Source organism: Thermoleptolyngbya sichuanensis A183, from assembly GCF_013177315.1.
Lineage (GTDB): Bacteria > Cyanobacteriota > Cyanobacteriia > Elainellales > Elainellaceae > Thermoleptolyngbya > Thermoleptolyngbya sichuanensis.
The window spans coordinates 1,724,122-1,954,807 of sequence record NZ_CP053661.1 but is presented as its reverse complement, the minus strand read 5'-3'; the positions used below and the strand labels follow the sequence as shown (position 1 = coordinate 1,954,807).

The 230,686-nt window shown below is 56.8% G+C and carries 183 protein-coding genes, 2 tRNA genes, 1 pseudogene and 1 riboswitch (1 of these 187 cut by a window edge); of the genes and pseudogenes, 89 read left to right on the top strand and 97 right to left on the bottom strand.

What is annotated here, in order from left to right:
• The first annotated feature begins 28 nt into the window (after nt 1-28).
• Nucleotides 29-2,197, top strand: a complete 2,169-nt coding sequence (locus HPC62_RS08235) for a CHASE2 domain-containing protein (RefSeq protein ID WP_228721726.1) — start codon at nt 29-31, stop codon at nt 2,195-2,197.
• Between the two features lie 12 nt (nt 2,198-2,209).
• On the opposite strand, the gene HPC62_RS08230 is transcribed toward HPC62_RS08235, so the two are convergent.
• Nucleotides 2,210-3,511 carry an FAD-binding oxidoreductase gene (locus HPC62_RS08230; RefSeq protein ID WP_172354744.1) on the bottom strand — a complete coding sequence of 434 codons (1,302 nt, stop codon included), beginning with the start codon at nt 3,509-3,511 and terminating at the stop codon, nt 2,210-2,212.
• Nucleotides 3,512-3,707: 196 nt separating this feature from the next.
• Between HPC62_RS08230 and HPC62_RS08225 the strand changes: the two genes are divergently transcribed.
• On the top strand, nt 3,708-4,562 hold the full coding sequence (locus tag HPC62_RS08225) for an LPS biosynthesis glycosyltransferase (RefSeq protein ID WP_172354742.1): 855 nt from the start codon (nt 3,708-3,710) through the stop codon (nt 4,560-4,562).
• 173 nt (nt 4,563-4,735) lie between these two features.
• Here HPC62_RS08225 and HPC62_RS08220 read toward each other — a convergent pair whose 3' ends face one another.
• On the bottom strand, nt 4,736-5,404 hold the full coding sequence (locus tag HPC62_RS08220) for a response regulator transcription factor (protein WP_172354740.1): 669 nt from the start codon (nt 5,402-5,404) through the stop codon (nt 4,736-4,738).
• Nucleotides 5,405-5,995: 591 nt separating this feature from the next.
• Between HPC62_RS08220 and HPC62_RS08215 the strand changes: the two genes are divergently transcribed.
• Nucleotides 5,996-7,414, top strand: a complete 1,419-nt coding sequence (locus tag HPC62_RS08215) for an NADP-dependent isocitrate dehydrogenase (RefSeq protein ID WP_172354738.1) — start codon at nt 5,996-5,998, stop codon at nt 7,412-7,414.
• A gap of 265 nt (nt 7,415-7,679) precedes the next feature.
• Here HPC62_RS08215 and HPC62_RS08210 read toward each other — a convergent pair whose 3' ends face one another.
• A complete protein-coding gene (locus HPC62_RS08210; RefSeq protein ID WP_172354736.1) occupies nt 7,680-8,918 on the bottom strand; it encodes a hypothetical protein in 1,239 nt (412 codons plus the stop codon).
• Nucleotides 8,919-9,528: 610 nt separating this feature from the next.
• On the opposite strand from HPC62_RS08210, the gene HPC62_RS08205 reads away from it, so the two are divergent.
• Both HPC62_RS08205 and pth read left to right on the top strand, forming a co-directional pair.
• Nucleotides 9,529-9,852: a TatA/E family twin arginine-targeting protein translocase gene (locus HPC62_RS08205; RefSeq protein WP_172354734.1), complete on the top strand. Its 324-nt coding sequence runs from the start codon at nt 9,529-9,531 to the stop codon at nt 9,850-9,852.
• 3 nt (nt 9,853-9,855) lie between these two features.
• Nucleotides 9,856-10,485: an aminoacyl-tRNA hydrolase gene (pth, locus tag HPC62_RS08200; protein WP_172354731.1), complete on the top strand. Its 630-nt coding sequence runs from the start codon at nt 9,856-9,858 to the stop codon at nt 10,483-10,485.
• Nucleotides 10,486-10,602: 117 nt separating this feature from the next.
• On the opposite strand, the gene HPC62_RS08195 is transcribed toward pth, so the two are convergent.
• A complete protein-coding gene (locus tag HPC62_RS08195) occupies nt 10,603-10,791 on the bottom strand; it encodes a hypothetical protein (protein WP_172354729.1) in 189 nt (62 codons plus the stop codon).
• A gap of 570 nt (nt 10,792-11,361) precedes the next feature.
• Here HPC62_RS08195 and def point away from each other — a divergent pair.
• From def to HPC62_RS08180, 3 genes are read left to right on the top strand one after another with little or no spacing between them, the layout of a single operon-like run.
• Nucleotides 11,362-11,937, top strand: coding sequence for a peptide deformylase (def, locus tag HPC62_RS08190; protein WP_172354727.1), 576 nt, complete (start codon nt 11,362-11,364; stop codon nt 11,935-11,937).
• Nucleotides 11,938-11,988: 51 nt separating this feature from the next.
• A complete protein-coding gene (locus tag HPC62_RS08185; protein WP_172358839.1) occupies nt 11,989-12,183 on the top strand; it encodes a hypothetical protein in 195 nt (64 codons plus the stop codon).
• On the top strand, nt 12,180-13,565 hold the full coding sequence (locus HPC62_RS08180; RefSeq protein WP_172354725.1) for a PrsW family glutamic-type intramembrane protease: 1,386 nt from the start codon (nt 12,180-12,182) through the stop codon (nt 13,563-13,565). Before HPC62_RS08185 ends, HPC62_RS08180 begins: the two co-directional genes overlap by 4 nt.
• Nucleotides 13,566-13,676: 111 nt before the next feature.
• Here HPC62_RS08180 and HPC62_RS08175 read toward each other — a convergent pair whose 3' ends face one another.
• From HPC62_RS08175 to larE, 6 genes are all read right to left on the bottom strand, one after another.
• Nucleotides 13,677-14,297: a hypothetical protein gene (locus HPC62_RS08175; RefSeq protein ID WP_172354723.1), complete on the bottom strand. Its 621-nt coding sequence runs from the start codon at nt 14,295-14,297 to the stop codon at nt 13,677-13,679.
• 251 nt (nt 14,298-14,548) lie between these two features.
• A complete protein-coding gene (locus tag HPC62_RS08170; protein ID WP_172354721.1) occupies nt 14,549-16,165 on the bottom strand; it encodes a CHAT domain-containing protein in 1,617 nt (538 codons plus the stop codon).
• A 363-nt stretch (nt 16,166-16,528) separates the two neighbouring features.
• Nucleotides 16,529-19,123, bottom strand: a complete 2,595-nt coding sequence (locus HPC62_RS08165) for a protein phosphatase 2C domain-containing protein (RefSeq protein ID WP_172354719.1) — start codon at nt 19,121-19,123, stop codon at nt 16,529-16,531.
• 234 nt (nt 19,124-19,357) lie between these two features.
• Complete coding sequence (gene ndhM / locus HPC62_RS08160) at nt 19,358-19,702, bottom strand: NAD(P)H-quinone oxidoreductase subunit M (RefSeq protein WP_172354717.1); 345 nt, start codon at nt 19,700-19,702, stop codon at nt 19,358-19,360.
• A gap of 343 nt (nt 19,703-20,045) precedes the next feature.
• A complete protein-coding gene (gene acsF / locus HPC62_RS08155; RefSeq protein ID WP_172354715.1) occupies nt 20,046-21,122 on the bottom strand; it encodes a magnesium-protoporphyrin IX monomethyl ester (oxidative) cyclase in 1,077 nt (358 codons plus the stop codon).
• 164 nt (nt 21,123-21,286) lie between these two features.
• The gene (larE, locus tag HPC62_RS08150; RefSeq protein WP_172354713.1) at nt 21,287-22,105 is read right to left on the bottom strand and encodes an ATP-dependent sacrificial sulfur transferase LarE; all 819 of its coding nucleotides are present in this window, start codon (nt 22,103-22,105) and stop codon (nt 21,287-21,289) included.
• Between the two features lie 313 nt (nt 22,106-22,418).
• Here larE and HPC62_RS08145 point away from each other — a divergent pair, with 313 nt between their 5' ends.
• Complete coding sequence (locus tag HPC62_RS08145) at nt 22,419-23,426, top strand: COX15/CtaA family protein (protein WP_172354711.1); 1,008 nt, start codon at nt 22,419-22,421, stop codon at nt 23,424-23,426.
• A gap of 220 nt (nt 23,427-23,646) precedes the next feature.
• Nucleotides 23,647-24,636: a heme o synthase gene (locus tag HPC62_RS08140; protein ID WP_172354709.1), complete on the top strand. Its 990-nt coding sequence runs from the start codon at nt 23,647-23,649 to the stop codon at nt 24,634-24,636.
• Nucleotides 24,637-24,678: 42 nt separating this feature from the next.
• On the opposite strand, the gene HPC62_RS08135 is transcribed toward HPC62_RS08140, so the two are convergent.
• The 3 genes from HPC62_RS08135 to HPC62_RS08125 form a co-directional block, all read right to left on the bottom strand.
• A complete protein-coding gene (locus HPC62_RS08135; RefSeq protein ID WP_172354707.1) occupies nt 24,679-25,566 on the bottom strand; it encodes an alpha/beta fold hydrolase in 888 nt (295 codons plus the stop codon).
• A gap of 309 nt (nt 25,567-25,875) precedes the next feature.
• A complete protein-coding gene (locus HPC62_RS08130) occupies nt 25,876-26,655 on the bottom strand; it encodes a pantothenate kinase (protein ID WP_172354705.1) in 780 nt (259 codons plus the stop codon).
• A gap of 311 nt (nt 26,656-26,966) precedes the next feature.
• Nucleotides 26,967-27,110 (bottom strand): chlorophyll a/b-binding protein, encoded by a 144-nt coding sequence (locus tag HPC62_RS08125; RefSeq protein ID WP_068507618.1) that lies wholly within the window; start codon nt 27,108-27,110, stop codon nt 26,967-26,969.
• A 266-nt stretch (nt 27,111-27,376) separates the two neighbouring features.
• Between HPC62_RS08125 and HPC62_RS08120 the strand changes: the two genes are divergently transcribed.
• A complete protein-coding gene (locus HPC62_RS08120; RefSeq protein ID WP_228721725.1) occupies nt 27,377-28,657 on the top strand; it encodes a class I SAM-dependent methyltransferase in 1,281 nt (426 codons plus the stop codon).
• A 351-nt stretch (nt 28,658-29,008) separates the two neighbouring features.
• Nucleotides 29,009-31,975, top strand: coding sequence for a GAF domain-containing protein (locus HPC62_RS08115; RefSeq protein ID WP_172354703.1), 2,967 nt, complete (start codon nt 29,009-29,011; stop codon nt 31,973-31,975).
• Here the strand turns inward: HPC62_RS08115 and HPC62_RS08110 are convergent.
• The gene (locus HPC62_RS08110) at nt 31,931-33,457 is read right to left on the bottom strand and encodes an aminotransferase class I/II-fold pyridoxal phosphate-dependent enzyme (RefSeq protein WP_225906764.1); all 1,527 of its coding nucleotides are present in this window, start codon (nt 33,455-33,457) and stop codon (nt 31,931-31,933) included. The genes HPC62_RS08115 and HPC62_RS08110 overlap by 45 nt on opposite strands.
• Before the next feature lie 3 nt (nt 33,458-33,460).
• Nucleotides 33,461-34,465 carry a septal ring lytic transglycosylase RlpA family protein gene (locus HPC62_RS08105; RefSeq protein ID WP_172354693.1) on the bottom strand — a complete coding sequence of 335 codons (1,005 nt, stop codon included), beginning with the start codon at nt 34,463-34,465 and terminating at the stop codon, nt 33,461-33,463.
• 772 nt (nt 34,466-35,237) lie between these two features.
• Here HPC62_RS08105 and HPC62_RS08100 point away from each other — a divergent pair.
• Nucleotides 35,238-36,092 carry a DUF3598 family protein gene (locus tag HPC62_RS08100; RefSeq protein ID WP_172354691.1) on the top strand — a complete coding sequence of 285 codons (855 nt, stop codon included), beginning with the start codon at nt 35,238-35,240 and terminating at the stop codon, nt 36,090-36,092.
• 558 nt (nt 36,093-36,650) lie between these two features.
• Nucleotides 36,651-37,475 (top strand): Tab2/Atab2 family RNA-binding protein, encoded by an 825-nt coding sequence (locus HPC62_RS08095; RefSeq protein WP_225906765.1) that lies wholly within the window; start codon nt 36,651-36,653, stop codon nt 37,473-37,475.
• Nucleotides 37,476-37,494: 19 nt separating this feature from the next.
• On the opposite strand, the gene HPC62_RS08090 is transcribed toward HPC62_RS08095, so the two are convergent.
• Together HPC62_RS08090 and nagB are read right to left on the bottom strand one after the other, a co-directional pair.
• Nucleotides 37,495-37,833 (bottom strand): hypothetical protein, encoded by a 339-nt coding sequence (locus HPC62_RS08090; protein ID WP_172354687.1) that lies wholly within the window; start codon nt 37,831-37,833, stop codon nt 37,495-37,497.
• 190 nt (nt 37,834-38,023) lie between these two features.
• The gene (gene nagB / locus HPC62_RS08085) at nt 38,024-38,800 is read right to left on the bottom strand and encodes a glucosamine-6-phosphate deaminase (RefSeq protein WP_172354685.1); all 777 of its coding nucleotides are present in this window, start codon (nt 38,798-38,800) and stop codon (nt 38,024-38,026) included.
• A 449-nt stretch (nt 38,801-39,249) separates the two neighbouring features.
• Here nagB and HPC62_RS08080 point away from each other — a divergent pair, with 449 nt between their 5' ends.
• Nucleotides 39,250-40,563, top strand: a complete 1,314-nt coding sequence (locus tag HPC62_RS08080; protein ID WP_172353733.1) for an NF041680 family putative transposase — start codon at nt 39,250-39,252, stop codon at nt 40,561-40,563.
• Between the two features lie 113 nt (nt 40,564-40,676).
• On the opposite strand, the gene HPC62_RS08075 is transcribed toward HPC62_RS08080, so the two are convergent.
• Together HPC62_RS08075 and HPC62_RS08070 are read right to left on the bottom strand one after the other, a co-directional pair.
• Complete coding sequence (locus HPC62_RS08075) at nt 40,677-43,472, bottom strand: CHAT domain-containing protein (RefSeq protein ID WP_172354683.1); 2,796 nt, start codon at nt 43,470-43,472, stop codon at nt 40,677-40,679.
• Between the two features lie 293 nt (nt 43,473-43,765).
• Complete coding sequence (locus tag HPC62_RS08070; protein WP_172354681.1) at nt 43,766-44,761, bottom strand: ATP-grasp domain-containing protein; 996 nt, start codon at nt 44,759-44,761, stop codon at nt 43,766-43,768.
• 291 nt (nt 44,762-45,052) lie between these two features.
• On the opposite strand from HPC62_RS08070, the gene HPC62_RS08065 reads away from it, so the two are divergent.
• Complete coding sequence (locus HPC62_RS08065) at nt 45,053-47,125, top strand: S9 family peptidase (protein WP_172354679.1); 2,073 nt, start codon at nt 45,053-45,055, stop codon at nt 47,123-47,125.
• A gap of 85 nt (nt 47,126-47,210) precedes the next feature.
• Here HPC62_RS08065 and HPC62_RS08060 read toward each other — a convergent pair whose 3' ends face one another.
• Entirely contained in the window at nt 47,211-48,056 is an 846-nt protein-coding gene (locus tag HPC62_RS08060) for a methyltransferase domain-containing protein (protein WP_172354677.1), read from the bottom strand.
• A 122-nt stretch (nt 48,057-48,178) separates the two neighbouring features.
• Between HPC62_RS08060 and HPC62_RS08055 the strand changes: the two genes are divergently transcribed.
• The 6 genes from HPC62_RS08055 (at nt 48,179) to HPC62_RS23070 (ending at nt 54,293) form a co-directional block, all read left to right on the top strand.
• A complete protein-coding gene (locus HPC62_RS08055) occupies nt 48,179-49,513 on the top strand; it encodes a TrkH family potassium uptake protein (RefSeq protein ID WP_172358836.1) in 1,335 nt (444 codons plus the stop codon).
• 81 nt (nt 49,514-49,594) lie between these two features.
• Nucleotides 49,595-50,290: a potassium channel family protein gene (locus HPC62_RS08050; RefSeq protein ID WP_172354675.1), complete on the top strand. Its 696-nt coding sequence runs from the start codon at nt 49,595-49,597 to the stop codon at nt 50,288-50,290.
• 54 nt (nt 50,291-50,344) lie between these two features.
• Entirely contained in the window at nt 50,345-51,643 is a 1,299-nt protein-coding gene (locus HPC62_RS08045) for an anhydro-N-acetylmuramic acid kinase (protein ID WP_172354673.1), read from the top strand.
• Nucleotides 51,644-51,754: 111 nt separating this feature from the next.
• Nucleotides 51,755-52,201: a hypothetical protein gene (locus HPC62_RS08040; protein WP_172358835.1), complete on the top strand. Its 447-nt coding sequence runs from the start codon at nt 51,755-51,757 to the stop codon at nt 52,199-52,201.
• Between the two features lie 158 nt (nt 52,202-52,359).
• The gene (locus HPC62_RS08035; protein ID WP_172354671.1) at nt 52,360-53,568 is read left to right on the top strand and encodes a 4-hydroxy-3-methylbut-2-enyl diphosphate reductase; all 1,209 of its coding nucleotides are present in this window, start codon (nt 52,360-52,362) and stop codon (nt 53,566-53,568) included.
• Between the two features lie 191 nt (nt 53,569-53,759).
• Nucleotides 53,760-54,293 carry a hypothetical protein gene (locus tag HPC62_RS23070; protein ID WP_216655342.1) on the top strand — a complete coding sequence of 178 codons (534 nt, stop codon included), beginning with the start codon at nt 53,760-53,762 and terminating at the stop codon, nt 54,291-54,293.
• A 93-nt stretch (nt 54,294-54,386) separates the two neighbouring features.
• Here HPC62_RS23070 and HPC62_RS08025 read toward each other — a convergent pair whose 3' ends face one another.
• The gene (locus HPC62_RS08025; protein WP_172354669.1) at nt 54,387-55,787 is read right to left on the bottom strand and encodes a type 1 glutamine amidotransferase family protein; all 1,401 of its coding nucleotides are present in this window, start codon (nt 55,785-55,787) and stop codon (nt 54,387-54,389) included.
• A gap of 518 nt (nt 55,788-56,305) precedes the next feature.
• Between HPC62_RS08025 and HPC62_RS08020 the strand changes: the two genes are divergently transcribed.
• Both HPC62_RS08020 and HPC62_RS08015 read left to right on the top strand, forming a co-directional pair.
• On the top strand, nt 56,306-57,079 hold the full coding sequence (locus HPC62_RS08020; protein ID WP_172354667.1) for a DUF928 domain-containing protein: 774 nt from the start codon (nt 56,306-56,308) through the stop codon (nt 57,077-57,079).
• Nucleotides 57,080-57,249: 170 nt separating this feature from the next.
• Nucleotides 57,250-58,431, top strand: a complete 1,182-nt coding sequence (locus HPC62_RS08015; protein ID WP_172354665.1) for a citrate synthase — start codon at nt 57,250-57,252, stop codon at nt 58,429-58,431.
• 1,033 nt (nt 58,432-59,464) lie between these two features.
• Here the strand turns inward: HPC62_RS08015 and HPC62_RS08010 are convergent.
• The 9 genes from HPC62_RS08010 to HPC62_RS07970 all read right to left on the bottom strand — a co-directional run bounded on the left by HPC62_RS08010 (nt 59,465) and on the right by HPC62_RS07970 (nt 68,276).
• A complete protein-coding gene (locus tag HPC62_RS08010) occupies nt 59,465-60,337 on the bottom strand; it encodes a hypothetical protein (protein ID WP_172354663.1) in 873 nt (290 codons plus the stop codon).
• A 255-nt stretch (nt 60,338-60,592) separates the two neighbouring features.
• Complete coding sequence (locus HPC62_RS08005) at nt 60,593-61,609, bottom strand: PstS family phosphate ABC transporter substrate-binding protein (protein WP_172354661.1); 1,017 nt, start codon at nt 61,607-61,609, stop codon at nt 60,593-60,595.
• A 250-nt stretch (nt 61,610-61,859) separates the two neighbouring features.
• Nucleotides 61,860-62,045: a hypothetical protein gene (locus tag HPC62_RS08000; protein WP_172354659.1), complete on the bottom strand. Its 186-nt coding sequence runs from the start codon at nt 62,043-62,045 to the stop codon at nt 61,860-61,862.
• 155 nt (nt 62,046-62,200) lie between these two features.
• On the bottom strand, nt 62,201-63,352 hold the full coding sequence (locus HPC62_RS07995; protein ID WP_172354657.1) for a DUF3747 domain-containing protein: 1,152 nt from the start codon (nt 63,350-63,352) through the stop codon (nt 62,201-62,203).
• Between the two features lie 452 nt (nt 63,353-63,804).
• Nucleotides 63,805-64,098: a DUF7734 family protein gene (locus HPC62_RS07990; protein ID WP_172354655.1), complete on the bottom strand. Its 294-nt coding sequence runs from the start codon at nt 64,096-64,098 to the stop codon at nt 63,805-63,807.
• A gap of 68 nt (nt 64,099-64,166) precedes the next feature.
• Entirely contained in the window at nt 64,167-65,420 is a 1,254-nt protein-coding gene (locus HPC62_RS07985; RefSeq protein WP_172354653.1) for a cysteine desulfurase-like protein, read from the bottom strand.
• A gap of 305 nt (nt 65,421-65,725) precedes the next feature.
• On the bottom strand, nt 65,726-66,337 hold the full coding sequence (locus tag HPC62_RS07980; RefSeq protein ID WP_172354651.1) for a DUF6391 domain-containing protein: 612 nt from the start codon (nt 66,335-66,337) through the stop codon (nt 65,726-65,728).
• A gap of 177 nt (nt 66,338-66,514) precedes the next feature.
• Nucleotides 66,515-67,393, bottom strand: a complete 879-nt coding sequence (locus HPC62_RS07975; protein ID WP_172354649.1) for a hypothetical protein — start codon at nt 67,391-67,393, stop codon at nt 66,515-66,517.
• A gap of 250 nt (nt 67,394-67,643) precedes the next feature.
• Nucleotides 67,644-68,276, bottom strand: a complete 633-nt coding sequence (locus HPC62_RS07970) for a hypothetical protein (RefSeq protein ID WP_172354647.1) — start codon at nt 68,274-68,276, stop codon at nt 67,644-67,646.
• Between the two features lie 778 nt (nt 68,277-69,054).
• Here HPC62_RS07970 and HPC62_RS07965 point away from each other — a divergent pair.
• Together HPC62_RS07965 and gltB are read left to right on the top strand one after the other, a co-directional pair.
• Entirely contained in the window at nt 69,055-69,540 is a 486-nt protein-coding gene (locus HPC62_RS07965) for a hypothetical protein (RefSeq protein ID WP_172358834.1), read from the top strand.
• Between the two features lie 652 nt (nt 69,541-70,192).
• The gene (gene gltB, locus HPC62_RS07960) at nt 70,193-74,836 is read left to right on the top strand and encodes a glutamate synthase large subunit (RefSeq protein WP_205371276.1); all 4,644 of its coding nucleotides are present in this window, start codon (nt 70,193-70,195) and stop codon (nt 74,834-74,836) included.
• Between the two features lie 173 nt (nt 74,837-75,009).
• Here gltB and HPC62_RS07955 read toward each other — a convergent pair whose 3' ends face one another.
• The gene (locus HPC62_RS07955) at nt 75,010-75,432 is read right to left on the bottom strand and encodes a DUF2721 domain-containing protein (protein WP_172354645.1); all 423 of its coding nucleotides are present in this window, start codon (nt 75,430-75,432) and stop codon (nt 75,010-75,012) included.
• 246 nt (nt 75,433-75,678) lie between these two features.
• On the opposite strand from HPC62_RS07955, the gene HPC62_RS07950 reads away from it, so the two are divergent.
• The 3 genes from HPC62_RS07950 (at nt 75,679) to HPC62_RS07940 (ending at nt 79,043) form a co-directional block, all read left to right on the top strand.
• Nucleotides 75,679-75,885 (top strand): RNA-binding S4 domain-containing protein, encoded by a 207-nt coding sequence (locus HPC62_RS07950; protein WP_172354643.1) that lies wholly within the window; start codon nt 75,679-75,681, stop codon nt 75,883-75,885.
• Between the two features lie 211 nt (nt 75,886-76,096).
• A complete protein-coding gene (gene acnB, locus HPC62_RS07945; RefSeq protein ID WP_172354641.1) occupies nt 76,097-78,685 on the top strand; it encodes a bifunctional aconitate hydratase 2/2-methylisocitrate dehydratase in 2,589 nt (862 codons plus the stop codon).
• 121 nt (nt 78,686-78,806) lie between these two features.
• Nucleotides 78,807-79,043 (top strand): hypothetical protein, encoded by a 237-nt coding sequence (locus HPC62_RS07940; protein ID WP_172354639.1) that lies wholly within the window; start codon nt 78,807-78,809, stop codon nt 79,041-79,043.
• An 18-nt stretch (nt 79,044-79,061) separates the two neighbouring features.
• On the opposite strand, the gene HPC62_RS07935 is transcribed toward HPC62_RS07940, so the two are convergent.
• From HPC62_RS07935 to HPC62_RS07925, 3 genes are read right to left on the bottom strand one after another with little or no spacing between them, the layout of a single operon-like run.
• Complete coding sequence (locus tag HPC62_RS07935) at nt 79,062-80,456, bottom strand: O-antigen ligase family protein (protein ID WP_172354637.1); 1,395 nt, start codon at nt 80,454-80,456, stop codon at nt 79,062-79,064.
• Nucleotide 80,457: 1 nt separating this feature from the next.
• Complete coding sequence (wbaP, locus tag HPC62_RS07930) at nt 80,458-81,900, bottom strand: undecaprenyl-phosphate galactose phosphotransferase WbaP (protein WP_172354635.1); 1,443 nt, start codon at nt 81,898-81,900, stop codon at nt 80,458-80,460.
• A gap of 45 nt (nt 81,901-81,945) precedes the next feature.
• The gene (locus HPC62_RS07925; protein ID WP_172354623.1) at nt 81,946-83,055 is read right to left on the bottom strand and encodes a glycosyltransferase family 4 protein; all 1,110 of its coding nucleotides are present in this window, start codon (nt 83,053-83,055) and stop codon (nt 81,946-81,948) included.
• Here HPC62_RS07925 and HPC62_RS23895 point away from each other — a divergent pair.
• Both HPC62_RS23895 and HPC62_RS07920 read left to right on the top strand, forming a co-directional pair.
• On the top strand, nt 83,054-83,185 hold the full coding sequence (locus HPC62_RS23895) for a hypothetical protein (protein ID WP_255548876.1): 132 nt from the start codon (nt 83,054-83,056) through the stop codon (nt 83,183-83,185). The two genes, HPC62_RS07925 and HPC62_RS23895, sit on opposite strands and share 2 nt — an antisense overlap.
• Before the next feature lie 221 nt (nt 83,186-83,406).
• Nucleotides 83,407-84,222, top strand: a complete 816-nt coding sequence (locus HPC62_RS07920) for an ABC transporter permease (protein ID WP_172354619.1) — start codon at nt 83,407-83,409, stop codon at nt 84,220-84,222.
• 102 nt (nt 84,223-84,324) lie between these two features.
• Here the strand turns inward: HPC62_RS07920 and HPC62_RS07915 are convergent, their stop codons facing one another.
• On the bottom strand, nt 84,325-85,593 hold the full coding sequence (locus HPC62_RS07915; protein ID WP_390820345.1) for a BaiN/RdsA family NAD(P)/FAD-dependent oxidoreductase: 1,269 nt from the start codon (nt 85,591-85,593) through the stop codon (nt 84,325-84,327).
• Between the two features lie 142 nt (nt 85,594-85,735).
• Between HPC62_RS07915 and HPC62_RS07910 the strand changes: the two genes are divergently transcribed.
• Genes HPC62_RS07910 through HPC62_RS07900 form a run of 3 tightly spaced genes read left to right on the top strand, consistent with a single transcriptional unit; the run spans nt 85,736 to nt 87,151 of the window.
• Nucleotides 85,736-85,882 carry a hypothetical protein gene (locus tag HPC62_RS07910; RefSeq protein ID WP_172354617.1) on the top strand — a complete coding sequence of 49 codons (147 nt, stop codon included), beginning with the start codon at nt 85,736-85,738 and terminating at the stop codon, nt 85,880-85,882.
• A 42-nt stretch (nt 85,883-85,924) separates the two neighbouring features.
• Nucleotides 85,925-86,518, top strand: a complete 594-nt coding sequence (locus HPC62_RS07905; protein ID WP_172354615.1) for a Uma2 family endonuclease — start codon at nt 85,925-85,927, stop codon at nt 86,516-86,518.
• Between the two features lie 45 nt (nt 86,519-86,563).
• Nucleotides 86,564-87,151: a Uma2 family endonuclease gene (locus tag HPC62_RS07900; RefSeq protein ID WP_172354613.1), complete on the top strand. Its 588-nt coding sequence runs from the start codon at nt 86,564-86,566 to the stop codon at nt 87,149-87,151.
• A 53-nt stretch (nt 87,152-87,204) separates the two neighbouring features.
• Here HPC62_RS07900 and HPC62_RS07895 read toward each other — a convergent pair whose 3' ends face one another.
• Entirely contained in the window at nt 87,205-87,948 is a 744-nt protein-coding gene (locus HPC62_RS07895) for a sucrose-phosphate phosphatase (protein WP_172354611.1), read from the bottom strand.
• Nucleotides 87,949-88,328: 380 nt separating this feature from the next.
• Here HPC62_RS07895 and HPC62_RS07890 point away from each other — a divergent pair, with 380 nt between their 5' ends.
• Entirely contained in the window at nt 88,329-89,585 is a 1,257-nt protein-coding gene (locus HPC62_RS07890; RefSeq protein WP_205370725.1) for a polysaccharide pyruvyl transferase family protein, read from the top strand.
• A 272-nt stretch (nt 89,586-89,857) separates the two neighbouring features.
• Here the strand turns inward: HPC62_RS07890 and ilvB are convergent, their stop codons facing one another.
• Both ilvB and HPC62_RS07880 read right to left on the bottom strand, forming a co-directional pair.
• On the bottom strand, nt 89,858-91,744 hold the full coding sequence (gene ilvB / locus HPC62_RS07885) for a biosynthetic-type acetolactate synthase large subunit (protein WP_172354609.1): 1,887 nt from the start codon (nt 91,742-91,744) through the stop codon (nt 89,858-89,860).
• 402 nt (nt 91,745-92,146) lie between these two features.
• Nucleotides 92,147-93,701, bottom strand: a pseudogene (locus tag HPC62_RS07880) (protein adenylyltransferase SelO).
• 283 nt (nt 93,702-93,984) lie between these two features.
• Here HPC62_RS07880 and HPC62_RS07875 point away from each other — a divergent pair.
• The 4 genes from HPC62_RS07875 to HPC62_RS07860 all read left to right on the top strand — a co-directional run bounded on the left by HPC62_RS07875 (nt 93,985) and on the right by HPC62_RS07860 (nt 96,781).
• The gene (locus HPC62_RS07875; protein ID WP_068514894.1) at nt 93,985-94,299 is read left to right on the top strand and encodes an RNA recognition motif domain-containing protein; all 315 of its coding nucleotides are present in this window, start codon (nt 93,985-93,987) and stop codon (nt 94,297-94,299) included.
• Nucleotides 94,300-94,761: 462 nt separating this feature from the next.
• Complete coding sequence (gene rpsU, locus HPC62_RS07870; RefSeq protein WP_068514896.1) at nt 94,762-94,944, top strand: 30S ribosomal protein S21; 183 nt, start codon at nt 94,762-94,764, stop codon at nt 94,942-94,944.
• Between the two features lie 409 nt (nt 94,945-95,353).
• Nucleotides 95,354-96,136 carry a ParA family protein gene (locus HPC62_RS07865; RefSeq protein WP_228721723.1) on the top strand — a complete coding sequence of 261 codons (783 nt, stop codon included), beginning with the start codon at nt 95,354-95,356 and terminating at the stop codon, nt 96,134-96,136.
• 3 nt (nt 96,137-96,139) lie between these two features.
• Nucleotides 96,140-96,781 (top strand): ABC transporter permease, encoded by a 642-nt coding sequence (locus tag HPC62_RS07860; RefSeq protein ID WP_228721722.1) that lies wholly within the window; start codon nt 96,140-96,142, stop codon nt 96,779-96,781.
• 18 nt (nt 96,782-96,799) lie between these two features.
• On the opposite strand, the gene HPC62_RS07855 is transcribed toward HPC62_RS07860, so the two are convergent.
• Complete coding sequence (locus tag HPC62_RS07855) at nt 96,800-97,276, bottom strand: TspO/MBR family protein (protein WP_172354605.1); 477 nt, start codon at nt 97,274-97,276, stop codon at nt 96,800-96,802.
• A gap of 794 nt (nt 97,277-98,070) precedes the next feature.
• On the opposite strand from HPC62_RS07855, the gene HPC62_RS07850 reads away from it, so the two are divergent.
• Both HPC62_RS07850 and HPC62_RS07845 read left to right on the top strand, forming a co-directional pair.
• Nucleotides 98,071-99,189 (top strand): SPFH domain-containing protein, encoded by a 1,119-nt coding sequence (locus HPC62_RS07850; protein WP_172354603.1) that lies wholly within the window; start codon nt 98,071-98,073, stop codon nt 99,187-99,189.
• Nucleotides 99,190-99,329: 140 nt separating this feature from the next.
• Nucleotides 99,330-100,454 carry a hypothetical protein gene (locus HPC62_RS07845; RefSeq protein ID WP_172354601.1) on the top strand — a complete coding sequence of 375 codons (1,125 nt, stop codon included), beginning with the start codon at nt 99,330-99,332 and terminating at the stop codon, nt 100,452-100,454.
• A gap of 127 nt (nt 100,455-100,581) precedes the next feature.
• On the opposite strand, the gene HPC62_RS07840 is transcribed toward HPC62_RS07845, so the two are convergent.
• Nucleotides 100,582-101,436, bottom strand: a complete 855-nt coding sequence (locus HPC62_RS07840; RefSeq protein ID WP_172354599.1) for a M56 family metallopeptidase — start codon at nt 101,434-101,436, stop codon at nt 100,582-100,584.
• A complete protein-coding gene (locus tag HPC62_RS07835) occupies nt 101,427-101,852 on the bottom strand; it encodes a BlaI/MecI/CopY family transcriptional regulator (protein ID WP_172354597.1) in 426 nt (141 codons plus the stop codon). The genes HPC62_RS07840 and HPC62_RS07835 overlap by 10 nt, the downstream gene beginning before the upstream one ends.
• Before the next feature lie 505 nt (nt 101,853-102,357).
• Here HPC62_RS07835 and HPC62_RS07830 point away from each other — a divergent pair.
• A complete protein-coding gene (locus HPC62_RS07830) occupies nt 102,358-102,894 on the top strand; it encodes a pentapeptide repeat-containing protein (protein ID WP_205370729.1) in 537 nt (178 codons plus the stop codon).
• Nucleotides 102,895-103,045: 151 nt separating this feature from the next.
• Here HPC62_RS07830 and ilvD read toward each other — a convergent pair whose 3' ends face one another.
• Nucleotides 103,046-104,731: a dihydroxy-acid dehydratase gene (ilvD, locus tag HPC62_RS07825; RefSeq protein ID WP_172354593.1), complete on the bottom strand. Its 1,686-nt coding sequence runs from the start codon at nt 104,729-104,731 to the stop codon at nt 103,046-103,048.
• A gap of 386 nt (nt 104,732-105,117) precedes the next feature.
• Between ilvD and HPC62_RS07820 the strand changes: the two genes are divergently transcribed.
• Entirely contained in the window at nt 105,118-105,957 is an 840-nt protein-coding gene (locus tag HPC62_RS07820; protein WP_172354591.1) for a pentapeptide repeat-containing protein, read from the top strand.
• A gap of 149 nt (nt 105,958-106,106) precedes the next feature.
• Here the strand turns inward: HPC62_RS07820 and hmpF are convergent, their stop codons facing one another.
• The gene (gene hmpF / locus HPC62_RS07815) at nt 106,107-107,867 is read right to left on the bottom strand and encodes a pilus motility taxis protein HmpF (RefSeq protein WP_172354589.1); all 1,761 of its coding nucleotides are present in this window, start codon (nt 107,865-107,867) and stop codon (nt 106,107-106,109) included.
• Between the two features lie 1,139 nt (nt 107,868-109,006).
• Here hmpF and HPC62_RS07810 point away from each other — a divergent pair.
• The 8 genes from HPC62_RS07810 (at nt 109,007) to HPC62_RS07775 (ending at nt 122,187) form a co-directional block, all read left to right on the top strand.
• Nucleotides 109,007-110,320, top strand: a complete 1,314-nt coding sequence (locus tag HPC62_RS07810) for a response regulator (protein ID WP_172354587.1) — start codon at nt 109,007-109,009, stop codon at nt 110,318-110,320.
• Between the two features lie 259 nt (nt 110,321-110,579).
• Nucleotides 110,580-110,945 carry a response regulator transcription factor gene (locus HPC62_RS07805; protein WP_068508027.1) on the top strand — a complete coding sequence of 122 codons (366 nt, stop codon included), beginning with the start codon at nt 110,580-110,582 and terminating at the stop codon, nt 110,943-110,945.
• A 35-nt stretch (nt 110,946-110,980) separates the two neighbouring features.
• On the top strand, nt 110,981-111,511 hold the full coding sequence (locus HPC62_RS07800) for a chemotaxis protein CheW (protein ID WP_172354585.1): 531 nt from the start codon (nt 110,981-110,983) through the stop codon (nt 111,509-111,511).
• Between the two features lie 88 nt (nt 111,512-111,599).
• A complete protein-coding gene (locus HPC62_RS07795) occupies nt 111,600-114,506 on the top strand; it encodes a methyl-accepting chemotaxis protein (RefSeq protein WP_172354583.1) in 2,907 nt (968 codons plus the stop codon).
• A gap of 162 nt (nt 114,507-114,668) precedes the next feature.
• Nucleotides 114,669-119,960, top strand: a complete 5,292-nt coding sequence (locus HPC62_RS07790; RefSeq protein ID WP_172354581.1) for a response regulator — start codon at nt 114,669-114,671, stop codon at nt 119,958-119,960.
• A gap of 144 nt (nt 119,961-120,104) precedes the next feature.
• A complete protein-coding gene (locus HPC62_RS07785; protein WP_172354232.1) occupies nt 120,105-120,605 on the top strand; it encodes a helix-turn-helix domain-containing protein in 501 nt (166 codons plus the stop codon).
• 20 nt (nt 120,606-120,625) lie between these two features.
• Nucleotides 120,626-120,799: a hypothetical protein gene (locus HPC62_RS07780; RefSeq protein ID WP_172354579.1), complete on the top strand. Its 174-nt coding sequence runs from the start codon at nt 120,626-120,628 to the stop codon at nt 120,797-120,799.
• A gap of 74 nt (nt 120,800-120,873) precedes the next feature.
• Nucleotides 120,874-122,187, top strand: a complete 1,314-nt coding sequence (locus HPC62_RS07775; RefSeq protein WP_172353244.1) for an NF041680 family putative transposase — start codon at nt 120,874-120,876, stop codon at nt 122,185-122,187.
• 358 nt (nt 122,188-122,545) lie between these two features.
• Here HPC62_RS07775 and HPC62_RS07770 read toward each other — a convergent pair whose 3' ends face one another.
• The 3 genes from HPC62_RS07770 to HPC62_RS07760 form a co-directional block, all read right to left on the bottom strand.
• Nucleotides 122,546-124,195 carry an aldehyde dehydrogenase family protein gene (locus tag HPC62_RS07770; protein WP_172354577.1) on the bottom strand — a complete coding sequence of 550 codons (1,650 nt, stop codon included), beginning with the start codon at nt 124,193-124,195 and terminating at the stop codon, nt 122,546-122,548.
• A 108-nt stretch (nt 124,196-124,303) separates the two neighbouring features.
• Complete coding sequence (locus tag HPC62_RS07765) at nt 124,304-126,478, bottom strand: sensor histidine kinase (protein WP_205369742.1); 2,175 nt, start codon at nt 126,476-126,478, stop codon at nt 124,304-124,306.
• Nucleotides 126,479-126,481: 3 nt separating this feature from the next.
• Nucleotides 126,482-126,649 carry a hypothetical protein gene (locus tag HPC62_RS07760; RefSeq protein ID WP_172354575.1) on the bottom strand — a complete coding sequence of 56 codons (168 nt, stop codon included), beginning with the start codon at nt 126,647-126,649 and terminating at the stop codon, nt 126,482-126,484.
• 1,131 nt (nt 126,650-127,780) lie between these two features.
• Here HPC62_RS07760 and HPC62_RS23890 point away from each other — a divergent pair.
• Nucleotides 127,781-127,909, top strand: a complete 129-nt coding sequence (locus tag HPC62_RS23890) for a hypothetical protein (RefSeq protein WP_255548779.1) — start codon at nt 127,781-127,783, stop codon at nt 127,907-127,909.
• Here the strand turns inward: HPC62_RS23890 and HPC62_RS07755 are convergent.
• The 3 genes from HPC62_RS07755 to HPC62_RS07745 all read right to left on the bottom strand — a co-directional run bounded on the left by HPC62_RS07755 (nt 127,906) and on the right by HPC62_RS07745 (nt 131,145).
• Complete coding sequence (locus HPC62_RS07755; RefSeq protein WP_172354573.1) at nt 127,906-128,664, bottom strand: PP2C family protein-serine/threonine phosphatase; 759 nt, start codon at nt 128,662-128,664, stop codon at nt 127,906-127,908. The two genes, HPC62_RS23890 and HPC62_RS07755, sit on opposite strands and share 4 nt — an antisense overlap.
• 139 nt (nt 128,665-128,803) lie before the next feature.
• Entirely contained in the window at nt 128,804-130,642 is a 1,839-nt protein-coding gene (locus HPC62_RS07750) for an ABC1 kinase family protein (RefSeq protein WP_172358827.1), read from the bottom strand.
• A gap of 185 nt (nt 130,643-130,827) precedes the next feature.
• The gene (locus HPC62_RS07745; RefSeq protein WP_172354571.1) at nt 130,828-131,145 is read right to left on the bottom strand and encodes a DUF6825 family protein; all 318 of its coding nucleotides are present in this window, start codon (nt 131,143-131,145) and stop codon (nt 130,828-130,830) included.
• A gap of 402 nt (nt 131,146-131,547) precedes the next feature.
• On the opposite strand from HPC62_RS07745, the gene HPC62_RS07740 reads away from it, so the two are divergent.
• Nucleotides 131,548-132,861, top strand: a complete 1,314-nt coding sequence (locus HPC62_RS07740) for a glycosyltransferase family protein (RefSeq protein WP_172354569.1) — start codon at nt 131,548-131,550, stop codon at nt 132,859-132,861.
• A 120-nt stretch (nt 132,862-132,981) separates the two neighbouring features.
• Here the strand turns inward: HPC62_RS07740 and ftsH3 are convergent, their stop codons facing one another.
• Both ftsH3 and HPC62_RS07730 read right to left on the bottom strand, forming a co-directional pair.
• A complete protein-coding gene (gene ftsH3 / locus HPC62_RS07735) occupies nt 132,982-134,820 on the bottom strand; it encodes an ATP-dependent zinc metalloprotease FtsH3 (protein WP_172354567.1) in 1,839 nt (612 codons plus the stop codon).
• Nucleotides 134,821-135,209: 389 nt separating this feature from the next.
• Nucleotides 135,210-136,058 (bottom strand): hypothetical protein, encoded by an 849-nt coding sequence (locus tag HPC62_RS07730; protein ID WP_216655341.1) that lies wholly within the window; start codon nt 136,056-136,058, stop codon nt 135,210-135,212.
• A 148-nt stretch (nt 136,059-136,206) separates the two neighbouring features.
• Here HPC62_RS07730 and HPC62_RS07725 point away from each other — a divergent pair, with 148 nt between their 5' ends.
• From HPC62_RS07725 to HPC62_RS07685, 5 genes are all read left to right on the top strand, one after another.
• Entirely contained in the window at nt 136,207-136,575 is a 369-nt protein-coding gene (locus HPC62_RS07725) for a tetratricopeptide repeat protein (protein WP_172354564.1), read from the top strand.
• Between the two features lie 116 nt (nt 136,576-136,691).
• Nucleotides 136,692-141,956, top strand: coding sequence for a TylF/MycF/NovP-related O-methyltransferase (locus tag HPC62_RS23065; protein WP_216655340.1), 5,265 nt, complete (start codon nt 136,692-136,694; stop codon nt 141,954-141,956).
• Nucleotides 141,957-141,958: 2 nt separating this feature from the next.
• Nucleotides 141,959-144,544, top strand: a complete 2,586-nt coding sequence (locus HPC62_RS07700) for a tetratricopeptide repeat protein (RefSeq protein WP_172354562.1) — start codon at nt 141,959-141,961, stop codon at nt 144,542-144,544.
• A gap of 17 nt (nt 144,545-144,561) precedes the next feature.
• Nucleotides 144,562-145,155 (top strand): molybdenum cofactor guanylyltransferase, encoded by a 594-nt coding sequence (locus tag HPC62_RS07695; RefSeq protein ID WP_172354560.1) that lies wholly within the window; start codon nt 144,562-144,564, stop codon nt 145,153-145,155.
• Nucleotides 145,156-145,625: 470 nt separating this feature from the next.
• The gene (locus HPC62_RS07685) at nt 145,626-145,766 is read left to right on the top strand and encodes a hypothetical protein (RefSeq protein ID WP_172354556.1); all 141 of its coding nucleotides are present in this window, start codon (nt 145,626-145,628) and stop codon (nt 145,764-145,766) included.
• Nucleotides 145,767-145,817: 51 nt separating this feature from the next.
• Here HPC62_RS07685 and HPC62_RS07680 read toward each other — a convergent pair whose 3' ends face one another.
• The 5 genes from HPC62_RS07680 to lpdA form a co-directional block, all read right to left on the bottom strand.
• Nucleotides 145,818-146,216 carry an EamA family transporter gene (locus HPC62_RS07680; RefSeq protein WP_225906647.1) on the bottom strand — a complete coding sequence of 133 codons (399 nt, stop codon included), beginning with the start codon at nt 146,214-146,216 and terminating at the stop codon, nt 145,818-145,820.
• A 55-nt stretch (nt 146,217-146,271) separates the two neighbouring features.
• Nucleotides 146,272-147,528: a coiled-coil domain-containing protein gene (locus tag HPC62_RS07675; protein ID WP_172354554.1), complete on the bottom strand. Its 1,257-nt coding sequence runs from the start codon at nt 147,526-147,528 to the stop codon at nt 146,272-146,274.
• A gap of 917 nt (nt 147,529-148,445) precedes the next feature.
• Nucleotides 148,446-148,700, bottom strand: a complete 255-nt coding sequence (locus HPC62_RS07670; RefSeq protein ID WP_172354552.1) for a DUF5340 domain-containing protein — start codon at nt 148,698-148,700, stop codon at nt 148,446-148,448.
• A gap of 285 nt (nt 148,701-148,985) precedes the next feature.
• Nucleotides 148,986-149,870 carry an indole-3-glycerol phosphate synthase TrpC gene (gene trpC / locus HPC62_RS07665; RefSeq protein ID WP_172354550.1) on the bottom strand — a complete coding sequence of 295 codons (885 nt, stop codon included), beginning with the start codon at nt 149,868-149,870 and terminating at the stop codon, nt 148,986-148,988.
• Nucleotides 149,871-149,995: 125 nt separating this feature from the next.
• A complete protein-coding gene (lpdA, locus tag HPC62_RS07660; protein ID WP_172354548.1) occupies nt 149,996-151,429 on the bottom strand; it encodes a dihydrolipoyl dehydrogenase in 1,434 nt (477 codons plus the stop codon).
• Between the two features lie 543 nt (nt 151,430-151,972).
• Between lpdA and HPC62_RS07655 the strand changes: the two genes are divergently transcribed.
• Nucleotides 151,973-152,188, top strand: a complete 216-nt coding sequence (locus tag HPC62_RS07655; protein WP_172354546.1) for a hypothetical protein — start codon at nt 151,973-151,975, stop codon at nt 152,186-152,188.
• Here HPC62_RS07655 and HPC62_RS07650 read toward each other — a convergent pair.
• On the bottom strand, nt 152,166-153,005 hold the full coding sequence (locus tag HPC62_RS07650; protein ID WP_172354544.1) for a TrmH family RNA methyltransferase: 840 nt from the start codon (nt 153,003-153,005) through the stop codon (nt 152,166-152,168). The two genes, HPC62_RS07655 and HPC62_RS07650, sit on opposite strands and share 23 nt — an antisense overlap.
• Nucleotides 153,006-153,257: 252 nt before the next feature.
• Nucleotides 153,258-153,341, bottom strand: a tRNA-Leu gene (locus tag HPC62_RS07645).
• Nucleotides 153,342-153,750: 409 nt separating this feature from the next.
• Between HPC62_RS07645 and murA the strand changes: the two genes are divergently transcribed.
• A complete protein-coding gene (gene murA / locus HPC62_RS07640; RefSeq protein WP_225906648.1) occupies nt 153,751-155,094 on the top strand; it encodes a UDP-N-acetylglucosamine 1-carboxyvinyltransferase in 1,344 nt (447 codons plus the stop codon).
• Between the two features lie 83 nt (nt 155,095-155,177).
• Here the strand turns inward: murA and HPC62_RS07635 are convergent, their stop codons facing one another.
• Entirely contained in the window at nt 155,178-155,984 is an 807-nt protein-coding gene (locus HPC62_RS07635) for an inositol monophosphatase family protein (RefSeq protein WP_172354540.1), read from the bottom strand.
• 14 nt (nt 155,985-155,998) lie between these two features.
• Nucleotides 155,999-157,957 carry a flotillin family protein gene (locus HPC62_RS07630; protein ID WP_172354538.1) on the bottom strand — a complete coding sequence of 653 codons (1,959 nt, stop codon included), beginning with the start codon at nt 157,955-157,957 and terminating at the stop codon, nt 155,999-156,001.
• A 217-nt stretch (nt 157,958-158,174) separates the two neighbouring features.
• On the opposite strand from HPC62_RS07630, the gene HPC62_RS07625 reads away from it, so the two are divergent.
• Nucleotides 158,175-158,891 carry a response regulator transcription factor gene (locus tag HPC62_RS07625; protein ID WP_172354536.1) on the top strand — a complete coding sequence of 239 codons (717 nt, stop codon included), beginning with the start codon at nt 158,175-158,177 and terminating at the stop codon, nt 158,889-158,891.
• A 50-nt stretch (nt 158,892-158,941) separates the two neighbouring features.
• Here the strand turns inward: HPC62_RS07625 and HPC62_RS07620 are convergent, their stop codons facing one another.
• Nucleotides 158,942-159,262 (bottom strand): c-type cytochrome, encoded by a 321-nt coding sequence (locus tag HPC62_RS07620; RefSeq protein ID WP_371321972.1) that lies wholly within the window; start codon nt 159,260-159,262, stop codon nt 158,942-158,944.
• Between the two features lie 389 nt (nt 159,263-159,651).
• On the opposite strand from HPC62_RS07620, the gene petG reads away from it, so the two are divergent.
• Complete coding sequence (gene petG, locus HPC62_RS07615; RefSeq protein ID WP_068512313.1) at nt 159,652-159,765, top strand: cytochrome b6-f complex subunit V; 114 nt, start codon at nt 159,652-159,654, stop codon at nt 159,763-159,765.
• Between the two features lie 380 nt (nt 159,766-160,145).
• On the opposite strand, the gene rsmD is transcribed toward petG, so the two are convergent.
• Together rsmD and hisH are read right to left on the bottom strand one after the other, a co-directional pair.
• Nucleotides 160,146-160,724 carry a 16S rRNA (guanine(966)-N(2))-methyltransferase RsmD gene (gene rsmD, locus HPC62_RS07610; protein ID WP_172354534.1) on the bottom strand — a complete coding sequence of 193 codons (579 nt, stop codon included), beginning with the start codon at nt 160,722-160,724 and terminating at the stop codon, nt 160,146-160,148.
• Nucleotides 160,725-160,814: 90 nt separating this feature from the next.
• A complete protein-coding gene (gene hisH / locus HPC62_RS07605; RefSeq protein ID WP_172354532.1) occupies nt 160,815-161,462 on the bottom strand; it encodes an imidazole glycerol phosphate synthase subunit HisH in 648 nt (215 codons plus the stop codon).
• 461 nt (nt 161,463-161,923) lie between these two features.
• On the opposite strand from hisH, the gene HPC62_RS24045 reads away from it, so the two are divergent.
• Nucleotides 161,924-163,084 (top strand): ABC transporter ATP-binding protein, encoded by a 1,161-nt coding sequence (locus tag HPC62_RS24045; protein ID WP_276568593.1) that lies wholly within the window; start codon nt 161,924-161,926, stop codon nt 163,082-163,084.
• A 5-nt stretch (nt 163,085-163,089) separates the two neighbouring features.
• Here HPC62_RS24045 and HPC62_RS07595 read toward each other — a convergent pair whose 3' ends face one another.
• The 11 genes from HPC62_RS07595 to rplI form a co-directional block, all read right to left on the bottom strand.
• Nucleotides 163,090-164,745, bottom strand: coding sequence for an IS1096 element passenger TnpR family protein (locus HPC62_RS07595; protein ID WP_172354528.1), 1,656 nt, complete (start codon nt 164,743-164,745; stop codon nt 163,090-163,092).
• Nucleotides 164,687-164,887: a hypothetical protein gene (locus HPC62_RS07590; protein ID WP_172354526.1), complete on the bottom strand. Its 201-nt coding sequence runs from the start codon at nt 164,885-164,887 to the stop codon at nt 164,687-164,689. The genes HPC62_RS07595 and HPC62_RS07590 overlap by 59 nt, the downstream gene beginning before the upstream one ends.
• A 172-nt stretch (nt 164,888-165,059) precedes the next feature.
• The gene (gene secG / locus HPC62_RS07585; RefSeq protein WP_172354524.1) at nt 165,060-165,290 is read right to left on the bottom strand and encodes a preprotein translocase subunit SecG; all 231 of its coding nucleotides are present in this window, start codon (nt 165,288-165,290) and stop codon (nt 165,060-165,062) included.
• A 230-nt stretch (nt 165,291-165,520) separates the two neighbouring features.
• On the bottom strand, nt 165,521-167,119 hold the full coding sequence (gpmI, locus tag HPC62_RS07580) for a 2,3-bisphosphoglycerate-independent phosphoglycerate mutase (RefSeq protein ID WP_172354522.1): 1,599 nt from the start codon (nt 167,117-167,119) through the stop codon (nt 165,521-165,523).
• Nucleotides 167,120-167,896: 777 nt separating this feature from the next.
• Nucleotides 167,897-169,609 carry an ABC-F family ATP-binding cassette domain-containing protein gene (locus tag HPC62_RS07575; RefSeq protein WP_172354520.1) on the bottom strand — a complete coding sequence of 571 codons (1,713 nt, stop codon included), beginning with the start codon at nt 169,607-169,609 and terminating at the stop codon, nt 167,897-167,899.
• 211 nt (nt 169,610-169,820) lie between these two features.
• On the bottom strand, nt 169,821-170,423 hold the full coding sequence (locus tag HPC62_RS07570; protein WP_172354518.1) for a Uma2 family endonuclease: 603 nt from the start codon (nt 170,421-170,423) through the stop codon (nt 169,821-169,823).
• 112 nt (nt 170,424-170,535) lie between these two features.
• Nucleotides 170,536-170,988: a hypothetical protein gene (locus HPC62_RS07565; protein WP_172354516.1), complete on the bottom strand. Its 453-nt coding sequence runs from the start codon at nt 170,986-170,988 to the stop codon at nt 170,536-170,538.
• A gap of 132 nt (nt 170,989-171,120) precedes the next feature.
• Nucleotides 171,121-172,605 carry an IS200/IS605 family accessory protein TnpB-related protein gene (locus HPC62_RS07560; RefSeq protein ID WP_172354514.1) on the bottom strand — a complete coding sequence of 495 codons (1,485 nt, stop codon included), beginning with the start codon at nt 172,603-172,605 and terminating at the stop codon, nt 171,121-171,123.
• Entirely contained in the window at nt 172,605-173,246 is a 642-nt protein-coding gene (locus tag HPC62_RS07555; protein ID WP_172354512.1) for an IS607 family transposase, read from the bottom strand. Before HPC62_RS07555 ends, HPC62_RS07560 begins: the two co-directional genes overlap by 1 nt.
• 83 nt (nt 173,247-173,329) lie before the next feature.
• Nucleotides 173,330-175,951, bottom strand: a complete 2,622-nt coding sequence (locus tag HPC62_RS07550) for a replicative DNA helicase (protein ID WP_172354510.1) — start codon at nt 175,949-175,951, stop codon at nt 173,330-173,332.
• 369 nt (nt 175,952-176,320) lie between these two features.
• Nucleotides 176,321-176,791, bottom strand: a complete 471-nt coding sequence (rplI, locus tag HPC62_RS07545; protein ID WP_172354508.1) for a 50S ribosomal protein L9 — start codon at nt 176,789-176,791, stop codon at nt 176,321-176,323.
• 247 nt (nt 176,792-177,038) lie between these two features.
• On the opposite strand from rplI, the gene glyQ reads away from it, so the two are divergent.
• Entirely contained in the window at nt 177,039-177,923 is an 885-nt protein-coding gene (gene glyQ, locus HPC62_RS07540; protein WP_172354506.1) for a glycine--tRNA ligase subunit alpha, read from the top strand.
• Between the two features lie 22 nt (nt 177,924-177,945).
• Here glyQ and HPC62_RS07535 read toward each other — a convergent pair whose 3' ends face one another.
• Nucleotides 177,946-179,418 carry a RecQ family ATP-dependent DNA helicase gene (locus tag HPC62_RS07535; RefSeq protein ID WP_172354504.1) on the bottom strand — a complete coding sequence of 491 codons (1,473 nt, stop codon included), beginning with the start codon at nt 179,416-179,418 and terminating at the stop codon, nt 177,946-177,948.
• 243 nt (nt 179,419-179,661) lie between these two features.
• Between HPC62_RS07535 and HPC62_RS07530 the strand changes: the two genes are divergently transcribed.
• The gene (locus tag HPC62_RS07530; RefSeq protein ID WP_172354502.1) at nt 179,662-180,831 is read left to right on the top strand and encodes an alpha/beta hydrolase; all 1,170 of its coding nucleotides are present in this window, start codon (nt 179,662-179,664) and stop codon (nt 180,829-180,831) included.
• 167 nt (nt 180,832-180,998) lie between these two features.
• Here the strand turns inward: HPC62_RS07530 and HPC62_RS07525 are convergent, their stop codons facing one another.
• Nucleotides 180,999-181,223 (bottom strand): hypothetical protein, encoded by a 225-nt coding sequence (locus tag HPC62_RS07525; RefSeq protein ID WP_172354500.1) that lies wholly within the window; start codon nt 181,221-181,223, stop codon nt 180,999-181,001.
• Between the two features lie 205 nt (nt 181,224-181,428).
• Complete coding sequence (gene pruA / locus HPC62_RS07520) at nt 181,429-184,425, bottom strand: L-glutamate gamma-semialdehyde dehydrogenase (protein WP_172354498.1); 2,997 nt, start codon at nt 184,423-184,425, stop codon at nt 181,429-181,431.
• A 506-nt stretch (nt 184,426-184,931) separates the two neighbouring features.
• Between pruA and HPC62_RS07515 the strand changes: the two genes are divergently transcribed.
• Entirely contained in the window at nt 184,932-186,236 is a 1,305-nt protein-coding gene (locus HPC62_RS07515) for an MSMEG_0569 family flavin-dependent oxidoreductase (RefSeq protein ID WP_172354496.1), read from the top strand.
• Between the two features lie 530 nt (nt 186,237-186,766).
• Nucleotides 186,767-187,249 carry an MSMEG_0572/Sll0783 family nitrogen starvation response protein gene (locus HPC62_RS07510; protein WP_172354494.1) on the top strand — a complete coding sequence of 161 codons (483 nt, stop codon included), beginning with the start codon at nt 186,767-186,769 and terminating at the stop codon, nt 187,247-187,249.
• Nucleotides 187,250-187,426: 177 nt separating this feature from the next.
• On the opposite strand, the gene HPC62_RS07505 is transcribed toward HPC62_RS07510, so the two are convergent.
• Entirely contained in the window at nt 187,427-187,609 is a 183-nt protein-coding gene (locus tag HPC62_RS07505; protein ID WP_172354492.1) for a hypothetical protein, read from the bottom strand.
• A 102-nt stretch (nt 187,610-187,711) separates the two neighbouring features.
• Between HPC62_RS07505 and HPC62_RS07500 the strand changes: the two genes are divergently transcribed.
• From HPC62_RS07500 to HPC62_RS07480, 5 genes are all read left to right on the top strand, one after another.
• On the top strand, nt 187,712-188,770 hold the full coding sequence (locus HPC62_RS07500; protein WP_172354490.1) for a Nit6803 family nitrilase: 1,059 nt from the start codon (nt 187,712-187,714) through the stop codon (nt 188,768-188,770).
• A complete protein-coding gene (locus tag HPC62_RS07495; protein ID WP_172354488.1) occupies nt 188,715-189,800 on the top strand; it encodes an MSMEG_0568 family radical SAM protein in 1,086 nt (361 codons plus the stop codon). The genes HPC62_RS07500 and HPC62_RS07495 overlap by 56 nt, the downstream gene beginning before the upstream one ends.
• Before the next feature lie 123 nt (nt 189,801-189,923).
• Nucleotides 189,924-190,451: an MSMEG_0567/Sll0786 family nitrogen starvation N-acetyltransferase gene (locus tag HPC62_RS07490; RefSeq protein ID WP_172354486.1), complete on the top strand. Its 528-nt coding sequence runs from the start codon at nt 189,924-189,926 to the stop codon at nt 190,449-190,451.
• 4 nt (nt 190,452-190,455) lie between these two features.
• Nucleotides 190,456-191,436 (top strand): sll0787 family AIR synthase-like protein, encoded by a 981-nt coding sequence (locus tag HPC62_RS07485; protein WP_225906649.1) that lies wholly within the window; start codon nt 190,456-190,458, stop codon nt 191,434-191,436.
• The gene (locus tag HPC62_RS07480) at nt 191,433-192,605 is read left to right on the top strand and encodes an MSMEG_0565 family glycosyltransferase (RefSeq protein WP_172354484.1); all 1,173 of its coding nucleotides are present in this window, start codon (nt 191,433-191,435) and stop codon (nt 192,603-192,605) included. Before HPC62_RS07485 ends, HPC62_RS07480 begins: the two co-directional genes overlap by 4 nt.
• Before the next feature lie 51 nt (nt 192,606-192,656).
• On the opposite strand, the gene HPC62_RS07475 is transcribed toward HPC62_RS07480, so the two are convergent.
• Complete coding sequence (locus HPC62_RS07475; RefSeq protein ID WP_172354482.1) at nt 192,657-193,244, bottom strand: metal-binding protein; 588 nt, start codon at nt 193,242-193,244, stop codon at nt 192,657-192,659.
• Nucleotides 193,245-193,362: 118 nt separating this feature from the next.
• On the opposite strand from HPC62_RS07475, the gene HPC62_RS07470 reads away from it, so the two are divergent.
• Nucleotides 193,363-193,435 (top strand) — tRNA-Val (locus HPC62_RS07470).
• A gap of 479 nt (nt 193,436-193,914) precedes the next feature.
• Here HPC62_RS07470 and gyrB read toward each other — a convergent pair.
• The gene (gene gyrB, locus HPC62_RS07465; protein ID WP_172354480.1) at nt 193,915-195,852 is read right to left on the bottom strand and encodes a DNA topoisomerase (ATP-hydrolyzing) subunit B; all 1,938 of its coding nucleotides are present in this window, start codon (nt 195,850-195,852) and stop codon (nt 193,915-193,917) included.
• Between the two features lie 565 nt (nt 195,853-196,417).
• On the opposite strand from gyrB, the gene miaA reads away from it, so the two are divergent.
• The 4 genes from miaA to HPC62_RS07445 all read left to right on the top strand — a co-directional run bounded on the left by miaA (nt 196,418) and on the right by HPC62_RS07445 (nt 201,198).
• Nucleotides 196,418-197,443 (top strand): tRNA (adenosine(37)-N6)-dimethylallyltransferase MiaA, encoded by a 1,026-nt coding sequence (gene miaA, locus HPC62_RS07460; RefSeq protein WP_172354479.1) that lies wholly within the window; start codon nt 196,418-196,420, stop codon nt 197,441-197,443.
• Nucleotides 197,444-197,668: 225 nt separating this feature from the next.
• Complete coding sequence (locus tag HPC62_RS07455; RefSeq protein WP_172354478.1) at nt 197,669-198,658, top strand: hypothetical protein; 990 nt, start codon at nt 197,669-197,671, stop codon at nt 198,656-198,658.
• A gap of 145 nt (nt 198,659-198,803) precedes the next feature.
• Entirely contained in the window at nt 198,804-200,279 is a 1,476-nt protein-coding gene (locus tag HPC62_RS07450) for a leucyl aminopeptidase (protein ID WP_172354477.1), read from the top strand.
• A 28-nt stretch (nt 200,280-200,307) separates the two neighbouring features.
• Nucleotides 200,308-201,198, top strand: coding sequence for a PHP domain-containing protein (locus tag HPC62_RS07445; protein WP_172354476.1), 891 nt, complete (start codon nt 200,308-200,310; stop codon nt 201,196-201,198).
• Between the two features lie 168 nt (nt 201,199-201,366).
• Here HPC62_RS07445 and HPC62_RS07440 read toward each other — a convergent pair whose 3' ends face one another.
• Nucleotides 201,367-201,537: a hypothetical protein gene (locus HPC62_RS07440; RefSeq protein ID WP_172354475.1), complete on the bottom strand. Its 171-nt coding sequence runs from the start codon at nt 201,535-201,537 to the stop codon at nt 201,367-201,369.
• Between the two features lie 122 nt (nt 201,538-201,659).
• Here HPC62_RS07440 and HPC62_RS07435 point away from each other — a divergent pair, with 122 nt between their 5' ends.
• The 4 genes from HPC62_RS07435 to lepB all read left to right on the top strand — a co-directional run bounded on the left by HPC62_RS07435 (nt 201,660) and on the right by lepB (nt 208,600).
• Complete coding sequence (locus HPC62_RS07435; RefSeq protein ID WP_172354474.1) at nt 201,660-203,027, top strand: efflux RND transporter periplasmic adaptor subunit; 1,368 nt, start codon at nt 201,660-201,662, stop codon at nt 203,025-203,027.
• A 174-nt stretch (nt 203,028-203,201) separates the two neighbouring features.
• Nucleotides 203,202-206,723, top strand: coding sequence for an efflux RND transporter permease subunit (locus tag HPC62_RS07430; RefSeq protein WP_172354473.1), 3,522 nt, complete (start codon nt 203,202-203,204; stop codon nt 206,721-206,723).
• A 348-nt stretch (nt 206,724-207,071) separates the two neighbouring features.
• Nucleotides 207,072-207,839, top strand: coding sequence for an FAD-binding oxidoreductase (locus tag HPC62_RS07425; protein ID WP_172354472.1), 768 nt, complete (start codon nt 207,072-207,074; stop codon nt 207,837-207,839).
• Nucleotides 207,840-207,880: 41 nt separating this feature from the next.
• The gene (gene lepB, locus HPC62_RS07420) at nt 207,881-208,600 is read left to right on the top strand and encodes a signal peptidase I (protein WP_172354470.1); all 720 of its coding nucleotides are present in this window, start codon (nt 207,881-207,883) and stop codon (nt 208,598-208,600) included.
• A gap of 60 nt (nt 208,601-208,660) precedes the next feature.
• On the opposite strand, the gene HPC62_RS07415 is transcribed toward lepB, so the two are convergent.
• Together HPC62_RS07415 and psb35 are read right to left on the bottom strand one after the other, a co-directional pair.
• Nucleotides 208,661-209,005 carry a hypothetical protein gene (locus tag HPC62_RS07415; RefSeq protein ID WP_172354468.1) on the bottom strand — a complete coding sequence of 115 codons (345 nt, stop codon included), beginning with the start codon at nt 209,003-209,005 and terminating at the stop codon, nt 208,661-208,663.
• A 200-nt stretch (nt 209,006-209,205) separates the two neighbouring features.
• A complete protein-coding gene (psb35, locus tag HPC62_RS07410) occupies nt 209,206-209,394 on the bottom strand; it encodes a photosystem II assembly protein Psb35 (RefSeq protein WP_172354466.1) in 189 nt (62 codons plus the stop codon).
• 526 nt (nt 209,395-209,920) lie between these two features.
• Here psb35 and HPC62_RS07405 point away from each other — a divergent pair.
• On the top strand, nt 209,921-210,895 hold the full coding sequence (locus HPC62_RS07405; RefSeq protein WP_172354464.1) for an aspartoacylase: 975 nt from the start codon (nt 209,921-209,923) through the stop codon (nt 210,893-210,895).
• A gap of 86 nt (nt 210,896-210,981) precedes the next feature.
• On the opposite strand, the gene HPC62_RS07400 is transcribed toward HPC62_RS07405, so the two are convergent.
• Nucleotides 210,982-212,196, bottom strand: a complete 1,215-nt coding sequence (locus tag HPC62_RS07400) for a SpoIID/LytB domain-containing protein (RefSeq protein ID WP_225910619.1) — start codon at nt 212,194-212,196, stop codon at nt 210,982-210,984.
• Nucleotides 212,197-212,682: 486 nt separating this feature from the next.
• On the opposite strand from HPC62_RS07400, the gene HPC62_RS07395 reads away from it, so the two are divergent.
• Nucleotides 212,683-213,162, top strand: coding sequence for an META domain-containing protein (locus tag HPC62_RS07395; protein WP_172354462.1), 480 nt, complete (start codon nt 212,683-212,685; stop codon nt 213,160-213,162).
• A 103-nt stretch (nt 213,163-213,265) separates the two neighbouring features.
• Here the strand turns inward: HPC62_RS07395 and HPC62_RS07390 are convergent, their stop codons facing one another.
• Nucleotides 213,266-213,976, bottom strand: a complete 711-nt coding sequence (locus HPC62_RS07390; RefSeq protein ID WP_172354460.1) for a TetR/AcrR family transcriptional regulator — start codon at nt 213,974-213,976, stop codon at nt 213,266-213,268.
• Between the two features lie 268 nt (nt 213,977-214,244).
• Here HPC62_RS07390 and HPC62_RS07385 point away from each other — a divergent pair, with 268 nt between their 5' ends.
• The 4 genes from HPC62_RS07385 to HPC62_RS07370 all read left to right on the top strand — a co-directional run bounded on the left by HPC62_RS07385 (nt 214,245) and on the right by HPC62_RS07370 (nt 219,333).
• Nucleotides 214,245-215,114: an acyl-CoA desaturase gene (locus HPC62_RS07385; protein WP_172354458.1), complete on the top strand. Its 870-nt coding sequence runs from the start codon at nt 214,245-214,247 to the stop codon at nt 215,112-215,114.
• A 921-nt stretch (nt 215,115-216,035) separates the two neighbouring features.
• A riboswitch (cyclic di-AMP (ydaO/yuaA leader) is annotated at nt 216,036-216,249 on the top strand.
• A 665-nt stretch (nt 216,250-216,914) separates the two neighbouring features.
• Complete coding sequence (locus tag HPC62_RS07380; protein WP_225910618.1) at nt 216,915-217,667, top strand: universal stress protein; 753 nt, start codon at nt 216,915-216,917, stop codon at nt 217,665-217,667.
• A 459-nt stretch (nt 217,668-218,126) separates the two neighbouring features.
• Nucleotides 218,127-218,972 (top strand): prolipoprotein diacylglyceryl transferase, encoded by an 846-nt coding sequence (lgt, locus tag HPC62_RS07375; RefSeq protein WP_172354456.1) that lies wholly within the window; start codon nt 218,127-218,129, stop codon nt 218,970-218,972.
• A gap of 181 nt (nt 218,973-219,153) precedes the next feature.
• On the top strand, nt 219,154-219,333 hold the full coding sequence (locus HPC62_RS07370) for a hypothetical protein (protein WP_172354454.1): 180 nt from the start codon (nt 219,154-219,156) through the stop codon (nt 219,331-219,333).
• A 528-nt stretch (nt 219,334-219,861) separates the two neighbouring features.
• Here the strand turns inward: HPC62_RS07370 and leuD are convergent.
• A complete protein-coding gene (leuD, locus tag HPC62_RS07365; protein WP_172354452.1) occupies nt 219,862-220,458 on the bottom strand; it encodes a 3-isopropylmalate dehydratase small subunit in 597 nt (198 codons plus the stop codon).
• Between the two features lie 134 nt (nt 220,459-220,592).
• Here leuD and HPC62_RS07360 point away from each other — a divergent pair, with 134 nt between their 5' ends.
• Nucleotides 220,593-221,384: a Uma2 family endonuclease gene (locus HPC62_RS07360; RefSeq protein WP_172354450.1), complete on the top strand. Its 792-nt coding sequence runs from the start codon at nt 220,593-220,595 to the stop codon at nt 221,382-221,384.
• A 10-nt stretch (nt 221,385-221,394) separates the two neighbouring features.
• Here HPC62_RS07360 and HPC62_RS07355 read toward each other — a convergent pair whose 3' ends face one another.
• From HPC62_RS07355 to HPC62_RS07315, 9 genes are all read right to left on the bottom strand, one after another.
• Nucleotides 221,395-222,216: an SDR family oxidoreductase gene (locus HPC62_RS07355; protein WP_172354448.1), complete on the bottom strand. Its 822-nt coding sequence runs from the start codon at nt 222,214-222,216 to the stop codon at nt 221,395-221,397.
• Between the two features lie 5 nt (nt 222,217-222,221).
• Nucleotides 222,222-222,611 (bottom strand): type II toxin-antitoxin system death-on-curing family toxin, encoded by a 390-nt coding sequence (locus tag HPC62_RS07350; protein WP_172354446.1) that lies wholly within the window; start codon nt 222,609-222,611, stop codon nt 222,222-222,224.
• Nucleotides 222,598-222,789 carry a DUF2281 domain-containing protein gene (locus tag HPC62_RS07345; RefSeq protein ID WP_172354444.1) on the bottom strand — a complete coding sequence of 64 codons (192 nt, stop codon included), beginning with the start codon at nt 222,787-222,789 and terminating at the stop codon, nt 222,598-222,600. Before HPC62_RS07345 ends, HPC62_RS07350 begins: the two co-directional genes overlap by 14 nt.
• A 24-nt stretch (nt 222,790-222,813) precedes the next feature.
• Nucleotides 222,814-224,217 (bottom strand): 3-isopropylmalate dehydratase large subunit, encoded by a 1,404-nt coding sequence (gene leuC / locus HPC62_RS07340; protein ID WP_172354442.1) that lies wholly within the window; start codon nt 224,215-224,217, stop codon nt 222,814-222,816.
• Between the two features lie 151 nt (nt 224,218-224,368).
• Nucleotides 224,369-225,073 carry a transposase gene (locus tag HPC62_RS07335; RefSeq protein ID WP_225906652.1) on the bottom strand — a complete coding sequence of 235 codons (705 nt, stop codon included), beginning with the start codon at nt 225,071-225,073 and terminating at the stop codon, nt 224,369-224,371.
• A 154-nt stretch (nt 225,074-225,227) separates the two neighbouring features.
• A complete protein-coding gene (locus HPC62_RS07330) occupies nt 225,228-226,553 on the bottom strand; it encodes an IS110 family RNA-guided transposase (RefSeq protein ID WP_225910617.1) in 1,326 nt (441 codons plus the stop codon).
• Nucleotides 226,554-226,829: 276 nt separating this feature from the next.
• On the bottom strand, nt 226,830-227,360 hold the full coding sequence (locus HPC62_RS23060) for a hypothetical protein (protein ID WP_216655264.1): 531 nt from the start codon (nt 227,358-227,360) through the stop codon (nt 226,830-226,832).
• Between the two features lie 35 nt (nt 227,361-227,395).
• Nucleotides 227,396-227,845, bottom strand: a complete 450-nt coding sequence (locus tag HPC62_RS07320; protein WP_172354440.1) for a hypothetical protein — start codon at nt 227,843-227,845, stop codon at nt 227,396-227,398.
• Nucleotides 227,842-228,009 carry a hypothetical protein gene (locus HPC62_RS07315; protein WP_172354438.1) on the bottom strand — a complete coding sequence of 56 codons (168 nt, stop codon included), beginning with the start codon at nt 228,007-228,009 and terminating at the stop codon, nt 227,842-227,844. The genes HPC62_RS07320 and HPC62_RS07315 overlap by 4 nt, the downstream gene beginning before the upstream one ends.
• 87 nt (nt 228,010-228,096) lie before the next feature.
• Between HPC62_RS07315 and HPC62_RS07310 the strand changes: the two genes are divergently transcribed.
• Nucleotides 228,097-229,136, top strand: a protein-coding gene (locus HPC62_RS07310) for an ISKra4 family transposase (protein WP_172354436.1) whose coding sequence is annotated in 2 segments (ribosomal slippage) — nt 228,097-228,229 and nt 228,229-229,136 — 1,041 coding nt in all. Because the reading frame shifts where the segments join, the coding sequence is not laid out codon by codon here.
• Here HPC62_RS07310 and HPC62_RS07305 read toward each other — a convergent pair.
• Together HPC62_RS07305 and HPC62_RS07300 are read right to left on the bottom strand one after the other, a co-directional pair.
• Entirely contained in the window at nt 229,114-230,178 is a 1,065-nt protein-coding gene (locus tag HPC62_RS07305; RefSeq protein WP_172354434.1) for a mechanosensitive ion channel family protein, read from the bottom strand. The genes HPC62_RS07310 and HPC62_RS07305 overlap by 23 nt on opposite strands.
• Nucleotides 230,179-230,381: 203 nt before the next feature.
• Nucleotides 230,382-230,686, bottom strand: the 3' portion of a protein-coding gene (locus HPC62_RS07300; RefSeq protein WP_172354432.1) for a glycosyltransferase family 4 protein. 826 nt of this gene lie beyond the right edge of the window; 305 of the gene's 1,131 nt are visible here — the last part of the coding sequence; the start codon falls outside the window, past its right edge — the gene reads right to left on this strand; the stop codon is at nt 230,382-230,384.

The window sequence follows — 230,686 nt, the reverse complement described above, 5'->3', positions numbered from 1 at the left end:
TCAAGCAAACCGTCTGAAGTCAAAATCGTTGTCTAGTCTCCAGCAGAGCAGCCATCGGCTGTGGCGAGAGCGGCGTATCTGGCTGACGGCGATCGCCGTGACATGCGGCGTATTGGGGCTGCGCTGGCTGGGTGGGCTGCAATTTTTGGAACTGGCAGCGCTGGATCGCGCCTTTCGCCTGCGTCCAGCAGATCCTATGGATGAGCGCATCGTCATCGTCGGTATTAATGACATTGACATTCAAAACCTGCGCGACTGGCCCATTTCCGATCGGGTGATGGCGGATTTGCTCCAAAAAATTAAATCCTACCAGCCCCGCGCCATTGGGCTGGACATCTACCGCGAATTTTCGGTGGGCGAGGGCGGCGACGAACTTAAGGCGGTATTTCGCACCACGCCAAATCTCATTGGCATTGAGAAAATCCCCGACTCGACGAGTCCGGGTGTAGAGCCGCCCAAACTGCTGAAGCAAGCGGGTCAAGTCGGCTTTAACAATGTCGTGACCGATAGCGACAACCGGGTGCGGCGGGTAATTTTGTATTGGGGTGTAAACGGCGAACTGCGCCGCAGTTTTGCTCTGAAGCTGGCGCTTTTGTACCTGCAAGACTGGGGCATCAGCACCCAACCCGCGCCTGACAATCCTGCCGAGGTGAAGTTGGGGCAGTCGGTGTTGCGGCGACTGGGTCGCAACGATGGCGGCTATGTGCGGGCAGACGATGGCGGTTATCAAATTCTGGCGAACACGCGCAGTTCTGGCTACCGCACAGTGTCGCTGACTGAAGTGCTAAACGGCGAGGTCGATCCGGCGCTGATGCGCGATCGCATCGTTTTGATTGGCTCCACTGCCGAAAGCCTGAATGATTTCTTTTTCAACTCCTACAGCCGGGAAATGAACGGCACCGTGCAGCGCATTCCTGGAGTAGCGCTCCACGCCAACTTCATCAGCCAACTGCTGGATGCGGCGCTGTATGGGCGATCGCCCTTGCAGGTCTGGATCTCTCCGGTGGAATGGATCTGGATTTTGGGCTGGTCGCTGGTGGGTGCGGTTGTAAGCTGGCGATTTCGCCACCCGGCAAAGCTGGCCATTTCCTTACTGGGAAGCAGCAGCCTTCTGTTAGGGAGTTGCTACCTGGCATTTCTTCAGGGGTGGTGGATTCCGCTAGTGCCGCCGCTGCTGGCGCTGGTTGGGTCTAGCGGCGTGATTACGAGCTACATTGCCTACCTCAAAGAGGAACTCAAAAAATCCAAAGAGTTTCTCAGCTCGGTCATTCATATGATTCCCGATCCGGTGTTTGTCAAAGATCGGCAGGGACGGTGGATTGTGCTAAACGAAGCCTTCTGCCGCTTTGTGGGCTATCCGCTCGAAACACTGCTCGACAAAACCGACCACGACATTTTCCCGCCCCATCAGGCCAATTTCCTGCGGCAGCATGATGAGAGCGTGTTTGAAACAGGGTTGGACAGCGAGAGCGAGGAAGAATTTACCAGCGCCGATGGAGCGCATTATCTGACGGCAACCAAGCGATCGCTCCACAAAGACGCTGCGGGCAACACCTTCCTGGTGGGCGTGATTCGCGACATCACCCAGCGCAAGCAGATGGAAGAAGAACTGCGCCGCACCGCTGCGGAATTGGTGCGCTCCAACGCTGAGCTAAAACAGGCGCAATACCACCTGCAACACCTGGCCTACCACGACAGCCTGACGGGATTGCCTAATCGCCAGCTATTGTGCGATCGCCTCTTGCAATCGCTCCTCTGGGCGCAAGAACACGACCAGCTTGTTGCGGTGCTGTTCCTGGATCTGGACGGCTTTAAGCACATCAACGACACCTACGGCCACGCAATGGGCAATCTGCTGCTCAAAGCCGTAGCCCAGCGCCTCTCCCGCTGCCTGCGGAATAGCGACACCGTAGCCCGCTTTGGCGGCGACGAATTTGTGGTGCTGCTGCCGGCCATTCCCCATGTGCAAGACGTGACCCGCGTTGCCGAAAAGATTCTCGATACGCTATCCCAAAGCTTTGCGCTAGAAGGTGAGTCGATTCCTGTCACCACGAGCATCGGCATCAGCCTCTATCCCACCCACGGCGACGACCCCGAAACCCTGCTCAAGCAAGCAGACCTGGCCATGTATCAGGCTAAGCAGGCTGGCAAGCGGCAGTATGCGCTGCCTGTAGAGGTGGAGAAGAGAGCGTCCTAAGGTTGTGAGAAATCAAATACCGCCGACAAACCGCCCCGGACTCAGCAGCCTGTCTGGATCAAACTGCTGCTTAATGCCGCGCATCAGCCCAAGGGCGTTGCCGGGATAGCCCCACCCGTCAATCTGCTGTTTCAGGTCAACGGGGGCGGCCAGGAGGGAGAGGAAGCCACCCTGGGCTTCGCAGAGACGGCGCAGATCGAGCAGGTGGCTCGTGCTGGGCGGGTCAGCGAACCGGAGCAGCCCCAAACCGCTGCCTGCGTGAATCGTGCCGTAGGACAGCGAGGGGAACTGGTCGGCAATTTTTTCCAGGGTTGCGGCGGCCTGATTGGGCAAGACTCCGATTTTGCAGGTGAGGGAAGGAGTAGTCTCCCACAGGGCTTGCAATGTTTGCCACAAGGATGCTTCAGCAGCGTCGGTGTAGGTGGACTCGACGAGAGCGGCGGACTGGGCAAACTGGCGGAACTGGGCTGCCTGGGCATCTAGCGAAACGGCAAGACCCTGAAACTGCACCACTAGCCCCAGCCCTGCATGACCGAGGTGCTGCATGGCGGCTGGGGCAACCAGTTCCACTGCAACTGGGGCAAGCGCTGAGGAGAGGAGTGCCTGGGTGACGCGGGCGATCGCCTCTCGTTCTCCTGCCAGCACCAGCGTTTTCGAGGCTTCGGGCAAGGGATAGACGCGAAAGGTGACTTCTGTAAGGATGCCCAGCGTGCCCCAGGACCCGGTGAATAGCTTCATCAGGTCATAGCCTGCCACGTTTTTCACCACGCGCCCGCCGGCCCTGGCGATTTCGCCATCCGCCCGCACCAAGGTCACGCCGATTAGCAAATCTCGCACGCCGCCGTAGCGATGGCGCAGGGAGCCGCTATCGGCAGTGGCAATGATGCCGCCGAGGGTGGCTGCGTCGCCGTAGGACGGGTTGAGCGGCAAAAACTGGTTTTGTCGAGCCAGGTGTGCTTGCAAGTCGGCCAGCCGCATTCCGGCCTGCGCGGTGACCGTGAGATCCCCGGCTGCATGGTCGATGAGCTGGTTCATCCGGGCCGTGCTGATGCCGACCTGTATGCTGTCTGATACGCCGCCCCAGTGCAGCTTGGTGCCTGTGCCAAAGGGGAGCGATCGCCCTTTTTGCGCGTGCAATTCTTTCACCACAGCGGCAAGTTGGGCGGGCGAATCTGGCTCCACAATGCATTCGGGTATGCCACCAGGGGCGATCGCCTGAGACAGTTGCGCCTTCAGTGCTGGCGCGACCCTTTCCCAAACCGAGAGTTGCTCAGCGCCGACCAGAGATTGGAGACTGGAGACAAATTTGCTCATAAAATCCAGGTAACAGATCCAGGAAATGCTTCATGATCAGGCCATGCAAACGACCCGCTGACCATCCTCCCATGAGGGGTCGTTTTTGCAGCGTTGGTTTTTTAGGGCAAGTCTAACCCCGCTCCTTTTCTCATGAATTGCGTCTAAAGGTTTGCCATCCAGAACTGAGAGCGTAATTCTGACTATGACTCGTGCCATGACTCGTGATGTTGTCAGCCCAGTGACTCAGCCGCTCTTGCTCAAAGATGAGATTCAGCAAGCTTTTATTATTGCGTATCGGGAAGAGACTGAGCCGCTAGAGCAAGCGCTGGCAAATGAAGGCTGGCAGGTCAAGCTATTTCGCAATGAGCGATCGCCCGACTCTTCCTATGCCGCCATCTATTGCTGCATGATGAACCACCGTCGGGCATGGGTGCAGGCGGCGGCAGAACCCCGGCCGACCCTGATTGTCGAAGCGGATTTTGTGCCCGTGGTTGGGATGTCGTCTCTGCCGCTGCCGATGGATCTGTCTCAGCCTTCAACCGGACTCTGCTGGCTCTACACCTGCGCGGCACAGATCTATAGCCTCAGTCCTGATGGCTTTGCGGAAGGATTTTCGACCTCGCTGGTGGCCTACGTCGTCACGCCTGCTGCCGCCCGCTGCCTTTGTGGACTGGCTGACTGGGTGCATGAGCATCACGGCACGGGCTATTTCAATTTCGACTCCGAGGTGGATAAATACCTGCGATCGCACGGCTTCAAAAACTACATCAGCTTTCGCAACTACGGCGAACACGGCGGCATCCCCAACCCGGAGCATCGCCAGCATGGTATTAGCGGCATCCATCGCGCCGATGTGCTGGCTGGGCCCGTGGCCTTTCGCCCCCTCTACGCCGGAACCGGACACCAGTGGCGATCGCGCTATCTCTGGATTCGCCTCAACGCCCGCCTCAAAGGGATCGGGCGGCTTCTGCTGGGGCGTTTCCTCCGACCCAAGATCCTCCGCAAAGCCAGCGCCCCAAGACGAATGCTGCAATGGGCGATCGCCCGTCAACTCATCCGGCGGCTTTGAGGGAAGCGGGTTGCAGTATCGAGTCTTTAAGTCTTTAAGAGGAGCGCAGGAGAGAGTAGAATTTGCACGAAGAGGAGCGCAGGAAAGAGTGGAATTTGCACGAGCGTTCTAAAAACCCGCTTCTAATCCTCTGTTCTAATCCTCTGTTCTAATCCTCTGTCGCTTTTCCGTCATCACTCTTCCGTCGATTCCGGCGGCCGATATCCCCGCTCATAGGCATAGCGGATTAGCTGCGAGCGGTTTTCTAGCTCCAGCTTGCTGAGAATATTGCTGAGATGGGTCTGCACCGTGCGCGGGCTGACGAAGAGACGCTCGCCAATTTGCTTGTTGGTATAGCCCTGGATCACTTCAGCAAACACCTTTTCCTCCGCTGGCGTAAGGGGAAGCGGGGTCTGCGTAGCAGGGCGATCGCCCCCCGCAGTGCCAACACCGACCGACTGCTGCATCAGCCGCACAATTTCGGAGTGAACCCGGCGCGATCGCTCCAGTTGGGCCTCAATCTTGGCGACCAGCTCCTTCGGCTCGAAGGGTTTTGCCAGATAGTCGTCTGCGCCCATCTGGTGGCCCTGCACCCGGTCGTCCACTTCCTTGCGGCTAGAGAGAAAGATAAAAGGCACGAGTTGCCCCGTGCGGCTGGCCCGCAGGCGGCGACAAAACTCCAGCCCGTCCATCTCTGGCATCAGCACATCCGAAACCACCAGATCGGGCGGATGCTGCTCAAACAAGGTCAACCCTTCCAGCCCAGACTGGGCTTCTTGCACCAAGTAGCCCTGATTTTGCAAGTATCGGGTGAGTGCTGTCCGCAAGGTGGTGTCGTCATCTACGATCAAAATGCGTTTCATATCAGTTACCCATCTCCAACCCTGCCAACAGCATCACAGGTTCCTTTTGCATATATCGAGATCTTCCATCGAGCCATCATAGCGGCTGAGACTTGAATTGAGACAGGGTGCGATCGCACCCCCTTAGCTCCCGAACTAACCTGCTAATTCTTCTTAAGCAATCCCGTTCAACGGAATAAACTTTTAAGGAGGAGTTTTTGGGACGGTCAAGCTTCCTAAGTTTTCCAAATCATTTTTCAAATCAGGGGACATTCAGCAAAATTATCAGATAAATCTGACAAAACAGTGACATCACCCAAAGACACCTTCATCTTAAGGATTTTTTCGCCTTTTTTGCGGTTGCCCCACCGTTGATTGTCTTAGATGAACAGTTCCTCCGATTCATCTTTGAGAAATTGAGCAATTGCAAGTTTGAGATATCATGCCCCTGGCTAAAAAAAACTGGCACGTTGCCTCAAGGAAGCACTCTTGTCGAGAAACTTTGGAGAAACTGATCCGAAAGCTGCTCACTCTTGAGCATTCTGGCTCTTCTCTCCGCCACTAAACTAGCCAAGAATCGTTGATTTATCACTTAGGAGTCGGCAACGCTCTATGTATGAAAAGATTATTCCCCCGACCGAGGGTTCACGCATCACGTTTGAAAACGGTGAGCCACAGGTTCCTGACAACCCTATCATTCCCTTTATTCGAGGCGACGGCACAGGCGTAGACATTTGGCCCGCGGCTCAGAAGGTGTTTGATGCGGCCGTGGCAAAAGCCTACGGCGGGCAGCGCCAGATTGTCTGGTTCAAGGTGTATGCAGGCGATGAAGCTTGCGAACTCTACGGCACCTATCAATACCTGCCAGAAGATACGCTGGCGGCAATTCGAGAATATGGCGTGGCGATCAAGGGGCCGTTGACTACGCCCGTCGGCGGCGGCATTCGTTCGCTAAACGTCGCCCTGCGGCAAATTTTTGACCTGTACGCCTGCATTCGCCCGTGTAAATACTATGCAGGCACGCCCTCACCCCACAAAACGCCTGAAAAGCTGGATGTAATTATCTATCGGGAAAACACCGAAGATATCTACCTGGGCATTGAATGGAAGCAGGGCAGCGAAGTGGGCGATCGCCTCATCAAGATCCTCAATGAAGACCTGATTCCCGCCACCCCCGAACACGGCAAAAAACGCATCCCCCTGGATTCGGGCATTGGCATCAAGCCCATCAGCAAAACGGGTTCCCAGCGCCTCGTGCGCCGCGCCATCCGCCACGCCCTGCGCCTGCCCAAAAATAAGCAGATGGTGACGCTGGTTCACAAGGGCAACATCATGAAATACACCGAAGGCGCATTCCGCGATTGGGGCTACGAACTGGCCACCAGCGAGTTTCGCGCTGAGTGCATCACAGAACGGGAATCCTGGATTTTGGGCAACAAGGAGAAAAATCCCGACCTCAGCATCGAAGACAATGCCCGCATGATCGATCCGGGCTATGACGCGCTGACGGCGGAGAAAAAGGCGCAAATCTGCGACGAGGTACAATCCGTCCTCGATGCTATTTGGGACACCCACGGCAGCGGCCAGTGGAAAGACAAGATCATGGTCAACGACCGCATCGCCGACAGCATCTTTCAGCAAATCCAGACGCGCCCCGATGAATATTCCATCCTGGCGACGATGAACCTGAACGGCGACTATCTCTCTGACGCGGCAGCGGCTGTCGTCGGCGGGCTGGGTATGGGCCCCGGCGCGAACATTGGCGACTCTGCTGCCATCTTCGAGGCGACCCACGGCACCGCGCCCAAGCACGCAGGACTAGACCGCATTAACCCCGGCTCCGTCATCCTCTCTGGGGTGATGATGCTGGAATATATGGGCTGGCAGGAAGCGGCGGACCTGATTAAGAAAGGCATCGGCGGCGCGATCTCGGCCGGCGAAGTCACCTACGACCTGGCCCGACTGATGGAGCCACCCGTAGAGCCGCTGAAATGTTCTGAGTTTGCCGATGCCATCATCCGCCATTTCTAACAGCGTCCATGAGCGTGTTTTCATGAATGCGTTTTCATGAATGCTTTGTTCGGGACGGCTGACTGATGCAACGAAACTAATGCAACGAAACTAATGCAACACTAATGCAACGAAACTGATGCAACGAAACTGATGCAACGAAACTGATGCAACGAAATGGTGTGTAGCTGCCCGTTTGCTACACACCATTTCCGCTCAGTTTGATGGATATATTAAACAGCGCCGATGGTTTGGAAGACCTGCAAATCGCTGCCAGAACGGGCGCTTACGGATTCGAGAACGTGTTGAACTCGCCGTTGCGAGGCCGGGACGGAGCCGAAAACGGAGCCGCTTCAACTGTAGGGGGCTGAGCAGGCTGCGTGGGAGCCGTGTAGAAGTTGCGCCCGTCAAACTGGGGTTGCGGCAGCACTGAGGAGTTGCCGCCTGGGAAGCCTGCTGCGCCCGCCCCTGAAATCCCTGAGCCTGAAATGGAGGAATCAGGCACGGGCAAACCGGAGGGAAGGGGCGCAGGCGCACCGATCGGCTGACCCAGTGTGCTCGTCGGCAGGGGCTGAACCCCTAATGGCGGCAGGTAGCCCGTGCTGCCCGGTGGTGGCGAGGTGCGGGGCAGATAGGGGCCCGGTAGCGTGGGCGTAGAAAAGGCTGGGGTGAGGGAGGGTTGGCTCAGAGGTTGGGCGGGTTCTCCAGGAATAGGTTGCAGGACGGAACCGCTGGGAACGGTGCCAGGAATTCTGGGGGAAGTGCCAGATGAACCTGCTGGAGACGGCTCGACCGTAGAAGGTGGGCTGCTGGAGCCTGCCTGACGCTGGAGCGCTGATTCCAGTGGGCTAACGGGGAGAACTGGTTGAGATGGCGTAGAGCCGGGAATAGGGCTGCTCACTGTACCCACAGTACTCACTGTGCCAGCAGGGGCGATCGCCGGACTAGGCAATATAGAACTGGTTGTAATAGGACTGGTCGTTGGCGAAACGGTGATTGTGTTCAGGATTGGGTCTGGCTTGGCTGAACCCCTGGACGAGCGGCTGGCTGTGGGGGCAGGGTTCAGCAACAGGAGGTTTGTGAGGGCGATCGCCGACGATGCAGGCAGACTAGAGGAGGAACCTGCTTGGCTCGGCGACTTGAGCGCATCGGGCAGGTCGCTAGAAGAAACGAGCGGCTCCTCTAGCGCCAGAGGTGTTCCCGTTGGAAATCGACGCGCTCCCAGCACGGGCAGGTTGTCAATGTCGATTTGAGCGCGATCGCCCAGGGATCGACCTTGCCCCGTTGGGTTTGACTCAAAGAGACCCGGCGGCAGGGCACGATCTCCAGACGAGTCGGCACCGAATTCTAGGGGGCGATCGCCTAACCAATTGGACAGCAAAGCAGGACGCTGCCAATAGGCCCAGGCCAACGCCAACGCCAGCACAGGCACCACTGCCGACAGCCAGACTCTAGGGCGCAGGAGCAAGCGCACTCGGCTACGAGAATAGCGATGGGTTCGAGAAAACCGAATGGGCGAAGGCATAACCCAAAAGACAATAAAAACGGCAAAGGGAAATGGCTTAATTTAACGGAGCTTGAACGGGGACTGATGCGCCTACAAGTTGAAAGCTTAAGAATTCTGAAGATAAAAGTACGCCAGTAGTGCGCCAGTAGATTGTCTGATCGGTTTGACATTGCACCAGCTTGAAACGTTACGCCAGCTAAAGAACCGAGCAAGGCAAACCATAAAAAGACCCCTCGATTCTATCAGCGACCCCCAAAACCGCCATAAACTTAACCAGAGCTTTGTAGTTCCTTTATATAAGGCTTCCTGAAAATCATTTCCTTAAAAAATTTACGGGTTTTGCAAAGAGTCGGTGAATTGTGGTTCGCGCCTAATCATTCCAGAATGCCTGTGGGAAGAAGGCAGCACTTTCTGGAAGCGCTATTCTTAAAAGGCGTGAACATATATCCTTAGTATCTGTAGGAAGTATTTGTAGGATCTGTGGATACTGCGGCAGTCTCTAAAGTCAGACGAAAGTCAAATGTTTGAAGCCGTCTGATTGCTGCCAAGCAAAGGCGCAACGTGGCTATCTACAGGCTGTCTACAGGCTATCTAAGGCATCCAGCGCTGACCGACAGGAGAAACGGCTGTGAACATCTTTGGGATTGGTCTGCCAGAAATGGCGGTGATTATGATTCTGGCGCTGCTGATCTTTGGCCCGAAAAAACTGCCAGAGATTGGGCGCAGCTTGGGCAAGGCGATCAAGGGCTTCCAGGATGCGTCTCGCGAGTTTCAGGAAGAGTTTAAGAAGGAAGCAGAGCAAATCGAGAAAACCATCAGCCAACCGATGGAAGCCAAGCTAGAGCCGCCCGCGCAAAAGGTTCTCTCGGCAACTGAGAAGGCTGAGCCGACGGATGCTGAAGTGATCGCGCCCGTCGAAGAAGATGCCGCCAGCCCTTCCCAACCCAGCTAGACGATGGGCGAGTCTCGTGATGTGGCGATCGCCCCTACGCCTCAGCTCATTGTGGGTCTGGGCAATCCGGGCGCTAAGTATGACCGCACCCGGCACAATGTCGGATTTATGCTAGTGGACGAGCTAGCCCGCTCCTGGCAGATCAACCTGGCAGACCACAAAAAATTTCAGGGCATTTTTGGGGAAGGCACTGGCCCGCACCGTGACAAAATTCGACTGCTCAAGCCCCAGACCTACATGAACCTATCGGGTCAGTCGATTCGTGCGGTGGTGGATTGGTACAAGCTCTCGCCGGAGTCCGTGCTGGTGGTTTACGACGATATGGATTTGCCGCTGGGTCGGCTGCGGTTGCGGCTATCGGGTTCCCCAGGCGGACACAACGGCATGAAGTCCATCATTTCGCACCTGGGTACGCAAAATTTTCCGCGCCTCCGCATCGGTATCGGCAAGCCCAAAACCGTCGCCCCGGAAGACAAAGACACGGTTTCTCATGTGTTAGGGCAGTTTTCCAAGGCGGAAACAGAAATTTTGACCGAAGTGCTGCGGTTGTGCGAAGCGGCGATCGCCCTCAGCCTTCAGCAAAGCACCGAAAAAGCCATGAGCCTTTATAACAACCGGATAGCGGGCATCTAGCGGCGAGGGCAGCAGAGATCAGAGGATAGGACTACATGCCAGACGCTCATGCCAGACGCTCACGCGAAACACTCACGCAAGACGCGCTACGTCCCAAAACCTGACCTCTGCATTCCGCTATGAGTAGGCGCGATGGGCCAGCCATTCTTCAACGTCAGCTTGAGACTCTAGGGAACTTGCTTCGCCAGAAATCGGGTCATAGACATGCCACAGCATCTTTTGGGTGGTGCGATCGCAGTCTTGCCAGATGCGGGGTTGGAGCGATGCGAGGGATTCAGCGCTGGGCGCAGTCCATTTAATGTTCATGAAACAGCAGTCCTTCGGAAATCAAAAACGGATCACGAAACCAAGATGCAGCGTGGGTGAAGGGGCAGCATTGCGTCTGGACTGGCGCAGGTTGCCCGCGCGGTGGGCAAAGAACCCAACCAAAGCAAAAACTAACCCGTTGGCAAATAACCCTTAGGGAAGAGGCGATCGCCCCACAGGTGCTAGCCAACTAGTTTCACTGAGGAAAATAATACTGTGTTCTTAGATACAAAACAATGCGTTTGGGGAAAATCCCCCAGGGAGGTTCACCCAGTCGGATAGACGAGCGTGGGAACAACGAATGTCGTGATGACAAATAGGGATTGCGAACAGGGATTGCAAATGGCTTTACCAGATTTTGCCGAATCATGCTGAATCCTGCCGGATTATGCCGGACTATGCGGATGCGCGGTGGTTTGATTGGCCGATTCAGCTTGCATCTGTAAACAATGCTCATGAAACAATGCTCATGAAACAATGCTCGTTATCCGCGCCGTTCAACGACTCGCACGGGGGGTCTAATATAGAGAAAGATAAACTTATGTCGATGCTGCCTCGTCATTCTCTGCCATGCCTTCTCAAACCACCTCGTCTATTTTTGTCGAAAAGAAAAAGCTGTCGAAGCCGCCGCTGGAGCTACACTACCTGGGCGATCGCGTGCTGAGGCAGCCTGCCAAGCGCATTACCAAAGTGGACGACGAGGTGCGCCAACTGGCGCGGCAAATGCTGCAAACCATGTATAGCGAAGACGGCATTGGGCTGGCGGCTCCCCAGGTCGGGGTTCACAAGCAGCTCATCGTGATTGACATTCATCTGGATGAACCCAAGACCCCGCCGCTGGTGCTGATCAACCCCAGCATCACGCGCCAGAGCAGCAAAACCTGCGTGATTCAGGAGGGCTGTCTGAGCATTCCGGGCGTATTTCTGGACGTGACTCGCCCAGAAGAGGTTGAGGTGTCCTACAAAGACGAGATGGGCCGCCCGCAAAAGCTGGTGGCAAATGATCTGCTGGCGCGGGTCATTTTGCATGAAATGGATCACCTGAACGGCGTGATGTTTGTAGACCGTGTGGACAACGCCCTGGCGCTGAACCAAGAGCTAAGCAAGAATGGCTTTTCGGTGCAGGCTGTGAAGCCCGTTGCCTGAGTCCCGTCTCGATTGACTGCTGCTACCGTCCGCCCATCCCTCCGCCCTATGATGACTCCCAAAAGCGGCCTGTTTCTTGCAGGCTCCTGTATTGCGGCGATCGCCGCCATTGGTTCCATCTTCGAGCTGACCTCCAAAACCCCCCAACTGGGGACAGCGCCCACGGGCATTATTCTGGCGCTTAGCATTCCTCTAACGGTGCTGCTGTTTTTGGCGGCCGTCCGCGATGCCCGAGCAAACCAGTGACGGACTTTGTGCCCCAGGTCGCCTATCTGCGGCTATGTGCCCCGACGGACGCAGCTCAGGCAGATGTGGCATACCCCCTGCCGCTGACGCGAGAGGTGCGGCTGGGGCGCGATCCAGACTGCCAAATTGTGGTGGATTCGGCGGCCTACAGCGGGGTTTCCCGGTTTCATGCCTGTATCGAAGCCACGCCTGACCGAGTAGGCTGGCAACTCCGCGACCTGGAAAGCACGAACGGGACTTACCTGAATGGGCGACTCCTGCATCAGGCAGAGCGGTTGCGGGCGGGCGATCGCCTCTCCTTAGGCCAGCGCGGGCCGCAGTTTGTGTTTGAGCTGCGCCCGGTTCAGTCGGCAGATGATGCTTCGATCCCCGATGCCCGCCTGATTCCCACCGTGTCGAGCGACTTGCAGGCAGAGGCCGATGTGCCAGACCCGCCGGAAGATGCAGGGTTTGCTGATGAAGGCATCACCGTCAGTCAGTTGTTTCCCATTCTGTCCACGGGAACCGATCTGCTCCAGCGGGCTTACTTGGTGCCAGGAATCATCACCGTCAGCTTTGTGGTGCTGCTGTTTATTGCAGTAGGCAATCCGCCCGTGTTTAATGTCACACTGGCGACCTATCTGGCGATCGCCGCCTATTACGTGGTCTACCAGCTTTGCGGCAAGCCCAAACCCTTATGGTGGCTGTTGGGGGCGGCGCTGATGATGGTGGTGCTGCTGCTCAGCCCGGTGCTGAACCTGTTTATCTATGTGTTCCAAGACCTGTTGCCCGGAGACATTCCCGCCCGGTTTTCTGGCAATTTGCTGGTTTTGCTGGGGCAGATGTTCATCGGGGCAGGGCTGATGGAGGAACTGCTGAAGGCGATTCCGGTGCTGGTGGCCTGCGCGGTGGGTCTGGCGCTGCGATCGCCCTGGCGAGAGCGGTTGGGGGTCTGGGAACCGCTGGATGGTATCTTGCTGGGCACTGCTTCGGCCGTTGGCTTCACGCTGCTGGAAACGCTCGGACAATACGTGCCCAGCGTGATTCAGAACGTGAACATGCAGGGAGGCATCGGGCTGGGAGAAGTGTCGGGGCTGCAAATTTTGATTGCCCGCGTGCTGGGGTCAATCGCCGGACACATCGCCTATAGCGGTTATTTGGGCTATTTCATCGGCCTCAGCATGTTGAAGCCGGACCACCGCTGGCGGACTCTGGGAACGGGCTATCTGACGGCCTCTGTGCTGCACGCGCTATGGAACGTCTGCGGCATTTTGAACCTGTCGGCGCTGGCCATCGTCGGCAGCGTGTCCTATGCGTTTCTGATGGCAGCCATTCTTAAAGCCCGCAAACTCTCGCCCACGCGCCGTGAGAACTTTGCTACGCAACTGAGGCGGCGGGGGTAGGAGGGGTTGGCGTATTGGGGCGCTGGAGCGGGCTACCCTGTCGCTCTGCTACTCCGTCCTACCCGCCGCACTGGATGAATCGCGCCTTAGATGGCTCAAGCCTTGAATGGGTCAAACCTTGGATTGGTCGATAATATGGCGGGCGATCGCCAGACTGAGGCGGGCTTGCTCAATGCTGGAGAGGTCTTCCCAGGCTTCGGAGCGCACCGAGCGCAGCGCTCCCTCTAGCAGGTCGTTTTCGCCCTTGTCGCGCATGGCATAGGCAAAAGGACGCGCCAGCACGTACAGATCATCATCGCCCCACTCGGGCAGCACGTCGCGGACGCTGGCAACCAGTTGATCGGCCAGAGAGTTGGAAGAGGCGATCGCCATCTGCGCCTGCTGCACCAGCCGTTCCAGCAGTCCTTGCGGCATCCGGTCGGCAAACCGCTGAAACAGTCCGCTGAAAGAGGCGGTCGTCAGCACAGGTTGAGCCGCATTTTGAGCCGCATCCACCGTGGCCCACAGTTGGTCAAATTGCATGGAAAGGGACTGGGCATAGGAATCGAGCATGTCAGTCGGCCAACCCGCTGCCACTTCCTGCTCAAGCTGTTCAAAATAGCTAGATGCGGCAGGGTCTGCCGGATTCCAGGGGTAGGATGCATCCGCATCATCTAATACGACCTGGAGGAGTTCTAGCTCAGCCTGAGATCGAAAGGCAGAAAAGCAGGGACGGGTTGAATCGCTTGCCATGGTTCTTGCTCCTGAATGCGCCGGACAAGTGTTGTCTATGGTGACTTGTATTAAGTGGGTATCGAATGGGTTCGATAGGACTAGCTACAGACTCGGATGGGTCAGTTCCGTAATTGGCTGATAAGGAATTTGAAAATTTTGGCAGCGGGCTAAAGTGGAAATTTTGAAAGAGTATTATCCAGACAAATATAAACACAATAAACCCAGAAAGCCGTACCTGCTCTGGCCAAAGCGCAGCCAGGAGCCAAGCGTCACAGAGGCGGGGTGAGGTCATTGGGCACAAACTCTAGCTGAAATGTGCCAAATCGGAGGCGACTGTGGGGCTTGAGGGCGACCTCTTCCTGATGCACTTTTCGCCACTGGCCCTGTGGTTCCAGCAGAAACGTGCCAAAGCGAGAAAAGTCGCGCAGGACGTAAATCGGCTCTGCGCTAGCCGCCCCGACCGACCCGCGATAGAAAATCTCAGCGTGGCGACGAGAAACGCCGGGAGATTTAATCACCAGGTCATTGCCTTCCAAAAAGCCAACCCGCACCATGCCGCCGTAGATTGGCCAGGTTTGGTGGGGTGGCTCGACAGCGCGGAGGCAGGCAGAGGGAAACGGCACCTCGCCCCAGCTAGAGGGATTTTCGGGAATTTCCGTAACCCCTTCTGTCAGCGGTTTGACCAATTCGCCGTCAAATTCGGGATGCATGTAAAGGACGGGCAGGGTCCAGGCGATCTGGTTGAAGCGATAGAGCGTGAGCAAATGCTGGCGGGCGATCGCCACGGCCTCGTCGATGGGCGATCGCTCGGCCAGGGCCCGGGCAAATCGCTGGATAAAGCTGTGGGCTTCGTGTTCGGCAATGCGATCGCGCATCCCCAGCACCGCAGGTACGCCGTGATGAATCAGCACTTCGGCCAGGCTGCTGCGGGGAATGGGGCGATCGCCCTGCATTTCGGGCTGTGCGCCCCAGCAGGCGTTGAACACGGCCAGCTTGATGCGGCAGCGGGTTAGCACTTGCGCCAGCTCCGTCCCGTTCATCGTTGCATCGGGACGCAAGAAGAGCATTCCGCCATCTGGGCCAGGCATCCCGTGGCCAGAGTAAAACAGCACGTTGTACTGCTTGGTTTCTAGGTGAGACGTGAGTTCGGCGGCAGTCGGCTGCACCAGCGTTGTCACTTCGCAGGGCACAGGCGGCACAAAGCGATGAAACGCTTCTCCCTGAGTGACATCCTGAAGCAGCGCCGTCAGCGCGTCGGCCTCTTGCTGTAACTGGAGGCGAAAGTCGCTGGTGGAAAGGCTGCGGTCGGGTTCAGCGTCCTGTCCCTGCACTAGCAAGATCCGCAGCGAGTTTTCCTCGCGCAAGGCCGGCAGCGGATCGACTTCGTTGGTGGTGCGGCTAAACAAAAGCTGCTGGCTGAGGGCGATCGCCTGTCGTCCGGGCTGGGGCTGCATGATTTCCCAGGGCAGCGCCATTAGCTCAGGGTCACGAATCTCCAGCCGCAGCCGCAGCGATCGCCCCTGTCCCTGAGCAATGCCCTGGCTCTGGGCCAGGCTATTTTGGATGGAACCGTCAAACAACCACTGCCAGAGACTCACGCCCAAATGCTGCATCAGGCGACCCGCGTAGCCTGGTGTCGGGTCGTCGGGCTGGGGCGGCGGCAACACCACCGCCGGAATCCGGGGAACGGCGGGCAAATCTCGCAGACAAAACATGGACTGCCAGGCTTGCCAGATCTCGGTTAGCTCCGCTGGCCAGGCTCGGTCGTGATGCACGTAACCTGCCTGCGATGGAGCTTGTAGCACCCAAATCGCATAGTGGTCTGCGTCAGCAGCAGTAAGGCGGCGAATCGCAAGCCGCAGGCAGGGGTGATCAGACGAAAGCATGAAACCGAAAGTTTAAATGGCTAATTCAACAAAATCCATGACTGAAACCGAAATGCACCCAACGTTGTGTTGCAGAAGGCAAAGCTCTAAACGGGCGGTCAACGGGTTGAAGTTTGAATCCAAGCCCAACCTTCAAACAAACACACTGAATCAAACAAGAATCAAACAAACACACTGAATATAGTATTCCCAAACCTTTTCCAGGCTTCTGCGCCCTAAATCGTGCGATCGCCCATCCAGGCAATGCCATCCTACAAAGTCAATCGCGTAAGGCCGATCGTGACACTGCTGACGCTTATCCAGTGTATCGAGTAATTCACCGGGTTTTTCCTCTTTGTCCCCAGAAGACCAGATCTTTGGAGGTTAACCGACAGGAGGCGAGGCGGGTGGATCGCTGGGGGGCGTGGTAGGTTCAGCAGGCGGCACAACAGGCGGCGGACTAGGGGGTGGAGCAGGCAAATCGGGGGTTGGAGACGAAGAGACGCAAACGCCGCGCTGGGCATCGGTCGGCGTGGGGTTGGGCATCATCAGCGGACGGAGATCGCTCAGCGCCACCCAGCCTTCTTCTCCGGGAGGGGCGATCGCGCTTCGTTCAGGCAGTGGAGTATTGAACGTATCCGCTGCGGGTGGGGCTGGCAACTCGCGAATGGGCGATCCAATGGGCGATGCCGGGAGCGTCGGGTTGGCGCTCGAAGCGGAGCCATTGTCGGGCGCGATGGGCGGGGCGGCGGGGCTGGAAGTCGGCGAAGCCGCTGGTGTAGGGGCTACGGCTTGCTCCGTCGAACAGACCTTGAGTTTGATCCAGGCAGGAGCATCGGGAGGCCGGCGCTCTAGCACCATCAACACGCTACCAGGGGCGATCGCCAGACCTGCCGTTGCAGGGGATGCAGGGGAGGGGGATGCCGTGGGGCTGCCCTCGACTGTGGGGGGGGAAGGCAGCAGCACTAGCCCGGATATGTCACCGGGTGCGCCCTCGGCTGCTCGTCCGATCAGCAGAAACGCGCCGGGCTGAAGGGCGATCGCCGGGTCTTCTTCGGCAGGGGGGGATAGGGTGGGCGCAGGGGGAAACCCCGTCAAACTGGTCAGGCGATCGCGCATGAGCCAGTAGCCCAGCGCCCCCGCCCCCAGCAGCGCCAGGAGGGTCAGCAACAGCGGCAGGGGTCTTGGCTTGGCAGCAACGGGCGACACGACCTGCGTTTTGGGCAAAGCGGGCTCGCTGGGCTGCGGTGAGAGATTGGGGAGTGGTTTGGAGGCTTGCGCTGCTTGGGCGGAGGGAGAGCCGACGGGAGAAACGACAGCAGTGGAGGCGATCGCCGTCGGGGCTGGGGCGACTTCTACGCCAGGAAGTTGCGTCGGTGCAAGCTTAGTGGGCGACAGGCTGGGAAGCTGGACATGAACAATGCCAACGGTTACATTGTCATGACCATTTTGGGAATTCGCCAGATCTACGAGTCGCTGGGTGACGATTTCCAAATTGGCACGTCCGCCTAGCACCGGGAGCAGTTCCAAATCCCAATACTGTTCCACCCGATCATTGTCGCTCAGTCCGTCAGAACACAGCAAAAACAGACTGTCGTCATCCAGCACAAACCGCTGCACGTTGGCATGGAGCAAAGACGAACTGCCCATGCCTAGCGCCTGCACCAGAGAGCCAGAACTGGCATGTTGCAGCGCCTCTCGATAGAAGCTATAGCCCATGCGAACTTCGCGCGAGGCCACGTCGTCATCCTGCGTAATCTGGTGACAGTTCCACGGGGTAATCCAGTAGGCGCGACTGTCCCCCACATGGGCCAGGTATAGCTCGTGCTCGCGCACCAGCGCCATGACCAGCGTAGTGCCCATGCGCTGTCGATCCTGGCGATGCTCTTCGTCGTTGCGCTGGCTAATCAGGTCATTGGCAGCGCAGGCGGCGGCTTCTAGCTCCTGCATCAAAGCCAAGGGACTGAGGCGGCTGAGGTCGCTGGACTGGAGGTGTTGCTGCACAGCGGCGATCGCCAGATTGGAGGCGACATCTCCCCCCTGATGCCCGCCAATGCCGTCGCACACAATCAGCAGCGGGGTGACCGTCGGGGTCAAAGCAAGCGTCTGGGCCGTGCCGCTAGGGGGATAGCACGCATCTTCATTGCGCTGGCGGCTGGGGCCTTGGTCGGTGCGGGTGGCAAGCGACACCTGGCGGGACGACGCTTGCGCCACCGTCCACAGCGCTTCGTCTAGCCGTTCAATCACCTGTTCTGAAGCATGAAGTTGCCCCCGGATCATGTCCTGGCAGAGCGCATCGAGATGGGGCGACACTTTTGCATGGGCAGAGGGCAACCACTGCTGCCACAGGCTGCCCAGGTCTGCCAGCGTCGGTTCAATGCCCGATGCGTCCAGTTGAAGCTCCATCAGGCGCACCAGTGGCCCCTCCACGCGCAGCAGATCCGGCATCAGCAAAGAGGAGACGACTTGTTCGGTGGCGAAGGGTTGCCACAGGTGCGCGATTTGCCAGAGCCAGTTGAGCTGGCGCAGCGCAGAGGATCGGGGCCAGAGGTCTGTGAGCGAGGGGAAAAGCTGGGGGTCGCTGGCAGGAGGGTCTGCATCGGACGGCGTGTTGGGCAGGTAAAGGGGCGATCGCTCTAGCAAGGCCAGCTTTTCGGGGCCACCTGCCGATTCCAGCCGCACCCAGTCATACACCTGGGGCACATGCAGCGCGTAGGGCGACAGCCGCAGGTAGGGCAGCAGGTCATCGGGAATCTGCTCCGTGGAAATTCCTGGCAGCAGCCCCGGCTTGGTATCTAGCAGCACTCGCCCGCCCTTGACCAGGTAGCGATTGGCCACTAGCTCATCTGTTCGACAGGACTCTGCCCCCGGGCCAATGGCCCAGAGGTATCGCTTAGTCAGCGGCGTTCTACACTTCTGGCAAAACTTGCTGCGCTCTGAATTGGGAGCCTGACAGGAATAGTTAGAGCAGTAGAGCATTCGCGGAGTGTGCGACCAGCAGCCAGTGAAAAACAGGATTCGGCTTTACTAGGATAACGTAGACCCCAGCCGAACACATCATTTCGCCGCATAACGCCCGTCCTGATGCCTTACCACGAATGCCGCTGCAATTTCAGGGCGATTACTACTAACCAATTGCCAGCAGAACTCAAGCTGAACCCGCCAAATTGAGTGGGAACTATCAGAAATTCCCAGACAGTGCCTAGACCTTGCCTAGACGTTGATATCGGCAGAAACTCTGGGCAGCCCAAGGCTATAGTTCCGCACGCGGCTTTGCAGGTTATAGGAGACTTTGCCGTCGTAGAGGAGCGATCGCACGAAATGCTCCAGGTCTGAACCAATCCGCCGCACGTTGTAATCCGTTAGATCTGCCCCGTTATACTGCGCGGTCAGTTCTTCAAATTTCTTATAAACCGCTTGCAGGGCTTCGTCGTTCCAGTTCAGCTCATTGTCTGGGTCAACGTCCAGCGTCAGCTTGTCAGCGCTGGGAACTAGCTCGTTGCCCTGAACCTCTGCTGAGAAAATCCGAATGTGCCGCGTGGTGGACTTGATTAACATAGTGCGATCGCCGCCCCAAAAAGTTCGCTACTCAAAGGTCTCTCAGATATTGTACAGGTCGCAGTCCAGGTCACATCCAGCGCAACGGGGGCTTCTGGAAGAATCTCTGTTTTGAATTTTGGATAGACCCGATAGCCAGTCTTCAATTCCCCAGATCTCGGACATTGGCTCTCGGATATTAAATCTCGGACATTCGCCAAAAAGCGGCCCTGCTATTGCAGAACCGCTTTCTAGGGGGCCGTGCAATGCGACACAGCCTGAAACTCTAAGCTAACTCATAGGCTAGCTCTAAGCTAAAGCAAAGCGCAAAATCATCAGTCCAGAAGTTCAGAGGCTCAAGACTCTAGCGAACCGTGCCTTCTAGATGAGCCGTGTCAATCGGCTTCATTAGATAAAGCTGGAGCATCTTCACGCCAATCGACAGAATGTGAGGCAGGCGCTTCAGGGTCTTTAGCGGCTTCGGCTCGTTCGATGCGGGCGCGTTGACAATCTTCAGGTAGCTGGCGGCGGCTTCATCCATCAGCCGGAAGAAGTCAGGATGATCCACATTCAGCACCAGCGGAAACACGCGCCCCGCCGTGGCGTTCGTCTCGCGAATCACGTCGATGTCGTAGTCCCGCGCATTGATGCCCAGCGCCTTGTAAAAGTCAGACCGCTGCAAGTCGTTGAGATACATCGTCGCAAACACCGAAAGCAGGAAGAACCGACACCACAGCCGCGCCTTCCAGTCATTCAAAATGCTGGGCTGCGCCTTCATGATTGCGTCGAAGAAGTCGCCGTGGCGATTCTCGTCTTGGCACCAGTTTTCAAAGAAGCTGAAGATCGGGTAGATGCGATTTTCGGGGTGGGCTTGCAAATGGCGGAAGATCTTGATGTACCGCCAGTAGCCAATTTTCTCTGATAGGTAGGTGGCGTAGAAAATGAACTTGGGCTTGAAGAAGGTGTAGCTGCGGCTCTTGGTCAAAAAGCCCAGGTCAAGCGACATATTAAAGTCTGACAGGGCCTTGTTCAAAAAGCCTGCGTGTCGTGCCTCATCCCGCGACATTAGCGTAAAGCACTCTGCCAGCACCGGGTTCTTGTCCTTCAGGCGACGACCCAACTCCTTGTAAAGCAGGAAGCCAGAGAACTCTGCTGTGCAGGAGCGCTCCAGAAACTCGATAAACAGTTGGCGGCTCTCGCCGTCGATGTGATCCCAGGACTGATTAAATTCTTCACTCCGTACGAAGTGATGACGGTTGTAGTCTGTGCGGAACTCTTCCAGGATTGCCCTCAGTTCATCCTCGTTCACGGAGATGTCCATCTTGGCCATCTCGTCGAAGTCGGTGGTATAGAAACGGGGGGTGAGAATGGTCTCTTTTGCCGGGACTTTCACGCCCGGACGCATTTCTTCAAAGCCAGGTTTCTTGAGGGAATCTACCATTGCCAGGTCTTATCAGATTGGATAACTCGGAGCTTTAATAATGACGATACGCAAACCGCGCAACGCATTGGGCCGCGTGTCTTTCAGTCTATCAGGACGACGTAACGGAAATGCGGGGGGCGTGTTAAGAGTTGCAACAGAAGATGTTGGAGTGTGGGGAGCGATTATCCCAATGCCCCAACTCCCAAGACCTGATTTAGTTTTCCGCTGCGGAAGCCTTCCAGATCCAGCGTCACGTAGACAAAACCGTAGCGCTGGAACTCTGCAACCAGAGTGGGCAGGTCGAGCGTTGCGACGCAGGTCTTGATGTCTTCAGCGGGCAGTTCGATGCGGGCGGTGTCACCTTCGGAGCGAACTCGCAGGGTTTTCAGCCCCAGGCTTCGCAGGTATCGTTCGGCGCGGCCGACTCGCTGGAGCTTGGTGATGGTGATTTCTTCGCCGTAGGGAAAGCGGGAACTGAGGCAGGGCTGGGCGGGCTTGTCCCACCAGGGCAGTCCCAGCATTCGGGAGAGTTCTCGGACTTCTAGCTTGGTGATGCCGACTTCGGCCAGGGGCGATCGCGCTCCCCGTTCTTTTGCCGCCTGAATGCCCGGTCGATAGTCCTGCAAGTCGTCGGCATTTACGCCATCGACGACATAGGGATAGCCGCGTTCTAGGGCGAGGGGCTTCAGCGTGTCGTGCAGTTCGCTCTTGCAAAAGTAGCAGCGGTTGACTGGGTTGGCGGTGTAGTTGGGGTTGTCCATTTCGTGGGTTTGCACCACTTCATGGGCGATGCCGATTTCCGCTGCCTGCACCCGTGCGTCTTCCAGATCTTCGGGCAAGAGCGAGGGCGACTCGGCGGTGACGGCCAACGCGCGATCGCCCAACACGTCCCACGCCACCTTGGCCACCAGCGTACTGTCGATGCCGCCTGAGTAGGCAATCAGCGCCCGATCCATTTCTGCAAAGAGCGATCGCAACTGTTCCAGCTTTTCTGCCAGCATGAATCTCGCGTTATCCTCCCAACGCTGTCGTCTGTTTCCAGACTAGCGAATTTGAGGGGGAGTGATGGGGGATGGGGGGATGGGGAGATAGAGGGAGGCAGAAAGTGTAGTTTGGACAACATTTAAATCGGAGAGAATAGCGGGGAGAAAGGCAGATGTCACCTGGATTCCAAAGAAATGCCTAAAGCTACCCTCGATTCCTAAAAGCAGTCTCTAAAGTAGTACCTATGCGTACCCCCTAGCGTGATGAACACTCGCACATGCTCTTAACGATGATGTGTTTTTCAGGTGGGCTTTTGAATCTTTGGGAGGGATGAACATGGCAGATGCAGCTTTACCCGCAGCGTTGAGTGACTTGGAGGGACTGCAATCCACTGTCCGTCATCCCCTGGCGGTGCAGCGGATTCGGCGGCTGGTATGGAAATTGGCGATCGCCACGCTAATCCTCATGGCGATCGGCAGCGCCACCCGCGTCATGAATGCGGGGCTGGCCTGTCCCGACTGGCCCCTCTGCTACGGCACGCTAGTCCCCACCCAGCAGATGAATTTGCAAGTGTTTTTGGAATGGTTTCATCGGCTGGATGCCTCGCTGATTGGACTGTTGACGATGCTGCTGGTGGGCATGAGCCTGTGGTATCGCCGCTCGATTCCCCGCTGGCTGCCCTGGGCATCAGCCTTTGCTCTGTTGCTCGTGGTGTTTCAGGGCGTGCTGGGCGGGCTGACAGTTATTGAACTGTTGCGATTCGACATTGTGACCGCGCACTTGGGCACGGCGCTGGCGTTTTTCGTGACGCTGTTGGTGATGGGCGTAGCGCTCTTGCCGCACCAGGGGACGGGAACCGTTGGCAAGTTGCCCTGGTTCAGCCTTGCCGCTGCGCTGCTGATTTATGTTCAGAGCCTTTCGGGGGCGCTGGTGGGGTCGCGCTGGGCGCTGCACCAATGTCTGGGCGGGTCGCAGCTTTGTGTCGTGATGAATACACACCTGCTGGGGGTGGTTCCGGCTAGTCTGTCGGTGTTGATTCTTGTGGGGCTGGCCTGGCGCACTCCGGCGCTGCATCCCAGCCTGCGGCGGCTGGCAAACTTGGCGCTGGGCTTTTTGGGGCTGCAAGTGCTGCTGGGTGTGGCTACCTATCGCCTGCACTTACAGGTCGAGCCGCTGACGGTGGCACACCAGATGATTGGCGCGTGTCTGCTGGGAACGCTGGTTTGCTTTACAGCCCTGGGATGGCGCGATCGCCCCGTCTCCGAGGTCAAGAGCGTTGCTGCTCAGGATTCGACCGATTCCCCTGAACCACCGCCGTCTGGCGCAGTGCCCGTTTAAGGAGGACAGACGTTCGACTTTAGATTTTGGATTTCCGATTTTGGTCTGGCTTGCCTCAAAGCGTCTAACGTCGCTGGGGCTTTGCGACAAAGCAACTCATTTTTCCGCAGATTTCGTCCGCAGATTTCGCAAATTCCGCAAATTTAATTTCTGCACTTATACTCCCCGCGATATTCGCTTTGGTCAGGTTAGACCCGCTGCTTTTTTTAGGATGCTGCTAATGCAAGATACCGTTTGCACCGATTCCATCCGCCATCATCAAAATGTTTGGCAAGTCGTTCAGAGCTACTGGCAGCTCACCAAGCCCCGCATCATCATTCTGCTGCTGATTACCACCGCAGGCAGTATGTGGATCGCGGCCCACGGTGAGGTAGACCCCGTGCTGGCGCTGGTGACGCTGCTCAGCGGGGCCCTGGCCGCCGCCTCCGCCAATACGATTAACTGTCTTTACGACCGCGATATTGACTACGATATGGAGCGCACCCGCCATCGACCACTGCCGTCGGGCCGCATCCAGCCGCGAGATGCCCTGATTTTTGCGATCGCCCTCGCGCTTCTCTCCTTCACCCTGCTGACGGTGTTTGCCAACCTGCTGAGCGCCTGTCTGGCTATGTCCGGCATTGTTACCTACGTGCTGGTCTATACCCACTGGCTCAAGCGCCACAGCACGCAAAATATCGTTATCGGTGGTGCGGCGGGCGCAATTCCCCCGCTGGTGGGCTGGGCGGCGGTGACGGGCGAGCTAAGCTGGGCCGCCTGGGTGTTCTTCGCCATCATCTTCTTCTGGACACCGCCCCACTTCTGGGCGCTGGCGATGATGATTCAGAAGGACTACGAGAAAGTAGGCGTGCCGATGCTGCCCGTGGTGGAAGGTCAGGTTGCCACCGCCAAGCAAATCTGGATCTACACGCTGATTATGATTCCGGTGACGCTGCTGCTGGTGTTTCCCCTCGGCGTGATGGGGGCCGTGTATCTGGTGGCGGCGCTGGGACTGGCTGCGGTTTTCCTGAAGAAAGCCTGGGCCCTGCTCAAAAACCCGATGGACTATGACTCTGCGCGATCGCTCTTTAAGTACTCCATCTTTTATATGATGCTGCTCTGCGCGGGCATGGCGGTAGACAGCCTGCCGATTACACACCAGATTACTGGGCAAATTTCGGGGGCGATCGCCCAGCACGCTGCGTTTCTGAGCGAGATCGTGCCGCTATAGCGACGAATCACTCAGCCCGGTTCATTCCCTTAAACCGGGTTCCTAAAAAACCGCTGCCCACCGCTGCAAAATCGGGTTTACCACCTCCGGTGCTTCGTCCTGGGGACAATGCCCTAGCCCATCCAGGGGAATAAAATCCTGGACGCAGGGATAGTTGGCAAATTCTCGACCGAGGGCGATCGGCTCCCAGGGGTCTTCCGTGCCCCACAGTACCAGCACCGGACAGGTCACCTGGGGCAGCAGATCTTCCGCTAGGGGCCCCTGGGAATAGCGGATAAAAGCCAGAAACACATCCACGGCCCCCGGTTCAAACGCGGGCTTGAGTAGCAGATCCACCAGTTCATCGGTCACGGCATCCTTGCGGCCGTAGGCTTGCAGCAGCACCTTGCGAACCGTCTTAGGCTGGGCAATTTGCGAAAAGAAGAACTGCCCAATCGCCCGATTGCCCAGCACTTGTTGGAGCCACACCGAGCCAAATCGCCGATACCAAGGCAAGGTCGCCCGCTTGCGGTCATGCAGCATCCGCAGCGAACAGTCCAGCATGGCCACGCCGCGCACCCATTCTGGCTCCAGCACAGCCGCCTGCAACGCCGCCACACAGCCAATCGAATTGCCCACCAGCAGCGCTGGTTCGCCGATTACCTCGTGGCAAAAATCGAGCAACTGCTGTCCCCAGGTTTCAAACGTGTATTGAATGGCCTCCCCCGGCGCGGGCTTGGCAGAATAGCCAAAGCCAATCAGGTCAATGGCAAACACCCGGTTCGTGTCAGCCAGAACCGGGAGATTTTTGCGCCAGTGGTCGCTGGACGCGCCAAAGCCATGCACCAGCAGCATCGGGACACCCGTTTCGCCCGCTTGCTGATAGCGGATCGGGAAGCTGCGCCATTGCCAGGTGTGGGTAGAGACGGGGTGGGTTTGGGTGAGGGGCATGGTGGGGAAGGGGGAAGAGGGAAGAACGAAGAGGGAAGAACGAAGAGGGAAGAGCGAAGAAATGCTCCGGGGTGGGCTTGCGGTTGTGTTGTGGCGGTAGGGTTGGGTGTTGGCTTTATTTGAGGCGACGGACTGTGAATTTTTGTAAATGCTGTCCTGATCATATATCAGTCGAAGAGGGGCCGGGAAGATTGGGAAACCCGAAAGCTCTTGTTAGACGTTTGCTCAACTCAGTTTACGTCAACCCTTTGGCGCAATTTGCTGACCCGGACTGCTGCTTTTCCTAGGCGATCGCCCTCTGTACCAAGTTCAAATTAAGCTCCAGTTTCGCAGCGCGGGGATGCCGCGAAAGATGAGTGCTGGGTCACGATGAATGCGGGCAGCGAGGGCTGGGTTTTGTTGAGAGAGCGCCTGGTGGAGCAGGGCGGAGTCGCCGCCTGTGAGGGCGATCGCCCCTTCTGGTTCCTGCAACAGCCAATCGCAGGCAAAGTCTTGGAGGCTAGCCAGCAGCGTGTAGAGAATGCCGGAGCGGATGGCGGTGGGCGTGTCGGTGGCCCAGCGCGGTGGCAGCAGGTTTAGATCTGGCTGGAGCGCGACGAGCGGCAGAGCAGCCGTGTCCTGGGCGAGGGCTTGCTGCTGGAGCCGCAGACCCGGCAGAATCGCGCCGCCCAGTAGGGTGTTTGCTCGGTCGGCAGCGGTGAAGGTGAGGGCTGTTCCAGCATCGATTACTAGCACGGGTGCGCCCAGGGAACAGATTGCTCCCCAGAGGGTTAGGGCGCGATCGATGCCGAGGGTGGGATACATCTTGGCTAGGGGCACGTCTGCCAAGGTAAGGATCTGCTGGGCGGGATACTGCTGCCAGAGGTCTGTCTGCGCGGGCACAACGGAGGCGATCGCCAATGGAACAGGCGCTTGCAATGAAACCTCGCTTGCAATTGACAACCCGGCAGACGCAGGATCGGCAGCAAATTGGGCGATCGCCGCCGCTGTCCAATAGTCTGAATCCCAGTTGTGTAGCAGTCTGCTATCTGAGAAAGCGGCCCAATGAAGCCGCGAGTTGCCAATTGCAAGAGCCAACCAGAGAGACATGAGGGGTTGGAGGTTAGGGGTTAGGGCTGAGCAGCAGCTTGGTCAAAGCGTGTTTTGATGCTAGTAGGACTTACGCAGTTGGACAATTTCTCGCGGGCGCAGCCCGCGAGAAATTGTCCAAAATCCAGAGAGCTTATCGCAAGTGCGTAAGTCCTGGCTGGATTTTAGATTGTAGATTTTGGAGCGATCGCCGCAACAAAAAAGGTGCGACCGAAGCCGCACCTCTGCGAAGGAGATATCAAGGATGAAACGTGAAAGACCGTAGCAGACCAACCACCCAAGTTGCTTTCGCAAACTCTGGCTCGGTTGACCTACATCAGACCCAGTTGGGACAGGATGCCCTGACCCGTCAACAGTTCCGTAGCCAGACCAATCACAAAGCCCAGCATTGCCAGACGACCGTTCCAGGTTTCCGCAAACTGAGTAAAGCCAAACTTGGATTCTTGGGTTTGCATAGCTCAAAGACCTCTTTAGGTTGTCTTTAGGTTGTACTTGTACATTAACATAACTTAAGAAAAAGCAGCAATAAAACTACATATTTGAGTATTTATGGTGGGGGGGTGGTCTATCTATGGGGGAGGAAGGAAGAGGGAAGAACGAAGAGGGGAGAGTTGGGTAGGGTGGGTGATGGGGTTTTCTGAAGGCTGCTTGTGTGCGGTGGGGTTTGGTTACTTTTTTGGGGATGTCTTGAAGGCAGGGTCGGTATAAAGAGTTTCCGGGCGTGGCAACTCAGGAAATAATGATTGAGCAGGGCTATGGAATTCTCTTTATGCGTCCCGGTTCGTCTGATCTTGACGATAGCAATCTGCCATTGTGCGATCGCCTTTCCCAGCGCATTGTCGCTGATCCGCAGCGGCGTATCTCGTTTGCTGAGTTTATGGCGATCGCCCTCTACGACCCGGACTATGGCTATTACGCCACACCCAGCCCACGGATCGGCGCAGCGGGAGATTTCTATACCTCGCCCCATCTCGACGCAGCGTTTGGGGAACTGCTGGCAGAACAGTTTGCCGAACTGTGGCATCTGCTAGGCGCTCCGCATCCCTTTACGCTGGTGGAAATGGGCGCAGGACAAGGGATTTTGGCGGTGGATGTGCTGCGCTATCTCTATCGAGAGCATTACGCCTGCTTTGAAGCCGTGGATTATGTGATTGTGGAAATTTCGGCGGCGATGCGGGCAGAGCAGCAGCATCAGCTCAAGCCTTTGGCAGACTCTGGCCAGGTGCGCTGGTGCAGATGGGAAGAGATGCCGCCCGATTCTGTGACGGGCTGCTTTTTCTCAAACGAACTGGTGGATGCGTTTCCGGTGCATCAGGTGGCGATCGCCCAAGGGCAACTCCAGGAAATCTACGTTACCCTTGCGCCAGAGGAAGCCGCAGACGCGACCCCGCGCTTTATCGAGACGCTGGGCGACCTCTCTACGCTAAGACTAGCGGAGTATTTTGAGCTAGTGGGAGTGGATCTGTTGTCGGAGCGCTATCCCGACGGCTATCGCACCGAGGTCAACCTGGCGGCGCTGGACTGGATGCAAACGGTGGCAGATCGGCTGCATCGCGGCTATGTCCTCACCATCGACTACGGCTATCCGGCGCAGCGCTACTACAGCCCCACCCGCACCACAGGCACGCTCCAGTGCTATTACCAACACGCACACCATTCCAATCCCTACCTGCACATTGGGCGACAAGACCTGACGGCGCACGTCGATTTCACAGCGCTGGAGCGACAGGGCGATCGCTGCGGGTTGGATACGCTGGGATTTGTCCCGCAGGGCTTGTTTCTGATGGCTCTGGGGCTGGGTGATCGCCTGGCAGCCCTCTCCCATCCTGAACCGGGAACCGAGGCGAACCTGGCAGAAATACTGCAACAGCGCGATCGCCTGCAATCGCTAATTGACCCGCTGCGGCTGGGCAACTTTGGCGTGCTAGTGCAAGGCAAGGGGATTAACGCGGCTGCACTACCCAAAGGCTTGCAAACACCGACCCAGTTGGGAGTGGTTTAGAAGCCGTCTAAAATCAGGAATAACTGAAGTCTTTGAACTCTCTACAAACGCTCTCCAGAACTGTCGGCATCGCGGGAATATCGGCAGGATCTGCCGCTTCACTTCATCATCCTATAAGTTTCTTGCTGGGCTATCTATCGAAATATTTCTGGGTTTTTTACAAAGAGTAATGCTGCTTGCTCTGTGGAATTCAGGTTGGGGTTTCCCAACTCTGTCAGCTAGGCTAATTGAAGATAAACCATGACAGAAGACATTCCTTTCAGAAATCAGCTTTCTTCCGAAAACATCGCCTCTAGAAAGCCGGCCGATCCATTGCTTGCTGCTTGTCCGCCACCTGCTGGCGATTCCTTTTTGCTGCCACCGATTACTGCCGTGGCCCAAACCCTGGTGGTCGAGGCCGTGCGCCTCATGCACGAGGCTGAATCGGTCTACATTGCCGTCTTGCAGCAAGGGCAACTGCTGGGTCTGTTCACGGCTCAGGATTTGGTTCGGGCGATCGCCCAAGGCATCGACCTGAGTGCGACGCAGATTGGCGACCTAGTGCAGCGATCGCCCGCGGTCATCACAGAGGCCGAATGGAACGCGCTGGTTTCTACATCACCGCCGCCTCGTGCTGACCATGTAGCCGTAACGGACTCGGACGGACAACTCCTGGGCGTGGTAACCCTGAATTTGCCTACGGGAACTGCCCAGGAGCCACAGAGCTACTATCGCCAACTCGTAGACCATTCGCCCAACCCCATTTTTTGGGTCAACCGGGCGGGGCTGATTCTCAACTGGAATCCTGCCTGTGAGCGGATGTTTCAGTATGGGCAGACGATGCTGGGGCGATCGCTGCAAGACCTGATGCCCAGCCCAGCGCTGTGGAACGCTGTGCAGACGATGGTGGAGCAAGTCTTTGAAGGCCAGTCGTTTGCCAATGTAGAGCTAACCTTCCAGTGTCAGGATGGCACCGAATGCCTGATGCTGACGCGACTCTATCCGCTGGTTGACAATCAAGGGCAGATTGAAGCCTGTGTTTTTGCCAATACTGACATCACCGAATACAAACGACTGGCGATCGCCCTCCGGCGGCGCGAAAAGGATTTGTCCGATGCTCAGCGGCTCGCCTGCTTGGGCAGTTGGGAATACGACGTGCAGACGCAAACGGTGAGATGGTCAGAGCAAACCTATCGCATTTTTGGGCTTGACCCGGCGCAATCGCCGACCTATCGCACCCTGCGAAGACTCATTCATCCAGCAGATGTGCGGTCGTTTGAGCAATTTGTGAAGCGGGCGATCGCCACGGGCGCTGCCTACGATCACAAAATGCGGATCGTCCTGCCGGATGGCTCGATTCGCCACCTCCACAACCGGGGGCAGGCCATTGTGGAGCAGGGACGGACGGTGCGCCTGTTTGGCACCACGCAGGACATTACTGAGCGCAAGCAGGCAGAACAGCGCCTCCAGCAGCAAACCCAGCGCGAACGGCTGATTGCCCAAATTGCCCAGCGCATTCGCCAATCGCTGGATTCATCCGAGGTGCTGTCTACAACGGTGGAGGAGGTGCGTCAGTTTTTGCAGGCCGATCGTGTGATGATTTACCAGTTTCATCCCGACTGGAGCGGGCGCGTGGTGGTGGAATCGGTCGGTCGAGCAGACTGGACCCTGTGCGATCGCGTCATCGACGATCCCTGCTTTCGAGAAAACTGGCTAGAGCGCTATCAGCAAGGGCGCGTGCGGGCGATCGATAACGTCTACACCGATGACATCGCGCCCTGCCATCGCGACTTTCTGCTGCAATTCCAGGTCACTGCCAACTTAGCTGTGCCGATTCTGGTGCAAAAACAGCTTTGGGGGCTGCTGCTGGTGCATCAGTGCTGCGATCCGCGCCAGTGGCAAGTTTGGGAGTGTGAGTTGCTGCTGCAACTGGCTAATCAAGTCGGCATTGCGATTCAACAATCTGAACTCTACCATCAGGTGCAGCAACTCAACCAAAGCCTATTGGCCCAGGTGCAGCAGCAGACTGCTCAGTTGAAAAAAGCACTCGACTTTGAGAAATTGCTCAAGCGCATTACTGACAAGGTACGCGATAGCCTTGATGAAGACGTAATTTTGCAAAAGGTGGTGCAAGAGCTGGGCACAGGGCTAGGAGTCAGCATTTGCGATACGGGACTTTACGACCTAGAGCAAAATGTCTCCATCATTCAGCACGAGTATGTTGCACCGAATATCCCGTCTAGACATGCCAGCATCGTGTCAATCAGAGATTATGCAGACCTGTATGAGCAACTCTTTCAGAGGCAGATCGTTCACTTTTGCTGGCATATCCTGCCCCACGCATCCGCAGGCGATTTTCCAGAAAACCAAAACGCAAAGCTGATTCTGCGAGACATAGACCAGCCTTTTACAGTGTTGGCATGTCTGCTTCGAGACAATCAGAATTTATTGGGAGATTTATGGCTTTATCGGGCAGGGAATGAGCCGTTTGAGGACAGAGAAATTCGCCTGGTGGAACAGGTTGCAAATCAATGTGCGATCGCCATTCGACAAGCCAGACTCTATCAAGCGGCCCGAAATCAGGTTGAGAAGTTGGAACAGTTGAATGAACTGAAGGATAACTTCCTGAGCAGCGTTTCGCATGAGCTACGAACCCCGATGGCGAACGTGAAGATGTCGTCTCAGATGCTAGAACTGAGCCTGCGTCAGCTTGGTCTTTTCGACAACCCGGATCTCCACCACATTCACCGCTATTTCCAAATTTTGAAAGATGAATGTCAGCGAGAGCTAAAGCTAATTAACGACCTCCTGGATTTATCTCGACTCGATGCTGGCATGGAGCCACTATTGCTCACAAGCATTCATTTATGTGACTGGGTGGCACATATTGCGGAACCGTTTCTGGAACGGACTCGCACTCGAAACCAGCATTTGAGTTTGAATGTCTCAGCAAACCTTCCGCCGATGCGGACAGATGCCTCCTATCTCAGTCGAATTCTGGGTGAGCTGCTGAATAATGCCTGCAAGTACACCCCCGATCAAGGAACGATTCAGGTCATGATTGGCGAATATACCGCTGAATACTTGAGGATTGTCATCACGAATACGGGTGTAGAGATTCCCACCTCAGAGCAGGATCGCGTATTTGAACGTTTTTATCGCGTTCCCAGCAACGATCCCTGGAAGCACGAAGGAACAGGATTGGGATTGGCTCTGGTCAAGAAGCTGGTCGAGCGGTTGGGTGGGGCGATCGCCCTGGAAAGCCACGATAACTTTGTGCGCTTTACGCTGACGCTACCCGTTGCGCTGCACGACTCGCAAACCCTGTTCGCCGACTAACCCCGTGACCGTTCCGCCCTGCTCTAGCACTGCCTTGAGCAATTGCAGCGCCCCTCTAGAAATGCGTTCGCCTGGAATTAGCAGCGGAATGCCCGGCGGATAGGGACACACGGTTTCCGCAGAGAGGCGATCGCCCGCTTGCTCTAGCGCCACGACCTCGCTGTTGGCCAGAAACGCAGCACGAGGCGACTGCGATTGTTCAACCTCGATTGCGTTCCAGGGAAAGCCCGCTCCGACCCGTTTGAACTCTCCGGCAGCCAGCCCGTCGGCAGGCTGAACCGTCTGGGCCAAGGCTCGAAAGCCTGCAACCAGTTGCTCGATATCCGCTAGCGTGTTGCCCAGGCTGAGGATGAAGCTGAGATGCGTCAGACCCGGCAGTTCTGCGGTTACGCCCAATTGTGTATGCAGGATTTCGTCTGCGGCAAAGCCCGACAGCCCTAGCCCGCTTACGTCTACGGTTAACCGAGTGGGGTCGAGGGCGATGAATCCGGGCGTGCAGGCATGGGCAGCCGTGAGCAGGCGCAGACCGGGAAGTTGGGCAAGCTGGGTGCGGGCGATCGCCGCCAGGTCGAGGGTGTGCTGCATCAGGTCTGGGCCCTGCTGGGCCAGTTGCCAGCGGGCGGCATCCAGCGAGGCCAGCAGCAAATAGCTGGGGCTGGTGGACTGCACCAATCGCAGGGCGCGGCTGAGGCGGCTAGGATCGACGCGATCGCCCCGGCAGTGGAGCATCGAGGCCTGGGTCATTGCGCCCAGCACTTTGTGGGTGGATTGCACGACAATATCCGCCCCTGCTGCCAGCGACGGCGTGGGGAAGTCGGGATGAAAGGCAAAATGTGCACCGTGGGCTTCGTCTACGATCAGCGGAATGCCGCGCTGATGGGCGAGTTGGGCGATCGCCCCGATATCTCCACAGGCTCCGTAGTAGGTCGGGTAGATCAGCATCACCGCCGTTGCGTCGGGATGTTGCGCCAGGGCAGTGGCGATCGCGCCGGGAGAAACGCCGTGGGCAATGCCCCAGTCGGGGTCATAGTCCGGTTGCACAAAGACAGGCATCGCGCCAGAGAGAACCAGGGCCGCGATCGCCGCTTGGTGGCAGTTCCTTGGCAAAATCAGAGTGTCGCCGGGGCCGCAGGTGGCCAGCACCGCCGCCTCGATGCCGCAGGTCGAGCCGTTCGCCAAAAACCAGGTCTGGGCTGCGCCAAACAGGTCGGCGGCCAACTCCTGCGCCTGCAAAATCGCGCCCTCTGGAGCAAACAGGTTGTCCAACTCCGGCAGTTCAGGTAGATCCGCTAGGAAGGGGCGATCGCCCAGCAGTTCCCGCATTGGCGCTGGAATGCCCTGGCCGCGCTTGTGCCCTGGCGTATAAAACGGCGCGTGGGCCCGTTGGGCACAGTCTCGCAGGGCTTCCAAGAGCGGCAAATGCTGCTGATGCATAGCCTGCCCGATATCCCGATCCAAGCCTTGCTCCAAGCTCCGATCCATGCGCTATTGCACCGTCGTCTGCGGCTCCAAAATTACCGCTTCGTAGCGTACCACGCCGGGTTTTTCGCTGCCGATACAGCGGGCAGCCTGACGCGACAAATCGAGCGATCGCTGACCGACATAGGGCCCCCGATCGTTGATACGGACGATGACTGATTCTCCGCTGCGGACGTTGGTAACGCGTAGGTAGGTGTTGAATGGCAATTTGGGGTGGGCCGCTGTCAGTGCATATTGGTTAAACCGCTCGCCATTGGCCGTCAGGCGGTTGTGAAATCCGGGCCCATACCAGGAGGTGATGCCGCCCAAGTTGCGGCTTGTTTGAGTCAGGCTGTAGAGGTCTGCCTGTGCCTCCATCAGCGACAGAGGCGCTTCGCCCAGGGCCACCCGCAGGTTATTCAGCCAGTCGATGGCGACCAGATCGGCCGTGCGGTTTAGGCGATTGGCCAGCGCTCGATCAACGCGGAACAGCAGGCGATCGCCCCCGCTAGCGGCTAATCTCTCGTTTGGCTCGTTTGATCTATCCCCGGATTTTGCATTGGATTTTACATCACCCAGCGCCACACCCGGTTCCCCCTCTACCAGCACCAGGCGCAACTGGTCTACAGAAAACCCAGGACTGCCCAAAACAGCGGTCAGCCGTTGGGCAATGGGGGCAGCCTCTTCGCTGCTGGGTAGCTCCATCACCACTTTGCCGTTCACCCAGATTTGGTAAACCGTTGCAGCGTCGGGGCGGGCGGGTGCGGGTGGAGTTTGCTGAGTTGCCCCGCGCTTTACGCCTTCGGAACTGGCAGGCGGACTGTCCAGACATTGCTTAAAGACCTGCTGCGCTCCGGTGGCCGGGGCCGCTGCTGGGCGCACGGTGACTCTGGGCATTGCAGGCGGACGGCGAGCGATCGCCGCTGCGAGTGTAGTCTCGGTCTTAGGCTGAGTCGAGTCTGCCGCTGGGGTCAGATTGCGAGAGCGGCGAAGGGGTGGAGCGGGCGATCGCTTCGTTTCAGCCGGAGACATCAACTGCACATTGCGCCAAGAGAGGAGAGATTCGGGGCGCGATCGCTCCCATTGCTGCCTCCGGCAACGATCGGTTGCCAAAAGACCCATCGGACAGCCGGATGCTGCTTTAGGTGTTGTCCCGCTTGAGGGCTTTTGGTTTGATGCGCCCTGACTTGATGCACCCTGACTTGATTTCTGATTAGATGATTTCTGATTAGATAAGGTTTGATTAGATAGATTGGATCGAGAATTGCCCGATTGGGTCGAAACCTCAGCAGATGCCGAAACGGTAGATACAGCGCCAAGCTCAGCCACCAAAGGCTGTATCAGTATTCCCCAAAAAGGCGAAAAAAAACCGACCGTGGATGTTGCCACCCCGGCAAGTCCTAAAACGCTCATAGTTAACCAGTAATGAACACACAACAAAACTGGGGTTGAGCCGTCGCCAGCAGCACCGCAACCCACAGGAGTTGCCCCTGGCCGCTGCTTGCTGACCGCGTGTTCAACGCCCAATTTCAAAACCGTTAGGCCTAGAGCAGCACCCGCGCCCTGCCTAACCCCGTCATTCTAGAGCGGCAGATTGGGGCAAACCATCCACCGCTGAGAGGAAATCAGCCTCCTCCCCAAAGCCTCACCCGATCGAACGAGCGATCGCCCGCAATCGATACGGGATAAGCTTTTCTGTAAGGTTCCCTAGAATAAGGGATTTTCCTAGAGAATTTTCAAAAAGTTATCAGTTATACACAAATTTTGTTCATATTACTAAACAAATCCAGAAAGCGGGTTACCTATGACTCATCCCTCCCCCTCTCCCGAACTGTCCCAGTGGCAGTGCTTGCTGAAAAACCTCGGCGCTTGGGAAGGCTCGTTTACACGGCTCTCGCCTGCGGGCGCTGAAGTCAGCAGCGTGCCAACCGTGGTGACGCTGGAGGGGCTAAACCAAAACGAGACCATCCGCCAGACGCTAGAGTTTGGCCAATCCACCACGGGCGACCCGCCGACGACGAAGGTGCTGGAATATAGCAGCCTGAACCGCAGCACGCTGTTTTTTGAAACAGGCGCATTTTCCCAAGGGTCGCTGCAATTTAGCCCCTTTGGGGACTTTGGCGCAGAGTTTGGGCTAATCGCGGGCAATCGCCGGATGCGTCTGGTGGAGCTATTTCATGGCGAAAACGGCGAAAGTCGCCTCAGCAGCCTGACGCTGATCCGCGAAACGCTGCGGGGCAGTGCTGCTGCCGAACGCCCGCCCCTCACCGCCGAGCAACTGGTGGGCACTTGGCAGGGCCGCGCCGTGACGCTGTATCCCGACTGGCGATCGCCCGAAACCTATTCCACCACGCTCTCAGTCAGCCTGGACGGAACCCAACTCCAGCAGCACCTCACCGCTCCTGGCCTTTCCCTCAGCACTACGGGCAGCGTCACCCCCACCGCCATTCACTTTACCCAGGGCAGCACCCCGCTCCAACTCCTCCTGCTGCCCGATGGAGCCTCGGCCAATACGCCCCTCCTCGTCCCCAAGGGCAAGCCCTTCTTTCTGGAAGCGGGCTGGCTGATCTCCCCCACCCAGCGCCAGCGCATGATTCGTCGCTATGACGCGCAAGGCGGCTGGGAAAGCCTGACGCTAGTGGAGGAAGAAAAGGCGTGATGGAAGCAGCACACCGCATTAAACCGCATTGAGCCGCATTAAACCGTGCAGCTTTGCAGCGTTAACGGCAGGACTTATGCAGTTGGACAACTGCTTCGGAGGCTGCATCCGCGAGAAATCGTCCAAAATCCAGAAAATTGATTGCAAGTGCGTCAGTCCTGAACGTGGGAAGATCAAGTTAAGGCGTGTCTTAAACTCTTTGATCCCCCCTATCCCCTTAAGAAGCGGGGAAACGGGCAAAACCGCTCCGGAAGTCCCCCTTCTTAAGCCGTCAGGATCGTAGAGAGAGCCTCAACGATGGGGGAAACGGGCAAAACTGCTCCGGAAGTCCCCCTTCTTAAGCCGTCAGGATCGTAGAGAGAGCCTCAACGATGGGGGAAACGGGCAAAACTGCTCCGGAAGTCCCCCTTCTTTCTAGCGAAGCGGCGCGTAAGCGCGGGGATTTAGGGGGCTCGACTCAGGGCAATCAACGACCTAAAAGTTTTAACACTGCCTAAAGCAGGATGCACGTTGCTCGCCCGTTTCTGCTTCTGTCCCCTCAATCCCCTATATTTTCTAGTGCTTTGGCAAGCTGATTTCTATCGTCGCCCCCTGCAAACTGAAGCGGGTGAAGCCCTGTGGGAACTGGTAGTGTGTGACCCGACGGGGGCCTTTAGCGCCTGTGTCGATTGTCTGCAGTCGCAGGCAACGGTCGATTGGCTGGCGGCTCAGTTCAGGCGGCTACAGGCAGAAGGAGCGCCAGAGCGGATTCAGGTGTTTCGGCCGCAGAGTTTGGGACTGATCGAAGCGGCTGCTAGGGAGGCTGGTTTCACCGTGGAGCCAACACGCCACGCGCCCATGCTGAAGCATTTTCTGCTGCGCCGCGCTGCCTACTACCCTAACTTGCCGGGTTATACGGGCGAAGCCTACGACCCGCTGGCGATCGATGCGCCGCCCCCTGTGCCTGTGCCGGAAGCAATTTGGGGCGATCGCTGGCGATTTGCAGCCCTGGCTGCGGGTGATCTGGAGCTGCTCTATGGCGATCGCCCTATTCCCATCTGCTCTACGCCCGATCGCCTCTTGCCGATCAATCTGGGACTCGCCTCCACCCAGCCCGTTCCGGGGGTCATCATCGACGGCGGACGGCAATCCATGCGATTGGCGCGGTGGCTCCAAGAGGTGCGTCCTGCGCTGTTGAACTATGTGCCGGGTGCCCCAGACGGGCTGATTCTGGAAGCAGGATTGAGCGATCGCTGGATTCTCTCGACCTTTCACGATGCCGACGTGGCCGCGGCGGCCCGTCTCTTTCAGCAGCGGCAGCGCGAGGCCCACGGACTGCACTTTTTGCTGGTGCAGCCAGACGACACGGGCATCACCTACAGCGGTTTTTGGCTGCTGGGCTAAGGGGGCAGCCCTGGCAGACCTATCCGGCGAGGCTTTTTAGCAGCCACCCCAGCACGATTCCTACCCCGCCAAAGCGCACCGCCATCCAGAAGGGTTCCTTGAGGCTGTTCCAGGAAAAAAGCTGGCTCTCCAGGGCGACTTCCAGTTCTGCAAGCTGATCCTTCAAGCGCCTTAGCTCCAGCTTTAGGGAGGGATCTTGGGTGTGGGCATAGTCCCGCTGCACCTGCTCGACGCGCTGTTGCAGGGCTTCCTGACGCTGCTGGTCGGTCTTGACCTGGGCATAGCGTGTTTGCAGGGTTTGGAGCGATCGCCCCAGTTCGTCTAGCGCTTGTTCAAAGTCGGGTTCGGAAGGGGGCATTGGGGCGGTGGGGTGAGGGAATGATGAGGTGAGAGGATCGTGGGCTAAGGGGACAGAGTGATATCGATTCTGGATTTAGATTGGCGATATTTTAGATTGGCGATTAGTTGGATTGCCAGCCTTAGCCCCTGTGAGGCTTCCAAGAACACTATCGATGATCCGATGATGATCTGCTGATCCCAGCATCTCCCTAACCTCGCTCCCCTAACCCCCTCACCGTTTTAACCTTCAGTTCCAGCGTCGCGTCTTCGTCGCACACGAGCAGGGCATTGGGGTGCAGTTGCAGGGCGGAAATCGTCCACAGGTGATTGATACAGCCTTCGACAGCGTGGTGGACGGCCTGGGCTTTGGCAGCGCCTTGGGCCAGGATCATGACTTCCTGGGCAGCGAGAATTGTACCAACGCCAACGGTGAGGGCGTGGGTGGGCACTTGGCTGGGGTCGTCAAAAAAGCGGGCGTTGACCTGGCGCGTGCGATCGCCCAAGGCTTGCAGGTGCGTGCGAGAGACGAGGGACGTGCCCGGTTCGTTGAACGCGATGTGGCCGTCTTCGCCGACCCCCCCGATAAATAGATTCACGCCGCCGAAGGACTTCATTTTATCTTCGTAGGCGGCACATTCTGCGGCCAAATCGGGCGCATTGCCATTGGGAATATGGACATTTTGGGCAGGAATGTCGATGTGCTTCAGGAAGTTTTGATGCATGTAGGTGTGATAGCTTTGCGGGTGATTTTGGGGCAGCCCAACATACTCGTCCATATTGAAGGTGACGACATGTTGGAAGCTGATTTTTCCCTGCTGATATAACTCGATCAGACGGGCGTATAGCTTGAGCGGGGTGCTGCCTGCGGGCAATCCAAGGACAAACGGGCGATCGCTCGTTGGGGCAAAATCGGTGATGCGCCGCAGAACGTATTGGGCAGCCCACTCAGCCACCTCAACGGCAGTCGGGCACAGGATTAGACGCATGGGAAGCAGCGGGGTGTGAAGAGAATGAAGCCGTGAAAATACGTAGAAAAGTAAACCTAAGAAACGATTGGTAAAGATTGGAGGACTTTTGAATCCCAACTCAAATCAGGTTTGGTATCGTATTTGGCATAACAGATCGTTTTCAATATCGCCGGCCGCCCGAAACGGAGTTTACAAAATTCAGTTTCTCTTTATCTAGGCCGGCCTGCTTATATGTGATTTCAATTTGGGTCGGCGGTTTTATTTTAAGTCGGCCATTTGGGTTTACAGGCAATCAGCTCATAGATAACAGGCAATGCTCAGGCGATCGCTCGTCTGGGCATTTTTTTGCATTCGGCAAACCCCTTCCCTCGTTACAGCTTTAGTTTGGACTAATGGTGAAGAGGAAGGCAGTCAATGAGAAGCACCGACTGCCGTAAGGTCAATGAAGTACAACCAACATTGACCCCATGATTTTCAACGAACTTCAGCAATTTCGCCAAACGTTGTATGCCAGCTTGGGAAACGCCAGAGATGCCCTGTTTGATCTGATGGATGCCGTGTTAGTGAGTGCGTGCATCGTGTCGTTTGTGAGGCTATCGCAGAGTCCTGTCTTTCGTCGCCAGTGGTCGAGCACCTATGAAGCGTTGCGCGATAGCCGCCTACCCCGATCAAAGGTGCTGAAGCTGTTGGTGCAGCAGATACCGACTCAGCAGCAACCGTTGTTGGCAGGTGATGCGAGTCGGTGGAACCGTCCTGCTGCCAGGCGTTTGAAAGACCGCACCTTATCAGGCAGAACAGGACATGCCCCGATAGCCGGACAAAACTACAGTACCTTAGCCTGGATTGCTGAAGACAGGGGCAGTTGGGCATTACCATTGCGGCATGAGCGCATCACCAGCTTTGAAACACCCGCCAGTAAAGCGGCATTCCAACTCAAACAAGTGACTCGGCAGTTAGCGGTGCGTCCGTTGGCGATCTACGACCGAGGGTACGGCAATGCCAGTTTTGTCAACCAAACGGCAGGGATTGAGGCAGACTTGCTGCTGCGGGTTACATCCAATCGATGTGTCTATGGCGCGCCCCCAGCGTATCGAGGGCGAGGCGCACCTGCCAAGCATGGACATAAGATGAAACTCAATGACCCTGACACTTGGAGTGTCCCGGTCGAAACCGTTGAAGTCGATGATCCCAACTGGGGACGAGTGCGGGTCAGTCGTTGGAGTGCATACCATTTCCGCAAATCCCCCAAACGGGCAATGGAAGTGTTGCGCGTGGAGGTGCTGGAGACACAGAGCAGCACGCGACGCTTGGCTCCTTTGTGGTTAGTTTGGCTGGGTGAGCAGATGCCTCCGTTAGAAACCCTGTGGTTGCACTACCTCCGTCGCTTTGCCATTGAACACTGGTATCGCTTTGCCAAGCAGAGGCTATATTGGACACATCCCCAGTTCAGTTCTGTATCGGCAACCGAACAGTGGAGCAGCCTGATGCCGTTGCTCAGTTGGCAGTTGTGGTTAGCGCGAAAGGACTGTACTGACCACCCCTTGCCCTGGCAGGCACCGCAAGAAACGTTGACTCCGGGTCGGGTCGCACAAGCGTTTGCAGGCATTTTGGCAGTGATTGGCACCCCTGCTCCTGCGCCTAAACCTCGTGGTAAATCGCCAGGACGAGGCAAGGGGCACAAGCCAACTCCTCGTCCCTGCTATCCGATGGTCAAAAAACGAGCCTCGAAACGCAAGACATCCGAACAATCCCTGAACAGTCCGGTTGCAACAGCAGCTTAACTGCGAGCAGGATTGTATCCAATTCCTTAAGTTCAACTGTTATGAACGGTTGAGCAGATTCTTTATGGCATCCTGTTGAGCATTATTGTGATGCCAGTTAGTCCAAACTAAAGTTACAGCCAGTTCCCCACCAAGATAAACGGGGCCCAGTAGGCCGGCCGGGCAAACTTGCCGCCGGACTCGATTAGCTGGATTTGCGCCTGCTGTAGAGCTTTGGCTTTGCTCAAGCTTGGGTTTTTCAAATCTGCATAGAAGCCTTTAATCAAGTCAGAGGTGGCGGCATCGTTGACAAACCAGAGCGAGGCCAGCACGCTGCGAACGCCCGCCTGGGCCGCGACACCGGCCAGCCCCAAGGCTGCGCGGTCGTCGCCGACGGCGGTGGTGCAGGCTGTGAGCGAGAGCAACTGCACTGGGCGGTTTGGATCGACCCCCCGCAAGAGCCGATCAAGCTGGTTGAGGGTCAGCTTGTTTTCGGGCGGGTCAGCCGTGACCAGGAACGTGTCTTCTGCCTCAGTGCCAAAGATGCCGTGGGTGGCGATGTGCAAAATCGGAAAATTGTTCGAGAACAGCGTTTGTGCCAGGTTATCGAGCCGGAATGCGCTGCCCGTTAGCGTCCGGCTGCGGGGCAGTTCGGCCAGAATTGCGTCCAGTTCTTCGCTGACATAAAACAGTGGGGAAAAACCACCCGCCTCGCTGTCGGGCGGGCTGGCATCGGTGAGGCCGGCGGCGAGGGCGCGGAGATTTCCCCGGTCGAGGGGGACGGGGCTGGTGAGTTGCAGGCTGGGCGTATAGGCGATCGCATACTTCTGGATCAAAAACTGCGTACCATCGTGCAGCGCTGACATGGGCACACTCCGCAAAATGTCGTCCTGCACAAAGGACAGCGTTTCTACCTGCTGCTGCTGGAACAGCGCTTCAAACGGGCGGATGATCTGGTCATATAGCCGTTGGGCAGGCTGCGGATCGTAGGCGCGAAAGTCCACTTCCAGCCCGCGACGGTAGGCGTTGATTTCATCGCGCAGGGTTTGGCGGTCGGTGTTGATCCACTCGTACTGGCGATCGCCATTGGGCAGCGTCAGCAAAACGGCAGTCTGATCGTCCAAAACCACAGTGCTAATGACTGCCGTGCGATCGCCCTCCGTCAGCAGCTTTTGCGCCACCGTCAGATCCACATTGCGCGAGGTCAACACGCAGTCGTCTCCGAAGTAGTTTTGCAATTCGGCTAGTTTCAGGGAATCGAGCGTCCCCAGGGCGCGGCTGAGGGTGTCGGGACGGTCGGTGCTGGCGGGCGGCAGTAGCTCCGACGGCTTGCCCTGCTTCAGTCGCAGCGCCACTAGCTCGCGATATACCGGGTCGATGGAGTCTCGAAAATCGAACTGGATATCGCGGTTGGCGACTAGGATATCGTCGCGGATGATTTCTAGCGTGGCGATCGCCCGCTCGTAGGCCGCGATGGATTCCGTTGTTTGCCCTTGCGCCTGCAAAATGCGTCCCGTTTGCCATTCCCAGAGGTAGCGGCTGTCGTATTCATATTCTGCGGCAAGGCGGGCATCCTGCGTGATATCCAGTGCTTTTTGGTATTCTTTTTGACATTCGTGCCAGTGTCCCAGTTCTCCTAGCGCAAAGGAGAGCGAACGGCGATCGCCCAGCCTCTCGGCTGCACTCGCGACTGAGTTCAGCATCTCTTTCGCGTCATCATTCGCCCCAGGATTCGTTCTGGAATTCGCACCAGTATTCACCCTAGAATTCAGCCCAAAATTCGCTCCAGAGTCCACCCCAGGATTTGCAGCGGGGGGCAAACACTGGCTGCGGGCAATCGGCTGCTGGGGCGAAGCGGGCATCAGCAGGCGCACCCAGTCGAGGGCGGCCAGCAGCGTATCCTGACTGGTCGGAAGCTGATTCAGCAGGGCTTTGACGGACTGACGCGCATTTTGGGCTGCTGCGACATTGCCCGTGCGGTCGTAGGCGGGAATCGCATCCAGCAGCGCCCGCAGCCGCTCGGTGGGCTGGGTTGCCAGGTCGAGGCTTTGCTGAAAGTCCTGGAGGGCGGACTGGTCGAGCGATCGCCCCTCGTCTCGCAGGCGGTTGGCTCGCTGCACGTCGCCCAGCGGCTCTGCCGAATTGGCCTGCCGATAGCGCACCACCGCCTGTCGGGTTTTCAGCGCTCCTAGGTTGCTGTAGGTCGCCGCCAACAGCGTCCGGTCGTTCAGCGTTCTGGCTAAGCTAAGGGCCCGGTCTAGCGCCGCCTTGGACGAGTCATCATTGCCCATCAGCCGATGGGCCTGCCCCAGGCTGCCCCAGGCAGCAGACTCGCCTCGGTGGTCTGCGGTGTGCTGGGCGATCGCCACGGCGCTTTCCTCCCCGCAGCCGCCCTTGGCACTCCGAGGTTCCTCGCCACACAGCAGCGCTACGGCTTTGCGATATTGCCCTATGCGGTTGTAAATCTGCGCCTGCTCTGTGAGCGATCGCCCCCAGCGGGCGGTATAGTCCACCGCGCGATCGGGCTGCTGGGCCGCAAGCTGGCGATAGGTGTTCCCTGCCGTTTGCCACAGGCTCAGCGCGTCGGTCTGCTGCCCGATGGCCTGCCGGGCCCGGGCCAGGTTTTCAGTGAGGATGGCTTCGTGGGCAGGGTTGGGCTGCTGGCGGTAGGTGTCGCGCACGGCTTCCCAGAGGGCGATCGCCCCCAAATAATCCCCCTGGCGATAGCGGTCAATGCCCTGTTGCACCTGGGCTGCTGGGTTCACGGCTTGTCCCCAGCCCGGCCGCAGCGGCAGCACCATGCATAGCCCCACGGTCAACAGCCCCAGCCCCAGGCACAGGAGCCGATGCCAGCCCCGCCGCCATTGCTGCATCTCCGGCAGGAGCCTGCCCCTCTGCATCCCGCGCGTCGCCCTTCTCCGTTGGCTCATGCTGACCGCCTCGCCGGTTTTCAGAAAAATTTCTAAAGCAATCTAAAGCAATCTTATTGATGTCCAAATACGGGATATGCAACTTTGCTGATCCCCCTCCCCTTTTTCTGGTACGCCGAAGGCTTTAAGCTCAAGCCCAGAGCAGGAGAGAGACTTCAAGCCTCTCTTGCTCCCCTTCTCCCGACCTGGGAGAAGGGGCTGGGGGATGAGGGCAGATTGAAAGCTGCACATTGCTTTCTAAACAGGCATCTGGAGCAAAATGCTGACTTTTTTCCCAGACCATACCAGACTTTTTAGGGGAGATTCAAATCCGCCGATGCGTCTGCGGAGTTCACCACTTGGCGCGACCGTTTCTCAATCATTTCATTCGTAATCCCCAACTGCTGCCAGAAGTGGACGAGCGGAAGTTGGGGCGACCCAACAAACTGCGGATCGACGGTTTTTAGCGCGATCCACTCGCCGCTCTGGGTCTGGGCGATATCGACCCCCAGCAGCGGCACGTCTAGCCGTTCGGCAACGGCAAAAGCCACGGCAAACATCGCTTTTTCTTCTTCGACCGAGAGCCAGCGGCCGGGGTCGTCACCTGGCCAGGCATAGCCATAGGTGAGGATCGCTCGATCGTACAACACCACGCGAAACTCGCGCCCCAGGGGAAATCCGGCGGGCGTGGTGTGGTGATGGCGCAGGTTAACCCACTGGCGGGCCAGGACTGGCTGGCACGGCTCCTGGCTGAGTTCCTGGCTAGGTTCCTGGTTTAATTCCTGGTTGAATAAGTCTGCTGCGATGCGTCGTGCTTGCGCTGGCGTTTTGGCGATGCTGCTCCGCAAGGCTAACGCCAACGCCCGCTGCCAGTCTTGCAACACCGCCACCGATCCGCTGCGCTGAAAGACCAGTGGTAAGCCGAGTTGGGCGATCGCCCCCTCAACTGCGTCTGGCTGCTCTAGCACGATGCTGGCCGGGGTCAGATCCTTTAGGAGCGGATAGGCGCGGTGAAATTCTTGAGCAAGCTGGTGCTGGGCGGGGGTGTTGGGCAGGTGCAGGTTCTTGGCGTGGGCAGCGGCGAACAGTTCACCATAGCGGAAGGCAGTGGTCGGCGGCGCAAGCCAGAAGGCGGCGGTCGGCTGGGGCTGGGCTGGAATGGCGGCCAGCGCTTCGGCTGCACCAGATCCGTCCGTTGCGATCGCCCACACCGGAAAGCCCAAAATCTCGGCGATCGCCCCCGACGCTTCGAGCGATCGCCGCAACTCCGCAGGCACCCCAAGCCCTGGACCCTCAAACAGCACAATCATTCAAACTCTGTAACCACTCACACGCTCTGGACTTAAAATCACTGATTGCACAAAAATCATGCACAAAAATCAAGAGTTAAGCCATAGATCCCTGAGCTTTCTGAATCCTATTCCTGATATTTTAGAAGCCTTGATAAAGCAGGTAGGCTTAAATGCTAAATCCTTCAAGAAATCGCCCTGCTTTGTCCCAAAAATCTTGGGCAAACCCTTAGAAAAGTCTAAACTGAGCAAAGAGAATTCCAAAGGATTTCACTGCCCCATCCTTGAATCAGGGACGACCGTTATACCCCTATGAGCCGATTTTCTTCCCGTGAAGCCCTTACGACCCTCCAGCCCCCAATTGCTGAAAAACGCCCCCAAGTGCTGACAGCACACGGCGATGAGCGGGTCGATGACTATTACTGGATGCGCGATCGGGATGATCCGGCCGTGATGGCATACCTGGAGGCGGAGAACGCCTACACCGAAGCCGTCATGCAGCCCACCACCGACTTGCAGACCAAGCTGTATGACGAGATTCTGGGGCGAATTCAGGAAACGGACTTATCAGTGCCCTATCGCAAGGGCGATTATTACTACTACAGCCGCACCGAGGAAGGGAAAGCCTACTCTATTTTTTGTCGCAAAAAGGGCAGCCTGGACGCGCCGGAAGAGGTGCTGCTGGATGAGAATTTGCTGGCAGAGGGGCACGAATATTTCGACTTGGGCGTGTTGCAGGTTAGCCCCGACCATCGGCTGCTGGCCTATTCCATCGACACGAACGGCGCGGAATTGTTCACGCTATATTTTCTGGATTTGGCAACCCGCGAACTATATGCCGAGTCGATTCCCGATACCTACTATTCGTTTGTCTGGGGCAACGACAGCCGCACCGTGTTCTACACTCAGGTAGACGCAGCACATCGCCCGCACAAGCTATTTCGCCATACTCTGGGCACACCCATAGACCAGGATGTGCTGGTGTTTCATGAACCCGATGATGCCTACCATTTGGGCATTGGCAAGACGGCGAGTGAAGCCTATTTGCTGCTCAGTTTGAATAGCAAAGTGACTTCTGAAGTTCACTTCTTGGATGCCAATAATCCAACGGGCGAGTTCAAGCTAATTCAAGCGCGATCGCCCGGTGTGGAATACTACGTGGAACACCACGGCGAATACTTCTACATCACCACCAATCAGGACGCGATCAACTTCCAACTCCTGCGGGCCCCCGTCAGCCGTCCCAGTCGAGAGAACTGGGAAACCGTGATTCCCCACCGCGAAACGGTCATGATCACCGGGGTCAGCGCCTTTGCGCGACATCTGGTGATTTACGAGCGGCAGGGCGGGCTAGAGACGGTGCGCGTGCGCCACATGCCCAGCGGCGACGAGCATTACATCACCTTTCCAGAGCCGACCTACGAAATTGGCGAGGGCGCAAATCCGGAGTACGATACCAATACGCTGCGGTTTAACTACACCTCGCTGGTCACGCCCTGGTCGGTGTTTGACTATGACCTGGAGACGCGCGATCGCGAGTTGAAAAAAGAAACTCCCGTGCTGGGTGGCTATGACAAGACCCAGTACGTCAGCCAGCGGCTAGAGGCGATCGCCCCCGACGGCACGCCGATTCCGCTGTCGCTGGTCTATCGCAAAGACCTCCAGCCGACGGAGCCACACCCGCTGCTGCTGACGGGCTACGGTTCCTACGGCTATAGCTACCCCGACTCGTTTTCTTCTACCCGGCTTTCCCTGCTCGACCGGGGCGTAGTGATGGCGATCGCCCACATCCGGGGCGGGGCCGAACTGGGGCGCAAGTGGTACGAAGACGGCAAGTTCTTGAATAAGAAAAACACCTTTACCGACTTCATTGCCTGCGCCGAGCATTTGATCGACCGGGGCTGGACTTCGCCGCAGCACCTAGCGATTACGGGCGGCAGCGCGGGGGGGCTGCTGGTGGGCGCGGTGGTAAACCTGCGGCCGGATCTGTTTCGAGTGGCGATCGCCGATGTGCCCTTTGTGGACGTGGTGACGACGATCCTCGACCCGTCGCTGCCCCTGTCGGTGATGGAATGGGAAGAATGGGGCAACCCCAACGACCCCGCCTTTTATCACTACATGAAGTCCTACTCGCCCTACGACAACGTGACCGCCCAGGACTATCCCGCTATGCTGGTCACCGCCGGCCTCAACGACCCCCGTGTCTCCTACTGGGAACCTGCCAAATGGACAGCCAAGCTCCGCGCCCTCAAGACCGACTCAAACGTGCTGCTGTTAAAAACCAACATGGGCGCAGGCCACAGCGGCGCATCCGGCCGCTACGAGCGCATCAAAGAAGCTGCGTTTGAGTATGCCTTTTTGCTCTGGCAATGGGGGCTGGCGTAGGGGAGCGTTAGCGCAATCACAGTGTTCCGATCCGTTTGGGATTTTGGATTGTGGATTGGGGATAGACGGGATGTGCAACTTTTGGCTATTCCTTCACGCCTGCCAGCACGCCAAATCGCACCAGCCCGCGCCGATAGCCCGACTGCATCAGCCCCATCGACAGCGCCGCCTGCATCGTGCCCCAGCCGGCCCGCAATAGCCCCACGACAGCAGCGGGGGAGATAGCAGAGCGCACCACCTCGTCCCAGAAAGGCGCGACGGCGGGCGACCAGTCGGCGGTGCGGAGGTTTTGGTAGCCTAGATTGTGGGCGATCGCCTCATATTCCGCCAGCGAAATGACATAGGGCAGCCGATAGACGCGATAAATCTTCTCTAGGTGGGCCTGCTCTTCCTGGGTCAGCGGCGATTCGTTAATCGGCCGGTGGCACCAGGTCGCCATTAGAAACGTGCCGCCGGGTTTCAGCACGCGATGGCACTCTTTCAAAAACTGGAGCTTGTCGGGCATATGTTCACCGCTTTCCATCGACCACACCAGGTCAAACCTGCCGTCGGCAAAGGGCATCTTCAGCGCATCGGCCACCTGAAACTGAGTGCGATCGCCCAGGCCGGCCGCCGCTGCCCGTTCAGTCGCCCGTCGCGCCTGCACAGGACTGAGGGTAATGCCCGTTGCCGCTGCCCCAAATTTTTCTGCCAGATACAGCGAACTGCCCCCAATGCCGCAGCCCACATCGAGAATCGCCGTTGCCTTAGACACGCCGCCCCAGTGCAACAGTTCTTCGATCAGGTCGATTTGGGCCTGCCGCCGCTCTTTGCGCTCGGTGCCTGCGGGCCCATAATACCCGTGGTGCATATGCTCGCCCCACACCTGTTCCCATAGCCCCGACGAGGCATCATAAAAAGTCTGAATTTGCTGCTGTAGAGTTTTTGGCATGGCTTCACGAGATCACGAGCGGTATTACTGTATAAAAGGATTGCAATTCTGCCAATGGATAGCCAGTCCATCCGCTCATTACTTCACCCCAGACCGTATCCCCAACCGCTGCACCACGTATGATGACTGTTCCACGCACGATTTGTCTGGGGTTTTTGGCGCTAATTCTGGTTGGCACTGGACTGTTGACGCTACCCATTTCTTTGCAGAGCGGACAATGGGGCGACGTGCTGACGGCGCTGTTCACTTCCACCTCCGCAGTCTGCGTGACGGGGTTGGTTGTGGTAGATACAGGCACGTATTTTTCTGGATTTGGGCAGTTTTGTGTGTTGCTGCTTATCCAGCTCGGCGGGCTGGGCTATATGACGGCCACCACCATTTTGCTGCTGTTGCTGGGTCGCAGGTTTGGGCTGCGCGACAAGGTGGCGCTTCAGCAGACGCTCGATATTGAAGAACTGTCTGGCGCGGTGCAGTTGGTCAAGTCGATTGTGGCGCTGACGCTGCTGATCGAGCTGATGGGGGCGATCGCCATGTTCAGCGTTTTTTCTCAAACCTACAGCACGGGGCGCAGTCTGTGGCTGGCTCTGTTTCACAGCGTCAGCGCCTTCAACAATGCCGGGTTTGGCCTATTTCCAGACAGTTTGATCAGCTACGCCACGTCAGTCCCAATTAACCTGATCATTACAGCGCTGATTATTTTGGGCGGCATTGGCTATCAGGTGATGATGGAGGTGTTTTTTTGGGGGCGCGATCGCCTCAAAGGCAAGCCCAATCGCACCTGCTTTTCGCTCAACTTCAAAGTCGCCACTAGCACCACCTTGGCATTGCTGCTACTGGGATTTGTTGGGTTTCTAGGAGCAGAGTTTCGCAATCCCAACACGCTTGGCCAGCTAGATGCTCCTGCTAAGTTTCTAGTGTCCTGGTTTATGTCCGTCACACCGCGCACCGCCGGATTCAACACCATCGACTATGGACGCATGACCACTACCGGGCTATTCATCACGATCGCGCTCATGTTTGTCGGCGCAAGCCCCGGCAGCACGGGCGGCGGCATCAAGACCACGACTATGCGGATCTTGTTTGAATGCACGCGGGCCGTGCTGCGCGGCAAAGAAGAAGTCCTTTGCTATCGCCGCCAGATTCCAAACACTCTGCTGATCAAAGCGATCGGCGTCGTGTTTGGCTCCGTGATGACGGTAATCCTCGCTACCGTGCTGATCACCCTGGCCGATCCCAGTATTGAATTTACGCTCGTCTTGTTTGAGGCGGTGTCTGCGTTTGCCACGGTGGGTCTGTCTACAGGCATCACTGCTAGCGTGTCTGCCCTGTCCAAAGTCGTGCTGATTATCACCATGTATGTCGGGCGGGTGGGCGTGCTGATGCTGATGCTGGCATTGCTGGGCGATCCCAAACCCAGCTCGATCAACTATCCCCAAGAAAACCTGCTAGTTGGTTAGTCGTCCCGGTTTGCCCTGCGCCCAGCAATGCCGCTTGCGTTTGAAAACCCGTATTTTTTAGAAATCTAATTTGGAGGCATTGTGAATCTTTCGTCGCTCAGTTTTTTTCGCAATTTGCGCGGCGGCACTCGCCAGTATGCCGTTATCGGGCTGGGGCGGTTTGGGCGGGCGGTGTGCATGACCCTCCACAATCTGGGCTATGAGGTGCTGGGCATCGACTCCGAAGAACGCCTGGTCGAGCAGGCCCTATCGGATGAAATCGTCGCTCATGCACTAACCCTCGACTCGACCGATCCCTCAGCCCTCAAAGAAGCAGGGGTTTACGACTTTGACACGGTGATCATTGCCATCGGCAACTACATCCAGGAAAGCATCATTACCACGCTCAACATCAAAGAGGGCGGCGTGCGCTATGTCGTTGCCAAGGCCTCGACGGAGGTGCATGGGAAGCTGCTGCGCCGAGTCGGAGCCGACCATGTGGTGTTTCCAGAGCATGAAATGGGCTGCACCCTAGCGCGATCGCTCACTCGGCCCGGCGTGCTAGATCGGTTTGAGATCGACCCCGACAACAGCATCGTGGAACTGGTCGTGCCCGAAGAGTTTGACGGCAAGAGCATTGTGGAACTCGATCTGCGATCGCGCTACGGTGTCAGCGTGCTGGCGCTGTCGCAAAATGGCAAATTTGAGGTGAACCCCATTCCCTCAATGCGCCTCCGCAAGGGTGAACTCATGGTCGTGATCGGCGCAAACCGGGGCATTGAGCATCTGCCCGTGTAATTGCGACTGGAAACTTCACCCTCTTTATCCACTTCATCCTAAGGGAAGCCGCAAATGCGAATCATTGGCCTGATCAGCGGAACCTCCGTCGATGGCATCGATGCCGCGCTGGTGGAAACGGAGGGCGCGGGTTGGAACCTTCGCATCACGCTGCTGAATGGCATCACGCTTCCCTACCCGCCAGACCTGCGATCGCACATCTTAGAAGTCTGCGCCGGAGCGCCGCTGTCGATGGCTGAGTTGGCAAGTCTGGATGATGCGATCGCCCACTGCTTTGCCCAGGCCGCCCGCCAGGTGCAAGCCGGCCATCCCCCTGCCGACCTGATCGGCTCCCACGGACAGACCGTATTTCACCGTCCGCCGGGGGCCAGGCTCGCCGATGCAATCGAGTCGTCCCAGTCTTCCCAGCCTTCGCTAATACCCGCTGCCTCCGGCCTTGGCTATAGCCTCCAGTTGGGGCGCGGCTCCCTCATTGCCCACATCACAGGCATCCACACAATCAGCAACTTCCGGGCAGCAGATATCGCCCTGGGCGGTCAGGGTGCGCCGCTGGTTCCCCCCGTCGATGCAGCGCTGCTGTCTCATCCAACGTTGACCCGCTGTGTGCAGAATATCGGCGGCATCGGCAATGTGGCGTTTTTGCCCCTGCGCCATCAGGTGTTGCGCCATGCGCCTGTGCTGCCAGAGATATGCGGTTCAGCGTCCAAGCCCGTCCAGCCTGCGGAGACAGTTTCGGCGCTGCTGGGCTGGGACACGGGGCCGGGGAATGCGCTGCTGGGCTGGGACACGGGGCCGGGGAATGCGCTGCTGGACTGGGCAGTGCATCAGCTTTCGGGCGGCACACAGCCCTACGACCAGAACGGAGCCTGGGCCGCATCGGGGCAGCCCTGTCTAGAACTCGTCCATCAATGGCTGCAAGACCCCTACTTTCACCTGCCGCCGCCCAAATCAACCGGGCGGGAACTGTTTGGAGCGGAGTATGGGCGGCGCTGTTTGGCGGATGCGGCTGAGCGTGGGCTGAGCGATGCAGACACGCTGGCAACGCTAACGGAACTGACGGCTGCCTCTATCGTTCACAGCTACCGCGCCTTTTTGCCACACATGCCCGACCAGGTGCTGCTTTGCGGCGGCGGCAGTCGCAATGGCTACCTGCGATCGCGCCTTGCTGCTCTGCTCGATCCCATCCCCGTCTTGACCACTGATGAAGTGGGACTCCATGCTGACTTTAAGGAGGCGATCGCCTTTGCCGTTTTAGCCCATTGGCGCTGGCAAAATTTTCCAGGTAATTTCCCGGACGTGACAGGTGCTGCCGCTCCCGCCCTTCTCGGCGAAATTCACCTGGCACGCCGATAATCGCGTGTTACGATCGATCGCCATGCAGATGCTCTGTGCGAGTTCATACGGCTGCCAGAGAAGCATGTGCAACACTGCAAGGCGCGATCGCGCGACAGAGGAATGGGTGCCGTGTCCCACACGTTTTTGATGGAAGCAGGTCGCTGGCTGTTGCAGGGAAGCTGGCTCGATCGGGATGCCATGCTGCTGCCAGTCAAGGGCAAGATCCTTGTCGTATGGGGACGCGACAACTGGTACGACATGGTGACGCAGTTGGAGTTTCCCACCGTCGAACGCGACAAGATTACCTTCAAGTATCGCGGGCGGTTTAACGACAGCGATCGCCAGTACACCTTTGTTCTGCAACACAGCGAGCTGGGCCGCGTCGAGGGCGAGGGCTGGATCGCGCCGGAGTCCATTGTGCAGCGCTACTGGGTGTTGGGCGATCGCCAGCGTCGCACGGGCTTTGAAACGCTGCGTCGCCTGGGCGAAAACACTTACTGCCTTTCCAGCAGCATTATGTCTGGCCACTACCTCTCTAGCCTGATGGAGGCAACGGTGGAGCGCCAGGTGGAATAGGCGAGGGAATCAGCAAGGGAATCGGCGAGAACGTTGCTGGAATGCGCCGCTTGTCTGTTAGGGTAAAAATACGCGCCTCGGCGCACGTTCAATTTTTCACATTTTTCACAGCAGCTTTCCCAGCAGCAAGTACACCAGCAAGCAGCGCGCCAGCGGGTATGGATACCAAAGCATTTAAGCGATCGCTCAACAACTCCGAAAACTATCACCGCAAGGGCTTCGGCCACGACGCAGAAGTCTCCGGGCAGATGCAGTCGGAATATCAGAGTGACCTGATCCAGCAGATCCGCGACAACGGCTATACCCTCACGCGGGGCGACGTGACGATTCGGCTGGCCCAGGCCTTCGGTTTTTGCTGGGGCGTAGAGCGGGCGGTGGCCATGGCCTACGAAACGCGGCAGCACTTCCCCACAGAACGCATCTGGATTACCAACGAAATCATCCACAACCCGTCTGTAAACCAGCGTTTGCGAGACATGCAGGTGCAGTTTATCCCGGTGGCTGATGGACAGAAAGACTTTTCCGGCATTGAGTCGGGCGACGTGGTAATTTTGCCCGCCTTTGGCGCAAGCGTCCAGGAAATGCAGTTGCTCAACGACAAAGGCTGCACGATCGTAGATACGACCTGTCCCTGGGTGTCGAAGGTGTGGAACTCGGTGGAAAAGCACAAGAAAAATGACTACACCTCCATCATCCACGGCAAATACAACCACGAAGAGACGATCGCCACCAGTTCCTTTGCTGGGACGTACCTGATTGTGCTGAATCTGGAGCAGGCGCAGTACGTAGCGGATTATATTTTGCGAGGGGGCGATCGCCAGGAATTTCTCGCCAAGTTCAAAAACGCCTATTCCGACGGCTTTGACCCTGACCGCGACCTAGAGTGCGTCGGCATCGCCAACCAGACCACCATGCTCAAGGGCGAAACGGAGCAAATCGGCAAGCTGTTTGAACGCACCATGATGCAGAAATACGGCCCCGACCAACTGAATCAGCACTTCCTCGCCTTCAATACCATCTGCGACGCGACGCAGGAACGGCAGGATGCCATGTATGACCTAGTAGACGCGCCCCTAGACCTGATGGTGGTCGTCGGCGGCTACAATTCCTCCAACACGACGCACCTGCAAGAAATCGCCATCGATCGCAGCATTCCGTCCTACCACATCGACAGTGGCGATCGCATCGGGCCCGGCAACCGCGTCGAACACAAGCCGCTGCACCATGACCTGACCGTCACCGAAAACTGGCTGCCCGACGGGCCCATCACCGTCGGCATCACCTCCGGAGCCTCCACCCCCGATCGCATCGTGGCGGAAGTGATCGAGAAAATTTTTGAGCTAAAAGGGGCCCTGGCGCTGGCTTGATGGCTGGCTTGGTGACTTAGCTTAAATGTCACTCAAATGTCTCAGTTGTTTACAAATTTGTGAGTATTGGCTCATCGCCTTGTTAGATCGGGTAACCTGGCCTCAAAGGGTAGGTGCTGCTAGCGGCGATTCTTCTGCGGAAACCCGTTGCAAACGCCCCTCTTGTATTTGGGATTTCCTGGTTTTTAGAAATGTCTGCCATCGACCTATTCTCAGCCGTGCTATCGGGTGCTTCGCTGCTTGCCCCCGCATCTGACCTGGGCGCACTGCCTTTGGGCATGGTTCATTCCGCTGCAATGCACTCGGCGATCGCCCCGTCTGACCTCGCCACCTTTGGGGCAATGGGCGACTTTTCGCGTACATACTGTCTCGCGATCTGCGCGATGCTGGTTCCGGCAAACCTGCTGGCAACGCTGCAAACCTTAATCTTTGTCGGCTGCAATCGCCCCCGTTCAACCATCCGCTGGATTACTAGCGCTGCCAGCCTTTACGCCGTCCTCATGCTTCTGCACATCCTTACCTGGTTTGTGGTGGGCGTGGTGATGCTGCCGACCTTTGTGCTGACGGGGCTGGGCGGCCTCTGCCTGGGGCTAAATGTGTGGGCGATCGCCCGTCCCCAGAGTCTCTCTAAATTTCTGCGTCGCCTGGTGGGTTGGGGATATGCGCTGCTGCCCAAGCGCTTCCCGACGGTTCCCAGCCTTCCAGTCCTTCCAGAACAGGGCTAGCGTCCAGCACCCTCCGCACTGGCCGCCATTCGCGCGCATTTAGGCTTACGCATTCAGGCTTAGGCAATCAGGCCTGAGCAGTCTTGCTGCGGTCTATTCCTGCATCCCTTCGTACAGCAGGCGGGCAAACAGCCGTGCGCCATCGTCGGCCTTCAGCTGTGCATAGCTGGGCGGCGCAGAATGCCCCACGGCCCGCAAATCTGATAGAAGCTCTGGGTGAAACTGGCAGGTGAACGAGCGGCGCACCTGCTTGCTTTCAAAATCTCGATAGATGATGCACGTTGCAGAACACTCGGTAACAACTTCCTCGCCGATCGTCGTGGAACACAGGATCTCCACCGCATCCGGCAGCTTCAGCAGCCACGCCAGACGGCTCCCCGCAATCACCGAGCGGTAGGGAATCATGGCATCGTGCAGCAGTCGGTAGGCCCAGTTCGCAAACAGGATGGCTTCTTCGTTCACCTCGTCCGAGTGAAACATGGCGATGTTGATTTCGCGCTCATACTCAATGGCGGTATCAATCACGCCTTCGTACTGGTCAGCGGTGATTTCATGGGCAGTGATTAGCTCTTCGGGAATGCCCTGCGCGTCGCCATCGGGGGATTGGTAGTGATGAAGCTGGCGATCGCCCACTTCCTTGTGTTCGTTCGGCCCCACCGCAAACTCTGGATGATCCCAGCCCTCGGCAATCACATGGCCATTGCGCTTGGTAATCTTAAGCGAACTGCCGATCGCTTCGATGCGCTGGCACACCCGCCGCAAAGCCTTTAGCATTTTTCCATCCGGATCGCGGGGCAGCGAGTCCAGACTTAGCACCTCCCGGACGGCTTGTTTAATCAGGTTAATATGCGCCTGCGCCGCCAATTGATGCCCCAGACAGATGAACAGCGCCAGCGCACTGGTGGGCGATCGCGAGATCAGCAGCCGCTCAACCAGCCGATGCAGGTCTTCCAGGGAACACTGGGCCCCATCAAACGTAGAGGCATCCCGAACCGACGGATCGCCGCCTTCTACCACGACGGCCAGCCCAGCGGTGATCAGCGGCACCACCACATCCAGGTCGAGCAGCCCCGACGACCACATGGGGAACAAGATGGAATCGCAATCGGCAATCTTCTGGGCGATGTAGGCCACGTTGAGAGAAGCTCGCACCCCTTCTCCGAGGGGGTTTCGCCCGACGTGTTCCCAGGGTTCAATAATGGCGATCGCACTGCGAAACAGCGCCGGATGTTGCAGCAAAAAATCTAGCTCTGCCTGGGAAGCAATCACCTTTTCCAGGGGTTTCTGCGCTCCCCATCGAAATTCGGTGTTTTCGGTCAAGAGGGAGTCATCGGGTAGGGGGTCAGGCGAATGGCGATCGGCCAAAAACTGCCCAATCAGCACATGCACTGATTCAAAATCCGAATCTCCTTCGCTCAGATAGCCCGGACGCAGCCGCCACTGGCTCGTTTGGGCTGCTGGATGTAGCGCCTGGGGTGTATTGGCTAAGCTCATATCCGCTCCTGGTGTAACGTGCCCTTTGGTATATTGACTCTGACCGAATAATATACCGCTGATTGTCCCGGCTCAGTTGTAATTGACCAGCGCATTGACAGCCGCAATTGATAAGCGCATCGATAACCGCGTTGACGGCCGCGATAACTGCCGCATCATACCCCACATCCTGATCTCTCCGCTGTCAAGCGCCTGCATCAATCCCTGCATCAATCATCGAGATTTATCGAGATTTGGCATAAGAATCGTAAGCAGCGGATATGAGGTGCTGCTCACTGCGGACTGGCCCCCATCCATCGTGAATCTATTTGGAGGGGCGTTGGAGGTTAGCGGTTGAGTGTGTATCAATGGATTTGGGAGTAATAAGTGCTGACAGCATCGCTTGCCCCGTTCCTCAGTACAGCCACTAATACAGCACCAGTACAGCCACCAGTACAGCCACCTCTAGCCCTCCCTCTCTCGCCTCGGACTTCTGTCGTCACTCTATCCTTGCTATGATTCACCTTCCCTCCAAACGCTTGTCTCTCTTCTCTGCTGTGGTACAGTCGGCTTGCAAACCCCTCGCCAAAGCCTTTCTAGCGGCGATCGCCCTTGGCATCACCCTCGGCAGTGTCCCCATCACAGCGCTGGCGCAGGACTACGTTCCCCCCAACCGCGGCCTGCCCGGACGGCGCGAAGGCGGCGGCACTCGCGGCTGTTGGACAAGCGCAGTTCCCGGTGAACAGAACCGCCTCACAGCTATCGTTCCGGCACAAAACCTGGGCTATACCCTCAGCGAATATCCCACCTTTTTCGTCTACGTTCCGGCTGCCTATGCTGAAAAAGCCGCCGCAGCCGAGCTAATCCTGACCGACGACCAAGACACCGAAATCTATCGCACCAGCTTCAGCACGGGCAATCAGTCTGGCATTCTCCGCATCAGCTTGCCTGCCGAAGCGAACATGGCTCCCCTGGAAATCGGGCGCGATTATCACTGGAGCTTTGCCCTGGTTTGCGACCCCAACGACCCGTCGGGCAACCTGGTGGTGGATAGCTGGATTCAGCGTGTGCAGCCTTCAGCGGAATTGGCCGCAGCGATCGCCACGACCAGCCCTGCCGATTTGCCCGCGCTCTATGCCCGCTCTGGCATCTGGTACGAGGCGATCGCCAGCCTCACAGACCCCTATCGCCAGCCCACCGATGGGGCGATCGTGACCCAATGGCAAAATTTGCTGAACTCCGTTGGGTTGAGCAACATTGCGGCTGAACTGCCCATCGCTCCGCCAAACCTATCGCAGCGATCGCCCCAATAGCAGGCACAGCCTAAGGTTCGACTCCGGAGATAGCGACGGACGATTCAAATCGAGTCGCCGCCTTTGAAAGGCCTAAAGACTTAAGACATAGCTTAGAACAAACAAAACTGCCCCAAACTGGGTCGTAGAATAGCAAGCAACACATTCATAGTCGGGCGCACGGTGAAATTATGACGGCTTGCGAATACAGACCTGGTTTGGACGGGGTGCCCGCCACCCAATCCAGCATTAGCTTTGTCGATGGTCAGAATGGCATTCTGGAGTATCGGGGCATTCACATTGAGGAACTGGCGAAACACAGCACGTTTCTAGAAACCTCCTATCTGCTGATTTGGGGCGTGTTGCCCACCCGTGAAGAATTGGCAGACTTTAAGCACGAGGTGCAAACGCATCGACGGCTGAAGTACCGCATCCGCGACATGATGAAGTGCTTCCCAGAGAGCGGTCATCCGATGGATGCGCTCCAAGCCTGTGCCGCAGCGCTGGGGCTGTTCTATTCTAGGCGGGCGCTCGAAGACCCAGCCTACATCCGGGCGGCGGTGGTGCGGCTGCTGGCCAAAATTCCCACAATGGTTGCGGCGTTTCAACTGATGCGAAAGGGAAACGACCCTATTCAGCCCCGCGACGATCTGGACTATGCTGCTAACTTTCTCTACATGCTGACGGAGCAGGAACCTGACCCGCTGGCGGCGCAGATTTTTGATGTCTGCCTAACCCTCCATGCAGAACACACCATCAACGCATCGACCTTTTCGGCAATGGTGACGGCTTCAACGCTGACCGATCCCTATGCGGTGGTTGCGTCGGCCGTGGGGACGCTTGCCGGGCCGCTACACGGTGGCGCGAACGAAGAAGTAATTTTAATGCTGGAGGAAATCGGCTCCGTGGAAAACGTGCAGCCGTACCTAGAGACCTGCCTAGAGCGCAAGTCCAAGATTATGGGCTTTGGGCATCGGGTATATAAGGTGAAAGACCCCCGCGCCATCATTCTGCAAAACTTGGCAGAGCAACTGTTTGAGAAGTTTGGGCGCGATCACTATTACGATATTGCGATCGCCATGGAAAAGGCGGTCGAAGAAAAGCTGGGTCACAAGGGAATTTATCCAAACGTGGACTTCTACTCTGGGCTGGTATACCGCAAGCTGGGGATTCCGACAGACTTGTTTACGCCCGTGTTTGCAATCGCCCGTGTGGCGGGCTGGCTAGCCCACTGGAAGGAGCAACTCGAAGCCAACCGCATCTTCCGTCCTACCCAGATCTATACAGGCGACCACAACAAGCCCTACATCCCCATCGACGAACGCAATGGTTTCGTCAGCGACTCCCTGCTTCCAGAGCTAGTGGCTAAGTAAATTCCGGGGAACGTTTACGAAGTTCCTTGAGTTTTTGATGAACTTGAGAACAAGAGAGGGTTAAACCCCCTTGCGGAATTTATGGAGGCTTGAGATTATTTAATCAAGTGACGATTTTCAGGAACTCCAAACCTCTGGGCTTTACGTCTAGGGGTTTTTTATTGCTAATTTCCGATTTTCTGATGTGGCGTAGTGGGAATGACGCGACACCTCACGATATCCTATTTCGATAGATACTTTATTTCGATATCCTACTACAGACTACAGCACCACCCTATCTATTTCTGATAGCTTTCTGATAGCTTCACAATCTCTACACTAAGAGCTTAAAGTTGAGGATATTTGGAGCTAAGCGCACTTGGCTGGCAGATATTTCGCCTACCAGCCTTTGGAATACGCCAGAATTGATTCGGTGAAAGAATTCCGTGAATGAGTCCTCTACGGGTATATCCCACTTTTGTAACCCTCACCCTAAATCCCTCTCCCAAAGCGGGAGAGGGGCTTCCAATCTGGCTCCCCTTCTCCGTTTTTGGGAGAAGGGGTTGGGGGATGAGGGCAAACTTGCATAACAGGGATGCGCCCGTCCTCTACCTTAGGTGCAGAAGTGTTGAATCTTGATGGTAAAACTTTACAAAAAGCACTCTCAAGAGGCGGATTATTGAGAATGGAAGCAATAAGTAGGTCATTACAGGCAGAATTATAGATCTTTTGTACTGGATTCAGCTATGAACTTGCCCTGCTAACATTGCGTTCAACACTTCTGCCTTAGGTGATGTAGGGTATGCGTAGGTTATGTAGGGTATGCGTGGCTAAGAGCTAATTTGTAAAGGAGCCTGAAAGCCTTGTTAATCAAGGATTTCCGAGAAACCGCTTTTCCTGGGCAAACATGACCTCAAAGCCACACATGCCAAGAGTTTCAGGTTTCTTAAGATTTGCTTCATAAATTAGCTCTAAAACTTCGATAAAGCTAGCTCGATTCGTCCTCAGGGGGCGATCGCCCGAAATTCCTGTTGCTTTATCCCTGGAGCGTAGATTATGTCGGGGGTGCGTTGGGATCAAATTCCCATATGATGACAACTGTTGAGATGTTGCCCTTCCCTGGGACGACGTTTACGATGTCTACAACCTCTCCCTCAGACGTTCTTAGCTCATAGACTCGCCCGCCGCCATATTCCCCGATCTCTTCAAACGTAAACCCACGCGCTCCGTAAGTGTCTTGCAATCGGCTAAATACTTCCTCTGACCGCAGATCATTAAACCACTGCATCGTTTTGATACCAGGCATCAACTCTTCTGGGTCTTCGGAAACATAGAAACTGGCTGGGTTTCGGAAGACTCCTGGAAAGGGCTGGAGTCCAACACTTCCCTGAATGCCCTGAAGACTTGCCTGTAGCTCCGCCTGGAGCGCAGAGGGATCGAAACTGGCGGCAGCGGCGGCTGGGTCTGGATCGGGGGTGACGGCCGCTACTGGTTCGTTGAGTGCTGGGCTAGCCTCAGGCGTGGGTGACGCTTCGGGCGTGGGTGACGCTTCAGGAGTTGGGGTCGGCGAAGGGGTCGTCACTGGGCTAGGCTGAGGTTCGGGACGAACCGCCGGAACCGGATTGGGACGAGACGCAACAGGGGTGGGACGGGCCTGAGGAGTCGGTGATGGTGCAGGCCTGGGCGAAGGCGATGGAGTCGGGCGAGGCGGTGCTGCCAGAGTAGACAGTTGAATACTTTCTTCTTGAACTTCTTCGGCAGTCTCTTCGGGTTCTGGCTCTGGCTCAGAGGCGAGCGGTAGCCCCAGCACGAGTGCATGGAGCGCGACAGAGGCCAACAACATCGGCCGCCAGAACATCTGCCACGGCGAGGAAGACTTGTGAACTTGGAGTGTGGCGGCTGGCAGACGCGGAGTTGACCGTCCCATGATGAAAGAATGATTGGCTTGAAGAGACTGGGATGAATGTTGAAGGGCTTGTGAAAAAGCTTGTGTAGAAAAGGGCGCGAAGAGAGAAATTTGAGGGGGCGATCGCCCGCTTAATTGCGACGGTTGTCCATCTGTCTATCACCGTTTGTCTACCACCGATAGAGAGTCTCCCTGGAACAGACTCAAAGAAACTGCTCCAAGGAGACCAGAGACTAACCAATCAGCAAAGCGTTGAAAGCAAACCGTCAGGCGCTTCTATCGCTGAGCTTCGAGGCGCAGAAGTTCCTGGATGCTAATCCCAACAGTTTCCCGATTAGCAAAGCGGGTGCCGAATTCGTTGCGCTCCAGCAGTTGGCGAGCCAGCGTGTAGCCTTCGCTGGGCAGACGAACGTAGCCAACCTCATCCACAAGCTGAGGGCTGCTCAGGTAGAAGGACACAAACTGGCGAACTTCAGGGCGCTGTGCGGCGCGATCGCTCACGTAGATGAAGACAGGGCGAGACAGCGGTGTGTAGGTATTATTTTCTACAGCCTCGCGGCTCGGCGCGACAGGACGGCCATTGCCGTTGTCGATAGCCACCGACTTGAGGCGGTTCCGGTTTTCCTCATAGTAGGCAAAACCGAAATAGCCCAATGCACCCTGGTCTTGAACCACACCCTGCACTAGCACGTTGTCATCTTCGCTGGCGGTGTAGTCGCTGCGGCTGTCTCCTGCCTTGCCGTTGATAGCCTCGGTGAAGTAGTCGAAGGTTCCAGAGTCAGTTCCAGGGCCATACAGGTTCATGCGGACATTGGGGAAGCCGCTGCGAACCTGGCTCCAGTTGTTGATGGTGCTGCCCGGTTCCCAGATTTTCTTTAGTTCGGCAGTGGTTAGGCTGGTCGTCCAGGTGTTGCGGGGGTTGACCACAACCGTCAGCGCGTCATAAGCAACCGGCAGTTCGATGTAGTTGATGCCTGCCGCACGGCACTTCTCAATCTCAGATTGACGGATCGGGCGAGAAGCGTTGGAAATGTCCGTTTCACCCGCGCAGAACTTGCTAAAGCCGCCGCCTGTGCCAGAGATCCCAACGGTAACGTTGACATCCCGATTGATTTTCATAAACTCTTCGGCCATGGCTTCGGTGATCGGGAACACCGTGCTAGAACCGTCAATTTTGATCAGGCGATTTGTTTGTGAAAACACAGCAACGGGTACGCTCACCGCTGCCACTGTTGCAGCGATCGCTCCCAAAACCTTCACAAAGCGGTTTAACCGAACTCCGCTTGCCACCATAATGCTTGCTCTCCCAAAGGATGTAAGAAATGTCTTCTTCAACACAGGTAGCGTAGCGGCCGAGCGTTAAGAATTGATAATCCTATAGTGGGGTCTACGTTAAGAAATGGCGATCGTCGAGTTAAGGCGACAGAGCGATTGCAGTTCTGGCGATTTTGGGTTTTATGATTGGCGATTTTAGATTCCAGCAGGCGCTAGTCATCTGGAAATTGCCAGCAGGCGCTAATCATCTGGAAATTGTCAGCAGGCGCTAGTCATCTGGAAATTGCCAGCAGGCAATATATTCCACGCGAATACTGCCGCAGGTGCAAGGGGCTTCTGTGGAAGCAACCCATTCGCGATCGCACTGGCGGCAGTGGCAAAAAATATTGTTGTAGTTCGCCGCATCCAGCACGCGCTGCCATTCGGCGAGTTCTTCGGGCGTAAGGTGAGACATAAGGGGTTAGGAGTGTTGGGGTGTTGGAGAGAGACGGAAAAGGAAGAACGAAGAACGAAGAATGAAAAATAAAACCTCTTCCTTTTTCTGTTTTCTCTTTTCTTTTTTTCTCCCACCCTATCACTCCACCACTCCAAACACCGTTAGCGTTGTTGCTAATTGACTGGCACTACGGCCGCCTGCAAGTTTGCGCTGCTGAGTCGTTGCAGCATTTGATCAGCCGTGGCGCGATCGCGGAATAGACCCGCCTGCATCACAACCTGCCCATTAATCACTGTGCGGAATGCATCGGGCACAATAGAGCGCACACGAGTTTGCACGTCGGGAGAACTGCCATTCACTACCACCCGGAAGCTAAAGCCCAGCGAAGAGGCCAACGGCGACGCGGGTTGGGGTGCTCCGGTAAACACGGGAGGACGGGCAGAACCGACCTGACCGGGCGGGGTTTGTCCCAGTGGCATAGGCGGCAGCGACGGCACAGGTAGCACTGCCACCGATTCGGGTGCGCTGACCGATGGCGGCGGCGGTGGCAGAGGAATGCCGTTCACAATGGTCGGCGACCCGGTGCTGGGCACAGGTGCGGGTGTGGGTCGAGTCACCACAACGCCGGCGGCCGGCGGCGGCACAGGAATCTCAACTGGGGCAGAGCCGACGGGTCGAGACGGCTGAGGTGCGGGCGTAACTACGATTGGCGTAGGGGAGGGTGCGGGCGTTGTGGGACGCGGCGCAACGGGTGCAGGGTTCGTGGCGATCGGGCGCGAGGCACTGGTTAGCGCTGCTAGCGACAGGTCATTGGTCAGATACAGGTGCCCTAAAGGCTGCCCATTGAACGTGCGGCGGCTAAGATACCAGCCGGGGTTGAGCTGAATTCGGTTGAAGCCGCTGGCAGCGCTGCGAGATCGACCAATTTCCAACGTGCCGCTGCCGCTGCTGGGCTGGGCATAGAGGATGATTTGGTTGCCCTGAGTAACAGTGCGGAGGGTGTATTGCAGACCCAGATCCTGTCCGCCAACGCGCACCGAGTAGCCGTTGCGGTCGGTGGCGCGGGCGCAAATGCCCGTAAAGTCAAACCGGGTCATCAGGGCATCAACGGTGCCATTGCTCGATTCTTGCCAGCAGGCGCGGGCATTGCTGACCTGTTCCAAAATGGTGATGCGACTGCCACCTGCGCTGCCCAGCACCACAAAGCGGCTTTGGTCAACCTGGGTGTTGTTGAAGGTGGTGGCGATCGCCTGTTCGTTTAACCCACCCATGCCCAAGCTCAGGGCAGTCAGGGCGGTGAGGGACAACCAGTGTGGACGTTCCATACTCTCTCTCGATGTGGATGTTCAAGGTGTGGCGTTTTCCCTGATTCATAAGAGTGTGCCTAAAAGCGTAATCCTGAGTTCGGTAGATGGGCCGAAAATTCGACAAAGTTATCAAACTTTTCCACTGGGGACTTCCGCAGATCCGCAGAAATTTGCTCGAATTTTTAACGAGCAGCGAGATTGTTTGGTCTGTGTGCTAGCGCGATCGCACGCAAAAGCCAGGGGTCAATCTCCGCAGCTTGCCTTGCAAAGAAAGGGCGATCGCCACTGAGTTGACCACACTGCGCCCGGTTCAGGCGGTTTGCAATCCCTGGGTGAAAGCTTGTGAATCTAGTGACGCGGCTCCTGCTGTAGAAGTTTCGCCACAGGGAGAGAAAGTTTTTGCTCCCGTTCTAGCCCCCGTTCTAGCCCCTGTTTTAACCCCAGACTATAGCCCCGGTTTTAATCCCAGACTATAGCCCCAGATTGATCAGCAATTCCTGCATTTCGCCCCAGCTTAGCCCTTGCTGAAGATAGACCGGATTTGCCGGGTCATAGGGACCCTGGAGGCGATCGATGCTGAGAATCTCTGCATCTGGCGGCAGCACGGGAACGTCAGGATCGTAGGCTGTGGGGCGCGTTAGTGAACTGGAGAAGCCGCGAAAAATGGCGACCTGATCGTCTCCGTCGGCTGTGCGGGCAGTAACCAGCAGAACTTCGCTGGGGTGCTTGAGGGTGTATCGTTCTAGGCGGGTTCCGGGAGACATGCTGGGGTGAAGGCTCAGGGTTGCTTTTGGTTCAATACTGTATCACTCTGCTACCCTATTGCGCTTCTCTAGCTGCCAATGATCGGATCGAGAGCGGCAATCAGGCGATCGCACTCTTCCAGGGTGTTGTAATGCACCATGCTGACGCGCACTACGCCGTTTTGCTGCGCCAGTCCTAGGTCTTCGATCAGCCGTCGAGCATAGAAATCTCCATAGCGGATGCCGATATGATGCCGATCGATCTGCGGCGGAATCGTGGCGCTGTTGAGTTGACCGACCGTGAAGGCGATGGTGGGCACGCGGCGATCGCGGTCTGCGGTAGGGTCGCCCCAGAGTTTCACGCGGGGCTGGCGGTGGAGATAGCTGAGGAGGCGATCGCTCAACAGTTCTTCATGCTCGGCAATGCGGTCGAAGGCATCGCTGAGGCGAGCAGACAGGTCAGATGAGGGGCGATCGCTGCCATGCTGCACAGCCAGATCGCTCAGATAATCCACAACACCCGCCGCGCCATAGCTCAGTTCAAAATTCACATTTCCAGGCTGAAACTTGTAGGGAATCGTTTCCTGGCCGATGAAGTAGTGATTGATTCCCGGCATGGTCAGCAGGTGTTCCCGCTTGCCATACAGCAGCGCGTAGTGCGGCCCATAGACTTTGTAGAAGCTGAACACGTAAAAATCCACGTCCAGCGCCTGCACATCCACCCGGCGATGGGGCGCATAGGCCACGCCATCCACGCAGATCATTGCGCCGCGCTCATGCACCAAGTCAGCGATTTGGCGAATCGGGTTAATAGTGCCCAGGATATTGGAAACATGAGTCAGCGCCACCAGCCGAGTGCGTGGGGTCATTAGCTGTGCCAGTGTGTCCAGATCAAGCTGGAGCGTTTCTGGATTCAGGTTCCAAAACTTGACGATGATGCCCTGCTTCCGCAAGTCCAGCCAGCAGCCAATGTTAGATTCATGGTCGCAATTTGTGACGATGATCTCATCACCGGGGCGAAAGGTCTGCCCCAGGCACAACGACAAGATCCGCAGCAGCAGGGTGGTGGAACCGCCCATCACCACTTCGCCCGGCTCGGCGGCGTTGATTAGCATCGCGGCGGCTTGGGCTGCTTCGGCAACCCGTGCAGTCGATTGCTGCGACACGTTGTAGGATGCGCCAAGCTGCACATTGGTCGTCAAAAGGTAATCGCTGATGCGATCCGCAACCCGCTTCAGGGTTTGGGAACCGCCCGCATTGTCAAAAAACACCCACTCTCCTGCCAAAGCTGGAAACTGGGCGCGGACGTAATCAAGCTGGAGCGGACGAGCAGTCGTGAGCATGGCGAATCCTGGGATAGTTGGGCGATAGTTGGGTAGGACTTACGCAGTTGGACAATTTCTCGCGGGCGCAGCCTGCGAGAAATTGTCCAAAGTCCAGAAAGCTTATCGCAAGGGCGTAAGTCTGGTTAGGTTCAGAACAAGACCGTAAGAACCTAGTCCAGAATACCCGGCGATCGCCCCTTCATTCCCAATGCAGCCTCCCAATACCGCTTCCCAATGCAAGCTGCCAATGCAAGCTGCCAGTGCAAGCTGCCAGTACAACCTGCCAGTACAACCTGCCAGTACAACCTGTTTGCTCTACTGTCCTAATCCACCCAGACCACGCGCACAAAATGGGTTGGCTGTCCCCAGCGATCGCCCTGGTTTTCCACCGATAGAATCGCCAGGTTAAACGGAATTGCTGTCGTCAGGTAGCGCTGGGCAATTTGCCCTGCATCCGGCGCAATACTCGCCGCTGCCGTTGCTGCCAGCCCCAGTCCCAAAATCTGCCCCAGCGGATCTTTGGGTAGCACCAGTTGAGCGCCCATCAGCAGCCCCGCCGTCAGCAAGATGCCGACCGATAGATTCGTGCCGCAGCGGGGATGCACTGCCAAATTCCACTCGCCCCCCAACATTCGATGTAGCGCCGTCTGGGCTGCTCGCCGCAGTTGCTCAGTGTCCACCGCGCCGTAAATGTAGAAGCCCGTTTCAGTAGACATGCCACCGAGGCGATCGCCCATGCCGCCGTCTACCAACCCACCCGCCATTTCACTCAGCACCCACACCGTTGCATGTTCCAGTGCATGAACCTGGCGCACCGTCAGGAGTTCCTTTAACCCCGGCACAAACGAAAGCTGCCGTAAAAAATCAGCATCCTGCGTCGGCACAGGCGCAAAGCCGAAGGGCGCATGATTTGCGGTGGATGCAGTTGCAGTCATGACAATCTCCTTTAGAGAAAAAGCAGGCGTGTGCATTGAACTGAACTCTCTGCACACGCCAAATTGCAAGTAACGATGCAAAAGCTACGCAAAAAATAAGTAACTAAAGCTAGCAAGTCAAACGCTGCACACAGAACCCTGAAATCCGCAGTGCCCTGAAAGCAACTCAGGCCTGGGCTACGCACCCGGCACAGGCGGCGGCCCACCCTGCCCCACAGCAATCGGCACCTCTATGCCATACTGCTCTAACACCACCACAGGTTCCTCAGAGCCACGATTCATCTCGATTCGCTTCACCAACACCTCACCATTCGACAACCGCTGCCCCACTCGGACATAGCGGCTAGTCGGTTCGTTTGGAGCCTGCACAATTGCGTGGGCTGTGTTGCCTATCTGAATGACCCCCATCACCTTAACCGCGCGGGCCATAGTTGGCTGGGGCGGCGGCGGCGGGGCCGGGCGCTGAGCCGGGCCGTTTAGCGTTTGCCCCGTCAGGTTGGGAATTGGGGCCAGTTGTCCGGTTCCCGAAGGCGTACCTGTCCCCGCTGCCCCGATTCCTGTAGCCGCCCCCCCCGTACCCGCTTGACCGCCAGGCAGAGACGGAACACGCCCCGTTGCCAGCGGCGGCACTCGAACGCCCTGTCCCGCAGGTGTAACAAAGGGGCGAGTCGTTGCCCCATTTCGATTTGGGGACTCAACCACCACTGGTGTAACCGTAACCTGGGCAAAGGGATCGGGGCGATTGCGCTGCACTTCTTGAACACGCGCCTGGGGATTGGTAGAAGCGATGAGTTCGGGGGGCAGCGTGCCCGCAGGCAGCCCAGGAGAGGGAGCAGTTGCCGTGGTTGGGGCGGTGGCAGGAGCCGCCGGAACCGCAGCCGGATCAGCAGGCATCGCGTTTGGATCGGCTGCTGCATTAGGGTCTGCGGGTGCATTTGGATCCCCGACGGCTCCGGGTTCCGCAGGCGCGTTGGGGTCTGTGGGCGCTGTCGCCGCAGGCTCTTCCGGCGCACTCCTACAGCTTCCCAGCCACAGTGCAAGCGTTCCTAAAACCATAACCAGAGCAGTTCGGCGCATATCAGCCCCCAAAAAAACCTACAATCCTCTACGACCCGTCCACAATGCCAATTTCAAGATGCTAATTCACCAACCCACAAACCTGACTTGACAGGCTTGATTAATCCGCCTTAACACAACTCATCCGCTGATATCTATTTCCGCTGATATCTATTAAAGATACTGCAGAAACTTCGGATTTGGCTGAACTTCATCGGTTTAGCGACCCGCAGGGTTCTACTTTCAAGGACTAGCGCTGTGCGGCTTGCGTGGGCAGCGAGAAGGGGAAGGTCGCAACGGGCTGCTGATCGCTGACGGAGCCTTCGATCGTGCGGGTTGTGCCTTGGACGAGCAGCGTTAGGTTAAAGGGGATGCTGCCACCGCCCCCACCAGGGCAGCGAGTGAACAGATTCACTTCAATAGAAAACTGCCCCTGGGGTGCTCTGCCCGACGGCCAGAAAATATTTTCAATGGGGCTGGTGTTTTGCTCTCCACAGCCTGCGTTTGCGTCTACGTCGAGCTGGCCGCCAGAAGGCACACTGCGGTTGTAGTACGCAACTATGTTGCCCGATGGGTCGCGGACTGCCAAATCCAGATCGTCAGTCGTCGTCCACCGCAGCGTGACCTGAATATCGCCGGTGCCGAGGGTTGGTGTAGAACTGGCTTGGGCTGGGGGCGTAAAAGGCTGAGCAGAGGGGCAAATATCGGATAGGTCGATGAGCCGACCCGTTTGGGTGATCATGAAACAACCCTGGCGCTCCTGAGCCAGTCCAGCGGGCATAGCCACTCCTAGAACAGAGGCCGCAGCGGCGATCGCCAAGAGCCATTGGGCAGAGACAGGGATCGGAGTCGGGAAGGGGGTGGGTAAGGTGAATGGCTTCATGGGCTTTGGGCAAGTTGCAAGGGTGTTGGTGCTAGGGTTCCCATTTTGATTTAGAAGAGTTGCACTAGATTAAGATGCAGGCTGCTAGAGCGGATCAGGTGGAGAATTGAGGGCTGTGGAAAATTTGCACAGACTGAAAGCTGGAATAATACCCAACTTTTAGCGCAGAAGTTGCAGATTTTTTCAAAAAAACTGGATCTCTTGCTCAAAGATGAGCTAATGTTTGGTAGTTAAATCTTATTAGATGAATCTTGCCCCAGAAATTCGTTGCCATTTTTTAAAACTGTTTCAGCCCTGACGGATCAAGTTTTTGCTCAATTATCCCCAGTTTTTTTGAGTTGCAGCCTCAAGGCGCAAAAAGCTTTTTCACTGGCGACTTGCTTGGGTGTTGTACTTGCGGCTAGTAGTCATTTCTAAAAGGTATCCAAAGCGCTAAGTCTCAAGAAGCAGGAATGATTTTGGGTTGCTGTTTGACCATGTATGGATTTTTGCATCCCTACTAGCTTGCGGGGCTGCCCATAGTTCTTGAGGGATTCTTGAGACTGTAATCCTGAAGCTGTAAATTCCAAGTTTGCAAATTCCGAACCCCCGACCTGGTTTGAAAATTACTGCCCAACTATTGCCCAGCGCTTTGTAGTGTGAGGAAATTGGTATGAACCGTTGCGACGCCTTCTTATCCCGCAGTTTTCGTCAGCTTTATGCAGCGCTCGATACACTATCAATTGCCCGGTTCGGAGCCGTGCTGGGGGGGGTGGCCCTGTCGGGTGGGCTGTCGCTGATGGCAATTTCCGTAGGGATCGCTTCGCGAATCGCCCCAGCGCAGGCACAGGCGGCTTACGGCAGCTACGTGGGGATTGGCGGCTCCTTTGGATTAACCGAAGGCGACGATGCGTTTGGCGAAGATTCGGCTTCGGGAGCGGTGATTGCGGCCCGCTACAAGCTGCTACGAGTGCCTCTCTCCATTCGGGCGCAGTTGCTATTGAGCGATCGCAGCGCCTTTGTGCCAACGGTTTCCTACGATATTCCGCTGAATTGGCAGACAGATTTGTACTTGGGCGCGGGCGCGTCTATTATGTTGGGCGGTGGTGACAATACTTCGCCCATCGGCAATCAAAGTAGCTTTGTTCTGCAACCAGGTATTGACCACGCATTGCCCAACAGCAATTTGGTTCTCTTTGGCAACGCAATTTTCGCCTTTGATGGCTACGACGAAGGCAACAACGCCGCGATTTCAGTGCAGGGCGGGGTTGGTTTGCGCTTCTAGACCTTGGGCTTCTAGGATTCATGCTTCTGGACTTTGGGCAGCTCGCGACCGAAGTTCTGAAATCTATGCGCCCGTGAAAAGAGTCGTGCCGAGTGCCGTGCCGTATGTAGGCGTTTCGATCTCTCGGTCTAATGTGCCGTTCTGAAGGGCACGCGGGATTTCAGTTGCAAAATCCGCATCGCTTCACCTAGAATTCATACTCTATCCTGGTAGGTAGATATTCCAAACTAAAACGGCAAGGGGGTCGCTGGCGATCGCCCTCTATTTGACGCTGCGCCAGTTTCTCAGCGTGCCCTCTCTCAAAAGTTGGATCAAAACCTGGGCATAGTGTTACGTATGCGTCTCTCCAGAAAGAAATCCGACCCTAGAGTGGGATAGCTGGAGGCGGTTGCGATCGTTTGGGCGGAGGGTTTCAGCAGTTGCCCCTGTACGGGTTAGTGCAGCGCAGACCGTCTGAGGTGAGATAGAAGGAATGGACGCTGGCTGGGATTGCTGGAGCCAAGGGCAGATTCGCGTTGCTTGGGCGGGCGGATTGAATCGCTCACCAGTTCACCACCCCAGAGCCTAAAGCAGTTTGGGGCTTGGGTCGGTTTAGGGTTACTTCAGGGTTATTACAAAACAGGTCTTTTCGTTGAAAGTTGCTATGGGTGGAATGGGCGTGAACCAGAACGAATGGATGGGGCAGGGAACCACGGGCTATGCGGGACAGCGGTGGCTGGTGGAAGAGCGCGACGCTTGTGGGGTCGGGTTTATCGCCGATTCTCAAGGTAGAGCAAGCCATGACCTAGTGCAGAAGGCGCTGGTGGCGCTGTCTTGCATGGAGCATCGGGGGGGCTGTAGCGCAGACCGCGATTCTGGCGACGGTGCAGGGCTGATGACGGCAATTCCCTGGGCGCTGATTGGCGAGTGGTGTCAGTCAGAAGGGGTTGCTCTGCCTGCTGCGGAGAATTTTGGGCTGGGCATGGTGTTTTTGCCGCAGTCTGAGGCCGCAGCGGCGATCGCCCGCGACCTGGCCACCAAAGTTTGGACGGAGTGCGGATTGAAGATCCTCGGCTGGCGCAAAGTACCCGTCCAGCCAAGCGTGCTGGGTGTCCAGGCGAGAGAAAATCAGCCACAAATCGAGCAAGTGCTGGTGCAATCGGCCGACTCTGGCGACGACTTGGAGCGCGACCTCTACTGGGCCCGCAAGCGGATTCTGTCCGTGCTGGCGGATTATCAGGGCGAGTATGCCGAAGCGCTTAAGGACTTCTACGTCTGCTCTTTCTCGAATCGCACGGTTGTTTACAAAGGCATGGTGCGATCGGCCGTGCTAGGTGAGTTTTATCTGGATCTACAAAACCCGCTCTACATCAGCGCGTTTGCTACCTACCATCGCCGCTTTAGCACCAATACCATGCCGAAATGGCCGCTGGCTCAGCCGATGCGCCTGCTGGCCCACAACGGCGAAATCAATACGCTGCTGGGCAATATCAACTGGATGATGGCGCGGGAGGCGGATCTCAGTCATCCGATTTGGGGCGATCGCCTCGAAGACCTGAAGCCCACCGTCCGCCCAGAAAACAGCGACTCCGCCAACTTAGATAACGTGATGGAGTTGCTGGTGCGCTCTGGGCGCGATCCGTTGGCGGCGCTGATGATGATGGTTCCAGAGGCCTACAACAACCAGCCGGATCTGGCCGATCACCCGGAAATTGTGGACTTTTACGAATACTACAGCGGCATTCAGGAGCCGTGGGACGGCCCCGCCCTGCTGGTGTTTGGCGATGGCAAGAAAGTCGGCGCGTCGCTGGATCGAAACGGCTTGCGACCCGCCCGCTATGCGATTACCCGCGATGGCTATATCGTCGTGGCATCAGAAGCGGGGGTAGTGGAATTGCCAGAGGCGGAAATTGTAGAAAAAGGACGGCTGGGCCCCGGACAGGCGATCGCCGTTGACCTGCAATCCCACGAAATTCTGAAAAACTGGGACATTAAGCAGCGCGTTGCCCAGGCTCAGCCCTACGGCGAGTGGCTCAAGCAAAACCGCCGCGAACTGGAGCCGCAGCCTTTCACCACCGAATCCTACCTGGACAGCGTTGCCCTGCTGCGCCACCAGACTGCTTTCGGCTACACCTCCGAAGATGTGGAAATGGTGATTCAGGACATGGCGCAAAAGGGCAGCGAGCCGACCTTCTGCATGGGCGACGACATTCCCCTGGCAGTGCTGTCTGAAAAGCCGCACCTGCTCTATGACTATTTCAAACAGCGCTTTGCCCAGGTGACAAACCCGCCCATCGACCCGCTGCGCGAAAAGCTGGTGATGTCCCTGGCGATGGAACTGGGCGCACGCGGCAACTTGCTGGATGAAAAGCCAGAATACGCCCATCTGCTCAGCCTCAAGTCGCCTGTGCTGAACAACGCGGAGCTAGACTTTATCCGCAACTCGGAGTTTGAAACCGCCAGTCTGTCTACCCTGTTCAGCATTTCTGCTGGGCCCGACGGGCTGCAACAGGCGGTGAATGACCTCTGCCAGCAGGCAACGGCAGCCGTGCGGTCGGGCAAGGCGGTGCTGATTTTGAGCGATCGCCTCTCGTCTAACGGTTCCCTCACCACTCTCAGCGCCAACACCAGCTATATCCCGCCGCTGCTGGCCGTGGGCGCAGTGCATCATCATCTGATCCGCCAGGGCTTGCGGATGAGAGCCTCGCTGATTGTGGACACGGCCCAGTGCTGGAGTACCCACCACTTTGCCTGTTTGATTGGCTATGGAGCCAGCGCCGTATGTCCCTACCTGGCATTTGAAACGGTGCGCCACTGGCACGCCGATCCCAAGACCCAAAGCCTAATGGAGCGCGGCAAGATTGATGCGATTTCGGTGGAAAAAGCGCAGCAAAACTATCGCAAATCGGTCGAGTCGGGCCTGCTGAAGATCCTCTCCAAGATGGGGATTTCCCTGCTCTCCAGCTACCACGGGGCACAGATTTTTGAGGCGATCGGCATCGGCGGCGACCTGCTGCACCTGGGCTTCTATGGCACGGCCTCGCGGCTGGGCGGGCTGAGCGTGGCGGATTTGGCGAACGAGGTGCTGTCCTTCCACAGTCGCGCCTTTCCAGAGCTATCGGTCAAGAAGCTGGAAAACATGGGCTTTGTGCAATATCGTCCCGGTGGTGAATATCACATGAATAGCCCCGAAATGGCGAAGCACCTGCACAAGGCGGTGGACGCGAAGAGCTACGACCACTACGAACTGTACCAGAAGTATCTAGAAGAGCGGCCGCTGACGGCGCTGCGCGATCTGCTGGACTTTAAGAGCGATCGCCCCTCGATTCCGCTCGACGAAGTGGAACCCGTTTCTGAAATTGTCAAGCGCTTCTGCACGGGCGGTATGTCCCTGGGGGCGCTGTCGCGGGAGGCGCACGAAACGCTGGCGATCGCTATGAACCGCATCGGCGGCAAGTCCAATTCTGGCGAGGGCGGCGAAGATCCCGTGCGCTACAAGGTGCTGGACGATGTAGACGGCGACGGGCTATCGCCCACGCTGCCCCACCTGCGGGGACTGAAGAATGGCGATCGCGCTGCCTCTGCGATCAAGCAAATCGCCTCTGGCCGATTTGGGGTTACGCCGGAGTATCTGATGAGCGCCCGTCAGCTTGAAATCAAGATGGCGCAAGGGGCCAAGCCCGGTGAAGGTGGCCAACTTCCGGGCCCCAAGGTCAGCCCCTACATTGCCATGCTGCGCCGCTCGAAGCCCGGCGTGACGCTGATTTCGCCGCCGCCCCACCACGACATCTATTCCATCGAAGACCTAGAGCAACTGATTTTCGACCTGCACCAGATCAATCCCCAGGCGCAGGTGTCGGTGAAGCTGGTGTCGGAAGTGGGCATTGGCACAGTGGCGGCGGGCGTGGCCAAGGCGAACGCCGACATCATCCAAATCTCCGGCCACGACGGCGGCACGGGCGCATCGCCGCTGAGTTCCATCAAACACGCGGGTAGCCCGTGGGAATTGGGGCTGACTGAGGTACATCGTGTGCTGATGGAAAACAAACTGCGCGATCGCGTGCTGCTGCGTGTCGATGGCGGCATCAAGACGGGCTGGGACGTGGTAATGGCGGCGCTGATGGGCGGCGAAGAGTTTGGCTTTGGCTCCATTGCCATGATTGCCGAAGGCTGCATCATGGCGCGGATTTGTCATACCAACAACTGTCCCGTTGGCGTGGCTAGCCAGAAAGAGGAACTGCGGAAGCGCTTCCCCGGCACGCCAGAACACGTTGTCAACTTCTTCTATTTCATCGCCGAAGAAGCGCGATCGCTCTTGGCCCGACTGGGCTACCGCTCCCTCAACGAGATCATCGGCCGCGCTGATTTGCTGAAGGTGCGCGACGGTGTGACGCTGACCAAGACCAAGACGCTAGATCTGTCCTGCCTGATCAACCTGCCCGATACTCGCGAAGACCGCAGTTGGCTGGTTCACGAGACGGTTCACAGCAACGGCCCCGTGCTGGACGACGAAATTCTGTCCGATCCCGCAGTCCAGGCGGCGATTCAAAATCAAACCACTCTTACTAAGTCTGTCGGCGTGGTCAACACGGATCGCAGCGTGGGGGCGCGAGTGGCGGGGGCGATCGCCCGGCAGTATGGTGACACGGGCTTTGCCGGACACCTGACGCTGGAGTTTCAGGGCAGCGTGGGCCAGAGCTTCGGCGCGTTCAACCTCCCCGGCATGACGCTGAAGCTGGAAGGCGAAGCCAACGACTACGTGGGCAAGGGGATGCACGGCGGCGAGATTATCATCCAGCCTGCGGCGGCGGCCAGTTTTGACCCAGCCAGCAATGTAATCGTCGGCAATACCTGCCTCTACGGGGCAACGGGCGGCACCCTCTTTGCCAGCGGGCAAGCGGGCGAACGCTTCGCTGTGCGGAATTCCCTCGGTCGTGCCGTCATCGAAGGCGCAGGCGACCACTGCTGCGAATACATGACGGGCGGTGTGATCGTCGTGCTGGGCAGGGTCGGGCGCAACGTCGGCGCAGGCATGACGGGCGGACTGGCCTACTTCCTGGACGAAGACGGCAGCTTCCCCAGCAAGGTGAACCCGGAGATTATTAAAATCCAGCGCGTCACCAGCCCCGTCGGCGAACAGCAGTTGAAAGACCTGATTGCAGCCCACGCCGATCGCACGGGCAGCGCCAAGGCCAAGCACATCCTGGCCAACTGGGCGACCTATCTGCCCCAGTTTTGGCAGGCGGTTCCCCCGTCGGAAGCCAATAGCCCGGAAGCGGTTTCGGCGGAAGATAAGGTGCTGACGACCACGCCGTAGCGCGGGGCTGCGGTTCAAGCGGCCCGTCTATCGGAGCGAGTGATGGAGTGACGGGGTGACGGAGTGGCGTGCATTACTCCAATACTCCATCACCCCATCACTTTTTCAATACTCCATCACCCCATCACTTTGCAGAACCCGTCACGTTTGATCCACACCTAAAAGATCCACACCTAAAAATAGTCGGGCGATCGCCCTCGTTCTCGTTCCTGTTCTACATCCCGCAGGTGCAGATCGAGGGCGACGACCGAAAGCTGGATTTCCCGCAGCGACAGCGCCAGTGAGATCAGCATCATCACCAGGCTGACGGCAAACATCCACCGGCCCGCCGTTTCAAACCCCAGAAACAGCAGCAGAATGCAAATCACGCTGAACAGCAAACTCGCTGCCCCCCACGCCTGCATATTGCGAATCAGCTTGATGCGGTAGCGCAGACTGGCGATTTCCTGCCGCAGCATAGGGTCAGGCTTGCTCTGGTGGCTGGCGTGCAGGTTGCGGATGATGCTGGCCAGCGCCACAAAGCGGTTTGTGTAGGCCAGCAGCAGCAGCGAAATCGTGGGAAACAGGATTGCAGGAGTGGTGATGTCGATATTCATCGGCGCAAAACGAGGAAACCGAGAGTGCGGTAAAACGAGTGGATCAGCGATGATGACGGGAGGGACTCTCGTAGAGTCTCAGGTGTAGAGTCTCAGGTGTAGTGTCTCAGGTGTAGCGGGCTTTTCACGGTATTCCGGTTGCTATTCGTTCTGGTTGCTATGCCGCACAACAGAGTCTCTTACCAAAATCGGCAATCTAAAATCCAAAAGGGATATCCCCCTGACTTTTTTTAACTTTCTCTTCTTATGGACAATCCTCCTCCCGAAACCATCCGGCTCGATCAGTTTCTGAAATGGGTACAGGCAGTGCCCACGGGCGGCGAAGCCAAGGTGCTGATTCAGATTGGCGAAGTTAGCGTGAACGGGGCAGTGGAAACCCGGCGCGGACGGAAACTGGTAGAGGGCGATCGCGTTTCGATAGCAGGCGAAGAGTTTGTGGTGAATTTGCAGTGAGAGAGAATGAGGGCCTGACCTGTTCCTTCAGACCCTATCCTCAAACTGCTCACTAATAACTCTCGCCACGTTAGCGTAGAGATAAGATGTTGCTCTTGAAATTAGTGCGCCTGAAATTAGTGCGCTTGAAATCGGTTCGCTTGAAATCGGTTCAACATCGGTTTAACATCATTCACGCCCTTTCGCTGGTGTTTGGGAGCAAGAATTAATCATGCTGGAAGCCTATCGTAACCATGTCGCAGAGCGAGCAGCGCTGGGGATTCCGCCGCTGCCACTGTCTGCTGAGCAAACGTCCGAATTGTGCGAACTGCTGAAGCATCCACCAGCGGGTGAAGAAGAATTTTTGGTGAGTTTGCTGCGCGATCGCATTCCGCCGGGGGTCGATCAGGCGGCCTACGTAAAGGCAGGATTTCTAACGGCGATCGCCAAGGGAGAAGCCTCCAGCCCGCTGATCTCGCCCCAATACGCCACGGAACTGCTGGGCACGATGATGGGGGGCTACAACGTGCGATCGCTCATCGACCTGCTGCACTCGCCCAATGCAGAGGTTGTTGCCACCGCCACTGCCGCCCTCAGCAAGACGCTGCTGATCTACGATGCGTTTCATGACATTCAGGAACTAGCGGAAAGCGGAAACGAATCAGCCCAGCAAATCATGACCGCCTGGGCCAATGCAGACTGGTTCACCAGCCGCCCGCCGCTGCCCGAAGCTATCACGGTGACGGTGTTCAAAGTGCCTGGTGAAACCAACACCGACGACCTCTCGCCCGCGCCCCACGCCACCACCCGCCCCGACATTCCGCTCCACGCGACGGTAATGCTAGAAAGCCGCCAGCCCGGTTCCCTAGAAACCATTGCGGAACTAAAGAAAAAAGGACATCCCGTGGCCTACGTCGGGGACGTGGTGGGCACGGGGTCTTCTCGCAAATCCGCCACCAACTCCGTCCTCTGGCACATGGGCGAAGACATCCCCTTTGTGCCCAATAAGCGCACGGGCGGCTATTGCCTGGGGGGTAAGATCGCGCCTATTTTCTTCAACACGATGGAAGACTCTGGCGCGTTGCCCATCGAGTGCGACGTGACGAAGATGGAAACGGGCGACGTGATCACCATCTATCCCTATAAGGGCGAAATCACCAATGAGGCGGGCGAGGTGATCTCCACCTTTACGCTCAAGCCCGATACCATTCTGGACGAGGTGCGGGCAGGCGGACGGATTCCCCTGCTCATTGGGCGATCGCTCACCGACAAAACCCGCATGGCCCTGGGGTTGCCCCCCAGCGATTTGTTCATCCGTCCGAAAATGCCCGCCGACACAGGCAAAGGCTTTACCCTGGCGCAAAAGATGGTGGGCAAGGCCTGCGGTCTTCTGGGCGTGCGCCCCGGTACGTCTTGCGAACCAATCATGACCACCGTTGGCTCTCAGGACACCACCGGCCCCATGACCCGCGACGAACTAAAGGAACTCGCCTGCCTGGGCTTCAGCGCCGACCTGGTGATGCAGAGCTTCTGCCACACCGCCGCCTATCCCAAACCCGTCGATATCAAAACCCACCACAGCCTGCCCGACTTCATCACCTCTCGCGGCGGCGTGTCCCTGCGTCCTGGCGACGGCATCATCCACTCCTGGCTAAACCGAATGCTGCTGCCAGATACCGTGGGTACGGGCGGCGACTCCCACACCCGCTTCCCATTGGGCATTTCCTTCCCGGCTGGCTCTGGGCTGGTGGCCTTCGCGGCTGCGCTAGGCGTAATGCCGCTGGACATGCCAGAGTCGGTGCTGGTGCGGTTTAAGGGCACGCTGCAACCGGGCGTAACGCTGCGCGACGTGGTAAACGCGATTCCCTACGTTGCCATTCAGCAGGGCAAGCTGACGGTTGCAAAAGAAAACAAGAAGAATGTCTATTCCGGTCGCATCATCGAAATGGAGGGTCTGCCGGATCTGCAACTGGAGCAAGCCTTTGAACTGACGGACGCAACCGCCGAACGCTCCGCCGCAGGCTGCACCATCAAGCTGAGCGAGGCCACGGTGGCAGAATATCTGCGGTCCAATGTGGCGCTGCTGAAGAACATGGTGGCACGGGGCTATGGCGATGCCCGCACGATCCTCCGCCGCGTCCGCAAGATGGAGGCATGGCTGGCCAATCCCTCGCTGATGAGTGCTGACCCCGATGCAGAATACGCCGACATTATCGAGGTAGATCTGGATCAAATCAAGGAGCCAATCGTAGCCGCGCCCAACGACCCCGACAATATCAAGCTAATGTCGGAATGCGCGGGCGACCCGATTCACGAGGTCTTCATTGGCTCCTGCATGACCAATATCGGCCACTATCGCGCCGCGGCAAAGGTGCTGGAGGGCGCGGGCCCGGTGAAGGTGCGCCTGTGGATTGCCCCGCCCACCCGCATGGACGAACAGCAGCTTCGCGAAGAGGGCTATTACGGCATCTTTGCCGCAGCGGGGGCCCGCACGGAGATGCCCGGCTGCTCGCTCTGCATGGGCAACCAGGCCCGCGTCGATGACGGCGTGACGGTGTTCTCCACTTCCACCCGCAACTTCAACAACCGCATGGGCAAAGGCGCACAGGTCTACCTGGGTTCGGCAGAATTGGCGGCGGTCTGCGCCCTGCTGGGTCGTATTCCGACCGTAGAAGAATACATGGAGATCGTGACGAAAAAGATCGACCCGTTTGCCAGCGACCTCTATCGCTATCTCAACTTCGACCAGATTGTGGGATTTGAGGACGAGGGACGGGTGATTCCCAAAGAGGAAGAAGCAAAGCTTGTTGCGTCGATCTGACGCTGATTGCGACTGCGTTTCGCTTGAGCAACTTTCTCTAAGCTAGAGTTGGGGCAGGCAAGGCTGCCCTAACTTTTGGCTTTTTGGTGATGATGCAGGCTGCGACCGACCCCAACGCCCCATGCAAGCCGCCGACACATCCGACAGTTTTCAAAAAGCAGTCCTAGAGCGTCTGGACACCCTCAAGGTCGAGCTAGACAGCCTGAAGATAGATGTAGACGGACTCAAGCAAGAACTGAGCCAGACGAACGTGCGCGTGGATGCCTACCAAAAGGCATCGAATCAGGTGGTGAATCTGGCGTTTGGGCTGATTGCAACGGCAACGCTGACGATTATGGTCAGCACGGTTTTGCGATAGGCAGCCAGCGAGAGAACTCTAGGGTAGAGGCGAGGAATTGACTGGTTTCTTGGCAGCAAAACTAAAAATTCCTGCCAGCAGCACCCAGTTCAGCACGTTGACCCGCGAATCGTATAGCGGCACGTCGAACAGCGCGAAGCCGACGCTGCTGAAGAAGCCCAAGAGATAGCCAAACAGAATGCCACGCTCTGGAGCCTTCAGGCTTTTTGCCAGCAGTTGCCGCACACCCCGCGCACAGATCCGCCCCACCAGCAGCGTCAGCAGCAGCATTGCCGGAATGCCTGCCTCCACGGCCAGGGTCAGCCACAGATTGTGGGCATGGGAGATGTCCTGAAAATCCGTCAGGGCCATCAGGTCGGGCGTGAGGTACTGCGGATATACCAGCTTGTAGTTGCCCAGGCCCCAGCCGAGCCAAGGGTGGTCACCTACCATCTGCACCGCTGCGCCCCACAGTTTCGTTCGGGGGTCATCTGCCCAGGTCGCCAAGTCGAGCGATCGCCCGCCAATGCCAATCACAGCTGCGCCGCCGACCATCACCACCAGCCCGCCCAGCGCCGCCGCCACGGTCTTCCAGCTAGACCGCGCCACCACCAGCGCAAAACACAGCAGTTGCAGCACCGCCAGCAGCAGGGCATTGCGCGACCCGGTGCAGAAAATGCCCAGCAGGTTGAGCAAGGTCGCACCGGAAATCAAACGCAGGGAAACGGACTGGAGGGCCTCTGCCCCAGCGTTTTGTGCGTCGGGTTGGCGGTCTGACCAAACGGACTCTGCGGAGTCTGGCAGACTGTGTGGCACAACGGCCCGATCCAGCGCCAGCCGATAGAGGATCAGCCCCAACCCCAGCGCCATCACCAGCACCAAAAAGCTGCCCATTGCGTTGGGGTGGTCAAACATTACCATTGCCCGGCCTTTGTGGGGGGCGGCCCGAATCCAGCGAAACAGCGGAAAATGCCGCCACCAAACGGGCATTCGGGGAATTTTGATAATGTATTCCACCAGGCTGATCAGGTTGATGGGAATGGCAACCAGAACCAACCCCAGGGCAATCTGGGCAAGCCGTTCAACGCAGTTTAACAAGTAGGGCAGAATGGCGAAAAATAGGAAATAGGGCAAAAAATTCGCCAGTTGCAGCAGCGCTTCGCCTCGATCGTAGGCAAACAGCCCGCTCAGCAGCAGCAGCCCGCTCAGCAGCAGCAGCCCACCACCCGTGACCCTGTCCAGCCCTGCCCGCCGAAACCGCCCCCACAGCCGCGCCGTCACTGCCACCATGCCCAGTAGCCCCAGATAGGAAACGTAGGGCATGACCATCAGGCTGACCCAAAACAAATTCCACACGGAACCCCACGCCGTCCGCAGCGAGAGCGCTTGCCCCCAAAACCGCACAGGTTCGCGTCTGGCTTTTTGCCCCGCCACGTTAGTAGGCTCCTTCGCCCGACAGCACCACCCACACCGTCCGCATCAGGATATACAAATCCAGCCACACCGACCAGTTTCGGACGTAGTAGGCATCCAGATTCACCCGCTCTTTATAGGACAAATTATTGCGCCCCGACACTTGCCACAGCCCCGTCAGCCCCGGCGTGACCTTTGTATACAGAGCAAACTTGTCGCCGTAGCGCGGAATCTCTTCATCCACAATCGGGCGCGGTCCTACCAGGCTCATCTCGCCGCGCAGGATGTTCCAAAGCTGGGGCAATTCATCCAGGCTGGTCTGTCGCAGAAACCGACCGACACGGGTAACTCGTGGATCGCGGCGGAGCTTGTGGTCGCGCTCCCAGGAACGGCGCAGCTTGGGGTGCGCTTCTAGATAATCGTGTAAGACTTGGTCGGCGTTTTGCACCATCGAGCGGAATTTCCAGGCTTTAAACGATTCGCCATTTTGCCCGATGCGGGTCTGCCCGTAGAAAATGGGGCCCGGCGAATCGAGCCGAATTAGCACCGCAATCAGGATGATAAACGGCAGCACCAGCAGCCCGCCGAACAGGGTAATGATGCGATCTAGCGCAAACTTGACCAGGCGCGGCCCCGGCAAGAGCAACTGCTGCCGCACCTCTAGTCCCAGGATGCCGCCCATGTCTCGCGCCTCGACCCAGAGGCTAGAAAAGTCGAATAAATCGGGGATGACCAGCAGGTGAGCGAAGGTCTGGGTGTGCTGTTCGATCACGTCCAGCAGGCGGACGCGGGGCACACCGGGCATGGCCACGATGGCGTAGGGAATGCGGCGCGATCGCGCAATCATGGGAGCTAGATCAATGCCGCCCATCACCGGAACCCCGTGCAGCGAGCCGTGCTTGGCGGGGTCGTCATCCAGCACCACCACCGGACGCAGCCCAATGCGGGGGCGCTTTTGCAGCGTGCGAACCACCATTTCGCCCGTCTTGCCTGCCCCCAGCACCACGACGGGATAGCCCCACCAGCGCTTGCGGGCAAACCAGTGTCGTGTGAGCGATCGCCCAATCAGCACCAGCACGATAGACAATAGCCACGCCATCACAAAAATACCGCGTGAGTAGACCTCACCGCTCTGCCGCAAAAAAATCGTCACACCCAGCAGAAAATACACTAGACTCGTGCCAATGGTGACGCAGCGAAACTCATCGACCGGACTCTGGGCCACGCCGGGGTATAGCCCAATCGCGGCATACACCAACACAAATAGCCCCATGAGCGGCAGCAGTTGCCAGTAGAGGAGCGGCTGAAACTTGCCATCCAGAAACCAGCGCAGATAGACGCTGATCGTTCCTGCCAGACTCAGCATCAGCAGATCGGAGCTAATCATCCCCACCAGCGTTGGAACGGTGCGGGTGGAGATGCTCAAAGCAGATAGCGCCGGACGTAGGGTTCGGTTAAGTTGCATTGCGTTCCGTTACTCCTCACGCTATTACTTTAGGGGATCTTTACCTCATCCCTGCTGAAATTTTGCCCACTGCTGATCTACAAATTGCGCTAGCTCGGCGCGAAAGCGTTCTGGGCTAAACCGTTCGGCGTTTTGGCGAGAGTCGTCGGGGTGAAACCGGAAATCGCCCGCTTCGAGCGATCGCACCGCTTCCACCACCGCCGCCACCGTCTGTTCGGGCATCAAAATCCCCGTCTTGCCAGGAATCACCGTCTCCGCAGCCCCGCCCCGCCCATAGCCGATCACGGGCGCACCCGCCGCCTGCGCTTCCACCATCGCGATGCCAAAGTCTTCCTCGGCCGGATAAACAAACGCCTTGCAGCGCTGCATGTGATCGCGCACGACCGCATCAGGCTGTCGGCCCAATAGACGCACAGTTGGCCCCGCCAGGGCCGCCACCCGCCGAAATTCTGACCCGTCGCCAATCACCACCAGCGGCAAGCCCAGTTGTGTAAACGCTTCTACCACCAGATCGACTCGCTTGTAGGGCACAAACCGCGACAGCGTAAAGTAAAAGTCCTCGCGGGTTTCCGCTGGCGAGAACCGATCCACCGCCACAGGCGGATAAATCACCTCCGCAGTCCGCCGATACGTTTTCCAAATTCGACGAGCCACAAACCGGGAATTTGCAATGAAATGATCCACTCGATTCGCGCAGGCAACGTCCCACAGGCGCAGGTAGTGGAGAATTCCCTGGGCGATCGCGGCCTTGGGGCCCCGCAGCCGAGCTTCCTGAAAATACTGCTGCTGCATTTCCCAGGCATAGCGGATGGGCGTATGCACGTAGCTAATATGAAGCTGGTCGGCGCGGGTCATCACGCCCTTGGCTACTGCATGATGGCTCGACAAAATCACATCGTAGGGCGACAGGTCAAACTGCTCGATCGCCAGCGGCATCAGCGGCAGATAGGCCCGAAAGCGCGGATTAGCAAACGGCAAATGCTGCAAAAACGAAGTCGTCACCGGGCGATGCTGAATAAAAAAGCGCAGATCCTCCGGCAAAAAATCCACCAGGCTGAACAAATCGGCTTCGGGATAAAGCTGCAACATCTGCTCGCACACCCGCTCCGACCCGGCATAGGTGACCAGCCACTCATGGACAACAGCAATCTTCATGGCACAGTCTTTCGCACGGAATAGCTCATGGGATCTGGGTGTGGCGCAGCTTGAATCGGTAGGCAAGGGGCTGGCGCGACAGGTTTCACGACGCGAGGTTTCCCCCGCTCCACCAACCCATTACACCTAGAGACGTAGCGCCTTAGAGTAGAGTATTATCAGGCATCGAGTGTGAATAATTGCAAACTACGCTCCTGGCAACCCAGCAGGCTGCACCGACAGCAACCGGACGACAAGCCAGCGGCTAGGAAGATTGTAGACAGGTTATTGGCAGATTACTGTAGACAGATTGTAGACAGACTGTAAACAGAGAGTGTGGCGTTTGAACGAGGAGCGTTTTGGCACAAGCCTATGACAGCACTGAAACCGATTCAAAAACGGGGTGTGAAGTTCGCCTTCAACCAGCACCAGCTCGAAAACTACCGCGATCTGCTACTCGTTCTGTTTCAAAAGGAATTTAAAGTCCGCTACAAGGGCAAGTTTCTGGGCTATCTCTGGTCGATCGCCAGTCCGCTGGCCTTTGCAATGGTTTACTACATTGCCTTCAGCGGCATTATGCGGGTGGCTGTGGAGGGCTATCCGCTGATTCTGGTGTCAGGGCTGTTTCCCTGGCAGTGGTTCCAGAACTCCGTCGGCTCCGCACCCAATCTGTTTGTTGGCAATGCCAGCCTGATCAAAAAGCTCAACTTTCCGCGCAATATCCTCTCGCTGTCCACCATTCTGAATCACATGGTGCATTTCTTGCTGTCGCTGCCTGTGATTCTCATTTTCATGGTGATTTACGGCAAATCGCCGACGCTGGCGTGGCTCTACGGGCTGCCCGTCATGATGGTGGTTCAGCTTTTTACCGTCTATGGGCTGGCGCTGGTGCTGGCGACGCTGAACCTGTTTTTGCGGGATATTGAGCGGCTCACGCAGATTGTGATGACGTTCGTATTTTATTTTACGCCGATTATTTTCACGGCGGATATGATTCCTGAGCGATTCCGCCCGCTGATTCCGCTGAATCCGGCCGCGCCGCTGATGATTAACTGGCGAAACCTGTTTCTTTACGGCTATATCGACGGACACTACCTGCTGATCAGCGCGGGCTATGCGATGTTGTTCTTTATCATCGGCACGCTGGTCTATCGCAAGCTGTCGTGGAAGTTTGCAGAAGTGCTGTAGGCAATCCAAAATCGCCAATCTGAAATTCAAACCCTAATCAAAACCCTAGATAGTGGGGAGATAGTGGGGTTTAATTGTCGCTTAGTTTGGCGCTTGGTTAGCTCAGTCGAACGGGGCGATTTGCGAAGCAATCCCTGCGGAAATCGCCTTTCCAGCCAGCCAGCCCGTTGTCCAGGCGCTCTGGAAATTAAAGCCGCCCGTTACACCGTCGATATCCAGGATTTCGCCCGCAAAGTAGAGGCCCGGACAAACGCGGCTTGCCATCGTTTTGAAATCGACTTCCTTGAGCGACACGCCGCCGCAGGTGACAAATTCCTCTTTGAATACGCCCTTGCCTGCAATGGCATACTGCCCCTGGGTGAGTTCCTGCCGGAGGTGATGAAGCTGCGGTTTAGACAAATCGGCCCAGCGCTGGTCGGGTGCAACCTGAGCGCGATCGCCCAAATAGTTCCACAGGCGGCGCGGCAGGGGAAAATCGGGTGGCACCGTGGAGCGGACGGCCCGCTTGCCCCAGTCGGTCTTGGTCTGCTGCAAGCTCTGCCGGATTTGCTCTGGGGACTGATTAGGCAGCCAGTGGATCTGGGCGATCGCCCGATAGCCGCAGTTGTGCAGCGCCCTGGCTCCCCAGGCGGATAGCTTTAGCACCGCAGGCCCGCTCAGTCCCCAGTGGGTGATCAGCAGCGGCCCGGTTTGGGTCAGAGGCTTCTGGTCGGGGCATTTCACTGTCACCTGCGCCGACTCGACCGACACACCCGCCAGTTCGTGCAGCGCTGGCTCCGGCACGTTAAAGGTAAACAGCGAGGGGACGGGCGGTTCTAGGGTATGCCCCAAAGATTGGGCGATGCGATATCCCTGGGGGCTGCTGCCTGTAGCCAAGAGGAGGCGATCGCCCCGCAGCGTTCCGCCCGCCCGCAACTGTGCTGCAAAGCCCTGCCCGTCGCGCACCACCGCCGTCACCGCCGCGCCCGGTTTTACCTGCACGCCCGCCGCCTCGGCCGCCTGCACCAGACAGTTCACAATCGTCGCCGAGTCGTCGGTGGTGGGAAACATGCGCCCGTCGGCTTCCGTTTTCAGCATCACGCCGCGCTGCTGAAACCACGCCACCGTGTCTCGCGGCTGAAACCGGGTAAAGGCTCCCCGCAGCGCCTTGCCCCCTCGCGGATAGTGCTGCACCAGCGCCGCCGGGTCAAAGCAGGCGTGGGTGACGTTGCATCGGCCGCCGCCAGAAATGCGGACTTTGCCCAGGGGTTCCCGCGCCGCTTCCAGCAGCGTCACATGGGCCGACGGACAAGACTCCGCAGCGGCGATCGCCCCAAAGAAGCCCGCCGCGCCGCCGCCAATAATCAGAATCGCAGGAGAAGCAGAGATAATGAACGTGCAAAAGATGGAACGAAGTTTAGTGTATCGCTGCGGCGCGAAGATGTGGGCACGACTCAAAAGCCTTGAGAAGCTAGCAGGGTCTGTCTGCGGATTATCACCGGAGTGATGCCCGGAGTTCTTGGATTAGCGCGTTGTGATTTTTCGACTGTTTGCCACGCTCCACCCAGTCACTGAGTTGCTCGACCGAGAGCATTGGAAACGTGAGGCTGCGATCGCCCGCTACATACACACCGTCGGCGGCTGTGTAGTAGACACTGACTCCATCTTAAGTGACTTATGATCGAAGACAATTCGGGCCCTGCAACCTGTAGAGGCGATCGCCATGACATTTACCCAAAAGCTGACCTTTGCCGACTATCTGGCGCTGGAGGACTCTAGGCAGGAAGAAAAGCTGGAGTTGATTAACGGAGAACTAATCGCCTTGCCACCAGAAGCCTGGTTAAACAACGACATTGCCATGTTTGTGTTTTTGCAACTGGTGGCAATTGGGGTTCCATTTCAGCGTGTGAAGGTGAATAGCTGCGAACTGCAAACGCCTGTTTTAGAGGTGGGCGACGCGGCAAATCGCTATCCCGATTTGGTGGTGGTGGAGCCAGTGCATCGCGCCCATCCTAGTCAGCGCATGACAATCACGCTGGAGATGCCGCCGCCGCTGTGGGTGATGGAGGTGGTCAGCCCAGGCAAAACGAACCGCGATCGCGATTACATTCGCAAGCGGGCACAATACGCAGCGGTGGGCATTCCCGAATACGTGATTGTTGACCCAGAAGAGCAGGCGGTTCTGGTGCTGCGGCTAGAGCAGGGGGAGTATATCGAAGCGGGACGCTACACAGGCGAGCGCCCCCTCCAGTCGCCCACGTTCCCTGCGCTGAACCTGACCGCCGCCCAGGTCCTCAGCGCGGGGCAAGACGGCTGACTGCGTGTAAAGCAGGTAAAGCAAATAACCAGGAGGGCAATCGCCATGACGTTTACCCAAAAGCTGACCTTTGCCGACTATCTGGCGCTGGAGGACACAGGCATTGAAGGACGCGCCGAACTGATCGAGGGAGAACTGATCGCCTTGCCACCGGAATCCAGAATCAACACCGAAATTGCAACCTTTGTGTTCTCATCGCTACTGGCGATCGCCATTCCGCATTATCTGCTGAAGCTCTATTCCTGCGAGGTGCAAACGCCCGTGTTGGAACCCAGAGATGCGGCCAATCGGTATCCCGATCTAGTGCTGATTCGAGAGGAACACCGAGCCTTGTGCGATCGCCGCATGACCATTACGCTGGAGATGCCGCCGCCGCTGTGGGTGATGGAGGTGGTCAGCCCAGGCAAAACGAACCGTGATCGCGATTACATTCGCAAGCGGGCACAATACGCAGCGGTGGGCATTCCCGAATACGTGATTGTTGACCCAGAAGAGCAGGCGGTGCTGGTGCTGCGGCTAGAGCAGGGGGAATATATCGAAGCGGGACGCTACACGGGCGAGTGCCCCCTCCAGTCGCCTACCTTCCCAGCGCTGAACCTGACCGCTGCCCAGGTCCTCAGCGCGGGACAGTAGCTCTGCTGTCCTCTACTGGCCTTTAGCCCAGCGTTACAACCTTTAGCCCAGCGTTACAAAAAGTCGAAGTAATCCAGTCCTTCCAGAATGCCCGCAGCGCAGTGACCGTCTGCCAGATAGCGGTGCGGGGCGAGGTTTTCCTGATGCCACTGGCGCAGTTCGGGCATGGCATTGCCGACGATAATGCCGCGCTCTTCGCCCATCATGAACATTGACAGGTCGTTGCCCGAATCGCCACAGGCCACGGTGCGCTCTGGCTCAAAGCCCCACTGCTGCCGCAAAAACACCATCGCTAGCCCTTTGTTGGCGCTTTGGGGCAAGATGTCGAGGTGGCGGCCGCCGCTGTAGACTAGGTTGATCTGCAAGCCTTGGGACTGGAGGGCGGCTTCTAGCTCAGGCAGCAAATCAGGGGCGATCGCCGCATCCAGAAAATAGCTTGCCTTAAACTCGTTTTGCTCCTCTGCGGGCTGAAGCTCCAAATCTGCAAAATGGGCAACGGTGGACAGAACGCGATCGCGCGACCAGCCATCGCTCAGCTTTTCCCACCAGAGGGAATCGGGGCTGCCGTCGGGATAGGTGATAGCCGTGCCGACACCTGTGACAACGGCATCAGGGGGCAGCAGAGGCTTTTCCGACAGGAGTTGCTGATACAGCGAGGGCGATCGCCCCGTCGAGTAGACAATCTTGGTGTCGTGGGTGCGGCGATGCCAATCGAGCGCCTCGTTGAGCTGCGCCATTGCTTCATCATCGCCTACCAGCGTATGATCCAGGTCGGTAATGAATAAAAACTGCGTCACGGCTCCTCTATCCTCCGGGGTTGACCGCTCCTACCATAGCTCGAAGCGGGAATACTATTAAGATAAGCGGCGCACATCGCTCTCCTCCTCATCCTTTCAGCAGAAAAAACCGTGTAAAGGCCAAGTCAAATCCCAGAAGCTCTGCCCTAGCCACTCCTAGATGCTGGGCTAGTAAATGCTGGGCTAGCAAAAACCAGTTTGCTTGATCAGTCCGCAGCGAGACCCTAATGCAGCAAAGAGACGTTTCTCACGAGTCCAATCGCACCCCTTCTGTTTCAGAATTTACGTTCGCCAAGCCAGAGCTAATCCCAGAACAGTCTGCTGACGGGTTGGATCAAGCACCACAGGTCATTGGGCAGGGTTCAGAGATCAGGCACAGATTGCAGCCTATTCAGGATTTTTGGCGATCGCTCCAGACGGGTAGCTTGGTAAACGCCGTACTGCGCTATTTCGATCGCCATTGGTATCCCCAGCTTTCGATTGCCGACCGGGTTGAAAAGGTAAACGCGGTATCTTCGCCTGCCCCTGCTGATTTGCAGGCGGATTGGCCAACGGGGGCTGATCCGGTATCCCACCAGATGGCCCAGGCGGCCAATTCGGATCAGCCCAAAGCTTCCAGCGGGTTCCGCGCTAAAGTGGTGCAGACCTTTGGGCGGTCGCCCCGCTTGCAGGCCAATGCTCCTGTGCCCCTGTGCTGGGCCGCGACGACGCTGCGGCAGCCCTACGCGAATCTGGGTGATGCGCTCAGCCCGGTGATTGTCAGTGCGCTATCGGGCTTGCCGATTGTGCATCAGCGGTTCGACTCGGCTTCCGAGCGCCTGGCCAGCGTGGGCACGATTGGGCACGGGCTAAAGAACGGCTCAGTTCACCTCTGGGGCACGGGCATCGACGGCAAGCGGCATCCCTACCACCGCCACTTGACGTATTATGAGCGGCCGGAGAATACAGAATTCACAATTCACGCGCTGCGCGGCCCCTTTAGCGCCAGAGTGTTTGAAAAGCAGGGCATTCCTGTGACCGATGCCTATGGCGACCCGGTGATGCTGCTGCCCAAGATCATGTCTCCTGCCACAGAAAAGACCCACGAACTGGGCATCGTGGTGCATATTTCCGAATTGCGCGAGCTGAAAGATGGGGCCGCCGTGCGAAACGAACTGGGGCGCTACTACATCCCCGAAGATCTGCGCGATTCGGTGAAAATCATCACCACGCTCACCGATGCCAACCTGACTGCGCTGGAAGACCGAGTGCGCGAGATGACCGCCTGCAAGCGAATCCTCAGCACCAGCCTGCATGGATTGGTGATTGCTGAAACCTACGGCATTCCCTGCGCCTACTTTCGCCCGTTTGGGCGGGGCCCGCTCCAGGTGGATTTGATGGACGAGCAGGTGTTTCTCGACCATCGCGTGCGCGACTATTATGCAGGCATGGGGCTAAAGACGCTGCACATCTTTTGTCGCGAACGGAAGCGCCCGACCAACTGGGAGCGGGCGATCGCCGCCATTGACCGCATCTGGCAGCCCATCGAGTGGTCGCCCCAGCGCTTGCTGGAGACCTTTCCCCTGCCCCTGGCGGTTAATCCAATGGAGGTCGAAACGTTTGGCGATCGCGCTTTGCTAGAGCGCATCCGATTGTAAAAACGCGAATAAAAAAACGCGAATTAAAAACACTATAAAAATGCGAAAAAAGCGGGCACTGCCCGCTTTCTTGTTTTCTTAGAGATGCTCTCTTTAGAACTGCTTTCTTAGAGGGTGTTTGAAAAGGCATCGCCTGTAGTGTTAAGCACTCAGAAATCTCCCCTACCCCCCTTAGAAAGGGGGGAAACCGCCTTAAAGTCCCCCTTTTTAAGGAGGATTTAGGGGGATCTTGCACGCTTTGCTACAAACAGTAGGACTTTTCAAACATCCTCTTAAAGCTTCGTGCCGCAATTTGGACAGAAGTTATTGTCCGGCGGGTTCTCTGTGCCGCAGCGATTGCAGACCACTAGCGCCTGCTCTGGTTCTGCCTTAGGGCGCTCCGGCAGCCCAATCATCTGCGAGTTGCTCTTGCCGGGGGCCACCATCGGGTAGCAGTTTTCGTTGCGATTCACATGCACGTCCATCAGCACCGGGCCGGGATGGGCCAGCATTTCGGCGATCGCCCCTGCCAAATCCTCGCGGTTGTGAACCACCATTCCTTTCACGCCGTAAGCCTCGGCCAGCTTCACAAAGTCCGGCATACTCGGCTCCATTTCCGAAGAAGAGTAGCGCTCCTCATAGAAGGTTTCCTGCCACTGGCGCACCATGCCCTGCCAGCCGTTGTTGATGATCACCGTCTTGGCAGCAATGCCATACTGCGCCAGCGTACCCAACTCCTGGATATTCATCTGGATGCTGGCATCACCGCTGATGCAAATCACCTGCTCCTCCGGCAGGGCCATTTTCACGCCCATTGCCGCAGGCATCCCAAAGCCCATCGTGCCCAGCCCCGCGCTAGAGATCCACTTGCGCGGCCCCGTCTTGAGGAACTGCGCCGCCCACATTTGGTGTTGGCCGACATCAGTCGTGTAGTAGGCATCAGGCGCTTGCCGACCCACTTCCACAATTACCTCCTGAGGCGACAGCATGTCGGCATACTGAGGCACGGTCAGCGGATAGTCGTGCTTCCAGCGGTCAATGCGGGCTAGCCACTCCTGCGTTTGGCTCGGATCTGGGGCTGCGCCGCTTTCCAAATCGCGCCGCAATAGGTCAGTTAGCACATGGCGAACGTCTCCGACGATGGGCACTTCTGGCGCGCGGTTTTTGCCCACCTCTGCGGGGTCTACGTCAATGTGGATGACCTTGGCGCGAGAGGCAAACTCATCCAGCTTGCCCGTCACCCGGTCGTCAAATCGCGCCCCCACCGCAATCAGCAGGTCGCACTCGCTGACGGCGTAGTTCGCATAGGCCGTGCCGTGCATCCCCAGCATCCCCACCGACAGCGGATGATGCTCGTCAAACGCGCCCTTGCCCATCAGCGTCGTCGTCACGGGCAACCGGAACCGCTCTGCCAGCGCATGAACCTCCGCATGGGCATCTGCCGTAATCGCGCCGCCGCCGACATAGAGCAGGGGTTGCTTCGCCTCGCGAATTAGCTTCAGCGCCTTGAGGACTTGGTTGGGATTGCCGCGCACGGTGGGGCGATAGCCCGGCAGTTTCACACTTCCTGGCTCAACGGGCACATAGTCAAATGCTTCTAGCCCCACATCCTTGGGCACGTCAATCAGCACGGGGCCGGGACGACCAGAGCGGGCAATGTAGAAAGCTTCTGCCACGATCCGCGCCATGTCTTTGGGATCGCGAACGACGTAGGAATGTTTCACGATCGGCAGCGTGATGCCAAAGATGTCTGTTTCCTGGAACGCATCAGTGCCGATCGCGCTGCGAGAGACTTGCCCTGTCACCACCACCAGCGGAATCGAGTCCATCTGGGCGGTGGCGATGCCCGTCACCAAGTTGGTCGCGCCAGGGCCGGAGGTGCCAAAGCACACGCCCACCTTTCCGGTTGCGCGGGCGTAGGCATCGGCGGCATGGGATGCGCCCTGCTCATGGCGTACCAGAATATGGCGGAGTGCGCCTGTCTGCTCAAAGCGGTACAGTTCATCATAAATCGGCAGAATCGCGCCGCCGGGATAGCCAAAAATATGCTGAACCCCGTGCCGTACTAGGCTGTCCATCAGAGCGTAGGCACCAGTGGCCCGAATGGGCGCAGCAAGCGGGGGTGCAGAAACACGAGCGGCGGAAGCGACCTTGGACGAATCGGGCAGGAGTTCTCGCATAGCTAGGCTTTCTATCTGTATCGATTGATGCATAAGACCGGATATCCCAGTCTAGTTCTGATGTTGCAATCCTGTCGAGTGACCTGGACAGGTGATTTTTGAGGATTCTCTGGGGATCAATATAGACTGCGTTCTAGAGAAGTGAGCATATTCCAAAGAGCGTTGTAAAAGAATGTTGTAAAAACGCTGCCAAAAGCCCTTTGCAGGGCGATCGCCCTTCCTTCATCTATCTGTTCTGTATTCGCTGAAACCGCGCTTTTTCAGGATGATTAACGGTTTCAAGAGAACTGCTGGAAGGATTGTTTTGAAACCGCTTAGGCTGCCATTCACCGTTTATTTTTGATTATTTTTGAGCGTGTCAAATTCCATTGAATTTGGCTACGGCCTGTCAAGGATCGGTGACTATTGTAACGATTGGAAATGTAACGATTGGAAACCTTTCCACCGCTGGGGATTGGAGTTAGGGCAGAGGCGGCTCAGCAGGCGGCTCAACAGAGGAGCGAATACGCTGAAGCAGCCTGTTGAACGGCTCCCAATCGTCCAATTCGGCGATCGCACCCCACACGGCTTCAATTTCTGAACGGATAATCACCACGGTCGGGTTGTGCCGCGCCAGTCGCGCCTTTACGTCATCCAAAGCAGCTTCAGGAATTTGGTTCAGCGCCCGGTGATAGGCCAGTCGCCACGCCTTGAAGGTGCTTTCCAGCGCGTCGGCATTGCTGGACACCGAGTCAGTAAAAATCAGCGCTGCATCTGCTCGCCAACTGGGTGAAAACTGCTCCCGCAGCGCCCGAAAGAAGTCGTGATAGCCAATCTTGGTCGACTGCAAAAACTGGATCGTCCGCCCGATTAGCTCATGGCCAACCTCGGTGGGCAACTCGCCGAACCCCAGCCTGTGCAGCATCAACTGGCTATAGGCAGCGATATAGTGTGCTTCAAATGTCGCCAAGCCCGCTTCCAAGTCCGCTGCATCCATCACCTGTTTCAGCGGTTCCTGCAACAGTTCCAGATTCAGCTTGCAGATCCCTGGCTGGTTGGCATAGGCGTAGCGCCCCATCTGGTCAAAATAGGCGGCGGTAAAGCGGGGATCGAACCGCTCAATGAAGGCGTAGGGGCCATAGTCAAAGCTTTCGCCCGTGATGGCCATGTTGTCGGTATTCAGCACCGCATGACAAAAGCCCGCTGCCATCCACTGGGCCGCCAGTTCCGCTACGCGCTGCACCAATTCCGCATAGAAGCGGGCATCCCGGTCTGGCTCCTGGTTCAGGTGTGCGTAGTAGGTCTCGATGACGTGATCCAGCAGTTTGCGAATCAGATCGGGGCGTTCGAGGTAATGCAGCCGCTCGAAGGTGCCAAACCGAATGTGCGATCGCTGCATTCGCACCATCACCGATGAGCGGGTGGGGGATGGCTCATCGCCCCGCCACAGAGCCTCCCCGGTCTCAATCAAGCTGAGGCAGCGCGACGTTCGCACGCCCATGACGTGCAGCATCTCCGCCGCTAGCACCTCGCGCACGCCGCCCTTCAGCGTTAGCCGCCCATCACCGCCGCGAGAATAGGGCGTAGTTCCTGATCCCTTGGTTCCCAAGTCGTATAGGTTGCCGTCTATGCCGCGCACCTGTCCGTATAAAAAGCCGCGCCCGTCACCCAGATCAGGATTGTAATAGCCGAACTGGTAGCCGTGATAGCGCATCGCCAGCAGCGGAAAGCGTCCCGCAAATTTGCCGAACGCTTGAATAAAATGCTCATCTGCGACCTGATTCGGATGAAGCTCTAGAGTGTCAAGCAAGTCATCATTGCGAAACCGTAGAAGATGCTGGGGAAATTGGGCCGCATCCACGGGATCGGCATAGTCTTCGCCGAGGGATTCAAATGCAGGCTCAAAGTCGAGGGTTAACAGCGGGTTTTCTGGCGGATTGTCGGACGTGTTTTCGGCACTGCCTACAGGATTAGTCATCACAAAGCAGACTTTGTTTGCAAAAGTTAATAGAAAGACGACGAAATTTGAAGGTTCTTTACCTCATTATCCCCAGTGCAAAGTCCGGCAAACAATGGTCTGATAAAGTTTTTGGCTGATTTTTTGGCTTGTTTCTGTGCCGCCACTCGATGAACGATTGGCCACCGCTTTTGTGGGAGTGTGTTAGGGTTAGGTGGGATTATTTTCGGCTGTGTACTCGCGTGACGAATGGCTCTCCGAATCTAACTCTCTGCAACTTTTTTTGATTCTGGAAGGAGTCCAAATGTCCATTTACATCGGTAATCTGTCCTACGAGGCAACGCAGGAAGAAATTACCCAAGTTTTTGCTGAATACGGTACGGTAAAGCGCGTTCAGCTTCCCACCGATCGGGAAACCGGTCGCCCTCGTGGCTTCGGCTTCGTGGAAATGAGTACGGATGCGGAAGAAGAAGCGGCAATTGAAGCGCTGGATGGCGCAGAGTGGATGGGTCGCGATCTGAAGGTGAATAAGGCCAAGCCTCGCGAAGATCGTTCCTCTGGCGGTAGCTGGGGTGGCAATCGGGGCGGCGGCGGTGGCAACTTCTCTCGTCGCTACTAGAGCTTTCCTACTAGAGCTTGCAAAGGTCTGGTTTGTAGTCTTGCATCTTGCCAGGTTTTAGCTTGGTAAAGCAGATTTTTCTAAGCCAGTTTTTGCGATAGAGCGCAGCGCAGATTTCCTAATTGCTAGTATTTGCCTGTTTGCTTGGGGCTGCATGTTGAAGCAAATGTGCGGTTCCAAGCAAGTTTTTGTCTTTGTGGTTTTTTGCCTTTGTGGTTTTTTGCCTTTGTGGGTTACGAGTTTGCTGCTGCAATGAGTGGCGCTTGATTCAGAATCAATTCTTGATCAGAGCAATCTCAGAGCAACCTATGTGGGGCGATCGCCCCATTGCTCTTGAACGTTGTGTCTACCTTAAGTAACCAGAGTCAAGATCAGGATCAAAACCGGGAGAGAAGGATTTTGCAAACAGGCTGATTGAGATTTTTTCTAAATCTTCAGTCTGAACATTTAAGAGGAGATGGAATGGCCCAAGTTGTACTTGGAGAAAACGAAGGAATTGAATCGGCCCTCCGCCGCTTCAAGCGCAAAGTTTCTCAGGCAGGGATCTTCCCAGATATGCGGAAAAACCGCCATTTTGAAACACCGATAGAAAAGCGGAAGCGCAAGGCGTTGGCAAAGCGGAAACTGCGGCGGAAGCGCTTCTAGAAGTGCTGTTGTGAGAGAACGGGTTGCTCTTTTTCAAAGCCCCTTTGCTTGAGATTGATATCAGGCTGAATATAAACCAACCGATGCTGTGGGTCGTTGCGGGTTCATGTCCGCACGCTCACAGCATTTGTGTTTGGAATGGGCATTTGGAGTATATTCAATGCAATATATATTCAACGCAATATTCAGTGCTAGGACTGACGCAGTTGGACGATTTCTCGCGGGCGCAGCCCGCGAGAAATCGTCCAAAACCCAGAAAACTTAATTGCAAGTGTGTAAGTCCTGAAATGCATTAGAAATTGCATTTGGTGTGGAGATTTGGAGTAGAGATTTGGAGCTTGTGCGATCGTGGGGGTAACATGGTTAGCTGACGGCAAAAGGAAAGGCAGACATGCTTCTCTAAAGCAGCATGTTTGGACGCAGGGCGGGTCGGCTTATGATCATTGCGATCGCCAATCAGAAAGGCGGCGTTGCAAAAACCACGTCTACGATCGCGCTGGCGGGTCTGCTGGCGGAAGAAGGGCCATGCCTTGCGGTAGATCTTGACCCACAAGGCAACTTGTCTACGGGACTGGGCGTAGATGCGTCGTCGCTTCCCTACACGACCTATGACGTGATTACTGCGAAGGTTGGTATTACAGAGGCGATCGCCCCGACTCGGTTTGGACTCAGCCTGCTGGCCACCGACATTTCTCTGGTCAAAGCAGAAAAAGATTTGCTTTCCCAGCCCGATCGATTTTATGCCTTAAAATCGGCGCTGGAGCCTGCCAAATCTCAGTTCGAGCAAATTTTAATCGACTGTCCGCCCAGCCTGGGTCTGCTGACGCTGAATGCCCTGTCTGCTGCGGACTGGCTGCTGATTCCCGTGCAGTGTCAGTTTTTTGCGATTAAAGGGCTAGAGGGATTGCTGGAGACGATTGACTCAGTAAAGAGTCGCCTGAATCCGAATTTGCGGGTGCTGGGCGTACTGCCGACGATGGCAGAAACAAACACAGTGATTACGCAGGACGTGCTAAAGCTGTTGCGATCGCAGCTTGAGGGTGTGCGCGTATTTGACCCCGTGCCCAAGTCGGTGCGCTTTCCAGAGTCCAACATGGCAGGGGAACCGATTCACGTCTTTACCCGCGAGTGGCGCGTGGTGCAGCCCTATCGTGAAGTGGTGCGCGAACTGCTGATGCTGGAGGAGGCGTAGCGCGTGGGCGTGTTTAGGCAGGCCTATGAATATGGAATGGCAAACGGGGACGCGCTGCTGAATGCGTTGCAGCAGCATTTGTGGCTGGTGGCGGTGCCGCTGGCGGTGGGGCTGCTGCTGGGGTTGCCGCTGGGGTTGTGGAGTGCGCGATCGCCCGCTGTCTCGGCTGTCCTGATCAATGGCTTCAACGCGCTGCGGGTGATTCCCAGTCTGGCGATTTTGTTTTTGGCGATTCCCTACTTTGGGCTGAGCTTTCAATCGGCGGCGATCGCCCTGACGCTGCTGGTGATGCCGCCAATTCTGATCAGCACGGATGTCGCCTTTCGCACCATTGACCCAATGATCCGCGAAGCTGCCCACGGCATGGGCATGAGTCCGGTACAGGTGTTGCGGCAGGTGGAGTTTCCCCTGGCGCTGCCCGTCATCATTGCGGGCATCAAAACAGCCCTGGTGGAGGTCATTGCCAGCGCAACGCTGGCGGCGTTTATCGGCGCGGGCGGGCTGGGAACGTTTATTGTGCGCGGCTTTGCGCTATACGACAACGCTATCTTGCTGGTGGGCGCAGTTCCCGTGGCGCTGCTGGCGTTGGTGGCGGAGCTGAGTATGAGCGCCCTGCAAAGGTCGGTGCAGCCCCCCACAAGCTGAATTTCTACAGACACTAGATCAGGCTTCTTCAGGGTTGAGCTGCATCATTTCCCAGGTGGTGTAAGTGCCGATGGGACTCCAGATCAGATACGGCATCAGCAGCCAAGCCGCCGGACGCGACAGCGGCAGCAGCATGATAAAGAGGGCGATCGCCACCACCAGCCCCGCCGCACCCAGCCATAGCCCCACGCGAATTCGCCGTGCCCCCAGCATGAGAGGCGTGTAGAGCAGCGTAACCACTTCCAGCAGCAGGTAAGTCGCCATCAGCCCCCAGGTTCTAGACGTGCCCGGTTCTCGTTCCCAAATGATGTAGGCAGACCAAGCGGCGCAGGTAAAGACCGTCGTCCAAATCACCGGGATAAATTTCTCAAACGTGAGCCAGTCGGGCCGCCGCAGCCGCCGAAACCAGCCGCGCCCCCGCGAAGTGGTCACGCTGCCCAGCGCAAACGCCAGACCCAGCATCACCCCGCCAATCACCATCCAAGATCGAATCATGGGAACTTAGAGCGGAATTTAGAACCTAGGTGAAAATCGAGGCGATCGCCCCTCTCGCTGCCCATTCTAATAGGTTCTGCAACTTCCTCAAATCTGCCAAGTGTCATAGGGTAGGCGCTGAAGATACCTAAGTCATAGGTTCATCATAGGATCTGGCAAGGAAAAACTATGCGTTATCCCAATGGGTAGACTATTGGATAGACTACGGAAAATGAGAGCTAGAGCTTGTATCAATCGATAGGCTCAGCAACCGGCTGAAAAATTGGCTGAAACTAACTTTCGCATTCCCTTCAGAGATGCCCTGACTAAAGATACCCAATCCTTCTTCATTTCCGTTATTCGATTAGAAGCGTGGGCACACTAGGATCAGCTTACTCTTGATATATAGGCTTGCAGAATATATGGGCTTGCAGATTGTCAGGGCTGTTTCTGCTAGCTCAGGCCGAACTGAGTTACTCGTGCTGACTTAAGCAACACATCTGAAACTTTGAGCACTAAGCAAAGCATTCAGGGGTGCATTCGCCTTACAAAAGGCATCGCTAGTTCGTAGAAGCAACGCCTCAAAAGCAATATTTTCTCTATCTCTGCAATTGTCCGGATTCAGTCTGTTGTTGACCAATCTTGTCTGACCTGGATTAAACCTGGAGGTTAGAGCTAATTTGTAAAGGAGCCTGAAAGCCTTGTTAATCAAGGATTTCCGAGAAACCGCTTTTCCTGGGCAAACATGACCTCAAAGCCACACATGCCAAGAGTTTCAGGCTTCTTAAGATTTGCTTCATAAATTAGCTCTTAGTGTGAGTCTCTTCGAGAAGATTCGAGGTGAGTTTGTAGACATCATCGAGTGGTTAGACTCTACCAATGACACGATGGTCTATCGCTTTCAGCGATACAACAACGAAATCAAAATGGGGGCAAAGCTAACCGTACGCCCTGGTCAAAAGACGGTATTTGTCAACGAAGGTCGCATTGCTGACTGCTTCGGGCCTGGGATGTATACGCTGTCAACCCAAAATTTGCCCATTCTTACAACACTAATGGGTTGGCCCTATGCCTTCAACTCTCCATTCAAGGCAGAAGTATACTTCTTCAATACTCGAATTTTCACGAACCTCAAGTGGGGAACTTCTAATCCCATCATCCTCCGGGATGCCGAACTGGGCCCTGTTCGCCTACGGGCCTATGGCACCTATAATGTGCGGATTGTTCAGCCTGAAGTTCTGCTTCAAGAGTTGGTCAGCACGGATGGACTTTTCCAGGTGGATGAGGTCAGCGATCACATCCGCAACATGATTATGACCGCTTTTACCTCCTCTATCGGAGCAGCCCAAGTCCCTCTATTCGATCTGGCATCTCGTTATCAGGAGATCAGCAACACAATTCGCCAGAATATGCAGGCAGACGTGCAGCGGTTTGGTTTGGATCTGACGCAACTGCTTATTGAAAACATTTCGCTGCCGCCAGAGGTAGAAGCTGCGCTTGACAAGCGGGCTTCGATCGGGGTTTTGGGCAATATGCAGCAATATACCCAATATCAAGTCGCCAACTCTATTGAGCAGTCTGCCCAAAATCCGAGCGGTGGGAACTCTTTCTTGGAGTTGGGAGTGGGCTTGGCAATGGCGCAGCAGGTGACCAATGCGCTGAACCCCAACGCCGCTCAATCACAGCAGCCGCCAGCTGCCGCGCCTCAGCCAGCCACCTCGCCCGCAGCAGCACCGCCACCGCCACCTCAGCCGCAATGGTATTTGTCTCGAGACGGACAAACGTTTGGGCCGTTTCCAGTGAATCCGCTTCTTCAACAAGGGCTAACTGCTCAGACTTACGTATGGCGGTCAGGGATGAATGGCTGGCAGTTTGCAAATGCAGTTCCAGAACTGGCTGTCTTGCTGCCACCATCGCCTCCTCCTGCCCCGTAACCTGCGGGTTTTGCATGGTTTGTTCTGCATGGTTTGTTCCGCATGGTTCGCTCTGCATCGTTTGCTGTTGAAATGCTGTTAAGCAACGTCCAACGCAAGGGTTGCTCTACCTCTGAATCAAACTCTTAGCAAAAACTCCTATGACTATGCAGCGCCACTCCTCCAGTGAGTCACAGCTTTCCTGTCCGGGCTGCGGTGCGTCGCTAGAGTTTAATCCTAAAAGAGGACAGATGGAGTGTCCTTACTGTGGTCGGCGAGAGGCGATCGCCCGAAACAAGACCTCCCTGCTGGCAGAGCAATCCTTTGAGGCTCACCTGAATGAAAAGCATACTCAACTGGCCGCTCTGTCCGGGCAGGCAGTCGAAGTGCAGTGTCCAGGGTGCCGCGCTCGGTTTACGTTTGAACCGCCGACGGTGGCCGGGAAATGTGCGTTTTGCAACACCAATATCGTGGCGCAGCCCCGTACTGCTAGCCCGGTGGTCACTCCTGGCGGGGTGGTACCGTTCACGATTGGCCAAAGGCAGGCCCGAGAGAAAGTGAGCGAGTGGCTGCGCCAGCGCTGGTTTGCGCCAAAGGGGCTGAAGCGCTTGTCTCAACACGCGGGGTTGCAGGGCATTTATTTGCCATTCTGGACCTACGATTGCAAAACCTGTAGTCAATATCGCGGGAAGCGGGGCGATCGCCACACAAGGACTGAAACTTATACCATGACTGATAATGATGGGAGAACCATTACAGACACTCGCGAAGTCGTAGAAACCCATTGGACTCGTGTATCAGGAAGCGTGGATTATGCCTTTGATGATGTTCTTGTGGCAGCGGCTGAATCAGTTGACCAAAATCACTTGCGAGCTGTTGAGGGATGGGATTTGTCTGAATTAGCGCCCTATAACGCTTCTTACTTGTCAGGGTTCAAGGTACAGCGATATCAGATTAATCTCAAAGAGGGTTTTGAGCGGGCAAAGAAAAAGATGGAGACTGAAATTCGTAGGGCTGTAGAGTGCAAAATTGGCGGCGATGAACAGTGTATCGATTCCCTCTCCACCTCCTATTCCCTCTTCACCTCCTATAGCGACATTACCTTTAAGCACATCCTTCTGCCAGTATGGACGGGGGCCTACGAGTTCAAAGGACGGTGCTACACAATCGTGGTGAACGGGCAGTCTGGAAAAGTCTGTGGCGATCGCCCCTTCAGTTGGCTCCAGATTGCGTTGGCGATTCTCGTTGCAATCGTCATACTCGGAATTTTAGTCAGTGTTCTGTAGCCAGGAGCAAGTGTCGGAACAGATAGAAACTGACTAGAAATAACTGACTAGAAATTGCCCAACTCCAAAGTAGCTGACATGCCATCTTGTGGGCATCACTGCCGCAAAGCAAGTCCCCGAGCAAGATCTAGTGATGTATCAATAGCGTGCAGAGGGGAAGACCCGATGCCAGGAGCCACAGCCAGGGGAGGCGATCGCGCTCTGGGAAACTTGCCAGGTTACCCTCGGCATCGGGCAACAGCGCCTCAATCCGCTCCGCCAGACGGCAGGGTGATGTGGCTTCGCCAAAAGCCGCGCAGGGAAAGTCAACCTCTGTCAGCGGCGACCTCACCACCTGCACCAGCGACTCTGCTAGCAGCAGCGGGTCAACATGCTGAGCCGCCCAGCGATCGGCGCGGAGTTCTCGCAGTCGCAGCAGTTCTTGCCAGAGGGCTTCAGTGTGGGGAAGCCAGGCCGTAAGACCGCGCAGCCAGCCCAGCCAGAAAAACCAGAAGGTGTCGCGATAGTGGGTGTGGGCCTGTTCATGGGCCAGCACAGCAGTAACTTGCTCGGCAGAGAGCGTTTCTAGCAACCCCCGACTAACGACCAGTTCGGGTTGCCAAAAACCAACCTGCGCCGCAAACAGAGCAGGCGTGTCGAGCAAACGAGCAGCAAGCCCGTGGGTTTCCACAAACGGCAGAGTTTGCAACGTGCGGCGCAATCGCCCCACCTGCCTGCCCAGCCGCAGCAGCATTCCGCCTGCAAGGGTCAAACTGCCGACAGCTAGAACCCAGCCCAGAGAGCCGACGGACAGCCCTAGCATATGCCCCTCGCGGCCCATGCAAAAAACGGCGACGACCGTACACAGCAGCAGCAGCGGCGCAAATAGAAACGGCCCCAGCGCCGCAGTCCACCGGTGGGCAGGCGCGACAGAACGGTGCTTAGCAATCAGGCGCGAGAGGATAGCCAGGGCGATCGCCCCCAAAATCAGCATCAGGTGCATGACTCCCCCTCCCGCTTTTGCCGTGCGGCCTTCAGCCGTTGAGTGATGGCATCCAACTGTTCCAGGCTGGCAACATCTAGGTCATCTGCAAAAGCCGCCACCACGTCGGGACTGCTGACGGACAAGAAGCGATGCAGATGCTCGTGTGCCTGGAGCATCTGCGCCTCTTCTCGCGACACTAGCGGCCGCCAGTGAAACGCCCGCCCGTGGCGATCGCACGCCAGCCAGCCCTTGCCCGTTAGCCGATTCAGCACCGTGGTCACAGACGCATACGCCAACTCCCGATTTGGGTCTGCCAAGATGCGATCGTGTATCTCCTTAACCGTTGCCGATTCTAGCTGCCACAGGATTTCTAAGATCTCGCGCTCCAACGGCCCCAGAGAAAGCTGACGGGGGCGAGGTTCGGGTAATGCCATACGCACCTAAATTTAGAAGTCTAAATCTGCTGATGTCAAATGATGTTAAATGCTGTCGAACAGTGTTGAATCAGAGTCGAGCGAATGCCGAAATGATCTTGAGAACACCTTTACCGTCCTCAGTTTAGCCTAAAAACTATCTCCGTTTTGTCAACGGGATGTCAGGACTTCGGCGCAGTATCGCTGCTGCAAATTTGCAACAAATTAAGCCAAAGATGAGCTTGAAAACAGATATTTTTGGGAGGAGCATTCGGAAGACAAGTGGTGGCTTGCGCTATTGATCTGAGGATAGTTGACAGAGTTTATTGCATAAACTTATAGCTTGTATAGGAATAGATAAACTCACTAAGAAAACTAAAAGAAGATTAAGTAATCTATTGATCGGTTAGGAGTGTTTGTAAACTCTTGTAAAGGAGTGAACTGAACTATTGCAGGCAGTTTCAGCGCTGTGGCGATCGCCGTTGCAGCGCTGGGTTCTGCTGGATAAATGCCTATTATGGAACGAATGTCAGTTGAAACGCTTTTAGCGGAATATGCTGCGGGAAGACGCGATTTTAGCTATCTCGATTTAAGCCAATCTGACCTATTTGAATGCAATTTACAAGATATCAATCTCCAGGGCAGCAACCTCAGACAAGCTTATTTGGCCTATGCCAATCTCAGTCGCGCAAACTTGCAGGGAACTCAACTGCAAGCTGCGGAATTGGGTAATGCGCGGCTACAATCTGCCAACTTAAAACAGTCGTCGCTCGATCGGGCAAACCTATCGCGCAGCATTCTCTGCTACGCAGATTTGGCGGAGGCATCGCTCCAGGAAACCAATTTCCAAAGTGCTGACTTGCGCTACTCTAACCTGGCTGCGGCAAACTTGCAGGCGGCAAACCTAGTGGGGGCAGACCTCCAGCAAGCCAAGCTAGAGGGGGCGAATATTGGCCAATGTAATTTGTTTCGTGCCCAGTCGGCAGATCTGGATGGGGCGATCGCCGATAGAGGCACGATTTTTCCAGATGGGCATCGGGGGAGTGATGGATCGATGGGTTGATTGGAAGATCTCCAACCTGCATCACTCCCAGCCTTTCTAAGTAGGTAGACATTAATAAACATAAAATCCAAAGACCCTGCGCCGCCCGCGCAGCGGGCGGCGCAGGGTTCAGGATCTGTTTTTTAATCTGGTCTATCTATTTAGAACAAATCTAAAACAAATCTAAATCGGTCACTGCACCCTTGCTGCTCGACGAAACCAGCGTGGCATATTTGGCCAAAACGCCTTTGGTATAGCGCGGCTTGGGTGGCTGCCACTGGGCGCGGCGCTGAGCCAGTTCCTCATCGGAGACGTTGAGTTGCAGCAGGCGAGCGTCTGCATCGATGGTAATGCTGTCACCTTCCTGCACTAGGGCGATCGTACCGCCGACATAGGCTTCGGGGGCGACGTGGCCGACCACCATGCCGTAGGTGCCGCCAGAGAAGCGTCCGTCGGTGATCAGCCCTACAGAATCGCCCAGCCCTGCGCCAATAATGGCAGACGTGGGAGCCAGCATTTCCCGCATTCCAGGGCCGCCTTTCGGCCCTTCATAGCGAATTACTAGGACATCGCCTGGATTAATTTTGTTGGCCAAGATCGCGTCCAGACACTCCTCTTCAGAGTTATACACGCGGGCAGGGCCGGTGATTTTGGGCTGCTTGACCCCGGTGATTTTGGCGACTGCCCCTTCGGTAGCCAAATTGCCCTTGAGGATGGCCAGGTGTCCGGCAGCGTACATGGGGTTGCTCCAAGGGCGAATCACGTCCTGATCGGGGCGCGGCTCGTCGGGAATATCCCTCAGACGCTCGGCAATGGTTTCGCCCGTAACGGTAATGCAGTCGCCGTGCAGCAGTCCGTGATTCAGCAGCATTTTCATGACCTGGGGAATGCCGCCGGCCTGGTGCAGATCGGTGGCCACGTAGCGGCCAGAGGGCTTCAGATCACACAGCACGGGCACGCGCTGGCGAATGCGCTCGAAGTCGTCGAGCGTCCACTCGACCCCGGCAGAATGGGCGATCGCCAAAAAGTGCAGCACCGCATTGGTGGAACCGCCCACGGCCATCACCACCGAAATCGCATTTTCGATGGACTTGCGGGTGATGATGTCTCGCGGGCGCAGGTTCTTGCGAATCGCCTCCACTAACACTTTGCCGGCCAGTTCTGTGTTCTCTGCCTTTTCGGGGTCAACTGCCGACATGGTGGAGGAATACATCAGGCTCATGCCCATCGCCTCAAAGGCCGACGACATGGTATTGGCTGTATACATGCCACCGCAGGAACCTGCACCAGGACAGGCGTTGCGCTCCACCGACATCAGCCGCACCTCGTCGATACGTCCGGCGCTATACTGCCCCACAGCTTCAAAGGCGCTGACAACCGTTAAATCTTCTCCTTCCAAATGTCCCGGCTTGATCGTGCCGCCGTAGACAAACACAGCAGGAATATTCATGCGGGCCATGGCGATCATAGCACCGGGCATGTTCTTGTCGCAGCCGCCGATCGCCAGCACGCCGTCCATGCTCTGAGCGTTGCAGGCGGTTTCGATCGAGTCGGCAATTACATCCCGCGATACCAGGGAGTATTTCATGCCCTCAGTGCCCATCGAGATGCCGTCGCTGACGGTAATCGTGCCGAACAGTTGCGGCATTCCCCCCGCTGCCCGAATGCCTGCCTCTGCTTTGGCTGCCAGCGGCGCAATGCCCATGTTGCAGGGGGTAATCGTGCTGTGGGCGCTGGCAACCCCCACAATCGGCTTGTTGAAATCGTCGTCGGAAAACCCGACCGCCCGCAGCATTGCCCGATTGGGGCTGCGCTGCACACCTTGCGTAATCACCTGACTTCTGAGGGTTTCAGACATTCAACTGGTTCCTTAAGACTTCAAAACAGTTCGGTAACGTCAACTCCGTTGATGCGGGGTTTACATTTCTGTAGAAGCCTCATAGCGCAAGGCTTCCACAAAAATATTCAACCTTTTAATGAACCGGAGTTGATATAAAACCATTCGGTATGAGGCGACACCGGAACTTTTATTTTCCCAAACCAAGGGACAGTTTTGGCGGAAGATCCGCATCTCCCTGACAACAGAATGCAGAAGAATGCAGATTCTCGGCTGCTGGCGGGCACTCTAAGAGAATCAGTTCCCTGAATAGCCTGCTCAGCAGTTCATGCTAATCCGCTGGCTCCAGTCACCGATGGGCGATCGCCCAACCCACCCGCCTGCCTACTGCTATGATGTTAACCTTCATGAACGTTGATGAACTCCTGAGCCACTATGAAGCGGGGGCACGAGATTTTCGCGAAGCCAAACTCAGTCAGTTCAACCTGAGCGATCGCGATTTGCAAGGCATCAACCTGCGGCGGGCAAACCTCAGCGGCGCAAATCTACGGGGTGCAAACCTGCGGATGGCAAATCTGCGAGAGGCAAATCTTGCTGGGGCCGATCTTCGAGGCGCAGATTTGACAATTGCCAACTTAATTGGCGCAGAGTTATATCAGGCGGATTTGAGCAAAGCGACATTGACCGATGCCGGCCTGCGGAGCGCAAAACTCACAGAGGCAACCTTGGTTCAAGCCGTGCTGATAGGTGCAAACCTAGCAGAGGCGCTGCTAGATCGAGCCAATCTGACCGAGGCCAACCTGAACGATGCCAGCCTCAACCGGGCGAAACTGATTGCGGCCAACCTGACTCGCGCTACGCTGGAAAATGCGAATCTAACCAATGCTATTTTGAACGAGTCGCTCATGGAGCTGGCAAACCTGACGGGGGCTATTTTGCACGGAGCCAGCCTAGAAGAAGCCGACCTGCACGGAGCCGAGCTAAGCCGCACCCGCCTCAGCAGTGCCAACCTGATCAACGCCAGCCTCAGCCAGGCGAATGTGCGCGGCGCAAACCTGAGCTGGAGTTCGCTGCGGGGCGCAAATTTGTGCAAAGCGAACCTGTATCGCGCAAAGCTAAACTGGGCGAATCTGAGCGAAACGAATCTGAGCGAGGCGATGCTGATCAGCGCAACTGTTTTGCAAACCAATTTCCAAAACGCCAATCTGCGCGGGGCGATTATGCCCGATGGTTCATCACATGGTTAAAACCTTATTCTGACTGCTTCGCGATGCCAGCGTGAGAGGGGTTTGCGGTTAGAAGCGAACTAGAAACAGACAAGGAGCAATCCTGGGCGATCGCTCCTCGTTTCAAGGCTTTAATGTAAGTTTCAAAGCTTCAATGAGACAGATGCAGATTAGGTAATCACAAACTCCGGCGTGCGCTGCTCGGTCAGGCTGCTAATGGTTTGCCGCAGTTCGGCGATCGCCTGGAGTTGATAGTCGCTGGTCTCCTGAAACTGGTTCAGAATCTGCCCAATTAACTCCAACTTCTCGCGGACACCGCCCGTGCCACCCTGAGCCAGGGCCAGCGCCTCCTGGTAGGCATTCACTTTGCCCCACTGCTCGCCCACAGCGGCTTTCTGTGCCAACACCTGCTGCTCTAGTTCCATTGCCCGATTCCAGCGATCTTCCTGCGCTTGGGATTGCTGATCGACTGACTGCTGAGCCTGTTCGACGGCGGCTTGCAGTTCTTGCACCTGGGCTTCTGCCTGCTGAAGCTGGGCTGCTAGCTCCTGGCGCAGGGTCTCAAGCTGTGTCAACACGGGCGCAATATCGACAGTCTCTTCTGATGCGTCCGCGGTCGCTCGTCCCTGGCGCTTGTCCAGCACAGTCTGATGCTGTTTTAATACGGCCTGGCGCTCTTGCAGGTTGCGGCGCTGTCCGACCAGCGTCTCCTCCAGCATCCGGTAGCGATCTTGCTCGTCGGTGAGTTCAGCTTCCAGACGCAGGCGATCGTACTCGCTGGCTTGCTGGATCTGCTGCTGCAAGTTCTGTATTTCCTCTTTCTGTGCCGTTAGCTCCTCTTCCTGGCTATTGACAAAGCGAGACATTTTTTCCAAGTCATTGGTCAGGTCGCGGACGATGTTTTCCAGTTCCTCAATAGGCATGGATTCCAGACCGCTGACATCGACCTTTGCGCCCACGGTAAAGCGATCCGACACATCGGCGAGCTGGCAAAACTGCTGGTGCAGGCTGTCCTGCTGTTGCAGTTGGGTGGTGAGGATTTGCACCTGCTCTTGTTTGAGTTCGAGCGATCGCCGCAAAGCTGCCAGTTCATCCCGCGCCTGATCCAAACCCGCTTTCGACTGTTGCCACTCTTGCCAGAGGGCTTGCACCTGCTGCACCTGCTGATCGAGCGCGTCCTGCGCCTGTTGAGCGGCGTTGCGCTGTTCGTCCAGCATTTGATAGTGCTGATCGAGCGTGGTTTGCTGCTGATTTAGCAGGTCAAAGGAGGTCGTCACCTGCTCTCGGACTGCTTCGGTCGGGGCGATCGCCCCTGCCAGTCGGTTCAGCAATTCTTGCAGTTCCTGGGCTTTTGCATCATCCAGCACGGCCGCTTGGGTGAATTGTGCCTTTTGCTCATCTAGCCGGCCCATCTCGCCCCGAAGCTGGGCCCAAGCTCCTTCTAGCTCCTGGTTTTTACGGTCAAATTCTGCCTTCAGAGCCTCGACTTCCTGCCGCTTGCTTTCAATCTCTTGGCGTTGCTGCTCCAGTCGCTCAAAGTCTTCCTCCATTTCCTGAAGCTGCTCCTGTCGGGCTTCCATCTCCATTTCCCGACGGTTTAGCTCTTGGCTTTGGTAGGTCAGCGATTCTTTCCACTGCTGAATTTCTTCTTCCTGGGTTTTGTAGCGCTCCTGCGCCCGCGAAAAGTTTTGCAAAATCGCAACCAATTGGCGACCCGCTTCGGCGTGGCGCTGCACCTGCTTAGTGCCGCTTAGTTCCACCATCACCAACACGCCGGCCCCATAGGTCACGTCGTCGGGCGCAGGGATGACCTCTTCACCCGGCACCGCGCTCCAGCTATTTTCAGAGCGCTGGCAGGCAAGCAGCCGCAGCTCAGCCTTACTGCTGCCGATAACTCTGCTTTTTCTCTGTACTTCCGCTAAATACAGCACGCCAGTCGTCCCCTTACTTGTATCGTCTACGGTTTGGTTTACATCAGGCAGTTGCCAGCAGTGGCAGGATCGAAACCCGTCAAGATGATGATTGGGTTTATGTTGGGCGATTCACTCAAATGAGAGCGCTACAGCGTATACGTAGTTACACAACAATATGTAGTTACACAATATGAGCCTAAATAATATGAACCTAAGGCGGACTGAAGCGACTAGGCTTGGGTGCAGTAGCGGGCGATCGCCCCGTCCAAAAAACAAAGACCAGGAAAAATCTCACCCTGTGGGGCGGCATATCGACCCTGAAACGCCAGAGAGCTTGCCGAACAAGCCGCCCATCTGGCTCAACTCATCTGACTCAGCACCCACGCGCCCACAAGCCACTGCTCCAGGTGGGTTTAATCAAGATAAGACGGCTGTTTCCATCCCTATTTCCATCAAATGTAGCATCATCATCTCCTCTGAGACTTGATTCTAGTTTGCAATCCAGAAAATGCAAGCAAAAAATGCAAGCAAAACTAAGTGGATCAGTCCAATCCGTTCCTCTACCGCACTCAGACTCCACCCCAATAAGCCAAACTCTGGCAAATTTGGCAACCTTGGCGGACTTATCCTGCCCCAACTGACTATACCGGAGTCATGGACTGGGCCTCCTTCGGTGCGGCTGGGCTGAGCTAGCTGGATCGCTGGGATATCTGGCGATCGCCCCAACGCCTATCCGGGCTTGTGCCTATAAGATTTGCTCTAAAATCTAGCTTCCCTGCCTCCCCCTATTGCTCCCTGCCCTCGGCGCAAAGCCTGAATTCCTGATAGTCTAGAGTGCCCAAGTCAAGGCTGGATTAACGCCTCCGGATAAAATCTCAGCCAATCAGCGAAGCTCAGAATTCGGCAGCCTCACCCGCTAGCAGCGCCAAGACAGTGGAACAATACAGACATTCGCCAGATATTCTGGGGTTTGTCTACTTTGACAGGCAATTGGGGAATCATACTGGATGACAAAGGCAGAAAAACATTGGGCATCATGTCAGAATTGACTTTCAACGGTTGACCCAGGCTCACCTCAGCGCCTGCCCAAAGCCGCGAACCGCCCGCAGCAGACCAGCCCAAGCCCAGCACTGACCTTGAGGGGGTGATTTGGCGATATGCAGGGGAACTTGAATGAAATTGATATCCGCAGCATTCTCCAGCTCGTGGAACTGGGTCAGCGCACGGGCGAACTGTTTGTAGAGTCCTACGGGCTGGGTGGAATGCTGCCAGGAGGCGACACCAATACTGCGCCAATCGTCCTGCGAAACCGTCTCGCCAAGACCACACCCTCGCAGTCCTGGTTTGTCTTTTTTCTAAACGGTCAAATCATCTACGCAGGCGATGCCCGGAGCAATTTGTCTCGCTTGCGCGATTACCTCCGTCGCTATCAGTTGGAAGCATCGCTGAATGGGGTAGACACTGGAGGGGCGATCGCCACTACCAACACCCCCGAATATGGACACCTCTGGGCTCTGCTGGAGCAGCGCATCCTCACCCCCGCCCAGGCCCGCAGCATCATCCACAGCATGGTGCGCGAAACCCTGTTTGACCTGCTCAGCCTGCACCAAGGCAGCTTCATCTTTGAAATCGGTTCTCCCCTCGCCCCCCAACTCACCACGCTGGAAATTGGCCCACTACTTGCCCGCATCATGACTCAGGTACAGTCCTGGAAAAAGTTTCATCCTCATATCCAATCCCCCGATCAAGGGCTGGTTGTGGTCGATGGCGATCGCCTCCGCGACTCCGTAAAAGAAACCACCATCGCCGCCCTCAGCGACTGGATGGACGGACAAACCTCCATCCGGCAAATCTCTCGCTACCTCAACCGTGACCTCATCACCGTCGCCAAAGCCCTCTACCCCTACATCAAGCAAGGCATCGTCCAGCTTGCCACCCCGACCCCCAACACCCTGCCCACAAAGCCCAAGCCCACCATTCAAACCCCCGTCCCCCGCATCGTCTGCATCGATGACGGCACCTCCATCCGCAAAGCCATTGAGTCTATCCTCCGCAGCCACGGCTACGAAGCCACCTCCATCGGCAACCCCCTCAAGGCCCTCAGCCTGGTCTTTCAGCTCAAGCCCGACCTCATCCTGTGCGATATTTCCATGCCCGAACTGGATGGCTATGAAATCTGCGCCATGCTCCGCACCTCCACTGCCTTCCGGCAAACCCCAATCATCATGCTCACCGGACGCGACGGCTTTATCGATCGCGTCAAAGCACGCATCGTCGGCGCAACCGACTATCTCACAAAACCCTTCGGCGAACAAGAACTACTCACACTGGTCGAAACCTACATTGGCCCAGGGCTAGAAAACCCGCCCAACGTTGAAAGACTCCTGGCAGAAGACTTAGAAAATGCGTTAGAACTTGATATCAAACCACCCCCTACCGATGCTTCTTCATTTCCACCCCATCCCGCTTAACCCGGCACAGGAGCCTGCAAAACACCCGCGAAGCAGAGGGTTGCCAATATTTGCCAATGTAGTTTGATGTTTTGTCAAAATTCTGCCAACACAGAGGTCAGGTGTTTTGCAAATGCCAACCTTCGCTATCTTTAAAGGGCACCGCAATAAAAGGGCATTATTTTTATTAGTAAGTTTCCTAGTAGGCTTCTAGAATCCACTCAGTGTTTACCCCAGCGGTTTTCGCGAAATCAACACTATGGTTGCAAAGTAAGGCGTTATGAGTAGAGTTTTGGTTGTAGAAGACAGCGTGACCCAGCGGGAAATGATTACTGACCTGCTAAAAGGCAGCGGACTCGATGTTACCGTAGCTAGCGATGGTGTAGAAGCGCTAGAACAAATAGAAGGCCATAGCCCTGATCTAGTGGTTCTCGACATCGTAATGCCCCGCATGAACGGATACGAGGTCTGCCGACAAATTAAAGCCAATCCCAAAACTCAAAACATCCCCGTTGTGATGTGTTCCTCTAAGGGGGAAGAATTCGATCGCTATTGGGGCATGAAGCAGGGTGCAGATGCATACATTGCAAAGCCGTTCCAACCAACCGAGCTAGTGGGCACGGTCAAGCAATTGCTGCGGGGATAGCTCAGATGAACCAGGTAAAGATAGGTTAATCGTCCATGATAGGCAATCCAGATTTTTTCACAGGCAGAGGGCAGGATCAGGTCGCAGAGTTTCAGGAGCTAGACAGTCCTGAAGGAGAACTACACCTGCGATTTTTTATGACTTCGGGTGACGAGTTTGCCCTGCCTGCGGTAGGAATCAAAGAAGTGATTGCTTCTCCGCCCGATCGCATCACGCCCATTCCGAATGTCTCTCCCCTGCTGTTGGGTACTCTAAACGTGCGAGGGCGCGTTGTTTGGGTTGCCGATCTAGGTCAGTTTCTGGGAGACTCCGTGCCACTGAGTACCGATCGCTCAGAAATCTACGTCATCGCGGTTGAAGACCAAGACACCATGTTGGGGTTGGCCGTTGACCTGATTAACGGCATGGACTGGCTTCCCCTTGACGACATTCAGGTGCCAACCAACCTGCCCGACGGCATGGCTCCCTTTATTCGAGGCGAATGGGCCGTTGGAGACGCTCAAGATCGCCATTTAAGACTGCTAGATCAAGTCGCAATTCTGAGGTCGGCCCGATGGGCTGCTTGACTCAGCTTCAATCAGTTCGATAACTCACTCGACAACCCATTAGACCGAGGCACATTCGGAGACGCGCACAGGCTTAAGGAGAAGGCACATGGGATCAAGCACTGGATACGCACAGGAATATCAGCAGGCTGAAAGAGCCTATATGCAAGGAAAATACGACGATGCAGCAGCGGTGATCGATCGCCTTGTAGAAGACTATCCCGATGACCCCAATGTGCGGCTATTGCGCGGACATATTTACTGCTATGGCCTCCAGCAATACGACATTGCGCGTGAACAGTACGAGTTTGTGCTGTCGCTGACCAACGACCCAGAGTATGTCGATTATGCCAACAGTGGGTTAGAAACAATCCAGCAGTATAGCGATGCTGGTGCGACGGTTGCCCCAGATGCTGGATTTGACGACATTGACGGTGATTTTGTTAGCACAACTGACTCCCAAACTTACTTTGAAGAGGGTGGCGATCTAGGCGACTTGGATAATGCTTTTAGCTTCGATGGGCTGGACTTCAATGGTGCAGAAGACCCATTTGCCGGCCCTGAAGCGATTCCGTCGCCCTTTGACAACCCATTCGCAGGCGACAACGCAGGCGATGGCTTTGGGTTGAATGACCCCTTTGCGGCATCAGATGATCCCTTGGCTGGGCTGGCGAGTTCAGCAGATACAGGGTTAGGGCAGCCATCGCCCTATGTCTTTGACGATCCCGAACAGTCGATGGAGAACTTTGCAGCGGCTGGATTCGACGATCCGGCGGCGGATGCAGACTTATCTTTTGATTCGGGGTTAGAGGACGAGGTGTTTGAATCTTTTCCATCGCCTTCTGCCAGCGGCGGTTTTGCTATGCCTGCTGAATCGACTGGGGAAGAGACTCTATTCATGATGTCGGATGAATTTGAAGCCTTGTCGTCTGAAGAAGATGGTGAAGCAACGTTTGGGCATGGTCAGCCGCAAGAGGATGACCCGTATGCTGCCCCAGATTATGGAACGCCAGATTACGGGGCATCAGATTATAGCGCATTGAACCATAACCCATTGGACTATGGCATGTCGGATTATGGTACGGCAGGTTATGCTTCTCCGTCTCATGAGACAAATGGCTACTCGATGCCGAGCTATGGCAACGGCAGCAGTAGTTTTTCGGCAGATTTGGATGACCATACCTTTGTGGACAGTGGCAATAGCTATGCGCTGGACGACCTGGATAGCCTGGACGATTTCTCAACCAGCGAAGACCCCCACAGCGGCAGATCGGTTGGAGGGGCGGATTTTCTAGATGAGTTTGAAGAGTTCGATGATTTGGGTAGCCTGCCCGATTTCGATATGTCTGACCATTCGGCTGGCTTTACGAGTCCTTCGGTCGGCGGCGAAAGCTTTTTGGTTTCCGGGCGTGCGGGCATGGTGTCCAGTGAGAGTGGGTTTGACTTGACTGACGGGGGAGCCGATCAGTCGGTGATTCGAGAAGACGAAATCTTCAGCTTTTCTGGTGTATCGGATGCGCTGCCGACCTTTACTCAGGGCGATGGGCGGAGTGTGGAGGCTGAGGTGGCTGAGCAGCAGGGCTGGCTAGCTCCCTTGGCAAACGCGCCGCTCGACAGCAAGAAGTGGCTGATTGGCTTGGCGACGGGTATCACATCGGCGATCGCCGTGGCGACGATCGGCTTCCTGGCATCCAACTTTCTAGTGCCCGAAGAAGACCGCCCGACCATTATTCCAGCAAGCCAAAAGATGGGGCTGGTGATGGCGGTGGCGGCGGGTCTGGTTGGTGGCGGTACGGCAACGGCTCTGAGCGCTGCGTCGAATCGTCAAATCAAGCGCTCGGTGAGCGATTTGCAGGCGCAGTTCAGCGCTGTGTCGCAAGGCAATCTGAACGCTCGTGCAACGGTTTACTCCGAAGATGAACTGGGCCAACTCTCGTCTGGGTTTAACCAGATGGCGCGGGTGATTTTGACGACCACTAGCGAAGCCCAGCGCAAAGCGGAGGAGCAGGAGCAAGCGAAGGAAGACCTGCAACGTCAGGTGATTCGCCTGCTGGATGATGTGGAAGGCGCGGCACGGGGCGACCTGACGGTGCAGGCAGAGGTGACCGCAGACGTGCTGGGTGCAGTTGCTGACTCGTTTAACCTGACCATTCAAAACCTGCGAGAAATCGTGCAGCAGGTGAAGCAGGCGGCGCGGCAGGTGACTAAGGGATCTACCGAGAATGAGATTTTTGCGCGATCGCTCTCTTCTGATGCCTTGCGGCAGGCGGAAGAGCTAGCCGTCACGCTGAACTCTGTGCAAATGATGACCGATTCGATTCAGCGGGTAGCAGAGAGCGCCCGCGAAGCCGAAGAGGTGGCTCGTTCTGCCTCTACCACTGCGCTCAAGGGCGGAGAAGCGGTGGAGCGCACCGTATCCGGCATTCTAGAAATCCGCGAAACAGTGGCAGAAACGACTCGCAAGGTGAAACGCCTGGCAGAATCGTCCCAGGAAATCTCCAAGATTGTGGCTCTGATTTCCTCCATCGCTTCTCGCACCAACCTGCTGGCACTGAACGCCAGTATCGAGGCGGCGCGGGCAGGCGAAGCAGGACGCGGATTCGCAATCGTGGCAGACGAGGTGCGCCAGCTTGCCGACCGGGCCGCCAAAGCATCGAAGGAAATTGAGCAAATCGTGCTGCAAATTCAAAGCGAGACTGGCTCGGTGATGACCGCGATGGAAGAAGGTACGCAGCAGGTGATCGAGGGCACCCGGCTGGCAGAACAGGCAAAGCGATCGCTCGAAGACATCATTCAGGTGTCGAACCGCATCGACGTGCTGGTGCGCTCCATTACCACCGACACCATCGAGCAAACCGAAACCTCCCGCGCCGTGGCTCAGGTGATGCAGTCAGTGGAATTGACCGCCCAAGAAACCTCTCAAGAAGCACAGCGCGTGTCGGGTTCGCTGCAAAACTTGGTGGGCGTTGCCCGCGACCTGCTGAACTCGGTGGAACGGTTCCGCGTTGAAAAGTAGTGTCTTCTGCGTCTTCTTGACTGGCTTGCTCGGCACTTGATGGAGCTTTGGATAGATTCGGGTACATTAGGTTAGATTTTGAGGGGATACGCCCTCTTGCATTTTGAACCGCTCACCCCATCTTCATTTCGCGCATTTCCCCCATTTAAAAGGAACACCGCTATGCTGTCGGAACAACAACAGCGCATCCTGGGCTACTTCATTGAAGAAGCAAAAGACCATCTGAACACCATCGAGCAGGGGTTGCTGAATCTGCAAGCCACCATCGAAGACTCGGAGATGGTCAGCGAGGTGTTTCGTGCAGCGCACTCGGTCAAGGGCGGCGCGGCAATGTTGGGGCTGGACAGCATTCAAAACACATCCCACCGCCTGGAAGACTACTTCAAGGTGCTGAAAGAGTGCCCAGTGCAGGTTGACCAAACTCTAGAAACTCTGCTGCTAGGCGTATTTGACGCGCTGCGAGAACTGTTGGATCACCTCCAGGGTCCCTTTGGGTTGACCGATGACAAATCTGCCGAGGTGATGGCTGGGGTGGAGCCAATCTTTGGGCAAATCAACGAACATTTGTCTCGTTTGGTGGCTCAGTCGGGTGGCACGCCGCCGGAGGATGTGGAGCTATCGGTTCCTGCTGCCAAGGCAACGCCTGCCCCTGCGCCACAGCCTGCGATCGCCGAGGAAAGCGCCCTGCTCCTGATGTTCCAGAGCGACGTGCCCGCTCGCCTGCGAGAAATGCTGCAACTCTTCAAGCAGGCAGACAGTGATGCTACTCGTCAACAGCTTCAGGCCCTCTGTCGCACGCTGAGCGGCTACGGCGATCCGTTTGACTTGCCTGCCTGGGCGGAGCTGCTCTCTCTGGCAGAAGGGGCGATCGCCCATCCCGACAACGAGTTTCGCACCCTTGCGCCCGTCATCATCAAAGACATCAAGCAGGCGCAGGAACAGGTGCTAGCGAGTCGCGCTGCCGACATCACGCCCAGCGAAGCCCTACTCCAACTCCAGCCCAGCGACGATGACCTGCTGCTGGAACCTGCTGCCGACTGGCTATCGGTGCCGCCAACCACCGATGGCGGTGTGGATGCAGCCGAATTTGGCTTGCCCGATGCCGAAGTGCTGGATGTACCCAACGCGCCTCTAGATCTCGATCCGCTGGGCTTTGATGCGGCGTTTGGTGCGGCGGCGGACGAGCAGGCAGGATCGGGCGATCGCACGAACGATTTTGAACGGTCATTTGACACAGCCGATTTTGACTTGCCGGATACATCCGCTTCGGATGCACCAGACCTCTTCGCTTCACCGGATGACAGTGCCTTAGGCCTGGATGCGTTGGATGGGCCCAGCGGCTTAGAAGAACTAGATTTTGCCGCAGCCGATGATCCCACAGGGGACGAGCAAAACGGGCCAGAAGTCGGCATCGCAGAACTCAACAGCCTGGCTGACCTATTTGAAAACGAAGCCCCTGACCTAGGAATCATCTGGCAGGAAGAAATCTTGTCAGAAGTCGAGGTGGAGCTACCCGAACCGCTAGAGCCTGACCCCTCTAGCGACTTCTCGGACCTGCTGTTTGGGCAAGACACTGCTGGCGAACTGAGCGACTTAGAACTAGAGCTAGAGGGCGGGCTAGAATCCTACGGCGCTGGGGACGATTCCGGCAGCTTTAAAAGCGCGGCCGACGATTCAGACGACGATCTTTCTGCAATTCTGAATGCTGCGGCGAACAGCGTGGCTCAGATGGATGACTCCTCAGAATCTCTGTTTGGAGCGCAGCCAGAACCGCAATTTACCGATCCTGATGCCTCTGCAATGACTGGAGAGGCATCTCTGGATGACCTGCTGGATGGCGACCTATTTGCTGAAGAGTCTCCAGTCCCAGACTTTTTTGGACTAGACGATTCGGATAATGGCTTGCTGGAAGAACTCACTAGCGGGCCAGAAGACAGCTTCTTGGACTTGTCTGAAGTATTAGAACCTGACCAGCATCTAGACGCATTAGACGACTTCTTTGCAGATTTGGGCAGCGATTTAGAGCCAGAAGCGCTAGCCGAAGTCAGCGAAGACGCTGAGGCTGGGAGGGATTCGGCAATCCTGTTTGAGCCGCCTACCGCGGATGTGGCTGAGGATGCATCCGATGCATCGGATGTATTAGATGCATCGGATGTATTGTCTGATGCATTGACGGAGAATCCGTCTGCTGCCGAAGATCCTTTGGCGATGGACGGTTCTGATCTGAGCGACCCTGAAATGGGACTCGACCTGAAGGATAATTTCCAGGAAGACGCTGCTTCTCAGCCAACGTCCTGGCTAGATGCGCTGGATTCTGAAGATGGGCTGGCGGCGCTGACTCCGGCTCCAGCGATGTGGGATGTGGAGGCCGATCAGGACATGACGGCTGATTTGTGGGGCGCTGAGCCATCAGCCCAAGCGATTTGGGACAGCCTGGATAATCTACCGGAAGAGGAAGCACCCTCTCCAGCAATCAACCCAACGGCTGACTCAGACGTGCTGGAGGTCGAAGATCTGGGGGGCTTTGACCTAAGTGATGCAGACGTAGAACTCCTAGAAGAGCCTACTGCTAGCGCTGATCTCGATGCGACTGAAGATGCTTCTTCACCAGAAGATGAGTTGGCCCTGATCGATCTGGGACTGGACGAAGCTCTGGGCACGGAGGCGCTGGATGGAGACGAACTGTTTTCAGGGGTAGATGCCGAAGCCGCTGGCAGTCTGGATGCCTTGCTGGAAGAGTCGCAACTAGAGGAGCCTCAGTTAGAAGTAGAAGATCTGCAAGAGTTACAGACAAGCGCAGAACTTGCAGCAGAACTTGCGATTGAAGAGTCGATCGACGACGGAGCCAGCGCTTCTGCTGAGGAGCTTCCAGTAGAAGAACTTTCAGTAGAGGGGCTTTCAGTAGAGGAATTTTCAGTAGAAGAACCCCTGATCTCCAGCAAGCCTTTGGAGGCGATCGCCCCCAATCCCGAAACTGCGGCAGCCGTAGCCGACTTTGGCGACCTGGATTTGCTGTTGGGCAATGCCGACGAAACCGTCACGCCAGATTTTGGGCTTGACCTCAGCAAAGCCAGCCTGTTTGAAAACGCATCAGACCCCAACAGCGATTTTGCCGACTTGGAAGACCTGCTGGCAGATTCTAGCATGGTTAACGAGGACAGCGTTGGGGATGAAGTAGATGCCTTTGCCGATCTGGATGCGCTACTAGAAGAAGAAATGGCAACAACTGCCTCTGAAACGCCTATTTCAGGGTTTGGCGTGGAAGAGGCGGACGACTTTGCGGATTTGGAAGCGCTGCTCGACGGAGATGTAACTTCTGTTCCGCCTACTGCTCCTCCAATTCCCAGCGAGGACGAGGCAGATGAGTTTGAGGACTTGGAACGGCTGCTAGAAAACGCCGATCAAACCCTGTCCGACATTCCCACGATGCGGGCAGTTCGGAATGCTGCTGCGGCTCGCCGGCCCGCAACGCGCCGCAACGCCCCCACCCTGACTGACCAAACCATGCGCGTGTCAGTCAAAAACCTGGACAACCTCAACAACCTGGTGGGTGAACTGGTCGTCAACCGCAACAGTCTGGAACAAGCTGAGGAACGGCTGCGGCAGTTCCTCGACAACCTGCTCTATCAAGTGCAGCAGTTGAGCGATGTGGGTCAGCGGATGCGCGACCTGTATGAGCGATCGCTCTTGGAAAGCTCTCTGCTCTCTGGACGCAAGACCTCTGCCTTTACAACTCCTGGCAGCGCACCCAGCAGCAGCCAGAGCAACCACGCAACGGGCGTGAGCTTCGACGCGCTGGAGATGGATCGGTTCACGGGCTTCCACACCCTCTCACAGGAGATGATCGAGCTAATCGTGCGGGTGCGAGAATCGGCCTCGGACATTGACTTTGTGGTGGACGAGACAGATCAGATCACCCGCAACTTCCGCCAGATCACCACGCAGCTTCAGGAGGGGCTGACCCGCACCCGAATGGTGCCCTTTGCCCAAACCGCCGATCGCCTGCCCCGTGCGGTTCGCGACATCTCTCTGCGCTGTGGCAAGCAGGCAGAACTGGTGTTGGAGGGACGCGAAACCCTGATCGACAAGATGATCTTGGAGCAGCTTTATGACCCGATGACGCACCTGGTCAACAACGCCATTACCCACGGCATCGAGTCGCCCCAGGAACGGGCCGCGATGGGCAAAGCACCGACCGGGCGAATTACGGTTCGCACTTTCCACCAGGGCAACCAGACGGTGATTTCGGTCAGCGACGATGGAGCTGGAATTGACCCGGAACTGGTGAAACAGAAGGCGATCGCCCGTGGGCTAATCACGCCTGCCGAAGCTAAGAATATGTCTCGGCTGGATGTGTATGATCTGCTGTTCCACCACGGCTTCAGCACCCGCGACAAAGCCGACGATTTGGCGGGGCGCGGCGTGGGCATGGATGTGGTTCGCACCAGCCTCAACGAAATTCGGGGCGTGATCAACATCGACTCCTCTGTCGGGCGCGGCACGACCTTCACCATCCGTCTGCCGCTGACACTGAGTATCTCCAAGGCACTGTGCTGCATCAGCAACCGCGCCCGCATCGCCTTCCCAATGGACGGGGTGCAGGATATGCTGGATGTCCCGCGCGATCGCATCCAGATCAATAGCGAAGGTCAATCCTGTATCCCGTGGCGCGAACAACTGCTACCCTTCCAGCCGCTGTCGAACCTGCTGAAATACAATCGCAGCCTGGGTCGCGGCAGCGTCTATGGCGGCAACCAGGAAGACGATATTGTGTCGGTGGTGGTGCTGCGGAGCAACGCGGGCAGCTATCTGGCACTGCAAGTCGATCAGGTCTTGGGCGAACAGGAAATTGTCATCAAACAGCTCGAAGGGCCTGTGCCCAAACCGTTGGGCATTGCTGGGGCGACGGTGCTGGGCGACGGACGCATCATGCCCATTGCCGACGTGCTGGAACTCATCGACCTGTCGATGGGCCGCATCCGTCGCGAGGCCGGTAGCTCCCTGTGGGAAGTCAGCGAAGAGCCACCCGCTAATGCCGCCGATGCAAAGCAGGAACCCACGGTGCTCATCGTGGACGACTCCATTACCGTCCGCGAACTGCTGTCGATGACGTTTGCCAAGATTGGCTATCGGGTGGAGCAGGCTCGCGACGGGCAGGAAGCCTGGGAGAAGCTCCGGTCTGGCTTGCCCTGCGACTTGGTGTTCTGCGACATTGAGATGCCCCGCATGGACGGTCTGGAACTGCTGTCTCGAATGCAGAAAGACACGCACCTGACCCACATTCCTATTGCCATGCTGACATCTCGCGGAGCCGACCGCCACCGTCAAATGGCTATCCAGCTTGGAGCCAAGGGTTACTTTACCAAGCCCTATTTGGAGGAAATGCTGCTTGATGCGGCGCAGCGGATGCTTAAAGGCGAAGTGCTGGTGACAGCCAGCGGAGATAGTAACTAAAGACAGTAACTAAACAGCAACTAAGTAGCCAAGCTAGGCGCTTAAACGCTTAGTCAGTTTCTTGCGGCAGATTCAGACTTTGCTGATCTGATATCAAATCTCCAAAGATCTGCTACATGTAAGAAGACGTTAGAGCGAGCCGCCATGAGTGGAGTCCTCAAAATCGATATCGCTGAAACAGCAGAAGAACTAAAAGCCGTCTTGGAACAACAGCAACGGTCATCACAGCGCCGTAAAGTACAGGTGTTGTGGTGGTTAAAAACCGGACAAGCGAAGAGCGTTGAGCAGTTAGCCCAACTGAGCGGTTGCCATCGCACGACCGTGTCTCGTTGGCTGAGCCAGTATCGACAGAGTGGACTCGAAGCGTTGGTGAAGGTGGCATCTCGCAGTGGACGACCGCGAGCGATTAGCGGTGAAGTCCTGGCATCTTTGGAGCGGGAACTGCAAGATCCAGAAGGCTTTAGCAGTTATGGAGCAGTGCAGCAGTGGCTCGCAGCGGTGCATGGTCAACCCGTCCCCTACAAGACGGTGCATAAGACGGTGCGCTATCGGCTCAAAGCGAAGCTCAAAGTGCCCCGTCCGGTGTCAAAGAAGCAGACTCCTGGGGCGTGCGAGTCCGTTCAGCAAACCTTGCAGCCCAGATAAGCCAGTCGATTCCGCCAGCCTTGAGACAACGCTACGGGGGGCGAATCCGCTATTGGTGCAGCGATGAGAGCCGCGTCGGACTGCTGACGGTTCAACATCGCAAGTTGATGGGCTTTGGGGTGCAGCCGATTGGTTCAGTTCAATGGGACTTTGTGTATCGGTGGCTGTACGGTCTAGTCTTTAGTTTGGACTAATGGTGAAGAGGAAGGCAGTCAATGAGAAGCACCGACTGCCGTAAGGTCAATGAAGTACAACCAACATTGACCCCATGATTTTCAACGAACTTCAGCAATTTCGCCAAACGTTGTATGCCAGCTTGGGAAACGCCAGAGATGCCCTGTTTGATCTGATGGATGCCGTGTTAGTGAGTGCGTGCATCGTGTCGTTTGTGAGGCTATCGCAGAGTCCTGTCTTTCGTCGCCAGTGGTCGAGCACCTATGAAGCGTTGCGCGATAGCCGCCTACCCCGATCAAAGGTGCTGAAGCTGTTGGTGCAGCAGATACCGACTCAGCAGCAACCGTTGTTGGCAGGTGATGCGAGTCGGTGGAACCGTCCTGCTGCCAGGCGTTTGAAAGACCGCACCTTATCAGGCAGAACAGGACATGCCCCGATAGCCGGACAAAACTACAGTACCTTAGCCTGGATTGCTGAAGACAGGGGCAGTTGGGCATTACCATTGCGGCATGAGCGCATCACCAGCTTTGAAACACCCGCCAGTAAAGCGGCATTCCAACTCAAACAAGTGACTCGGCAGTTAGCGGTGCGTCCGTTGGCGATCTACGACCGAGGGTACGGCAATGCCAGTTTTGTCAACCAAACGGCAGGGATTGAGGCAGACTTGCTGCTGCGGGTTACATCCAATCGATGTGTCTATGGCGCGCCCCCAGCGTATCGAGGGCGAGGCGCACCTGCCAAGCATGGACATAAGATGAAACTCAATGACCCTGACACTTGGAGTGTCCCGGTCGAAACCGTTGAAGTCGATGATCCCAACTGGGGACGAGTGCGGGTCAGTCGTTGGAGTGCATACCATTTCCGCAAATCCCCCAAACGGGCAATGGAAGTGTTGCGCGTGGAGGTGCTGGAGACACAGAGCAGCACGCGACGCTTGGCTCCTTTGTGGTTAGTTTGGCTGGGTGAGCAGATGCCTCCGTTAGAAACCCTGTGGTTGCACTACCTCCGTCGCTTTGCCATTGAACACTGGTATCGCTTTGCCAAGCAGAGGCTATATTGGACACATCCCCAGTTCAGTTCTGTATCGGCAACCGAACAGTGGAGCAGCCTGATGCCGTTGCTCAGTTGGCAGTTGTGGTTAGCGCGAAAGGACTGTACTGACCACCCCTTGCCCTGGCAGGCACCGCAAGAAACGTTGACTCCGGGTCGGGTCGCACAAGCGTTTGCAGGCATTTTGGCAGCGATTGGCACCCCTGCTCCTGCGCCTAAACCTCGTGGTAAATCGCCAGGACGAGGCAAGGGGCACAAGCCAACTCCTCGTCCCTGCTATCCGATGGTCAAAAAACGAGCCTCGAAACGCAAGACATCCGAACAATCCCTGAACAGTCCGGTTGCAACAGCAGCTTAACTGCGAGCAGGATTGTATCCAATTCCTTAAGTTCAACTGTTATGAACGGTTGAGCAGATTCTTTATGGCATCCTGTTGAGCATTATTGTGATGCCAGTTAGTCCAAACTAAAGAACCTACGCACTTGCGATAAGTTTTCTGGGTTTCGGATGATTTCTCGCGGGCGCAGCCCGCGAGAAATCATCCAACTACGTCAGTCCTACTTGTTTTGCACTCGATTTTTTGGCGCTCGAATAGCTTCGGCTTGGTCGATTCTCTGAAAGGGCGCTTGAGATGGCACTGCGGCTAAAGCGGCTGGAAGCTCCGCAGACATTAGACAGTCCCTCCAAAAGCTAAAATCGAAAATCCAAAACCCAAATTATCCCCTCAAAGCGGCGATCGCCACCTGAGCAAATCGCCGCCAGTTTGGGCTTGCCAAAAACTCTACATAGCGCCGCGTCACCTGCTGCAAGGTGCGGTGGTTGGCAAACCAGATGGGCTTGGGGCGGATGTGGAACGGGGCGTAGACCACGGATTTTTGGGGATAGTCGAACAGGTAGGCGTTGTGAACGATGCCGCGACCGGAGCCGATGGCGCTGAGGGGATTGCCGGGAAAGGCTCCCCAGGTGAGGGCGCTGAGCAGGAAGTTCATGCCTGTCCAGGCGTTGATCCCGATATTGCCATAGCGCAGTTGGGCGATCGCTCGCTCGACCGCTGCGGCATTTTGTCGCTGCGTTGCCGGGTCGATCAGCAGAACGCAGGACAGCGTGCCCCAGAGGGTTTCATTGGCAAAGTCTACGGCCTGTTGCAAAAACGCTGCGGTGTTGCCCGCGTCTAGGCTGACTTCGGCCAGCACACCGCAAAAGGCTTCCGTCGTCAGGGCATATTCGCCGGGAGCAGGGGGCACGTCGGGGATTAGCGTCCAGGGCACAATGTCGGGGGTGCGGGGCGCAAGGGCGATCGCCTGCGGGTAGCGGTCGAGAAATGCCTGGTAACGATCCTGTGCGCCGGGATAGTAGGCCTTGCGGGCGGGTGTGGCGGCCAGCGCAGACTTTAGCGCGGCCAAAAAGTCGTCTCGCTGCGGCCAGTGCTTGGACAGCACCAGCGCTTTTCCCGCGACACAGTTGAAGCTGGCGTTGTGGGCGACCATGCTGGCGACGTGCTGCGCTTGGTATTGCAAGTCGGCGACCGACCAGCGACCCGGCACCACCAAAATCGGCGTGACGCAGCCCAGTTCTGAGGTGATGGGCTTGGCAAGCACGGGCTGATTTGCGGCCTTGCGCTCGGCCTGTTCTGCGGGCGTGTTGCCCCAGAGGATCGCATCATGGGTGTGGTGCGATCCGGTGACGTGAATCGTGTCAATGCCTTCATGCTGGCAGAGGAATGCGCCCACTGCTGCATCTCCGGTGATTATTGCTAGAAACCCGCCCTCGATTAGGGGCCGCAAGGCCGTTTCCAGAAACGGCTTTACATAGTTACTCACCGGGTTGAGCTTGAGCAGCACCACCTGGTTTTCGGCGAAGAGTTTCGACAGCGCATCCATCGGGGCGATCGCCGACACATTGCCTGCCCCCAGCACCAGCGCCACGCCCGCAGTTGAGTTGCCACCCGGCCGGTAAATTTGCCCCTGGCTGGCGGGCTGGCCTGGCTCGATCCACACCTCGCCCCGAAACCCCAGCCACATCAGCCGATCTTGCAAGCTGTCGGGAAACACCTGGGCCACCTGCTGCCCATCTGCCCGCGAGCGCACGGACACGGGGCGCGGCTGTCCGCCTGCTGCCAACGCCTGAATCAGCAGCCGCAAATTCAGCAGCAGGCCCACCGGCCCCAGCAGCCACTCCTCTCCCGCCAGCGGCGCATTGGGATCAATACCCTTAGCACGACAGGCGGCGATCGCCCAATCCTCTGCTACTGCCACCGTTCCCGCAATACAGCGATGCAGCAGGTCTAGCCGCGCTGGAATTGGCAAATTAGCCCAGGCAGACTTGTGGGCTTGGAGATGGGCGATCGCGGTGTCGGCAGCGTGCATGAGCAGGGATTTGACAGACGGAAAAGGGCAGGCGAGATGGCGGTTGGGAGGCTCCTACTTTGCTAACCCTATCACTCCATCCACTATCCCTCCACCGTCACTCCGCTATCACTCCATCCCGCCCTTCGGCCAGGTAAACCAAAACGTGGTTCCTTGACCCAGCTCAGATTCCAGGTGAATCTCGCCGCCCTCAGTGTCGATGATTTTCTTGACGATGGATAGCCCAATGCCCGTGCTTTCCTGATCGTCTTTGGACTTTAGCGTCTGGAAAATGGCGAAGATGCGGTCGTGATAGCGGGGGTCGATGCCGGGGCCGTCGTCCGCGATGGTGAATCGAAGGTGGCGGCCCTGGTCGGCAACGGTGACTTCGACCCGTCCATCCGGGCGATCGCGGTGTTTAATGGCATTGCCAATCAGGTTTGCCAACACCTGGCTAAGCAGCAGCGGCTTAGTCGTCAGGGTTGGCAACTCTTCAGGGATAAAAACCTGCACGGTGTCCGGCGGGTCGAGCAAATCAACGACTTCATGCAGCAGCGTCGTCAGGTTGACGGTTTCCGTCGTCGTATCAGAGCGACCAATGCGGGAATATTCCAGCAGCCCGTTGATCAGCCCCTCCATCCGGCGGACGCGGCTTTGCATGAGGGTGAGATGCTGCCGGGTTTCTTCTGGCAGGGAATCGTCTAAGTCTTCTTCGATCCAATAGGCGAGGTTGGCGATCGCCCTCAGAGGAGCCTTCAAATCGTGCGACACCACGTAGGCAAACTGATCCAACTCCTGATTGCGTTCGCGCACCTGCGCCGTGCTTTGCGCCAGCAGCAGGTTCAACTGAGCCAACTCCTGCGCTCGCGCCTCTAGTTCTCGTTCGTCGCGCTTGCGCTCGGTCACTTCTTGCACCGTGACGTTGATGCCCTGCAAGTTGCCGTCCAGCCCCCATAGAGGATAGTAATTTGCCAGCCAGTCGCGCAGCACGCCTGGTTTCAGCGGCGTTTCTCCCTGCACCTCCAAGTTGAGAACAGGCTGCCCCGTGCTGGCAACCTGCCTCAAAACCCGTTCCTGATGCTCGGCCAGTTCTGGCACGATATCCCAAACCGTTTTGCCTAGGTGATCCTCGATGGGGACACCGTTGATTTCTGCCAGAAAGTCATTCAGCCGCACGTAGCGAAACTGAGTGTCAAACACGCACAGGCCAATCGGCGCAGTAGTGTAAATCGCCTCGATTTCTGCAAGCTGTCGGCGGGTCGTCTCTTCGCTTTCGCGGAGGCTGGCTTCGTCGAGCCTACGCTGGGTCGTATCGATCAGCACCCCCGACATTTGCATGGGCTGCCCGTCCGCATTATACTCGCAGCGGCCCACCGAGTTGACCCAGCGCAGGCTGCCGTCAGGATGCTTCAGGCGATATTCGCAACGAAAGGTCTGGCACTGGGCGATCGCCGCTTCTGTCACCGAAGCAGCCAACGCCCGATCTTCAGGCAGAATCTGCGCCTTCCAGTCTTCCACGTCAAAATTCTCCAGACTGGACGGTTCGCGCCCCAAAATCCTGGCAAACTGCGGTGTACCCGTAATCCGATTAGAGTCGATATCCCATTCCCAAAAGCCCATCTCTGCGGCATCCAGCGCCAGCGTCAGGCGATTGGCGTAGCGCTGAATTTCGGTGCGGGCTTGCTCGGTCTGGCTGCGGGCTTCCTGCTCTCGACGCAGCAACTCTTCCATCTGATGATTGGACGCTTCAAGCTGGGCCGTGCGCTCTGCCACCCGGTCTTCGAGCTGGGCCTGATGGCACTTCAGTTCTGCCTCAATCGCCATGCGCTCGGCAATCTGCGCCTGGAGTTCCTGGTTTGCCTGTTCTAGCTGAGTCGGACTGGGCAGCGCCAGCGCGTTGGGTACGATCGAAAACAGTTCTTTTGCCGTAAACAGGGATATGCCTGCGGTCAGCAGCTTAATCGAACCCGACAGCCAGTAGTCTGGATGCCATAGCGTCCACACCTCCAGCAAATGCGTCGTACCGCAGGCTACGATAAATGCGCCAAACAGCAGAAAAATATCGTTAAAGGGCAAATCCTTCCGCTTGCGAACAAAATAGTACAGCGTCAGCGGAATGGAATAATATGCCAAGGCAATCAGCGCATCTGAGCCGACATGTAGCCCCACCAGCCCCGGTTGCCACAAATAGCAGTGTCCATGCGGGATAAACGAAGACGCAGCAGATCCCATGCCCAGGCTTGCTCCCTTATAAAACTGCCCAATATTTTCAAACCCCAATAGTCCAACCCAGAGTGCAGCCATTCCCTACCTCCTCGATCCCGCTGCGTCTCCCAGGTTTGTCGCCGCAAAGCCCGCACTTGCAAAGCCTATATTGCTCGCTGTGGCGATTTTGGTTAAAGCAATAATTAAAGCAATAAAATGCAGTGCTTTGGTGGCTAAGCCTTTTGCAAATTCCAGCGTGTGCAGCAACATAAGGCGCATTCTTGATTGTAGTCAGGGTTGAGGCTCATTGGGGTCTGGTCTAACCGGATAACCGCTTATATCGCCTAGTCCAGCAGGAATTGCGAAACTTTGCTTCTGAGTTTTTGGAAGTTTCTGAGTTTTTAAGACCTGAAAGCGAGATCGGGCGCAGCGTTACTATTTGATTGCGGAGGGAATGATAAAGCTGAGTTTTGACAAGACTGATATCGTGCCTCTCTGCAATTGCCTGACTTTCAGGCTACTTAGGCTAAAAAGTTTCAATTGCTACATAGCCTTCTAAAGGGGGCAGCGATCTGTTTGTGATTCTCACTTGCAATTCTCAAAGGCTATCAAAGACTTGACCCGCATTCTGAAGCAGTTTCGCCGCTTTTGCTGCAAGAGTGTGCCCATCGCGCAAACCAACATCCAAAGTTGCAAATAGTACGTTGTTTCGACACAAGCACTGGATGGAACTCTTGAAACTCTCTCCCTGAAGCAGCCTCAAACCTACCTCTAAGACCCTGACGGCTGGGGGGCTGGGGGACGATACAACACAACTCTTAACTTAATCAATTTTTTATCATTTATCAATCATTGTTTCATCATTGCTCTATTCTTTGCGATTTGTGTCCCCTTGCGATTTGTTTGTTGTAAGAGTATTACGGAGTGCTGTCCCCATTCCAGCCCCATTCCAGCCCCATCCCTACCGAACGGTAGCTGTATTCGCCCCAACACAATCCAGATTATGCACCCATCCATCCCCCCGTGCCCGCCCCAGCCTAGCGAGAGGACTGCCGTTGCGATCGTTCTTGGTGTTGCCCTTTGCGCTGCACAAATCTTTGCGGTGGTGGGGCTGACGGGGTGGCTATCGATCCGCAATGGCTAGCGGGCGGTAAACGATGTTGCCAGTCAACTCCGCATCGAGCTGGCTACCTGCTGTCCTCGATCGAGCAGGCTACATCGTAACCTCTTTTACAGATGAACGACTGTTCATCGATTAGGGCAAAGGTCAGAATTTCGACAGCTGGTTGACCATTTTCGGTATAACCTCATCCTTGAAATCATTTGGCGTATGATTCAGCCATGACTAAGAGACATCCCAAGGCCTATCCGGGAATATCCTAGTAGTTCAATATCCCAGTAGTGGACGACACCGCCAACAACCTGCGGCCGTTGGCGGGCTACCTGATGGGCCAGGGTCATTATTGGGGTCGCCCCCTGCCGCCTTGGGAGGTCGGGCAGTGGTTTCGGGAATTCAGCGTCAAGGATTAGGGCGACGTGGTGGGAAGGTCGGACAGCGGCTGACTGTCTATCGCCACGATTATGACGGTAATGTTATCGCGTCCGCCCTTGTCCTTGGCGGCGTTGACCAGAGCTGCCGCCGCCTTGTCGCAGGCGCGAATCGACTTGAGGTGAAAGGCAATCAGGTGATCCGATAGCTCTTCTGTCAGTCCGTCGCTACAGAGCAAGAGGCGATCGCTCCCCTGCACATCAATGGGCTGCACGTCGATCTGTCGCAAGTCTTCCCGCCCCAGGCATTTGGACAAGATATGTCGCCACGGATGCACGCGGGCCTGATCTGGAGTAAGGTCGCCCACCTTCATGGCGCGAGCCACCCAGGTATGGTCTTCAGTAATTTGCTCAAGCTTGGCTCCCCGCAGGCGATAGAGCCGCGAATCCCCGATATGGGCACACCAAGGCTGACCGTTGCGAAACATCACCACAACAGCCGTTGTGCCCATGTCCGACCGTTCGGGATGCCGAGACTGATCCTGCACGATCGCCCGATTGGCGATTAAAAAAGCCCGCTCCAACAGCGTCCGCGAATCCTCGTCGGAAGTCCAGTGAGAGTCCAGATAATTCTGAATCATCTTGGTGGCAATCAGGCTTGCCTCCTGCCCGCCCGCGTGCCCCCCCATGCCGTCTGCCACGATAAAGAACCGGCCATTGGGGTCAATGTAATATGCGTCTTGATTGACGCTACGCAGCAGTCCCGGGTCGGTAATTCCGGTAAAAAGGCACTTCATAATCGAGGCAGCGGACGGAGGGGTGAGAATCGGTAGGGTAAAATGCGGACGCTCAGGGTTAGGACACTACTAATTAGGAAATTACTAAACAGATCGCCACTAATTCAGACAGCTACAGAGATAGCTTACGGAGATAGCTCTAGAACATGCGGTCGGCGCGGTCAATGCGGATCATTAGGCGCACCCAGGAAAACAGGGCGATCGCCGCCGGAATCGCCATCAGCACCGCCACCCAAATCAGGTTATTCACCAGCAGAATCGTCGCCGACAGCGTAAACGCACCCGCCAATAGCGCGTAATTAGTCCCCATATTAACGTTACTCAGGCGACGCAGGACGCGATCCGTCTCCTGCGATCGCACCCTCAGCCGAATATCTCCCCGCTCCAGCCGATCGATCGTATCCTCAATGCGGCGCGGCAGCCCCAGCGCCGAACTGCTGACCTGGGCTGCCTGACGGCTGAATTCCTCCAGCAGCCCGCCTGTTTCCGAACCATTTCCATTAGCCATAATCTGCATCGCAAAGGGTCTTGCGACCTCCATAAAATTAAATTCGGGATCAAGGCCCTTGCCTACCCCCTCCAGCGTGGAAAAAGCCCGCATCACAAACGTAAACGTCGCCGGAAAGCGGAAGGGCTGATCGTAGGCAATTTCATACAAGTCATCGCTGATGGCGCTGATGGACTGGGTTTCAAACGGTTTGTCCATAAAATTGTCCAGCATATACTGGATCGACCGCCGCACAGGCCCCATGTCCTCCGACACCGACAGCGCCCCCAGCGACACCAGCGCATCCACCACCTTATCTGCGTCCTTTTGGGCAATGCCAAAGAACGTATTCATCAGCTTTTCGCGGGTGACAGGCTGCACCTGACCCATCATGCCAAAGTCGTAGAAAATCAGCGCCCCGTCGGAGCTAACCGCAATATTGCCCGGATGCGGATCGGCATGAAAGAAGCCCTTGTCCAAAAGCTGCTGCAAATAAGCCTGCGCCCCCAGTTTTGCCAGTGTCTTGCGGTCTAGCCCGGCCGCTTCCAGCGCCTCGTAGTGGCTGATCTTGATCCCCGGCACATATTCCAGCGTCAGCACGCGGGGCGAACTGTAGCGCCAGTAAACGCGGGGCACCTTCACCCAGTCTTCATGGCGAAAATTACGCCGAAATGTGTCAGCGTTGCGCCCTTCATTAAGATAGTCAATCTCTTCCCACAGAATGCGACAGCACTCGCCGTAGATACCCAGCCAGTCGCGCCCACGCCCCCACTTGGGATGCCGCTGAAAATAGTGGGCGATGCCTTTGAGAATCTTCAGGTCAATGTCAAACAGCTTTGCCAGACCCGGCCGCTGCACCTTCACCACCACTTCCTCGCCGGAATGGAGCTGCGCCCGATGCACCTGGCCCAGACTGGCGGCGGCAATGGGAATCGGGTCAAAGCTGCGGTAGAGTTCGGGAATGCCCTTGCCCAATTCCTGCCAAATAATTTCTTCGACCTGTTCGTAGCCGAAGGCCGGCACCCGGTCTTGCAGCTTCGAGAGTTCTTCGACGTATTCCACCGGAAACAGGTCGGCGCGGGTCGAAAAAAGCTGACCCACTTTGATGAAAGTCGGCCCCAGGTCGAGCAGGGTTTCGCGAATCCAGACGGCGAGCTTGCGGCGGCGGATAGCCTGGTTTTCTTCGGTCATGCCGCCGGGATAAGTCCAGGGTTTGCTGTAGGCCCACTGCGCCGTCAGCAGTTGCAAAACAAACGTCCAAATATCCACATAGCGCCGCTGCCGCGAGTAGCTTTTGCGGTTCCAGCGGTAGGCATTGGAGGAATAGGATTTACCGCTGTCGATGGGCGAAGTCACCGTTGCGGCCTCCGAGGGGGTGAAAGGAGCGTTAGCAGAAGATTTGGAGAAGGGAGCCTGTGGAGTGTGACCAGTTGGGGCGGCCCTATGCGAGACGGGCGGTGCGGCAGATTCAGCACTCCAGTCTGGGGACATAGCATCGTTAAAACGGGCAGACACGCGACAGGCTTCTCAAAAAAACAACAGAATACCGGGCAGGAGCGCAACCTTGAAAAACCGAAAATCGGGATTAGAAAAACCAGAGCATGTCTTCTATAAAGGCACCGGGGGTAAAATCATTGGAGATAAAAGCACCAGATATCCCCAGAGGAACCACCAGGCTAGATACCAGAGCGGCTGCGGTAGCGCTGAAGCTCGGTGCGGAGTTGGGCAATTTCGGCCCGCAGATCGTCGATTAGCGCTTGCAGGTCTTCCCCGGCTCCATCCGCCGCATAGGAGCGTCCCTGACTGGCCTGGGCGGCTTCTCGATTCGCCTTTTCCAGTACCGTTTCGGTAAACTGGCGGAGGCGATCGCGCTGTTCGGCATCAAATTTGCCAGCCTCGCTGACCAGCGTAGATGCCAGGTTGCTGGCTTGCTCGGTCAGTGCTTCGGCCAGTGCCCGACCAACGAAAAATGCGTGAACCAAAGGGCTGCTCATAAAGAAAGTTTGCAGTATATCCGCAAAAATTATAACTTGCCCTGCTTTGAGAGTGCCCGGATTTGGGCGGCGAGGTGACGATTTCGGCGCAGGTTTTGTGGAAATTCGGCGCAGGGGGATGATGCGATGATGGGATGACCAGAGGAGCCTGCCTCTAGTTGAGCCTGCTTCCTGCCGGATAGCTCAGGCAAGGGCTACGAGATGTGCAACGTTCAATCTGCCCTCATCCCCCACCCCCTTCTCCCAGGTCGGGAGAAAGGGAGCAAGAGAGGCTTGAAGTTCCTTTTCTGCTCTAGGAGAGGGCTTAAAGCCTTCGGCCTACCAGAAAAGGATGAGAGGATCGGCAAAGTTGCACATCCCTTCGTGCTATGTACCCCCAGGAGTCTCATCTTTAACCCGCCTATGCCTCTAGACCTCCTTATCCTCTCCAACGGCCCTGGTGAACTGGCGACCTGGGTTCGGCCGGTGCTGCGGGCGCTGCGGGCAAAGCTGGGGCAAGATCGTTCACGGGTGCGGATTTCGCTCGTGCTGTCGCCCTGTCCGAATGCAACCGGGCGGGAGGTGGCGATCGCCCAGCGCTATCCCGAACTCGACCGCATTCAGGCGGCGGCCCATTTCTTCCCGTTCTTGCTGTGGGGCAGGACAGCAGAAGGCTGGGACTGGGGCGATCGCGGCGTGGTCCTGTTTCTCGGCGGCGACCAGTTTTATCCGGTGATCATCGGCAAGCGGCTGGGCTATCGCACGGTGCTGTATGGCGAGTGGGAAACCCGTTGGCACGGCTGGATTGACCGCTTTGCCGTGATGAATGCAGATTTGGTCAGCCGCGCCCCCGCGCAATATGTCCACAAGTTCACCGTTATCGGCGACCTGATGGCGGATGTAGATTCGGGAATGAACCTGAGCGGGGATTCCGCTGCTTCAGCGCTTTTACCCGACGTTCCAGCGTTGCCAGGTGCGGATAGGCCGCTGGTGGGGCTGCTGCCCGGTTCCAAGCCTGCCAAGCTGGCTCAGGGGGTGCCGCTGGGTCTAGCGATCGCCCAGCAGATCCATGCCGCCCGCCCCGATGTGCAGTTTGTCATTCCGGTTGCGCCGACGCTGGACTTGGACACGCTGGCCCGATTTGCTGATCCAGCGCAAAATGCGATCGCCCACTACTTTGGCGCAGTTTCGGCCCGCCTGCTGCCTGCGGCCGACCCCAGCGGCCCCTTTCCGGCCCATTGCCCCAGTCTGAAAACCGAGAGCGGTCTGCAAATCAGTCTGTGGACCCCGTTTCCGGCCTATGACCTGCTGCAACGATGCCAGCTTTGCCTGACGACGGTGGGGGCAAATACGGCGGAACTGGGAGCGCTGGCGGTGCCCATGATTGTGTTTTTGCCAACGCAGCAGCTTGACGCAATGCGAGCCTGGGATGGCATTCCGGGGCTTTTGGCCAACTTGCCGGGGGTGGGCGGGGCGATCGCCAAACTGATCAATGGGTGGTTTCTCCGCAAGTCTCGCCTGCTGGCCTGGCCCAACATTTGGGCAGGGGAGGCGATCGTGCCGGAACTGGTAGGCAACCTGAAGCCGGAGGATATTTCGACCTTGGCGCTAGACTGGCTGGAGCATCCCGAAACGCGAGATGCTGTGCGCGATCGCCTACGCCGAGTGCGGGGAAAGCCCGGAGCCGCCGAAAAGCTGGCTGAAATTGTGGTGGCGGAGCTAGGAATCCAGGAATAGGGCGGTTTCAGGGTCAGGATTTTGCTTGGCAAAATGACTCCTAATTCATGAGCCACGACAAAAGGCGCACCCCCAGCAGGAATGCGCCTTCTTTGGGTTTGAACGGTGGGTTAGGCGAAACTAGGCGATCGCCGCCATCTTCACATCGCTGTTAGCCAGTAGCTCCTGAAACTCTTCAGAGTCTACCGTTTCGCGCTCAATCAGCATTTGGGCAAGCTGATCAAGGACTGCGCGGTTTTCCATCAGCACGGTTTTGGCGCGGCGATAGGCCTGATCCACCAGGTTGCGAACTTCGTCATCTACCGCAGCGGCTGTCTCCTCCGAAAAGTCGCGCTCGGCCATGATGTCGCGTCCCAGGAACATGCCGCCTTGGGAACGACCCAGCGCCACTGGCCCGAGGCGATCGCTCATGCCAAAGCGAGTCACCATCTGACGCGCCACCCGCGCCACCTGTTGCAGGTCATTGGAAGCGCCCGTAGTCACTTCCTCTTCACCAAAGATGATTTCCTCGGCGACGCGCCCCCCCAGGGCAACGGCCATCTGGTTTTGCAGATAGGAGCGAGAATATAAGCCCGAATCCATCCGCTCTTCGCTGGGCGTGAACCAGGTCAGACCCCCTGCGCGGCCGCGAGGAATGATACTGATTTTCTGCACCGGGTCATAGTCGGGCATCAGCGCACCCACTAGGGCATGTCCGGCTTCGTGATAGGCCACCAGCGACTTGCGCTTTTCGCTCATCACGCGGTCTTTCTTTTCGGGGCCAGCCAGCACGCGGTCGATGGCATCGTTCACCTCGTCCATCGACACTTCTGTCAGGTTGCGACGAGCCGCGAGAATCGCAGCTTCGTTCAGCAGGTTTGCCAGATCCGCCCCCGTAAAGCCAGGAGTCCGACGAGCAATTTTCTCCAGATCCACATCCTTCGACAGGGTTTTGCCGCGAGCGTGGACATTGAGGATTTCCAAGCGACCCGCGTAGTCGGGACGATCCACCACCACCTGACGGTCAAAGCGGCCGGGACGCAGCAGCGCCGCATCCAGAACGTCGGGACGGTTCGTGGCTGCGATGATGATGATGCCCGTATTGCCCTCAAAGCCATCCATCTCCGTGAGCAACTGGTTCAGCGTCTGCTCGCGCTCGTCGTTGCCGCCGCCGAGTCCAGCACCGCGCTGACGGCCAACAGCATCAATCTCATCGATGAACACGATGCAGGGGGCATTGGACTTGGCCTGCTCAAACAGGTCGCGGACGCGAGACGCACCCACACCCACGAACATTTCCACAAACTCGGAACCAGAGATAGAGAAGAAAGGTACCCCTGCTTCACCCGCAACGGCACGAGCCAGCAGCGTTTTGCCGGTTCCTGGCGGGCCTACCAGCAGCACGCCCTTAGGGATCTTGGCCCCCACCGCCGTAAAGCGGTCAGCATTTTTCAGGAAGTCCACCACCTCTGCGAGTTCCAGCTTGGCCTGCTCAATGCCCGCCACGTCGCCAAAGGTCACTTGAGTCTGCGGCTCCATCTGGACGCGGGCGCGGGACTTGCCAAAGTTCATGGCCTGACTGCCGGGGCCGTTTTGGGCGCGGCGCAGCACGAAAAACAGCACCGCCAGCAGCAAGAAGGGAATCAGCAGTGTGCTGAGGACACGAGCCACAACGCCATCATCCGAGGGCGGCGTGACCAGGATATCCACCTTGTTCTCGGTCAGGATATCCAGCAGCGCCGGGTCGTTTGGCAGGTTGACGATCGCCTTTTCGCCGTCTTCCTGGGTGACGCGGGCGCGAGAGCGATCGGCGCTGATTTCGACGCGCTTCACGTTCTGCTGCTGCACTTCCTGAATAAACTGGCTGTAGCGCCAGGTTTCAATATCTTGGGGCTGTCTGTCCAGCAGCGCCGTAGCCAGGAAAATGACGACGACGACAAGAAGGGCATACAGTCCTGCATTTCTCCACCGCTTGTTCACTGAGGCTATTCCTCCGAATGTGTTGTGTGGCGGGCTTGCGGGCCGCGCAACGGAACGTCTTTATTAACTAATATTAACTCAATTTCATAAATGAGCGTGAAGCGGGCCGCTTCCCCGGTTCAGCGCTTGGCTCAACCCGTCCTGAGCCTCGACAGATCGACTCACCCGGTTGCCTCAGCAGATTGACTCAATTGAAGGACGAGTGAAGGGCGAGATCGCCCGTCGTCACTCCCTTTTCATTTCGACCCATCCTATTCCTCGGATTATAGACCGTTGCTCAATGCCGTTGCCTGATCGCGGGTTGCTCACGGCTTGGCAAGGGGTTAATCAGGGGTTGCTTAGGGATTAATCAGGGGTTGCTTAGGGGTTAATCAGGGGTTAATCAGGGGTTAATCACTGGGGGGCGGCTTGATTTGAAACGTGCCGTCGGGCTGGGGAACCACATCGCCTCCCAAGGCTTTGATGCGGTCGGCGGCAGTGCTGCGGGTGCGGCGGTCGGGGGCGTTTGTCAGCACCATCATCCAGGCCGCAAACTGGGCGTAGCTGCTGTCGGGGTTGTTGGCTAGAAACGTCGCCGTCTGGCGCGAGAGGCTGGCGACCGACTGCCCCTCTGGCTGGCCAGACGCTTCTGCCCAATCCGCAGCCGTTTCAAACGACTGGCGAGCCGCCGCCGCATCGCCCAAAAACAGCAGTTCGTCGATGGCCTTGGTGCGCCAGATGTAGTGGGAATCGGGCGGCAGCGTTGGCGACAGATGTTTCAGTCCTTCGTTGGTGAGGGCGATCGCCCGCTGGGGATCGCCCGCATACATGGCAGTGCTGGTAGACAGAAACGTGTAAGCGCTCAAAAACCGCGGATCGCGGCGGAGGATCACGTCGAAATACTCTGGGCTAAGGGTGTAGTCGGTGCGCGATCGCACGGGTTCGTCGCCGAAATACTGCAAAAAGTTCAGAAACGTCCAGCTTGCAATCAGATTGTCAAACCCTAAAGAAGGTGCTTGCTCCAGGACATTGAGCCGCACCCGCTCTGACTCCAGATCGCGCTGAATTTCTTGCAGGCTGGCCGTCTGGCTGCGTGTTTGGATTTGCCGAAGCTGGGGAACCTGAAGCAGGGCGATCGCCCCCAAACATCCCGCCACCCCCAGCACCGCCAGCCCCAGCTTCCCCCATTCCCGCGCCGCCGTCTCCCGGTCGCCGTTCTCTAATGTTTGATCTGCAAAGACCATCCCATCCTCTCCCATCGCAATCCTCCCAATGACTTCAGTCCCACCCTTCTCACCCCTCAACACCCGGACACTCTCACCATTCCCTGATCTTTCCGCCTGTAAACCTGGGAACGCTAAAGTTATCCACATTCAATCTTCATAATATTGAAGAATCCAGACCGCTATGTTGGCGAAACCACGGTTGCAACGCACCTTTATCTTAGTTTCGGGGCTTTGTTTTGCAGGGTCGATGGTGATGGGGCTGGTGCCGCTCTATGCCGGGCAGAATCAGCAAACCGGGCAGCCCGTCGCCTCCATCGAGCAGCCCTCTGAACAGGATCTTTTACGCGAAGAAGAAAAAGGCTTTGCGCTAGTGTTGCAGCGAGAGCCGGAGAACCAAACGGCTCTGGAGGGGTTAGCCAATGCCCGGATGCAGCTTAAAGATTATGCTGGGGCGATCGCCCCTCTGGAAAAACTGGTGTCGCTCTATCCTGAGCGAGCGGACTATCAGCAATCTCTGGAAGAAGCCCGTCAGAAGCAACGCCAGCCATAGACGCGGATAGTTAGAAATATCCAGAGATATTCCAGAGATATTTCAGCGATATTCAGACCCATCCTCTATCCCAACTTGCCTTGCCCCAATTTGCCCCTTTCCAAAACTCTAAAGGTATGTCTCAACATCTCTTGCTCTACACAGATGACTTTGGCAGCGGCGGCGTTGCCCAGTACAACCATGAAGTTGTTTTGGGGCTGCGTGCCCAAGACTATCGGGTAACGCTGGTGCAAACTCAAGTGGACACGGTGCAAACGCAAGCACAAGCAAGGGCAGGGGTCGTCCATGAATGGTTAGACTACAACACGATCTCGGAGGTGCAGCGCACGCTCGACGATACGGCAAGCCCAGATCGCATTTTCCATCGGGTGCGTCCGGACTTTATTCTGTTCAGCGATTCACATCCGCTCTCGAACTTCGCAGCCAAGCAAGTGGCGATTCAGCAGGGTATCCCTTACGCCATTGTGATTGGATACGTTGCGCCTGATCTGGCAGAGCGGTTTGGCGATCGCCTCGATGCCCTGTCAGAGCAGTATCACCACGCCAGAGAAGTGATTCTCGTCTCTCAGGAAAACCTCCAGCTTCTCCGACAGCATTTCCGTCTGCCAGAAAACAAGGGGCGCGTCATCCTCTATGGGCGGCCGGCTGAGTTTTTTGAGCCGAGAAATGCAGAAACCCGGCAGCGGCTACGGGCAGAACTGGGCATCAAAGACGACCAAATATTGTGCTTTTCTGTGGCTCAAATCGTCGCTCGAAAAGGCTTCCAGCTTCAGCTAGGGGCGATCGCCCAGTTGCGTCATCTGCCCGTCTGGTCGTCGTTGCAGTTTGCCTGGGCAGGCAGCGGCGATCCGGCACTGACTGCACAGTACGAAAAAGAAATTGCCGAAATGGGCGCGAGCGATCGCGTTCACCTGCTGGGTCGGCGGTGGGATATCCAGGATTGGTATGACGCGGCAGATATGTTTCTCCTGCCCTCCTGGCGCGAAGGGATGCCCCTGGCCATCATGGAAGCCATGGCCAAAGGCCTGCCCGTCGCTGCGTCGGCGGTGAGCGGCATTCCAGAAGAACTGGGGGAAACGGGCAAACTGCTCAGCGACCCCAATCAAAATCCCGTGCAAACGATTGCAGACTTGGTAGACATTATCCAAACCTGGGCCCTGCACCCGGAGCAGCGTCGTGCGGCTGGCGAGGGCTGCCGTCAGCGGGCTATCAATCTGTTTCAGCAGCACCGAATGCTGGACGAAACGATTAGTTTGCTTGCAGACCTAATGCTTCCAGCGGGGGACTATGTTTCACCGGGGCTGGCGCTGGTTCGTCCAGACCACGCCTTCCCCAACAAGATTGTGGGCAACTGTGAGGACTGCGGCTGGCCCTACTTGCGTCGCGAGGTTCCCCACAACTGGTACGTGGATCGGCGGCATCCGGTGGTCGGCTTCCTGAGTCGCGACGAGGCGCATATCCTATACAACACGGCGCTCCAGTTTCGAGGACAGCGGGCCCTGGAGATTGGCTGCTGGATGGGCTGGTCGGCCTGCCACTTGGCGCTGGCGGGCGTTGAGCTAGACGTGGTTGACCCGCTGCTGGAGCGGCCTGAGTTTTTTGACAGCGTGAGTCAGTCGCTGATGGCGGCCGGGGTGCGCGATCGCGTTGCGCTCTATCCTGGCTTTAGCCCCGGTGCAGTGCAGGCTCTAGCAGCGCAGGAGCAGCGTCGATGGTCTCTTATTTTTATCGACGGCAACCACGAAGCGCCCGGGCCCCTGGAGGATGCGATCGCCTGTGAGTTGCTGGCCACAGAGGATGCCCTCATCATTTTCCACGACCTGTCTTCGCCCGATGTGGCCCAGGGGCTAGACTATCTGCGCGATCGGGGTTGGAATACGCTCGTTTATCAAACCATGCAAATTATGGGTGTGGCGTGGCGCGGGAATATCAAACCCATCCACCATACCCCAGACCCGACGGTGTCCTGGACGCTGCCTGCCCACCTGAAGCACTACACCGTTAGCGGCTGGCAGGAAACTGCACCCACTGCTCATACGGCACTTCATGCGCTAATCCAAATGGCAGAGCAGGTAGAAGCGCTGCCGCCTCTGGCAGAGCCAATCTCCCAGGAAACTGCGCGGGCGATCGCCACGGCTCTGCGCGAAGGACAGGCCGCCTACGTTGCGGGAAACTGGGACACTGTGCTGGACTGTTGCCATCGCGCCATCGAGCCGGGTGCGGGCGCGGCCTCCGCCCATGCCATCCTCAGCAACCTCTACGGCCAACGCGCCCAGCTTCAAGCCAGCGTCCAGCACTTTGCCTGGGCCAATACGGCCCACACCACGCTTGGCAAAGCCTCCTATGCAGAGTTCCAGGAACTCGTTCAGGTGGTTCGTCCCTACACGCTCCTGTCGGAAGAGCGCCTGTTCTCGCTTTACGCCTTGACCCGGCAGATTTGCCTCGAAGATTTTCCAGGAAACATTGTGGAGTGCGGCACGTTTAAGGGGGGAGCCGCTGCGCTGATTGCCGCAGTCGTCAAGCGCTATAGCCAGCGATCGCGCAAACTCTATGCCTGCGACACCTTTGAGGGAATGCCCGATCCGGTAGAAGTAGACAAGCACAACGGCGTTCCGGCGAATGACACGGATTGGGGTGCGGGCACGCTCAAGGCCCCGATCGAAGAAAACCTGGCCGTCGTCTGTCAAGCCCTGGACGTGCAGGACATCGTAGTTCCTGTAAAAGGGCTATTCCAGGACACCCTGCCCGAATACCGCGCTGAAATGGGCGATATTGCACTGCTTCACGCGGACGGCGACTGGTATGAATCGACCCTCGCCATTTTCAACCTGCTATACCACCAGGTGATTCCGGGCGGCGCGGTGCAAATTGATGACTACGGGTTCTGGGAGGGCTGTCGGCAGGCAATTCATGAGTTTGAGCGGCAGCAGCGCTCTAGCTTTGCGCTCCGGCGGATTGACTCCACGGGCGTTTGGTTCCGCAAATCAGACGCGATCGCCCCCGCGCAGGACTATGGGCAGTTGCTTTGTCAGTTGGGCACGCTGGCATATCAGTTAGGCGATCGCCCGCTGGCGACTGCGGCGACTGCGGCCGCCCTGCGGCTCGTCCCCAACCTGCTCACTGCGGAACTGATCCAGCAGCAGCTTCAGCAATCTCAGGGGTCTGCCCTGCAACAGGTGCAGTCGGCGATCGCCCGCTATCAGTCTGCGGGATCGGCGGCAGACCGTCTCTCTGCTCTGGAACGGCTCCGTCAGCACCGTCACCAACTGATTGAGCAGTTGCTTAATATCGCACCGGAGAACCTGGAAACCGCCTTTGCGGGCGAGTTGGGACAGGCGCATCGCCTCATCTTGGATTCTGGGATTCGGCTGGAACCCCTCACAGAAACCGACGAGGCGATCGCCCTCCAGCTCATTGCCACTCTTTCGGAGGGATGGGCACGCCAGACATCCGCACTGCTGGCAGCGATGCTGTATTGCTATCCCCACCATCTCCCCGATGGATTCGACCCGACCCTTGTGCCATCGTCTCTGCTAGCAGACATAGTGCGGTATCTCTGTGCGCCGCCCACGATGTTTATGGAACTGGGCGAGGCTGATGAGTATGCCAAATACCTGGAGCGATGGGTGGACAGACTCTACGAACAGGTTCAAAACGACCCCACCGACTTCCTCTGGCAAAAGGTTGCTCAGGTCACACTGCAAACCCTCGATCTCACACCGCTTTACCTGACGCGGCGATCGCTCAAATCTCTCTGCCAGAAGCGTTCAGCGCTGATTGCCCAAGCGCTCACTGCTGAAGGAGCCGCGTTAGATTACGACTTCCCGGTTGCCCCAGAGCCGCGGCAGAAGCTCCGGCTGGGGATTCTGTCTCCTGGTTTTATTCCCCAAACCAAGACGGCTGCAACGCTTCCTGTTTTCCGCGACCTCAATCGCGACCAGTTTGAAGTCATTCTCTTTTCTCTCACCTCCTACGAACACCCCGCTGCCCAATACTGTCTGCAATATGCCGACCGAGCGGTGCAGCTCCCTGGGCGACTGGCTGAACAAGTTGACACCCTGCGGCAAGCGGAATTAGACATCCTCTGGATTGCGACCAATACTGCGGCTGTGACGGATGCTGTCACCCTCCTGGCATCCCATCGGCTGGCGCGGGTGCAGGTGTGTGGCATGAACTCGCCCATCTCCAGCGGGATTGCCCAAATCGACTACTGGCTCACCAGCCGCCTAGCGGGGTCGGCGGATCAGGCGCAGCGCCACTTTACAGAACACCTGCTGCCTCTACAAGCCGCCGGCCAGTGCTTTGACCTTGCGGTGGAGGGATCTGACCCGCCGACCGAATCCGTAGATCGCGCCATGCTGGGCATTGCGGACAATGAGGTGGTGTTTGTATCTGGCGCGAGTTTTTACAAAATCTCGCCCGAACTGGAAGCAGCCTGGGCGGAAATTCTGGCCAGTGTTCCGGGGTCTCGGTTGCTGATTTACCCGTTTAATCCAAACTACTCAAACCAGTACCCACTGGCGGCGTTTCAGCGACGATTGTCGAAACAACTGACCGCCAGAAACGTAGAAGGCGATCGCCTCTTGATCTTGGGGCCCACCCCCAGCCGAGCCAACCTGCAAGCGCGAGTGCAGCTAGCCGATGTGTATCTCGACTCGTTCCCGATGTCTGGCCTATCGTCGCTGCTCGATCCGCTGATGGTCAGCGTTCCAACGCTGGTGATGGAACAAGATACGCCCGTTTCCCTGGGTCGGGGTGCAGCGTTCTTGCGAGAGTTGGCACTGCCAGAGCTAATCGCCACGACAGTTGAAGAATATGTCACGCGGGCGATCGCCCTAGGCACTGATGCCCAGCTTCGGAAAAACCTGGGCGATCGCCTCCGGGCCGCCATGCAGCATCCGCCCAGCTTCCTCGACAGCAAGCGCTACGGACAGCAGCTTAGCCAGGTGTTTTGGGACTTGTATCACACCCATCAGCATCGGCAGCTCGTTGAAAGCCTGCACCTGCGCGATCGCAATTTGATCGCCCTACCCGACTGGCAGCAGCCCGAAGACGTGCTGTTTGCCGAACTAGCGGACCTGCTGCGAACCGTGATCACCGCTCCCGGCGGCGAAGAAACCACGCTGCTGGTAGACATGGGCGATTTGGACGCGCAGGAAGCGGACTTTGCCCTGTCTAGCGTGACGCTGCACCTGATGGAGGAAGAGGAACTGGAACTGGGAGAAGACGCGCCAGAGATTACCCTGTTGCCGCCGCTGCCTGCCGACCAGTGGACGCTGCTGCGCCCGCGCCTGACCGCCCGCATTGACCTGCCCCACAACAACACTGCGGCGATCGCCCGCGCTGCCCTCGACACCTTACCCACGCAATCGGTAGGCTAGCCATGAGCGAGGTGCTGGACTGGGTGTTTCAGGGCGATACCGGCGGGGCGATCGCCTACTGCGAAGCCCGGATTGCCCAGGGCGAGACAGACCTCCAGCACTACGCCCTACTGGGTTTGGCGCTGCTGCTGCAAGGTCAGGAAGCCGAAGCCCAGGCAGTGTGGATGACCCCCCTCTCCGACGCTGAGCCAGACGCACTAGAAGCCTATCTGAGCAGTCTGGCAAATCTCCTGGAGCAAGCGCTAACGCACTGTTTGGCGCATCAGCAATACCCGGCGGCTGAGCGGCTCTCGCGGCAGCTTTTGGAACTGGACGCTGAGCAGGCAACGTATCACCACAGGCTGGGAATCGCGCAGGCGCAACGGGGTGACCTGGACGCAGCGCTGGCAAGCTGGCAGCAGGCGATCGCGCTTCAGCCCGATTTTGTGGATGCCTGGGCGCAGCAGGCGCAGACCTACCAGACGCTTGGGCAATTTGCCGAAGCAGGCGAATCCTACGCCGCATGGACGAGGCTCCAGCCCGACAATGCCGATGCCTGGGCGGGTTTGGGGCTGTGTCAGGGAAAACTGGGCAATTGGGCGGCAGCAGTACAGGCTTGGGGACAATCTCATGCGCTGGCTCCCGATGCTGCGCCCGTTCTGGCAGATATGAGCTATGGGCTGCTGCAACTGGGGCAGGCGGCGGAGGCGCTGTCGGGGTTACGTCAGGCGCTCTGGCAACGGTCAGACTTTGCCGAAACCTATTGCGCCTGGGCAAAAACACCGCCGCAAAATCCTGCGGTATGCGCCAACGCAGCGTTTTTAGAAACCCTGGCGGTGGCCGACCATTCCGATGCGGCACTGCACCAGGCGGGAAATCTGCTGGCTCGTGGCGGGCAGCTAGAACGAGCGATCGCCCTCTATCAGCAGGCTCTCCAGGAAAATCCCTCAAATTTCGCAGCCGTTATAGATTTGGGCAACGCGCTGGTGCAAACGGGGCAAATGTCAGAGGCGATCGCCCTATATCAAACCCCCCTCAGCGAAGCCCCAAATGCCGCCGATCTCTGGCTAAGTCTGGGGCAGGCGCTCTGGAAACAGGGGGACGCAGAAAGGGCGATCGCCGCTGCCCATCACGCCTTGTCCTTACACGCTAATCGCGAAGACGCACACCGACTGCTGGGGCTGGCGTATCTGGCCCAGGGGAACGCAGACCTTGCGGCCGAGCATTGGCGATCGCTCCTGGCTCAGCAGCCCGAAGCCGTCGAGGGCTGGTATAACCTAGCGGCGGCGCTGATGCAGACGGGTGAGCCAGCGGAGGCGCTGCAATGCCTGCAAACAGCGCTAAAGCTGAATTCCAACCTGGCCCCCCAAGTGGCCAACCTGCTGGCGGGCTGGCAAAACCAGGGGCGTGGGCATCCGCCTTGGGGAGCCACGTCGCCTATGCTGGATGACCCGCTTTGGGAAAAGACGCGGCCCGTGGACGCGCCGACCCGCGAAGTCAGAACCCTGCCCGATTGGGTGGCATCGGAACCTAGAGCCTCGTTCACGCCCGTTCATCCGCCCCAGGTCGTTGCGCTTAAGCCGCCCCGCTGCCTGGAGCCGCGGCCCCACTTGAGCTTTGGGCTGGGCGATGCCCTGTCGATCCCTGGCACCTTTGTCGCCACGCTGCCAAACGGACGCTTTTGGCTCGATTCGGATCAAAGCAGCCTGGCCGTTTTTAACGCGGCGGGCGAGGTGATGCGCGATTGCTCCGCTGAGTTTCCGCTGCTCACCCCCGGACATCCCGACTTGCTCGCCCGCCAGCACTGGGTCTTTTCGTCCCAAAAGCTGCCACCCATAGAGCGCCTATCAGGAACTGTCGCCGTTCTTGCAGGCGTGTCGAATAACATCTACTTTCACTGGATGCTGGATGTCTTGCCGCGTCTCAAAGTCCTGCAAGACGGTGAGTTTAATCTTAACGAAATCGATTACTGGCTGGTGGGCGATCGCCATTCCTGGCAGCAAGACAGCTTGCATCATCTCCAGATTCCATCTGAGAAAGTTCTGTCTGTTCAGGAGCATCTTCATATCCAGGCAGATCAACTCATCATTCCTTCATTTCCCGGCGCGGCGGCCTGGCCCCAGGCTTGGGTTTGCGACTGGCTCAAGTCGTCCTTTTTGCATTCCCAGACGCTTGCTCCTGATTTACCAAAGCGCTTGTATCTCTCCAGGCAAAAAACGCGCGATCGTCGAATCATCAACGAAGAATCCGTAGTGAAACTTCTTGAGTCCCAGGGATTCGCCACGGTCTACCTGGAGACTTGCACCATCGCCGAACAAGCCCAGCTTTTCTACAATGCTGAACTCATCGTCTCTCCCCACGGCAGCGGACTCACCAACCTTGCCTTTTGTCGCCCCGGCACTCAGGTCGTAGAACTGTTTTCGCCCAACTACGTCTATCCCTGCTACTGGTATCTCAGCAACCTGATCGGACTGGACTATGCTTATCTGCTGGGCGAGGTTCCTGCGGGGCACTTCTGGCAATCGCTGCTCTATCCGCTGGTTCGAGTTGAGGATATTTTTGTAAACCTGGATGCGCTGGCGCAAATGGTCGGTGGGATGATGAGATAGAGTCACACAATACCCCGATGCCTCTCTCTGCCATTATTCTCGCAGGTGGCCACAGCACCCGCATGGGGCGCGACAAGGCGCTGATTGAGATTGAAGGCGTGCCCCTGCTGCAAAGAACCGGAGCGATCGCCCAGTCCTGCGCCAGCCCAGTCTTCGTCGTCACGCCCTGGCCCGATCGCTACGCCACGCTGCTGCCCGACTGCCAGTTTGTCTCCGAAACGCCGCTGCCTGGGGAAACAGAGCCGCACGGGCCGCTGGTGGGCTTTTGGCAGGGGTTGGAGCGGGTCGCGGCGGGTGGAGCCTCAGCGTGGGTGCTGCTGCTGGCGTGCGACCTGCCCCGGCTGCAAGCAGCGGAGGTGCAGCAGTGGGCCGCGCAGTTGGAAACAGTCCAGTCGGGGGCGATCGCCTATTTGCCGCGCGATTCGCAGGGCTGGCAGCCGCTGTGTGGATTTTATCGCCTGAGTAGCCTGTCGCTGCTGCGCGACTTTGTGCAGGCGGGCGGGCGATCGTTTCAGCAGTGGCTAGCCCAGCATCCAGTTGCCGAAATTCCGGCTGTTGATTTTGCCCATTTGTTGAACTGCAACATGCCAGAAGACCTGACGCATCTCTGATGTCGGGTGTGGGGTGTCGGGCTGTGGGATATCGGGCTGTCGGGATGTGGCTGCACTGATTTGAACCTGGTTTGAGTTTGAACCTGGTTTGAGATGACATCCCCTCTAACCAGCGGCGCTCCGAATGAAATTACTGGAAGCGCCACAGACACGGGACGGGCCTTCCAAAACGGGCCTTCCAAAATCGCAAATCCAAAATCCAAAATCAACACAGAAAGTAAGTAGGTGGCTTCAACAGTGAGCGCTACGTGACTTTGATGAATTGGCAGGCCCAACGCGCTGCCGAACGGTTCGCGACGACTGGACAACTCACCGTCATCATTCAAGATGGTGCTTCATCCCACCGGAGTAAGCTTGCCAAACAATACTGGCAACAGTGGCATGAACAAGGCTTGTCGATCTTTTTCCTGCCACCGTACAGCTTCCTGCCACCGTACAGCCCACAGATGAACCGCATTGAGGACGAATGATTGAATCTCAAGCGTGAGCAGTTAGCCAGTCGCTTGTTTGATGATGAGTATGACCTGGCTCTAGCTCTCATCGAGGCGATCGAGCAGCGGGGCTGGGACGGCAACTACTCAGTTGAGCGTTTTAAGTTTAATCATGTCTAGCTACTTATCGCAACTGACTCCCGGGGCGTTTGCAGCAAGCCACCCCGCCCCTCACTTCGGCTGCCACACCACCAAAATCACACCCGCCACGATCAGTCCCAGCCCCACCAGCCGCAGACCAGGAATCGTTTCCTTGAAGACAAAATAGCCCAACAGCACCGAAAACACGTAGCTGAGCGCGACTGTTGGCCCCACGACGCTGAGCTTAACGCGAGTCAGCACCAAGATATACACCACCGCGCCCAACCCGTAGCAAGCCAGCCCGATCAGCAAGTCCGGCACGGTGAGAATGCTCAACACATGGCTGATGGCGTTACTCGCCTCAACGCGACCCAGCTTCAGTGCGCCCGACTTCAAAAAAAACTGCCCCGCAACGCCAAGGGCAATAGAGGAAAGCAGCAAAGCAAGCTCGGCTGGGGTCACGGCAAGTCCCGCTGAAAACGTCTCCATCAGTCTACAGCGTTTCTAAAGCCCTCAACTCGTTTGCGATGGGTATATCAGGTCGTTAGCGATGGCGGTGGCTGCGGCAGCGCACCAGAAAATCAGGCAAATCCAGCGGATTGAACCGCGAGACGGGCGGTGCAGAGAGGCTGCTGAGGCTGTTGCTGTCGAGGGTGGCGACAACTTCCATCATAGTCATTAGCTCAGAGAAAATCGCGGTTAGCTCTGGATCGACCTGTTCGCTGGCGAGTAGATGCACCTGTACGCTGTCGAGCAGTTCTTTGAAGCTGGCGATTTGGCGCTGGCTGGCAATGTACTGATCTTTCCAATGATGGATGGTAGCTTCGTACTCGCTGACCTGGCGGGCATGGTGAAAGATTTGCTCCTGGATGTCGCTATTTTGGGCTTCCAGATCGGCAATGCGGGCCCGATAGCGATCGCACTCTGCCTCCAACTCCCGGTTATTTTGCAGCCATAGGGTTTGCAGCCGCATCTGCCGTCCTAGCTCAATTTCTAGCTCATCGGCTTTGATCTGGGCGCGGGCTAGGTCTTGCCCCAGCGTGGCGATCGCATTTGTCCGACGAGCGACAGGGCGAGTCCGGATCGCAGACGATGGCAGCGCCGACCGCAACCCGCCTGGTTGTTCCTGGCTTGGGCCCTGGGCCGCCTGAATCTGGGCCATCATCGATTCCATCTCGGCAACTCGGGTTTCGGCAGCGCTCAGGGCAACGGCTAGACGCTGAACCTGCTGCTGCGATGCTTCAAGCTGTTCCTGGAGGCGATAGGACAGTTCTTGCGCGTACTGGGCAGCCTCCTCTAGTTCCTGCATCCGTTGGCGGGTTGCGTCTGGCGATTCTCGGCCGTTCCATCCATCGCGCCCGTGGCCTTGGCTCAGGCCGCTAAGCTGGATTCTCAGCCGATCCAGTTCTTCCTGCTGCGCCTGAAAGCGGGCTTCGGCCGCGGCAAGCTTTTCCTGGGCTTGGCGATCGCGCTCGTAGGCTTCGGCCAGATGGGCATCGATGGTCTGCTGCTGCTGCTTGAGGCGGACTTTGAGGCGGGCGATCGCCTGCTGTTGCACGCTGGCAAACTTTTCGGTCGCCGCCAGTTGGGTTTCCAGCAAGCCCTGGTCTTGCATTTGCAGCCGCAGTTCGTCCATGCAAGACAAGGCCTGATCTAGCGCCTGTTCCAGGTGGTGAATGCGGGCAATGCGTTCTCGATCCTGCGATCGCAATTGGGCCAACTCGCTCAACAGCCGCGTATGCGGTGATTCGACAGGTAATTCGGCTGATAGTTCCACAACTGGCGCTTCGACAGCCACCACGCTTGGATTAGATTCATCTCCCCTGAGAAGACTGCCGCCCAAATCGTTTCCACTAAAGCTCCCTCCATCGGAACCGGCTTCGATGGAAAGACGTGATTGCTCCGGTGTCGCGGAAACCATTGTCCAATCTGGTTGTGACACGCAGCGCCTCCCGATCGTTTTGCCACACAATACTCAGCCAGCCGTGGGATAACCAGTGGGTTTAATAAAGAAACTTAAATCAGAAGCGGAGCCAGCAGAAACTAATCAAAACGACAAACTAAACCTTGCGCCCAGGATGACAAGAATCGACCCATCAAAATGAATTAAAGAATTAAACCTGCTCAAACTTGCTCAATGCTTAGCACTTTGCTGGATGTCAAACAAATACCAAGAGTAAATGCTAAAAGCTTTAACTCAAGCCACTTACAACATCAGCTAAATAGTTAGCAACAAGCAGTTGCCAAACAAATTCCTAGAAGACTCCAAACAACGACCAAAACTCGATTACTCAATCATTTGAATCTGTATCATTCCCCGTGTGTCTGAGCCTCATGAATAGCTCAACCTGGACTCAGCCTCAATCCGGAGGATCAAGCTAGGGAATTAAATCAAGCCTGTATCAAGTCGTTCAGGCAAATTTACCTGAACGAAACTGCTCTAAGAGATGCACGATCAATCTATTAAAAACAGAAGCGTAGTGAAGAAGACCAAGTGACCAGCAATACAACCTATGAAAAACATAGCTTGTATAACCGATGCTTGTTTCTTGTTGATCCTAGTTTACAGGATGTGTTCAGCAGATCCGAGATTCAAATTGAAAGAAGCACGGCTGAATCCGCTTTCCTCTTGCGCCAACCCAGCTAGCACTGCCCATCCATCTGCGATCGCCCGATTTGTTAAAGAAATCTGAAATCTACAGGGTGCGGACTGCCACCTCAGCGCACCTCAGAAGAGACTGTCTCCAAACCCGCGCTGTTGAGCGACCAGCGATAGTCAATAGGCACATTGGCGCGGCTTAGGCTTTCCTCTAGGCGCTTCTGTTGGGTCAGCGCCTTTCGCAGCGTGCTGATTAGCTCATGAACCTGGGCCTGATGCTGAGACTGGTGCTGAGCAGCGGGCGTGGTCTGGCGTTCCAGCAGTTGCAGCAGCAGCTCGTAGTGAATATGGGACGGCAGGGGAATCGGTTCCATAGGATTCTAAAGGCTAACTCTAAATTGAAGATGCAAAAAAGATACGGAAAAGCGCCTCGTCCAGCGCGGGTCGGAGCGAGTCGGATGAGGGGTGGGCAACCTAAAGAATCGGCGGTAAGCCGCTGTCTCAGGCTCGTTCAAACCTGAGATGTGCAGTCACCACACGCGGGCGCAAACCGCTATACACTCCCAATATGGAAGCTTTGGGTTTGAGTCACAGTCAGTTGCCCAGTTCGGTTGCCCAGTCGGTTGCCCAGTTATTTGCCCAGGTCGAGCGTCAGCAGGCTAGCAGACAAACAGACTAGCGATCGCTGCTCCAGGGTCGGGCTGTTTGACCAGCGACTCCCCAATCAGCACGGCTTCGACTCCGGCTTGCTCGACCTGGCTGAGGTCTGCTGGAGTGTGCAGTCCCGACTCGCTTACCGTTAGAATGCCCTGTTTTTGAATTTGAGCTTGGCGATCGGCCAACAAGCTGCAAGTGGTTTGCAGATCTACAGAAAAGTCCTGCAAGTTGCGGTTGTTGATGCCGACCAGATGGACACCTTGCAGTGCCAGCACTCGATCCAACTCTTCGAGGGTGTGAACCTCAACCAGGGCAGTCATGTTAAGCGCCTGAACAATCTTGATAAAGTATTGTAAATCCTTGTCTGAGAGAATTGCTGCAATCAGTAATACCGCATCGGCTCCGTGCAGCCGGGCCATATAGATTTGGTAGGGATAAATCACAAAGTCTTTGCACAGCAGGGGAACATCGACCGCATCGCGCACCTGCTGGAGATAGGCAAAGCTGCCCTGAAAAAACTTTTCGTCCGTTAAAACAGAAATGCAGGCGGCTCCGGCTTGCTCGTAGGCGCGGGCGATCGCCACAGGGTCAAAGTCTTCCCGAATCACGCCTTTGCTGGGCGAGGCCTTCTTGACCTCAGCAATCAGCGCTGGACGGGTCTTGCCCTGCCGCAGCGCCTCGACAAAATCCTTCGGCGGCGGCAGATCTTTCACCTTTTTTTGCAAATCCAGCAGCGACAGACGCTCCCGCATCTGATCGACTTCGGTTTCCTTATGCCAGACGATTTCTTCGAGAATATGCTGCGGCTGCGCGTCGGGCGCACTGATCTGATACCGCAGATTTTCTACCGCAACAGCGGGGTTGGGCGGACGACGACGGATTTGCATTGAGGGAAAAGGGGGAGAGGGGAAGAGGGAAGAGAGAAGAACGAAGAGGGAAGAGGGAAGAACGAAGAGGGAAGAGATAAAAGGTTTCGTTTTTCGTTCTTCTTTTTTCTTTTTTCTTTTTTCGTTCAGTGCGCTGTAACTGCCCGCTTGTAGGCTTCGTCTAGCACTTCCGACAGGGTGGGATGGGTATGCACCAGGAAGGCGAGGTCGCTGACAGAGCGGCGCTGGGCGATCGCATTGGCGGCTTCCTGGATCAGGTCGGAGGCGTGTAGCCCGATGATGTGGGCCCCCAACACTTCGCCCGTATCTTCACGGTAGATTACCTTGGCCACGCCGTCGGTTTCGCCTTCGGCCAGGGCTTTGGAGTTGCCTTTGAAGTAGGAGCGAGAAACAGCGACTTTGAAGCCCTCGGCCTTGCCCAGTTCCACGGCGGCGGGTTCCGTCATGCCGACAAAGCTGACTTCGGGATGGGTAAAGGCGGCGGCAGGAATGCTGCGGTAGTCCACCTGACGGGGGCGATCGCACATATTTTCGACGGCCACAATGCCCTGGGCCGAAGCGGCATGGGCCAGCATCATTTTGCCCGTTGCGTCGCCGATGGACCACAGATGTGGCGCAGGCTGCCCGTCTATTAGCACCTGCATCTGATCGTTCACCGGAATAAAGCCGCGCCGATCGAGTTCGATGCCGACGGTTTCCAGACCCAAGTCCTTCGTGGCGGGGATGCGGCCCGTTGCCACCAGGCAAGCATCGACCTCCAGCACTTCTACGATTTCTTTGGTTTTTACATCTGCCAGCTCAATCACCACGGGGGAACCGGGTTTCACGGTTTTCGCCAGCAGCCCCACGCGGGTTTCGATGTCGCGGGGCGCAATCAGGATGCGCTGCGCCAGTTTAGCAATGTCAGGATCAAATCCGGGCATCAGCTGATCCAGCGCTTCGACGATGGTGACTTCGCTGCCCAGCGCGGTGTAGACATCAGCAAACTCTAGCCCAATATAGCCACTGCCGATGACCGCGACCCAGTTGGGCAGCCAGTCTAGCTTGATTGCGTCATCGCTGGTGAACACGGTCTTGCCGTCTAGTTCGATTCCGGGCGGCACGAAGGGCACTGATCCGGGCGAAAGAATAATGTCCTTGGCGGTTACGGTCTTTTCGCCCTCGGCGGTGGCAATGCTTACCTTTTGGGGGCCCGCCAGCCTGGCCCAACCGTGAATGATGTCCACCCCCAGCCGCTTGAGGCTGTTGGTGAGGTCGCCCTGGATCTTGCTGACGAGGTTGGCGGCGTGGTCGGCGATCGCCTGTCGGTCAAACCCCACGTTGCCCAACTGAATGCCCAGATTCTTGAGGTGATGAGCATCGCGCAGCTCGCGCACCCGCCCCGACGCGGCCAGCAGCGCCTTCGAGGGAATGCAGCCCCGGTTGACGCAGGTGCCGCCCATGTCAGCCGCTTCCACGATGGCGGTCTTTAGCCCGCTGCTGACGGCATGGAGGGCCGCGCCGTGCCCCCCCACGCCCGCACCAATAATCACCAGGTCATAGTCAAATGCTTCGCTCACGTCTGCTTCTCCGAGGGGATGTCCGTTTGGATTTCTTAACTGTTATCTGTTCTAGGGGCTACTCATGGAGTGTTTCTTGCGGGTGCAGCCCGCGAGAAATAGTCCAAAATCCAGAAAACTTATCGCAAGTGCGTAAGTCCTATGTTCTAAATTCTACGTGAATTTCGGGCACGGCTTTGGGAGGTGGCTGCGGGGAACGTCGCATATAATTCCGCGTATTTCACAGGCAGGCGATCGCCCTTCAGCGCCGGAAATTAAGCAGATTTCCTGACGCATTGCTAAACTCTCAGGGGCAAGCTGAAGAAACAGAATTGTGTTCCTCAGCCCCACCGGGCTGCTCCCAGTTCTCCAGCAAAGCTGGGCATTTCCAACACGGTTCACTAGACTGGGAAGGGTTTTCCGACCAGACCGCGTGAACAAACGAGTTTCTTCTCGCCGGGGCTTTCCATGAGGGGCTTTCCATGAATGGAGGTTTCTATGCGTGGAGAGATTCGGATAGAGACGATGGAGACTGTTTTTCCCAGCGTCGATCAGGAGTCTGCTATGAACTCACATCAACAAGAGCTACGGTACGCAGCGTCTCAAGCGTTTATCGAGTCGCTCGATCAGCTCAGCGATCGCCTCAGCCAGCCTGAGCCTGCCTCGGCAGAAGCGCCTCATCGGGAGGTGGACAAAGCGCGATCGCCCCGGTTCACGGTTCAAGACCTGGAAGATGCCGTGGCAGACATTGAGCAATTTACTCAAGAGCGCGGGGCATAGGCTGACTCGGCTCTGATCCAGCCACCATCGTCGCAGGGATGCGCTGCCGTCGAGCTTCGTAGACCAATAGCGCCGCGGCGATCGCCACATTCAGCGACTCTACACCAGCCGCTAGGGGAATCCTCACCGCACCGTCTGCCAGCGCCGCCAGCCCAGGCGACAGTCCTGCGCCCTCATTTCCCAACAAAATCAGCGTGGGCCGGGTGAAGTCGGTTTCCCAATAGGTTTGCGTGGCGCTGGGCAAAGTAGACACCACCTGCCCCCCCACTGCTCGAAACTGTTGCACGACGTTGATCAGGTCGTCTGCCACCGCCATCGGCAGCCGAAACCACTGCCCAGCTGTCGCCCGCAGCACCTTAGGATGATCTAGATCGACACTATCGGCGCTGAGCCATAGCCCCTCCACGCCGGCCGCCGCCGCAGTGCGAATCATCGTGCCCAGGTTGCCCGGATCTTGCACGGTCTCTAGCGCTACCCCCAGGCTGACCTGGCGGGGATCGTTGGGCTGTCTTGGCGCGACGCGAAAAGCCGTTGCGATCACGCCATCGGGGTTAACGGTGGTGGCGATCGCCGCTAGCACCGCCTCGCTCACTAATTCCAGCCGTTCCGCCCGCTGACCGGCCGCCGCAAACAGGTCGGGATAGCGCGATCGCCAGGTTTCCGTGCAGCACACCACCGCCAGCGGATAGCCCACCGCCAGGGCCTCTTGCAGCAAGTGTGTGCCCTCCAGCAAAAACTGCTGCTGTTCGCGCCGCCCCTTGGCTTGATGCAGCTTGCGGAGTTGCTTAACCAGGGGATTTTGCAGGCTTGTCAGCATGAGTTCAGCACGGGTTGAGGAAGCAGGGAGTCGATGCTGGAATCTTCTGGAATCTGGGAGTTTTTCGATTAGTCTTTTATGACAAGGTGTAACGAAATGATAAGTAAATCAAACGAGCGATCGCCCTTCCCGAAAATGGCGGAAATTCTCCAAACTTTTAGCGGATGCGTGAACACCCTAACCCCAGTGAGTGCTAGAAGAATTCCCAAAGAGAATGGCTAGCAGCAATCGCCACTAGCCATTCTTCATCCATGCGGAACCCGGGACTTGAACCCGGAAGTCTTTGCAGACACTAGAACCTGAATCTAGCGCGTCTACCAATTCCGCCAGTTCCGCAATCAACGCATTTCAACGCTGCGACTTACCATCATGCTGCATAGATGAAACTTTCGTCAACTCCTGCCGACAATTTTTTGCTACTTTTTTGGCGGTTCTGTAGCGTTTCTGTTCGGGGGGCGATCGCCCGGCTTTGGCAAAGTAATGGTCAGAGCTATAGACACACGAAACCTTTCCGGTAAAATCAAGACCAAATTCTGCTGAGATAGATGCGAAGGCTGAGCATCTACTCAGGGAACGATAGGGCATGAGCCGGAATACAAACCTAGAAGCAGGCCCTAGAAGCAGCCCCTAGAAGCAGGCGCAGCCAAAAACAGGCATGCCAGAAATGGAACAAACAGAAGAAAAGCTTTAAGATTGACAGGCGCACTTGGAGGATAGACCCATTAACCCCTCTCTCAATTCACCCGTGACCCATTCTTCACCTGAAGATCGCAGCCCAGTCCTAGAAATCATCGGTGGACACCGCCTCAGCGGCGAGGTTCGCATCAGCGGTGCCAAAAACTCGGCGCTGGTGCTGATGGCTGGTTCGCTGCTGTGTAGCCAAGACTGCCGCATTCGCAATGTCCCCTCGCTGGCCGACGTGGCCCGCATGGGCGAGGTGCTGAGCGCCCTCGGCGTAAAAATTACCCGCAAGGATGACGCGCTAGAAATCGACGCTCGCCATCTCAGCCAGTCCAAAGCCCCCTACGAGCTGGTCAGCCAACTCCGGGCTAGCTTTTTCATCATTGGGCCCCTGCTGGCGCGGCTGGGCATTGCGCGGATTCCCCTACCCGGCGGCTGCGCGATTGGAGCGCGTCCAGTCGATTTGCATGTGCGCGGACTGCAAGCGATGGGAGCCGATGTGCAGATCGAGCATGGTACGGTTCACGCCTGCATTCCGGGGGTGAATCGACGGCTCAAAGGCGCGCGGATTTACCTCGACTATCCCAGCGTCGGCGCAACGGAAACGCTGATGATGGCAGCGACCCTGGCCGATGGCGAAACGATTCTGGAAAACGCCGCCCAGGAGCCAGAAGTGGTGGATTTGGCCAATTTCTGTCGGGCGATGGGCGCACGGATTCGCGGTGCGGGCACAAATACGATCGTGATTTCGGGCGTGCCCAGTCTGCACTCGGTTGATTACGCGGTGATTCCCGACCGGGTGGAAGTGGGCACGTTTCTGGTGGCAGGCGCGATTACCCAATCTGAACTGTCGCTGGCTCCGGTCGTGCCGGATCATTTGACAGCAGTGATTGCCAAACTGAGGGCGATCGGCTCGGAGGTGGTTCAAGAAACGCCTAGCCGTCTTCGCATTGTGCCCGGTACATCGCGGTTGGGGACGGATATTGAAACGCTGCCCTATCCTGGCTTTCCGACGGATATGCAGGCGCAGTTTATGGCGCTGCTGACCCTCAGCGAGGGCGATAGCATCATCACCGAAACCGTGTTTGAAAACCGCATGGGCCATGTGGCCGAGCTAAACCGCATGGGCGCAGATATTCGCACCAAGGGCAATCACGCTGTGATTCGCGGGGTGCCGTTCCTCACGGGTGCGCCCGTGGTGGCGACGGATCTGCGGGCATCGGCGGCGCTGGTGCTGGCGGGGCTGGCGGCACGCGGCACCACGATTATTCAAGGCTTGCACCATCTGGATCGAGGCTACGATGATCTGGAAGGTAAGCTGAAGCTGCTGGGGGCCCAGATCCGCCGGGTGAAAGGCGATGCGGGGGCCGAGTCGGTTTCATCCCTGCCCGTGATGCCGCGTAGCTAGCGACTACAGTTCCGCAAGAAGGCTAGCGCGAGGGGTTGAGGATTAGACTTGATCCTCAGCCTCTTCTTTTTACTTTCTGCGCTCTACTTGCTCAAAACGGCGACTCTGGGGAGAAATACTTCCAGAAGGGCGGGCTGGCTGACAACGAGGGTGGGGAAGGGGCGATCGCCATAGTTTTGCCCCGGCACCAGCGGAAAAATCGGCCCTGGCTCTAGGGGCTGCCACACGGCTCCAGCGGCTTGCACAATGGGCCACACGGCGGCAATGTCCCAGATTTTGGGGGTGGCTTCGACTGCGCCCAGCGTCGCTCCTGCTGCCACAGTGAGCAGGTTGTAGGTGGCAACGCCCAGCATTCGGATTTTGCAGGGGAAGGGCTGCTGCTGGAGGATGGCAATGCTGCGGGCGCACAGGTTAAAGAAGTGGTTGCCGCTAGGCGCGTCGGGGCTAGCGGCGATCGCCCGTCCATTGCAAAAGGCTCCGGTGGGCATCTCCAGTCCGCTGTCGCCGGGCCAGTAGCCATGAAACGACTGCTGAATCGGCGGCAGATGCACATAGCCGAAGACCGGCGTGCCCTGATAGAGCAGCCCCAGGGAAATGCCCCAGATGGGAATGCCCCGCGCAAAGTTGGTCGTGCCGTCGAGGGGGTCGATGATCCAGCACCAGTCCTGAGCCGGAAAAACGTGGGTCAACTCTTCGCTGAGGATGCCGTAGTCGGGAAACCGCTGGGCGATCGCCCCCCGCAGGGTTTCATCGGCCCAGCGGTCGGCCCGCGTCACCAGGCTGCCGTCGGACTTTTCATCGGCCTGCACCTGCCCAAAGTCCTGGAGCAGTTGCTGGCCAACTGAATGAGTAGCGGCTTCGGCAAAGTTGAGAATGTCGGGCCAGTGCATTCGGGGTTGGGGGGTTAGGGACGCTTGTGCTGCTGGTTGCGGACTTCGCGAGAAACATATCCATCCAGGGCGGGATCGTAGATGCCAAACAGGGAGCCGTCAGCGTTGTAGACCTCAATGGGAATTTGGGCGGTTTCGCCGACGGTGGCGATCGCCCGCAGCAGTGGATTGAAGTGGGCCATGATGGCCGAGTCCGGATCAGTCTCTTGTGTGACCTGAGTAATGGCGGCCGCCTCTTGCAGCACCCGATCATAGCTGGGCGTAATTCGCACCTGCATGACGCTGCCCCGCTGCGCGTAGGTGCAAATGCGGGGCGTACCGCTACAGTTGCGCTCCAGGTCTTGCTCGGCTGCCTGAGCGGCGATCGCCCCTTTCAGTTTTTCCTGTGCCGTCGCCAGGGATGCCCGATAGGATGACAGCAGCGGTTGCACTTGGGGATGGACGGTCGTGCCTGCGGCCACCTGCTGCGCCGCCGCCAGCGCCCCCTGCCAGTGCTGCACCGCCTGCGACCACTGCCTGCGCTGCTCCGCCTCGGCCGCCAGATCTGCCAGCCGCAGCGCCCGCTGATGGGCATCCACGGCCGTTTCTTCCTGCTGGAGACGGGCGCTGCTGTCGAGCAGGCGTGGCTGATAGAGCGCCAACAACTGCTGGGCTTCGGCGTAGGCCATCGCCGTTTCGGGAACCTGCTGCAACAGGGCGATCGCCGTTCGCCAGGTGCCGTGGGCCTCCAGCCGAGTGTCCATCGACGTGGCCGCGCCCTGTCGCGCTTCCGCCAATTCCACCGCCTGCCGCGCCCGATTCACCCAGTCCTGCGCCTTTTGCTCCAGGGTGATGCGCTGCTCAATCATGGCCAGATTTTCGGCATACTCCAGCCGTTTCTGCTGGGCCAGATCGTAGGCCGGGCTGGATTCTGACACCTGCTGCAACTGGGCGATCGCCTTTTCCCAGAGCGCCTGCGCCCGCTGCCACACCTCCAGCGGATGGGGAGGATTTTGGGCCATCTCGACGGCTTCGGTTGCGATCGCCTGGGCCGACAGCACTTGCCCCAGCGCGGCGACCGTCGATTCGGTCTGCTGCTGTACCTGGTTCGCCGCTGCGTAGTGGCGCGACCAGCGAGGAACCCGACTGAGGCGATAGCTGGCCTCCGTGAGCCGCGTGTAGGATTGGGACAGGTCTTGCAGCGTCGCGCCCTGGCTCAACTGCTGGCTCACTGCCTGATGCAGCCGCTCCACGGTTTGCAACTCGGCACAGCCGCCCATCACGCAAGGGCGAGTCAGGGCATAAAACGTGCCGCCAAAGGCCAGCGCCGCAACCCCTGCTGCCAGGGCGATCGCCATTCGAGAGAGCGAATATCCCCCAGCAACAGCCGTGTCTGGGTCTGGAGCCGGGGCTTGAGCCGGATCTGGCAGCCCGGTTTCCGCCGGGTCTGTATGATCCAAGTCTGCATGAGCCAAGTCTGCATGAGCCAAGTCTGCATGATCCAGATTTGCATCATCCTGGGGGAGACGACGCAACCGCTCTGGCGCTGCGGTGGGGACGAATGCGCTGAATTCATTCTGCTCAGCCTGGGTCTGTTCTGGGGCGATCGCAGAAAGCGCTGATCCATTGATGCGAAACTGATGGATGGCGTAGGGGCGAGACTGGCCAGCCGCCCGCAGATACACCCGCACGGGCAGCGGCTGAACCTGGGCGGGAGAAAAGGGAGATTTCGCTGGGGGAATCTTGGGGGGCGATCGCCGCAGTTCATCTTCCAGACAAGCGAAAATCTCTGAAGCCTCAGAAGCCTCTAACCGACGGACGGCGGAAGCCGCTCCAGGGTCAGGTGAAACCTGCTGCACCAGCACCATCAGCACGCCTTCCCGCAGCGCACACCGCACCTGCACTGGCGGCAATCCTGGCAGCGCCGTCCGCAACAAGGTTTGCAACTGGAAGCCCAACCGATGCAATTCCGAAGGGGGGGTAGCTGTTACCATGCCGTCTATCATGCTCTAGAAGAACCGTAGATCAGCGGTCTGCCACACCGCTACGCTAGGATCGAGTCCCATGTCCCTGGATGCTCACTCAATCAATTGACCAGAGCAATTGACCAGAGAAATTAGCCAGGACTGATGCAGCGAGCGGCTTACAAACTGCTCTCATACCATCGCTCAGGTTTAATGGTAAACGCAAGCGACGAATCCTCCACAGGTCATGGATATTTTAATCGTTGAAGACGAAGCCGAAATTGCCCAACTGATCCAGCTTTATCTAGAGAAAGAAGGCTTTTCTTGTCGCGTTTGCAGTGACGGGCAGACGGCCATTCGCGTATTTCAAGAACTCCAGCCCGACTTGATTATTCTGGACTTGATGCTGCCAGAACTGGACGGGCTTGAGGTGTGTGCCCGCATTCGCCAAAAGCCCGGCCACAAAGACCCCTACATTCTAATGCTGACGGCAAAGGGCGAAGAGATGGATCGCGTAATCGGCCTGTCTACTGGAGCCGATGACTATATGGTGAAGCCGTTTAGTCCGCGAGAACTGGTGGCCCGCGTCCGGGCGCTGCTGCGGCGCACCCTGCGCCAAGGCGGACAGAGCAAGACCTACCACACGCAGCATTTTACGGTAGACGTAGACCAGCGGGCGGCCTATCGCCACGGCGACGGGCCAGGACAGAAAAGCGAACGGCTTGACCTGACTACGCTGGAATTTGACCTGTTGACTACCTTTATGAGCTATCCCGGCCGCGTGTGGAACCGGGCCCAGTTGATTGAGAAACTCTGGGGTAGCGATTTCTTTGGGGATGAGCGCGTGGTAGATACGCACATCGCCCGCTTGCGGAAAAAAATTGAGTTTGACCCAGCAACGCCGAGCTTTGTGAAAACGGTAATCGGCGTGGGCTATAAGTTTGAAGATGCACCCAGTACCTAGAAACTGCTATGAGGACTTGCTGCCAAAGACTCTTGCTATCAAGACTCTCGCTATAAGGACTCAAGATATTCCAGCAAATCCGCCATTTCCTGAGCGTTGGGCTGGAACTGGGGCATGGGGGGTGTTTTGCCGCTGATTACCTGCTCGATTAGCTTGATGCGAGACTTGCGGGCGGAAACATGATGCAGGCTGGGGCCGACTACGCCATCCCCCGTCAATCCGTGGCAGGTTGCACAGTTCATCTGGAAAATAACTTGCCCCTGGGACGGGTTGCCCTCTAGAGCCAGCACGCTCCGCACGTAGGGGTCGGGATGGCGGAGCAGCAGCAGGGCGGCGATCGCCACCAGCATTACCACCGCCGAACCCAGCAGCAACCAGAGTGCTTGCCGCGACCGATCCGGAGCATCGCTGGCTGCACTCGTCACTTGCGATTCTAGAATAGGCTCGTTCAAGAGATTCGGGGTCAAGGCGGGGTGTGAATAGCGTTTCGATTTATAACCTAGCTTAAAGTTTCTTGAGCGGAGACGGCAACTCTGCACAGATTTATTTAAGGAGTGCAAATAGCAAGGTTTTGCTGGGTCTGACGGTTGCGACCCCAAGTCCTGGCGGAGTGGATTAGATGAGAGGGCGATCGCCCTTTTCTGAGAAGGGGCGAGCGAAAACGTAAAAAACCTTAAAAGCCGTGCCAAAAAATCGCCCCAGGGCTGACTGCTCAACCATTCGTTGCTAAAATTTGACTTAACGTTAAGGAGATCGAACCGTGGTTGAACCGCTGCTTTCTGGAATTGTGTTGGGCTTGATTCCCGTGACGCTGGCTGGTCTGTTTGTCGCGGCTTATCTGCAATATCGCCGGGGCGACCAGTTGGGTCTGTAGACACCCTCTGCCCGCTCTCCGTGTTGAGTTACTGTGTACACACAAGTCTTGTATGCCTAAGCGGCGATGCTTTGATCCCCCCTAGCCCCCCTTAAACAAGGGGGGGACTGTATCCGGAGTGACCCGCAGCAGGGAGAATTGGCTCGAAAGTCCCCCTTATCAAGGGGGATTCAGGGGGATCTTTCAGAGCTTGATATAGGCAGTCGAGATGTGTGTACGCAATAGCCAAGTGAGATCTCGCAGGGGACATTTGAGACGCACCCCAGCAACCCTTGAAAAAAACCTTGTGAACTACCGCTAGAAATTTCTGGAAAATTGTCGGAATGGAGGCCCTTTTGGGGGTCTCTTTTTATAACTTGCTCGACTCCTTCAACCCCCATTCACGCCAACCCCTCATCTTGCCACCCAAAAAACATCAGCGCCGTATTGCCATAGACCTTCTCGCGGCAGGGAACTAGGGGCGCGATGCGGGGCAGCAGGGTCGCTAGGGCCGTTTCAGAAAAGCGATCGCCCCCGTGTTCGACCGCCAGTTCGCCATCGGGGGCCAGAAGCTGATGACGGGCGATCGCCTCCAGTACGGGTTCATACAACTCACTGGCGTAGGGCGGGTCAAAGTAAATCCGGTCGAAGCGTTGCCCGCTCAGTTTTGGTAGCATTTGCCGCACATCGCCGCGCAGCAGCCGAAACTGCTGATCCGGTTTGGCGACAGTTTGCCAGTTTTCTGTGACCACGGCGGCGGCCCGCCCAGACTGCTCGATGCCCACGACCAGCACCGCGCCGCGACAGAGCGCTTCGGCCCCCATTGAGCCACTGCCGCTGCACAAATCCAGCCAGCGGCAGCCCTCGATTTCCCCTTGCCAAATATTGAACAGCGCTTGCCGTACCCGCGAGGGCGTGGGGCGGGTGTCGCCGCCAGGGAGGGTTTTAATCAGGCGGTTGCCATAGATGCGGAGAGACATGGTTAGTGGTCGGCAAAAAAATAGGGGGTCTGTTGCCCCCCGATCTCCAGTTTGGGTTCACCATAGGGCGATCGCCCCGACAGTCGGCAGCTAGCCGCGAATACCCGCAAGTTCTTTGGCCTGCACTGAGGCAACGAAGTTGGCCAGCAGCTTTAGCCCGGTGTCGGAGGATTTTTCGGGGTGGAACTGGACAGCCATCAGGTTGTCGCGGGCGATCGCTGCGGTTACGGTTTGCGACCCGTGGGTGGTCGTAGCCGCAATCACTCCTGCATCAGCAGGGTCGGCATAGAAGGAGTGGACAAAATAGACCCAGGGATCATCTGCAAGCTGGTTCCACAGGGGCAGATTGGGCTGCCGAAGCTGCAACTGGTTCCAGCCCATGTGGGGAATGGTGATGCCCGGTTCATAGCGGAAACGACGCACCCAACCAGGGACGATGCCCAGACCCGGTTCGCGTCCTTCTTCGCTGCCGTCCAGCAAGATTTGCAGCCCTAGGCAAATGCCCAGGAAGGGTTTGCCGCTGGCGATCGCATCTTTGAGGGGCGAGATCAGGTCGCGATCGCGCAAATGCTGAATTGCCGGGTCAAACGCGCCCACACCAGGCAGCACAATGGCATCTGCCCGTCCGATATCCTTGGCCGAATCGGTGACGTGGGGAGTGGCTCCAGCGTTGGCCAAGCCTTTGCAGGCCGAGTGTAGGTTGCCCATGTCATAGTCCACAACGGCGATCACGGTCATAACAGTTGCTCCTGGGTGGGTGGAGAATAATTTTCCTATTCTAAGCGCGGAGGCAAAACGAATGCCGGGTCTAAAGAGATTTGCAAGATTTGCTACATTTAATGGCTAAAACGTTGTCAAACTTGACTGAACGGGGGGAAGAGGGAAGAACGAAGAGGGAAGAGGGAAGAACGAAGAGGGAAGAGGCTGACTGCCTGACACATCTCTGGAAACCCCTGATTTCTCGTAGGGGACGCTGGCCCAAAAGCTCCTCTGACCAAGCCCTCCGGCTCCAACTCAGGAGCTATGGGCTTCGATCCCAAGACAACGAATTTTCTGGGCTTTCGGGACTTGTGTCAGGCAACCAGGGGAAGAGGGAAGAGGGAAGACCAGGTTTTCGTTTTTCGTTTTTCGTTTTTCCTTCTTTCGTTTTTCCTTCTTTAGATAGATGGAGAATAGAAAAATACTGCTCCTTTTGCTCTGTGGCTCGAATTGCGCTGAACCAAATTACGCGAATCTTTAATGCAACGACGGCGATCGCCGATATTACCTTTGAAGTCCCCGATGGGCAGTTTTGGGTGATGGTGGGGCCGTCGGGCTGCGGCAAATCGACGATTTTGCGGACGATTGCGGGGCTGGAGATGGCTACGTCGGGCGATCTGTATATTGGCGATCGCCGCGTGAATGACCTGCCTGCCCGCCAGCGCGACGTGGCGATGGTGTTCCAAAACTACGCGCTGTATCCCCACATGACGGTGGCGGAGAATCTGGCCTTTGGGCTGCGGATGCGGGGAGCGGATGTCCGCACGATCCAGTCGCGCATCGAAGCGGTGGCCCAGTCGCTTGGATTGACACCCCTGCTCGATCGCAAGCCAGGTCAACTTTCCGGCGGGCAGCAGCAGCGGGTGGCGCTGGGTCGGGCGATCGCCCGCAAGCCCCAGGCGTTTTTGATGGACGAGCCGCTGAGCAACCTGGATGCCCAACTGCGCGACGACACTCGTGCTGAACTGAAGCAACTGCATCAGCAGCTTGGCATCACCACAATCTACGTCACCCACGACCAGACTGAAGCCATGACCCTGGCGGATCAGATCGTCGTGCTAAACCAGGGCCGGATTCAGCAAATCGGCCCACCCCAGGAAATCTACCAGCAGCCTGCAAATCAGATGGTGGCGACGTTTGTGGGCAATCCGCCAATGAATCTTCTAAACGCGGTCTATTTAGAGAATAGGCTGCACATCGGCGAACAAGTCCTGCCCTGTCCCGCAGAGTTGCAGTCGGTGCTGGGCGATTCCCGTAGGGAAAGTGCGCCGCACCGCTTGCGCGAACGCGTCGCGAATCGCCCTGAACGCTCCATCAACCTGGGCATCCGGCCAGAGCAGTTGCAAATTGCGCCCGATGGGATTGCGCCCGATGGGATTGCGCCTGATGGGGAAGATGGCAGACTGGTGGCACAGGTGACGCTGGTGGAGCCGCTGGGCCGCGAAACGCTGGTGCGGGCAAAGCTGCCGGGGGTGGCGCGTCCGATCAACCTGCTGGCTGCGCCGGAGCGGGCGGTGCAGGTGGGCGATCGCCTCTCGCTGCGGTTCGACGAGCGGGCGCTGGTTGGGTTTGATCCAGAGACGGGCGATCGCCTCCGGTAGTCCTTCTATTCGTTTTCCCAGTTGGGAGATTGCTCCGGCGCTTTGCCGTGGCGCTCCAAAATCTTGTTGCTGCCCCGCTTGGGTTTTCCAGGCTGAATTTCCTCAAGCTGCACATTAAACTCCCAGCAGTCGCCAAAGTCGAATAGGTAAGTCATCGACATACCAGGCTGTAAAGGCAGGTCGCCAATCAGCACTTCGTTACTGGCTTTTCTGTCGCGCCAGTCGTTGTAGGGATGATGAATTTCAACCGTGCGACCCATCGCGTCTTTGAAGGAAAATAGATCGAGATGATCCGAGTCGAAATCTACCGACTCTCGAATCAAGCCACCCAATGCCTCTAGAGTAGACTCGCTCGAAATTGACAGTCGCCGCCAGATTTTTCCGAGCGAAACTTTGAAAATGTAGGTTCCAGTTTGATGCGCTAGGGGCTGGAGCGCGGGCAGGTTTTGCTGCCATTCGGGAAAATAGGGCTGAAAGTAGGGCTGAAAATCGCCCCAGGGCAGAGTGAAATCCTCTTCAGACTCCCACTGAAAGTCCTGATCGTGGTAGGCACTGAGCGCCAGAGTGGCGATCGCATCTCCAATCGGCGTAGGTTTCACCTGTTTAACGCGCCAGCCCTTGCCTGCCTCAGGGCGGGGGCAGACCAACTCCACCCAGCCAAACATTTGCATCAGCGTCAGATTGTGAAATCCAGGCCAGTAGCTCAGCCGATCTTGTTCGCTGTAGTTTCGGTAAGTTTTGGGCTGCTTCGACAACTCAGTCCAGGCTTTTAGAACTCGGCTCCCTTCATTCAGCGGATTCCGGTCTTCTCCCAGCAGTTCCAAATCACCCCGGATCAGCCAGGCCTCCAGCAGCGTGAAATATTTCTCGGTGGGGTTAAGCGTTTGCCACGCCGCGTAGAGTTCAGGATTGACCACCAGCTTGGGGGTCTTGCCTGTTTGGCGGATCTGGGTTAGCCCCGTCACCCGCAGCAGTAGATAGAGTCCGTACAGATTGGGGTAGGATTTTTGCTGCGGCCGTTTGAGGTCGATTTGAATCGGCTGGCTCAGCAAAGCGTTCAGATCTTTGAGGGTATTGAGATTAAGCTGTTGACGGGTGCTGCTAAGCGGAATGCCGTCCGCGCCGATTCTTTCCAGCAGCCGATCAAAATCTTGAACAATGGTGCCGGGTGTGGTGGGCGTGATGCGGAGGTCTTGCAGGAGGGCGATCGCCTTTGCCGATAGGGTTACGCCTTGCTCCTGAACTGCATTTTTCAGCGTTTCCTGCTGGAACTGGGTAGCAAAACTCAGCAGCGAATTCAGCGGGTCTGCGGCATCCTCAGCGCCCGCGTCGAGGCTTTCTGATTCCTCAAGAGTTACTACGCCCGTGTCTATGAGGTGTTGGGCGATCGCGCTGATTAACGCCTGCGGGTCGGTCGGCAAATGCTCTAGCCCTGGCACTGGGCCAAGCCCAAGCTGCTGGCTCACCAGCGCCACAAACTCTGGCGGCACGCCCTCTGGCACGGTCATAGGTGAGAGCGCTGCCAAGGGATTCTCGCGAATCTGCTGGTTATATTGCTCCTGATAAGCGGTTATTCCCTCTGGCGCGGTCATATCAAATCCGCTAGCCTGCCCTGACATGAAAAACGACTTGGCAATGCCAAAGTTGCGCGGGTTGTTCATGGGGCTGAGCCTTTAGATACGCCTGTCCTTCGGGAGAGTTTGCAAACGCTTTTACCAGCGCAGGCACATAGTCCGACTCCAGCACGGCGATCGCTTCGTCAAAGTCTTTAATCCGGTCGATCTGGTTAAACTGGAGAGCCATGATCTTCTCCAGGATTGCAATAGGATAGAGCAGACGAGTGGAGATCGCTGATGGAGGGAGGGGAGGGGAAGGGGCGATCGCCCCATTGCTACCGCCCCCTACAAGCGCCCTTTACAGTTGCCAAGCCTGGCTCTGAACCTAGCTCTGAGGCTGACTCTGCCGCTGACAATCCCTACGCCAGCCACTTGGCGCTCAGCACAATCGTCAGCCCAATAAACAAGACCGTCAGCGTCCAGGTGACTCGGTTCAGCGTGGTTTCTGCGCTCTTGGTGCTGGTAAACAGTTGCGCCTGTCCGCCCAGCCCGCCCAGCCCATCACCCTTGGGGCTATGCAGCAGCACCAGCACAATCAGTCCAACGGCAGAAATCGCCCAAATGATTTGAACAATAGAAACGAGGGTCATGAGGGGTTAAAGGTTAGGGATCAGAGGTCAGAGCGAAATTCCAGTCGCCAGAGTGCTGCGGAACTGGAGCTTGCCCGACTTTAAAGATTCGACCAAAAAATCGGTCAAGCTCTATTCTATCGAGAGTTTAGCGCTGTGAGAACGGCCTGCCTCTGAGTAATGCGCTAGGGGCAGGTTAATAGGGGCGATCGCCCAAGAGCCGCACCCTCTCGTCTCCACCCCTACGTCTTCTACAGGGAAACGCGCACTGGGGTTCGGTTCTGGCGCACGTCAAAGCCAGCGGGTTCAATCAGCGACTGACCCGTCATTTCCACAGGCTGGGGAATTCGCAAAATTTCCAGAATGGTCGGCGCAATGTCTGCCAGGATGCCACCGTCGCGCAGCACGACATCGGTGCCGTGACCAGGAATCTTCCGCTTTTCACCCTCGACCAAAATGAAGGGCACCGGATTGGTCGTGTGGGCCGTCCAAGGGTGTCCATCCTCGTCCAGCATGACTTCGGCGTTGCCATGATCGGCGGTGATCAGCGCAGTGCCGCCCGCTCTGCCAATGGCTTCCAGTAGCCGCCCCACGCAGCGATCGACCGTCTCGACCGCCTGAATCGCAGCTTCCATTTTGCCCGTGTGCCCCACCATATCGGGATTGGCGTAGTTAATGACGATCAGCCCATAGATGCCCTTTTCAATGGCAGCGATCGCCTCATCGGTCACGGCTTCGGCCGACATCGTAGGCGCACTGTCGTAGGTGGGCACTTGGGGGCTGGGCACCATCGCCCGGTCTTCGCCCTCAAAGGGTTCCTCAATGCCGCCGTTAAAGAAGTAGGTGACGTGGGCGTACTTCTCGGTTTCTGAGGTGCGAAACTGGCGCAACCCATTGCGAGAAATCACTTCGCCCAGAATGTTGTTGAAATCTTGCGGCAAGAAGGCGACCAGCACCGGGAAGGCGGGGTCGTATTGGGTGAAGGTGACAAACGTCACGTTGGGAATTTGCGTCCGCTCGAACCCGTTGAAGTTGGGATCAACAAAGACCTGAGTCAGTTGACGCGCCCGGTCAGGACGGAAGTTGTAGAAGATGACCCCATCGCCCTCGCTGACGGCTCCGGACGCAATCCGCGTCGGCTTAACAAACTCATCCGTCACGTTTTCGGCGTAGGAGGCTTGCAGCACTTCCAGCGCTGTACGACCATCGCCCTCGCCGTCCTGGGTCATCAGGTCATAGGCGGCCTGGGTGCGCTCCCAGCGGCGATCGCGATCCATGCTGTAGTAGCGCCCGCTGAGGGTGACGATCCGCCCTACCCCAATTTCGTCAATATAGCGCTGGATCGTTTTCAGGGCTGTGAGTCCATCCGTGGGCTTGGTGTCTCGCCCGTCGGTGATGACATGAATGCACACGTCCGAGATATTCTGCTCCTTAGCCAGTTCCAGCAGCCCCGACAGATGGCTGATGTGGGAATGCACGCCACCGTCGGAACATAGACCCACCAGATGCAGCTTGCCACCGCTCTGGCGAACGGCTTCACAGGCCTTGAGCAGGGCAGAGTTGCTGAGAATTGTGCCGTCTTCAACCGCGTCGCTGATGCGGACGAGTTCCTGGGGAACGACGCGCCCCGCGCCAATGTTTAGGTGCCCAACTTCGGAGTTGCCCATTTGCCCTTCGGGCAGCCCGACGCTCTTGCCAGAGGCTTGCAGCAGGGTATGGGGATAGGCCGCCCAGAGGCTATCCATTACGGGCGTTTGGGCAGTGGCGATCGCATTGCCGTCATCGCTGGGACGATAGCCCCACCCATCTAGAATGACCAGTACCACTGGAGAGATTGGCGCTTGTGCCATGAGAATCGCCTGAATGACAACAGATTAGGAACAGTAGATTAGGAACAGTTGGGAACAGAATTCAGCGCTTAAAACAATTGAGTATGTAAATACTTACATGAGTAATGCAAATTTTCCAGCAATAATATCACCCAATTCTTAAAAATCACCTAACTCCATCAGGAAAAAGATTTTTATGGAGCTTATGTAAGGAATTGATTAGTTTTCCTGAGTAATTTCACCCAAGCGGATTACAGATGACTCTATCCTGTCTTGCTGCCAATTAAGACGGGGTTCTCAATTCTCAGCACATCCAGAAAATACTGCAATGCTCAAGTTTTGAAAGGCTGACATGCTCTCTGTATCTAGGACATCAACCCCTAGATCGACTTAAGGACTGGTTAAGAAACCGGCTGTGAACCCTCACGCTTCTCCGCGTGTATGGGGCATTACAAAACTAGCTAAACCGATAAAGTGACACTATCGATCTCGGTTTTGTCCTGGAGATTCTCAGGATCAAGCTGACTTTGATTTTCTGCCACAAAACCGTTGAGCTTCAAGCACAAGAAACTGTTATTCAACCGATTAGCAATCATTAGCAATCATTAGCAATCATTAGCAATCACTGGCAATCAACTGTAGTAATCAACGGTCAATTCGCTACGGATTGCGATCCCCAGTTCGACCAGATTCTTGAATTGCGTCATGTTAATCTCTGATCCCTGTACTGATGCCCTCTATTTCATTTAGGCAGAACGCAACCTCACGACTCGCACCTTTACGGTGGCGATCGCCCGTCTAAGACGATTCTTTTTTGGCTTTCATTTTCTGTTTCTGCTTGTCGCGCTTGGCGGCAGCTTTGGCAGCTTTTTCGGCGGCGATCGCCTCCAACCTAGCGCGTTCTCGCTCCTCCGCGACTTTTTCAAGGTAATAGTGATAATCGCCACGATAGAGCCGCAATTCTCCGTCGCGCACCTCGACAATTTTGGTGGCCACCTGAGAAATAAAGTAGCGGTCATGGGACACCACAATTAGCGTGCCGTCGTAGTTTTGAATCGCCTCCTCCAGCATTTCCTTGGCGGGAATGTCGAGGTGGTTGGTCGGCTCGTCCAAAATCATCAAATTCACCGGGCGCAGCAGCATTTTGGCCAGGGCCAGCCGCGCCTTTTCGCCGCCGCTGAGGGCTTCTACTTTTTTGAACACCATGTCCTGGCTAAACAGAAAACGCCCTAGCAGCGTCCGCACTTCCTCGTTGCTCCAGTCAGGCACTTCGTCGTGGATCGTGTCCATCACGGTTTTGCTGAGATCCAGCGCCTCCGCCTGATTTTGCTCAAAATAGCCAGGGATCACGTTGTGGTCGCCGAGGGACACTTTGCCATCGGTGGGCTGCTCCATGCCCATGATCAGCCGCAGCAGCGTGGACTTGCCGCAGCCGTTGGGGCCGAGAAACGCGATGCGATCGCCCCGTTCGATCAGCAGGTTTGCGCCCAAAAACAGAATCTTGTCTTCGTAGGTGTGGGTCAGTTCTTGAATCATGACCACTTCGCGGCCGCTGCGGGGTGCAGGGGGGAAGCGAAACTGGAGCGTCCGCACGCTGCCCGTCGGCGCATCGATCCGCTCGATTTTTTCAAGCTGTTTTTCGCGGCTCTTGGCCTGGGTGCTGCGGGTGGCGCTGGCGCGAAACCGATCGACGAAGGCCTGCTGTTTCTCCAGTTCCTTCTGCTGCCGCTCGTAGGCAGAAAGCTGCGCCAGTTGGGCTTCTTCCTTTTGCTGGAGATAGGCGGTGTAGTTGCCCAGGTAGGTGGTGGACACGCCGCGCTCGGTTTCGACAATCTGCGTGCAAAGGCGATCGAGAAACTCCCGGTCGTGGGAGACAATTACCATCGGCGTGGTCAGCCCCTTGAGGTAGGTTTCCAGCCACTCGATGGTTTCCAGGTCGAGGTGGTTGGTCGGTTCGTCCAGCAGGAGCAAATCGGGCGATTGCAGCAAGATTTTGCCCAAGCTCATTCGCATCTGCCAGCCGCCGCTGAAGGCGCTGACGGGGCGATCGCCATCTTCGGCAGTGAACCCCATTTCCGGCAGGATTTTTTCAATCTTGGCCTCTAGCCCGTAGCCGTCCATCGCTTCAAACTTGCGCTGGAGCCGATCAAGCTGATGAATCAGGTTGTCCAGTTCCTCTGGCGAGGCGGTCTGCATCTGGTGCTGCACATCGGCCAGCCCCTCGTGAATCTGGTTCACTTCGGCAAAAGCCCGCCAAAACTCGTCGCGCACCGTGCGGCTGGGATCGACCTCAAATTCTTGCGTCAGGTAGGCTATGTGCAGACTGGCAGGGCGGATAATTTCCCCCGTCGTTGGCTCCATTTCGCCCGCGATGATCTTGAGCTGGGTCGATTTGCCCGCGCCGTTGACCCCTACCAAACCGACGCGATCGCCCGGTTTCACTTCCCAGTTGATATCCTTCAGAACTTCGCCCGTAGGATAGATTTTGCTGATGTGTTCTAAACGCAGCATGGGTGACCTTGTGATAGGAGCGCGGTGATAGGAGCGCGATGAACCTGGCCAACACTCATCCGTTACAGTCGGTCATGAATTCGTGTGAAGCTCTCCATAATCTTAAGCATTTTTTAAGCATTATGGTTCGCTCTGCCTAAAAGGTTGGAGCAACGCTCAGAGAGCCGTCCTGAGAAAGATGCGAGAGAGATGCAGCCGTGGCGCTTGCCCGTCACCAAATCTTTTCGAGACGCAGCGCAAACCCCGGCAGCACAGGGTCACCCCTGAGCGTTTCTGGATTTTCCAAGACCTGTACCGGGCGATCGCGCTGATACACATACACCGTGCGGCCAGGGCGATCGATCAGCCAGCCTAGGCTTGCGCCGTTGTCGAGATACTCCTGCATCTTGTCTTGCAGCAGGTTGAGGCGATCGCTCGCAGACCGCAACTCCACCACAAAATCCGGGCAAATCGGAGCAAAGGAGGCCTGTTGTTCATCCCTCAGCGCGTTCCAGCGCTCCAGCCGAATCCACGCCGCATCGGGCGATCGAATAGCCCCATTGGGCAGCGTAAACCCCGTGCTGGAATCAAAGCCAATCCCCGTAGCATCTTCCTCTGCCCACAGGCCTAACTGCACGGTTAGGTTAAAGTTTCGGTTTCCACTATCAGAAAAGGTAGGGGGCATAATCATTACGACTCCGGTGGCGCTGCGCTCGATTCGCAAGTCGGGGTTAGCACGGCATAGCTCGTGAAACTGCTCCAGACCTAGCGACATCTGAGCAGGCAACTCCACGGTCAGCGGTGTCAGTTCAGCGTGAATGCGGAGCGTCGTCATAGGGTACTCATGGAGTGCTCATGGGGTTCGGCGGAAAGCGGACGGTTGAGGCCATTGTAGTGCGACTGTAGTGCGACCCTGACAGGGACAAAGATCTGACAGGGACAAACGCCTAGACGTGGTTTGCTTCTGAGCCAGCTTCCGCAACCAGGGTTTTCAGTTCCACCAGCAATTGCTCCTCTTCGCGGCGCAGGTCGTCCAACCGGGTGAGAATCTGGTCAAGCCGCTGGGTGGGGTTGTCTGAGTCAGTTTTGTGGGGGTGTCGGGTCGAGGATTGTGACAGGCGCTTTGCAAGCTGGAAGCCGCCGCCAAAAATGAACGCAAATAGCCATAGCGGCACCTGAAATAGCCGCAGCCAGAGGTTTTCCGTGAGCCGCCCAATTGCGCCGAAGAGACCTACCAGCAGCGCGATCGCCCCTACTATCAGCCCCAAAGCCCAGAGGGGATGCACCACTAGCCATTGCGCGATCGGGTGGGCGGCCAGCCAGGTTTGTAGCGGCGTGCTGAGGGACTCTAGGAGGCGATCGCCCAGTCCATCCAGCAGAGATTGTCCAAACGGGTTCATGAGAAATTAGGGGGAGAGATCCAGACAGCGCAGGCGGCAAACGGCATCGCAAAAGACACCTGCATAACGTGCATAATCAGAGTCTTCACGATAACCGCAAATTTCTAACCGCTAATTAAAATCTAGCCAAAGCTACCCAAGAGTAGCCAAATCTAGACACGCATTGCTAGCGGTAGCTTTGCGATTCCGCTGAGGGGTCGCACCTCGTCTAGAAGTACCTTTCGGTTTGCTCTGAATTCCGTCTTGCGACTCGACGCAAAGCATGACCTCTAGTTGGCTGTTAGCCAGCGTATAATACTGATGCCGTCTCACAGGCTTCAGTTTTTTATGTAGCGAGATCCATGCAGACCAAACGTGCTTTGCTGACTTCACACCAGCATAGGCGTTTTGGTTAGGAACTCGCTCTGACAGTCGCATGGCTCTGCGCGCTAGAACCATTGCAGCGGCAGTATCGGATGATAGACCGTACTGCTTCATAAACTTAATCAAACCTATCTGTGAACTGTAGGCTGGATTGACCTTAATCAATTCAATACCTGCCAGTTGGCATTTCTGCCCTAGAAGTTCGGTGAACTTGCCATAGATAAATCCTGAGAGCATTCGGGCATAGCGTCTACCCCGCTCTCGCATCTGAGATTTTTTAGCACTGAAATCTAGATTTTCGATAGCGATTGGGCATTGCAACGATTGAGCAATCAGTACAATTTGCTTAGTCACATCATGTAGCGTGGCTTCAATCTGTCCACTACTACGGCTATGCAAGTTTAGCTTGAACTGTCCATGATGCTTGAGATTACCATCGGCATCTACGTAGACCCAACCGATCACACCAGGATTGATATCCAGTCCCAGGCATCCATACTGACGCGGTAACGACTGACGATCGGGTTCTGGTACGTCTGTAGAGCAAGCAATGAACCATCGGAAGTCTTTGCAGTAGATACGATAGGATAACGCTCTGTTAGCCTGGATAGCCTCATCAATCCATTGCTGACCTTGTTCATATTCAAACCGTAACGGAGCCGCGATCGTCTTCCCATATTTGCCTTCCAGGGCATAAGGAACTCGAAACTTGATTGTGCTGCCATCGTACTGAGAGATCTGATTGCCAAAACTCTCTTTTGTGGCTCCAACGGTTGTATACTGCGTTCCTTTGTTGCCTAAGCTGACCTGCAAAACAGCATTCTTGAGGTACTGCAATTTGTTCTCTAGCAGGCGCAAGCGACGTTTCTTCTGGTGAATGACAAATCGCTTTGAGGAGCGCAAGTGCTGACGATACCGAATAGAACAGGCATCAGGTAGTTTTGATAGCGACTTTTCAGCCGTCTTCAACCATGCCCTCGTAGATTTGATCTGCTGCTCTAAAATCTTGATGTGGCGTTTGCGGCATTCTTTAGCTGATGCAATCGCACCTTTGACCTCGGATCGAATGGCGTTAACTTGACGTTTGTTCAAACCGTATTTAGGCTGCAATTCTCGGATGATTTCATTCTCGTTATCGCCAGCCAACATTCGGTTCAAGTATTCAACTCTGGCAGGTTCTACGAGTTTAGAAGCGTCAATAGCGAACTGCCACAGTTCTACAGGTAATTCAGTTGTGACAGTTCGTTGAGCCATCACTTCACCTCATCTACAGCCTTAGAAATTCCGTCAATCAGCTTCTTATTTTTGTGACTTCTAGCTCCATAAAGACGAGCGCTGAAGACCTGGATAAGCTCGATCATGTCTTGAACTAGCTCTTGCTCAAAGCTAAGTGCTTCAGATGATTTATTTACAATGACAACCTCAGTCTCAAACTCTTCACACATTGCAAAGACAAGTTCTGACCCAAATCTTAGAAGCCTGTCTTTATGCGTAATTACAATCCTGCCAACTTCACCAGATAGTATCCTTTTGAGTAGCTTTTGAAGTCCTTTTTTGTTGTAATTTAACCCAGAGCCTAAGTCTTGAATGGTTTCAAATTGCCATCCGTTAGCCGAACTGTAAGATTCTAAAACTTGAACCTGTCTGACTAAATCAGGCTTTTGATCGTGACTACTGACTCTGGCATAGTTGATCGTAATGCGATCGTCTAAAGCTTCTAAATCTCTAGGAACTATTCGCTTTAGATCTGACAAATAAAACCTTCTGTGTCCACTCGGAGAACGCTCAAACCTTAGCTTGCCTGCGTCTGCCCACCTTCTTACCGTCTTAACGGAAACGCCCAACTCCTTAGCCGCTTCACCGATACTGACTGTCAACTCTGTGCTTTCCTCCATAAATGCCTCATATAATAGAATACATCTAATTATGTGGACACTCCGGAAGGTTTGTCAACATTTGGGTAGATATTTTGTTTCAGTCACAGACCCCGTCCCGGCGCAGCCAGGTTGCGGAAGCGGGTAAACTGTGGCTCAAACAGCAGCTTCACTGTGCCCACCGGGCCGTTACGATGCTTGGTGATGATAATTTCGGAAATGCCGCGATCGGGGGTGTCGGGATTATAGTATTCGTCGCGATACAGCATGATGATCAGGTCAGCATCCTGCTCAATTGCGCCAGAATTATGAGAGACCAACCCATCTGCCATCCAAGAAGCAGGGCCAGGAACGGTCAGATCGTAAACCATCTCCTCTCCATCTGGCTCAATAGACGTTATCGCATCCCAAAATAAATCGGCAGTTGCAATTTCCTTGAGCGCCGTGTTGTTCAAAATGTCGGCATAGCTTAAAACCACATCGCGAGTGGGGGAAAACTTGAAGTGCGCGGAGCCACCATAGGGTGTTCCTCTCAGGGATGCCATCTGGCGTTGAGAAATACCCTGATCTTTCATGTCTTGCTTAATCTGTTCAAAAACCTGTGCTGGCAGCGTATCTCTGTTAGGATTCGCTTTGCCTCGATGCGCCAGTTCTCGCATCACCACGGCCGCTGGTTCGACCCTAGGCCCAAACGCACCTACAGTTTCTAGAAACTTAAGTTGTTGAGTTTTACCGTAAATCTGAACGTTATAGCAGTTGGATTTTGTCCAACGGATTTGGCTAAAAATTCCTAGCCGCAGCAGGAGAGCCGCCACGTCTCGGGCCAACCCTTCGCTTACCGTTGCAAAGAAAATGGTGGCCTTGTACTTACGTCCATCAGGACTTAAAGAACTGCTGATGCAGCCATCAGTTGCCCAGAGATGGCGCAAAAACAGCGCAATTTGCTCATCAGGAAGTTGAAAAATCGCCTGAGGAATCCGCTTGCTTGCTGAGCGCTGCCCAAAAATTCCTAAGGCTTTTAGCCACTGCCCCATCCCCTCTGGATGCCAGCGATTGCCATTGCCTGAAATGACAAGCTGATGCCAATTTCCCCGCCCTGGATGGCGATTGACCTGACAGCCAAACGATTCGGCGGCAGCTTTTACAATTGCTGAGTTTTCTTCTGAGCCTGTTGTGTAGCGCAAGGGCTGATGGGAAACGTAGCTACCGTCTCCAATCAAATGGGCCAGTAAGACCACCTGGAGATCTGGCCAGGCGATCGCCGCTTGAGTCAGACGGGGCATATGGTTTGCAAGTGCGAGGCGATCGCCCACCCGCAAATCCTGAAGCTGTTGCCAGCCATCAAATGTGTAAAGCCTGTGCTTACCAGTTGCTCTAATCGTTCTACCCGTTGCAGTCGTCAGTTTGAAGACGGGCTTAACCCCAACTTCCCAGACTAAATCTGCCTTAGCAGCCACTAGGCGACCCCGGTCACCGAGACTAATCACCTCTGGGGTTTGACCGACCAACTCCCGGATCGGGATGCGGCGACCATCCGCCAGCCACACCAGCGTTTCGCCCGTTACGCATTCCCGCAAATCGCTCATCATCGGGCGCTTGTTGGTGCGCGATTCCACTCCCCGACTCAACTGCGACAGCGCGATCACGGGCACGCTCAATTCCCGCGCCAAACCCTTCAGCGCCCGCGTCACGCGAGAGAGTTCCTGCACGCGGTTTTCGCTGCCGCTGCCCTCCATCAGTTGCAGATAGTCAATCAGCACTAGCCCCAGCGCCCCGCCCTGTTCTGCCTGGAGCCGCCGCACCTTCGAGCGCATCTCGGTGACGGAAATATCGGGCGTGTCGTCGATGAAAATCGGCATCTGGGAGAGGGCACTAATCGCGTAGCCCAGTGGCTCCCATTCATCTTGGCTGACCCGCCCTGCCCGCAGCCGTCCGCTCTCGATCTGCGCTTCGCTCGACAGCAGGCGATAAACCAACTGCTCCTTCGACATTTCCAGGCTAAAAATGGCAACGGGCAGCTTGTGAAAGGCGGCAATGTTGCGGGCAATGTTGAGACAAAAGCTGGTTTTGCCCATGGCCGGCCGTCCCGCAGCGATGATCAGGTCTGACCGCTGAAAGCCCTGGGTCATCGCATCCAGGTCATAGAAGCCGCAGGAAATCCCCGGCAGTACCAGCCCCAGGGAGCGACTTTCGATGTCGGAAAAGGTCGCCGTGAGGATATCGGAGGTGGCCGTGAGGCTCTGGTTGGGGCGGGATTGCGTAATGTTGAAAATCTTTTGTTCAGCCTGGTCTAGCACCTGCTCTAGGGGGGTGCTGGTTTCGTAGCCCAGATAGGCGACCTCGTTGCCAGCCTGAATCATCCGGCGGCGCAGGTATTTGTCCGTTACGAGGTGGGCGTATTGGTCGATGTTGACAGCGCTGACAGTGCGATCCACCAGTTGGGCAATGCGGCTCTGCCCGCCGATTTTGTCGAGCTTGTTGTGGTCGTTGAGGTAGCTAGTGACGCTCATCAGGTCGGTGGGTCGTCCTTCGCTCTGGAGCGCCAGCGCGGCGCGATAGATTTCCTGGTGGGCGGAAATGTAGAAGGCTTCGGGGCGCAGCAACTCCGCGACGCGACCCAGCGCCTCCGGGTCGAGCAAGATGCCGCCTAGAATGGCTTCCTCTGCGTCAATGTTTTGCGGGGGGAGGCGATCGCTGTAGGCTTGAAAGTTCAGTTCTTGAACCATAGGGCAGGGCAGCAGGAGCAGGGCAGCAAGCAGAGCGACGAGAACAGGGTTGCAGAAACGAGTTTGGAGTAATCCCTTGAGATCCTACCTGTAGGAGGTGGTGCAGGAGGTGATCGCTATTGTACCCCTATAGATAGAGTCGGCAAGGGGGCGATCGCCAAAAAACGGGCTAGATTTGGGGTTGGATTCGGGACCGGATCTGGGTTTGATTGGGGCGGTTTCCTGCGGCGATCTCCGCTAATCTAGCGAATGCTTCGTCGCAGCGCCCTAGGCAGAGAATTCACAGGAAACGGATCAAAAAATCAAAAAAATACTCTGCGACTATTCTCGCAGAGTACTCATGTACTGTCCGATGACTGATCCAAATCTTTACGCCTCTGCGTCCGCAGGCACCACCTCAATGTCTACCGTAGCGGTCACTTCAGGATGCAGCTTGATATCTACCTTGTAGGTGCCCAGCTTGCGGACTTCGGGCACCGTAATGCCGCGCCGATCCACTTCTTGACCGATCGCCGCTTGCAGCACCTCTGCCACTTCCCGATCCGTCACCGAGCCGAAAATTGCGTCCTTTTCTCCGACCTGCTTGGCGATCGCCAGGCCAGACAACTGCTCCAGCTTGGCTTTGATCACATCCGCCTCTTTCTTTAGCTCGATCAGGCGCTGACGCTCCAATTCGCGCCGCCGCTCCACCTGCTTCAAAATGCCAGGGGTCGTATGCACGGCCAATCCTTGCGGCAGCAGGTAATTGCGGGCGTAGCCAGGAGCCACCTCTACCAAATCGCCCGCCTTGCCCAGCTTGCTTACATCTTGATTAAGAACCAACTGAATCCGTTTCGCCATGAGCCTTCCCAAATAGTCCAGTCTGCTATTGTACCGAAATGTCGGGAGGAGTGTAAAGGAAGAAAGAAGAGAGAAAAAGGAAGAGAGAAGAATGGAGAGCGAAGAGGTTCTGTTTTCCTTTTTTCGTTCTTCCTTTTTCGTTCTTCCTTTTTCGTCCCTCCCCTTCTCTCCCTGTCCCTCCGTCCCTCCATCCACGCGCTCTCTAGGTAGTAGAATCTGAATCGACCCGTTACCCGACGCTGGACTTGTGAACTTTCAGTCTGTTATTGCCACGCTGCATCAGTTTTGGAGCGATCGCGGCTGTTTGATTGTGCAACCCTACGACACCGAAAAGGGCGCAGGCACCAAAAGCCCCCACACGTTCTTGAGGGCGATCGGGCCAGAGCCGTGGTCGGTTGCCTATGTGGAACCCTGCCGCCGGCCAGGAGACGGACGCTACGGCGAAAACCCCAACCGCGTGCAGCACTATTACCAGTATCAAGTGTTGATCAAGCCCTCGCCCAATAACATTCTGGACGTTTATCTCGAATCGCTGCGATCGCTCGGCATTCAGCCCGAAGACCACGACATCCGCTTTGTGGAAGACAACTGGGAAGATGCCGCCGTCGGCGCGTGGGGCGTGGGCTGGGAAGTGTGGCTAGACGGCATGGAAGTCACGCAGTTCACCTACTTTCAGCAGTGCGGCGGCATCGACTGCCATCCCGTGTCGGTCGAGATTACCTACGGGCTAGAGCGGTTGACCATGTACCTCCAGGGGGTCAACTCAATTTTCGATATCCGCTGGAACGATACGCTGACCTACGGCGATGTGCATCTCCAGGGCGAAATCGAAAACTCCACCTACAACTTTGAAGCGTCTAATCCCGATCTGCTGTTCAGCCTGTTTACTCAGTTTGAGCAAGAGTCCACCCGGCTGATGGAAAAGGAACTGGTGCTGCCTGCCTTTGACTATGTGCTGAAATGCTCCCACACGTTTAACCTGCTGGATGCGCGGGGTGTGATTTCTGTCACCGAACGGCAGCGATATATCCTCAAAATTCGCGGGCTGGCGCGGCAGGTCGCCCAGCTTTATCTAAAACAGCGGGAGGCACTGGGCTTTCCCCTCCTGAAGCAAGACCCCTGTCCCGTGTGATGCCCATCGCCAAAGATTCAGTTCATGATGGTGCTGATGCGCCAGCCCGACAGCGATCGCACGTTTGGCAGCGCAGCCCCTCTGCTTCCTTTGCAAAGCCAAAGCTCCGCAGCAGCCGCCGCCAGCGACACTCGCGGGTATAGAGATAGTCCTGCATTTGGCGGATGGCGGGGTCTGCCTGGAAGGGCTGCGGTGTCGCACCAGGCAAGATGCGGTAGTGAAACGGATCGTCCCAAACAAGCTGACCGTTGCGGTGGAGCAGGGCCAGGGCGATCGCCCCATCGGGAAACTGGCGGGCCACCTCGGCCACGGGCCCTGCTTTGGGCAGCTTGCGGATCAGCGATTGGGCAGTTTGGTGCTGCGATCGCGCTTTTTCGGTAAAAAACTGCTGCCGCTGGCGATCGTCTGGGTTTAGCCAACCGGGGCGATCGCTCACCAGCGTCAGCGCCTCGGCGGGTTGACCGTCGCGTCCTGCCCGCCCCACCTCCTGCACATACTCGCTCAGCAACAGGGGTGCGTGATAGTGCAGCACCCAGCGGACGTGGGGATGGTTAATGCCCATGCCGAACGCGCTTGTGCAAACCACAAACGGCATTTCTCCACCCAGCCACGCCTGCTCAATCCGTCGCCGCTGAGCCGGAGCCAGTCCCGCATGGTAGGCCGCCGTGGGAAAGCCTTCCTGGGTCAGCCAGTCCGCCAGTTCTTCGCCTTCCCGGCGCGATCGCACGTAGACCAGCCCAGCCTTGCCCCGCCGCGCCCGAATAAATCGCCAGAGCGATCGCCTGCGCCCGCGTGGACTCCACACGGTTTGCACCGACAGCGCCAGGTTTGCCCGGTAGGGATTTTGCAGAAAGACCTGCGGCTGTTGTAGCCCCAACACCTCTTGGATGGTGCGCTGGGCGGAGGGGTCGGCGGTGGCGGTAAACGCGGCGATCGCCAGGGAGGTTCCTGCGGGTTTGTGGGCCAGTAGCGCTGGACGCACCGCTCCCAGCCGCCGATAGGCCGGTCGAAACGAGTCGCCCCACTGCACCAGACAGTGCGCCTCATCCAAAATCAGCCCGCGAAGCTGCACCTGCGGCTGGCTCAGCAGCTTCCATACGGAGGCACTCAGCAGCGTCTCCGGCGACAGATACAAGAGTCGCAGCCGCCCGCGCTCCAACTGCCACAGTGTTTGCTGGCGCTGGCGGGGCGGCAGTTCGCTATGCAGCAGGGCTGCGGGCAGCCGCTTTTGGCGTAATTCCTGCACCTGGTTTTCCATCAGCGCCACCAGCGGCGACACCACCAGCGTCAACCCCGCTTGCAGCAGGGCCGGAAGCTGGAAGCAAATCGACTTGCCACCCCCCGTCGGCATCACCACCAGCGCATCCTGCCCCAACAAGAGCGATCGCACGATGTCGTCCTGCGGGGGGCGAAAGTCCTCATAGCCCCAAACTTGCTGAAACGTTGCCCGGACACGCGCCCACTCTGGCGCAGAAACAGGGTCGGTCAGATGCATCGCCAATGGGAAAGCAAAAGAACTGCCTTCAGGATTCCCAGATTGAGTCAGAATGTCGCGATGGGAGCCTCGCCTGAAGCCTCTAAGCCACATCCCCCCTGCCCCCTTGGAGAGTCACCCATTTGCTTGCAACTGGCAGGGCGACGATAATAAGAGCGGCTCAACGGCTCACATCGACGGCTCACATCGACGACTCACATCGACGACTGACAGAAGGTTGGATACCCCAAGCCCTTTCCCAATATGCAAACAGCCCCCACCCCCAAAGCCGCCCAGATTGATCAAGCCAGAGAGGCGATCGCCGCCTACGTCCGCAAAATCGAGTCCAGTCCCGATCGCCGCGAGGGAGCCTATCCCTATTGCCTGTTTCACGAGGCAGGACAACCGATTCGCGGCACGGTGATGATGTTTCATGGGTTCAGCGCCAAGCCGCACCAGATGTGGCGACTGGCAGACTACCTGTTTCGTAATGGGTTAAATGTCTACCAATGCACCCTTGCTGGCCATGCCTTCGTCAACCCCGACAAAAACTGGTGTCAGGTGGATCTCAAACCCGAAATTGCCATTCCCCTCAAAGAAAAAGTGGCTGCCGACCCCGTGCTGCAAGCATCGCTGGCCAACCTGACGAATCCCGAAGCGGCTGGCGACCTGCCCCGGCCCAGCTATTTGCAGCGGATGGCGCTGATTGCTCGATTGCTGCGGATAGAGCCGCGCCTGCTGGACATTCTAAAGGCAATCGATCGCCCGAATGATCCCGACTTTGACCGCTATTTTATCTCATCGCATCTGCACTATCTTACCGATGCCCGCGATCGCCTGCGGGAACTGGACTCTCTGCCAGGGCCCATCTTCACCGTGGGCCTGTCCGTAGGGGGCGCAGTGGCGCTGGCGCTGGCCGCCGACCAACCCGACCGAATTGCGCGAGTGGTTGCCTATGCGCCCCTGCTAGAAATCTACGGCGAAGAGCGGCGCAAGTATGTGGAACTGGCGGGTCCGCTGGATATTCGCGAACTGGGCTGGGACCCTGCGCTACGGTTTCCGGTGGGGGCGCTGACGGCAAATGCCCGCTTTGGCAAAGCCTACGTGCAGCAAAATGTTCGCAGCATTTCCCGCACGCCTGTCTTCATGGTGCTAACGGAAAACGAAGACGCAGCCGACATTGATACGAACCGCAAGTTTTATCAAAACCTGGGGGGCGATCGCCAGGGGCATCGCTTTTATCAATATCCGCAGGAAGACCTCGTGCCTCACCCTATGATAGACCCCATCGAAGTTAGCCAGGGCATGAGCAACCGCTTTTGGCAGAGCCTTTATCAAGAAACCTTCCGGTTCTTAACCACGGGCGAAATTGATCCCAGCAACCTCCGAAGCATTGATCAAGACGCTACCTTACCCGCCGTGCCCCCGGTCTAAATCGCAGCCAGGACAAGCATGGTTGGCACGCGGAATCTGCTCTGACGGTTTTGGTATAACCAGGGTATGACCGTCAACACACACCCCCTTGCGACACGGTTGCTATGAAAACTGCCATTTCGCTACCCGATTCCGTCTTTGAAAACGCAGAGAGAGTTGCTGAACAGCTAAGACTGTTTTTTGATAGGAGAGCTAGATGAAGCTAACGGTTCATTAAGGACATCAAAAAGGACATCAAAATCATTGCGAATTTGCCGCAGTTCCTCCTGTTCTCTAGGTGTAATAGGTTCCAGCACCAGAAATGGCTCGAAGGAAGGGGCATAGCCTCGCTGAAACCCAAGACGCTTGTGGACATCTGCAATGGAGAGTTGCTTGGTCTGAAAAATGGTCATGGTTTTAGAGCTAATTTGTAAAGGAGCCTGAAAGCCTTGTTAATCAAGGATTTCCGAGAAACCGCTTTTCCTGGGCAAACATGACCTCAAAGCCACACATGCCAAGAGTTTCAGGCTTCTTAAGATTTGCTTCATAAATTAGCTCTTATAGATAGATAAAAGAACTGCCGGAATATGGTGGCATATCCCGGCAATGAGGAGACTGCTACTGTTCTGCACCCTCGATCGGGGCAAAGCCTTGCCGCTGGATGTTCTCGCTGATGTGGCGTGGCTCTAGGAATTGCAGCAGGTAGTCTGGGCCGCCAGCTTTGGAGCCAACGCCAGAGAGCTTGAAGCCGCCGAAGGGCTGCCGCGCCACGATTGCCCCCGTGATGTGGCGATTGATGTACAGGTTGCCCACTTCAAACTCCGCCTTGGCGCGATCGAGGTGGGAGGGCGTGCGCGAGTAGATGCCGCCCGTCAGCGCGTAGAGCGTGCCATTGGCAATGTCCATCGCTTCATCAAACGTCGTCGCCTTGATCACCGCCAGCACCGGGCCAAAGATTTCCTCCTGGGCAATCTTGGCGTTGGGCGACACGTTGGTAAAGATCGTCGGCCCGACGAAATAGCCATTGTCGGGCGCGGGCATTTCCAGCGCCAGGGTTGCTTCTTCCTTCCCCTTTTCAATGTAGGCTTTGATGCGATTTTGGGCCTGCGCGTCGATCACGGGGCCAACCTTGGTGTCGGGTGATTCTGCGATGCCGACGTGCAATGATTTTGCTGCTTCGATGAGTCGGTTTACGAACGTGTCGTAGATGGGTTCCAGCACGATGACGCGAGAGCAGGCGGAACACTTCTGACCGCTATAGCCGAATGCAGAATAGACCACGCCCTGCACAGCCTGATCCAGGTCAGCGCTTTCGTCTACGATAATCGCATTCTTGCCGCCCATTTCGGCCACCACGCGCTTGAGATGGCGCTGGCCTGGTTTCAGGATAGCGGCTTCTGCGTAAATGCGACAGCCCACTTCTTGGGAACCCGTGAAGGTAATCATGTGAACATCGGGATGTTTGACCAAGTGTGCGCCCACGGTGGAACCTTTGCTGGGAATGTATTGGAACACGCCAGCGGGAACGCCTGCCTCAATCAAAATTTCCGCTAGCTTGGCCGCAATCACAGACGATGTTTCCGCAGGCTTGAGCAATGTGCAGTTGCCCGCGACGAGGGAGGCAACCGTCATACCCGTGGGAATGGCCAGCGGAAAGTTCCACGGCGAGATGATCAGCGAAATGCCGCGTGGCTGGTAATGGTAGCGGTTGGTTTCGCCCACCACGTCGAAGTTTACGCCTGCGTCTAGCCGCTCCATCTCGTCGGCATAGTAGCGGCAAAAGTCGATCGCCTCCGAAACTTCTGGGTCTGCCTGGCCCAGCACCTTGCCCGTTTCCAGCACCATCCAGGCGCAGAGTTCGGCGCGGCGCTGTTCCATCAGATCTGCGGCACGGCGGAGAATGGCGGCGCGTTCTGTCGCGGGCGTATTCTTCCAGGCAGGGAAGGCGGCCTTGGCTGCGGCGATCGCCCCCTCTGCCTGCTCAATGCTCAGCAGCCCTACCTTGCCCACCACTTCTGACGGATTTGACGGGTTCACCGACTCGATCACCTCCAGCGTATTCACCCGCTGCCCATTCACCAGCGGCAGATAGGTTTGCCCCAACTGCTGACGCACGGTTTGGATAGCAGCGAGAGCGCGATCGCGCTTTGCGGCAATCGAAAAGTCCGTATCTGGGGCGTTGGCGAAGGCGTGGGAGGTGGGTGGGCGGCTGGGCTGATGCGCCTCCTGTCCCCTTTGATCTCGCATTTGCGGAATGGCCAATAGCTCCTCCACCGGGCGCTCCTCCAGGTTTTGGCGCAGGAAGGAGGTGTTGGCAGTATTTTCCAGCAGGCGGCGAATCAGGTAGGCCATGCCGGGAATCAGGTCGCCGTAGGGACAATAGACCCGGACGCGATGCCCCTGGTTCACCATTGCCTTGGCCAGCTTGTCGCCCATGCCGTAAAGCACCTGAAACTCGATGCGGCGGCGGGGAATGTTGAGTTCCTGGGCGATCGCCATTGCGTGGGCCTGCGATCGCACGTTGTGGCTCCCGATGGCAGCGTAGAGGGACTCGTGATTTTCCAGCAGCAGGCGCGTCAGTTTCTCGAAGTTGGCATCGGTCGATTCCTTATGCTGAAACACGGGCACATCCCACCCATGCTGGGCGGCTTTGATAGTTTCCTGATCCCAATAGGCCCCTTTCACCAGGCGGATGGTGATTGGCGTGCCGCGTTCTTTCGCCCACTCAATCAGCCCCTTCAGGTCGGCTTCGGTGTCCTTCAGGTAGGCTTGGAGCGTCACGCCGATGTCGCTGCGGCTGCGAAACTCCTCCTCCATCAAAATTTGCTTGAGGATGGAAATCGTCAGGTCTTTGTAAGCGTATTGCTCCATGTCGAAATGGACGGCAGCACCGAGTTCCTTTGCGCGGCGCAGCAGGATACGAGCGCGATCGCTCACCTGTTCCTGGCTGCCCTTTGCGTCCAGCGGGTCAAACTGCGAATAAAACGCCGTCAGCTTTACCGACACCTGCACCTTCGGCAGGGGTTCGCCATCGGCTTCGTCGATTTGCGGAATCGTGGGCCAGGACTGGGATGCCGCCGCCAGTTCCGTCATCAGTTCCAGGTAGCGATCGAGGTATGATTGCGCTTCGACCTCCGTGATCACCGCTTCGCCCAGCAGATCTACGGTAAAGCACATTTTTTCTTTGCGAAGCTGCTCCAGGGTTTTGATCACCTGTTTAATGGTTTCGCCAGAAATGTACTTGTGGGCAAGGGTTTCAACGGCGGTGGAAACGGTCGTCGCGGCCACCTGGCCAGGCATCGAATCGGGGCTGGCAAAGTTCAGCATTCCCTTCAGCGCGGCGGGCAGTTCCACATTTTCCTTGCTGAGATATTCCTGGAGATGGCGGGCAATTTCGGGTTTGCTTTGCAGGGCGGGCAGCGCGTCGATGAAGTGAAACAACTGCACCCGCAGCCCTGGGTTGCCCATCGTCCAGCCCAGCAGTTTTTCGCTCATGTTCATCTGGTCGCGCATCTGGGCAAAAAAGGAGCGGTTTTCCCGCGTGGCGCTGAGCAGTTGGCGGGCGATCGCCTGGGTCTTGGATTCGTATTGGGTTTGGGCAATATTGCTTACCACAGGTAAACACTCCTAATAAGTTTGGTGTGAAGGCGGTGTGTCGCTCTAAGAAACCCCTCATCCCCCAGCCCCTTCTTCCAAGCGGGGAGGAGGGGAGCCGTCCGGTTCGGAAGTTCCTCTCCCGCCTTGGGAAAGGGATTTAGGGTGAGGGCAGTTAGGTAAAGCTACACATCAAGAATTTGAGGGTCAGACGGGGGCTTCGGACGTTGCTATCTTTCCATTGTCTGATCCGGGGATCAAACCGGGGGAGGGCCTTAAATTAAGGTAACGACTTTGGGGCAGGACAAACGCGAACAGAGCCAGAATGCCTGTTGATTTTGTTAGGTGATCTTCAAAAGCACTGGAAAAAACTGGGGGCGATCGCCCTTCCCTCTACCCCGCCTGCCCTTATGGTGAGACTAGGGTGCATCGTAGCCAAGCGCACAATTTTTCCTATTTGCAACCTCCTAACCTGACGATCAGCAGGTTTCTTTCAATCACAGGGTTCGGCAAACCGGAGGTACGTTTTGGAACAGCACTATCCCGTCATTGTGGTGGGGGGCGGCCAGGCTGGATTGTCCATGAGCTATTGCCTAAAGCAGCGGGGCATCGCCCATCTCGTCTTTGAAAAGCACAAAATCGGCCATTCCTGGCGGGAATATCGCTGGGATTCGTTTTGCCTGGTTACGCCCAACTGGCAGTGTCAGCTACCGGGGTTTCCCTACGCGGGCGACGACCCCAACGGCTTCATGGTCAAAGACGAGATTGTGCAATACATCGAAGCCTACGCCGCCGCGTTTGATCCGCCTGTACTGGAAGGCATCGAGGTGCGCCACCTGCGAAAAGAGGGCGATCGCTTCTCGATTAGCACCACCAGCGGCGACTACACCGCCGATCAGGTCGTCGTGGCCACGGGGGGATATCATCGGCCCAAAATTCCGGCGATCGCCCAGCAACTCCCTGCCTCGATTCAACAACTGCATTCGTCGCAATATCGCAACCCAGAACAACTGCCCAACGGCGCGGTGCTGGTGGTGGGCACGGGCCAGTCTGGCTGCCAGATTGCCGAAGACCTGCACCTAGCAGGGCGGCAGGTACACCTCTGCGTGGGCGGTGCGCCGCGATCGCCCCGTCGCTATCGCGGCAAAGATGTGGTGGAGTGGCTGCACGAAATGGGCTACTACGACCTGCCCGTCGATCAGCACCCGCAAAAAGAAGCCGTGCGCCATAAGGCAAACCACTATGTCACCGGGCGCGACGGCGGTCGTGAAATCGACCTGCGCCAGTTTGCCCTAGAAGGAATGCGGCTACACGGGCGGCTTAAGCAGGTGGGCGCTCGCGAAACGTTTCCGCAGGAAAATCGCCTGCTCTATTTCTGGGACGACCTCAAGCAAAATCTGGATTACGCCGACGAAGTTGCCGAAAGCATCAAGAAAACCATCGACGGCTACATTGAGAAAAACGGCATCGACGCTCCCGTTGATCCGCCCTTTCGCCCCGTCTGGGAACCCAGCGATGAACCGCTGACCCTCGATTTGGAAGCCGCAAACATCACGTCCGTCATCTGGTGTACGGGCTACCTCTCCGACTTTAGGTGGATCGAGATTCCCATCTTCGACGGTAAGGGCTATCCGGGGCACGAGCGGGGCATCGTCCCGGGAGCGCGGGGGCTATATTTTCTGGGGCTGCCGTGGCTCTATACCTGGGGGTCGGGGCGCTTTTCTGGCATAGCCCGCGATGCCCAATATCTGGCAGAACACATTCTCTCTCGCTACAAGATGACGCAAGCCAGTCCCCCCAGCTATATGAACGTGGCCGCCTTTGGCTCATAAGCTCCTAAATTTAGGAGCAGGGAGGAGGCTCTGCATTCCTGCTCACCTGTCTAACTCACCTATCTAAATCGATAGGTGCTGGTGAAAAAAGAAATAAAGTCTGGTAGTAAAATTTTCTGTGCTACCTGTATGGATAGTCCTGGATGCTTTGTATGAAGAGATACAAACTATCCTCGCCGAAACCTCGTAACGTTGCAAGTCAAGTGCCCGGTTGTGTTAGCAAGGCTCTGAGTCCATTGCTCAACTGTGGGGTGATCGCCATTGGGTTCCTGTGCATCCGGCGAGTATGGATTCTTCATGGTTTTTCCTGCATCGTTTTTCTGCGCTGCAACGGGTCATTCAACTGCGTCCCAGACTTTACCTGAGCGTCACCTGAGCATTCATGAGCATTTGAGGATTGTAGATTGCGTCACACCCCTCTCCCACACATCTCAAGTTGCGCCGCACACGAGCATCGTCAGTCATTGTCAAGCTTTCACCGTTAAGCTTTCACCGTTTTCAGTCTTTCACCGTTTTCTAAGGAGGAACGTATGCCCGAAGTGACAACACCTGCCCATCAGCCGGGGGACTATTTTGTTGATTTTGAGGAAAAAGTATTTCCCGATGTCAAGGCTGATCCGGGGGAGAAAGCGCTCATCACCTTCCACACGGTCGCCTTTGAAGGCTCGATTGGCTTGGTGAACCTGCTGCAAGCGCTGCGGCTATTGCGGAAAGGGTTTGAAACCTCCGTGCTGCTCTATGGGCCGGGCGTAACGCTGGGCATACAGCGCGGCTTTCCCAAGATTGGCGATGAAGCGTTTCCTGGTCATCAAAATTTCAACAACCAGCTCAGCAAGTTTATGGCCGAAGGCGGTAAAGTCTACGCCTGCCGCTTTGCCCTCCAGGCGCTCTACGGACACGGCGAGCCGTCGCTGATTCCCGGCATTCGCCCCATCAGCCCGCTCGACGTGCTGGACTTGATCTTGCTGCACCGCAAGGACGGCGCGTTTATTCTGGACACCTGGACGCTCTAGGTTTCGGGAGGATTCAGCATCAGAGGTTAAGGGGCCGGGTCGGATTGGGTAACTTAAGGTCGCCCGCTGTCTAACGCCTGACCTCTAAGCTTCCGCAGACTTCTTCAAGCTTTCTGGTTCCCTCTTCTCAAAGGGGGGCAAGCGGGAACCAGAATGGCTGCTTTGGGGCGATCGCCCTCAAGGCGGCGTTTCATCTTCCGGCAGCTTTCGGCTGTGGATGGGTGAGGGGGGCGATCGCCCGGATGCTCCTAGTTTTTTGCGGGCGATTCCTTGCCTGGAGTCCCTGCCTGGAGTTTGAGTTTGCACCCACGCCGTCCGCAGCAGGGTTTGCCGATCGGTTTCAGAAGCGGCGCAGAGCATTGCCTAGGTGCGCCGGGTTTCCATGTGGGACGTTCCGTAGCGCTGATTGAGTATTGTGCAGCGCTCCTGCCTTCTTGCAGCAATTAAACGAGGTGAACAGTGATGGAATATTCCCGCACGGTTCGAGCGGCAGCGGTTCAAATCAGTCCGGTTTTATTCAGTCGGGAAGGCACAACCGAGAAGGTGTTGCAGGCGATCGCCCAGGCCGCTCAGGCGGGGGCCCAACTGGTTGTTTTTCCTGAAACCTTCGTTCCGTATTACCCCTACTTTTCCTTTGTGCAGCCGCCCGTACTGATGGGCAAGGAACACATGCGGCTATACGAAGAGGCAGTCCTCGTGCCCGGCCCAGTCACGGATGCCGTTAGTCGGGCTGCCCGCTCCTACGGCATCGTGGTGGTGCTGGGGGTCAACGAGCGCGACGGCGGTTCGCTGTACAACACACAGTTGGTGTTTGATGCAGACGGAACCTTGCTGCTGAAGCGGCGCAAGATTACGCCGACCTATCACGAGCGGATGGTGTGGGGGCAGGGCGACGGCGCAGGGCTGACCGTGCTAGAGACGGCAGTGGGTCGCCTAGGGGCGCTGGCCTGCTGGGAGCATTACAATCCCCTGGCGCGGTATGCTCTGATGGCGCAGCACGAGCAGATCCACTGTGCCCAGTTTCCCGGCTCGATGGTGGGGCAGCTCTTTGCTGAGCAGATGGAGGTCACGATTCGCCACCATGCGCTGGAGGCGGGCTGCTTTGTGGTGAACGCAACGGGCTGGCTGTCGCCGGAGCAAATCGCCCAAATCACGCCCGACGAAAAGCTGCAAAAGGTGCTGATGGGCGGCTGCTACACGGCAATTATCAGTCCCGAAGGTGTACCGCTGTGCCCGCCAATTACCGAAGGCGAAGGAATGGCGATCGCCGATTTAGACTTCTCCCTCATCACCAAGCGCAAGCGAATGATGGACTCGGTGGGCCATTATGCTCGCCCCGACCTGTTGCGGCTCCATCTCAACGCCAGCGCCTGGTCAGTCATGCAGGATAATCACGGCGCGGCATCGGCGCTGCCCGATCTGCTGTCTGCTGAGGCTGGCTCTTTCACGACGAACCATAGGATTCATGAACAAACAGCAGTTGATTACGGCGCTTCAGTCTCAGGGTCTGAAGCTGGTTGAAGACCGCGTGGGGGCATCGGGGCGCAGGGGCGGCGCGGGCCCGTCGGATCACAAGGCGGTGACGGTGGACGGCACGACCGTAATGGTGCCTGTGTTTACGGACACGGCGGCGCGATCGCCCTTCTCTGTGTCTCTGGACGACCCCGCCGACTTGCCCCTGCTGCGCGTGGATGGCGAGGCGATCGCCCCGCTGCATTTTCCCCAACAGCCCAAGTTTTATGGGCTATCCACCGCCGACGGCATTCCCTACTGGAAAATTGCCTTGCTGCACAGTCACGACGTGTTGGCGACGACGGTGCTGCAAACCTGTCGCCGCTATCGAGACGACTCCACCGTTTGCCAGTTTTGCGCCATTGAAAAGTCGCTAGAGGCTGGCCGCACCATCGCCCGCAAAACGCCCGCCCAGCTTGCTGAAGTGGCCGAAGCGGCCGTGCAGTTGGATAGCGTAAAGCACATGGTGATGACAACGGGAACCCCCAACACGGGCGATCGCGGCGCGGCGTACCTGGCAGAGTGTGCGCGGGCGGTAAAGCAGCGGGTGGATTTGCCGATTCAAGCCCAGTGCGAACCGCCAGACGACTTTGCCTGGTTTGCCAAGCTGCACGCAGCGGGCGTAGACAGCCTGGGAATGCACCTGGAGGCGATTACGCCGGAGGTTCGCGCCCGCATTATGCCCGGAAAAGCAGACGTGCCCGTGGACTATTACTTCCGGGCGTTTGAAGCAGCGATTCAGGTGTTTGGTCGAGGGCAGGTCAGCACCTATCTGCTGGCAGGACTGGGCGACACCGTAGAAGCGTTGGTGCAGGGGTGCGATCGCCTTATTCAGCTTGGCGTATATCCGTTCGTTGTGCCGTTTGTGCCGATTACCGGAACGCCGCTGGCCCAACATCCTGCACCGAGCAGCGAATTCATGATGGCAGTCTATCAGCAGGTCGGCGCACTGCTGCGGCAAGCCGGATTGTCCTCCCGCGACATGAAGGCCGGATGTGGAAAGTGTGGCGCTTGCTCAGCACTGTCCACCTTCGAGTAACCACCTGTTCACCGTCGAGTAACCCCCTTCGAGTAAACAGCACTCACACATCAAACGACGCCCAACATCCAAAACCCAAAACCCAAAATCCAAAACCCAAAATCACATCTCCAGGAACGCAGTATGGACGGTAAGCGATATCACTTTGAACTGGCGCGATCGCCCCAGGAAGTGAACGAATATTTCAACCTGCGCCGCATGATCTTTTGCACAGAGCAGGGCTTGTTTCAAGATAGCGACGTAGATAGTATTGACAATATCGCCTATCCCATCATTGCGATTGAAAATGAAACGGATCAGGTCGTCGGCATTGTCCGCATCTACGAACCCGAACCGGGGCTGTGGTATGGCGGACGACTGGGCACACATCCCGACTATCGGCGCGGCTGGCAGATTGGCAAAGGGCTGATTTACAAAGCTGTCACCACCGCCAACACTTGGGGCTGCCAACGGTTTTTGGCGACGGTGCAACTGCAAAACGTGCGCTTCTTTCAGCGGTTGCACTGGAAAACCCTGGAGGAACTGACCCTGTGCGATCGCCCCCATCATCTCATGGAGGCTGATTTGCACCATTACCCGGCCGGAACCGAGGTGCGGCCTGCAATGCCCTACAATCTCTACAGCACGGTGCAGTACGAGCGGGCGAGCTAGGCGCGTGAGCGAGGCAGGACAGTTCCCAACAGGACAGTTTCAAACGCGAGTGAAAAAGCTGAGAGAATCCCTGGGCATTTTGCACAAGCAAGACATCCAGGCGATCGCCCATTCGTTTCGTCTGGATGCGCCCCATATTCTCCTGGGTGACGACTGCGCCGCCATTCCCGATGGCGACGGCTATCTGCTGCTCGCGGCAGAGGGCATGATGCCGTTTTTCGTGGAAAACGACCCCTGGTTTGCGGGCTGGTCTGCGGTTATGGTAAACGTCAGCGATGTGTACTCAATGGGCGGCCGCCCGATCGCCGTGGTGGACATGCTCTGGAGCCAGTCTGCCGAGCGCAGCCAGCCGCTGATCGACGGCATGAAGGCGGCCGCCGCCGCGTATCAGGTTCCCATCGTCGGCGGGCACACCAACTGCCACAGTGTTTACAACGCGCTAGGCGTGGCGATTTTGGGGCGATCGCACGCCCTGCTAACCAGCTTTTCGGCAACACCGGGCGATCGCCTCTTGATGGTCGTGGATCAGCGCGGCAAAGCCCATCCCCGCCATCCCTTCTGGAACGCCAGCACCGATGCCGACCCCGCCCGCCTCCGCGCCGATCTGGAACTGCTGCCCCAGCTTGCCGAAGCGGGCCTCTGCGACACGGCCAAAGACATCAGCAACGGCGGCGTGATCGGCACTGCGCTAATGCTGCTGGAAACCTCCGGCTGCGGCGCGGCAATCGACCTGGATGCCATTGTGCCGCCGCGTAACATTGCGCTGGACTGGTGGCTGACGTGCTTTCCTAGCTACGGATTCTTACTCAGCGTGCGGCCGGAGCAAGTCGAAACCGTGCAGCGGCAGTTTGGCGATCGCCATCTAGCGTGTCAAATCATTGGCGAAATTCAGCCCATGACGCAACTCGTTCTGCGTTCTCAGGGAGAATCCGTTACTTTCTGGGATTTTGCCCAGCAGCCCCTCACCGGATTCTCGCCTCCATGATTCACCCCGATCGCCCCCTGCGAATTGCCCTGTTCACCTATTCCACTCGCCCCAGAGGCAGCGTTATCCACACGCTGGAACTGGCAGAGGCGCTGCATCAGCAGGGGCATATCGTCTGTGTCTACGCGCTGGATAAAGAGGGTCAAGGGTTTGGTCGAGATCTATCCTGTTCATATCATCTGATTCCTGCTCTGCCTGTGCAAGGAGGCGTGGATTACTTAATTCGCCAGCGCATTCAAGAAGTTGTGATTTTTTTGGACAATGACCCTCTTCAGGATGGTTCGTATGACATCTATCACGCCCAGGACTGCATCACTGCAAATGCGCTCATTCTCCTGCGAGATCAGAGCAAGATTCCCTCCGTCGTGCGAACTGTTCACCATGTCGAGGCATACAACAGTCCATACCTGCGGGAATGTCAGGATCGCTCCATTGACCGTCCTGATCTGTGTCTCTGCGTCAGCCAGCATTGGCAGCAAGCGGTTCAGCAACAGTATCAGATCCGTCCCGATCGCGTGATCAATGGCGTGAAGGGCGATCGCTTTTCTCCCGTTTCCACGGTTCGCCAAGCTCAGATCCAGCAAACCTTTGGGCTATACGGCTCCCCCATCTACCTAACCGTCGGCGGCATCGAACCCCGCAAGAATTCTATTCTCTTACTCAAGGCCTTTGCTCAGGTTTTATCTGATCAGCCCCAAGCGCAACTCGTGATTGCGGGCGGTGCGACACTGTTTGACTATCAGTCCTATCGAGATGAGTTCTTTGCGCGGGTGCAGGCGTTGGAAATCGAAATTGGGCGATCGCTCGTCTTGCCCGGTGTGGTTTCAGATGCAGACCTACCCGCCCTCTACCGCAGCGCCAATGCGTTTGTGTTTCCTTCCACCAAAGAAGGTTGGGGTTTAGTCGTGCTGGAGGCGATCGCCGCTGGGCTGCCCGTCCTCACGGCAAACCGTCCGCCCTTTACCGAATTTCTCACCACCGGACAGGCGGTGCTGGTTGACCCAGAGGATGTGGGGGCGATCGCCCAGGGGATGCTAGAACTCAGCCAACCCGCCGTTGCTCAGCGCCTCGTCCAGGCCAGTCAGCCCATTCTCCAGCACTATACCTGGGAGCGCTCTGCTCACCTACATGTGGCGGCTTATCGCAAGCTGCTCCGGGCAAAGCCATAAGCTGGCAAAGCCATAAGCTGACAAAGCCATAAGCTGGACAAAGCCATAACCTCAGGATCGCCGTTTTCGGGAACGAGTCGTACGTTGTTTCGATTTCTTAGATTTCGGTGTCTTGGGCAAAAACGCCCGCCAGCCCTGCGTCTTGAACCGCTTGCTGCTGGACACGAAATAGTCGGCGGCGTAGTGGCTCAGCGCTCCCAACTCCAGCCCGCCGCAAAACGTCAGCCAGGCCCAGGCGTGTGTTTGGAGCGATCGCCCCATCACGCCACCAATGTCGCCCCACGTCCAGCCAAGCTGCCAGATTTGATTCAGCAGCGCTAGTCCGAAAAAGCTGGCCGCTCCTACCCATGCCAGTAGATACAGAATCCGCACTACGGTTCCAGTGATGGGCGCGTGCGAGAGGGGCGAGCGATGCTTTAGGCTGCCCCGGTAGGGAATCCAAATCCACCGAAACCAGCCCCACCGCTTGAACTGTACCGAGTGAATATCCAAATCGGGCCCAAACAGCAGCCCGCCTGCCAAAAAACCCGCACACAAAATCAGCGTCAGGCTGCTGCTGCGCGTCAGCCCCAGCGCCAGCCCGCCCACCACAGGCAGGGTCCAGAGGGTAATGCGATCGTGTGTACGGCCCGACGGCATGGCGCTTGCCAGAATTGCAGAACAGAAATACTGTTATGAATCCTAGCAGGTGTTGCGAATTCTGCTATAATCAACTCTTGGGGTCGATGAAGCAATGCTAGGTTGCAATGCTTTCGTCGGGCGGTTAGCTCAGTTGGTAGAGCGCCTGCCTTACAAGCAGGATGTCACTGGTTCGAGTCCAGTACCGCCCATACTGGTTTTAGTGCTTGAATTGGTTTTAGTGCTTGCTGGTTTTGGTTCTTGCTATGGATTGGCTGCTGCACCTAGACCAAACACTTCATCAGCCGTCGTATAGCCGACAATAATACAGTAATCATCAGAATTGGCGCAGTTTCGCCTGCGGCCCGATAGCCCTGACAAAGCGCCAGACCGCTGATAAGAGGAAGCATCCAGTCTAAAACCAGCCTTCTCAAACACCAGCCATTGCGACGTTTCTCCACTTCTGACAGCATCCACAGCATGGCAAGACGGAGTGAAAACTAGCTTGGCTGGGGAAGGCTATTCAGATTTTGACGAAACGACAGCATCCACAGCATGGCAAGACGGAGTGAGAACCGTTTACAAGGAATTAGCTAATGACCACCTCTGTGCTGAGTCGCCCCTACAGCACCAAAGATAAGCTGCAAGCCAAAACCCTAAGTATCCAAAAAACCTTAAGTATCCAAAAAACCTAAATATCCAGGTCGGTCAGGTTGAGCTTCGGGCCGTAGGTTTCAATGAACTCGCGACGAGGGGCCACGCGATCGCCCATTAGCACGGTAAAGATGCGGTCGGCTTCGGCAGCATCTTCAATTTCTACGCGCTTGAGCGTCCGGCTGTCGGGGTTCATGGTGGTGTCCCAAAGCTGCTGCGGCATCATTTCGCCCAGACCTTTGAAGCGCTGAGTTTCCACTTTGGCGTTTTCGGGGAAGCTGGCGATGAGCTGATCCCGTTCGCGATCGCTGTAGCAGTAGTAGTGGTTGCGGCCGCGCTCGATCTTGTAGAGCGGCGGGCAGGCGATGTAGACATAGCCCTGATCCACCATCGACCGCTGATAGCGATAGAAAAACGTGAGCAGCAGGGTGCGGATGTGTGCGCCGTCCACATCTGCGTCCGTCATGATGATGATGCGGTGATAGCGCAGTTGCGATGCGTCAAACTCTTCGCCCTTGATGCCTAGACCCAGCGCCGTGATCAGCGCCTGAATCTCCGTGTTTTTGTAAATCTTGGCATCGTCTGTTTTTTCAATGTTGAGGATCTTGCCCCGCAGCGGCAGGATGGCCTGAAAGCGGCGATCGCGCCCTTGCTTGGCTGAGCCGCCCGCCGAGTCGCCTTCCACAATGAAAATTTCTGACTCGCCCGGGTCGCGAGAGCTACAGTCTGCTAACTTACCCGGCAAGGTAGAAGATTCCAGCACCGACTTGCGGCGCACTAGTTCCCGTGCCCGCCGCGCTGCCTCTGCCGCGTTGAAGGCCTGGATTGCTTTTTCGAGAATCGCGTCGGCTACGTTGGGGCGAAAGTCGAGGTATTCGCTCAGGGCCTCGCCCACCAGCGTATCCACAATGCCGCGCACTTCGGTATTGCCCAGCTTGGTTTTTGTCTGTCCTTCAAACTCAGGGTCAGGCACTTTGACGGAGATCACGGCCGTCAAGCCCTCGCGGACATTTTCACCCGCCAGATTAGAGTCGGATTCTTTCAGCTTGTTGCGCTTGCGGGCGATCGCATTCATCGTCCGTGTTAGCACTGCCTTTAGCCCCTCTAGGTGTGTCCCGCCGTCTACCGTGCGGATATTGTTAGCAAAGCCTAGCAGGTTATCGGAATACGCATCCACGCACCATTGCAGCGCCACCTCCACTTCTACGTTGTTGCGCTCACCCTGCACGTAGATAATCTCTTCGTGGAGCGGCTGCTTTTCGTGGTTCATATACTCCACGTATTCCCGAATACCGCCCGCATAGTGGTAGGTTTCGACTCGCGGCTCGTCGCTTTTCAGCAATTCTAGGCGATTGTCGGTGAAGGTAATTTCTACGCCCGCATTCAGATACGCCAGCTCCCGCAGACGACCTGCCAGCGTGTTGTAGTCAAACTCGATGCCCGTGGTAAAGATTGCAATATCGGGCATAAAGGTGACAGACGTGCCCGTGCGGTTCTCTTTATAGGGCTGAATGTCCATCTCGCCTTTGGTGAGACCCCGCTCAAAGCGCATCTTATGCACTTTCTTGTCGCGCCAGACCGTGACCTCCACCCATTCCGACAGCGCATTGACCACCGAAATGCCCACGCCGTGCAGACCACCCGACACTTTATAGCCGCCCTGACCAAACTTGCCGCCCGCGTGCAGAATCGTCAGCACCGTCTCCAGGGCCGATTTGCCCGTGCGCGGGTGAATGCCTGTAGGAATGCCCCGACCGTCGTCAGTTACCGTGACTGATCCATCTGCGTTGAGGGTGACCTGGATATGTTTGCAATAGCCAGCTAGCGCTTCGTCTACCGAGTTGTCAACCACCTCGTAGACCAGGTGATGCAGCCCTCGCGGCCCTGTGCTGCCAATATACATCCCCGGACGCTTGCGAACGGCTTCCAAGCCCTCCAGGACTTGAATTTGTTCGGCATCGTAGTTGGTCGTCATGGATGAAGCGCTCCAAACGTTAACTTAATAGAGAAACCTAGAAAGAATTTCTAGAGAGAATTTATAGATTGAGTAGGTGCGGACTAAACCGAGCGGGCTTCCTGATGGTTTCCTGATGGCTGCCTAATGGTTTACTGATGATCTGTGGATTGGGTGGGTGTGCTGCTTTTGGTGAACGAGTCTAAGACGCGCTGGACTAAAATAGGGATTGCCTGTCTGTGGCGATCGCCCAATAAATTGACTTAAAAGCTCAACCAGATACGGAAACACCAAATCTATCCAAAATTATAGCACAAAAGGCTTAGATGCGCTTCTAGGGGCGACAGGAGCAAGATTTGACTTGGCAATCCAGATTTCCTTTTTGAGGCTTCTTCGAGGCTTCTTTGGGTGTTCTTAGTGTTGTCTGCGATTTGTCTGAATTGAACAGTGCTTCAGACCCCTGTGGCTGAGATGGCTGAGGGGCGATCGCCCTAGTCGCCATTACACCATCGAAATCACTCTCCAAATCTAGCCAGAAGGTTCACCATCATTCATTTCCAGCCTGCTGCATTGCCAACTTCCCACCTTGCATTATAATACTCCTGTACTAAACCCATCTTTCCCCATTTTAATCGTAATCTGTGGGCCCACAGCCACCGGAAAGTCGGGTCTGGCACTAAATCTAGCGCCTCGGCTCAACGGCGCGATTCTCAACGCCGACTCCCGCCAAGTGTATCGCGAATTTGATATCGGCACTGCAAAACCTTCTTCTCAAGAACAGCAGCAAGTTCCGCACTATTTATTAGATATTTGTGACCCCACGCAAACGCTCACGGTCGCCGAGTATCAGCAGCAAGCCACCGAGTTGATTGAAGCCTGCCATCGCGGGCAAGAAACCATCAGCGTGTCAGAGATTCAGAGCGCTGGAGAACCTGCCCCCACCGCCTCAACCCCCTTCCTGGTGGGCGGCACGGGCCTCTACATCCGCGCCATCACACGGGGACTCCGCATTCCCCAGGTGGCTCCCCAGCCAGATTTGCGATCGCAGTTAACCGATCTGGGGCAGCCCTTCTGCTACGACCTGCTGAAGCAGGTAGACCCAGCATCTGCCCATAAGATTCACCCCCATGATCAGGTACGGACGCTGCGATCGCTCGAAGTGTTTTATGTCACGGGTCGCCCCATGTCGGCGCAGCAGGGCGAACAGCCGCCCGCCTACCCCATTTTACAAATCGGGCTGGACTGTCTGGCTCCCGCAGCCAAGGGCGATCCCGACCCGCTGATGCAGCGCATCCAAAAACGTACCGTGCAGATGGTGAACCAGGGCTTTGTAGACGAAGTGGCGGGTCTAGTGGCGAAATACGGCGCGGAGTTGCCGCTGCTGGATACGCTGGGCTATCGGGAAATGCGGCAATATTTGGCGGGTGAGGTGTCGCTGGCGGAGGCGATCGCCCTCACCGCCCTGCACACGCGCCAGTTTGCCAAACGCCAGCGCACCTGGTTTCGCGCTGATCCGTCCATCCACTGGTTCGACACCGAAGATCCAGAACTGATCGAGCGCGTCTGGGCCCAGATTCAGCAGTTTATAGCAACGCTCCCCGCCCAAGCCTGAGATTCATGCTTCTGAGCGAAACTAGGCAACAATGTCTGGAAGCCCCGCAGACGCTAGATTCGCACCCCAAAATCGCAAATCCAAAATCTAAAATTCAAAGTCTAAAATCGACTAATCCCAACTTTCGACCTGCGCTGCAAGCTCTGTGAATCCTTTGCAATATTCAGCAACGCTGCAAAGCGGCTGTGCTAGGTTGGGAGCGTTCTTGGGCGGGAGGCTTGCCCCATGGCCACCGACTATCTGCTGTTTGTGCATGGCGTGAACGTTCGCCCCCAGCGGGCCGATGCAGACAGCGCCAACTACGCGGAACCCCTGATTCACCAGATCACCCGGCTCAACCAGGCGGCTGCCAGTCCCCTCACGCTCAAAATGCAGGAGTTGCAATGGTATAGCCTGATGAAGCAGGCGGAGGCCGAGCTAAAAGACCTGTTTGCGCGATCGCCCGACTGGTCGAAATTCTGGTTCCGAGACTTCCGCGAAACGCGGATTATTCCCTTCATGGGCGACGCGGCCCTCTACATCAGCCGCTACATCGGCTCAGAAGTGGCCAAGCTGCTGCTGGCCCAATCGCTGCAATTTCTGGCCAATCGACAGACGGGCGATCGCCTCCACCTCGTCACCCACAGTTGGGGCACGGTCATCCTGTTCGACATTCTCTTCGCCGGCCGCTGGGATGACCCCAAAATCCCTGGCTACCAAGACGTACAAACCATTCGCAGTGCGCTCTTTGGCGTAGAACCCAACCTGGCCGACGGCATTCCCATCGCCAGCATCCACACGATGGGTTCCCCCATTGCCCTGGCCAACCTGATCAACCTCAAGCGCGAGGAGATGGCCCCTGCAACGCTCACGATTCAGGAAACGCGAACCGTATTTACCCACGACATCACGCTAGGACTGGAGAAGTTTCTGGCTGCGCTCTATCAGCAGCGCCAGCGTCCCCTCCCCTGGAAAAACTACGCCCACCCTGGCGACCCGATTGCCTATCCGCTGGCTACCGTGATCCCGCAACTGCTCGCACCCCAGGGGGCAAAAGCAGACTACTTGAACATTCAAGATGTGCTAACCAGCGGCGGCGGCCCAATGGAGTGGGTCGCCAGTCCTTTCAAAAGCACCTTCCTCTCCCTGGCAAACGGCGGCAGCGCCCACGGCAGCTATTGGAACAGCAAGCAGGTCGCCCAGACGATTTTGGCAACCGTGAGAGTGGGGGGCTGATGACGTGTTGCGATGCGGGGCGGGTTGCGGTTCCTGCATGACTCTGTGACCTCACATCCCAATTCCCTGAGCCACCGTCTGCAAATTACGCAATACTGGAGAGAAATCTTAGAACACTCTAGAACAACTAGAAAAGTAGGACACGATGGAGCTGCGAGGGATTAATACGTCACTGCTGGAATGGTCAGGCGATCTGCTGGTGGTGGGTCTGTTTGAAGACGGCATAGACCTGGGCGGCGACCTGGCAGCGCTGGACGAAAAACTGGCGGGTACGCTGCAAGAACTCATTGCCGAGGTCGAGTTTAAGGGCAAGCCAGAGAGCAGCGCGGCAGCCCGCGTCGGGTCAAACAGTCCGGTGCGAAAAGTTGGCGTGGTGGGGCTGGGCAAGGCCGAGACTCTGACGCTGGACGGGCTGCGGCGGGCGGCGGCGGCGGTAGCGCGGCTAGCCAAGCGCGAAAAGGCAAAGACGCTGGGCCTGAGTCTGCCGCTGTGGAATCAGGATGCCCGCGCAACGGCACAGGCGATCGCCGAAGGAATTGAACTCACCCTGCATCAGGATAGCCGCTTCAAATCGGGCGAGGATGACAAAAAAGCGCCCCCGCTAGAGCGAGTAGACCTGCTGGGGCTAGAAGGGCAGGACGCTGCGCTGACCCGGGCCCGCCAGATTTCACTGGGCGTAATCCTGGCGCGGGAACTGGTGAGCGCTCCGGCCAATATCGTCACGCCGATTACGATGGCGGAAACGGCAGAGGCGATCGCCCGCGAATATGGGCTGGAGATCGAAATTCTGGAGCAGGCCGAATGCGAAAAACTGGGCATGGGCGCGTTTTTGGGCGTGGCCAAAGCGTCTGATCTGCCGCCCAAGTTTATCCACATGACCTACCGGCCCGCAGGCACGCCCCGCAAGAAGCTGGCCATCGTTGGCAAAGGACTCACCTTTGACAGCGGCGGGCTAAACATCAAGGGCGCAGGCAGCGGCATCGAAATGATGAAGACCGATATGGGTGGCGCGGCGGCTACCTTTGGCGCGGCCAAGGCAATCGCCCAGATTCAGCCGGATGTGGAAGTCCACTTTATCAGCGCGGTGACAGAAAACATGATCAGCGGCCACGCGATGCACCCCGGCGATATCCTCACCGCCTCCAATGGCAAGACGATTGAAATCAACAACACCGATGCCGAAGGACGGCTGACGCTGGCGGATGCGCTGGTGTTTGCCGAAAAGCTGGGCGTGGATGCGATCGTCGATCTGGCGACGCTGACAGGCGCGTGTATTGTGGCGCTGGGCGAAGACATGGCCGGCCTGTGGAGTCCTAGTGACGAACTGGCGGCATCCATCCTGGCGGCGGCAGAACCCGCAGGCGAAAAGTTCTGGCGGATGCCGCTGGAGGAAAAATACTTCGACGGCATGAAGTCGGTGGTGGCCGACATGAAAAACACGGGCCCACGCGCAGGCGGCGCGATCACGGCGGCGCTCTTCCTGAAGCAGTTTGTGAAAGATACGCCCTGGGCGCATCTGGACGTGGCCGGCCCCGTGTGGATCGACAAAGACAGTGGCTATAACAATGCGGGCGGCACAGGCTTCGCAGTGCGGACGCTGGTGAACTGGGTGCTGAGCTAAGCCACGGGAGTCCTTCTGCCCAATCGCCATGCTGGAACTGCACTGCCACACCACCTATTCCGACGGAACGCTGACCCCAGCGGAACTGGTGCAGGCAGCCGTGACAGCGGGCGTGCGGGCGCTGGCAATTACCGACCACGACACGCTGGCGGGCTGGCAGGAGGCGATCGCCGCTGCCCGCCAGTGGGCTTTAGACCATGCTTTAGACCATTCTCTCGAAATCGTCCCTGGCGTAGAACTGAGTACCGTTTGGGGCGATCGCTCTTTGCACCTGCTGGGCTTTTATCCCAACCCTGCCCAGCTTGCGCCCGTGCTGCAAGACCACATCGCCGGCCGCAAACGCCGCGCCCAGCAAATCCTCGACAAGCTAGCGGCCTTGGGCTGTTCGGTTGAAATGCCGAAGCTGGGTGTGGGCATGGCTCCCGGTCGGCCCCACATCGCCAAAGCGCTGGTGGATGCAGGCTATGTACAAACAGCACACGAAGCCTTTGAGCGGTTTCTGGGGGACGACGGCCCTGCCTATGTGCAATACGAAAAGTTTTTGGCGACGGACGGCGTGCGTCTGCTGCGCGAGTGCGGCGCAGTGCCCGTGTGGGCGCATCCTTATCTGTTTCGTGGGGGGCCGCTAGAAGAGACGCTGACGGCGCTGCTGGATGCAGGACTCATGGGTCTGGAGGTGTATCACCCGTCCCATACGCCTGGTCAAATTGAGCGACTGGCAGCCCTGTGCGATCGCCATTCGCTGCTGAAAACGGGCGGCAGCGACTATCACGGCCCCGGCGAGGCTGCCGACCAGCCCTATGCCCTCAACCGCTTCAACCTGCCGCTGTGCCTGCTGTTGCCGCTGCAACGCGCTGCCCAAGCCCTCGTTCCACAGACCTGCGAGTTTGGGGCAAGCTCCGGGTCAATAGGAAAATAGTCACGCCCAGACTGGGTTTCCGGGTCTTCCTATATCTCTAGAGGTAGATTGCCCAGGTGTGATGAGGCAGTTAATACTATGGTAAGGGCCAGGTTTACAAAGCGTAACGATTGCCGGAAGGCGATCGCCCGCACCCCATGCCCTCTTGATGCGCCGGGTTTGCACGGCTCAGGCTTTTTCTGCAAGCCGCCCGTGATTCGCCAACTTCACGCCCCATTCGCGCCCCATTCGCGCCCCGCGCTGGTCTTCCGCCAACCCTGACTCGTCGCTGACTTCCGTAGCAGTCTCCAGCCGGAATTCTGCGCCAAGGTTTCGCGCCTGGCCGCCCCTGTTTGGCAAAGCGCCTCCCTCAAGCCTTTCAAGTCTTTCAAGTCTCTAGAAGATTCAGATTCGCTGTCGGCCTCCAGCTACTTTGCCTCAAGTCCTGTCCTCAAGCTTGATTGTCCCCAAACTTGATATTTATGCTGCGCTCTCTCTCGTCTCTCTGGAATTGTCAGCCTGTGGAGGGCGGTCGTCCGCCTCGCGGTTCAAACCTTGCCCTGTTTCTCGCCTGTTCTCTGGTGGGGCTAGTGGCGATCGCCGGATGCCGCATTCCCTCGGAAACGGCGCAGGCGCAGCAGGCCCAGCCAGGGCAGGCAGGCGGCCCCGGCGGCGGGCGACCGGGCGGCGGGCCGGGTGGCCCAGGGCAAGGCGGCCCGGCTTCGGTGGAAACGGCGATCGCCCGCTCTGGGGCCTTGCAGGAAGCGCCTACCTACACCGGCACGACGCAACCCGTGCGGCAGGCATCGCTGCGATCGCAGGCAGAGGGGCGGCTCCTGGAGTTGGGCGTAGATGTGGGCGACTCGGTGCGAGAGGGCGAAGTAGTGGGACGGCTGGATAGTCGGCTGCTGTCTGCCGCCGTCAGCCAAAATCGGGCAGAACTGGCCGCCCTGGAATCGCAGGTGGCCCAGGCTCAGGCAGAAGTGAGCGATGCCCGCGCCCAGGCGGCCCAGTCCGAAGTCGAGCTTCAGCAGGCCCGGATGGACAGCGATCGCCTGCAAAAGCTCGCCGCTGAGGGAGCCGTTTCCCAGCAGCAGGCAGACCAGGCAAAAACCGCTGCTCTTTCGGCGGAACAGGTGTTTCGCTCTGCCCAAGAGCGCATCCGCACCCGCGAGCAGGCAGTCGTGGCAGCCCAGCGCCGCGTCCAGGCGCAGCAGGCCACCGTCGCCGAAACCCGCGAACGCCAGACCTTCAGCCTGCTGACCGCGCCCCTCACGGGCATTGTCTTGGAGCGGCTAACGGAGCCGGGCAACCTGGTGCAACCGGGCAACGAAGTGCTGAGGGTCGGCGACTTCAGCGCCCTAAAGGTGGCCGTGCAAGTATCGGAGCTTGACCTGGGGCAACTCCGGGTCGGCCAGGCTGTTGAAGTCCGACTGGATGCCTTTCCCGATGAACCCTTTGCAGGCCGCGTCAGCCGCATTTCTCCCGCCGCCGACCCTGCCTCTCGTCTGGTGCCCGTGGAGGTGGTGATTCCCAACTCCGGCAGCCGCCGACTGGGGAGCGGACTGCTGGCACGAGTGCAATTTCAGGCGGGGCAAGCCGGCCGCGTGGTGATTCCCGAAGAGGCGCTGGAAGCAGGCGGCGAGGGCAACGACTCGGTGCTGTTTGTGGTGGAAGGCGATGGTGCAGAAGCCAGAGCCGTCGCTCGCCCCGTGCAGGTGGGCGATCGCGCTAACGGTCGCATCGAAATCCTCTCCGGCCTCCAGCCCGGTGAATCCTTTGTCCTCCGCAGCAGCCGCCCCCTAGAAGACGGACAGCCCGTGCGGTTAAGCATCCTCTCAGAACGCTAGACGGGCCGAGGTCGCGTCAAGATAGAAGCCCCGAAGCCACTGAAAAGCCACTGAAAAGCCACCGAGAAGCCACTGAAAAGCCACTGGGAAGCTACTCAACTGGCAATCCAAAATCCAAAATCAACCAAGCCCCCCTCCCCCTGCGACCCCGTCCCTCTCTCCCCCTCCTCACCCATGACCTCCCTCAGCACCCTCTCCATCCGCCGCCACATCGGCACGCTCATGCTTACCCTGACGGCTATCGTCTTGGGAGTTTTCTTCCTGGTGCGGCTGCCGGTGGATTTGCTACCGTCGATTACCTATCCGCGCATTGGGGTGCGGGTGGATGCGCCGGGGGTTGCGCCAGAGGTGGCGGTAGACGAGATTACGCGGCCGCTGGAGCAGGCATTTTCGGCGACCGATGGTGTGCAGCAGATCTATTCTCAGACGCGGGAGGGACAGGTCAGCGTAGACCTCTACTTTCGTCCTGGGGGCAATATCGATCGCGCCTTAAACGACGCAACGGCTTCCTTCAACCGCGCCCGCAGCCGATTGCCCAACACGATTCAAGAGCCGCGAATTTTTAAGTTTGACCCGTCCCAGCTTCCGGTGTATGAGTTTGCGCTGACATCCGATTCGCTCCAGTCGGTTGATCTGCGCGTGTTTGCCGACGAAGAACTGGCGCGGGAACTGTCGGTGGTGCCGGGGGTGGCCAGTGTGGATGTGTTGGGCGGCGTGCGCGAAGAGGTGCAGGTCAATGTAGACATCAATCGTCTGCAAGCGCTAGGCGTGGGCTTGACCGATCTGCTCAACGCGCTGCGGGGGCGCAATCAGGACATATCGGGTGGCCGCTTGCGAGGCGGGGAAGCGGAAGTGCTGATCCGCACCGTCGGACGGTTCCAGTCGGCAGAGGAACTGCGGAACCTGTCGCTGCCTGTAAACGGGGTCAGCAGCGCGTCTGGCGGCGAGGCATCGACCAGCAGTTTTCCGGAAGCGCGGCGCGTCTACCTGCGAGATGTGGCGCAGGTGGTGGATGGCACTGAGGAACAGCGGATTTTTGTGACGCTGAACGGTGATCCAGCGGTCAAGGTCAGCATTCAAAAGCAGCCCGATGCCAATACGGTGTCGGTGGTAGAAGGCGTAAAGCAGCGGCTAGCAGAACTGGAGCAAGCGGGACTCTTCCCAACGGGCATGGCGGTTCGCACCACGCTGGACGAGTCGCGGTTTATTCGCAACTCGATTTCCAACGTGGCCATGTCGGGACTGATTGGGGCGCTGCTGGCGGCGATCGCCGTTCTTCTGTTTCTAGGCTCACTCCGCCAAACCCTGATCATCGTATTCGCCATTCCTCTGGCCACGCTAATTGCGATTTTGCTCATGGGCACTTTCGGGCTGACGCTAAACGTGTTTAGCCTAGGCGGTCTGGCGCTGGGCGTGGGCATTGTGGTGGACAACTCCATCGTGATGCTGGAGAGCATCGTGCAGGGCGTAGAGGCCGCCAAGCGTCGCCGCGCCGTAAACAGCATTGAGACTGCTGAATACTCCACGACCGAGGATGGGGAAATACCGGATGAATCGAACAGCGGCGGGCATGATTACGGTTACGGCAATGGACATGGCAACGGTCACGGTTCCAGCAATGGACATGGCAATGGCAACGGGAATGGAAGCGGAAATAGCGATGCCAACGGGAATGGGAATGGGAATGGGAATGGCAACGGGATTTATGACAGCCGTAGAAACGACTATGCCCCCAGCAGCGATGTTGAAAATGTGACCCGTGGACGCACAGGCAAACGGGTCAGCGCGACGGCGTTTCTCCTGCGGCAAGCGGAATTAGCCAGCCAGCAGCTAGAGTCGGCGCTGGTCGCGTCTACGACCACCAACTTAGTGTCTGTATTGCCCTTTTTGCTGATTGGCGGTTTCTTTTCGCTGCTGTTTAGCCAGTTGATTCTCACCATTAGCTTTGCGGTGGCGGCTTCGCTGATCGTGGCGCTGACGGTGGTGCCCATGCTGACCTCGCGGCTGCTGGCGGTTCGCTGGTCGAGTCGGGTGGGCGATTCGGCTCCGCTACGGGCGTTTCGAGCGCGACTGGCCGACGCGACCCATACCTATGTGCGGGGGCTATCGTGGGTGCTGCGGCATCGGCTGGTGGTGATTGGGCTGGCGATCGCCCTGTTTGGCGGCACGAGCTTCTGGATGGCGGGTCAGTTGCCACAGGAGATTCTGCCCCGCATTAACACGGGCCAGGCCCGGCTCAACGCCCAGTTTGCCCCCGGCACAACCCTGGAAGACAATCGCCGGGTGATGGCAGCAGCGGATCAAATTTTGTTGCAACAGCCCGAAGTGGAGTATCTCTTTTCCACCGCAGGCGGGTCGCTGTTTGGCACAAATACCAACGCCAATCCCCTGCGCGGCTCCAGCACCATTACCCTAAAGCCAGGAACCAATGTGGCTGAGTTTACTGAGCGGATGACCGCCGAACTGAATCGGCTGAACTTGGTGGGAACGCGCCTGCGGCTGAGTCCAGAATCGGTGCGCGGGCTGATTGTGAATAACTCGCCTGTGCGCGGGGCCGATGTGGATATCCTGCTCCAGGGGAGCGATACCCGTGCCCTACAGCAGGCGGGGCGCGAAGTGCTGGCGGCGCTCGATTCGCAGGCCAGGCAGGCCCGCTATCGCCCTGATGCGGATCAGGCGCAGCCCGAAATCCAGGTGCGCCCAGACTGGGAGCGGGCTTCGCAGTTGGGACTTTCCACCGAAGACATTGGTGACACGATTCAGACCGCCATTACCGGATCGGTTCCGACCCAACTTCAGCGGGGCGATCGCCTAGTGGATATCCGCGTGCAGCTTGCCGACAATGCCATCCAGCGCCCGACCCAGCTTGCCCAACTGCCCGTCTTTACGAGCGGTAGACAGCTTGTGCGGTTGGCCGACGTGGCACGGATCGAGGCTGGCGAAGCGCCCGGAGAAATTCAGCGCATTAACCAGCGGCAAATTGTTCAAATCGTAGGCAACCTGGTGGATGGCGCAAACCTCAGCGATGCGATCGCCGAATCGGACGCGATCTTGGCGGGATTGACGCTGCCCGAAGGCGTGAGCCGCCTGCCCAGCGCCAGTGCCCAAAGCGCCCAGGAAGTGCGTTCATCCCTGATTCTGCTGGGGGGGCTGGCTGCCTTTCTGGTGTTTGTGGTGATGGCGGTGCAATACAACTCGCTGGTCGATCCGCTGGTGATCATGCTGACAGTTCCCCTGGCGCTGGCAGGGGGCATTTTCGGCCTGTTCCTGACCCAAACGGCGATCGGCGCGACGGTGATTGTGGGCGCGGTGCTGCTGGTGGGCATTGTGGTCAACAACGCCATCATTTTGGTAGAACTGGCGAATCAAATCCGCGAAGAGCAAGGGTTGGATCACCGCAGTGCCATGCTGCAAGCCGCACCGCAGCGCCTCCAGCCCATCCTGATGACCACCATTACCACCGTGCTGGGGATGTTTCCGCTGGCGCTGGGTATTGGCGAAGGGTCAGAATTCCTGCGGCCGCTGGGCATTGTCGTGTTTTCTGGTCTGTCGCTGGCGACGCTGCTGACGCTGTTTATCATCCCTAGCTTCTACACGCTGCTGCATGAAGTGCCCTGGGCCAAAGGCGCAACGCTGGGCGCAAAGCGGCTGCGGCAACTCAGCGGATCGACTCGCAAGCAGCCGTTGACCAAGTAGGCAGGGACGCTAGCCCAGCCCCTGGTCTGCCAGGGTTGCAACGATCCGTAATTTTCCGTAATTTTCAGCTTGCGACGACCTGACCCGATCCGAGCTACAATTTCGGGACGAATTCGGGTTGTCTGGAGGATCAGTCCAGGCAGCAGATGTTTGCCATGCGAAGGGCGATCGCCCTGTAGCTTGGCCGTATCTGTGGGGAAAGTCCGGTGTAAATCCGGCGCTGTGCCGCAGCTGTGAATGAGCGGTTCGACGAGGGTCTGAGGGCCCATCACAGAACCCGCCTCAAAGTCAGAATGCCCGCCCGATGCTGCCCATTGCAATGCCCGCGATGCACGGGTCGAGGTAAAGATGCAACATTTAGAACGGCCGCAGCCTCCGAAGGCGGAGGTTCACGGGCCTGCGCTTCGTTTGGCGATCGCCCCGCCGCCGACTCCCCTTCCGGCCATGGATTGCGTCGGTACGGTGCTGTCGTCGATCGCCCTTACGCCAACGATTCAGGCCATTCGCCTCCATCTGGATCAGCCAGCCTTCCGGTTTTTGCCGGGGCAGTCGGTCTGGCCCCGATTTCAGCGAGACGGCAAGCAGTTCACCAAGATTTACTCCATCGCGTCGTCGCCCTCGCGCTGCCCAGAGGTGGAATTGTGCGTGTCGCGGGTGGGCTGGAGTTCCGCCTATTTACAAGATTTACCCATCGGTGGGGCGATCGCCCTGCGCGGCCCCTACGGCTTGATGACGCTGGCGCACCTTCCCGACCGACCGCGCCTCTACATTGCTGAAGGCTCTGGGATTGCCCCCCTAAAAAGTCAGATTGACTGGCTCTATGAGCAGGGCTTTGACCAACCTGTGTGGCTGGTGCAGGCAAATCCAGAAACGCCAGACTATTTGCCCTACCAGGCCGATTGGCGATCGCTCTCGCAGCGGTGGCCGACATTTGGCTATTTACCCACCCGTCCAGACCAGATTCGCCAAACCTTGAGCCAGATGCACCTTGACTGGCGAGGCGTGGATGTGGAAATTTGCGCGGTGGGCGATCGCCCGGCCCAGCTTCAGGACATGGCGGTGCTGCTGGGGGCTAAACTAGACCAGGTACGCTCAGAATCGTTTTACGCCTTTTAGAACGCCTTTTAACCGCCCTTCTTAGCCGCCTGCGTTTTCCCATGACGACTCCGCCCGGTGACCCCCCTGCATCAAACGCCTCGCTGCCCAACGCCATCGAACCCAGCCCAACGGTTGCATCTCCAAAGCCATCCGAAGCGCCTGCGGGCGATCGCTCAGACTTGGAAACTCAGCGCAGCGCCAGCTTTTGGAAGACCCAGCGAGAAAATGGGCTGGTTTTGGCGATCGCCCTTGCTCTGGCGCTAGTCATTCGGCTATTTGTGGCAGAACCGAGGTATATCCCGTCTGATTCGATGGTGCCGACGCTGCAAGTGGGCGATCGCCTAGTGGTCGAAAAAGTATCCTATCGGCTGCATCCTCCGGCGCAGGGCGACATCGTGGTCTTCGACCCGCCGACCCAGCTTCAGCAGTTGGGCTACACGACCGATCAGGCGTTCATCAAGCGGGTGATTGGTCAACCCGGACAAACGGTGCAGGTTCACTTGGGCAAAGTCTGGATCGACGGAAAACCCCTGACGGAACCCTATATTGCCGAACCACCAGGCTATGAAATGCGTGCCGTAACGGTGCCGCCGGGCCACGTCTTTGTCATGGGCGACAACCGCAACAACAGCAACGACTCCCACGTTTGGGGCTTTTTGCCCGTTGAAAACATCATCGGTCGAGCCATCTTTCGCTTCTATCCGATCGCTCGCTTTGGCAGGATAGAAGCGCCCGATCCCAGCGTGTCTGTCCTCCATCCAGCAGCACTCAGCAAATAGGGAAGCGCCCCGTCATCGGCAGCACTTCCCACCTTTGCTCAGCAAGCCTTTGGGCTGAATTTAGATCACGCCAACGCCCTTGCTGCGATTGTCACCATCTTCGGTTAACTTGCTGTCTTCATCGGTATCGTTGATTTCGGCGAGTTCGGCGGCGCGGGCGGCTTCCTCTGCCTCTTCCTTCGCCTTCAGGTCACCCGGCACCTCGTAATACATTTCGGGTTCAACGGCGAAATTATTCACCAGGCCCTCGTTGTCTACTGTATAGCCCGCAGCCGTGTCGATGTCGCCTTCAGCAGTCGGGGGTTGCTTGTAGTTCTCGCCTTCTCGCTCTTTGCGGGCGGCAGTTTCAGCGGGGATAATCCCGCGATCATAGGTGTCCCGTTCGACTCGTTCGTTCGTTGACATGGAATTGTCCTCCAATAGATTTGCAAGCAGTCTTGAGGGAAGGGTTTCGAGGGCGATCGCCCTATTTTCAAAACCCCAGCAAGAACCTCAAAGAAGACTCAAAGAAAACGCAAAGAAACCCAAAAACTTCAAATCAAAGCCCAGTCTTTAGCCCAGTTTTTGCTAATTGCCTCAATCAATTTCCTGAGTCCACACCTGACTTAAACGTGTGGATTCGGATCGACTTCGGGCACAATATCAGGACGTTCCTTATCTTCCCAGCCCGTCGGACGGCGAGAGTTGTACCAAGCAATCGACCCCAAACCTGCCGCAGCCAAAAAGCCAATCACAAATACCGCAGCTAGAGACGCGCCCGCACCTTCCTGGGCAGCAGAAACTGCAGGTTCCACTAAAAACAAAGCATTAAAACTCAGCACGTTTAGCACCTCAACTCAGAGATCATCAGCGCGAGATTGAGATACATTGGCGACCCAAACATTGCCCTTTTAACTATTAATTTGGGGCAGCGTGATAACCTTTAATCGCTGTTTCAATCTTGCTGTATCACAGCATAAATCGATGAGCTGTTATCGGTATCTCCCACAGGGAGTGTTGGGCGATCGCCCCTAGTGATAGGTTTGAGACGGGCTTTTCTATCTACAGGAATATAAAGCCCCCATTTCTGAGGGTGGGTGTATAGCCTCCCGTGCGATCGCCATAGGTAGCGACATCCAGGCATCTTGACTGCGGCAATTCCCAAGCTTCTCGCGCTATTCTGGCCTCATCTCGATTTAAGAGAAAACGGATGCAGTTGAAGAGTTTTTGGCGGGCTGCGTCTGCAAAGCGCGATTCAACCCCATTCTCATTGCAGGCGGGTAAGCTCCGTTGGAGATGGATAAGACACTAAGGTAAGTTATAGAGATAGGCTATAGAAATATGGATAAGATTCGGCGGGTGCTGCTGGTCGGCGGCACACATGGCAACGAGTTGACGGGAATTTACCTGATCCGGAGATTTCAACACGCTCCCCAACTGATCTCGCGCCCCAGTTTTGAGACGATTACGCTGCTGAGCAATCTGGAGGCGATCGCCGCTGGAGTGCGCTATGTCGATCAGGATATGAACCGATGCTGCGATCGCGCCCATCTGGAACTACCAGAACCCGTCGATTATGAAGTCCGTCGGGCGCAGGAGATCAACCGTCGCTTTGGGCCCTCCGGCTCCACACCCGCCGATGTCATTCTCGATATCCACAGCACCACGTCGAACATGGGGATGACACTGATCCTGGATGATCATCACCCGTTCAAGCTGCGACTGGCAGCAGCCCTCAGCGCCCAACAGCCCGACCTGCGGATTTACAGTTCGGTCAACTCAGGACGACAGCAAGACGCGCTGCGATCGCTCGGTCGGTTTGGTATTTGCCTGGAGGTTGGCCCGGTAGCTCAGGGCGTGCTACAGGCAGACCTGTTTCAGCGCACCGAGGCGCTGGTTCAACAAATCCTGGATGTGCTAAACCAACAAAATCGAGACGAGCCACTGCCCACGGTGCAGCCCGTGACCACCCAACCCGTCACCACCCAACCCGTCACCACCCAACCCGTCACCACCCAACCCGTCACCATGCAGCCGCTAACGGTTTATCAATATTTGGGCACGATGCCCTATCCCAGAGATACCGAAGGACAGATCACTGCGATGATTCATCCCCACCTCCAAGGGCGGGATTATGAAAGCCTGAACCCAGGGGACCCCATATTTCTCTCACTAACTGGAGAAACGCTGCTCTACACGGGCGAAACGGTCGTATTTCCCGTGTTCATCAATGAGGCCGCCTACTATGAAAAAGACATTGCGATGGTGCTGACGCAGCGGCACGATCTTCAGGTGGATTTTGCAGAAACCCTGTAGATAGACCCTGTAGATAGAACCAAATAAACCCTGTAGATAGAACCGCTACGAGCAGAACCGCCTGGGCAGAACGCAATCAGCCAACGCTATTGCACCCGAATGCGCGACAGAATCGCCCCGCGATAGTAATGCGTCACGATGTCTCGATAGCTGGAGCCTTGGGAGGCCATGCCAAACGCACCATACTGGCTCATGCCAATGCCATGCCCAAAGCCCCGCCCCGTCACCTGGAAGCTAAGGGGAGCCGCTGCGCCCTGAGCGCTGGCCACCTGACCTGCTTGGGGTTGAATTGTAAACAGGGTGCTGCGGAGATTCAGCGCCTGTCGCATCTGATCGCCCGTTAGCTCTCTGCTGCCTGAGTCCCCCACCACGCGCACCCGCCGCAACCGCTGATTGGGCGAAGCCTGAACCAGTTCAAACCGGAGGATATTGCCCACGCCCGTAATGCGCTGCCGCATCTGCTCAGCCGTAAAGGTTTCCGTCCACTGGAACACGGGAGCCGCTTGGTCATAGTCGGGCACGCCGCGTAGGTAGGGCAGCGGACTGACCCACACGTCCTCGGAGTTTTCCGTATGGCCGCCAGAGGAGGAGTGATAAACCGCGTTTATAAGTTGTCCGTTATAGGTTAGCACTTGCCCACGGGTTGCCCGCACAGCAGCGATTGTGCTGCTGGCTTCTTTTTCTGCGCCGCCATAGGCCTGCCAGCGTGTGGTGTTGCCTAGGTCGAAGACGGTGTTGCCACTAGTCTGCCGCTGATAGAGGGCATAGGTGCGGGCAGCAACGGCCTGGGCCTTCAGGGCTTCTAGATGCCAGCTTGCGGGCATTTCGCTGCCTACCACACTGTAGAGGTATTCCTCCAGGTCAACATAATTTACAGCGGTTAGCCCAGAGGAGGTAGGCACTACCAGCACTCGCCCGCGATAGTAGCGACCGCGCGTGTTGTCGTTGGGGTTGTCGATGTAGACAAATCCGCCGTTTTGCGGCTCTAGCCAGACGGCGCTGAGTTGCCAGTCGTTGATTTTTAGTCCTGCGGTGTCGGGCGTGGCAATAAGCGACGTTCCCTGGGGGAGTTGCCCCAGCACCCGCCCGGAGCCATCTTTGAGAACAGAGGCGGTGTTGCTGCCAATTTGCACGGCGGGCACGTCGCGCTCGATCGACACGCGCAGGTCAAGCTCGGCGCGTGCAGGGGCGATCGCCACTAGCCACAGCACTGCCGTCAGCCACCAGGAGCGTTTGCCCAGTTTGAAACCCAGCTTGACGAGGGCTTGCAAAAAGCCTGTGTATTTCAGCGTTTGAATCACAACAACCTCACACCGACAGAGACAGATTGTTCAGGACCAAGAACAAAATTGAAGACAGATGGGACTGGTTTTTCGGGGATTACAGGCGAAACAATCGAAAAATTCGCAGCAAAACCGTCGCTACGATTCTTTACAGAAGGGTATCACGGAATGTTGGGTTGAATGCAGGGTGAGGGCGATCGCCCCCGTTCTCTGTAATCACCCCCAGTTACATAGCTTTGCTCAGAGACCTGCAATCCCTGGAAATCAACGCTTTGCAGGGCAAGGCACACGTAAACCCCACTTTGTAAAGTTTCGATGAATCTCCCAAAATGTAGTCTTCCTTCTTTAGACCGCGTAATCTGCCTAATTAGTTCCAGCCAGAAAACCGCAGCTAGAGCGTTTATGATGCTTGGGTGCTGTTTTTGCAGATTTGCTGTTTAGAAAGGATTTTGAGGCATCTTTATGAACGCTAAATCTAGTCACACCTCTACTAACAAACCGGCGTTGACATCCAAATTGGCGTGCGGGTTAGCGGCCTTGGCGATGGGGCTGACGAGTGTGGGCATCGCGCATCCTGCTCTGGCGCAGGTCAGCGTGGCCCGCCCGCAGGTGGCGCAGGCACCCCCCCTCAGTGGGAGCTGGCGGCTCGTGTCGATGGCTGGGATTGAGCCGGGAGTGCCGTCGCAAGATGTGCGGCTGACGGCGGAGTTTGTGGGCGATCGCCTGTCTGGGTTTGGCGGCTGCAATCAGTTCACCGGCCGCTATCAAACTATAGGGAGCCAATTGAGCATTAGTCCTCTAGCCTCAACCCAACGCGCCTGCGAGAGCTTTTTGATGGATCAAGAGTTTCGCTATCTGACGGCGTTGCAGGGCGCTCAGCGCTATGAAATTGATCCCCAGGGAATCTTGATCGTTTCATATCAAAACGAGCGTGAATCGGGAGAATTGCGCTTTGCGCCGATCGCCGTTCGGGGTCTGTGGTAGAACCAGTTCGCGTGATGAAGGATTGGGGCTTGAGGGCTTTGACGCTCCATCACGCGGTTTTTTGACAAATGACTCCACTTCCTCCAACCCCACGATTTTGAAGCTATGGTTTTTCGCTGGGATGGGTCAGATTGACTGAGGATGGGCGCTTTGTGGGGGCATTGGACGGCGCGGCTGGTGGCGGCGCGGTCGGGGGGGTGGATGCGGTGGGCGGTTGGGCGATCGCCCCGTACATAAACAGTTCCACCAGTGCTTCAATAAAACTCTCTCGACTCGGCCATAAATTATTAAATTCACTGGTAAATTCTAGGACTGCGTAGCCCAGTAGCATACTGTTAAGAAGACTAGCCAATTTTTCAGTTGGCAGACAGGTTTGTAGCTGCTCATGCTCCATGATTGTTGCGAGGTATTGTGCCGTGTAGCGATTGGCCTGGAGCAACCCCCGTCCCAGCGCGCGTCGGTTTTCATCAGGATAGTGCCCTGCTTCACCAATGAGCGATCGCACAAATTCCTGAATTTGTTCTAGCGCCTGTAGGTGAACATTGGCATAATCTTTGATGGCTTGCGAAGCGCTGCCCATTTGGGTCGATTGTTGGCCTAAGGCCATGCCCAAACGGCTCAGGGCCTCTTTGTCTTGCATCACCGCCAGCAGCAGTCCATGTTTATTGCCAAAGTGACGAAACAGCGTCACTTCATTGACACCAGCCTGCTCAGCAATTTGCCGCGTCGTGGTTTCTGCTACGCCTTGCGTCATGAATAAATCCACAGCAACCTGAATCAGGCGTTGGCGGTTGGAGGTGCGTCGATCCGACATAGACAAATGCAAGTGAAACTTGCACAGAAAGGTTGACTACTGCTAAGCTCAGGATGTAAGTAGCACTTGCATTACCCCTACTGTAGCGACAACTTTACCAAAAAGGCAGGATGCACCCCAGCGAGCTAGTTAAAAAGCCATCGGTACTTTTTGTTCAGGACATCTTTTAACCTCCTGCTTGACCGACTTTTTTCTTCTGGAACCTGTTTATTAGCTAAATATTGCGATCGCCCAGTAGGCCTGCAAGCCTCATCACTAAGGATGATCTATGTCATTGATTTCATTTAGCCCCACGCTCAAGGGTATCAAACTACCCCCGTTGAGTTGGGGACACGTCTTTTTCTTTGGGGTGTACCACATTCTTGCGCTCACTGCCCCATTCCACTTCTCCTGGGCAGCCCTGGGGGTCATGCTGTTTTTGCACTGGCTCACCGCCAGCATTGGCATCTGTTTGGGCTATCATCGCCTGCTGACGCACCGCAGCTTTCAGGTTCCCAAATGGCTGGAATACATCCTGGGCACCATCGGTGCTCTCGCTGTAGAAGGCGGCCCTATCTTCTGGGTTGCGAGCCACCGCCTGCACCATGCCCACACCGAAGAGGAAGAAAAAGACCCCTACGCCGCCAGCCTGGGCTTTTGGTGGAGCCACCTGCTGTGGATGATCTTCCCCCGCGAAGAATTCTTTAACAAAGAAGCCTATCGCCGCTTTGCCCCAGACATGGCGCGTGATCCCTATTACCAGTTCCTCGATCGCTACTTCCTGTTCTTGCAAATCCCTCTGGCAGCCGTGCTGTATGCCCTCGGCGGCTGGCAGTTTGTGCTGTACGGCATCTTTGTCAGGACGGTTTTGGTGTGGCACAGCACTTGGTTCATCAACTCTGCCACCCATATGTTCGGCTATCGCAACTTTGACTCCGACGACAACTCTCGTAATCTCTGGTGGGCTGCCCTTTTTGCCTATGGCGAAGGCTGGCACAATAACCACCACACTTACCCCAACATGGCCAAGGCAGGTCTGCGCTGGTGGGAAATCGACATGACTTGGTGGGCAATCCAGGTGCTTCGCGCGACAGGACTGGCCAAGAAGGTGGTGATGCCGCCTTCCCAGGCGATCGCCAAGATCAGCCCTTCTACTTGAGCCACCTTTGGGCTCCGCAGCGCTCTCTAGCAATGCAAGGAGTCCCCTTAAGAGGACTTTAAATGCATAAGCCGCTGTCAGAGTTTTCCCCTCGGCGGCGGCTTACGCAATAAAAGGCAGCATCCTCAGCGCAAGAATAGATTTGTGCTAATACTTACAATTGATTGTCTTTAAGGTTAAATACTTCGTCATTTTTGCGTGAAGTTCAAATTAAGTCCGTTCCGCTTTTTGTAAAGCAAGTGATGGAGGAAGCTCCAAGTCATTCTCTACTAAAATGACCGTAAAATGCCCGCTGGAATGTTTAGCTCCCTGCAAGCAAATCGCAGCGATATGCAGCCAGACGATAGGTTCAGAAAGCTGGCATTTTGCCGCCATGATTGAAAGGCTGAGGGTGCCAGATCCTCTTCAGCCAGCACTTGCAGACCGCGAATATGTCAGGACTTACGCACTTGCGATAAGCTCTTTGGGTTTTGGACAATTTCTCGCGGGCTGCGCCCGCGAGAAATTGTCCAACTGCGTAAGTCCTATATGTATTCTTTGAAACGAAAATTGAAGGATTTTCGCCAAATTGGCACTACAAACTTAAGAACATCTTAAAAGGCAGCGCAATTTGGAAATCTGCGAGTAATCTTATGGACAAGATACCTCCTAACTGCGTCTCCAGCCTCGCCCGCCTCCCTCTAGGCATTGATGGGTGAGGCTGATCTTTTTGGAAACCTAACGATATTTTTTGTTTTGTTGACGATTCCTGACAATCATTGTTAGGGTATGTTTGAACAGCTCTAGATGCATCAGCCTAATTCGAGGTCTGACAATTGCGGTGGTTTGCTAAGCTAGCCCCTTGAGATCCTTGTCTCGAGCAGGGGCTGCCTTTGGGGACGTTACTCTGTCCCGGCAGCGTTCATGTTTAGCAGTGCGCGATGTGCGCGATCGCCCCTTTGTGCAGCACACCAGAAGCGGAGGAACCATCCTTTGGGGCGTATCTTTCGTGCGGTAGAAGGCAGCTTTTCGATCTGCCGCGTATAGTGAAACTGGTTCTGTCTAGGTTTCATGACATTGCTCTACCGTACTCAACGAGGGGCACCTCTCAGCCCTAGCCCGTCAGCTAACTCCGTCGGCTTTGGGAGGAGACTGAAGCAAAGTTATTCAGTGTCCTCAGAACTGATAGAGCCTCCAGCTTGCACACTCTGCCTGCTGGATCGTTGCATGTGGCGTTTTTCTGAGGAGGCTACAAGTGGTTATAGGCGGATATAGAAGTTGGTAATTGGCAACGTCTCTCCTGGAGATTTTCTTCTCAGGATTCTCTGGTTGAGATGGAGTCCTTTGAGTGATTTCAAACAAGTTGGCTGGGGCAAGTCGCTTCATAGAAATGGGGCGGGTTCGCGCTGAACCTTTTGCGAGTTCTGAGCAGAACCTATGTTTCTAGGCCACTTGGCCGAGAAGGCTGCCGCCTGTGCGGAGGGTTCACCTCTGGTCTGGTGATAGCGATTGATGCTCCGATGGGCGATCGCCACGAGGGTCAGCAGTCTTGTTCTGACAGATTTAGGGAGTTGTATCTTCAAAATTCTGTCTTGTAAGTCTGGACAATGAAGCCAGAGTGCCGCTTGTAGGAGGGTTGTCTCCAAAGGGGCGCTGTATCAAGAGCGCTGGTTAAGCAGAAGCCGACTGCATTTCCTGCGCTGGCTTCTTTAGCAATTGAGTTGCTCGATCTCTGCCGCGTTCCCAGTTTTAGCGGGTTTGGCTTTTTTAGCTTTGTTTTGAAGTTCTGTCGGTCTATTGTTTTCTGACGAGGTGAGTATTGTGAAGATTAAGTCGATGCTGATGCGTCTGCAAAATGCCCTGGGGCAGCCTGAGTTGGTGGAGCAAATGCTGCTGGCATCTGGCAAGACGACGCTGGATACCGCAGAAACCCAGTCAGATGAGACGGTGAATCTGGTCATTGGCTACAACGGATCGCCCAATAGCCAGGTGGCACTGGATTTAACGCTGTGGATTGCTCACCAAACCCGGTTGGCAACGCAGAAGCAGGTCATGGTGCATGTGGTGTACGTGGTCGATCGGCTGCTTAATGGGCAATCGCCCCAACCTTCTCAGAAATCGCAAAGAGCGCGATCGCGCCAAACAGCAACGCTAGAACGACAGACCGAGCGCGTGGGCAACACCCTGACCTTGCCTCGACTGACTCCGGCAGAATCGTTCGTCCCGCTCAGTACGCATATCCACTACCACGCCAACCCAGCTTGCTTGACCGATTGCTACATCAACCCTGCCGAACCACCAGCGCAAAATCTGCTGGAACAGGCGGACTGTATCCTCTGGCAGGCTCGCTGTCTGGCCGAAGAGTGGCGCGGCTCTCTGGAAGCACACCTCCGGTTTGGCGCAACGGATGCCGAACTCCATCAAGTTGCCCAAGAAGTGGGCGCGGGCCTGATGGTGCTGGGCTGTAGCACCAAAGCTCATCCACTGGTCAACAAGCTCAGAGCCAACACACACTGCCCAATTTTAGGTATCCCAGAGCAGTTGGCGGGGGTTCGTCCGGTGGAGCGCGGATAGGCCAGGTGAATTGGGCTAGATCAGGCTGAACAGGGTGCAGTTGGGAAAGGCTTATTTGTCCCGTCTGTGCCCATTGCTTTATGTCCGCTTCTGTACAAACGGCTTTTGCTATGGGGACAACCTAGGGCTCTTGCGCCTGCGATCGCAGCACATTCCCCACACCCAACCGTCCTGGGGGCTTGATATAGTGAAGAGCGAGTGAGCCAAGTTGCAAAGGGCAGAGTGCAGGGCAAGCAAAATGTCCGGTGCCACCTAAAAACCTGCCACCTAAAAACCTGCCACCTAAAAGTTGAGGCTGATTTCGCGCTGCCCTGACCGAGCGAAATCAAAATCCAGTGAACACAGATCCAGTGAACGCAGATCCAGTAAATCCAGTAAATACAGATCCAGTAAATACAGATCCAGTAAATACAGATCCAGCGAACACCTGATAAAGCGAGCGCAATAGACGTTTTGGTTATGCATCCCCCTGTTGACCCCGTTATTTTTGAATTTGGCCCGTTTGCGCTGCGCTGGTATGGGCTACTGATGGCGATCGCTGTGATTGTGGGGGCAACCGTCGCCAGTCGCGAAATAGAGCGGCGGGGGCGTTCCTCTGACGACTTCTGGGACATGCTGATTTGGGTGCTGGTGCCAGGGTTTCTGGGGGCGAGGCTCTACTACGTCTTTATCCAGTCGCCGCGCGATCGACTAGGAGACTACCTTTCAGACCCGCTTTCCATCTTTCGCGTATGGGAAGGCGGCATCCATATTTTTGGCGGGTTTATCTTTGGGGCGATCGCCCTCTGGCTCTATACCCGCGTCCGCAAACTTCCTACACTGGTTTTCCTAGATGCGATCGCGCTGGGGTTGCCACTGGCCCAGGCGATCGGTCGCTGGGGCAATTTCATTAACCAGGAGCTATACGGGCCGCCCACCAATCTGCCGTGGGGCCTCGCTATTGACTACAGCACCGATCCCGCGAAAAACCGCCGCATCCCCCCGTATGACAATATAATCCTGTATCCTGAAAGCACACGATTTCACCCACTCTTTCTCTACGAGTCGCTGTGGAACCTGGCCGGCTTTGTCCTGTTGCTATGGATTTCCCGTCGGTTTGCACGCCAGCTTCGTCCAGGCGATTTGCTGTTGATCTATCTCATTTGGTATCCATTAGGGCGCTTTTTCATCGAGTTCTTGCGAACCGACTCATGGTTCTTTCCAGGCACACCCTTCAACACGGTACATTTGCTGAGTGCCGTTGCTTTGATTATCGCCAGCATTTTGCTCTATCGGCGACATCAATCAGCCCCCTCCCAGTCTTAAACTTTTGAGATTGACTTGATACTGACTATCGACACTGCTGGTTTATCAGTCTCCAGAGCAAATTCATGCGGTTCAAGATTGCTAACCAGTGCATAAATTCACCCGATCAGGTTCAGTCAAAATAAGGAGGTCAGATTCTGTGGACAAGGGTACGCTGACATATAGATAAGAGAGAACGCTCATGGACTCCTACTTGGATTTACTGGTTCAGGAGATTGTTCAGGCAGCACAGCCCGAAGAAACGCCTGCAAAACCGAAAAAGCAGCCGAATCCACCCACAGATGAGCTTCCTGCCGAGTCTCACCTCGACCTGTTGCTACAAGATATTCGCAACATTGCAGATTCTTCATCTGACCCATAGCTCTTGACCCATAGCTTTGGCACAGGGGGCAGAGACTGGGATTTGTCGTGCGTCTGTTGTATTGAGGCGATGTATTCAGGCTAGGTGACGCAACTTCTGCTGCTAGTTGGAGCGCCGTTTGGGTCAGGAATGATTTGGGCTGAAAATCGTTTGAACGGCACGAAACTTAAGCAGAGTTCTCGCTTGCTTTGCAAAAGTTGTCCAGTTTTTTGACTCTCAGGACTCACGTAATGGGTGGGTTCTCGCGAGTTGCGCCTCAACAAGGTTTCTGGAATGCAGGCATTCTTCGCCAGCGCGTCAGTCCTAACGTGATGCTAGTTCCTTCAGCAGTCGATCAGCAGTCAGTCCCCTCCAAAAAGAAATCCCCCAAAACTCAATCGCGTGAGCCTGGGGGAATGTTGAATCAGGGTGCATCTACCACTCCATTGTTCTTAGGCTGGGGGGGAGTATCCGGAGGGTTTTGCAAAATTCGGAAATTTTTTTGCTGATCATGCTTCAGAATTCTGCACCCCTGACCTAGCAAGGACTTCAGGCATGGCTCCAAGCGACGTAGGGCAGCTTTGCTGCTGTGGCTTTAATCTGCTCTGTCTGTGCCACCAGTTGTCCCGTTGCGTCCCAACTGCCAGAGAGAAACATCTGACGCGGCCCCTCACCCATCTGCACCGGAATTGATACGTCGCCGCAGGTCGCAGTCATGCTGTCCAGGTTGACCGTCACGGTCGCCTGGGGATGGGCGGCGATCGCCCCTTGCAGCGCCTTCACGTCGTCGCCAGTCGCCGTGACGCAGGGAATCCCCATTGCTACGCAGTTGCCAAAAAAGATTTCCGCAAAGCTCTCGCCCACCAGCGCCTTGATGCCCCACTTGGCGATCGCCTGGGGTGCGTGTTCTCTCGAAGAGCCGCAGCCAAAGTTGCGATTCACCACCAGCACCTCTGCGCCCTGATATTGTGGCTGGTCAAACGGATGCTGTCCCTGCAACTGAGCGCGATCATCCTCGAAGGCATGGGCCCCCAGCCCGTCGAACGTAACGCACTTGAGAAACCGCGCTGGAATGATGCGATCGGTGTCGATGTCGTCGCCGACCAGAGGAATGCCGCGACCCGAAACTGCTTGAACTTGACTCATGGTGTTCACCTCAACTAAAAACAACAAAACTCAAAAACCGACTCGCCTATGATGGATGTCTAATGAATGTCTCGATAAATTGAATGTCTCGATAAATTGCCCCTTTCACCCGCGAGTTTAGCCCGCGAAGGCTCATGGTTCTGAATGCGCCGCGCCCGACCCAATCGCTCAAGGTCACCTGGGAAGCGCTCCCCGATGACTATCGCCTGCCCGATGATCCTGTGGAAAATATTCAACAACCGCTGCTGGCCGCTGCCCTCACCGATGCTCTGGGCGAGGCGGGACTGATTCAGCCGGAAATGCTGATTGCCTCGAACTTTGGGCTAGTGGCGACTGTGAACCAAAAGGTCGTGGTGAAAGCTCCCGACTGGCTATACGTGCCCCGTGTGTTGCCCTGGACGGGTGAAGGCGTGCGCCGCAGCTATACTCCCATCCTCCAGGGCGATCCGGTGGCGATCGTGATGGAGTTTTTGTCGGATGAGGAACTGGGCGAGTATTCCATTCGCCCCACATTTCCCTACGGCAAACTGTTCTTCTATGAGCAAATCCTCCAGGTTCCCACCTACGCTACGTTTGATCCCTATAGCCAAATGCTAGAGGTACGGCAACTCAGAGACGGAGCATACCAACTTCAGGAGCCAAGTGCCGAGGGGCGCTTCTGGATTCCTGAGCTATCACTGTTTTTGGGCGTTTGGTATGTCCCCCGGCTGGGTTCTACGATCCACTGGCTGCGCTGGTGGGATTCGGACGGCAATCTGTTGCTGTGGAGCTTTGAGAAAGCCGAGCTAGAACGCCAGCGGGCAGAGCAAGAAGCTCAACGGGCTGAGGCAGAAAAACAGCGAGCTGAGGCAGAAAAACAGCGGGCCGATGCAGCCGAGGCAGAACTAGCCAGACTGCGATCGCGCCTCAACCCACCCCACCCCTAACGCCCAATCCCTACTTCACCTCCTTGATCATGCCGGCTTTGATAAACCAAGTGAACAGCCCATCGGGAAGCAGCTTTCGCAGCGTTAGCAGGAAGGACGCATTGCCCCCCGCCGGGTAGCGCAGGCGAGAACTGCCATCGGTGGCGGCGGTGTAAATCACCTGGGCGGTGACTTCGGGCGGAGAGGCCGTATCGCCCACGTTTTCGAGCTGGGGCAGGACGCTGGCGACGAAGGGATCGTAAGCCGTTAGCCCTTCCTGCTTTGCCACAACGAGCGATCGCGAGAAAAAGTCCGTCTTGATTGGCCCCGGCTCGATGATTTTGACCCGGATATTGAACGGCTCTAGCTCATAGCGCAGCGAATCCGAAAACCCTTCCACCGCCCACTTGCTGGCGTGATAGAGGCTGTAGATGGGCAGCGCCATTTGCCCTGCAATCGAGGCGACGTTGACAATTACACCGGATCGCCGCTCCCGAAAATGTGGCAGCACGGCGCGAGTCATGTCCATTAGCCCAAACACATTCACCGCGAACTGTTGCTGGATTTGCTCTGGGGTGCAGGCTTCAAAGGGGCCAATTAGCCCGTAGCCTGCGTTGTTCACCAGCACGTCGATCTGCCCAAAGTGGGACAGCGTGGTGGCGATCGCCCCCGCAATCGATGCCTGACTCGTCACATCCAGCGGCGGACAAATCACGCGATCCAGCGCCGCCAGGTCAGAGCCAGCGGGCGATCGCATTGTAGCCGCCACATTCCAGCCCTGCCGCTGAAACAACTTCGCCGTTGCGTAGCCGATGCCCGTCGAGGCACCCGTGATCAACACCGTCTTTGGCACGTTTGTTACTCCTGTAGGGCTGCTTGCAGCATATCTGCTAACTCGTCTTTATTCAGCGCTCCTTGCGCCACGCGAATCACGAGGTGGTACGCCTCATCGTCGGTGAAGCCAAGCAGAACTCCATTCAGCCGCAAAAACGCATCCATCGCCGCGAAGGCAGTGCGCTTGTTGCCGTCGATGAACGGGTGATTCATTGCCAGATGATACAGGTAGGCAGCGGCTTGTTGGGCGATCGTGGCGTGCAAAAACTCGCCGCCGAAGGTCGCCTGGGGCTGTGCCAGAGCCGATTCCAGCAATCCCTGATCGCGCACGCCAGGGCTGCCACCAAAGCTATCGATCTGGTCAGCATGAATGACCAGCACGTCGGCAATTGAGAGAAATTCAGGAGTTTGCAAGGCGGCGATAAACCTCCTCCCGCTCTCGCTTGGACGCGAGATAGGCTTCCCAAACTTTGGGATTGACCCCTTCCGGTAGTTCGTTTTGCTTGAGCGATCGCACGAACTCAAGCACCGTTTCCACCATTGAGTCAGGCAGCGTCTCGACCTCTTGCACCAGCTTTTCGCGATTGGTCATCTCAGACTCCTACAGTTCAGACTCCTACAAGAGCGTGCGAACGTCTGTTACGTGACCCGTCACCGCCGCCGCCGCCACCATCGCCGGACTCATCAGCAGCGTCCGTCCAGAGGAAGATCCCTGCCGACCCTTGAAGTTACGGTTCGAGGAGGAAGCGCTGATTTGCCGGCCTACTAGCTTGTCGGGGTTCATGGCCAGGCACATCGAGCAGCCCGCATTGCGCCATTCAAAGCCCGCCGCTTCAAAGATTTTGTCCAGCCCTTCGGCTTCAGCTTCTTGTTTCACCCGTTCGGAACCGGGCACCACAAAGGCTTTGATGCCCTCCGCTACATGGCGACCCTTGGCGACTTTCGCCGCTTCCCGCAGGTCGCTGATGCGGCCGTTGGTGCAACTGCCGATGAAACACACGTCTACCTTAGTGCCCGCAATCGGTGTGCCAGGAGCCAGATCCATGTAGGTGTAGGCTTCCTGGGCGATCGCCCGGTCTTCTTCCGGCAGCGAATCAGCCGTGGGCACGACCTCACTCACGCCAATGCCCTGACCCGGCGTGATGCCCCAGGTAATCGTCGGCTCAATCTCTGCCGCATCGAACACCACCACATCGTCGTATTCTGCATCGGCATCGCTGCGGAGGCTCGTCCACCAGGCCACGGCCTTCTCCCACTCGTCGCCTTTGGGCGAAAAGTCGCGCCCCTTTAGATACTCAAACGTCGTTGCGTCGGGGTTCACATAGCCGCAGCGCGCGCCGCCCTCGATGGACATATTGCAGACGGTCATGCGCTCTTCCATGCTCATCTGCTCGAAGGTGGTGCCTGCAAACTCGTAGGCATAGCCCACGCCACCCTTCACACCCAGCTTGCAAATAATGTGCAGAATCACATCTTTCGCATAGACCCCTGGTTTTAGCGTGCCGTTCACCTCGACTTTGCGGACTTTTAGCTTTGCCAGCGCCAGGGTTTGCGAGGCCAGCACGTCGCGAACTTGGCTCGTGCCAATGCCAAAGGCGATCGCCCCAAACGCGCCATGCGTCGAGGTGTGGCTGTCTCCACAGGCGATCGTCATCCCCGGCTGGGTCAGGCCCTGCTCCGGCGCAATCACATGCACAATGCCCTGGCCGCCAGAGCCGATGTTGTAGAAGCGGATGCCGTTGTCTTTGGCGTTGCGCTCTAGCTCCAGCATCATTTCTTCTGCCAGGGGATCGACAAAAGGACGCGTCTGGTTTTCTGTCGGCACGATGTGATCCACCGTCGCCACTGTGCGCTCAGGAAACAGCACCTTTAGCCCCCGCTCTCGCAGCATGGCAAACGCTTGCGGGCTAGTCACTTCGTGGATCAGATGCAGCCCGATAAAGAGCTGCGTCTGTCCTGAGGGCAGCGTCCCCACCGTATGCAAGTCCCAAACTTTGTCGAATAACGTTCCTCGGCTCATGGCTGTGTTTTCTGTGGTTAATGTTCTCCCTGATTACACAATAGACAAGTCAAATACTCTCGTCCAATATATTTTTCTATACATATCGAGATCTAAAAAGTATCAGAGATTGATCTTAGGACTTACGCACCTGACTGCCTGACACATCTTTTTATGCGGACTGCCCGGGTGTCGGCTGGCAGCACAAGGATTGAATTCTAGAAAACCAAATGCGGTCATAATAGTGGGCTTCAGCTTTTTTAGAGGCAAAACAGGGTTCAGGGTCAACGGTAAATAGGGCAATCAGCTGAAGCAGTGTTCGCCCTTTATTGACGGCACCCTTGAGCCAGCGCAAACCTATGTTGAGATAGCTAATCCCTCGCCTCCAGTGCGGGTCAACCTGGCAGCGTAGCCCATCGAGTTGCACCGCCATGCCCTGGGTCGTGCCATCAAGGATAGCGATCGCCGCGACCAGATAGAGGCGTTCGAGAGCCGGAGCGGAGCGGATGCCGGAAGCTTCTAACTCAAAGACACCAGATTTAGAATCGAGGAAAAGCTCCTCGACTCGAAAGCGGAGAGCATATTGCCACAGGGTATTGAGGGAGGGAGACTCATCAGTGATGACCGCCCAGGGTTCCTCGACGCCTTTGACATGAGCCAGCACCAAATTGCAGCGCCAGCGCCCCTCGCTCCAGATTCCCACCCCTTCATAGAGTCGAGCTTCACCTTTGGGAGGCCACAGATAGCCTACCTTAACAGGATGACGGCGCGGACCCTGCACCACTACGTCACTGGGCAAGCGTAAACAATAGTGCCAGCGACTTTGGCTTAGCCACTCCAGCAGGTCATGGTTAGCAAACCCGCGGTCGGCTAACATAGGCCCTGAGGGAGACGGAGTCAACAGTCAACCGTGAAAAGGTACTGAGTAAATTGATGCACAGACTCTAAACGCAGCAAACCATAAGCCAGCCCGAGGTTGGCTACATTGCATTAAATGTTTCATTCCTAAATACGTTCCATTTGTTGAACTGTCATGTGTCTTTTAGCGTAACTTGAACCCTAGAATTACTGCACTCACCTCCTGCACTCGTCGTCACTTCAGCAGCGCTTTGAACTAGCATCGCCGCTAGCGGCGACTTCTTCCGCTGGAGCGCCGCCAGATAGCGGTCTTCGTCATAGGGCACTCGGTCTTGCCAGCAGCGCCAGAGAATCCGTCCCCACTTATACGCCAGAGCGCGAATCGCTTTGGGATGACTTTTGCCGGATCGCCGCTGCTGCTGATAGAACGCATTGGCCCACGATGAGTGCCGCCGCGACTGGTCAGCCCACTCTACAAAGGACTGCCGCAAGAACTTTGGACAACTCCAGCGCCAATGCGTCCAACGTTTCTTGCCACTCTCCTCTTTGACGGGTGCAATGCCGATATAGCTCATAAACGCCTGGGCGCTGCCGAAGCGACTGCGGTCATCGCCAAACGCAATCAGTAGCCGGGGCGCAAGATGGGGTCCTGCTCCGGGTAAAGCATCGAAAAACGCCGCATCTGGCAAAGACTGAAACAATTGCTCAATCGTTTGATTTAACTCATCGAGTCGATGCAACAGCGCCTTGAGCTGAATCACCAGCGTTTGCACCAGCCATTGCATCGGTTCAACCATCCCTGGGTCTTCTGTCAGGGGGATGCCAGCGGTTTGGATTTGGTGAATGCGCCGCTCAATGGCGCTCCGGCGGATGACTCGATGAGACTGGAAGAACAGAGTCAATTCCTCAGCCGAAACCGCTTGGGCAGAGTGGAGGTCAGGGTATTGAGTGATAAAGTCACAAAACACTTGAGTATCTTTATCCTCAAACCACTCCAGCACTTGAGGATAAAAGTTCTTCAAAGCAGCGGTGATGCGATTGGTCAGTCGTACCTTCTCTCCCACCAGCATGCGGCGGGATTCACTCCACTGCCGCAACGCTCGCAGTTCACAAGATGCGGCTTGCCACGGGGGGATCTTGTCTGGGTGCTTGAGCAGCAGCTCAATCAAAATCTGGGCATCTACGGGGTCTGATTTTGCTCGTGAGGGCTGAAAGGCTCGTCGATAGTTAGAAACCGTGCGCGGATTGATGGGAAACAGCACTAGGTTGTCGTACTGGCACAGCGCGTAAATCAGGGGTCCTCGCTTTTGCTCCAGGCAGATGGCAATTGGGCTGTTGCCGTATCGCTGTTGCAAGGTCGCAACCCAGTTGGCAATCTCTTGCGGTTGAGCGCCAATCACGCTGTATTCTCGCTGTGCGCTCTCGGGGTCGTACAGACAGATGTCGTGTTTGCGATCTGACCAGTCAATGCCGATGTAGGCGACAAAGGTTCTTTCCATCAGCTAAGTTGGGGATAGTTTGTTGTCTGGAACTGGGCTGCCTGCTTCTGAGCGAAGAGATTATGGAAGGTGTCTGTCACCACTCCCTGAGAATTCGTTGAAGGAAGCTGGTCAAGGTTGAGGCGATGCAATATGTTAGTAGACATCGAGATGTCTGACGTTGGATGGTCGTCCTCAATCCCTAGCCCAGTTCCTTTTCCTATTACCATTTCTCTGGCTCTTAGTGAGCTGTATGAGAGGAGCGAAGCGATATGTTAGTAGACATCTGACTGTCGCTCAATGCATGGTCGTCTCCTCTCTGTTGCGGTTCTGTCTCCCCATAACCATCACATCGGGGTACGACTGCAACAGCCGATGGGCTAACCGCAGCATGGGGAGGTATCGCTTCGTGCTGACGGTGGCACTGGGATGCTCCAAAACCCGCCACAGCAGCGGCACCGCTCGTCCGCAACAGGTAACCGTCAGGTGAATCCTGCAGTAGCGATTCCACAACACCGTCGTATCGAGCGCCAGGTAAAGCCGCCGACCTTGCCAGCGATGGATGGCGGCTAGCACCAGCGGCACGTACAGACTTTTGACCCGCACCCGGCGATTGCCTAGGAAGCGCTGCCACCGGCGTTCGGTGCTTTGCGCCTGACGGGCCCGACTGGGCACATAGGCTTCCCACTGCGGCAGGCTCAACCGACCGCTGCACACCAGGGCCGTCACCATCCACGCCAGCGCTTTGAGGTGGCGCAGGTCGCGGGCATTACTGGATTGACGCAATAACGACAGCACTTGATCATAGAGGCAGGTGGTGGCTGGCATGATACAGACCCTGAGATGACGCAAATTTCAGCGTCTCATGTCAGCTCACCTTTTCCCTCTGTTGACGAGGTCTCAACTCTTTCAACCACTTGTGTCAGGCAGTCAGGTCCATAGCTCCTGAGTTGGAGCCGGAGGGCTTGGTCAGAGGAGCTTTTGGGCCAGCGTCCCCTACGAGAAATCAGGGGTTTCCAGAGATGTGTCAGGCAGTCAGGACCAGAAGACATGAGCTTTTGATGCAATCGACCCAGTTTCAGCTTCAGAACTTCGATTTTTTGCTCCCATTCTTGCGGCAAGAGTTGTTCACCCTCCGGTGTAAGATCGGGGTCTTTTAGCCACGCTTGATACAGCGCTCGAATCAGTCCAATCGTGGTATTTGCAAGCAGCGTTTCGGGTTCTTCCTGGAGGTGCGATCGCCCTTTTTTCTCAGGACGATTTCTCTCAGGGCGATCGCCCACCAGCCGCAGCCCAAACAGGCTTAAAATCATCTGAAAATCGCCTGAAAATCGCCTGCCAAATTTCTCAACTCGTCTTTCCGGAGTCCACCTTTTTCTAAGAGTCGGATATTGGCAATCAGCGCTTCTAGCTTCGATTCCACAAGCTGAAGCTGATCATTCAGCGTCTTATAGACCAGAAGACGCAGCGGGAGCATCCCACTTTCGCGAAAACAGTGCGAAGGGTGAGAATGGGAGGGTAGCCCCAGGGATGACTCACCAGGACACCTGAAGACCAAAAGCGATTGGAAGCTTGTACAGCAGAGATCGCCGAGATTTTGTATCGCAATAGCAACCGAGAGGGGCTCGATAGTCTAGAAGGCATCGAGCAGACTGTACGACGGCAAATGCTAGAGGAGGTGAGCCCTCGAGTTGCCCTTTTTTTGTCAACCAGAAAGCCTACCCCGCCCGAGGCCGGGTTCGCCGATTGAAGAGTTTGGTAGGGGTCCTTGAGATTCGTCAAAGTCAGGCAGAACGGTTAAGCGTAAAGGCTTACAGCCGTCTCAGTGGTGGCCTAGAGAAAGCCAACCTACGCTTAAGTGCCAACGAATCGTTTCAAGATGCAGAGGATGACATCGTAGCCCTGACCGGGATGCGGGTCGGGCACTCGACCCAACAACGTCTGGTGGGGCGTCAGTCGTTCGAGTCTGCCGAGGCTAAACAAGGCGTCAGTGAGGTCAGCATTGATGGCGGCAAAGTCCGTCTGCGTGACCTGCTAGAGTCCGATAGCCCGTGGCGAGACTACAAAGCGGTGCGGGTGGAGGGGATTGATTACAACGCCTTCTTCCAAGACAATGACAGCTTGATTGATTATCTCAGCGCTCAACGCTTGCTCTCCCCACTGGTCTGTCTGGGCGATGGTCACGCTGGGGTGTGGAATCTGTTTGCTCAACTCACCACCGTTGAGACCCGTTGGGAAATCCTCGATTGGTACCATCTCAAAGAAAACCTCTACAAAGTCGGTGGGTCGCTCAAGCGCTTAGCAGCGGCGGAAATGCTGTTATGGCAAGGTCAAGTGGAAGCCGCCAGGGCCCTCTTTGCCGACTGTCGGCGCAAGCAAGCCCGCAATTTTGAAGCCTATCTGAGCACCCATCGCTCTCGCATCGTGAATTATGGGTTCTACCAGGCTGAGCAACTCTGTTCTATTGGATCAGGAGCCGTAGAATCGGCTGTCAAACAGATTGGGCGACGCCTCCAAATTTCGGGTGCTCGCTGGAATACGGCCTCCGTTAATGCCATGTTGAGTCTGCGCTGTGCCTACCTCAATGGACAGCTCGCCAGTTGACTGTTTCATCGAAAGTGGGATGCTCCTGACGCAGCCGACCTGCCTCTACCTTAGAAATCTCGCCATTTTCCGCCTGCTTCAGCCCCAAAAAGGAGTCCAGACACCGCAGTTTCTCATCTAAATCTCCTAGAATATCGGGATGCCCATTCACAATTTCCGACAGAATGTTGGTTGTCGCTACGGGGTCAGCATCGACCCGCACAGACACGTTCAGCGAGTAGGCATAGTGCGGCGTGGGGCGGCTCAAGTTAACAATATCTCGCTTTTCTAGCTCAGCATTAGGAATATACACTTCGCAGTAATTATCAATCACATAGAGATGCGTCACGCGCAGCCCTACTTTCTTGATCACAGCCGTGGGACCATCCGGCAAGCGCACCATGTCGCCAAACTGAAACGGCGTATCGATGAGCAGCACCAGTCCGCTAAAAAAGTTTGCCAAAATGTCTTTGAGCGCAAAGCCCAGGACAAATGTAATACCGCCAAAGGCAACCCAAAGCCCCGTTAAATCAATTCCCAAACTTTGCAGGAAAAAGAACGCCCCAAACACATAAATTAAGGGCGGAATGATGGTTTCTAAAATTGGAATGAGGACATCATCCCAGGCGGCTTCGGTTTTTTCGGCAAAGCCTTTCAGGTAGTAGACTGCTGCCTGAGTGAACAACTGCCCCACCAAAAAGGTGAAGGCGGCGACCAGCAGGGCCGCGCAGAATCTCCCCAGCCACAGCAGCGCCGTGCTGGGTGCCAAAAAATTCAGCGCCAGCCGCAGACTCCCAAAAATTAGAATGACTAGGGCCGGAATTCGTGCCAGGTTGAGAATGGCAATGCCCAGTTCAAAGTCGAGGCGGCGAAAAACCGACCGCAGCACGACAAACAACAGCCCGTAAAAAGCCGCAGCCAAGCCCGCCAGCAGGGCCAGCGTACCCAGGAAGGCGATCGCCTGTTCGGGCGTGGGCGGCACAAACGGTGGCAGGACTGGCGTAAGGCTGGGGACGGATAGCGCAGGCGCTTGGGCAAAAAGTGGGGCAGATAGCCAGGGCACGGCGCAAAACACAGGGGGCGATCGCAATAGAGTCTCTCAGACGGCTCGAAGGATTATTCCCCAGGGTACAGCGTTTTTGAAGCGCGTGAGCGATGCGGTTAGTCAAGAAACCCTGGTCGCTTCGGGGCAGCGCACCCCACCCCGCACACTCAGGTACCACCGTCGCAACTCAGGAGCGCACGAGTTTCCCCCTTGCCAGACCATCACGCAGCCGTCAGCATAGACTGCGACAAAATCGTTTGATAGAAACCCTGCAACTGTCGCGTTGCTGCGGCCCAGCCCCAGCGCTCGGCCTCCTGGCGGGCGTTTTGACGAAGCTGATCCCGCTCGGCGGCGTTGCTCAAGAGGCGCTGCGTGGCGGCGATCGCCCCCCGGTCATCCGCCGGATCAAACAGGTAGCCATTCACGCCATCGGTCACAATGTCGGGAATGCCGCCCGCATTCGCCGCAATCACCGGGCAGCCCGCCGCCATCGCCTCCAGCAGCACCAACCCCAGCGTCTCCGTCC

Excerpts from the sequence above, each read along its gene's own strand:
- HPC62_RS08230 (WP_172354744.1), bottom strand. The coding sequence starts at position 3,511 with ATGAGCAAATTTGTCTCCAGTCTCCAATCTCTGGTCGGCGCTGAGCAA.
- HPC62_RS08225 (WP_172354742.1), top strand. The coding sequence starts at position 3,708 with ATGACTCGTGATGTTGTCAGCCCAGTGACTCAGCCGCTCTTGCTCAAA.
- HPC62_RS08220 (WP_172354740.1), bottom strand. The coding sequence starts at position 5,404 with ATGAAACGCATTTTGATCGTAGATGACGACACCACCTTGCGGACAGCA.
- HPC62_RS08215 (WP_172354738.1), top strand. The coding sequence starts at position 5,996 with ATGTATGAAAAGATTATTCCCCCGACCGAGGGTTCACGCATCACGTTT.
- HPC62_RS08210 (WP_172354736.1), bottom strand. The coding sequence starts at position 8,918 with ATGCCTTCGCCCATTCGGTTTTCTCGAACCCATCGCTATTCTCGTAGC.
- pth (WP_172354731.1), top strand. The coding sequence starts at position 9,856 with ATGGGCGAGTCTCGTGATGTGGCGATCGCCCCTACGCCTCAGCTCATT.
- HPC62_RS08195 (WP_172354729.1), bottom strand. The coding sequence starts at position 10,791 with ATGAACATTAAATGGACTGCGCCCAGCGCTGAATCCCTCGCATCGCTC.
- def (WP_172354727.1), top strand. The coding sequence starts at position 11,362 with ATGCCTTCTCAAACCACCTCGTCTATTTTTGTCGAAAAGAAAAAGCTG.
- HPC62_RS08185 (WP_172358839.1), top strand. The coding sequence starts at position 11,989 with ATGACTCCCAAAAGCGGCCTGTTTCTTGCAGGCTCCTGTATTGCGGCG.
- HPC62_RS08175 (WP_172354723.1), bottom strand. The coding sequence starts at position 14,297 with ATGGCAAGCGATTCAACCCGTCCCTGCTTTTCTGCCTTTCGATCTCAG.
- HPC62_RS08170 (WP_172354721.1), bottom strand. The coding sequence starts at position 16,165 with ATGCTTTCGTCTGATCACCCCTGCCTGCGGCTTGCGATTCGCCGCCTT.
- HPC62_RS08165 (WP_172354719.1), bottom strand. The coding sequence starts at position 19,123 with ATGCTCTACTGCTCTAACTATTCCTGTCAGGCTCCCAATTCAGAGCGC.
- ndhM (WP_172354717.1), bottom strand. The coding sequence starts at position 19,702 with ATGTTAATCAAGTCCACCACGCGGCACATTCGGATTTTCTCAGCAGAG.
- acsF (WP_172354715.1), bottom strand. The coding sequence starts at position 21,122 with ATGGTAGATTCCCTCAAGAAACCTGGCTTTGAAGAAATGCGTCCGGGC.
- larE (WP_172354713.1), bottom strand. The coding sequence starts at position 22,105 with ATGCTGGCAGAAAAGCTGGAACAGTTGCGATCGCTCTTTGCAGAAATG.
- HPC62_RS08145 (WP_172354711.1), top strand. The coding sequence starts at position 22,419 with ATGAACATGGCAGATGCAGCTTTACCCGCAGCGTTGAGTGACTTGGAG.
- HPC62_RS08140 (WP_172354709.1), top strand. The coding sequence starts at position 23,647 with ATGCAAGATACCGTTTGCACCGATTCCATCCGCCATCATCAAAATGTT.
- HPC62_RS08135 (WP_172354707.1), bottom strand. The coding sequence starts at position 25,566 with ATGCCCCTCACCCAAACCCACCCCGTCTCTACCCACACCTGGCAATGG.
- HPC62_RS08130 (WP_172354705.1), bottom strand. The coding sequence starts at position 26,655 with ATGTCTCTCTGGTTGGCTCTTGCAATTGGCAACTCGCGGCTTCATTGG.
- HPC62_RS08125 (WP_068507618.1), bottom strand. The coding sequence starts at position 27,110 with ATGCAAACCCAAGAATCCAAGTTTGGCTTTACTCAGTTTGCGGAAACC.
- HPC62_RS08110 (WP_225906764.1), bottom strand. The coding sequence starts at position 33,457 with ATGGATCGGAGCTTGGAGCAAGGCTTGGATCGGGATATCGGGCAGGCT.
- HPC62_RS08105 (WP_172354693.1), bottom strand. The coding sequence starts at position 34,465 with ATGTCTCCGGCTGAAACGAAGCGATCGCCCGCTCCACCCCTTCGCCGC.
- HPC62_RS08100 (WP_172354691.1), top strand. The coding sequence starts at position 35,238 with ATGACTCATCCCTCCCCCTCTCCCGAACTGTCCCAGTGGCAGTGCTTG.
- HPC62_RS08090 (WP_172354687.1), bottom strand. The coding sequence starts at position 37,833 with ATGCCCCCTTCCGAACCCGACTTTGAACAAGCGCTAGACGAACTGGGG.
- nagB (WP_172354685.1), bottom strand. The coding sequence starts at position 38,800 with ATGCGTCTAATCCTGTGCCCGACTGCCGTTGAGGTGGCTGAGTGGGCT.
- HPC62_RS08080 (WP_172353733.1), top strand. The coding sequence starts at position 39,250 with ATGATTTTCAACGAACTTCAGCAATTTCGCCAAACGTTGTATGCCAGC.
- HPC62_RS08075 (WP_172354683.1), bottom strand. The coding sequence starts at position 43,472 with ATGAGCCAACGGAGAAGGGCGACGCGCGGGATGCAGAGGGGCAGGCTC.
- HPC62_RS08070 (WP_172354681.1), bottom strand. The coding sequence starts at position 44,761 with ATGATTGTGCTGTTTGAGGGTCCAGGGCTTGGGGTGCCTGCGGAGTTG.
- HPC62_RS08065 (WP_172354679.1), top strand. The coding sequence starts at position 45,053 with ATGAGCCGATTTTCTTCCCGTGAAGCCCTTACGACCCTCCAGCCCCCA.
- HPC62_RS08060 (WP_172354677.1), bottom strand. The coding sequence starts at position 48,056 with ATGCCAAAAACTCTACAGCAGCAAATTCAGACTTTTTATGATGCCTCG.
- HPC62_RS08055 (WP_172358836.1), top strand. The coding sequence starts at position 48,179 with ATGACTGTTCCACGCACGATTTGTCTGGGGTTTTTGGCGCTAATTCTG.
- HPC62_RS08045 (WP_172354673.1), top strand. The coding sequence starts at position 50,345 with ATGCGAATCATTGGCCTGATCAGCGGAACCTCCGTCGATGGCATCGAT.
- HPC62_RS08035 (WP_172354671.1), top strand. The coding sequence starts at position 52,360 with ATGGATACCAAAGCATTTAAGCGATCGCTCAACAACTCCGAAAACTAT.
- HPC62_RS23070 (WP_216655342.1), top strand. The coding sequence starts at position 53,760 with ATGTCTGCCATCGACCTATTCTCAGCCGTGCTATCGGGTGCTTCGCTG.
- HPC62_RS08025 (WP_172354669.1), bottom strand. The coding sequence starts at position 55,787 with ATGAGCTTAGCCAATACACCCCAGGCGCTACATCCAGCAGCCCAAACG.
- HPC62_RS08015 (WP_172354665.1), top strand. The coding sequence starts at position 57,250 with ATGACGGCTTGCGAATACAGACCTGGTTTGGACGGGGTGCCCGCCACC.
- HPC62_RS08010 (WP_172354663.1), bottom strand. The coding sequence starts at position 60,337 with ATGGGACGGTCAACTCCGCGTCTGCCAGCCGCCACACTCCAAGTTCAC.
- HPC62_RS08005 (WP_172354661.1), bottom strand. The coding sequence starts at position 61,609 with ATGGTGGCAAGCGGAGTTCGGTTAAACCGCTTTGTGAAGGTTTTGGGA.
- HPC62_RS08000 (WP_172354659.1), bottom strand. The coding sequence starts at position 62,045 with ATGTCTCACCTTACGCCCGAAGAACTCGCCGAATGGCAGCGCGTGCTG.
- HPC62_RS07995 (WP_172354657.1), bottom strand. The coding sequence starts at position 63,352 with ATGGAACGTCCACACTGGTTGTCCCTCACCGCCCTGACTGCCCTGAGC.
- HPC62_RS07990 (WP_172354655.1), bottom strand. The coding sequence starts at position 64,098 with ATGTCTCCCGGAACCCGCCTAGAACGATACACCCTCAAGCACCCCAGC.
- HPC62_RS07985 (WP_172354653.1), bottom strand. The coding sequence starts at position 65,420 with ATGCTCACGACTGCTCGTCCGCTCCAGCTTGATTACGTCCGCGCCCAG.
- HPC62_RS07980 (WP_172354651.1), bottom strand. The coding sequence starts at position 66,337 with ATGACTGCAACTGCATCCACCGCAAATCATGCGCCCTTCGGCTTTGCG.
- HPC62_RS07975 (WP_172354649.1), bottom strand. The coding sequence starts at position 67,393 with ATGGTTTTAGGAACGCTTGCACTGTGGCTGGGAAGCTGTAGGAGTGCG.
- HPC62_RS07970 (WP_172354647.1), bottom strand. The coding sequence starts at position 68,276 with ATGAAGCCATTCACCTTACCCACCCCCTTCCCGACTCCGATCCCTGTC.
- HPC62_RS07965 (WP_172358834.1), top strand. The coding sequence starts at position 69,055 with ATGGCAATTTCCGTAGGGATCGCTTCGCGAATCGCCCCAGCGCAGGCA.
- gltB (WP_205371276.1), top strand. The coding sequence starts at position 70,193 with ATGGGCGTGAACCAGAACGAATGGATGGGGCAGGGAACCACGGGCTAT.
- HPC62_RS07955 (WP_172354645.1), bottom strand. The coding sequence starts at position 75,432 with ATGAATATCGACATCACCACTCCTGCAATCCTGTTTCCCACGATTTCG.
- HPC62_RS07950 (WP_172354643.1), top strand. The coding sequence starts at position 75,679 with ATGGACAATCCTCCTCCCGAAACCATCCGGCTCGATCAGTTTCTGAAA.
- acnB (WP_172354641.1), top strand. The coding sequence starts at position 76,097 with ATGCTGGAAGCCTATCGTAACCATGTCGCAGAGCGAGCAGCGCTGGGG.
- HPC62_RS07940 (WP_172354639.1), top strand. The coding sequence starts at position 78,807 with ATGCAAGCCGCCGACACATCCGACAGTTTTCAAAAAGCAGTCCTAGAG.
- wbaP (WP_172354635.1), bottom strand. The coding sequence starts at position 81,900 with ATGCAACTTAACCGAACCCTACGTCCGGCGCTATCTGCTTTGAGCATC.
- HPC62_RS23895 (WP_255548876.1), top strand. The coding sequence starts at position 83,054 with ATGGCACAGTCTTTCGCACGGAATAGCTCATGGGATCTGGGTGTGGCG.
- HPC62_RS07925 (WP_172354623.1), bottom strand. The coding sequence starts at position 83,055 with ATGAAGATTGCTGTTGTCCATGAGTGGCTGGTCACCTATGCCGGGTCG.
- HPC62_RS07920 (WP_172354619.1), top strand. The coding sequence starts at position 83,407 with ATGACAGCACTGAAACCGATTCAAAAACGGGGTGTGAAGTTCGCCTTC.
- HPC62_RS07905 (WP_172354615.1), top strand. The coding sequence starts at position 85,925 with ATGACATTTACCCAAAAGCTGACCTTTGCCGACTATCTGGCGCTGGAG.
- HPC62_RS07900 (WP_172354613.1), top strand. The coding sequence starts at position 86,564 with ATGACGTTTACCCAAAAGCTGACCTTTGCCGACTATCTGGCGCTGGAG.
- ilvB (WP_172354609.1), bottom strand. The coding sequence starts at position 91,744 with ATGCGAGAACTCCTGCCCGATTCGTCCAAGGTCGCTTCCGCCGCTCGT.
- HPC62_RS07875 (WP_068514894.1), top strand. The coding sequence starts at position 93,985 with ATGTCCATTTACATCGGTAATCTGTCCTACGAGGCAACGCAGGAAGAA.
- rpsU (WP_068514896.1), top strand. The coding sequence starts at position 94,762 with ATGGCCCAAGTTGTACTTGGAGAAAACGAAGGAATTGAATCGGCCCTC.
- HPC62_RS07865 (WP_228721723.1), top strand. The coding sequence starts at position 95,354 with ATGTTTGGACGCAGGGCGGGTCGGCTTATGATCATTGCGATCGCCAAT.
- HPC62_RS07855 (WP_172354605.1), bottom strand. The coding sequence starts at position 97,276 with ATGATTCGATCTTGGATGGTGATTGGCGGGGTGATGCTGGGTCTGGCG.
- HPC62_RS07845 (WP_172354601.1), top strand. The coding sequence starts at position 99,330 with ATGACTATGCAGCGCCACTCCTCCAGTGAGTCACAGCTTTCCTGTCCG.
- HPC62_RS07840 (WP_172354599.1), bottom strand. The coding sequence starts at position 101,436 with ATGCACCTGATGCTGATTTTGGGGGCGATCGCCCTGGCTATCCTCTCG.
- HPC62_RS07835 (WP_172354597.1), bottom strand. The coding sequence starts at position 101,852 with ATGGCATTACCCGAACCTCGCCCCCGTCAGCTTTCTCTGGGGCCGTTG.
- HPC62_RS07830 (WP_205370729.1), top strand. The coding sequence starts at position 102,358 with ATGTCAGTTGAAACGCTTTTAGCGGAATATGCTGCGGGAAGACGCGAT.
- ilvD (WP_172354593.1), bottom strand. The coding sequence starts at position 104,731 with ATGTCTGAAACCCTCAGAAGTCAGGTGATTACGCAAGGTGTGCAGCGC.
- HPC62_RS07820 (WP_172354591.1), top strand. The coding sequence starts at position 105,118 with ATGAACGTTGATGAACTCCTGAGCCACTATGAAGCGGGGGCACGAGAT.
- HPC62_RS07810 (WP_172354587.1), top strand. The coding sequence starts at position 109,007 with ATGCAGGGGAACTTGAATGAAATTGATATCCGCAGCATTCTCCAGCTC.
- HPC62_RS07805 (WP_068508027.1), top strand. The coding sequence starts at position 110,580 with ATGAGTAGAGTTTTGGTTGTAGAAGACAGCGTGACCCAGCGGGAAATG.
- HPC62_RS07800 (WP_172354585.1), top strand. The coding sequence starts at position 110,981 with ATGATAGGCAATCCAGATTTTTTCACAGGCAGAGGGCAGGATCAGGTC.
- HPC62_RS07795 (WP_172354583.1), top strand. The coding sequence starts at position 111,600 with ATGGGATCAAGCACTGGATACGCACAGGAATATCAGCAGGCTGAAAGA.
- HPC62_RS07790 (WP_172354581.1), top strand. The coding sequence starts at position 114,669 with ATGCTGTCGGAACAACAACAGCGCATCCTGGGCTACTTCATTGAAGAA.
- HPC62_RS07785 (WP_172354232.1), top strand. The coding sequence starts at position 120,105 with ATGAGTGGAGTCCTCAAAATCGATATCGCTGAAACAGCAGAAGAACTA.
- HPC62_RS07775 (WP_172353244.1), top strand. The coding sequence starts at position 120,874 with ATGATTTTCAACGAACTTCAGCAATTTCGCCAAACGTTGTATGCCAGC.
- HPC62_RS07770 (WP_172354577.1), bottom strand. The coding sequence starts at position 124,195 with ATGCACGCTGCCGACACCGCGATCGCCCATCTCCAAGCCCACAAGTCT.
- HPC62_RS07765 (WP_205369742.1), bottom strand. The coding sequence starts at position 126,478 with ATGGCTGCACTCTGGGTTGGACTATTGGGGTTTGAAAATATTGGGCAG.
- HPC62_RS07760 (WP_172354575.1), bottom strand. The coding sequence starts at position 126,649 with ATGTTGCTGCACACGCTGGAATTTGCAAAAGGCTTAGCCACCAAAGCA.
- HPC62_RS07755 (WP_172354573.1), bottom strand. The coding sequence starts at position 128,664 with ATGAAGTGCCTTTTTACCGGAATTACCGACCCGGGACTGCTGCGTAGC.
- HPC62_RS07750 (WP_172358827.1), bottom strand. The coding sequence starts at position 130,642 with ATGTCCCCAGACTGGAGTGCTGAATCTGCCGCACCGCCCGTCTCGCAT.
- HPC62_RS07745 (WP_172354571.1), bottom strand. The coding sequence starts at position 131,145 with ATGAGCAGCCCTTTGGTTCACGCATTTTTCGTTGGTCGGGCACTGGCC.
- HPC62_RS07740 (WP_172354569.1), top strand. The coding sequence starts at position 131,548 with ATGCCTCTAGACCTCCTTATCCTCTCCAACGGCCCTGGTGAACTGGCG.
- HPC62_RS07730 (WP_216655341.1), bottom strand. The coding sequence starts at position 136,058 with ATGGGAGAGGATGGGATGGTCTTTGCAGATCAAACATTAGAGAACGGC.
- HPC62_RS07725 (WP_172354564.1), top strand. The coding sequence starts at position 136,207 with ATGTTGGCGAAACCACGGTTGCAACGCACCTTTATCTTAGTTTCGGGG.
- HPC62_RS23065 (WP_216655340.1), top strand. The coding sequence starts at position 136,692 with ATGTCTCAACATCTCTTGCTCTACACAGATGACTTTGGCAGCGGCGGC.
- HPC62_RS07700 (WP_172354562.1), top strand. The coding sequence starts at position 141,959 with ATGAGCGAGGTGCTGGACTGGGTGTTTCAGGGCGATACCGGCGGGGCG.
- HPC62_RS07695 (WP_172354560.1), top strand. The coding sequence starts at position 144,562 with ATGCCTCTCTCTGCCATTATTCTCGCAGGTGGCCACAGCACCCGCATG.
- HPC62_RS07680 (WP_225906647.1), bottom strand. The coding sequence starts at position 146,216 with ATGGAGACGTTTTCAGCGGGACTTGCCGTGACCCCAGCCGAGCTTGCT.
- HPC62_RS07670 (WP_172354552.1), bottom strand. The coding sequence starts at position 148,700 with ATGGAACCGATTCCCCTGCCGTCCCATATTCACTACGAGCTGCTGCTG.
- trpC (WP_172354550.1), bottom strand. The coding sequence starts at position 149,870 with ATGCAAATCCGTCGTCGTCCGCCCAACCCCGCTGTTGCGGTAGAAAAT.
- HPC62_RS07655 (WP_172354546.1), top strand. The coding sequence starts at position 151,973 with ATGAACTCACATCAACAAGAGCTACGGTACGCAGCGTCTCAAGCGTTT.
- HPC62_RS07650 (WP_172354544.1), bottom strand. The coding sequence starts at position 153,005 with ATGCTGACAAGCCTGCAAAATCCCCTGGTTAAGCAACTCCGCAAGCTG.
- HPC62_RS07635 (WP_172354540.1), bottom strand. The coding sequence starts at position 155,984 with ATGCACTGGCCCGACATTCTCAACTTTGCCGAAGCCGCTACTCATTCA.
- HPC62_RS07630 (WP_172354538.1), bottom strand. The coding sequence starts at position 157,957 with ATGGTAACAGCTACCCCCCCTTCGGAATTGCATCGGTTGGGCTTCCAG.
- HPC62_RS07625 (WP_172354536.1), top strand. The coding sequence starts at position 158,175 with ATGGATATTTTAATCGTTGAAGACGAAGCCGAAATTGCCCAACTGATC.
- rsmD (WP_172354534.1), bottom strand. The coding sequence starts at position 160,724 with ATGTCTCTCCGCATCTATGGCAACCGCCTGATTAAAACCCTCCCTGGC.
- hisH (WP_172354532.1), bottom strand. The coding sequence starts at position 161,462 with ATGACCGTGATCGCCGTTGTGGACTATGACATGGGCAACCTACACTCG.
- HPC62_RS07595 (WP_172354528.1), bottom strand. The coding sequence starts at position 164,745 with ATGAACAACCCGCGCAACTTTGGCATTGCCAAGTCGTTTTTCATGTCA.
- HPC62_RS07590 (WP_172354526.1), bottom strand. The coding sequence starts at position 164,887 with ATGGCTCTCCAGTTTAACCAGATCGACCGGATTAAAGACTTTGACGAA.
- secG (WP_172354524.1), bottom strand. The coding sequence starts at position 165,290 with ATGACCCTCGTTTCTATTGTTCAAATCATTTGGGCGATTTCTGCCGTT.
- gpmI (WP_172354522.1), bottom strand. The coding sequence starts at position 167,119 with ATGGCACAAGCGCCAATCTCTCCAGTGGTACTGGTCATTCTAGATGGG.
- HPC62_RS07575 (WP_172354520.1), bottom strand. The coding sequence starts at position 169,609 with ATGCTGCGTTTAGAACACATCAGCAAAATCTATCCTACGGGCGAAGTT.
- HPC62_RS07570 (WP_172354518.1), bottom strand. The coding sequence starts at position 170,423 with ATGACGACGCTCCGCATTCACGCTGAACTGACACCGCTGACCGTGGAG.
- HPC62_RS07565 (WP_172354516.1), bottom strand. The coding sequence starts at position 170,988 with ATGAACCCGTTTGGACAATCTCTGCTGGATGGACTGGGCGATCGCCTC.
- HPC62_RS07560 (WP_172354514.1), bottom strand. The coding sequence starts at position 172,605 with ATGGCTCAACGAACTGTCACAACTGAATTACCTGTAGAACTGTGGCAG.
- HPC62_RS07555 (WP_172354512.1), bottom strand. The coding sequence starts at position 173,246 with ATGGAGGAAAGCACAGAGTTGACAGTCAGTATCGGTGAAGCGGCTAAG.
- HPC62_RS07550 (WP_172354510.1), bottom strand. The coding sequence starts at position 175,951 with ATGGTTCAAGAACTGAACTTTCAAGCCTACAGCGATCGCCTCCCCCCG.
- rplI (WP_172354508.1), bottom strand. The coding sequence starts at position 176,791 with ATGGCGAAACGGATTCAGTTGGTTCTTAATCAAGATGTAAGCAAGCTG.
- HPC62_RS07535 (WP_172354504.1), bottom strand. The coding sequence starts at position 179,418 with ATGCATCTGACCGACCCTGTTTCTGCGCCAGAGTGGGCGCGTGTCCGG.
- HPC62_RS07530 (WP_172354502.1), top strand. The coding sequence starts at position 179,662 with ATGCAAACAGCCCCCACCCCCAAAGCCGCCCAGATTGATCAAGCCAGA.
- HPC62_RS07525 (WP_172354500.1), bottom strand. The coding sequence starts at position 181,223 with ATGACCATTTTTCAGACCAAGCAACTCTCCATTGCAGATGTCCACAAG.
- HPC62_RS07510 (WP_172354494.1), top strand. The coding sequence starts at position 186,767 with ATGCCCGAAGTGACAACACCTGCCCATCAGCCGGGGGACTATTTTGTT.
- HPC62_RS07505 (WP_172354492.1), bottom strand. The coding sequence starts at position 187,609 with ATGCTCTGCGCCGCTTCTGAAACCGATCGGCAAACCCTGCTGCGGACG.
- HPC62_RS07500 (WP_172354490.1), top strand. The coding sequence starts at position 187,712 with ATGGAATATTCCCGCACGGTTCGAGCGGCAGCGGTTCAAATCAGTCCG.
- HPC62_RS07495 (WP_172354488.1), top strand. The coding sequence starts at position 188,715 with ATGAACAAACAGCAGTTGATTACGGCGCTTCAGTCTCAGGGTCTGAAG.
- HPC62_RS07490 (WP_172354486.1), top strand. The coding sequence starts at position 189,924 with ATGGACGGTAAGCGATATCACTTTGAACTGGCGCGATCGCCCCAGGAA.
- HPC62_RS07480 (WP_172354484.1), top strand. The coding sequence starts at position 191,433 with ATGATTCACCCCGATCGCCCCCTGCGAATTGCCCTGTTCACCTATTCC.
- HPC62_RS07475 (WP_172354482.1), bottom strand. The coding sequence starts at position 193,244 with ATGCCGTCGGGCCGTACACACGATCGCATTACCCTCTGGACCCTGCCT.
- gyrB (WP_172354480.1), bottom strand. The coding sequence starts at position 195,852 with ATGACGACCAACTACGATGCCGAACAAATTCAAGTCCTGGAGGGCTTG.
- HPC62_RS07455 (WP_172354478.1), top strand. The coding sequence starts at position 197,669 with ATGGCCACCGACTATCTGCTGTTTGTGCATGGCGTGAACGTTCGCCCC.
- HPC62_RS07450 (WP_172354477.1), top strand. The coding sequence starts at position 198,804 with ATGGAGCTGCGAGGGATTAATACGTCACTGCTGGAATGGTCAGGCGAT.
- HPC62_RS07445 (WP_172354476.1), top strand. The coding sequence starts at position 200,308 with ATGCTGGAACTGCACTGCCACACCACCTATTCCGACGGAACGCTGACC.
- HPC62_RS07435 (WP_172354474.1), top strand. The coding sequence starts at position 201,660 with ATGCTGCGCTCTCTCTCGTCTCTCTGGAATTGTCAGCCTGTGGAGGGC.
- HPC62_RS07430 (WP_172354473.1), top strand. The coding sequence starts at position 203,202 with ATGACCTCCCTCAGCACCCTCTCCATCCGCCGCCACATCGGCACGCTC.
- HPC62_RS07425 (WP_172354472.1), top strand. The coding sequence starts at position 207,072 with ATGCAACATTTAGAACGGCCGCAGCCTCCGAAGGCGGAGGTTCACGGG.
- lepB (WP_172354470.1), top strand. The coding sequence starts at position 207,881 with ATGACGACTCCGCCCGGTGACCCCCCTGCATCAAACGCCTCGCTGCCC.
- HPC62_RS07415 (WP_172354468.1), bottom strand. The coding sequence starts at position 209,005 with ATGTCAACGAACGAACGAGTCGAACGGGACACCTATGATCGCGGGATT.
- HPC62_RS07405 (WP_172354464.1), top strand. The coding sequence starts at position 209,921 with ATGGATAAGATTCGGCGGGTGCTGCTGGTCGGCGGCACACATGGCAAC.
- HPC62_RS07390 (WP_172354460.1), bottom strand. The coding sequence starts at position 213,976 with ATGTCGGATCGACGCACCTCCAACCGCCAACGCCTGATTCAGGTTGCT.
- HPC62_RS07385 (WP_172354458.1), top strand. The coding sequence starts at position 214,245 with ATGTCATTGATTTCATTTAGCCCCACGCTCAAGGGTATCAAACTACCC.
- lgt (WP_172354456.1), top strand. The coding sequence starts at position 218,127 with ATGCATCCCCCTGTTGACCCCGTTATTTTTGAATTTGGCCCGTTTGCG.
- HPC62_RS07370 (WP_172354454.1), top strand. The coding sequence starts at position 219,154 with ATGGACTCCTACTTGGATTTACTGGTTCAGGAGATTGTTCAGGCAGCA.
- leuD (WP_172354452.1), bottom strand. The coding sequence starts at position 220,458 with ATGAGTCAAGTTCAAGCAGTTTCGGGTCGCGGCATTCCTCTGGTCGGC.
- HPC62_RS07360 (WP_172354450.1), top strand. The coding sequence starts at position 220,593 with ATGGTTCTGAATGCGCCGCGCCCGACCCAATCGCTCAAGGTCACCTGG.
- HPC62_RS07345 (WP_172354444.1), bottom strand. The coding sequence starts at position 222,789 with ATGACCAATCGCGAAAAGCTGGTGCAAGAGGTCGAGACGCTGCCTGAC.
- leuC (WP_172354442.1), bottom strand. The coding sequence starts at position 224,217 with ATGAGCCGAGGAACGTTATTCGACAAAGTTTGGGACTTGCATACGGTG.
- HPC62_RS07335 (WP_225906652.1), bottom strand. The coding sequence starts at position 225,073 with ATGTTAGCCGACCGCGGGTTTGCTAACCATGACCTGCTGGAGTGGCTA.
- HPC62_RS07330 (WP_225910617.1), bottom strand. The coding sequence starts at position 226,553 with ATGGAAAGAACCTTTGTCGCCTACATCGGCATTGACTGGTCAGATCGC.
- HPC62_RS23060 (WP_216655264.1), bottom strand. The coding sequence starts at position 227,360 with ATGCCAGCCACCACCTGCCTCTATGATCAAGTGCTGTCGTTATTGCGT.
- HPC62_RS07320 (WP_172354440.1), bottom strand. The coding sequence starts at position 227,845 with ATGATTTTAAGCCTGTTTGGGCTGCGGCTGGTGGGCGATCGCCCTGAG.
- HPC62_RS07315 (WP_172354438.1), bottom strand. The coding sequence starts at position 228,009 with ATGCTCCCGCTGCGTCTTCTGGTCTATAAGACGCTGAATGATCAGCTT.